This window comes from Gulosibacter sediminis, from assembly GCF_023370115.1.
GTDB classification, from domain to species: Bacteria; Actinomycetota; Actinomycetes; order Actinomycetales; family Microbacteriaceae; genus Gulosibacter; species Gulosibacter sediminis_A.
Genome location: NZ_CP097160.1, coordinates 2,410,132 through 2,634,518, shown reverse-complemented (window position 1 = coordinate 2,634,518; position 224,387 = coordinate 2,410,132). Strand labels below are relative to the sequence as shown.

Annotated in this window: 217 protein-coding genes, 7 tRNA genes and 3 pseudogenes (2 of these 227 only partly in view); 145 read left to right on the top strand and 82 right to left on the bottom strand. The window is 67.9% G+C overall.

The annotated features are described in order from the left end of the window. From M3M28_RS12205 to M3M28_RS12180, 6 genes are all read left to right on the top strand, one after another. Positions 1–587 carry the 3' portion of an AI-2E family transporter gene (locus M3M28_RS12205; RefSeq protein ID WP_249386722.1) on the top strand. 559 nt of this gene lie to the left of the window's left edge, so 587 of the gene's 1,146 nt are visible here — the last part of the coding sequence; its start codon lies off the left edge, out of view; the stop codon is at positions 585–587. Then, on the top strand, positions 584–1,225 hold the full coding sequence (locus M3M28_RS12200; protein WP_249386721.1) for a hypothetical protein: 642 nt from the start codon (positions 584–586) through the stop codon (positions 1,223–1,225). Before M3M28_RS12205 ends, M3M28_RS12200 begins: the two co-directional genes overlap by 4 nt. 164 nt (positions 1,226–1,389) lie before the next feature. Beyond that, the gene (locus tag M3M28_RS12195) at positions 1,390–2,550 is read left to right on the top strand and encodes a hypothetical protein (protein ID WP_249386720.1); all 1,161 of its coding nucleotides are present in this window, start codon (positions 1,390–1,392) and stop codon (positions 2,548–2,550) included. Between the two features lie 141 nt (positions 2,551–2,691). After that, positions 2,692–3,834: a hypothetical protein gene (locus M3M28_RS12190; protein WP_249386719.1), complete on the top strand. Its 1,143-nt coding sequence runs from the start codon at positions 2,692–2,694 to the stop codon at positions 3,832–3,834. 94 nt (positions 3,835–3,928) lie between these two features. Continuing rightward, positions 3,929–4,603 (top strand): hypothetical protein, encoded by a 675-nt coding sequence (locus M3M28_RS12185; RefSeq protein ID WP_249386718.1) that lies wholly within the window; start codon positions 3,929–3,931, stop codon positions 4,601–4,603. Further along, positions 4,600–4,974: a hypothetical protein gene (locus M3M28_RS12180; protein ID WP_249386717.1), complete on the top strand. Its 375-nt coding sequence runs from the start codon at positions 4,600–4,602 to the stop codon at positions 4,972–4,974. Before M3M28_RS12185 ends, M3M28_RS12180 begins: the two co-directional genes overlap by 4 nt. 24 nt (positions 4,975–4,998) lie before the next feature. On the opposite strand, the gene purB is transcribed toward M3M28_RS12180, so the two are convergent. Together purB and M3M28_RS12170 are read right to left on the bottom strand one after the other, a co-directional pair. Then, positions 4,999–6,381 carry an adenylosuccinate lyase gene (purB, locus tag M3M28_RS12175; protein WP_249386716.1) on the bottom strand — a complete coding sequence of 461 codons (1,383 nt, stop codon included), beginning with the start codon at positions 6,379–6,381 and terminating at the stop codon, positions 4,999–5,001. 12 nt (positions 6,382–6,393) lie between these two features. Next, complete coding sequence (locus tag M3M28_RS12170) at positions 6,394–6,924, bottom strand: low molecular weight protein-tyrosine-phosphatase (RefSeq protein WP_249386715.1); 531 nt, start codon at positions 6,922–6,924, stop codon at positions 6,394–6,396. 201 nt (positions 6,925–7,125) lie between these two features. Between M3M28_RS12170 and M3M28_RS12165 the strand changes: the two genes are divergently transcribed. Then, positions 7,126–7,455 (top strand): hypothetical protein, encoded by a 330-nt coding sequence (locus tag M3M28_RS12165; protein ID WP_249386714.1) that lies wholly within the window; start codon positions 7,126–7,128, stop codon positions 7,453–7,455. A 2-nt stretch (positions 7,456–7,457) separates the two neighbouring features. Beyond that, positions 7,458–8,921, top strand: coding sequence for a hypothetical protein (locus M3M28_RS12160; RefSeq protein ID WP_249386713.1), 1,464 nt, complete (start codon positions 7,458–7,460; stop codon positions 8,919–8,921). Here the strand turns inward: M3M28_RS12160 and M3M28_RS12155 are convergent. Next, positions 8,918–9,328, bottom strand: coding sequence for a phage holin family protein (locus tag M3M28_RS12155; RefSeq protein ID WP_249386712.1), 411 nt, complete (start codon positions 9,326–9,328; stop codon positions 8,918–8,920). The genes M3M28_RS12160 and M3M28_RS12155 overlap by 4 nt on opposite strands. 121 nt (positions 9,329–9,449) lie before the next feature. On the opposite strand from M3M28_RS12155, the gene M3M28_RS12150 reads away from it, so the two are divergent. The 4 genes from M3M28_RS12150 to M3M28_RS12135 all read left to right on the top strand — a co-directional run bounded on the left by M3M28_RS12150 (position 9,450) and on the right by M3M28_RS12135 (position 14,145). Next, positions 9,450–10,544, top strand: coding sequence for a histidinol-phosphate transaminase (locus tag M3M28_RS12150; RefSeq protein WP_249386711.1), 1,095 nt, complete (start codon positions 9,450–9,452; stop codon positions 10,542–10,544). 131 nt (positions 10,545–10,675) lie between these two features. Next, positions 10,676–11,800, top strand: coding sequence for a thiamine pyrophosphate-dependent dehydrogenase E1 component subunit alpha (locus M3M28_RS12145; RefSeq protein WP_249386710.1), 1,125 nt, complete (start codon positions 10,676–10,678; stop codon positions 11,798–11,800). After that, positions 11,797–12,783 carry an alpha-ketoacid dehydrogenase subunit beta gene (locus tag M3M28_RS12140; RefSeq protein WP_249386709.1) on the top strand — a complete coding sequence of 329 codons (987 nt, stop codon included), beginning with the start codon at positions 11,797–11,799 and terminating at the stop codon, positions 12,781–12,783. The genes M3M28_RS12145 and M3M28_RS12140 overlap by 4 nt, the downstream gene beginning before the upstream one ends. A 9-nt stretch (positions 12,784–12,792) precedes the next feature. Next, positions 12,793–14,145 carry a dihydrolipoamide acetyltransferase family protein gene (locus M3M28_RS12135; RefSeq protein ID WP_249386708.1) on the top strand — a complete coding sequence of 451 codons (1,353 nt, stop codon included), beginning with the start codon at positions 12,793–12,795 and terminating at the stop codon, positions 14,143–14,145. A 6-nt stretch (positions 14,146–14,151) separates the two neighbouring features. Here M3M28_RS12135 and M3M28_RS12130 read toward each other — a convergent pair whose 3' ends face one another. Then, the gene (locus M3M28_RS12130) at positions 14,152–14,973 is read right to left on the bottom strand and encodes a maleylpyruvate isomerase N-terminal domain-containing protein (protein ID WP_249386707.1); all 822 of its coding nucleotides are present in this window, start codon (positions 14,971–14,973) and stop codon (positions 14,152–14,154) included. A 77-nt stretch (positions 14,974–15,050) separates the two neighbouring features. On the opposite strand from M3M28_RS12130, the gene M3M28_RS12125 reads away from it, so the two are divergent. The 13 genes from M3M28_RS12125 to M3M28_RS12065 all read left to right on the top strand — a co-directional run bounded on the left by M3M28_RS12125 (position 15,051) and on the right by M3M28_RS12065 (position 24,890). Continuing rightward, a complete protein-coding gene (locus M3M28_RS12125) occupies positions 15,051–15,599 on the top strand; it encodes a GNAT family N-acetyltransferase (RefSeq protein ID WP_249386706.1) in 549 nt (182 codons plus the stop codon). A gap of 112 nt (positions 15,600–15,711) precedes the next feature. Next, positions 15,712–16,728 carry a metal ABC transporter substrate-binding protein gene (locus M3M28_RS12120; protein WP_249386705.1) on the top strand — a complete coding sequence of 339 codons (1,017 nt, stop codon included), beginning with the start codon at positions 15,712–15,714 and terminating at the stop codon, positions 16,726–16,728. Further along, the gene (locus M3M28_RS12115) at positions 16,725–17,516 is read left to right on the top strand and encodes a metal ABC transporter ATP-binding protein (protein ID WP_249386704.1); all 792 of its coding nucleotides are present in this window, start codon (positions 16,725–16,727) and stop codon (positions 17,514–17,516) included. Before M3M28_RS12120 ends, M3M28_RS12115 begins: the two co-directional genes overlap by 4 nt. Continuing rightward, a complete protein-coding gene (locus M3M28_RS12110) occupies positions 17,513–18,370 on the top strand; it encodes a metal ABC transporter permease (protein WP_249386703.1) in 858 nt (285 codons plus the stop codon). The genes M3M28_RS12115 and M3M28_RS12110 overlap by 4 nt, the downstream gene beginning before the upstream one ends. Beyond that, entirely contained in the window at positions 18,367–19,194 is an 828-nt protein-coding gene (locus tag M3M28_RS12105; RefSeq protein ID WP_249386702.1) for a metal ABC transporter permease, read from the top strand. The genes M3M28_RS12110 and M3M28_RS12105 overlap by 4 nt, the downstream gene beginning before the upstream one ends. Continuing rightward, entirely contained in the window at positions 19,187–19,597 is a 411-nt protein-coding gene (locus tag M3M28_RS12100; protein ID WP_249386701.1) for a Fur family transcriptional regulator, read from the top strand. Before M3M28_RS12105 ends, M3M28_RS12100 begins: the two co-directional genes overlap by 8 nt. Positions 19,598–19,670: 73 nt before the next feature. After that, positions 19,671–19,946 (top strand): Rho termination factor N-terminal domain-containing protein, encoded by a 276-nt coding sequence (locus M3M28_RS12095; RefSeq protein WP_249386700.1) that lies wholly within the window; start codon positions 19,671–19,673, stop codon positions 19,944–19,946. A 194-nt stretch (positions 19,947–20,140) separates the two neighbouring features. Beyond that, the gene (gene rpmB, locus M3M28_RS12090; protein WP_249386699.1) at positions 20,141–20,377 is read left to right on the top strand and encodes a 50S ribosomal protein L28; all 237 of its coding nucleotides are present in this window, start codon (positions 20,141–20,143) and stop codon (positions 20,375–20,377) included. Next, a complete protein-coding gene (gene rpmG, locus M3M28_RS12085; protein ID WP_125106589.1) occupies positions 20,377–20,547 on the top strand; it encodes a 50S ribosomal protein L33 in 171 nt (56 codons plus the stop codon). Before rpmB ends, rpmG begins: the two co-directional genes overlap by 1 nt. Before the next feature lie 3 nt (positions 20,548–20,550). Then, positions 20,551–20,856 carry a 30S ribosomal protein S14 gene (gene rpsN, locus M3M28_RS12080; RefSeq protein ID WP_125106590.1) on the top strand — a complete coding sequence of 102 codons (306 nt, stop codon included), beginning with the start codon at positions 20,551–20,553 and terminating at the stop codon, positions 20,854–20,856. Between the two features lie 285 nt (positions 20,857–21,141). Beyond that, entirely contained in the window at positions 21,142–21,429 is a 288-nt protein-coding gene (locus M3M28_RS12075) for an HU family DNA-binding protein (protein ID WP_125106591.1), read from the top strand. A 108-nt stretch (positions 21,430–21,537) separates the two neighbouring features. Then, positions 21,538–23,589 carry a cytochrome c oxidase assembly protein gene (locus M3M28_RS12070; protein ID WP_249386698.1) on the top strand — a complete coding sequence of 684 codons (2,052 nt, stop codon included), beginning with the start codon at positions 21,538–21,540 and terminating at the stop codon, positions 23,587–23,589. Next, positions 23,586–24,890 (top strand): ATP-dependent DNA helicase, encoded by a 1,305-nt coding sequence (locus tag M3M28_RS12065; RefSeq protein WP_249386697.1) that lies wholly within the window; start codon positions 23,586–23,588, stop codon positions 24,888–24,890. The genes M3M28_RS12070 and M3M28_RS12065 overlap by 4 nt, the downstream gene beginning before the upstream one ends. Before the next feature lie 38 nt (positions 24,891–24,928). On the opposite strand, the gene M3M28_RS12060 is transcribed toward M3M28_RS12065, so the two are convergent. After that, positions 24,929–26,713, bottom strand: coding sequence for an alpha/beta-hydrolase family protein (locus tag M3M28_RS12060; RefSeq protein WP_249386696.1), 1,785 nt, complete (start codon positions 26,711–26,713; stop codon positions 24,929–24,931). Between the two features lie 161 nt (positions 26,714–26,874). On the opposite strand from M3M28_RS12060, the gene M3M28_RS12055 reads away from it, so the two are divergent. Next, positions 26,875–27,411: a YceI family protein gene (locus M3M28_RS12055; RefSeq protein ID WP_249386695.1), complete on the top strand. Its 537-nt coding sequence runs from the start codon at positions 26,875–26,877 to the stop codon at positions 27,409–27,411. 171 nt (positions 27,412–27,582) lie between these two features. Beyond that, positions 27,583–28,086 carry an SRPBCC domain-containing protein gene (locus M3M28_RS12050; RefSeq protein ID WP_249386694.1) on the top strand — a complete coding sequence of 168 codons (504 nt, stop codon included), beginning with the start codon at positions 27,583–27,585 and terminating at the stop codon, positions 28,084–28,086. 51 nt (positions 28,087–28,137) lie between these two features. Here M3M28_RS12050 and M3M28_RS12045 read toward each other — a convergent pair whose 3' ends face one another. Then, complete coding sequence (locus M3M28_RS12045; protein ID WP_249386693.1) at positions 28,138–29,481, bottom strand: HNH endonuclease signature motif containing protein; 1,344 nt, start codon at positions 29,479–29,481, stop codon at positions 28,138–28,140. A gap of 218 nt (positions 29,482–29,699) precedes the next feature. Between M3M28_RS12045 and M3M28_RS12040 the strand changes: the two genes are divergently transcribed. The 3 genes from M3M28_RS12040 to M3M28_RS12030 all read left to right on the top strand — a co-directional run bounded on the left by M3M28_RS12040 (position 29,700) and on the right by M3M28_RS12030 (position 34,622). Continuing rightward, the gene (locus M3M28_RS12040) at positions 29,700–30,410 is read left to right on the top strand and encodes a YczE/YyaS/YitT family protein (protein WP_249386692.1); all 711 of its coding nucleotides are present in this window, start codon (positions 29,700–29,702) and stop codon (positions 30,408–30,410) included. Positions 30,411–30,525: 115 nt separating this feature from the next. Further along, a complete protein-coding gene (locus M3M28_RS12035) occupies positions 30,526–31,869 on the top strand; it encodes an MFS transporter (RefSeq protein WP_249386691.1) in 1,344 nt (447 codons plus the stop codon). Positions 31,870–31,940: 71 nt separating this feature from the next. After that, positions 31,941–34,622, top strand: a complete 2,682-nt coding sequence (locus M3M28_RS12030) for a hypothetical protein (protein WP_249386690.1) — start codon at positions 31,941–31,943, stop codon at positions 34,620–34,622. Positions 34,623–34,626: 4 nt separating this feature from the next. Here M3M28_RS12030 and M3M28_RS12025 read toward each other — a convergent pair whose 3' ends face one another. The 4 genes from M3M28_RS12025 to M3M28_RS12010 all read right to left on the bottom strand — a co-directional run bounded on the left by M3M28_RS12025 (position 34,627) and on the right by M3M28_RS12010 (position 36,690). Then, positions 34,627–35,085 (bottom strand): GNAT family N-acetyltransferase, encoded by a 459-nt coding sequence (locus M3M28_RS12025; RefSeq protein ID WP_249386689.1) that lies wholly within the window; start codon positions 35,083–35,085, stop codon positions 34,627–34,629. Then, positions 35,082–35,675, bottom strand: a complete 594-nt coding sequence (locus M3M28_RS12020) for an HhH-GPD-type base excision DNA repair protein (protein WP_249386688.1) — start codon at positions 35,673–35,675, stop codon at positions 35,082–35,084. The genes M3M28_RS12025 and M3M28_RS12020 overlap by 4 nt, the downstream gene beginning before the upstream one ends. Beyond that, positions 35,672–36,412 carry a nucleoside/nucleotide kinase family protein gene (locus M3M28_RS12015; RefSeq protein ID WP_249386687.1) on the bottom strand — a complete coding sequence of 247 codons (741 nt, stop codon included), beginning with the start codon at positions 36,410–36,412 and terminating at the stop codon, positions 35,672–35,674. Before M3M28_RS12015 ends, M3M28_RS12020 begins: the two co-directional genes overlap by 4 nt. Positions 36,413–36,480: 68 nt before the next feature. Then, positions 36,481–36,690, bottom strand: coding sequence for a type II toxin-antitoxin system RelE family toxin (locus M3M28_RS12010; protein WP_249386686.1), 210 nt, complete (start codon positions 36,688–36,690; stop codon positions 36,481–36,483). Between the two features lie 15 nt (positions 36,691–36,705). Between M3M28_RS12010 and M3M28_RS12005 the strand changes: the two genes are divergently transcribed. The 3 genes from M3M28_RS12005 to M3M28_RS12825 all read left to right on the top strand — a co-directional run bounded on the left by M3M28_RS12005 (position 36,706) and on the right by M3M28_RS12825 (position 38,835). Further along, the gene (locus tag M3M28_RS12005) at positions 36,706–37,152 is read left to right on the top strand and encodes an immunity 22 family protein (protein WP_249386685.1); all 447 of its coding nucleotides are present in this window, start codon (positions 36,706–36,708) and stop codon (positions 37,150–37,152) included. Between the two features lie 141 nt (positions 37,153–37,293). After that, on the top strand, positions 37,294–38,316 hold the full coding sequence (locus tag M3M28_RS12000) for an LLM class flavin-dependent oxidoreductase (protein ID WP_249386684.1): 1,023 nt from the start codon (positions 37,294–37,296) through the stop codon (positions 38,314–38,316). Between the two features lie 45 nt (positions 38,317–38,361). Then, entirely contained in the window at positions 38,362–38,835 is a 474-nt protein-coding gene (locus M3M28_RS12825) for an SRPBCC family protein (RefSeq protein WP_431193849.1), read from the top strand. 91 nt (positions 38,836–38,926) lie between these two features. On the opposite strand, the gene M3M28_RS11995 is transcribed toward M3M28_RS12825, so the two are convergent. Together M3M28_RS11995 and M3M28_RS11990 are read right to left on the bottom strand one after the other, a co-directional pair. Then, positions 38,927–39,103: a hypothetical protein gene (locus M3M28_RS11995; protein WP_249386683.1), complete on the bottom strand. Its 177-nt coding sequence runs from the start codon at positions 39,101–39,103 to the stop codon at positions 38,927–38,929. A 15-nt stretch (positions 39,104–39,118) separates the two neighbouring features. After that, a complete protein-coding gene (locus tag M3M28_RS11990) occupies positions 39,119–39,736 on the bottom strand; it encodes an FMN-binding negative transcriptional regulator (RefSeq protein ID WP_249386682.1) in 618 nt (205 codons plus the stop codon). A gap of 60 nt (positions 39,737–39,796) precedes the next feature. Between M3M28_RS11990 and M3M28_RS11985 the strand changes: the two genes are divergently transcribed. After that, positions 39,797–40,477 (top strand): SDR family NAD(P)-dependent oxidoreductase, encoded by a 681-nt coding sequence (locus M3M28_RS11985; protein ID WP_249386681.1) that lies wholly within the window; start codon positions 39,797–39,799, stop codon positions 40,475–40,477. Between the two features lie 80 nt (positions 40,478–40,557). On the opposite strand, the gene M3M28_RS11980 is transcribed toward M3M28_RS11985, so the two are convergent. After that, positions 40,558–41,547, bottom strand: a complete 990-nt coding sequence (locus M3M28_RS11980; protein WP_249386680.1) for a GNAT family N-acetyltransferase — start codon at positions 41,545–41,547, stop codon at positions 40,558–40,560. An 18-nt stretch (positions 41,548–41,565) separates the two neighbouring features. Further along, positions 41,566–42,123 carry a hypothetical protein gene (locus M3M28_RS11975; RefSeq protein ID WP_249386679.1) on the bottom strand — a complete coding sequence of 186 codons (558 nt, stop codon included), beginning with the start codon at positions 42,121–42,123 and terminating at the stop codon, positions 41,566–41,568. Positions 42,124–42,234: 111 nt separating this feature from the next. Between M3M28_RS11975 and M3M28_RS11970 the strand changes: the two genes are divergently transcribed. The 4 genes from M3M28_RS11970 to M3M28_RS11955 all read left to right on the top strand — a co-directional run bounded on the left by M3M28_RS11970 (position 42,235) and on the right by M3M28_RS11955 (position 46,420). Then, positions 42,235–42,477 (top strand): fatty acid desaturase family protein, encoded by a 243-nt coding sequence (locus tag M3M28_RS11970; protein ID WP_249386678.1) that lies wholly within the window; start codon positions 42,235–42,237, stop codon positions 42,475–42,477. Positions 42,478–42,656: 179 nt separating this feature from the next. Then, entirely contained in the window at positions 42,657–44,018 is a 1,362-nt protein-coding gene (locus M3M28_RS11965; RefSeq protein ID WP_249386677.1) for a gluconate:H+ symporter, read from the top strand. Positions 44,019–44,080: 62 nt separating this feature from the next. Beyond that, complete coding sequence (locus M3M28_RS11960) at positions 44,081–45,403, top strand: enolase C-terminal domain-like protein (protein WP_249386676.1); 1,323 nt, start codon at positions 44,081–44,083, stop codon at positions 45,401–45,403. A gap of 75 nt (positions 45,404–45,478) precedes the next feature. Beyond that, on the top strand, positions 45,479–46,420 hold the full coding sequence (locus M3M28_RS11955; RefSeq protein WP_249386675.1) for an AEC family transporter: 942 nt from the start codon (positions 45,479–45,481) through the stop codon (positions 46,418–46,420). A gap of 68 nt (positions 46,421–46,488) precedes the next feature. Here M3M28_RS11955 and M3M28_RS11950 read toward each other — a convergent pair whose 3' ends face one another. Continuing rightward, complete coding sequence (locus M3M28_RS11950; RefSeq protein ID WP_249386674.1) at positions 46,489–47,487, bottom strand: LacI family DNA-binding transcriptional regulator; 999 nt, start codon at positions 47,485–47,487, stop codon at positions 46,489–46,491. Positions 47,488–47,786: 299 nt separating this feature from the next. Between M3M28_RS11950 and M3M28_RS11945 the strand changes: the two genes are divergently transcribed. The 9 genes from M3M28_RS11945 (at position 47,787) to M3M28_RS11905 (ending at position 59,031) form a co-directional block, all read left to right on the top strand. Next, positions 47,787–49,295 carry a sugar ABC transporter ATP-binding protein gene (locus tag M3M28_RS11945; RefSeq protein ID WP_249386673.1) on the top strand — a complete coding sequence of 503 codons (1,509 nt, stop codon included), beginning with the start codon at positions 47,787–47,789 and terminating at the stop codon, positions 49,293–49,295. Continuing rightward, entirely contained in the window at positions 49,292–50,395 is a 1,104-nt protein-coding gene (locus tag M3M28_RS11940) for an ABC transporter permease (RefSeq protein ID WP_249386672.1), read from the top strand. Before M3M28_RS11945 ends, M3M28_RS11940 begins: the two co-directional genes overlap by 4 nt. After that, positions 50,392–51,507, top strand: a complete 1,116-nt coding sequence (locus M3M28_RS11935) for an ABC transporter permease (RefSeq protein WP_249386671.1) — start codon at positions 50,392–50,394, stop codon at positions 51,505–51,507. The genes M3M28_RS11940 and M3M28_RS11935 overlap by 4 nt, the downstream gene beginning before the upstream one ends. Positions 51,508–51,533: 26 nt before the next feature. Continuing rightward, positions 51,534–52,580 (top strand): rhamnose ABC transporter substrate-binding protein, encoded by a 1,047-nt coding sequence (gene rhaS / locus M3M28_RS11930; protein WP_249386670.1) that lies wholly within the window; start codon positions 51,534–51,536, stop codon positions 52,578–52,580. Between the two features lie 80 nt (positions 52,581–52,660). Beyond that, complete coding sequence (locus M3M28_RS11925) at positions 52,661–53,059, top strand: L-rhamnose mutarotase (protein ID WP_249386669.1); 399 nt, start codon at positions 52,661–52,663, stop codon at positions 53,057–53,059. Positions 53,060–53,061: 2 nt separating this feature from the next. Continuing rightward, positions 53,062–54,231, top strand: coding sequence for an L-rhamnose isomerase (rhaI, locus tag M3M28_RS11920; protein ID WP_249386668.1), 1,170 nt, complete (start codon positions 53,062–53,064; stop codon positions 54,229–54,231). 18 nt (positions 54,232–54,249) lie between these two features. Further along, positions 54,250–56,292: a bifunctional aldolase/short-chain dehydrogenase gene (locus tag M3M28_RS11915; protein WP_249386667.1), complete on the top strand. Its 2,043-nt coding sequence runs from the start codon at positions 54,250–54,252 to the stop codon at positions 56,290–56,292. 8 nt (positions 56,293–56,300) lie between these two features. Next, complete coding sequence (locus tag M3M28_RS11910) at positions 56,301–57,746, top strand: rhamnulokinase (protein ID WP_249386666.1); 1,446 nt, start codon at positions 56,301–56,303, stop codon at positions 57,744–57,746. 25 nt (positions 57,747–57,771) lie between these two features. Then, complete coding sequence (locus tag M3M28_RS11905; RefSeq protein WP_249386665.1) at positions 57,772–59,031, top strand: alpha-hydroxy acid oxidase; 1,260 nt, start codon at positions 57,772–57,774, stop codon at positions 59,029–59,031. 164 nt (positions 59,032–59,195) lie between these two features. Here the strand turns inward: M3M28_RS11905 and M3M28_RS11900 are convergent, their stop codons facing one another. The 4 genes from M3M28_RS11900 to M3M28_RS11885 form a co-directional block, all read right to left on the bottom strand. After that, on the bottom strand, positions 59,196–59,759 hold the full coding sequence (locus tag M3M28_RS11900; protein ID WP_249386664.1) for a DJ-1/PfpI family protein: 564 nt from the start codon (positions 59,757–59,759) through the stop codon (positions 59,196–59,198). A gap of 94 nt (positions 59,760–59,853) precedes the next feature. Further along, a complete protein-coding gene (locus M3M28_RS11895) occupies positions 59,854–60,357 on the bottom strand; it encodes a nuclear transport factor 2 family protein (protein ID WP_249386663.1) in 504 nt (167 codons plus the stop codon). Positions 60,358–60,372: 15 nt separating this feature from the next. Next, positions 60,373–61,170 carry an SDR family oxidoreductase gene (locus tag M3M28_RS11890; RefSeq protein ID WP_249386662.1) on the bottom strand — a complete coding sequence of 266 codons (798 nt, stop codon included), beginning with the start codon at positions 61,168–61,170 and terminating at the stop codon, positions 60,373–60,375. Positions 61,171–61,306: 136 nt separating this feature from the next. Continuing rightward, positions 61,307–61,651 carry a carboxymuconolactone decarboxylase family protein gene (locus M3M28_RS11885; protein ID WP_125106639.1) on the bottom strand — a complete coding sequence of 115 codons (345 nt, stop codon included), beginning with the start codon at positions 61,649–61,651 and terminating at the stop codon, positions 61,307–61,309. 174 nt (positions 61,652–61,825) lie between these two features. On the opposite strand from M3M28_RS11885, the gene otnK reads away from it, so the two are divergent. Genes otnK through otnC form a run of 6 tightly spaced genes read left to right on the top strand, consistent with a single transcriptional unit; the run spans position 61,826 to position 67,836 of the window. Continuing rightward, positions 61,826–63,124, top strand: coding sequence for a 3-oxo-tetronate kinase (gene otnK, locus M3M28_RS11880; RefSeq protein ID WP_249386661.1), 1,299 nt, complete (start codon positions 61,826–61,828; stop codon positions 63,122–63,124). Next, positions 63,124–63,903 carry a 2-oxo-tetronate isomerase gene (gene otnI, locus M3M28_RS11875; RefSeq protein ID WP_249386660.1) on the top strand — a complete coding sequence of 260 codons (780 nt, stop codon included), beginning with the start codon at positions 63,124–63,126 and terminating at the stop codon, positions 63,901–63,903. The genes otnK and otnI overlap by 1 nt, the downstream gene beginning before the upstream one ends. Before the next feature lie 8 nt (positions 63,904–63,911). Further along, positions 63,912–64,685: a DeoR/GlpR family DNA-binding transcription regulator gene (locus M3M28_RS11870; protein WP_249386659.1), complete on the top strand. Its 774-nt coding sequence runs from the start codon at positions 63,912–63,914 to the stop codon at positions 64,683–64,685. Between the two features lie 55 nt (positions 64,686–64,740). Beyond that, entirely contained in the window at positions 64,741–65,706 is a 966-nt protein-coding gene (gene denD / locus M3M28_RS11865; protein ID WP_249386658.1) for a D-erythronate dehydrogenase, read from the top strand. Positions 65,707–65,727: 21 nt separating this feature from the next. Then, positions 65,728–67,188, top strand: coding sequence for a GntP family permease (locus tag M3M28_RS11860; RefSeq protein ID WP_249386657.1), 1,461 nt, complete (start codon positions 65,728–65,730; stop codon positions 67,186–67,188). Positions 67,189–67,218: 30 nt separating this feature from the next. Continuing rightward, positions 67,219–67,836, top strand: a complete 618-nt coding sequence (gene otnC / locus M3M28_RS11855) for a 3-oxo-tetronate 4-phosphate decarboxylase (protein WP_249386656.1) — start codon at positions 67,219–67,221, stop codon at positions 67,834–67,836. 213 nt (positions 67,837–68,049) lie between these two features. On the opposite strand, the gene M3M28_RS11850 is transcribed toward otnC, so the two are convergent. Together M3M28_RS11850 and M3M28_RS11845 are read right to left on the bottom strand one after the other, a co-directional pair. After that, complete coding sequence (locus M3M28_RS11850) at positions 68,050–68,916, bottom strand: alpha/beta fold hydrolase (RefSeq protein ID WP_249386655.1); 867 nt, start codon at positions 68,914–68,916, stop codon at positions 68,050–68,052. Between the two features lie 16 nt (positions 68,917–68,932). After that, positions 68,933–69,343, bottom strand: a complete 411-nt coding sequence (locus tag M3M28_RS11845) for a hypothetical protein (RefSeq protein ID WP_249386654.1) — start codon at positions 69,341–69,343, stop codon at positions 68,933–68,935. 164 nt (positions 69,344–69,507) lie between these two features. Between M3M28_RS11845 and M3M28_RS11840 the strand changes: the two genes are divergently transcribed. Further along, a complete protein-coding gene (locus M3M28_RS11840; protein ID WP_249386653.1) occupies positions 69,508–70,503 on the top strand; it encodes a LysR family transcriptional regulator in 996 nt (331 codons plus the stop codon). 139 nt (positions 70,504–70,642) lie between these two features. On the opposite strand, the gene M3M28_RS11835 is transcribed toward M3M28_RS11840, so the two are convergent. Then, a tRNA-Gly gene (locus M3M28_RS11835) sits at positions 70,643–70,716 on the bottom strand. Positions 70,717–70,861: 145 nt separating this feature from the next. Between M3M28_RS11835 and M3M28_RS11830 the strand changes: the two genes are divergently transcribed. From M3M28_RS11830 to M3M28_RS11815, 4 genes are all read left to right on the top strand, one after another. After that, entirely contained in the window at positions 70,862–71,368 is a 507-nt protein-coding gene (locus M3M28_RS11830; protein WP_249386652.1) for a ferritin, read from the top strand. A 119-nt stretch (positions 71,369–71,487) separates the two neighbouring features. After that, a complete protein-coding gene (gene dcd / locus M3M28_RS11825) occupies positions 71,488–72,093 on the top strand; it encodes a dCTP deaminase (RefSeq protein WP_249386651.1) in 606 nt (201 codons plus the stop codon). Further along, on the top strand, positions 72,071–73,177 hold the full coding sequence (locus M3M28_RS11820; RefSeq protein ID WP_249386650.1) for a serine hydrolase domain-containing protein: 1,107 nt from the start codon (positions 72,071–72,073) through the stop codon (positions 73,175–73,177). The genes dcd and M3M28_RS11820 overlap by 23 nt, the downstream gene beginning before the upstream one ends. 14 nt (positions 73,178–73,191) lie before the next feature. Next, positions 73,192–74,322 carry a VIT1/CCC1 transporter family protein gene (locus tag M3M28_RS11815; RefSeq protein ID WP_249386649.1) on the top strand — a complete coding sequence of 377 codons (1,131 nt, stop codon included), beginning with the start codon at positions 73,192–73,194 and terminating at the stop codon, positions 74,320–74,322. Positions 74,323–74,463: 141 nt separating this feature from the next. Here M3M28_RS11815 and M3M28_RS11810 read toward each other — a convergent pair whose 3' ends face one another. Genes M3M28_RS11810 through M3M28_RS11795 form a run of 4 tightly spaced genes read right to left on the bottom strand, consistent with a single transcriptional unit; the run spans position 74,464 to position 80,466 of the window. Continuing rightward, positions 74,464–75,723, bottom strand: coding sequence for a M20 family metallo-hydrolase (locus M3M28_RS11810; protein WP_249386648.1), 1,260 nt, complete (start codon positions 75,721–75,723; stop codon positions 74,464–74,466). Positions 75,724–75,748: 25 nt separating this feature from the next. Continuing rightward, positions 75,749–77,410, bottom strand: coding sequence for an amidohydrolase (locus M3M28_RS11805; RefSeq protein ID WP_249386647.1), 1,662 nt, complete (start codon positions 77,408–77,410; stop codon positions 75,749–75,751). A 9-nt stretch (positions 77,411–77,419) separates the two neighbouring features. Then, positions 77,420–79,090: a thiamine pyrophosphate-dependent enzyme gene (locus M3M28_RS11800; protein ID WP_249386646.1), complete on the bottom strand. Its 1,671-nt coding sequence runs from the start codon at positions 79,088–79,090 to the stop codon at positions 77,420–77,422. 41 nt (positions 79,091–79,131) lie between these two features. Next, positions 79,132–80,466, bottom strand: coding sequence for an MFS transporter (locus M3M28_RS11795; RefSeq protein ID WP_249386645.1), 1,335 nt, complete (start codon positions 80,464–80,466; stop codon positions 79,132–79,134). A 126-nt stretch (positions 80,467–80,592) separates the two neighbouring features. Here M3M28_RS11795 and M3M28_RS11790 point away from each other — a divergent pair, with 126 nt between their 5' ends. Next, positions 80,593–81,843 (top strand): helix-turn-helix domain-containing protein, encoded by a 1,251-nt coding sequence (locus M3M28_RS11790; protein WP_249386644.1) that lies wholly within the window; start codon positions 80,593–80,595, stop codon positions 81,841–81,843. Between the two features lie 7 nt (positions 81,844–81,850). Here the strand turns inward: M3M28_RS11790 and M3M28_RS11785 are convergent, their stop codons facing one another. The 3 genes from M3M28_RS11785 to M3M28_RS11775 are packed head-to-tail and all read right to left on the bottom strand — an operon-like array spanning position 81,851 to position 84,688. Further along, on the bottom strand, positions 81,851–82,651 hold the full coding sequence (locus M3M28_RS11785; RefSeq protein ID WP_249386643.1) for a DUF4333 domain-containing protein: 801 nt from the start codon (positions 82,649–82,651) through the stop codon (positions 81,851–81,853). A gap of 14 nt (positions 82,652–82,665) precedes the next feature. Next, positions 82,666–83,604, bottom strand: coding sequence for a hypothetical protein (locus tag M3M28_RS11780; protein WP_249386642.1), 939 nt, complete (start codon positions 83,602–83,604; stop codon positions 82,666–82,668). 4 nt (positions 83,605–83,608) lie between these two features. Then, positions 83,609–84,688: a trypsin-like serine peptidase gene (locus M3M28_RS11775; protein ID WP_249386641.1), complete on the bottom strand. Its 1,080-nt coding sequence runs from the start codon at positions 84,686–84,688 to the stop codon at positions 83,609–83,611. Positions 84,689–84,822: 134 nt separating this feature from the next. On the opposite strand from M3M28_RS11775, the gene M3M28_RS11770 reads away from it, so the two are divergent. From M3M28_RS11770 to M3M28_RS11755, 4 genes are all read left to right on the top strand, one after another. Beyond that, on the top strand, positions 84,823–85,848 hold the full coding sequence (locus tag M3M28_RS11770) for an LLM class flavin-dependent oxidoreductase (RefSeq protein ID WP_249386640.1): 1,026 nt from the start codon (positions 84,823–84,825) through the stop codon (positions 85,846–85,848). A gap of 46 nt (positions 85,849–85,894) precedes the next feature. After that, entirely contained in the window at positions 85,895–87,493 is a 1,599-nt protein-coding gene (locus M3M28_RS11765; protein ID WP_249386639.1) for a DUF7059 domain-containing protein, read from the top strand. A gap of 94 nt (positions 87,494–87,587) precedes the next feature. After that, positions 87,588–88,160 carry a GNAT family N-acetyltransferase gene (locus M3M28_RS11760; protein ID WP_249386638.1) on the top strand — a complete coding sequence of 191 codons (573 nt, stop codon included), beginning with the start codon at positions 87,588–87,590 and terminating at the stop codon, positions 88,158–88,160. Continuing rightward, positions 88,157–88,639 carry a PPC domain-containing DNA-binding protein gene (locus M3M28_RS11755; RefSeq protein ID WP_249386637.1) on the top strand — a complete coding sequence of 161 codons (483 nt, stop codon included), beginning with the start codon at positions 88,157–88,159 and terminating at the stop codon, positions 88,637–88,639. The genes M3M28_RS11760 and M3M28_RS11755 overlap by 4 nt, the downstream gene beginning before the upstream one ends. 266 nt (positions 88,640–88,905) lie before the next feature. Here the strand turns inward: M3M28_RS11755 and M3M28_RS11750 are convergent, their stop codons facing one another. From M3M28_RS11750 to M3M28_RS11740, 3 genes are read right to left on the bottom strand one after another with little or no spacing between them, the layout of a single operon-like run. Then, positions 88,906–90,348 (bottom strand): MFS transporter, encoded by a 1,443-nt coding sequence (locus M3M28_RS11750; protein WP_249386636.1) that lies wholly within the window; start codon positions 90,346–90,348, stop codon positions 88,906–88,908. A gap of 10 nt (positions 90,349–90,358) precedes the next feature. Beyond that, complete coding sequence (locus M3M28_RS11745; protein ID WP_249386635.1) at positions 90,359–91,207, bottom strand: M56 family metallopeptidase; 849 nt, start codon at positions 91,205–91,207, stop codon at positions 90,359–90,361. A 15-nt stretch (positions 91,208–91,222) separates the two neighbouring features. Beyond that, positions 91,223–91,612 (bottom strand): BlaI/MecI/CopY family transcriptional regulator, encoded by a 390-nt coding sequence (locus M3M28_RS11740; protein ID WP_249386634.1) that lies wholly within the window; start codon positions 91,610–91,612, stop codon positions 91,223–91,225. A 252-nt stretch (positions 91,613–91,864) separates the two neighbouring features. On the opposite strand from M3M28_RS11740, the gene dnaK reads away from it, so the two are divergent. The 6 genes from dnaK (at position 91,865) to M3M28_RS11710 (ending at position 97,941) form a co-directional block, all read left to right on the top strand. After that, on the top strand, positions 91,865–93,733 hold the full coding sequence (gene dnaK, locus M3M28_RS11735) for a molecular chaperone DnaK (RefSeq protein ID WP_249386633.1): 1,869 nt from the start codon (positions 91,865–91,867) through the stop codon (positions 93,731–93,733). Between the two features lie 2 nt (positions 93,734–93,735). Beyond that, positions 93,736–94,446 carry a nucleotide exchange factor GrpE gene (locus M3M28_RS11730; RefSeq protein WP_249386632.1) on the top strand — a complete coding sequence of 237 codons (711 nt, stop codon included), beginning with the start codon at positions 93,736–93,738 and terminating at the stop codon, positions 94,444–94,446. Between the two features lie 113 nt (positions 94,447–94,559). Further along, the gene (locus M3M28_RS11725; RefSeq protein WP_249386631.1) at positions 94,560–95,558 is read left to right on the top strand and encodes a DnaJ C-terminal domain-containing protein; all 999 of its coding nucleotides are present in this window, start codon (positions 94,560–94,562) and stop codon (positions 95,556–95,558) included. A 28-nt stretch (positions 95,559–95,586) separates the two neighbouring features. Continuing rightward, positions 95,587–96,039 carry a heat shock protein transcriptional repressor HspR gene (locus M3M28_RS11720; protein WP_249386630.1) on the top strand — a complete coding sequence of 151 codons (453 nt, stop codon included), beginning with the start codon at positions 95,587–95,589 and terminating at the stop codon, positions 96,037–96,039. A gap of 96 nt (positions 96,040–96,135) precedes the next feature. After that, positions 96,136–97,080 carry a M15 family metallopeptidase gene (locus M3M28_RS11715; RefSeq protein WP_249386629.1) on the top strand — a complete coding sequence of 315 codons (945 nt, stop codon included), beginning with the start codon at positions 96,136–96,138 and terminating at the stop codon, positions 97,078–97,080. A 33-nt stretch (positions 97,081–97,113) separates the two neighbouring features. Then, on the top strand, positions 97,114–97,941 hold the full coding sequence (locus M3M28_RS11710) for a formate/nitrite transporter family protein (protein WP_249386628.1): 828 nt from the start codon (positions 97,114–97,116) through the stop codon (positions 97,939–97,941). Here the strand turns inward: M3M28_RS11710 and M3M28_RS11705 are convergent. From M3M28_RS11705 to M3M28_RS11675, 7 genes are read right to left on the bottom strand one after another with little or no spacing between them, the layout of a single operon-like run. After that, the gene (locus M3M28_RS11705; RefSeq protein ID WP_249386627.1) at positions 97,938–98,612 is read right to left on the bottom strand and encodes a DedA family protein; all 675 of its coding nucleotides are present in this window, start codon (positions 98,610–98,612) and stop codon (positions 97,938–97,940) included. The two genes, M3M28_RS11710 and M3M28_RS11705, sit on opposite strands and share 4 nt — an antisense overlap. A gap of 9 nt (positions 98,613–98,621) precedes the next feature. Next, the gene (locus M3M28_RS11700) at positions 98,622–99,317 is read right to left on the bottom strand and encodes a phosphatase PAP2 family protein (RefSeq protein WP_249386626.1); all 696 of its coding nucleotides are present in this window, start codon (positions 99,315–99,317) and stop codon (positions 98,622–98,624) included. 10 nt (positions 99,318–99,327) lie between these two features. After that, the gene (locus M3M28_RS11695) at positions 99,328–101,238 is read right to left on the bottom strand and encodes a DUF2207 family protein (RefSeq protein WP_249386625.1); all 1,911 of its coding nucleotides are present in this window, start codon (positions 101,236–101,238) and stop codon (positions 99,328–99,330) included. A 21-nt stretch (positions 101,239–101,259) separates the two neighbouring features. Then, positions 101,260–102,009: an HAD hydrolase-like protein gene (locus tag M3M28_RS11690; protein ID WP_249386624.1), complete on the bottom strand. Its 750-nt coding sequence runs from the start codon at positions 102,007–102,009 to the stop codon at positions 101,260–101,262. Between the two features lie 28 nt (positions 102,010–102,037). Continuing rightward, positions 102,038–103,138 (bottom strand): glycosyltransferase family 4 protein, encoded by a 1,101-nt coding sequence (locus M3M28_RS11685; RefSeq protein WP_249386623.1) that lies wholly within the window; start codon positions 103,136–103,138, stop codon positions 102,038–102,040. Between the two features lie 10 nt (positions 103,139–103,148). Continuing rightward, complete coding sequence (gene nucS, locus M3M28_RS11680; protein ID WP_249386622.1) at positions 103,149–103,844, bottom strand: endonuclease NucS; 696 nt, start codon at positions 103,842–103,844, stop codon at positions 103,149–103,151. Positions 103,845–103,900: 56 nt separating this feature from the next. Further along, positions 103,901–105,223 (bottom strand): MATE family efflux transporter, encoded by a 1,323-nt coding sequence (locus M3M28_RS11675; protein ID WP_249386621.1) that lies wholly within the window; start codon positions 105,221–105,223, stop codon positions 103,901–103,903. Between the two features lie 66 nt (positions 105,224–105,289). Here M3M28_RS11675 and M3M28_RS11670 point away from each other — a divergent pair, with 66 nt between their 5' ends. The 14 genes from M3M28_RS11670 to M3M28_RS11605 all read left to right on the top strand — a co-directional run bounded on the left by M3M28_RS11670 (position 105,290) and on the right by M3M28_RS11605 (position 123,312). After that, positions 105,290–107,275, top strand: coding sequence for a M13 family metallopeptidase (locus tag M3M28_RS11670; RefSeq protein ID WP_249386620.1), 1,986 nt, complete (start codon positions 105,290–105,292; stop codon positions 107,273–107,275). An 82-nt stretch (positions 107,276–107,357) separates the two neighbouring features. Next, positions 107,358–107,645, top strand: a complete 288-nt coding sequence (locus M3M28_RS11665; protein ID WP_249386619.1) for a hypothetical protein — start codon at positions 107,358–107,360, stop codon at positions 107,643–107,645. A gap of 45 nt (positions 107,646–107,690) precedes the next feature. After that, complete coding sequence (locus M3M28_RS11660; protein WP_249386618.1) at positions 107,691–108,170, top strand: phage holin family protein; 480 nt, start codon at positions 107,691–107,693, stop codon at positions 108,168–108,170. Continuing rightward, entirely contained in the window at positions 108,163–108,411 is a 249-nt protein-coding gene (locus M3M28_RS11655) for a DUF3618 domain-containing protein (RefSeq protein ID WP_249386617.1), read from the top strand. The genes M3M28_RS11660 and M3M28_RS11655 overlap by 8 nt, the downstream gene beginning before the upstream one ends. 14 nt (positions 108,412–108,425) lie before the next feature. Continuing rightward, the gene (locus tag M3M28_RS11650; RefSeq protein WP_249386616.1) at positions 108,426–109,142 is read left to right on the top strand and encodes a hypothetical protein; all 717 of its coding nucleotides are present in this window, start codon (positions 108,426–108,428) and stop codon (positions 109,140–109,142) included. 9 nt (positions 109,143–109,151) lie between these two features. Next, the gene (locus M3M28_RS11645) at positions 109,152–110,084 is read left to right on the top strand and encodes a uroporphyrinogen-III synthase (protein ID WP_249386615.1); all 933 of its coding nucleotides are present in this window, start codon (positions 109,152–109,154) and stop codon (positions 110,082–110,084) included. 574 nt (positions 110,085–110,658) lie between these two features. Further along, on the top strand, positions 110,659–111,219 hold the full coding sequence (locus M3M28_RS11640) for an acyl-CoA thioesterase (RefSeq protein ID WP_249386614.1): 561 nt from the start codon (positions 110,659–110,661) through the stop codon (positions 111,217–111,219). A gap of 160 nt (positions 111,220–111,379) precedes the next feature. Further along, on the top strand, positions 111,380–113,281 hold the full coding sequence (locus M3M28_RS11635) for an FAD-binding monooxygenase (RefSeq protein ID WP_249386613.1): 1,902 nt from the start codon (positions 111,380–111,382) through the stop codon (positions 113,279–113,281). A gap of 139 nt (positions 113,282–113,420) precedes the next feature. Further along, positions 113,421–117,446: an aldehyde dehydrogenase family protein gene (locus M3M28_RS11630; protein ID WP_249386612.1), complete on the top strand. Its 4,026-nt coding sequence runs from the start codon at positions 113,421–113,423 to the stop codon at positions 117,444–117,446. Further along, a complete protein-coding gene (locus tag M3M28_RS11625) occupies positions 117,446–118,813 on the top strand; it encodes an FAD-binding oxidoreductase (RefSeq protein ID WP_249386611.1) in 1,368 nt (455 codons plus the stop codon). The genes M3M28_RS11630 and M3M28_RS11625 overlap by 1 nt, the downstream gene beginning before the upstream one ends. Positions 118,814–118,902: 89 nt before the next feature. Continuing rightward, entirely contained in the window at positions 118,903–119,973 is a 1,071-nt protein-coding gene (locus tag M3M28_RS11620; RefSeq protein WP_249386610.1) for a 2,3-butanediol dehydrogenase, read from the top strand. Positions 119,974–120,044: 71 nt separating this feature from the next. Continuing rightward, a complete protein-coding gene (gene rocD, locus M3M28_RS11615) occupies positions 120,045–121,304 on the top strand; it encodes an ornithine--oxo-acid transaminase (RefSeq protein WP_249386609.1) in 1,260 nt (419 codons plus the stop codon). Further along, the gene (locus M3M28_RS11610; RefSeq protein ID WP_249386608.1) at positions 121,304–122,230 is read left to right on the top strand and encodes an alpha/beta fold hydrolase; all 927 of its coding nucleotides are present in this window, start codon (positions 121,304–121,306) and stop codon (positions 122,228–122,230) included. The genes rocD and M3M28_RS11610 overlap by 1 nt, the downstream gene beginning before the upstream one ends. Before the next feature lie 32 nt (positions 122,231–122,262). After that, positions 122,263–123,312, top strand: a complete 1,050-nt coding sequence (locus M3M28_RS11605; RefSeq protein ID WP_249386607.1) for a lipoate--protein ligase family protein — start codon at positions 122,263–122,265, stop codon at positions 123,310–123,312. 11 nt (positions 123,313–123,323) lie between these two features. Here the strand turns inward: M3M28_RS11605 and M3M28_RS11600 are convergent, their stop codons facing one another. The 3 genes from M3M28_RS11600 to M3M28_RS11590 are packed head-to-tail and all read right to left on the bottom strand — an operon-like array spanning position 123,324 to position 125,995. Continuing rightward, positions 123,324–123,941: a PepSY domain-containing protein gene (locus M3M28_RS11600; RefSeq protein WP_249386606.1), complete on the bottom strand. Its 618-nt coding sequence runs from the start codon at positions 123,939–123,941 to the stop codon at positions 123,324–123,326. A 35-nt stretch (positions 123,942–123,976) separates the two neighbouring features. Then, positions 123,977–124,267: a GNAT family N-acetyltransferase gene (locus tag M3M28_RS11595; protein WP_249386605.1), complete on the bottom strand. Its 291-nt coding sequence runs from the start codon at positions 124,265–124,267 to the stop codon at positions 123,977–123,979. A gap of 45 nt (positions 124,268–124,312) precedes the next feature. Further along, on the bottom strand, positions 124,313–125,995 hold the full coding sequence (locus tag M3M28_RS11590; protein WP_249386604.1) for an MDR family MFS transporter: 1,683 nt from the start codon (positions 125,993–125,995) through the stop codon (positions 124,313–124,315). Positions 125,996–126,124: 129 nt separating this feature from the next. Between M3M28_RS11590 and M3M28_RS11585 the strand changes: the two genes are divergently transcribed. Beyond that, positions 126,125–128,332, top strand: coding sequence for a zinc ribbon domain-containing protein (locus M3M28_RS11585; RefSeq protein ID WP_249386603.1), 2,208 nt, complete (start codon positions 126,125–126,127; stop codon positions 128,330–128,332). 24 nt (positions 128,333–128,356) lie between these two features. On the opposite strand, the gene pgm is transcribed toward M3M28_RS11585, so the two are convergent. Next, positions 128,357–129,982 carry a phosphoglucomutase (alpha-D-glucose-1,6-bisphosphate-dependent) gene (gene pgm, locus M3M28_RS11580; protein ID WP_249386602.1) on the bottom strand — a complete coding sequence of 542 codons (1,626 nt, stop codon included), beginning with the start codon at positions 129,980–129,982 and terminating at the stop codon, positions 128,357–128,359. A gap of 41 nt (positions 129,983–130,023) precedes the next feature. Between pgm and pheA the strand changes: the two genes are divergently transcribed. The 4 genes and pseudogenes from pheA (at position 130,024) to M3M28_RS11570 (ending at position 135,254) form a co-directional block, all read left to right on the top strand. Next, complete coding sequence (pheA, locus tag M3M28_RS11575; RefSeq protein WP_249386601.1) at positions 130,024–130,956, top strand: prephenate dehydratase; 933 nt, start codon at positions 130,024–130,026, stop codon at positions 130,954–130,956. A 297-nt stretch (positions 130,957–131,253) separates the two neighbouring features. Next, a pseudogene (locus M3M28_RS12745) lies at positions 131,254–131,847 on the top strand (NAD-glutamate dehydrogenase); the annotation flags it as partial. A 20-nt stretch (positions 131,848–131,867) separates the two neighbouring features. Next, positions 131,868–132,014: pseudogene (locus tag M3M28_RS12770) on the top strand (hypothetical protein); the annotation flags it as partial. A 33-nt stretch (positions 132,015–132,047) separates the two neighbouring features. Next, a complete protein-coding gene (locus tag M3M28_RS11570; RefSeq protein WP_349305332.1) occupies positions 132,048–135,254 on the top strand; it encodes an NAD-glutamate dehydrogenase in 3,207 nt (1,068 codons plus the stop codon). Positions 135,255–135,294: 40 nt separating this feature from the next. Here M3M28_RS11570 and M3M28_RS11565 read toward each other — a convergent pair whose 3' ends face one another. Continuing rightward, on the bottom strand, positions 135,295–136,929 hold the full coding sequence (locus M3M28_RS11565) for a thiamine pyrophosphate-dependent enzyme (protein WP_249386600.1): 1,635 nt from the start codon (positions 136,927–136,929) through the stop codon (positions 135,295–135,297). A gap of 40 nt (positions 136,930–136,969) precedes the next feature. Further along, positions 136,970–137,626: a bifunctional 4-hydroxy-2-oxoglutarate aldolase/2-dehydro-3-deoxy-phosphogluconate aldolase gene (gene eda / locus M3M28_RS11560; protein ID WP_249386599.1), complete on the bottom strand. Its 657-nt coding sequence runs from the start codon at positions 137,624–137,626 to the stop codon at positions 136,970–136,972. Positions 137,627–137,756: 130 nt separating this feature from the next. Here eda and M3M28_RS11555 point away from each other — a divergent pair, with 130 nt between their 5' ends. Next, positions 137,757–138,725 carry a sugar kinase gene (locus M3M28_RS11555; protein WP_249386598.1) on the top strand — a complete coding sequence of 323 codons (969 nt, stop codon included), beginning with the start codon at positions 137,757–137,759 and terminating at the stop codon, positions 138,723–138,725. Between the two features lie 43 nt (positions 138,726–138,768). Here M3M28_RS11555 and M3M28_RS11550 read toward each other — a convergent pair whose 3' ends face one another. Genes M3M28_RS11550 through hydA form a run of 4 tightly spaced genes read right to left on the bottom strand, consistent with a single transcriptional unit; the run spans position 138,769 to position 143,092 of the window. Continuing rightward, on the bottom strand, positions 138,769–139,707 hold the full coding sequence (locus M3M28_RS11550; RefSeq protein ID WP_249386597.1) for a nitrilase-related carbon-nitrogen hydrolase: 939 nt from the start codon (positions 139,705–139,707) through the stop codon (positions 138,769–138,771). Continuing rightward, positions 139,704–140,450, bottom strand: a complete 747-nt coding sequence (locus M3M28_RS11545; protein WP_249386596.1) for an aspartate/glutamate racemase family protein — start codon at positions 140,448–140,450, stop codon at positions 139,704–139,706. The genes M3M28_RS11550 and M3M28_RS11545 overlap by 4 nt, the downstream gene beginning before the upstream one ends. Then, entirely contained in the window at positions 140,447–141,673 is a 1,227-nt protein-coding gene (locus M3M28_RS11540; protein WP_249386595.1) for an NAD(P)/FAD-dependent oxidoreductase, read from the bottom strand. The genes M3M28_RS11545 and M3M28_RS11540 overlap by 4 nt, the downstream gene beginning before the upstream one ends. Before the next feature lie 30 nt (positions 141,674–141,703). Continuing rightward, complete coding sequence (gene hydA / locus M3M28_RS11535) at positions 141,704–143,092, bottom strand: dihydropyrimidinase (protein ID WP_249386594.1); 1,389 nt, start codon at positions 143,090–143,092, stop codon at positions 141,704–141,706. Between the two features lie 163 nt (positions 143,093–143,255). On the opposite strand from hydA, the pseudogene M3M28_RS12820 reads away from it, so the two are divergent. Together M3M28_RS12820 and M3M28_RS11530 are read left to right on the top strand one after the other, a co-directional pair. Continuing rightward, positions 143,256–143,441: pseudogene (locus M3M28_RS12820) on the top strand (hypothetical protein); the annotation flags it as partial. A 63-nt stretch (positions 143,442–143,504) separates the two neighbouring features. Next, positions 143,505–144,047, top strand: coding sequence for a FadR/GntR family transcriptional regulator (locus M3M28_RS11530; protein ID WP_249386593.1), 543 nt, complete (start codon positions 143,505–143,507; stop codon positions 144,045–144,047). A 72-nt stretch (positions 144,048–144,119) separates the two neighbouring features. Here the strand turns inward: M3M28_RS11530 and M3M28_RS11525 are convergent, their stop codons facing one another. From M3M28_RS11525 to M3M28_RS11510, 4 genes are all read right to left on the bottom strand, one after another. Further along, entirely contained in the window at positions 144,120–145,547 is a 1,428-nt protein-coding gene (locus M3M28_RS11525; protein WP_249386592.1) for an amidohydrolase family protein, read from the bottom strand. A gap of 84 nt (positions 145,548–145,631) precedes the next feature. Then, a complete protein-coding gene (locus M3M28_RS11520; protein WP_249386591.1) occupies positions 145,632–146,528 on the bottom strand; it encodes an ABC transporter substrate-binding protein in 897 nt (298 codons plus the stop codon). A 47-nt stretch (positions 146,529–146,575) separates the two neighbouring features. After that, the gene (locus M3M28_RS11515; protein WP_283255706.1) at positions 146,576–147,352 is read right to left on the bottom strand and encodes an amino acid ABC transporter ATP-binding protein; all 777 of its coding nucleotides are present in this window, start codon (positions 147,350–147,352) and stop codon (positions 146,576–146,578) included. Then, positions 147,352–148,299, bottom strand: coding sequence for an amino acid ABC transporter permease (locus M3M28_RS11510; protein ID WP_249386590.1), 948 nt, complete (start codon positions 148,297–148,299; stop codon positions 147,352–147,354). The genes M3M28_RS11515 and M3M28_RS11510 overlap by 1 nt, the downstream gene beginning before the upstream one ends. Positions 148,300–148,778: 479 nt before the next feature. Between M3M28_RS11510 and M3M28_RS11505 the strand changes: the two genes are divergently transcribed. Next, positions 148,779–149,162 (top strand): RidA family protein, encoded by a 384-nt coding sequence (locus tag M3M28_RS11505; RefSeq protein WP_249386589.1) that lies wholly within the window; start codon positions 148,779–148,781, stop codon positions 149,160–149,162. A 72-nt stretch (positions 149,163–149,234) separates the two neighbouring features. Further along, positions 149,235–150,179, top strand: coding sequence for an alpha/beta hydrolase (locus M3M28_RS11500; RefSeq protein WP_249386588.1), 945 nt, complete (start codon positions 149,235–149,237; stop codon positions 150,177–150,179). Positions 150,180–150,592: 413 nt separating this feature from the next. Here M3M28_RS11500 and M3M28_RS11495 read toward each other — a convergent pair whose 3' ends face one another. Beyond that, a complete protein-coding gene (locus M3M28_RS11495; protein WP_249386587.1) occupies positions 150,593–151,549 on the bottom strand; it encodes a diacylglycerol/lipid kinase family protein in 957 nt (318 codons plus the stop codon). A 67-nt stretch (positions 151,550–151,616) separates the two neighbouring features. Between M3M28_RS11495 and serS the strand changes: the two genes are divergently transcribed. The 9 genes from serS (at position 151,617) to M3M28_RS11450 (ending at position 159,142) form a co-directional block, all read left to right on the top strand. Then, entirely contained in the window at positions 151,617–152,879 is a 1,263-nt protein-coding gene (gene serS / locus M3M28_RS11490; RefSeq protein WP_249386586.1) for a serine--tRNA ligase, read from the top strand. Further along, positions 152,876–153,715 (top strand): Cof-type HAD-IIB family hydrolase, encoded by an 840-nt coding sequence (locus M3M28_RS11485; protein ID WP_249386585.1) that lies wholly within the window; start codon positions 152,876–152,878, stop codon positions 153,713–153,715. The genes serS and M3M28_RS11485 overlap by 4 nt, the downstream gene beginning before the upstream one ends. A 25-nt stretch (positions 153,716–153,740) precedes the next feature. Then, positions 153,741–153,825, top strand: a tRNA-Ser gene (locus M3M28_RS11480). A gap of 102 nt (positions 153,826–153,927) precedes the next feature. Beyond that, on the top strand, positions 153,928–155,151 hold the full coding sequence (locus M3M28_RS11475; RefSeq protein ID WP_249386584.1) for an LCP family protein: 1,224 nt from the start codon (positions 153,928–153,930) through the stop codon (positions 155,149–155,151). Between the two features lie 55 nt (positions 155,152–155,206). Then, positions 155,207–155,297, top strand: a tRNA-Ser gene (locus tag M3M28_RS11470). Positions 155,298–155,461: 164 nt separating this feature from the next. Further along, the gene (locus tag M3M28_RS11465; RefSeq protein ID WP_249386583.1) at positions 155,462–156,208 is read left to right on the top strand and encodes a GntR family transcriptional regulator; all 747 of its coding nucleotides are present in this window, start codon (positions 155,462–155,464) and stop codon (positions 156,206–156,208) included. Positions 156,209–156,311: 103 nt separating this feature from the next. Beyond that, on the top strand, positions 156,312–157,088 hold the full coding sequence (locus tag M3M28_RS11460) for an electron transfer flavoprotein subunit beta/FixA family protein (RefSeq protein ID WP_249386582.1): 777 nt from the start codon (positions 156,312–156,314) through the stop codon (positions 157,086–157,088). An 11-nt stretch (positions 157,089–157,099) separates the two neighbouring features. Then, complete coding sequence (locus tag M3M28_RS11455; protein ID WP_249386581.1) at positions 157,100–158,083, top strand: electron transfer flavoprotein subunit alpha/FixB family protein; 984 nt, start codon at positions 157,100–157,102, stop codon at positions 158,081–158,083. Between the two features lie 6 nt (positions 158,084–158,089). Further along, positions 158,090–159,142, top strand: coding sequence for a cytochrome b/b6 domain-containing protein (locus tag M3M28_RS11450; protein ID WP_349305331.1), 1,053 nt, complete (start codon positions 158,090–158,092; stop codon positions 159,140–159,142). An 11-nt stretch (positions 159,143–159,153) separates the two neighbouring features. On the opposite strand, the gene M3M28_RS11445 is transcribed toward M3M28_RS11450, so the two are convergent. After that, positions 159,154–159,768 (bottom strand): LysE/ArgO family amino acid transporter, encoded by a 615-nt coding sequence (locus tag M3M28_RS11445; protein WP_431193871.1) that lies wholly within the window; start codon positions 159,766–159,768, stop codon positions 159,154–159,156. A 71-nt stretch (positions 159,769–159,839) separates the two neighbouring features. Here M3M28_RS11445 and M3M28_RS11440 point away from each other — a divergent pair, with 71 nt between their 5' ends. After that, positions 159,840–160,697, top strand: coding sequence for a LysR family transcriptional regulator ArgP (locus M3M28_RS11440; RefSeq protein WP_249386579.1), 858 nt, complete (start codon positions 159,840–159,842; stop codon positions 160,695–160,697). Positions 160,698–160,700: 3 nt separating this feature from the next. Here the strand turns inward: M3M28_RS11440 and M3M28_RS11435 are convergent, their stop codons facing one another. Beyond that, positions 160,701–161,957 carry an MFS transporter gene (locus M3M28_RS11435; RefSeq protein WP_249386578.1) on the bottom strand — a complete coding sequence of 419 codons (1,257 nt, stop codon included), beginning with the start codon at positions 161,955–161,957 and terminating at the stop codon, positions 160,701–160,703. 78 nt (positions 161,958–162,035) lie between these two features. Between M3M28_RS11435 and M3M28_RS11430 the strand changes: the two genes are divergently transcribed. Next, positions 162,036–162,108, top strand: a tRNA-Arg gene (locus M3M28_RS11430). A gap of 81 nt (positions 162,109–162,189) precedes the next feature. On the opposite strand, the gene M3M28_RS11425 is transcribed toward M3M28_RS11430, so the two are convergent. Then, complete coding sequence (locus M3M28_RS11425; protein ID WP_249386577.1) at positions 162,190–162,633, bottom strand: PaaI family thioesterase; 444 nt, start codon at positions 162,631–162,633, stop codon at positions 162,190–162,192. A 124-nt stretch (positions 162,634–162,757) separates the two neighbouring features. Between M3M28_RS11425 and M3M28_RS11420 the strand changes: the two genes are divergently transcribed. The 3 genes from M3M28_RS11420 (at position 162,758) to M3M28_RS12810 (ending at position 163,699) form a co-directional block, all read left to right on the top strand. Beyond that, on the top strand, positions 162,758–163,114 hold the full coding sequence (locus M3M28_RS11420; protein WP_249386576.1) for a DUF488 domain-containing protein: 357 nt from the start codon (positions 162,758–162,760) through the stop codon (positions 163,112–163,114). Beyond that, a complete protein-coding gene (locus tag M3M28_RS12815) occupies positions 163,111–163,278 on the top strand; it encodes a hypothetical protein (protein ID WP_431193848.1) in 168 nt (55 codons plus the stop codon). The genes M3M28_RS11420 and M3M28_RS12815 overlap by 4 nt, the downstream gene beginning before the upstream one ends. Positions 163,279–163,426: 148 nt before the next feature. Further along, the gene (locus tag M3M28_RS12810) at positions 163,427–163,699 is read left to right on the top strand and encodes a hypothetical protein (protein WP_431193847.1); all 273 of its coding nucleotides are present in this window, start codon (positions 163,427–163,429) and stop codon (positions 163,697–163,699) included. A gap of 87 nt (positions 163,700–163,786) precedes the next feature. Here the strand turns inward: M3M28_RS12810 and M3M28_RS11410 are convergent, their stop codons facing one another. The 4 genes from M3M28_RS11410 to M3M28_RS11395 are packed head-to-tail and all read right to left on the bottom strand — an operon-like array spanning position 163,787 to position 167,560. After that, positions 163,787–164,311: a Dps family protein gene (locus tag M3M28_RS11410; protein ID WP_249386575.1), complete on the bottom strand. Its 525-nt coding sequence runs from the start codon at positions 164,309–164,311 to the stop codon at positions 163,787–163,789. Positions 164,312–164,364: 53 nt separating this feature from the next. Next, positions 164,365–165,093, bottom strand: a complete 729-nt coding sequence (locus M3M28_RS11405) for a glycosyltransferase family 2 protein (protein ID WP_249386574.1) — start codon at positions 165,091–165,093, stop codon at positions 164,365–164,367. Then, positions 165,090–166,457: a bifunctional PIG-L family deacetylase/class I SAM-dependent methyltransferase gene (locus tag M3M28_RS11400; RefSeq protein WP_249386573.1), complete on the bottom strand. Its 1,368-nt coding sequence runs from the start codon at positions 166,455–166,457 to the stop codon at positions 165,090–165,092. The genes M3M28_RS11405 and M3M28_RS11400 overlap by 4 nt, the downstream gene beginning before the upstream one ends. Beyond that, entirely contained in the window at positions 166,454–167,560 is a 1,107-nt protein-coding gene (locus tag M3M28_RS11395) for an acyl-CoA dehydrogenase family protein (protein ID WP_249386572.1), read from the bottom strand. Before M3M28_RS11395 ends, M3M28_RS11400 begins: the two co-directional genes overlap by 4 nt. A 428-nt stretch (positions 167,561–167,988) precedes the next feature. Here M3M28_RS11395 and M3M28_RS11390 point away from each other — a divergent pair, with 428 nt between their 5' ends. Then, positions 167,989–168,606, top strand: a complete 618-nt coding sequence (locus tag M3M28_RS11390; protein ID WP_249386571.1) for a TetR/AcrR family transcriptional regulator — start codon at positions 167,989–167,991, stop codon at positions 168,604–168,606. Then, a complete protein-coding gene (locus M3M28_RS11385; protein WP_249386570.1) occupies positions 168,603–171,005 on the top strand; it encodes a YhgE/Pip domain-containing protein in 2,403 nt (800 codons plus the stop codon). Before M3M28_RS11390 ends, M3M28_RS11385 begins: the two co-directional genes overlap by 4 nt. On the opposite strand, the gene M3M28_RS11380 is transcribed toward M3M28_RS11385, so the two are convergent. The 4 genes from M3M28_RS11380 to M3M28_RS11365 form a co-directional block, all read right to left on the bottom strand. Beyond that, a complete protein-coding gene (locus M3M28_RS11380; protein WP_249386569.1) occupies positions 170,904–171,599 on the bottom strand; it encodes an SDR family oxidoreductase in 696 nt (231 codons plus the stop codon). The two genes, M3M28_RS11385 and M3M28_RS11380, sit on opposite strands and share 102 nt — an antisense overlap. 9 nt (positions 171,600–171,608) lie before the next feature. Further along, positions 171,609–171,938 carry an ArsR/SmtB family transcription factor gene (locus M3M28_RS11375; protein WP_249386568.1) on the bottom strand — a complete coding sequence of 110 codons (330 nt, stop codon included), beginning with the start codon at positions 171,936–171,938 and terminating at the stop codon, positions 171,609–171,611. After that, positions 171,935–172,396 (bottom strand): MarR family winged helix-turn-helix transcriptional regulator, encoded by a 462-nt coding sequence (locus M3M28_RS11370; RefSeq protein ID WP_349305330.1) that lies wholly within the window; start codon positions 172,394–172,396, stop codon positions 171,935–171,937. The genes M3M28_RS11375 and M3M28_RS11370 overlap by 4 nt, the downstream gene beginning before the upstream one ends. A gap of 62 nt (positions 172,397–172,458) precedes the next feature. Next, complete coding sequence (locus M3M28_RS11365) at positions 172,459–173,211, bottom strand: winged helix-turn-helix domain-containing protein (RefSeq protein WP_249386567.1); 753 nt, start codon at positions 173,209–173,211, stop codon at positions 172,459–172,461. Between the two features lie 449 nt (positions 173,212–173,660). Here M3M28_RS11365 and M3M28_RS11360 point away from each other — a divergent pair, with 449 nt between their 5' ends. Then, on the top strand, positions 173,661–174,089 hold the full coding sequence (locus tag M3M28_RS11360; protein WP_249386566.1) for a hypothetical protein: 429 nt from the start codon (positions 173,661–173,663) through the stop codon (positions 174,087–174,089). On the opposite strand, the gene upp is transcribed toward M3M28_RS11360, so the two are convergent. Beyond that, positions 174,086–174,721 carry a uracil phosphoribosyltransferase gene (gene upp / locus M3M28_RS11355; RefSeq protein ID WP_249386565.1) on the bottom strand — a complete coding sequence of 212 codons (636 nt, stop codon included), beginning with the start codon at positions 174,719–174,721 and terminating at the stop codon, positions 174,086–174,088. The two genes, M3M28_RS11360 and upp, sit on opposite strands and share 4 nt — an antisense overlap. Positions 174,722–174,774: 53 nt before the next feature. Here upp and M3M28_RS11350 point away from each other — a divergent pair, with 53 nt between their 5' ends. Continuing rightward, complete coding sequence (locus M3M28_RS11350; RefSeq protein ID WP_249386564.1) at positions 174,775–175,233, top strand: nucleoside deaminase; 459 nt, start codon at positions 174,775–174,777, stop codon at positions 175,231–175,233. On the opposite strand, the gene M3M28_RS11345 is transcribed toward M3M28_RS11350, so the two are convergent. Continuing rightward, on the bottom strand, positions 175,234–175,521 hold the full coding sequence (locus tag M3M28_RS11345; protein ID WP_249386563.1) for a hypothetical protein: 288 nt from the start codon (positions 175,519–175,521) through the stop codon (positions 175,234–175,236). An 88-nt stretch (positions 175,522–175,609) separates the two neighbouring features. On the opposite strand from M3M28_RS11345, the gene proC reads away from it, so the two are divergent. Both proC and M3M28_RS11335 read left to right on the top strand, forming a co-directional pair. Continuing rightward, complete coding sequence (gene proC / locus M3M28_RS11340) at positions 175,610–176,455, top strand: pyrroline-5-carboxylate reductase (protein ID WP_249386562.1); 846 nt, start codon at positions 175,610–175,612, stop codon at positions 176,453–176,455. After that, complete coding sequence (locus tag M3M28_RS11335; protein WP_249386561.1) at positions 176,452–177,906, top strand: J domain-containing protein; 1,455 nt, start codon at positions 176,452–176,454, stop codon at positions 177,904–177,906. The genes proC and M3M28_RS11335 overlap by 4 nt, the downstream gene beginning before the upstream one ends. On the opposite strand, the gene mtnN is transcribed toward M3M28_RS11335, so the two are convergent. The 4 genes from mtnN to M3M28_RS11315 are packed head-to-tail and all read right to left on the bottom strand — an operon-like array spanning position 177,907 to position 181,116. Next, complete coding sequence (gene mtnN / locus M3M28_RS11330) at positions 177,907–178,611, bottom strand: 5'-methylthioadenosine/S-adenosylhomocysteine nucleosidase (protein ID WP_249386560.1); 705 nt, start codon at positions 178,609–178,611, stop codon at positions 177,907–177,909. It lies immediately after the preceding gene. Continuing rightward, entirely contained in the window at positions 178,611–179,069 is a 459-nt protein-coding gene (locus M3M28_RS11325) for an S-ribosylhomocysteine lyase (RefSeq protein ID WP_249388046.1), read from the bottom strand. The genes mtnN and M3M28_RS11325 overlap by 1 nt, the downstream gene beginning before the upstream one ends. 15 nt (positions 179,070–179,084) lie before the next feature. Then, positions 179,085–179,756, bottom strand: coding sequence for a potassium channel family protein (locus tag M3M28_RS11320; RefSeq protein ID WP_249386559.1), 672 nt, complete (start codon positions 179,754–179,756; stop codon positions 179,085–179,087). After that, the gene (locus tag M3M28_RS11315; protein WP_249386558.1) at positions 179,749–181,116 is read right to left on the bottom strand and encodes a TrkH family potassium uptake protein; all 1,368 of its coding nucleotides are present in this window, start codon (positions 181,114–181,116) and stop codon (positions 179,749–179,751) included. The genes M3M28_RS11320 and M3M28_RS11315 overlap by 8 nt, the downstream gene beginning before the upstream one ends. Positions 181,117–181,370: 254 nt before the next feature. Between M3M28_RS11315 and M3M28_RS11310 the strand changes: the two genes are divergently transcribed. The 5 genes from M3M28_RS11310 (at position 181,371) to M3M28_RS11290 (ending at position 183,865) form a co-directional block, all read left to right on the top strand. Then, positions 181,371–181,568, top strand: a complete 198-nt coding sequence (locus M3M28_RS11310; RefSeq protein WP_249388045.1) for a helix-turn-helix domain-containing protein — start codon at positions 181,371–181,373, stop codon at positions 181,566–181,568. Positions 181,569–181,653: 85 nt separating this feature from the next. Further along, positions 181,654–181,752 carry a 30S ribosomal protein bS22 gene (locus M3M28_RS11305; RefSeq protein WP_005504750.1) on the top strand — a complete coding sequence of 33 codons (99 nt, stop codon included), beginning with the start codon at positions 181,654–181,656 and terminating at the stop codon, positions 181,750–181,752. Positions 181,753–181,898: 146 nt separating this feature from the next. Continuing rightward, positions 181,899–183,134 carry a Na+/H+ antiporter NhaA gene (gene nhaA, locus M3M28_RS11300; RefSeq protein ID WP_249386557.1) on the top strand — a complete coding sequence of 412 codons (1,236 nt, stop codon included), beginning with the start codon at positions 181,899–181,901 and terminating at the stop codon, positions 183,132–183,134. Next, positions 183,131–183,367 carry a glutaredoxin family protein gene (locus M3M28_RS11295; RefSeq protein ID WP_249386556.1) on the top strand — a complete coding sequence of 79 codons (237 nt, stop codon included), beginning with the start codon at positions 183,131–183,133 and terminating at the stop codon, positions 183,365–183,367. Before nhaA ends, M3M28_RS11295 begins: the two co-directional genes overlap by 4 nt. Positions 183,368–183,391: 24 nt before the next feature. Continuing rightward, complete coding sequence (locus tag M3M28_RS11290) at positions 183,392–183,865, top strand: Lrp/AsnC family transcriptional regulator (RefSeq protein ID WP_249386555.1); 474 nt, start codon at positions 183,392–183,394, stop codon at positions 183,863–183,865. Between the two features lie 221 nt (positions 183,866–184,086). Here the strand turns inward: M3M28_RS11290 and M3M28_RS11285 are convergent, their stop codons facing one another. After that, positions 184,087–185,589: an HNH endonuclease signature motif containing protein gene (locus M3M28_RS11285; RefSeq protein ID WP_249386554.1), complete on the bottom strand. Its 1,503-nt coding sequence runs from the start codon at positions 185,587–185,589 to the stop codon at positions 184,087–184,089. Positions 185,590–185,912: 323 nt separating this feature from the next. On the opposite strand from M3M28_RS11285, the gene M3M28_RS11280 reads away from it, so the two are divergent. From M3M28_RS11280 to M3M28_RS11265, 4 genes are all read left to right on the top strand, one after another. Continuing rightward, positions 185,913–186,455 (top strand): DinB family protein, encoded by a 543-nt coding sequence (locus tag M3M28_RS11280; protein ID WP_249386553.1) that lies wholly within the window; start codon positions 185,913–185,915, stop codon positions 186,453–186,455. Positions 186,456–186,599: 144 nt separating this feature from the next. Beyond that, positions 186,600–187,670, top strand: a complete 1,071-nt coding sequence (locus M3M28_RS11275; protein ID WP_249386552.1) for a thiamine pyrophosphate-dependent enzyme — start codon at positions 186,600–186,602, stop codon at positions 187,668–187,670. Beyond that, positions 187,667–188,716 (top strand): alpha-ketoacid dehydrogenase subunit beta, encoded by a 1,050-nt coding sequence (locus M3M28_RS11270; protein WP_249386551.1) that lies wholly within the window; start codon positions 187,667–187,669, stop codon positions 188,714–188,716. Before M3M28_RS11275 ends, M3M28_RS11270 begins: the two co-directional genes overlap by 4 nt. 2 nt (positions 188,717–188,718) lie before the next feature. Then, a complete protein-coding gene (locus M3M28_RS11265) occupies positions 188,719–190,155 on the top strand; it encodes a dihydrolipoamide acetyltransferase family protein (RefSeq protein WP_249386550.1) in 1,437 nt (478 codons plus the stop codon). Here the strand turns inward: M3M28_RS11265 and M3M28_RS11260 are convergent. Further along, positions 190,100–191,230: an acyltransferase family protein gene (locus tag M3M28_RS11260; protein WP_249386549.1), complete on the bottom strand. Its 1,131-nt coding sequence runs from the start codon at positions 191,228–191,230 to the stop codon at positions 190,100–190,102. The two genes, M3M28_RS11265 and M3M28_RS11260, sit on opposite strands and share 56 nt — an antisense overlap. Before the next feature lie 498 nt (positions 191,231–191,728). Here M3M28_RS11260 and M3M28_RS11255 point away from each other — a divergent pair, with 498 nt between their 5' ends. Beyond that, positions 191,729–192,454, top strand: a complete 726-nt coding sequence (locus tag M3M28_RS11255) for a DUF1345 domain-containing protein (RefSeq protein ID WP_249386548.1) — start codon at positions 191,729–191,731, stop codon at positions 192,452–192,454. A 90-nt stretch (positions 192,455–192,544) separates the two neighbouring features. On the opposite strand, the gene aspS is transcribed toward M3M28_RS11255, so the two are convergent. Together aspS and M3M28_RS11245 are read right to left on the bottom strand one after the other, a co-directional pair. Continuing rightward, positions 192,545–193,855: an aspartate--tRNA(Asn) ligase gene (gene aspS / locus M3M28_RS11250; protein ID WP_249386547.1), complete on the bottom strand. Its 1,311-nt coding sequence runs from the start codon at positions 193,853–193,855 to the stop codon at positions 192,545–192,547. 62 nt (positions 193,856–193,917) lie between these two features. Further along, positions 193,918–194,274, bottom strand: coding sequence for a hypothetical protein (locus M3M28_RS11245; protein WP_249386546.1), 357 nt, complete (start codon positions 194,272–194,274; stop codon positions 193,918–193,920). Positions 194,275–194,315: 41 nt separating this feature from the next. On the opposite strand from M3M28_RS11245, the gene M3M28_RS11240 reads away from it, so the two are divergent. The 5 genes from M3M28_RS11240 to ccsB all read left to right on the top strand — a co-directional run bounded on the left by M3M28_RS11240 (position 194,316) and on the right by ccsB (position 199,197). Continuing rightward, entirely contained in the window at positions 194,316–194,963 is a 648-nt protein-coding gene (locus M3M28_RS11240; protein WP_249386545.1) for a histidine phosphatase family protein, read from the top strand. A 17-nt stretch (positions 194,964–194,980) separates the two neighbouring features. Then, the gene (locus M3M28_RS11235) at positions 194,981–195,553 is read left to right on the top strand and encodes a TlpA family protein disulfide reductase (protein WP_249386544.1); all 573 of its coding nucleotides are present in this window, start codon (positions 194,981–194,983) and stop codon (positions 195,551–195,553) included. 3 nt (positions 195,554–195,556) lie between these two features. Beyond that, positions 195,557–196,381, top strand: a complete 825-nt coding sequence (locus M3M28_RS11230; RefSeq protein ID WP_249386543.1) for a cytochrome c biogenesis CcdA family protein — start codon at positions 195,557–195,559, stop codon at positions 196,379–196,381. After that, positions 196,365–198,059 carry a cytochrome c biogenesis protein ResB gene (resB, locus tag M3M28_RS11225; protein ID WP_249386542.1) on the top strand — a complete coding sequence of 565 codons (1,695 nt, stop codon included), beginning with the start codon at positions 196,365–196,367 and terminating at the stop codon, positions 198,057–198,059. Before M3M28_RS11230 ends, resB begins: the two co-directional genes overlap by 17 nt. Positions 198,060–198,123: 64 nt before the next feature. Beyond that, a complete protein-coding gene (gene ccsB, locus M3M28_RS11220) occupies positions 198,124–199,197 on the top strand; it encodes a c-type cytochrome biogenesis protein CcsB (RefSeq protein ID WP_249386541.1) in 1,074 nt (357 codons plus the stop codon). Positions 199,198–199,209: 12 nt separating this feature from the next. Here the strand turns inward: ccsB and M3M28_RS11215 are convergent, their stop codons facing one another. After that, a complete protein-coding gene (locus M3M28_RS11215; protein WP_249386540.1) occupies positions 199,210–200,232 on the bottom strand; it encodes an o-succinylbenzoate synthase in 1,023 nt (340 codons plus the stop codon). A gap of 105 nt (positions 200,233–200,337) precedes the next feature. Between M3M28_RS11215 and M3M28_RS11210 the strand changes: the two genes are divergently transcribed. The 4 genes from M3M28_RS11210 to M3M28_RS11195 are packed head-to-tail and all read left to right on the top strand — an operon-like array spanning position 200,338 to position 203,972. Next, entirely contained in the window at positions 200,338–200,781 is a 444-nt protein-coding gene (locus tag M3M28_RS11210) for a hypothetical protein (RefSeq protein ID WP_249386539.1), read from the top strand. Between the two features lie 27 nt (positions 200,782–200,808). Further along, entirely contained in the window at positions 200,809–201,720 is a 912-nt protein-coding gene (locus tag M3M28_RS11205) for a 1,4-dihydroxy-2-naphthoyl-CoA synthase (protein WP_249386538.1), read from the top strand. 8 nt (positions 201,721–201,728) lie between these two features. Beyond that, on the top strand, positions 201,729–202,988 hold the full coding sequence (locus M3M28_RS11200; protein WP_249386537.1) for an AMP-binding protein: 1,260 nt from the start codon (positions 201,729–201,731) through the stop codon (positions 202,986–202,988). A 9-nt stretch (positions 202,989–202,997) separates the two neighbouring features. Beyond that, positions 202,998–203,972: a 1,4-dihydroxy-2-naphthoate polyprenyltransferase gene (locus tag M3M28_RS11195; RefSeq protein ID WP_249386536.1), complete on the top strand. Its 975-nt coding sequence runs from the start codon at positions 202,998–203,000 to the stop codon at positions 203,970–203,972. Between the two features lie 3 nt (positions 203,973–203,975). Here the strand turns inward: M3M28_RS11195 and M3M28_RS11190 are convergent, their stop codons facing one another. Beyond that, positions 203,976–204,392 carry a DUF4229 domain-containing protein gene (locus tag M3M28_RS11190; RefSeq protein ID WP_249386535.1) on the bottom strand — a complete coding sequence of 139 codons (417 nt, stop codon included), beginning with the start codon at positions 204,390–204,392 and terminating at the stop codon, positions 203,976–203,978. A 66-nt stretch (positions 204,393–204,458) separates the two neighbouring features. Between M3M28_RS11190 and M3M28_RS11185 the strand changes: the two genes are divergently transcribed. The 4 genes from M3M28_RS11185 to M3M28_RS11170 all read left to right on the top strand — a co-directional run bounded on the left by M3M28_RS11185 (position 204,459) and on the right by M3M28_RS11170 (position 208,213). Further along, positions 204,459–204,929 (top strand): PLDc N-terminal domain-containing protein, encoded by a 471-nt coding sequence (locus M3M28_RS11185; RefSeq protein ID WP_249386534.1) that lies wholly within the window; start codon positions 204,459–204,461, stop codon positions 204,927–204,929. Continuing rightward, positions 204,926–206,842, top strand: coding sequence for a 2-succinyl-5-enolpyruvyl-6-hydroxy-3-cyclohexene-1-carboxylic-acid synthase (gene menD / locus M3M28_RS11180; protein ID WP_249386533.1), 1,917 nt, complete (start codon positions 204,926–204,928; stop codon positions 206,840–206,842). Before M3M28_RS11185 ends, menD begins: the two co-directional genes overlap by 4 nt. A 32-nt stretch (positions 206,843–206,874) precedes the next feature. Further along, positions 206,875–207,756: a PPK2 family polyphosphate kinase gene (locus M3M28_RS11175; RefSeq protein ID WP_249386532.1), complete on the top strand. Its 882-nt coding sequence runs from the start codon at positions 206,875–206,877 to the stop codon at positions 207,754–207,756. 259 nt (positions 207,757–208,015) lie between these two features. After that, entirely contained in the window at positions 208,016–208,213 is a 198-nt protein-coding gene (locus tag M3M28_RS11170) for a hypothetical protein (RefSeq protein ID WP_249386531.1), read from the top strand. A 168-nt stretch (positions 208,214–208,381) separates the two neighbouring features. On the opposite strand, the gene M3M28_RS11165 is transcribed toward M3M28_RS11170, so the two are convergent. Both M3M28_RS11165 and M3M28_RS11160 read right to left on the bottom strand, forming a co-directional pair. Continuing rightward, positions 208,382–209,809: a sugar porter family MFS transporter gene (locus M3M28_RS11165; protein WP_249386530.1), complete on the bottom strand. Its 1,428-nt coding sequence runs from the start codon at positions 209,807–209,809 to the stop codon at positions 208,382–208,384. A gap of 149 nt (positions 209,810–209,958) precedes the next feature. After that, positions 209,959–211,296 carry an isochorismate synthase gene (locus M3M28_RS11160; RefSeq protein ID WP_249388044.1) on the bottom strand — a complete coding sequence of 446 codons (1,338 nt, stop codon included), beginning with the start codon at positions 211,294–211,296 and terminating at the stop codon, positions 209,959–209,961. A gap of 62 nt (positions 211,297–211,358) precedes the next feature. On the opposite strand from M3M28_RS11160, the gene M3M28_RS11155 reads away from it, so the two are divergent. The 3 genes from M3M28_RS11155 (at position 211,359) to M3M28_RS11145 (ending at position 214,671) form a co-directional block, all read left to right on the top strand. After that, the gene (locus M3M28_RS11155; protein WP_249386529.1) at positions 211,359–212,066 is read left to right on the top strand and encodes a class I SAM-dependent methyltransferase; all 708 of its coding nucleotides are present in this window, start codon (positions 211,359–211,361) and stop codon (positions 212,064–212,066) included. 39 nt (positions 212,067–212,105) lie between these two features. Further along, the gene (locus M3M28_RS11150; protein ID WP_249386528.1) at positions 212,106–213,224 is read left to right on the top strand and encodes a polyprenyl synthetase family protein; all 1,119 of its coding nucleotides are present in this window, start codon (positions 212,106–212,108) and stop codon (positions 213,222–213,224) included. A 73-nt stretch (positions 213,225–213,297) separates the two neighbouring features. Beyond that, on the top strand, positions 213,298–214,671 hold the full coding sequence (locus M3M28_RS11145) for an FAD-dependent oxidoreductase (RefSeq protein WP_249386527.1): 1,374 nt from the start codon (positions 213,298–213,300) through the stop codon (positions 214,669–214,671). Positions 214,672–214,677: 6 nt separating this feature from the next. On the opposite strand, the gene cls is transcribed toward M3M28_RS11145, so the two are convergent. Beyond that, on the bottom strand, positions 214,678–216,225 hold the full coding sequence (gene cls / locus M3M28_RS11140) for a cardiolipin synthase (protein WP_249386526.1): 1,548 nt from the start codon (positions 216,223–216,225) through the stop codon (positions 214,678–214,680). A gap of 20 nt (positions 216,226–216,245) precedes the next feature. Continuing rightward, complete coding sequence (locus M3M28_RS11135) at positions 216,246–216,734, bottom strand: YajQ family cyclic di-GMP-binding protein (protein WP_249386525.1); 489 nt, start codon at positions 216,732–216,734, stop codon at positions 216,246–216,248. A gap of 160 nt (positions 216,735–216,894) precedes the next feature. Here M3M28_RS11135 and M3M28_RS11130 point away from each other — a divergent pair, with 160 nt between their 5' ends. Both M3M28_RS11130 and M3M28_RS11125 read left to right on the top strand, forming a co-directional pair. After that, the gene (locus tag M3M28_RS11130; RefSeq protein WP_249386524.1) at positions 216,895–219,036 is read left to right on the top strand and encodes a DUF4261 domain-containing protein; all 2,142 of its coding nucleotides are present in this window, start codon (positions 216,895–216,897) and stop codon (positions 219,034–219,036) included. A gap of 572 nt (positions 219,037–219,608) precedes the next feature. Beyond that, positions 219,609–221,207: an HNH endonuclease gene (locus M3M28_RS11125; RefSeq protein ID WP_249386523.1), complete on the top strand. Its 1,599-nt coding sequence runs from the start codon at positions 219,609–219,611 to the stop codon at positions 221,205–221,207. Positions 221,208–221,515: 308 nt separating this feature from the next. Here M3M28_RS11125 and M3M28_RS11120 read toward each other — a convergent pair. Then, positions 221,516–221,597 (bottom strand) — tRNA-Tyr (locus tag M3M28_RS11120). 86 nt (positions 221,598–221,683) lie between these two features. Here M3M28_RS11120 and M3M28_RS11115 point away from each other — a divergent pair. The 4 genes from M3M28_RS11115 to M3M28_RS11100 all read left to right on the top strand — a co-directional run. Then, positions 221,684–222,529 (top strand): inositol monophosphatase family protein, encoded by an 846-nt coding sequence (locus M3M28_RS11115; protein WP_249386522.1) that lies wholly within the window; start codon positions 221,684–221,686, stop codon positions 222,527–222,529. 281 nt (positions 222,530–222,810) lie between these two features. Then, entirely contained in the window at positions 222,811–224,085 is a 1,275-nt protein-coding gene (locus M3M28_RS11110; protein WP_249386521.1) for a M23 family metallopeptidase, read from the top strand. 131 nt (positions 224,086–224,216) lie between these two features. Then, positions 224,217–224,291, top strand: a tRNA-Thr gene (locus M3M28_RS11105). Between the two features lie 29 nt (positions 224,292–224,320). After that, positions 224,321–224,387 (top strand) — tRNA-Met (locus tag M3M28_RS11100); it runs 7 nt beyond the window's last position.

The window sequence follows — 224,387 nt, the reverse complement described above, 5'->3', positions numbered from 1 at the left end:
GCGACGACCGCCCGAGCCTCGGCGTCGCCCTCGACTCGTTCTCGCAGGGCGTCGCCCGCTACTGGATCGTCACGACGATCTTCGGCCTCATCGTCGCGGTGCTCGACGTCGTCGCGCTCGAGCTGCTCGGCGTGCCCCTCGCGCTCGTGTGGGGCGTGTTCTCGTTCCTCACCAACTACATCCCGAACATCGGCTTCGTCATCGGCATGATCCCGCCGGTGCTCATGGCCCTGCTCGCGAACGGCTGGGTCAACGCGCTCATCGTGCTCGCGGTGTGGAGCGTCATCAACTTCGTGATTCAGTCGCTCATTCAGCCGAAGTTCGCGGGCGAGGCGGTCGGCGTCACGCCGACGGTCTCGTTCCTCTCGCTGCTCGTGTGGGCGTTCGCGCTCGGCCCGGTGGGCGCGCTGCTCGCGCTGCCCGCAACCCTGCTCGTCAAGGCACTGCTCGTCGACGCCGACCCGCGCAACCGCTGGATCAACTACCTCGTGGATGCGCGCCCCGACCTCACGAGCTCGCGGCCGATCTTCCGCCCCGATCCCGAGGCAGCGCCCGACCGTGAAGCAGCCAAGGACGAGGGCGCGTGACGGCTCCGGCCCCGTACCCCCAGCCACCGCAGAAGTCGATCCGCCGCCGCATCGGCACGGGCTTCATCGTCGCCGCGGGCGTCATTATCTTCGCGCTCGTGGTGTGGCTCTCGTTCTCGCTCGGGTTCCAGCGGCTGCGGGCCGACCTCGACATCGGCATGAAGACGGCGGTGCAGGCCGAGCCCGAGGTGCGCTTCGACGGCGTCAACCAGGGGTGGGAGCGCATGAACCCCGATGCCGAGGACGATGCCCCGCAGTACTTCAACGTGACGGAAGACGAGGAGACGCCATGCATCTTCTCGTGGGAGGCGGGCAAGTACGACAGCGAGCTCGTCGACGTGCCGAACGACCTCAACGACCGCGGCGCGAGCGACTATCTCGTCGACCGGCTCGGCTACACCGAGGTCGGCGACACCTCGGTTCAGGTCGAGACGACGGGCGAGCTCACCGTCGAGCTCATCTACGCACAGCAGACGATGGACGACGGCGTCACGGTGGCGAGCGCGGTGCGCGCCTTCACCGGTTCGCAGCACTACATCGTGTTCTTCCTCACCTGCCAGGATGCGTCGGCCCTCGACCCCGGGCTGATGATGAGCGTGCTCGACGACGTCAAGCTCGACATCGAACCCGTGCACTAAGCCGAAGCCAAACAGGGAGCCGAGCCCGGCTCATCCGCTGGTTCCAGATTCTGGGTGCGGAATGTCGCCCGCATGGCGGATAGTTTCTGCGTTGACGCGGTTGATATAAACGAAGGTGCCAGAACTCGTACTTTCCGAGCATCGCAACTCTTGTGAGGAATCGCATGTCGAACCAGTTCCCTCCCTCCGGCAATGGCCAGGGTGACGGCCAGGGTCAGCAGAACCAGGGTCAGCAGAACCAGAATCAGCAGGGCTACGGCGCCCCGGGCCAGCAGAACAGTGGCTACGACGCGTCGACCGGTGGCTACCAGGGCTACCAGTCGCAGTCCAACTACCAGGGCTACGGCCAGCAGGGACAGGGCCAGGACCAGTCGGGCCAGCAGGGGTACGGCGGGTACAACTCGAGCTCGTACGGCCAGCAGTCGAGCTCGTCGAGCGACTCGAGCTACAACTCGTACGGTCAGGGTCAGCAGTCGTCCTACGGCAGCTACGGCTCGGACGCCTCGCAGCAGCAGGGGTACGGTCAGAGCCAGCAGCAGTCCTATGGCGGCTATGGCCAGGATGCGTCGCAGCAGTCGTACGGTCAGGGCCAGCAACAGTCGTACGGCGGCTACGGTCAGGATGCGTCGCAGCAGCAGGGCTACGGCCAGAGCCAGCAGGGTCAGCAGGTCTATGGCGCGTACGGTCAGCCCGGTCAGGACCAGAACCAGAACTATGGCGCCTATCGACAGCAGCCCCCGCAGGGCGGCAAGAAGAAGGGCTTCCCGGTCTGGGCCTGGATCGTGATTGCGGTCGTTGTCATCGGTCTCGTCGTTGGCGGCATCTTCGGCGGCATGGCGCTCTTTGGCGGCAGCAACGGCTACGACATCGAGTCGGACAAGACCGTGTCGGATGTCGAGGTCACCTACAACGGCGACTGGGAAGACTACGGCGGGGGCATGTACGTCAACGACGACTACACCTGCTACTTCCTCGCGAGCTTCGAGGGCGGCGCCACGGGCATCGACCCCGACAACGTTGAGGGCAGCATGGAGGACTCGGTGGCCGAGGCCGCTGGCCAGAGCGGCTCGAGCGACGTGACCTACACGAAGCTCGACAACGTCACGATGGCTGACAGCGAAGGTGTCGACGTCGAGTTCGTGATTTACGAAGTCAAGCCGTCCTCGGGCGAGGGCATTGGCTACATTGCCGCGCACCCGTTCTCGGACTCGGGCGACATCCTCGTGATGGCGACCGTCTGCGATGGCAGCAACGGCGTCGACGAGTCGAGCTTCAAGGACCAGATGGCGGACACCTCGTTCACCATTACTCCGGAAGACAACTAGCGAGCGCGGCTTCGGCCACGCTGCTTGGGTGGGTTCGGCGAGTTTGCCGGGCCCACCCGCTCGCTTTCCGCCCGCATCCGCACCCAGTACCTGCAACAATGGTGGCCAATACTGCTCGCCACCGCGCCGAAGGAGACGCCCATGTCGAATCAGTTCCCGCCTTCTGGCTTTGGTGACCGCGAGTCAGACCAGCCCGACCGCGACGCGCAGCAGGTCTTCGGCGGCGGTAACGACTACAACTCGAGCGGTAACGACTACAACAGCTACGGCTCGTACGGCGACGCGAACTCGGGCGGCAACGACTACAACTCCTACTCGTCGGGCGGCGACCAGTACGCGAGCCAGGGCGACTCGTACCCCTCGCAGGGCGAGCAGTACGCGAGCCAAGGCGACGGCTACGGCCAGCAGAACCAGCAGCAGGTGTTCGGCGGCGGACAGTACGGTGGCGACAGCCAGCAGCAATACGGGCAGCAGCAGTACGGCCAGCAGCAACAGCAGCAATACGGTGACGGCCAGCAGCAGTACCAGCCCCAGGCCGCCGCGGCGTACGGCGGCTACGGCGGCAACCAGGGCGGGCAGCCCGGCGGCGACGCGCCAAAGAGGAAGGGCGTGCCGGTCTGGGCGTGGATCGTGATCGCGGTGGTGGCGGTCGCCCTCGTTGGCGGCGGCATCTGGGGCGGCATCGCCCTGTTCGGCGGCGGCAACTCGAATCAGAACACCGCGAACGGCGGCAACGGCACGAGCACGAGTGGCAGCTCGGGCGACTCGGGCGACAGCGACTCGTCGGGCGACAGCGACTCGTCGGGTGGCGGAGAGCCCGCGGGGGGAACCGCGTACCCGATCGACAACACCGACGAGGTCAGCGACATCGCGCTCGACTACACGGGCGACTGGGACCCGCAGGACCTCAACGGCCAGGAACTGTTCTACAGCCCCGACCAGACCTGCACCTACCTCACCTCGTTCGTGCCGTCGGCGGCGTCGGGCGGCACGTGGTACCCCGACGACCCGGCCAGCAGCCTCGACACCTATCTCAACACCGACACGACCGGCTACGTGCTCTCGAACGCGGGCACCACGACGGTGACCGACACGAACGGCCTTGAGGTTGAGCTCGGCACCGTGTTATTCACCGAGGACACCTACGGCACCGCGGGCCTGCTCACGGCGCACGTGTTCGGCAGCGACCTGCTCATGTACCAGATCACCTGCTTTGACCGCGAGCCCTCCGCGAGCGAACTCGACGAGCTCATCGCGCAGACCGAGACGACGATCACGGAGTAGTAACCTTCCGGGCCCGACCACAGCGTCGGCAATCGCGAGTGCTCCTGCTGGGTAGACTAGACCCACAGGGGCAGTCACGTTTCGGGAGGATCGCATGTCAAACAACGCGGCCACTTCTACCGGCACCGACACACTTCGGCACCTCCCGGAGAACATCTGGATATCGTTGCTGTTCCGCGCGCTGCCGGCCCTCGCCGGCGCGCTCGTCATCACATTCACTCAAGACCACAACGCCCGATTCGGCTTCGCGGTGTTCGGCGCAGTCGTGCTCTGGAGCGGCATTATCGTCGGCTTCGAGGGCATCGGCGTCAAGGGACACCCGGCGCGCGTCTACGTGCTGATCCGCAGCCTGCTCAACGTGCTCGCCGGCGGGTTCTCGCTGTTCATGGCGACCGGTGGGCATGACTGGGCCACCGCCCAGAGCTTCATCATCACCGTGGCCAGCTGGGGCATCGCCACCGGCATCATCGAGCTGCTCGCGGCCTTCATGAGTCGCAAGCACGCCATGTACTCGAGCGAGATCCTCATCGCGGGCGCACTGACCACGCTGCTCGGCGTGATCGTCGCGTTTGTGCCGCCGGAACTCAACGATCAGTACGGCGGCATCGAGCAGATCGAGGGGTCCCTGACGGCCGACGTTCAGTCGATCGGCTTCGTCGGCGCCTACTTTGCGATCCTCGGCGTGTTGTTGGTCATCGAAGCAATCAGCCTCCGTGCCGCACTGCGCCGCCGTGCCCAAGAGGGGGCCAAGGAAGGAGCCGCCGCGTGAGCGGAGCGGACTCAAACGACCACGAAAGCAAGCAGCAGCGCAAAGCGCTGATGAAGCCCTTCGAGGTCGTGATTATCGCCGCAGCGGCAGGCATCTTCGTGCTGCTCATCGTGCTGCTGACGGTGCAGGACATCGTGCTCGGCCTGATCTTCGCGGGCGTCGCGATGGTCATCGTGCTCGTGGTGATGGCACTGCTGCTCCTGAACTACAAGCCAAACGCCGACGCGCCGGTCTACCTTGACCGCCAGCTCGCCGAGTCGGACGATCCCGGCGCAAAGGCTGCGGCCCTGCGCCCGTTCGACGGCGACGCCGAGGCCGAGGCCGCCGCCGAAGCGGACGACCCCGAGCCTGGCGAGCGAGACGAGAAGTAGGGCTGACCGGCCCCGCCGGCGGGCCTAGCCCAGCCGGTCGACGAGCTGCGCCGAGCGACCCGTGTAGCTCTGCGGGGTGAGCTCGCGCAGGCGTGCCTTCGCCGCATCCCCGATCTCGAGGCCGTCGACGAACGCGACGAGCTCATCGCGGCTGACCGAGTGGCCGCGGGTGAGCTCCTTGAGCACCGCGTACGGGTCTTCGATGTGCGAGCGACCCGCGACGATCTCGGCGCGAATCACGGTCTGAATCGCCTCGGCGAGCACCTCCCAGTTGCCGTCGAGCTCGCGCCTGAGCGTGTCGGGGTTCACGGCGAGCTCGCCGAGGCCGCGGCGCACGTTGTCGAGCGCGAGCAGCGAGTGGCCGAAGCCGACGCCGATGTTGCGCTGCGACGACGAGTCGCTGAGGTCGCGCTGCATGCGCGAGGTCACGAGGGTCGCGGCGAGGGAGTCGAGAATCGCGCACGAGAGCTCGAGGTTCGACTCGGCGTTCTCGAAGCGAATCGGGTTGATCTTGTGCGGCATCGTCGACGAGCCGGTCGCGCCGGGCTGCGGGATCTGCTTGAAGATGCCGCGCTGGATGTACAGCCACACGTCGGTGCAGAAGTTGTGCAGTACGCGGTTGAAGTGCGCGATGTCGGAGTAGAGCTCGGCCTGCCAGTCGTGCGACTCTATCTGCGTCGTGAGCGGGTTCCACACGAGGCCGAGGGATGCGGTGAACTCGTCGGCCGCCTGCTCCCAGTCGAGTTCGGGGTTGGCGACGAGGTGCGCGGCGAAGTTGCCGGTCGCGCCGGCCCACTTGCCGAGGTACTCCTGCTGCTCGATGCGGCGCAGGATGCGGCCGAGGCGGTGCGCGACGACGGCGAGCTCTTTGCCGAGCGTGGTCGGCGTGGCGGGCTGGCCGTGCGTAAGCGAGAGCATCGGCTGCTCGCGCTGCTCGCGGGCGAGCGTCGAGATCTGCTCGACGAGCGCGGCCGCGGCGGGCAGCCACACCTCGGTGACGGCGTCGCGAATGGTGAGCGCGTACGAGGTGTTGTTGATGTCCTCCGAGGTGCAGCCGAAGTGCGTGAGCTCCTCGACCGCGCCGAGGTCAAGCGCGCGCAGTCGGTCGCGCACGTAGTACTCGACCGCCTTGACGTCGTGCCGGGTCGTCGCCTCGATGGTCGCGAGCGCGTCGATCGCCTCCTGGTCGAAGGCGTCCACGACGGCGCGCAGCTTGGTCTGCTGCTCGGCCGTGAGGGGGCTCGCGCCGAACAGCTCGCGGTCGGTGAGGAAGATGAGCCACTCGATCTCGACCTTCACGCGGGCGCGGTTGAGGGCCGCCTCGCTGAGGTGCTCACCGATCGGCGCCACCGCCTTGTAGTACCGGTTGTCGAGAGGGCTGATCAGCTGCGGCGGCAGAGGACTCATCGGGGCTCCGTTCTAGGGGGTTGCGGTCTCGCGCGCGGCCCGCGTTACGGGCTCGACCTGCGCGAGCAGCTTTTCGCACGCGTGCTCGATGAGGTCTCGCACTTCGTTGAATAGCTCGTCACTCCCATAGTAGGGATCCGGCACATCCCCGGCGTCCTCGTGCAGGTCGCAGAATGAGAGCAGCGGGCGAATGAGTGCGCGCTGCTCGGGGGTCTCGGCCCAGGTTTTGAGGATGCGATCCTGGCTCGGGTCGAAGGTGACGACGAGGTCGTAGTTGCCGAACCAGTCGGGGTCGAACTGTTTCGCGCGGTGCCCGTCGGCCGAATACCCGGCGCGCTGCAGCGAGCTTAGGGTGCGCGGATCAGCCTTTTCGCCGACGTGCCAGTCGCCCGTGCCCGCGGAGTCGAACTCGATGGAGTCGCCGAAACCGTCCCGCACGGCCATGTCGCGGCTGATGGCTTCGGCCATGGGGGAGCGGCAGATATTGCCCGTGCAGACGAAACAGATGCGAAATACCGGCCCCGCGCCGTCGACTGCTGACATGCGCTTATTGTGGCGCACCGAGGTGACGCCGACAACCGTCGATGGCGACGGGATTGACAGCCTCGCGTTGTGCGCCTCCCGCGGGGATGGTGGATGCGCGTTCATCCACAGCTCCGGACGCGCGCCGAGCGGTGATCCCGGGCCGCGCGCGAGACTCGCAGCATCGCATCCGGCCCGGGTGCGGAAGCGCGAGGAGTACCCATGACCGCGACCCCCACGACCGATTCGGGATTCAACCCCGCCGATGCGCTCGACGCCGCGACGATTCGCCAAGTGCGCACCGACGTCGACAACCTTGCGCAACTGCTCCACGACGCCTCGAGCGAGGTGCGCTCGGTGCACCTGCCCGCCGTCGACGACGCAGCGATTGCCGACTGGGTGTCGATCGCGCAGCTCAGCTACAACCTCAACCGCCTTGCGCTGAGCGGGATGCTCGAGACAGCCGCCGCCGCGTGCACCGCCGTGGCGTGGCAGTACGAGACGCAGCTCACGCTGCTCGACGGGCAGATCGTCGCCGCGGAGGTGCTCTAGCGATGGTGCAGGTGAGCGTTGAGACCGCCCAGTTCGGCACCGCCGCGGCGAAGCTCGAGGGCATCGAGGAGGGCATGGCCGGCCTGAACCTCCGGCTCAGCACCCCCGCGTGGTTTCCCGCGAACGGCTGGCTCACCATCTCGGGGCCGCAGCTCGGCGTGATCTCGCTCGAGGCGCAGCTGCTCGCCGGTGGCATGCAGTCGGCCGCCGCCTTCGCCGGGGCCGCGGCCGAGCACCTGCTGCAGGCGCAGGGCTGGTACGAGGCCGCCGACCGTGCTGCCGTCGAGGCGTTCACCGCGGTGAGCGACGCCGTCGTCGCATCGGTCGTGCTCTCGGTCGTGAGCATTGCAGCGTCGGGCGCGCTCGCGGCCGTGCCGCTGCTGCTCAGCCCCGCGGGCATCCCGATCGTGCTCGGCACGGTCGCGACCGCCGGCGCGCTCGAACAGGCCGGCGTGCTGCCGGGCGGCGACGATCTCGCCGAGTGGTGGAACGACAACCAGCACCTGCTCGCGAACCCGCTCAGCGTTCTGCTCGTGCGCAGCGGCGTCTCGGCGGGCGACGAGATCGTCAACGGCCTCACCGGCGTGCCGCTCTTCAACAGCCCGAACGAGGTCGCGGGCGCGCTCGCGGCGGCGTTCGCACTCGGCACCGGGCCGATGCTCGTGTCGGGGTCGAAGCGCGAGGAGGCCTCGTCGGCTCCGTCGTCGATCGCCGATCTCGTCGAGGCGATTCCGCCGACCGACCCCGAAGGCACGAACGCGACAATCACCGAGTACGTGCGCCCCGACGGCAGCACCGTCTACGTCGTCAGCGTCGCCGGCACGAGTTCGCCCGGGCTCGGCGACGAGAACGGCATGGACAACCTCTCGAACCTCGCGGCGTACGGCGGCAGCGACGCGCAATCGGTCGGCGCCGTGTCGGACGCGATGGGGCAGGCAGGCATCACGGCGGGCGACGAGGTGGTCTTCGTCGGGTACTCGCAGGGCGCCCTCGTGGTGTCAGAACTCGCGCAGACGGGCACGTGGGACGTCGCGTCGGTCGTGCTCGCCGGCTCGCCCGTGCACGGCACGAGCATCGGCGGCGACATTCCCGTCACCCAGCTCGAGCACGACGGCGACCTCATCACGGGGCTCCAGGGCATCACGCCGGGCGCACAGGGTGACGTGTCGATCGTGCGGCGCGACCCGTTCCCGGGCGGCGTGCCGGCGGGGGAGGGCATCCTCGCGCCGCACGCGCTCACCGAATACCAGCAGACCGCGGCCGGCTACGACGAGGTCGACGAGCCGCAGGCAGCTGCACAGCGCGACGCCGTGCTCGCGCCCGTGCAGGGGGCGACCGCCGTGACCACGACCGACTTCCGCTTCGAGCGCGAGCCGGTCTACGCGAGCGGCGGCGGCATCCGGCCGATGACACCCGAGGAGGCGTTCGAGCGCGTGTACGAGCTCGGCCGGTTTGGTGAGGATTAGTCCTCGACCTCGCGGCGGCGGTCGCGCTTGCGGGTGCGGAAGATGCCATTGAGGATCGCCGAGAGGATACCCATGATGATCGCGCCGCCGATGGCCCACCAGAAGTTGTCGATGGTCAGGCCGAAGTCGAGCAGCCCGCTCACCCAGCCGACGAGCCAGAACAGGAAGCCGTTGACGACGAGCGCGAATAGGCCGAGCGTGAGGCAGTACAGCGGCATCGAGACGATACGCACTACCGAGCCGATGACGGCATTGACGAGACCCCACACGACCGCGAGCAGCAGGTAGGTGAGCACAAGCGAGGCCTGCGAGTCGTCGTAGGCCGTGACGGTCAGGCCGCCCTGCAGGACCCACACGGTGGCCCACAGTGCGACGGCGTTGAGAACGATCGAGGCGAGAAAGCGCATGCCGTTATTGTGGCGGGTCTGGCTGCAGATCGGTAGGTTCCGCACACCCCGGCGCGCCAGAGCGCTCGCACATTGCAACAGGCGGGTCAGGCGGGCCGCCGGGCGTAGCTAGACTTCGGATATGACTGATGCACCGGTGCAGCTACGACCCGAAATCCTCGCCCAGCGGGCCTACCAGCAGGGCAAGCCCGCGGCCCCCACGGCGTTCAAGCTCTCGTCGAACGAGCTGCCGTTCCAGCCGCTCGAGGCCGTGCTCGAGGCGGTCAACGGCGTGAGCGGGTTTAACCGGTATCCGGATGCTCGGGCGACCGCCGTGCGCGAGGCCCTCGGCGCGCACTACGGCCTCCCCGCCGAGCAGGTGCTCATCGGCGCGGGCTCGGTCTCGCTGCTCTACCAGGCCGCCCAGGCGGCGGCCGGCGCCGGCGACGAGATCCTCTACCCGTGGCGCAGCTTCGAGGCGTACCCGGGCATCGTCACCGTCGCGGGCGCCACGAGCGTGCAGGTGCCGCTCAAGGCCGACGCGTCGATCGACCTCGACGGCCTCGCCGACGCGATCACCGAGCGCACGCGCATGGTCGTCGTCTGCACCCCGAACAACCCCACCGGCCCGGCCGTGCGCCAGGACGACTTCGAGCGATTCATGGAGCGCGTGCCGAGCAACCTGCTCGTCATCGCCGACGAGGCGTACATCGAGTTCGTCACCGACCCCGCGGTGCTCAACGCGACCCGCCTGCTGCGCGACTACCCGAACCTCGTCGTCGCCCGCACCTTCTCGAAGGCCTACGGCCTCGCCGGCCTGCGCGTCGGCTACATGCTCGGCAACGCGCAGGTGTTGCAGGCGTTCGCGACCACGGCCATCCCCTTCACCATCTCGGAGCAGGCGCAGGCCGCCACGCTCGCGGTGATGCAGGAGGCCGACGCGATCCGCGAGCGAGTCAACGAGATCACCGCCCGCCGCGACGAGGTGCGCCGCGCGCTCATCGACCAGGGCTGGCGCGTGCCCGAAACGCAGGCGAACTTCGTGTGGCTGCCGGCCGGCGAGCAGACCGAGGGCGTCAACGAGATTCTGCTCGAGGGCGGCATCGTCGCACGGGCTTTCCCGGGCCACGGGCTGCGCGTGTCGATCGGTGAAGAAGCCTCGGTTTCGCCGCTGCTTGCCGCCTGTTGGCAGGCCATCGAGCGGTACCCGTACCTGCGTCAGACCGACGCGGAGTAGCCGGCGGGCGCCGGAGTCTTGTGGAAAAACACAGTGAATTCCGGCAACTCGCTGTCTTCACCCTCCAGGGTTCGCGGCTAACTCGGCCATAGACTGGCAAGGTTGATCCGCTTCGAGGAGGCACGTCGAACGTGAGTCCAACTGACCCGAGCACCGCCACGGTGCAGCTACTCACCCCCGAGGGCACGCTCGCGCGCAGCGAAGCGGCCGCGCCGTATCTCGCGCGCCTCGAGCAGGCCGACCCCGGCCTGTGGCGCGAGGCGTACCGCTCGATGCGGCTCGTGCGGGCCTTTGACCGCGAGGCAACGAACCTGCAGCGCCAGGGCGAGCTCGCGCTCTACGTGCCGGCGGAGGGCCAGGAGGGCGCGCAGATCGGCTCGGCGCTTGCGCTCAAGCCGCAGGACACGGTGTTCCCGTCGTATCGCGAGCACGGCGTCGGCTTCGTGCGTGGCCTCGACCTCGTGAACATCCTCGCGCTCCTGCGCGGCGTGACGAACGCGGGTTGGGACCCGGAAACGAGCGGAAATTTCCGCAACTACGCCCTCGTCATCGCGACGCAGACGCTGCACGCGACCGGCTACGCCATGGGCCAGCGCCTCGACGGCCTCGTCGGCACCGGCGACCCCGAGCGCGACGAGGCGACGATCGTCTACTTCGGCGACGGCTCGACAAGCCAGGGCGACCTCAACGAGGCGCTCGTGTTTGCGCGCAGCTACGACACCCCGCAGCTCTTCTTCCTGCAGAACAACCAGTGGGCGATCTCGGTGCCGGTTGCGGTGCAGTCGCCCACCCCGCTCTACCGTCGCGCCGACGGCTTCGGCATGCCGGGCGTGCAGATCGACGGTAACGACGTCATGGCGAGCTACGCCGTGTCGCTCGAGTTCCTCGACCGCGCCCGCGCCGGCGACGGCCCCGCCTTCATCGAGGCGCTCACCTACCGCATGGGCGCGCACACGACGAGCGACGACCCGACGAAGTACCGCACGCGCGAAGAGGAGCAGTTCTGGCGCGACCGCGACCCCATCACCCGCCTCGCCGCCTACCTGCGGGCCGAGGGCGAGGGTGACGACTTTTTCGATGGCATCGAGGCCGAGGCAAAGGACTACGCCGCCGACGTGCGTCGCCGCACGCTCGCGCTGCCCGACCCCGAGCCCATGGCGATGTTCACCGGCGTCTACGCCGAGCGGCATCCGCTCATCGAGGCCGAGATCGGCGAGTTCCTGGGCTTCGAGGCGTCGCTGGAGGAGAACGAATGACCGACGAGCGAAAGAATCTGCCCCTCGCCCGCGCCATGAACGCCGGCCTGCGCGCCGCGCTCGAGGCCGACGAGAAGGTGCTGCTCATGGGCGAAGACATCGGCCCGCTCGGCGGCGTCTTCCGCATCACCGAGCACCTCCAGCGTGACTTCGGCAAGCACCGCGTGTTCGACACGCCGCTCGCCGAGTCGGGCATCATCGGCACCGCGATCGGCCTCGCGATGCGCGGCTACCGGCCCGTCTGCGAGATCCAGTTCGACGGCTTCGTCTACCCGGGCTTCGACCAGATCACGACGCAGCTCGCGAAGATCCCGGCCCGCACCGACGGCAACGTGAAGCTCCCGCTCGTCATCCGCATCCCCTACGGCGGGCACGTCGGCGCGGTCGAGCACCACCAGGAGAGCCCCGAGACCTACTTTGCCCACACGCCGGGCCTGCGCGTGGTGTCGCCGTCGACGCCGAACGACGCCTACTGGATGATCCAGCAGGCGATCCGCAGCGATGACCCGGTCGTGTTCCTCGAACCGAAGTCGCGCTACTGGCCGAAGGGTGAGGTCGACACAGCCCTCGAGACCGTGTCGTTGCACGAGAGTCGCGTCGCCCGTGAGGGCACTGATGTGACGCTCATCGGCTTCGGCGCGCAGACCGCGATGAACTTGCAGGCCGCCGACCTCGCGTCAAAGGACGGTGTCTCGATCGAGGTCGTCGACCTGCGCACGCTCGCACCGGTCGACTATGCCCCGCTCATCGAGTCGGCGCGCAAGACCGGCCGCGTCGTCATCGCGCAGGAGGCGCCGGGTAACGTCTCGCTCGGCAGCGAGCTCGCGGCGACCCTGACCGAACGCTGCTTCTACTCGCTCGAGGCGCCCGTGCTGCGGGTCTCGGCGTACGACGTGCCGTTCCCACCCACCCGCTTGCAGGACGTCTATCTGCCCGACGTTGACCGCGTGTTGGACGCCGTCGACCGCGTGCTCGAGTACTAGGAGTCGACCATGAGCATCGAGTTCGAACTGCCGGAAATCGGTGAAGGCCTGACCGAGGCGACCATCGTGAACTGGCACGTCAAGGCCGGCGACACGGTCGCGGTCAACGATGTGCTTGTTGAGGTCGAGACGGCGAAGTCGCTCGTCGAAATGCCGAGCCCCTTCGCTGGCGTCATCGATGAGCTGATCCCCGCCGAGGGTGACGAGGTCGAGGTCGGCAGCGTGATCCTCATCTGGACCGACCCGGCCGACCCCGATGCCGATGGTCACCCCGGCACGACGACCCCCGAAGTTGCCGAGGCCGAGCAGGATGCGGCGCAGAGCGTGAGCGAGGAGGGCGACAGCGAGGGCGGCGCCAGCCTCGTCGGCTATGGCTCCGCGCCTGCCGCGAGCTCGCGCCGCAGCGCGCGACACGCCTCGAACGCCCGCCGCGCCGCGAAGGCCGCTGCCGAGCGCCGCAAGAAGCCTCAGCTGCCCGCATCCGTGCCCGCTGCGGCCGCGTTCCCGATCATCGCGAAGCCGCCGATTCGGAAGTTGGCGAAGGACCTTGAGGTCGACCTTTCGTCGGTCACGGCGACGGGGCAGGCCGGCGAGATCACCCGCGACGACGTGATTCGTCACGCCGAGCAGGCGAAGTTGTTCACCAACCTCGAGACGCCGAACTGGAATGAGCAGCGCGAGGAGCGCCACCCGGTCAAGGGCGTGCGCAAGATGATCGCGCAGAACATGGTGCAGTCGATGTTTACGGCGCCCCACGTGACGCTGTTCGTCGATGTCGACGCGACCCGCACGATGGAATACGTGAAGCGACTCAAGGAGTCGCCGCACTTCGCTGGCATCAAGGTCTCGCCGCTGCTGCTCATCGCGAAGGCCGTCATGTGGGCCATTCAGCGCAACCCCACGACGAACGCGACGTGGACCGATGAGGAATACATCATCAAGCACTACGTGAACCTCGGCATCGCCGCGGCCACGCCCCGCGGTCTGCTCGTGCCAAACATCAAGAACGCGCACGAGATGTCGATGCGCGAACTCGCCGAGTCGCTGCAGCAACTCACCATTACGGCCCGCGACGGCAAGACCCCGCCCGCCGACCAGCAGGGCGGCACCTTCACCATCACGAACATCGGCGTCTTCGGCATGGACTCGGGCACGCCGGTGCTCAACCCCGGCGAAGTCGGTATCCTCGCCTTCGGCACCGTGCGCCCGAAGCCGTGGGTCGTCGACGACGAGGTGCGCGTACGCCAGGTCACGACGCTCGCCGCGAGCTTCGACCACCGCCTCGTCGACGGTGACGTCGCCTCGCGCTTCCTCGCCGACGTCGCCCGCATCGTCGAGGAGCCCGCGCTACTGCTTGATTAGCGCGAGCTAGTGGATGCCCTGCGCGACGAGCGCCTCGACGTGCTCGACCGCTACGGCGTCGCCCGTCACCTCGACGGGCTCGCCGCGGCCCCAGAGCCAGAGGTAGAGGGCGACGGCGTCGGCGGATGCGGTGGCGTGCGGCAGGCTCGAGGCGTCGGCGTCCGCCCGTCGCAGCCGGGCGACGAGCGCGCTGAAGGGTTCACCGTCGCGTGGCCGCGTGCCACTCCAACGCGAGATTTCGACCTCGACCGGCTGCCCCGCATCCGTCGGCGTCAGCGTGAGCGTCGCGAGCGGCTCGACGGTGGCCCACTCGGGAATCCAATCGAACGCGCCGGCATGCATCACCTCGATGACGTGGCCGACGCCGTCAGCGGCAACGTCGGCTTCGATCGGCGAGAGCGGCTTGCCCGCCGTGAGCTCGGCGTCGACGCGGTGCATCGTCGCCTCGTGCAGCTGCATGCGGCGCACGAAGCCGACCGACTGATCGGCCGAGAACCAGGTCCACACCGGTTCGGCATCGTCGCGGGCAGTGAGCTGCTCGAGAAGCCCCGCGGTGGCCGCGCGCCGGCGATGGAGCAGCGCCTCGACGGCGCCCGCCTCCTTGGGTAGCGGCACCTTCGCTGCCTCGACGGCTTCGGCGTCCTCATCACTGCGCGCCCCGGTGGCGAGCAGTTGCCCCCAGAATTCGTGCACCTCGGTGACGTGGGCGAGGAGGCCGAGCGCGGTCCAGCCTGGGCAGGTCGGCACCGGGTTGGCCGGGTCGGTTGCGGCGAGGGTCGAACTCGAGCGTTCAGCTTCTTCGGCGATGCGGTCGACTGTCGTAGTCATGCGCCGAGCCAAGCACTCGAGGCTTGACGGTGCCCGGGAACGCGCGTCGGAGGGGCCGCGCGCCGTAGGCTTTCGCAATGACGTTCTTCACGCATCCGCTCGACCACCGCACCGCGCTCCACCTCGTGGCCGTCGAAGATGCCGAAGAGCTCGCCGAGGTGCTCAACGCGAACAGGGAGCGCATCGGCACGTGGGAAGACTGGGCGCGCGAGCCGCAGCCGCTCGAGCGGCAGCGCGAGTTCCTGCGTGGCCAGCTGCAGAAGTTCGTCGGCGGCACGAGCCTGCCCTGCTTTATCAAGGTCGACGGCCGCCTGGCCGGCTCGATCGAGCTGCGCCAGGTCAGCGCCGGCGACCGCGTGAGCGAGATCGGCTACTGGGTGAGCGCCGAGTTTGAGGGCCAGGGCCTCGTGCGCCGGGCGTGCGAGGCCTTCATCGCGCACGCGTTCGGCCCGCTCGAACGACTGCGCGTCGAACTGCAGATCGCCGCCGACAACGAGCGCAGCTGCGGCCTCGCGGAGCGGCTCGGCTTCACCGAGGAGGGCACCCGCCGCAGCGCCATGGTCGTCGGCGACCGCCGCCACGACCTCGTTTGGTACGGCCTGCTCGCGAGCGAGTGGCGAGGCTGACCTTTCTTGCAGCAGACAATGAGAACGGTTATCGTTTAGCTCGGTCGCAGCTGCGCAAGCGTCGAGCGGCCACACTCTTTTGCCCCCGACGCTCGCTAGATAGGAACCTGCTTTGCGGAAGTTCACGCGCGCACTACTCGGAACTGCCGGCGCGACCGTTGTTGCGATTGGCCTGACCGGATGCGGTGCGGCGGTAAGCGGCTCGGCCGACGGCCTCAGCGTGGTCACCACCACGACGCAGCTGCACGACTTCGCCCTCAACCTCACCGAGGGCACCGACGCGAATGTGACGAGCCTGTTCCAGCCCGGCTCGTCGGTGCACAGCTTCGAGCCGACGGCCGCCGATCTCGAGACGATTCGCACCGCCGACGTCGTCGTGATCAACGGCATGGACCTCGAGCCGTGGATCGACGACACCCTCGCCTCGGCCGGCTTCGACGGCACGGTCATCGACGCCTCGGAGGGCATCACCCCGATGGGCACCGATGACGACGAGGATGTGCACGAGGGCGAGGAAGACGGCGACCACGAGGACCACGACCACGCCGCGGGCAACCCGCACATCTGGACCTCGCCCGCCAACGCCGAGATCATGGTGCGGAACGTGGCCGACGGCCTCGAGACGGCAAGCGCCGACAACGCCGACACGATCACCTCGAACGCCGAGGCCTACGAGGCGAAGCTCGCTGAGCTCGACACCTGGATCGCGTCGAGCATCGACGAGGTGCCCGTCGCCGACCGCCTGCTCGCGACGAACCACGACGCGCTCACCTACTACAACGACGCCTACGACATCACCTTCGTCGGCTCGGTCATGCCGAGCTGGGAAGACAACGCCGAGCCGTCGGTCGCCGAGGTGAACGACCTCGTCGAGAAGATCAAGGAGACCGGCGTGCCTGCCGTGTTCACCGAGTCGCAGCTCAAGCCGACCACGGCCGAGGCGATCGCCGAGCAGGCCGGGGTTAAGGTCTACTCGGGCGAAGATGCCCTCTACACCGACTCGCTCGGCGCCGCCGACAGCGACGGCGCCACCTACATTTCCGCGACCATCCACAACACTGAGCAGATCCTCGACTCCTGGGGTGCCACGGCGGCCGAGGTGCCCGCCTCGCTCACGGAGACCAATTGACCGACGAACTTCTTCGCTACCGCGATGTCACGCTGAGCTATGACGGTCGCACCCCAGCGGCTGAGCGCCTGAACCTGCGCCTCGAGCAGGGCCAGGCGCTCGCGCTCGTGGGGCCGAACGGCTCCGGCAAGTCGACGCTGCTCAAGAGCATGATCGGCCTCGTCGCCCCGATCGCCGGCGAACTCGGCGTGCTCGGCGGCCGCCCGCGCGCGGCCGCCGAGCACGTCGGCTACCTCGCCCAGCACGACCACATTGACCTCGAGTTCCCCATCACGCTGCGCCAGGTCGTCATGCTCGGCCGCTACCGCGCGCTCGGCCCGCTGCGCTGGCCCGGCCGCGCCGACAAGGATGCGGTGCAGGAGGCCCTCGAGCGGGTGAACCTCGCCGACGTGGCCGAGCGCCGCTTCGGCGACCTCTCGGGCGGCCAGCGGCAGCGCGGCTTTCTCGCGCGCGCCCTCGTGACCCGCCCGCGCATCCTGCTGCTCGACGAGCCCTTCAACGGCCTCGACACCCCGAACCGCAAGGCACTCATGCAGACCCTGCGCGAGCTGCGCGAGGCGGGCATGGGCATCGTCGTGTCGACCCACGATTTCGAACTCGCGCACCAAGTGTGCACGCACGTGCTGCTCATCAACGAACATCAGATCGCCTACGGCGACATTCACGAGGTGCTCCAGCCGGAGGCGATCGCCGAGACCTTCGGCGAATCGCACGACCACTTCGACACGCACAGCGACCTCGTCGCCCACCCGCACCCCGTCGCGACCCCCGACAAGCCGCTGCTGTGACCGGGCTCGACGTCATGTTTGGCGCGCCGTTCATGCAAACCGCGGCCATTGCGCTCGCCGCGCTCGCGGTGGTCGCCGCGGTGGTCGGAGTCGCCCTTAACCTGCGTGAACTCGAGTTCGTGAGCGACGGCCTCGTGCACGCTGTGTTCCCCGGCGTCGTGATCGGCTTCGTGGCGGGGCAGGGGAGCGGCACGGCCGTCTACCTGGGGGCGGTCATTGCCGCGCTCATCGCGACCGTGCTGCTCACGCTCGCCGCACGCCGAGGCGCGGGCACCGACGCCTCCACCGCGGTGCTGCTTGCCGGTGCCTTCGCGATCGGCATCGTCATCGTGTCGCGCTCCACGAACTACGCGACCGGCCTCGAAACATTGCTGTTCGGCCAACTGCTCACGATCTCGCACGACGACCTGCTGGTCATCGGTGTGCTCGGCCTCATCGCCTTGCTCATCGTCGTGTTCACGTGGAAGGAGCAAGTCTCGGTCGCCTTCGACCGCGACGCCGCCGAGGCGAGTGGGATGCCCGTGCTGCGCTATGAATTGCTACTCAACGTTGCGATCGCGCTCACGGTCGTCGCGGCCGCCCGCGCGGTCGGCAACCTGCTCGTGCTTGCGCTGCTCATTGTGCCCGCCGCGGTCGGCCGGCTCATCTCGTTCCGCCTCGCCGTGATCGTGCCGATCGCTGCCGGCGCCGCCCTCGTCGCCTCGTTCCTCGGGCTCGTCTCGGGCTACTGGTTGTCGGTGGATGCGCGGCTCAACGTCTCGCCGTCGGCCGTGCTCGTGCTCGTGCTCGTCGCGCTCTATCTCGTTGTCGCGGGCATCACCGCGCTCACGCGGCGAAAGCGGGTGCGCGCATGACGATCTTCGCCTCGGCCCTCGTCACGGGCATCCTCGTTGGCCTGCTCTGCGGCATCGTCGGCTCACTCGTCGTGCTGCGCCAGCGCGCCTTCTTCACGGTCGCGCTCACGCACGCGACGTTCCCCGGCGGGGTGCTCGCCGCGATCCTTGGCGTGCACATTGTGCTCGGCGCCTTCGTCATGGGGCTCGTGCTCGTCGGCTTCATGCTGCTGCTCGGGCGCATCCGTCGTCAGGGGCGCCAGGTCGCGGCGGGCATCGTGCTCTCGTTCGGCTACGCGCTCGGCGTGTTCATGCACTCGCTCGTGCCGGGCCTGCAGTCGCGCGTCGACTCGTTCCTCACCGGCTCGATCATCGGCATTCCCGCCTCGAGCATCCTCATCATCGCCGGAATGCTCCTCGTCGCGATCGTCGCCGTCACCGCACGCTGGAAGGACCTCCTCTTCTCAACCTTCGACCGCGAGGGCTTCGTCGCGAGTGGCGGCAGCGAGGCGCGCGTCGAGGCGCTCACGCTCGTGCTCATCGTTGGCACAGTCGTTTCAACCATGCCCGCGATCGGCTCGATTCTCGCGATCTCGATGATCGCGGCGCCCGCCGCGGCGGCCAAGCTGCTCGTTCGTCGCATCGAGTGGATGATCCCGGTTGCGAGCGCGCTCGGCGCCGGCAGCGCGGTGCTCGGCCTCTACGCCTCGCAGTGGTTCTCGATCGCCGCCGGTGGCTCGATGGCGCTGGCCGCCACGTTGGTGTTCCTCATCGCGCTCGCACTCAATCGCGGGGCGCGACGCCTGGTGCCTGGCTACACTGGCGGCGAGGTGAAGTATGTCTGAGCAAGAGCGTGTCGTGCCTCGCCGCACGACGAAGCAACGGGAAGCGATCCGCGAGGCGCTCGCGGCCGAGCCCGCGTTTGTGAGCGCACAGGACCTTCATCACAAGCTGCGCGACGGCGGCGAGCGCATTGGTCTCGCGACGGTCTACCGTGCCCTCGCCCAGCTCGCCGAAGACGGCGATGCCGACACGATGCTTGGCCCCGATGGCGAGCGCTATCGTGCCTGCGACACCGCACAGCACCACCATCACCTCGTCTGCCGCGGGTGCGGGCATACGGTCGAGGTTGAGGCGCCCGAGGTCGAGGCCTGGGCCGCGAAGGTCGCGAAGCAACACGGCTTCAGCGCGATCACGCATGACGTCGAGGTGTTCGGCCTGTGCGCGGAGTGTGCGGCGGCTGCGTAGCGGAGCGGCTACATCCAGACTCCCGACCTACCCTGACCCGACATTCGGAGATCGATGACAGGGAGATCGAGCCATGGCGCGGAAGCGGAAGGGTCCCGGCCCGTCGGTGAAGGACGCGGAGCTCTACGAGGAGCTCCGCGACGACGGGGCAAGCAAGCAGAAAGCGGCGCGCATTGCGAACGCCGCGGCCGCGTCGTCACGCTCGAAGGTCGGTCGCAAGGGTGGCAAGGCTGGCAACTACGACGACTGGACGAAGGCCGAACTGTATGAGCGTGCGAAGGAGATCGGCGTTGCAGGCCGCTCGAAGATGACGAAGCCTGAGCTCATCAGCGCACTGCGGAACAGCTAGCGACGCTCGCGAACCATCAATTGCCCTCTTCCCAAGCACGCGTATCCAGGGTAGAGTTGCTCGCTGGTGCGCTTGGGGTTCCCCTCCGGCGTAACCGTGCTCGGTCGAGGTTCATCACTGACAGCTCGTTCGGGTGCCGACAAGAGATCTTGGGCAACACGTTCTTGCGTGTTGCGGTATTGAAGGAGAGAGCAATGGCAGCAGTGTGCCAGGTGACCGGTGTTACACCGCAGTTCGGTCACAACATTTCGCACTCGCACCGACGCACCAAGCGTCGGTTCGACCCGAACATTCAGAAGAAGAAGTACTTCGTGCCCTCGCTCGGCCGCAGCGTGACCCTCACGCTTTCGGCCAAGGGCATCAAGGTCATCGACGCCCGCGGCATTGACGCGGTTGTCGCCGACCTCCTCAAGAAGGGAGTGAAGCTCTAATGGCCAAGAAGGGTCAGGACATCCGTCCGATTATCAAGCTCCGCTCCACTGCCGGCACTGGCTTCACCTACGTGACCAAGAAGAACCGCCGGAACACCCCGGACCGCCTCGTGCTCAAGAAGTACGACCCGGTGATCCGCAAGCACGTTGACTTCCGCGAGGAGCGCTAAGACATGGCGAAGAAGAGCAAGATCGCAAAGAACGAAGAGCGCAAGGAGATCGTCGCCCGCTACGCCGAGCGTCGCCTGCAGCTCAAGAAGCAGCTCGTTGACCCCAACGGCACCGACGAGTCGCGCGAGGAGGCCCGCGTGGGTCTCCAGAAGCTGCCCCGCAACGCTTCGCCGGTGCGCGTGCGCAACCGCGACTCGATCGACGGCCGCCCCCGTGGTGTCCTCTCGGAGTACGGCATCTCGCGTGTCCGTTTCCGCGAGATGGCGCACCGTGGCGAGCTGCCCGGTATCCGCAAGTCGAGCTGGTAGTCGCTAGCTGACACCGCAGTACTTCATGACGCGGGCGTGCACTTCGGTGTACGCCCGCGTTGTTGTTGTCGGCAAACGTTCATTACCTCATCGGGGGCCCGAAGGCTCCTAATCGCATGGGAATCCTGGGCAAAACGCGCCAAAACCCCCGTAAATTCAACGAACGCGCCGCGTGGGTGTTAGTTTGGCGACGTTGCCGCACGCCGGGCCTCCCCGCACGGCGGCGACCGATAAGCAATGACTGCGCTCGCGCCCGCGAGCACCTGCGTCCGTAGGAGGGCACACATGGCAGACAACACTGTGAACAAGACCGAACTCGTCGCGACCATCGCCGCTGAGACCGGTCAGAGCCAGGCGACCGTGAACGCTGTTCTGGACGGCCTGTTCCAGCAGCTCGCGGCAAACGCGGCGAAGGGCACCAAGGTCACCATCCCCGGCTGGCTCTCGGTCGAGCAGACCTCGCGCGCCGCGCGCAAGGGCCGCAACCCGCAGACCGGTGAAGAGATCGAGATTGCCGCGTCGAAGGGCGTCAAGATCTCGGCTGGCTCGAAGCTCAAGGCTGCGGTCAAGTAGTAGCCCGGGTTCCCCAACCCTGCGAACGCCGCCCCTCGGGGCGGCGTTCAGCGTTTCCACCCGCCCGACGCGGCCCCACCCGAGCCAGCCGAGTACCCTTGAAGGACCATGCCAGCATCCGATCGTCGCACCGGCTGGTCGCCCGCCACGTTGCAGCTGCTGCGCTGGGGTCCGGCCGGTCTCATCCTGGTCGCACTTCTCGTCACGTGGGCCGCACTCGCATTCGGTGGCGGCGCCACCCCGCTCACGATCGGTGACCCCGGCCCAATTGTGCGCTGGGGTTTGCCGATTCTGCGCCTCAGCTTCGACCTCACCGCCGCGCTCACCGTCGGTGGCCTCTGCCTCGCTATCTTCGCGTGCAGTCGCGATAAGCCCGAGTTCGAGCGGGCCATGACGCTGGTGCAGGGCGGCAGCGTCGCTTGGGCGCTTACGTGCATCCTCACCTCGGTGTTCACCTACCTCGACGTCTCGGCCGTGCCGTTCTCGTTCGACGCTGACTTCGGCACCGGCCTCTGGTACTTCCTCGCGAACCTCGAGCTCGGCCAGATGTGGCTCATGGCCACGTTCATGGTGCTCGTGCTCTCGACCGTCGTGTTCGGCGTGCGCTCGCGCTGGGGCACGCTGCTCGCGACCGGCTACGCACTGCTCTGCCTGTGGCCGATCGCGACCATGGGGCACGCCGCGGGCGCCGCATCCCACGATCTCGCGGTTGGCGGGCTCACGGTGCACCTCACCGGCGCAGCCGTGTGGGTCGGCGGCCTCGTCGTCGTCACGGTGCTCGCGGTCGCCGCGCGCGCCGACGCCGACCGCGACGAGCGCCGCCTCGCCCTCGTCGAGCGCTTCTCGCAGCTCGCCCTCATCTCGTTCGCGGTCGTCACCTTCTCGGGCATCGTGACGGCATTCGTGAACATGTCGGACGTCTCGCAGTTGTTCACGACCGGCTACGGCCTGATCATGCTCGCGAAGATTCTGCTGCTCGTCGTGCTCGGCGGCTTCGGCGTGCTGCAGCGCCGCTTCCTCATCAACCGGATGCGCACCCGGCTCGCGCAGGGCAGCTCGACCGCCGCTCCGCTCGCGTGGCTGCTCGGCATCGAGCTGCTCGTCATGGGCGCCGTCTCGGGCGCCGCCGCGGCGCTCGGCCGCACCCCGAGCCCGCAGTCGCCCGTGACTGCCGACCAGCTCTCGCAGCCCTCGCCTGCCCAGCTGCTCTCGGGCGACGAACTGCCGCCGCCGTTCGACGCCTCGCGCCTGTTCACCGAGTGGAGCCTCAACCCGATCTGGACCGCCCTCGCGGTGATCGGCCTCATCTACTACTACGTCGGCATGGCTCGTCTGCGCCGCCGCGGCGATGAGTGGCCGATCTGGCGCGCGGCCTCGGTCACCGTCGGCGTCGCGATCTTCCTCTATAACGTCAACGGCCCGCTCTACGTCTACGGCCGGTTCCTGTTCAGCTTCCACATGACCGAGCACATGATCCTCTCGATGATCGTGCCGATCTTCCTCGTCATGGGCGCGCCGATGACGCTGCTGCTTCGCGGCGTCAAGGCGCGCAAAGACGGCTCGATGGGCGGCCGCGAGTGGGCGCTGCACATCGTGCACTCGAAGTGGGCGCAGTTCTTCTCGCACCCGATCGTCGCGGGCGTGAACTTCGCGATCGCGCTGCTCATGTTCTACTTCACCCCGCTGTTCCGCTGGGCGACGTACGACCACGTCGGGCACATGTGGATGATCGCCCACTTCCTCATCGTCGGCTACCTGTTCGTCGAGTCGCTCGTCGGCGACGACCCGGCGCGCACCCGCGCCTCGTACCCGATGCGACTCATCTCGCTCGTGCTCGTCATGACCTTCCACGCCTTCTTCGGCCTCGCCGTGATGACCGGCACCGGCTTGCTTGTCGCCGATTGGTACGGCGCGACCGGCCGCGATTGGGGCCCCGAGTCGGCGATCGTCGACCAGCAGATCGGCGGTGCGATCGCCTGGGGTATCGGCGAGTTCCCGACCGTGATTCTCGCCCTGCTCGTCGGCCTGCAGTGGTTCAAGTCGGACAAGCGCCGCGCCGCGCGCGAGGATCGCCGGGCCCTGCGCGACGAGGATGCCGAGCTGCGTGCCTACAATGAGCGCTTCAAGCGATTGGCCGAAAAGGATGGGGTGGGACAGTGACGCTGCAACTCACCGCCGAGCAGCAGGCCGTCTACGACGCGATCGAGCAGACCACCGAGCACCTCTTCGTTACGGGCCGCGCCGGCACGGGCAAGTCGACGCTGCTGAATCACCTCTCGTTCCACAGCGATAAGAAGCTCGTCATCTGCGCCCCGACGGGTGTGGCCGCGCTCAACGTGGGCGGCCAGACCATCCACTCGCTGTTCAAGCTGCCGATCGGCATCATCGGCAACCAGCCGATCGAGCAGAACCGCGACGTGAAGCGGCTGCTCAAGCAGATCGACACGCTCGTTGTCGACGAGGTGTCGATGGTGTCGGCCGATTTGCTCGACGCGATGGACCGCTCGCTGCGCCAGGCGCGTGAGCGCGCCTCCGAGCCCTTCGGCGGCGTGCAGGTCGTCATGTTCGGCGACCCGTTCCAGCTCGCCCCCGTGCCGCCGAGCGACCCCACCGAGCGCTCGTGGCTGCGCGACAACTACACCTCGATGTGGTTCTTCGACGCGCACGTGTGGCGCGAGGCCGAGCTGCGCATCCACACCCTGCGCGAGATTCACCGGCAGCACGATGACGAGTTTCGCTCGCTGCTCACCGCGGTGCGCTACGGCCGCGTGACCGCGCCGATGGCGACCCGCCTCAACGAGGTCGGCGCGCGCCCCGCGCCAACCGACGGCATCATCACCCTCGCCTCGAAGAACGCGACCGTGAACCGCATCAATGCCCGCGAGCTCGAGCGGCTTCCCGGCCGCGCGATGACCGCCGCCGCCGAGATCCACGGCGACTTCGAGGGTGCCCGCACGTTCCCCGCCGAGACCGAGCTCGTGCTCAAGGAGGGCGCGCAGGTGATGTTCCTGCGCAACGACTCCGACGGCCGCTGGGTGAACGGCTCGGTCGGCGAGGTGTCGCGTATCAGCCGCACCGTCTACGTCGAGATCGACGGCGAAGAGCACGAGGTCGAGCCGATCGTGTGGGAGAAGCTCCGGTATCAGATCGACCCGGAGTCGAAGCAGCTTTCGCGCGAGGTCGTGGGGGAGTTTCACCAGTTCCCGCTGCGCCTCGCCTGGGCCGTGACGATCCACAAGTCGCAGGGCAAGACCTACGACCGCGCCGTCGTCGACCTCGGCACGCGGGCGTTCTCGCCAGGGCAGACCTACGTCGCCCTGTCGCGCATCCGTTCGCTCGAGGGCCTCTACCTCAATCGTCCGCTCACGCCCGGCGACATCTTCGTCGACAAGGACGTCATGCGGTTCATGGACGAGGTCGCGCAGGCGCAGCGCGCCGCAAAGGCCGCGGTCGAGGCGTAGCGAGCCGGCCGCCCGCGCGCGAGCCAGCCGCCCGCGCGCTAGTGCGGGTGGATGTTCCGGGCCACCTCCACGGTGAGTGGAGCGAGTTCCTCGTCGCGGCCGAGCACCTGGGCCCAGGCCGGCACGTACTCTTCGAAGTAGCGGTGCGCGTGGCCGCCCTTCGAGCCGATCGAGTTCGGCATGTCGGCCGCGACCTGCCAGAACGTCACCCACGGCCACCAGCCCATGCGCCGCGTGACGTCGTGGCCGCGCGGTTCGCGCATCCACTCTGGCTCCTGCCAGATGAGGCTCGGGTGCCACCAGACCACCGGGTCGCTCGGGTGCTGCAGGAAGATGATGCGGTGCGCGTTCCACGACTGGTACGGCTCGCCGTCGACGGGGCCGAGTAGGTCGTCGCTGCGGTTCGAGAAGCGGATGTTCACGCCGTCGCGTACCCGGGGCAGGATCTGCCGCGAGCCCGGGGCTCGTTCGGCGGTGAGCTCCTGCCAGATCGGCGAGAACTGGGGCGTGCCCGCCCAGATCGCGCCGTCAAGGCGCTCGGCCATGTCTTCGGCGTCGGCGAACACCGACAGGGCACCGAACGCGCCGAGCGATTCGCCCTGCATGTAGAGCTTCGGCCGCCGCTCGGGCGGCAGCTTGAGCAGCTCAAGCATGACTTCGCGGTAGAGGCGCTGGGCCGTGAGCTGCGGCGATTTTCGGTCGGCGATGAGGGCGAGCGCGCTCGTGAGCACGGTGTACTGCAGGCTCACCGTCGCGCAGTTGCCGCGCGTGAGGTATTCGAATGAGCCCATCGACCAGTCACTGAGCCAGCCGGTGCCCGTACCGACGGCGATGCAGAGGTGTTCGCGCTCGAAACCACCCGCCCGCTTGAGTTCGCGCACGGCGCGCTTTGCCGCATCCGGAATCGACACCTGCGCGCGCAGGCCGACGTAGGCGCGGATGGGCTCGAGGATCTCCTCGTCGCTCGGCCCGGAGCCGTTGTCGCGAGCCCGCCAGTAACGCTCGATGTCGGCGCGGCGCGGGCCGTCGCTGACGATCGCCTTGCCGTGGCGGCCCAGCGTGCTGAACGGCTCGTAGGAGGCGTTCGAGCCGCTGCGCTCGAGCTGCTCAGGCGCCGTGCGGCCCGGCAGCGGCTGCAGATTGCGCTCGGCGGCCCGGCCGCGGAGCATCGCCATGAGGCGGTCCCAGAGCACCGAGCGGTTGAGGTAGTAGGTCGCCGCAAACGTGACGAAGGCGCCCGAGAACGGCGCGGCGAGGGCGGGCAGGAAGCGCTGCAACAGGCGGCGCGTGCTGCGGGATTGCAGTCGGAACAGTGCGATGACGCCGAGGGCGACAGCCGTGAGGCCAGTGCCAGCGGTGATGCCCGCGAGCTGGGTGCGCGCATCCGGCGGCAGACGGTCGACGAGCCGTGCGATCTCACGCTGCCGGGGCACGGATGCGCCGAACGCCCAGACCGTGCCGCCGACGAGGGTGGTGATCACCGAGATGCGCCACGCCTGCGCGAGCGCGTCGGGTACCCGCGCGAAGTCGGTGTCGGGGAAGCTGCGGCGCAGGAAGGGCATGATCGAGCGACGCACCCAGCGCAGCGAGCTGCCCAGGCCGTAGCCGTAGAGCTGCGAGAATGCGAGGCTGCCGGCGGTCATCCACCAGGTGCGGGGGAGGAAGCTCGGGCCGAGGGCGATCCAGGAGGTGACCTGCGCGCCGGCGATGCCCCACCAGTTCGGGCGCACTTTGCGTCGGCGCAGGTCGGCCTCGGTGTAGCGCTCGACTTCGGGTTTCCGGGCCCGTCGTGCCACCGCGCGGCGGAGGCGTCGAGCAAACATGCCGCTCATTATGCCGGGGCGAGGTTGCCGAGGGCTCAGACACACAATGCTGCTATCAAGGCAGCGGCCAGCCGGATTGCTGAGAATCTTTCGGTTGCCCCTTGCGCATTCAAATGAAGGCGCATAGGTTGTACCTGCAAGTAAATCCAAAGGAGCAGCGCATGACCACCATCACCCCCGGTACCTGGACCATCGACCCCGCACACACCGAGATCGGTTTCTCGGTTCGCCACCTCGCCATCTCGAAGGTGAAGGGCGTCTTCGAAGAGTTCGCCGGCACCGTCGTGGTCGCCGAGAACCCCACCGAGTCGAGCGTCGAGGGCACCGTCGAGGTCAAGTCGGTCAACACCAAGCAGGCGCAGCGCGACGAGCACCTGCGCACCAGCGACTTCTTCCTCGCTGACGAGTTCCCCCAGATCACCTTCAAGTCGACCGCCGCTCGCCTCGAGGGCGACGATGTCATCGTGACCGGTGACTTCACCCTCCGTGGCGTCACCAAGCCCGTCGACTTCAAGGTCGAGATCGGTGGCGAGACCGTCGATGGTTACGGCAACAAGAAGGCCGGCTTCGAGGCCACCACGACCGTGAACCGCAAGGACTTCGGTGTGAACTGGAACGCCCCCACGGAGGCTGGCGGCCTCACCCTTGGCGACGACGTCAAGATCACCGTCGACGGCCAGCTCGGTCTCGGCGCCTAGGGCCCTCCTCGGCCAACGGCCACTGTAAGTTAACTCTCGGTAATCCTTTGAGGTTGATCGTGCAGAGTTGACCTGCGAGATTCCTCGCCCCAAAATCCACCAGCGTCCTGCCAACCTCCCCCAACCCGGCAGGGCGCTGGTGTCTTTTCCCCTCGATGAAAGGACACGGCAATGTCGCCGAACCCAACTGGCAAGCTCGCCGCGCGCGAGAAGGGCCACGACCTCATGCTCACGCGACTGCTCAGCGCATCCCTGGCCGAGGCCTGGGCCGAGATCACCGACCCCGAGCGCACCGCAAAGTGGTTCGGCGCGTGGGAGGGCGAGGCCGAGGTCGGCGCGACAATTCGCGTGCAGCTCGGCTTCGAAGAGGGCTCCGAGTGGGCCGAGATGCGGATTCTCGAGTGCGAGCGACCGCGACGCGTTCGCCTGCTCTCGGTCGGCGAAGACGGCGGCTGGGATGTCGCCCTCGAACTCGAGTCCGAAGACGTCGCGACCGAGCTGCGATTCATCATGTACGGCGTCGAACTCGAGCAGCTCGGCGAGATCGGCCCGGGCTGGGAGTACTACCTTGACCAGCTCGTCGCGTCGATGACCGGCGCCGCCCTCCCCGATTTCAACGACTACTACCCCTCCCAACGCGAGTACTACGCAGACCTCGCGACTAGCGCAGGCTAGCGCGACCCGCAGGCCCGAGCGGCAAGCCGCAAGGCAGCTAAGTGCGACCGCCTAGAACGGCGGCGGATCGAACTTGGGCCCCGGCGGTTCGGGTTTGGTGGTCACGACTTTGCCGCCCGGGGTAATCCAGACGTAGTCACCGTTGGGAAGTTGCCTGAGTTGCCACGGTCGTTCGTGCTTTTGCACGTGATGTCGCCGGCAGAGATGCCCGAGATTTGGCTGGCTCGTAGGCCCACCGTGCTCGACCGCGATGGTGTGGTCGATATCGCAGCGCTCGGCTGGTCGGCGACACCCGGGGAAGCGGCAGTGAACGTCGCGGGCGCGCAGGAAGCGCTTGAGCGAGGCGTCGGGCATGCGGCTGTCGACCGTCACGACGTGCCCGGTGATGGGGTCGGTGAGGATGCGCATCAGGTGCGGAGCGTTGCGCGCCCAGTCGAGCGCGACGGGGCCGCTGATGGGCGACATGCCGTTCACGGTCGCCACGTCGCAGTCGAGGTCGGGATTGTCGAGCAGCGACATGATGGGGATCACGATGCTCACGCTTGCCGTCACCCGCGGCTTGCCCTTGGCCTCGCCCTCGAGGATCTGCTGCGGCGTGGCGGTGATGAGGGTGTCGCAGAGCAGGTCGGCCCGCTTCTGATCCATCGTGCGAGTGTCTTCGTAGTCGTCGACTTCCGCGGCGTCGCCGTCAACAGCCTCGCCCTCGCCAGCGCTAGTGTCCTCGCCCTTGCTGCTGCTGAGCGCGCGGGCCTGCTGGGTGAGCAGGTCATCGATGATCGACGCCTCGACCGTAGGCAGGTAGGCCCAGAGCGTCGACATGCCCTGCTCACCGTGCTCGATGACGACGCGACGCTGCTCGCGCTCAAGCGCGTGGGCCTCTTCAAACTTCGCCGCGGTGAGCCTCGCGGCGCACTTGCTCGCGAAGCGATCGGTCTGCGGCGCCGTGTGTTCGCGGGCGTAGTCGAGCACCAGCTTCGAATACTCGGCGAGCTGGTCTTCCTCGAGCGAGGTTGCGTGACGTACGACCGCGCGGGTGTGGCCGTGGTCGATCTCGCCGGTGTTGAGTGCCTCCCAAAACTCGCCGAAGTCGCACATGAGGCGATAGGCGTGATGGGCCTTGTTCATGAGCAGTTGGTCGGACGCGCGAACCTCGGCGCCGAACTCGCCCATGGCCGAGCGGAGGTTCCACGTGAACTCTTGCGACGACGTCGGCGCCGACCGAAAGGGAGCGCTCAGCGCGGTGCGCTGTTCAGCGACCGCGTACGCCATGGCGAGGATGCGAATGTCTTGGGCATCGAGGCGCGCTCGCTGGACATGGGACGCGGAGAAGGCGTCGACGAGCAGCTGCATCGAGGCGTCGAGTTGCTCGGAGTTGGCGGGTGCGGACATGTCCATGCGGGTCACCTCCCAAATGTTGATTGCTACATTCATTCTAGAGCGGAACAACACAAATAGGAACAAAATTACGAAAACTGTGGATAACTCCGCGGCGGCCAACGCCCACCTCGGCCGCCTCAAAACATCCTGCCTTGAGCCACCGACATAGTTCGACGCACCCCAACCGACCACCGAAATCGTCCGATCGAGCCGCCTAAGCTTGCGGGGGAGGTGCGATGAACGAGCGAGCACGGGCGTCACTGCTGACGAGGTATCTGGTCTTCGCGGTCGGCGTCGTGATCATGTCGTTTGGCGTGGCGCTCTCGGTGCGCGCGAGCCTCGGCACCGCGCCGATCTCGACGCTGCCAACCGTGCTCTCGTTCACCGGCATCGGCACCGTGGGCAGCCTCACGATCATCATGAACGCGGTGTTCGTCGTGCTGCAGATCGCGCTGCTGCGCCGCCGCTATCGCTGGATTCAGCTGCTCCAGCTGCCCGCCGCCACGCTCTTCGGCGTCGCAATCGACGGCAGCCTCTGGTTGCTGCGCGACGTCGCGCCGAGCGAGTACTGGCAGCAGGCGCTGCTCACGATCGTTGGCACGATCGTGCTGTCGATCGGCGTCTGGATCGAGGTCACCCCGCGCGTGCTTATGGTGCCGGGCGAGGGGCTCGTGCAGGCGATCGCCGACGTGACGCACCGCCGCTTCGGCAACATCAAGGTCGCCTTCGACGTCACCCTCGTCACGCTCGCGACGATCGTCTCGCTCATCCTTTTCCACGGCCTCGTCGGCGTGCGCGAGGGCACGGTCTTCGGCGCGCTCACCGTCGGCAACTTCGTCAAGCTCTGGCAGCGACTCTTCCCCGGCCTCGGCCGCTGGGTCACGCCGCACCCGCCAGAGCATCCCGAGCATCCGGCCGACCTCGCCCCCACGCATCCCGCGTCGTAATAAACACGACCCCACCCTGTTCACCGCGCCGAGCCGGTGCTAGCTTCAACGTCAGCACCGCCACGGCCCTGGTTCTTCGCGGTCGCGCCCGAAGCCCCGACTCAAGGACCTCCCCGTGACCAACCTCGCCAGTGCGCCCGCGCGCGAAACCCACGCCCCGCATCCGAATCGCCGTGCCCGCAAGGCCGCGCTCGCCGGCTTCCTCGGCAGCGCGCTCGAGTACTACGACTTCTTCATCTACACGACCGCCGCGTCGCTCGTGTTCAGCCACGTGTTCTTCACCTCCGACACCCCGACGGTCGCGCTGATCCAGTCGTTCGCCGTGCTCGGCGTCGGCTACGTGTTTCGGCCGTTCGGCGCGTTCCTCTTCGGCCATCTCGGCGACCGCATTGGCCGACGCAACACGCTCGTCGCGACGCTCACGCTCATGGGCATCGCGACCTTCAGCATCGGCCTGCTGCCGACCTACGAGCAGGCGGGCATCTGGGCGCCGATCATGCTCACGCTGCTGCGGATCCTGCAGGGCATCTCGGCCGGCGGCGAGACCGCGGGCGCCTCGTCGCTCTCGATCGAGGAGGCCCCCGTCGGTCGCCGCGCGTTCTTCGGCAGCTTCACGGCGACCGGCCTAAGCGCCGGCATGGTGCTGTCGACCGCGGTGTTCATCCCGATTCAGGCGATGGATGCTGTTGCCCGCGACGCGTGGGGCTGGCGCATCCCATTCCTTGCCTCGCTCATCGTGCTCATCTTCGCCTACGTGGTTCGGCGCACCCTTGACGAGTCATCGGAGTTCACTCGCCACCGTCAAGACACCTCGTTCACATCGACCGGCCGCGTGCCGTTCTGGTTGATGCTGCGCACGCACCCGATTCCCTTCATCTCGGTCGCGCTCATGAGCGTGCAGATTCTCATTTACACCTACCTGCAGGGCTTCGGCATCGCGTTTGCGACGCAGATCGGCACCGTCGCCCCCACCACGATCCTCACTGCGCTCGCGGTCGGCAACCTCATCGCCATCGGCACGCAGCCGTGGCTCGCGCTGCTTGCCGACCGCATCGGCCGCAAGCCGGTCGCGATCACGGGGCAGGCGGTCTCGGGAATCCTCGTGTTCCCCTTCTTCCACTCGCTCTCGACCGGCAACGTGCCGCTGATTTACCTCACCACCGCACTCATTGTTGGGTTCAGCTACGCCGCCGCCAACAGCCTGTTCACGAGCTGGTTCGCCGAGCAGTTCCACGCCCGTGTGCGCTATTCGGGCCTCGCGGTGGCGCTCCAGGCGGGCGCGCTCATCGCCGGCTTCTCGCCGACAATCGGCGCGGCCCTCGTCAACGGCGAACCGAGCCGCTGGATGGTCGGGGCGTCGGTTGCGGCGATTGGCGCGGGTCTCGCTGTGGTCGGTTCGCTGATCGCGCGGGAGACGTACCGAACGCCGCTCGGCGAGCTCGGCAACCCGGTGGCGTAATAGACCCGACTGCCCCGCAATCGCACCCCGGTACGACGCGTCGCGCGCCGGCGCATTCGTAGTATCAAGGGATGCCCGACCACCGTGCCCCGCAGGCTCCGCAGCGGACTCCCTCGTATCGACGTGCGAGGGCGTGGCTCATCTTCGCGATCGCACTCGCAGTTGCCGCGGGCGTGCTCGGAATGTTCGGCTACTCGCAGGTCGCGGCGCAGCCAGAGGCACGAATTCACTACATCGTCGAAGACGGGCTGCCCTATGGCATCACGCAAGAGACGGTCGAGGCTGCCGCCGAAGTACACGGGGCGGTGGCCTACGAGCCGATCACGATGATGGTGGTCGAGCGGGAGCTCGAGTGGGACGAGTACATCAACGGCGAGCTACCCGACGGCGTCGACATTCTGCTTTCGATCGGATACGACGCCGACGATCTCGACCTCTCGCTGCCGCGAGCCAGTCGCGTCGGTGTGGTGGGCGGTGACGAAGACCGCTACTCCGAGCTGACCGCCGTGCGTGAGACGCTCATGAACAACCTCACGATGGGCCACGGCGCGGGCGCGGTCGTCGGCGCGAGCATCACAGCGGCCGACACGCTGTTCGACGGCGCCACGCGCTCGCCGCTGCTGTGGGGTGCCCTCACCGCGCTGCCGCTGCTCGCATCCGTCTGGTTTCTGCTCGCCTACATTCGCGAGGTTCGCTCTGCACGCGCCCAACGCGGCCGCTTCGATCGGGCCCGGCTGCAGCTCGCGAGGATCGTGCTCGAGCTCGACACGCTCGAAATGCAGTTCTCGACGGCCGAGGCGCTGCTTTCTGATGCGCAGGGGTTCTTCAAGGGGCGGGATGCGGCGAAGGCGCGCAAGCGACTTCGCAAGGATTGGGAGGCGGTGCGCGAATCGAGCCTCGAGCTTGCCCGCGTTGAACAAGCGCTCGAGCGCGACCTGATCGACTCGAACGCCGCCGTGCATTCGAGCGTGTCAGCCGCACCCGCAGACCTCGACGCCTTCGAAACTGACGTTGCGACGCTCGCGCGCAAGGCAGACTCGCTGGCGGCGGCCGCATCGCTGCGAGTCGGCCACGCGAACTCCGACACCGTGCTCGCGCGACTTGCGCTGCCGATCACGCAGGCGATCGGCGAGATTCTGCGCAACACGAGGCACCTGGGGCGCAACGAGATCACAGCACTCGAGTCGCAGCGCACCGCGATGCTCGCGCTTGTGCGCGAGAGCAAGGTGCTGACCGACGGGCATGACGACCCGGAAGGTGCGGATGCGGTGCGCGCGCAGAGTGAGCTGCTGCAGCGCTGGAGCACGGTCGAGACGCACATGGTTACGACGCTCGACAAGATTCTCGGCGCGACGAAGATCACCGGCAGCGCGCGCACCCGAGCGGTGGAGCGCATCCGGGCGACCTCTGCGGGGGCAACGGAATCGCAGACGGAGCTGCGCGGCTCGCTTGGCCTGCCCGAGCCGAGCGAATTCGGTGCGCTCGTGCCGGCCGAGCGCGTGCTGCTCGCGTTCGAGCAGGTCGAAGCGACGAACGACGACGCGGCGAGTCGGGGCGCGCTAAGGAACACCGACAACAAGACCCTCGCCGCCATGGCGGGGTTCGGCGTTGTGGCACCGATTGTGGTTGCGCTGCTCGCGGGCATGTTCGCCTCATTCGCGGAGGCGGGCGAGCCCACCGGCTACGGCCGTGAAGTCATCGGTGATGTGCCGCTGGCGAGCATGCAGATCTACGGCGACATGGAACTGCTGCCGAACTTCGAGTCAGATGCGCTGATCTCTGACGCGACGACCAACTACGAATCCATCTCACTCGAGCACGTGCGCGACTGGATGGAGCGGGCAGCCGAGGGCGACCCGAAGATTGGGCTGTTCCCCACAGAAATTGACCTGACGGTGACGATTCTGCCGGCCGAGGGGTATCTCCCGAACCTCGCGCCGATTCCTGACAGCGATCATTATGAAATCGCCTACCCCGACCTGCTTGAGATGTATGACCGGCTCGAAGCCGACGTCTCGAGCGAATATCCCGAGGTGTTCGACGCGGCGACGGGCGACATTCGGCTCGGCCAGGCCATTCTGCCAATTTGGGTGATGGAGGACGGCAGTTACTCGATCGGCCTACCACTGACCGGTGAAATCTCAGCCGGCGTCGACAGTCGGCTTGGCGCCTACTACTTCCTCGCGACCGAATTGCGCCCGCGCGAGGTCGAGAGGGAGCATCCGATCGAAACCGGCACCTACATCGCGTTCGAACTCGGCGAGCTCGGGCGCACCCTCGAGTACAACCACATGGAGATTGCCGAGGAAGACACGAGCGGCGTGTTCTGGACGGTCACCTTTGCCGTGTGGGGCGCGCTGCAGACGGTGCTCGTGCTGGGTGGAATCGCGCTCGAGGCAGTGCGCAGCCGACGTGCCGGTGCGGCAGCGCGTGCGCAACTTTCGGGCATCCGCTCGCGCCTCGAGCAGCTCGCACTCGGGCTCGACCTCTCGCGGCTCGACATGGTCGCGGTGCTCGGCGCGGGCACGGGCGAGAAGGGGGATGCGGCGCAGGCCGACCAGCGCCTGTACGAGACCGCGCTTGTCACCGCCTGGCGACAGGCGCAGGCGCTCGAGAGTCTGCCGCCGAAGCAGCAGCGCGGCCCCGAGTGGGAGGCGCAGGTCGCCGACCTCGACCGGCTCGTGTCGACGCTCGCCGATCAGAGCGAGGAAGTTTCGGAACGCGCGCTCGAGGTGATTCGCGCGAGCGAGTAGCCGCCTAAGTCAGCGGGGCCGCGTCGTAGGTTACCCAGTTCGTGCGGCTCGCGAGCTGGTCGTAGAGCGCCTGCGCCCGGTGGTTGTCCTCGGCCGTGATGCCGCGCACGACCGAGCATCCTTCCGCGCCTGCGATTTCGCGAACCCGCGTGATGAGCGCTCGGGCGGCACCGCCGCCGCGAATGTCGGGCTCGGTGAAGAGATCATCGAGCCAGATTCCCACGGATGCGGTGGAGGGGCGGGCGAAGCGTCGGTAGTGGGCCATCGCGACGACGCGGCCCTCGGCGACGGCGGCGAGGCCGGTCACTTCGTGGTTCGGATCAGTGACCCACGACCAGACGCGGGAGACCGCATCCTCACTGTCGGGTTGCTGGTAGAACGCCCGATAGCCGCGGAACAGCTCGCGCCAGCGCGGCTCGTCGCTCGCCTCGATCGGCCGCACGGTGATGTCTGCTTTGCTCATGATTGCCCCTTCTTGGCCGCGGCCTTCAGCGCCTTCTTTGTCTCGCGCACGCGCTGCAGCGAGGTCTCGTCGACCACGTCGGCGATCGAGCGGAAGGCGTCTTCGGGGCCGTAGTCGCCCGCTGCCTCGCGCCAGCCCTCGGCTTCGAGTCCGAACTGCTTGCCAAGCAGTGCGAGGAAGATCTTCGCCTTCTGCTCGCCGAAGCCTGGCAGCGCCTTGAGCCGAAGCAGCACCTCGGCGCCTGTCGGTGCGCCGCCGGTCTTGCCGGGCGCCGTCCAGATCGCGGCCGTGTCGCCGTCGTAGTCGTCGACGATCGCGCGGGCGAGCGACTGCACGCGGGTAGCCATCGAGCCGGGGAAGCGGTGCACGGCCGGCGTCAGCTTGAATGCCGCGAGCAGCGCATCCTCATCGAGTGCCGCCAGCGCTCCGGGCGAGAACTCGCCGAGCCGCTCGACGAGCTTCTGGGGGCCGGCGAACGCGGTCTCCATCGGCACCTGCTGGTCGAGGAGCATGCCCACGAGCAGTGCGAAGCGGTCGGTGGCCAACAGTTCGTCGGCCTTCGGATCGGTCGAGAGGTACACGCTCGTCATGCCCCCCAGTGTCGCACTGGTGCCCGTCGCGCGAGAAGCGAGGGCCGCGCAACTGAGGACGGTGCGCTGAACCCGTTGCGAGCTCGCAGCTGTGGCCGTGTGAGATCGGTGTTGTCGAAGACCCAGTCAGCGTGGGCGCTGGGCTGCGCTTCTTGCAGATAGAGTCGCTGCCCTTGCACATACCGGTGGTTCGACGGTGCTTCTGGGTCTGCATCATGCTCATCGGCGAAGCGCGCATTCCCACGCGGGACGCTGACGGCGAAGGGCACCTCGAGCCAGACCGTCGCGTCCCAGACGTCGATGAGTTCGGGCCGGTGCAGGAATATGCCATCAACGAGCACGATCGCGTGTGGAGGCACGGTAACCGGGGCGGCGACCACCGGCTCGTCTCGCGCGACGTCCCAGATCGCCGACGTGATCGGCGCACCGCTGCGCAGTGGCTCGACTACACATCGACGGAAATCCGGGTACCGGTATGAGGCGCGATAGAAACCTTCGGGACCGTTCCCGCCCGCGCGGCGCACGGATCGCGGATGGTGGAAGCCATCGATACTGACGCGAACAAGCGGTCGACCGCCGGTGGACCGAGCGCACTCGGCAATTTCGGACGACAGATGCGACTTGCCAGCCCCGTCGAACCCGTCGAGCGCAATTAACGCCCGTGAATCGGGTCGCACGCGTTGGAGCTCGTGCCAGAGCTGCGACACGACCTCCAACCGTTGTGTCGATGCACCCATGCCCAGAGCCTAGTTCGCGGGGTCGTTTCGGCGCGGGTGGCAGGCCTCTGTCTGCTTCGAGCGTGGGGTCAGCGATATATCTCGCGACGGTGACCGACGCGGAGCACGAGAATCACGACCTCGGCATCGTTCACGTCGTAGAGAACGCGAAAGTCGCCCACACGAACGCGCAGCTCGTCCGCACCGCCTTTGAGCTGCTTGCACCCGGAAGGGCGAGGATCGTGGGCCAGCGTGTCGATGGCCTTGAGGATGCGTCTCCGCTCACCACACTCGAGCACGCCGGAAGGGGCCTCATGCTTGACTTCATCGACCGGTTTGCTGACCCGCGCTTTGTCGCCGACAAGCAGCTTCGGTGCTCCGCGATCTGGGTGGGCGTTGTCGAGAACGACCCGGCGTTCGTCGAGTATCTGTCGCCCGATGACGTCGACGAGAGCCAGTTCGTCGCTGACGCCGGCGACGACTATTACGACGTCGACTTTCTCGAGGCCGGCTTCAGCGAGACCCGCCCCGCCGACGCCGTCATCGCCGAGCTCGCGGGCGACCGTGACCTCAGCGCCGAGCAGGTCGCGAAGCTCCGCCAGGCGGCAGCCGAGCGCGGTGTGACCGAGGCGAACGCCTGGATCATCCTCGAGCAGCACGTCTACGAGGGCGACGCCACCGTCGACTTCGGCGGCCTCGCCTTGTTCGGCGACGTCGAATATTGCGAGCCCGAGCCGGTCGAGAGCGCCAGCCCAGCGTAGTTGTTCGCCGGTGTCACGAAACAGCCGACGCTCGCCGAGCTGCGCAACTACGCCGTCAACGAATTCGTCGGCGACTGACAACCGGAGGGGTTGCGGGCGAGAACCTCGGAATACCCGCGCCACCAATGCGTTCTCATCAACATGGCAACCAAGATCGGCTTTCTCTCGTTCGGGCACTGGATGGACGTGCCCGGCTCGCAGGTGCGCACCGCGAGCGACGTCCTGCACCAGGCAATTGACCTCGCGGTCGGCGCAGAGGAGGTCGGCATCGACGGTGCCTACTTCCGCGTGCATCACTTCGCGCAGCAGCACTCGGCTCCGTTCCCGCTGCTCAGCGCGATCGGCGCGCGCACGTCGAAGATCGAGCTCGGCACGGGCGTCATCGACATGCGCTACGAGAACCCGCTCTACATGGCCGAGGATGCGGCGGTCGCCGACCTCATCGCCGACGGTCGCCTGCAGCTCGGCGTGAGCCGCGGCTCACCCGAGCCGGTCATCGCGGGCTACCGCGCGTTCGGGCACATCCCCGACGAAGGCGACACCGACGGTGCCGACATGGCCCGCCACGCCACCGACGTCTTCCTGCGCGCGATCGACGGCGCCGGCGTCGCAAACCCCGACCCGCGCCGCTCGCACTCGGTCGACGCGCAGCCGATCATGCCGCGGTCGCCAGGACTGCGCGACCGCATCTGGTGGGGCGCCGGCTCGCGCAAGACGGCCGTCTGGGCCGCCGAGCAGGGCCTCAACCTCATGTCCTCCACTCTGCTCACCGAAGACACCGGGGCTGAGATGGGGGATGCGCAGGCCGAGCAGATCCGCCAGTTCCGCGAGGCCTGGCGCGAGGCCGGGCATGCCCGCACCCCGCGCGTGAGCGTCTCGCGCAGCATCATCCCGATCATCGACGACGAGTCGCGCCGCTACTTCGGCGTGCGCGCGCAGGCCGAGTCGGTCGACCAGGTCGGCTACATCGACGTCGGTGAGATCGCCCGCTTCGGCCGCAGCTACATCGGGGAGCCGGATGCGCTGGTCGAGCAGCTGCGCCAGGACGCAGCCGTGCAGGAGGCCGACACGGTGCTCGTGACAGTGCCGAACGCGCTTGGCGTCGACTTCAACCTGCGCCAGCTCGACGTCATCTCGCGCGAGATACGCCCGGCACTCGGCTGATTCCCACGGAAACGGTGAAGCAGACCGATGCGATAGCGTAGTGAGATGCCGTTAGTTTCGACAGAGACCGACGAGTCAAAGTTGCATGTCGACTGGGTCATCGACGCTCCAGTCATCCGCGCATGGGAGACCCTGACCGCGCCGTCTCACATAGGAGAGTGGCTCGGGACGGTCGTCTCGGGCTCGATTTCTTCGGGGTCGTCGTTCGCGATCGACCATGGCGACGGCTACCTATGTGAGTCGACGGTTGTGAAGTGTGACGTCTTGAGTTCGTTGACCTATTCGTGGAAGTTCCCCGATGAGCCTCGCACCGATGTCGCGTGGAGCATGACTCCTCATGGCGACGGGACGAGGCTCACGTTGACCCACTCCGGTCTCACCGACCTCGTCAGTTCGTATCGCGACGGTTGGCTTGCGCACCTAACATTCCTCGAAGGGTCAGCGCTCGGGACACCCTTGCCTTGGTCGATGTTCTGGCCGATCCATGCAACGATCGTTCGTCTAAATTCGCTGGGCTGAGCCTCGACCCTGGTCGACCGCCGAACTCCGTCAACTCGCGTCGAGCCCTTGCCCTGCGAACTCGACGACGTCCCCCCCGCATGACCTCGTGTCAGCGATCGTCGAGGTCATCGTCTTCTCCGGCGACATCCGACCCGCGCGTGGCGACCAGCAGCTTGCCGCCGACGAGCACCGAGACGCCACCGAATATCGGCACTTCGCGCACCCCGCGCTCAGCGGTGAGGCGGGCGCGGATGCGCTCGAGGAGCGCGGTCTGCTCGGAAGTCACGATCCGCTCCCCGGCTCAGCCACGCGCATCGGGCTCCTCGCGCGCCTGCCGCATCTCGCGCGCGAGCCGCGGGTTGCGGGCATCCAGTTCGTTCGTGACGCGCTCGACGACGTGCTCGGCCTTGTTCTGGCTCAACTTGGCCCGCGCGTCGAAGCGGGTCACGCGCATCCGAAGGCCCGTCGTGCCCTTCGCCATGCGCCGCGTACCCTCGGGGTCGTCGGCGAGGCGGCGGCCCTGGGGGAAGTGCTGCTCGAAGTGGTCGGTGAGGTTCGAGAGCACCTCGTAGTTCTCCTCGTCGCTGAGGATCTCGGGCACGCCGTAGAGGTGGGCGGTGACGTGATTCCAGGTAGGCACCACCTGGCCCTCGTCGTACCAGCTGGGCGAGACGTAGTCGTGCGGGCCCTGAATGATCACGAGTAGTTCGTGCTCGCCGAGCTCGAGCGCCGCGTCGTCGGGGCGGCCGAAGTGCGAGAGGAGCACGATGTCGTCGGCCGATTCGTCGAGGATCACCGGGTAGTGCGAGGCGAGGAGACCGTTCGCGGTGTTCGACACAAACGTTGCCCACGGGTTCTCGCGGATGAGTCGCTTCACTTCGGCGGGGTCGGTGAGCAGGAAGTGCGGAGTGTGACGCATGCTGCGACCTTAGTTACGGCATCCGTGGTTTGGCTCACCGCGCTTCGTTACTGTGTGCCCATGGATCTGCAACTCACTGACCGCGTTGTGCTCGTCGTTGGCGGTAACGGCACCCTCGGCAGCGTTATCGTGCGCCGCCTCGAAGCCGAGGGGGCGACGGTCGTGTCGGCCTCGCGCAGCGGCGCCGGCGGGCTGACACTCGATGCGAGCGACGACGAGTCGGTGCGCGCGGGCTTCGCGTCGGTGCTCGCGGAGCACGGCCGGCTCGACGGCGTCGTGATTACCGCGGCGCCGCCCGCGAAGACGCTCGACGCGGCGCGGCACGCCGACCCGGATCAGGTGCGCGAGGCGATCGAGGGTAAGTCGCTCACGTTCCTGCGCGTGGCGAACGCGGCGCTCGAGGTGATGGGCGAGGCGGGCTACGGCCGCATCGTCGGCATTTCGGGGCAGAACGCGCGCCTCACCGGCAACGTCAGCGCGGCCGTGCGCAACGCCGCGCTCAACGTCGCGGCGAAGACGCTCGCCGACTCGGTCGCGGGCAGCGGCATCACGGTGAACACGGTGAACCCCGGCAACGTTGTCGCCGAGCCGGACCCCGAGATCGGTGCCGGCAAGCCGGGACAGAGCACGCCCGGCGACACCGCGAACCTGGTGGCGTTCTTGGTTTCGCCGCTCACGGGTGGCATCTCGGGCGAGGCGATCGCCCTCGGCCACCGCGTGCGCGGCGTCGCCGACCTGTAGTTCGCGACCCGGCGCATCCGTGCCCGTGCGGTTTTCTAGAGGGGATGCGGTTGTAAGTGCATCGATCGTAGAACACTGCGTCAGTGGGTGGCAGCGGCGGCGGCAGACTCAACGAGGGTGCGGAGGCGGGCGAGGTCGGCCGCGACGGCCGCGCAGTCGCGGTCGAACTCGGCGAGGGTCATGTCGCGCTGGCGCACCGTGAACACGAGCTCGGCGCCGACCGGATGCTCGAGCACGCGCACCGGGTTGAGCACGGCCTCGCCGCTTGGCAGGGTCACGACGTGGTCGAGCACGCCGAGATCGTTCGTGCCGACGAACTCGACGGTCACCTCGCCCATGGGGGAATCGACGACGAGCTGCTCGCCGCGGCGGCGCACCGGCGCCTGCGCGAGCCCGGCCGCCCAGCGCGGCAGATTGTCGGGGTCGGATGCGAAGCTCCAGACCGCGCGCGGGCTCGCGTGTACGATCTCGCTGAGGTGCCGGCTCTCGCGGCGGCCGGCGACCGGGCCGCCGAGCGAACGCCAGGAGCCGAGCGGCGCATCCGCCACCACCTGCTCCTCGGTCTCGATGCCGCAATCGACAAAGCCTCGCGCCCGATAATTTGCGAGCGCCGCCGGCCCGTCGAGCGAGCAGGTGTGCACCCAGACCCGTGTCACGGCCGGCAGATCGAAGCGTTCACCCAGCGTCCACGCCGCCGCAACGGCGTGCTCGAGCAGCAGCCCACCGAGCCCGCGACCGATCGCACCCTCGGCGAGGCCAAAGTACCGCACCTCGACCTGCGCATCCGCCCCGCGGGGCTGCGGCTGCAGGTGCACATACCCGAGCGGCTGGCCGTCGCCGACGAGCACCAAGAACTCGGTGCCCGGCACCGCGAGCTCCTCTGCCCACTGTTCGCGCGTCCAACCAAGCCGGTCGGTCCAGTGCCACGGCCCGCCCACCAGGCCATACAAGTACCGCGCGAACTCGGGCGACACCTCAACAGCCCGGTCGATGCGCACGTCGGCTGGCACGACGCGTGGCACCGCAGCCGGTGGCGCGAGCATTTCGAGGGACGTGATCGTGACCTGCATGAGAAGACCGCTATCGAATCACGGGCGCAGGAAGCTCACGCCGGGCTCGTCGTCGCCGTCGTAGTCAAGCAACTCGTCGAACGCCTCGGGGTTGTCCTCGAGGTAGTCCTCGGCCGACGCGAGCGACGGCGAGACCACGACGACCGAGTAGTCGGTGAGCCAGATGCGGGTACCGTCCTCGTGCATCCAGAACAGGCCCAGCTCGCCGTCGAAGGTCGTGCCCTCGACTGCGACCGTGTCGAACTCGTCGTCAAACACCGCGGCGAGCTCGTCGAAGCGAATCGAGATGGGGTGGTCGTCGTCAATCTCCTCCGGCAGATCTTCCTGCCAGTCGGTGTGGTCGAGCGACACCGAGTCGGTCTGCGCGTCGTCGCCGAGGATCTGCGCGACGGCACCCGACGGGGTCACCATCTCGTCCTCCTCGGCGCCACCGCGCCAGCCGAGCTGCTCGCGCAGCACTCGACGAGTCTGAATCTCTGAGTTGCGCCAGTCGAAGTCGGCGCACAGGCGCACGAACTCGAGCAGCTCCTGATCGGCGGCGGCCGACAGCGCGCCGGCGACGGTGGGTTCAGTCATTGGGGGGTCCTTCCTGAGCCTTGCGCCAATCCTATTGGGCGCAGGTGTCCGCGGGCCGCGCGTCGGCACCGCCGCCTGCCCAGCTACCAGCCCCGATATGGTGGCACCACCATGTCGCGGCACCCGCGCCTCTTTAACTACCCGGTGCCGGTCACCAATGAGAATGTCGCGCGGCTCTACCGCGAGGGCGAACGGATGCTCGTCTGGCTGCTCGTGCCGCTGCAGTTCATCTTCTTCGCGGTGCTTCAGGCCGTGCTGCTCAACGGCGCCGTCACCTGGCTGCTCTGGGTTGGGCTCGCGGGCCTACTCGCCGTCGTCCTCGCGGGCGTCGTGCAAATGTCGCGCGACGCGTAGCCGCGCAAAGTGCACCGTTTCGGCCATCGATACTCTCCCGGCATGAATACATGCATTTCGAGTCTTGGACGGAAATGATTCCGCGGTCTTACTGTGAGCGAAGTCGTTTTTCGACACCGTGGCAACGATTGCCACAGCCCCGCAAAATAAGCCCCGTACCGCACCGATGGAGATGCGACTTGCCCCTAGTAATCGTTGGAATCGCAGTCTTGCTGCTGCTCGTGTTGATGATGAAGTTCAAGCTGAACGGCTTCATCGCACTCATGATCGTCGCCGTGCTCGTCGCCCTCTGGGGCGTCGCGACCGGCAACTTGATGGCCGATGGCGAGCCGCTTGGGCTCGGCGATATCCCCGGCCTGCTGGAAGACGGTCTCGGCAGTCAGCTCGGTGGCACCGCCATCGTGATCGGCCTCGGCGCGATGATCGGTCGCGTCATGGGCGACGCGGGTGCGGCACAGCGCATCGCCATGGCGATTCTCAACGCGTTCGGCCCGAAGGGCGTGCAGTGGGCGATGGTCATCTCGTCGATGCTCATCGGTGTGACCATGTTCTACGAGGTCGCGTTCGTCATCGTCGTGCCCGTCGCCTTCACGCTCGCCCGCGCGACCAAGGTGAACCTGCTCTGGGTCGGTCTGCCGATGTCGATCTCGCTGTCGACGATGCACTCGTTCCTGCCCCCGCACCCCGGCCCGACCGCGGTCGCCGGCATGTACGACGCCTCCGTCGGCCTCACCCTCGCCTACGGCCTGCTCATCGCAATTCCCGCTGGTGTGCTCGTCGCCATGGTGTGGCCGCGCCTGCCGTTCGTGCGCAAGATCAACCCGTCGATCCCCGAGGGCCTCGTCTCCGACAAGGAGTTCACCGACGAAGAGCTGCCCTCGCGCTGGGCCTCGTTCGCCGTCGCGATCTTCCCGATCATCCTCATCGCCGGCTCCGAGGTCATCGTCATGACCGAACCGAGCTCCGAGGCACTCGTCAGCACGCTCAAGTTCATCGGTTCGACGCCGATCGCCCTGCTCATCACGCTGCTCCTCGCGATCATCGTCTTCGGCCCGTTGAACGGCCGCTCGCTCAAGGACGTCGCGACCTCGATGGCCTCGGCGGCCAAGGCGATGGCGATGATCCTTCTCGTCATCGGTGCCGGTGGCGCGTTCAAGGAGGTGCTCACTTCGGCGGGCATCTCGGACTACATCGCCGACACGGCCGGTGGTTGGGACCTCAACCCGCTCATCCTCGCCTGGCTCATCGCGGCCATCCTCCGCATCGCGCTCGGCTCGGCCACGGTGGCCGTGTCGACCGCGGCCGGCATCGCCGCGCCCCTCGTGGCGGTCAGCGGTGTCTCGCCAGAACTCATGGTGCTCGCCACCGCCTGCGGTTCGATTGCGTTCAGCCACGTGAACGACCCTGGGTTCTGGATGTTCAAGGAATACTTCAACCTCAGCGTGAGCGACGCCATCAAGGTGCGCACCACGTACACGACGACGCTTGCCGTGCTCGGCATCATCGGCGTGCTTATCCTCAGCACCTTCATCACGGCGTAACCAACCCCGCGGCTGCGCCCGGCCGAACCTCGTGCGCGCCAGATTTCAAAGGAGAATCCCCCATGAGCAATGTGACGATCGACAAGGTCGAGGTTGTGCCGGTTGCCGGCCACGACTCGATGCTGCTGAACCTTTCCGGCGCGCACGGCCCGTTCTTCACCCGCAACGTCGTGATCGTGACCGACTCCGACGGTCGCGAGGGCCTCGGCGAGGTGCCGGGCGGCGAGCCGATTCGCAAGACGATCGAGGAGGCGGGGGCTGAGCTCATCGGCAAGCCGGTCGCGCAGTTCCGCACCCTGCTGCGCGAGGTCGGCGAGCGCTTCTCCGACCGCGACGCGGGCGGCCGCGGCCTGCAGACCTTCGATCTGCGCACCACGGTGCACGCCGTCACTGGCCTCGAGTCGGCCCTGCTCGACGTGCACGCGCAGTTCCTCGGCATCACCGTCGCCGAGCTGCTCGGCGGCCAGCACCGCTCGAGCGTGCCGATGCTCGGCTACCTCTTCTACGTCGCCGACCCCGACCGCACCGACCTCGGCTACCTGCGCGAGCAAGATGCGAGCGACGAGTGGTTCCGCCTGCGCCGCGAAGAGGCGATGGACCCGGACGGCATCGTCGCCCTCGCGAAGGCGGCGGCGAACCGCTACGGCTTCAAGGACTTCAAGCTCAAGGGCGGCGTGCTCGACGGCAACTCGGAGGCCGACGCGGTCACCGCGCTCAAGGAGGCGTTCCCCGACGCCCGCATCACGCTCGACCCGAACGGCGGCTGGCTGCTCGACGACGCCGTCAAGCTCGCCGACCGCCTGCGCCCCGTGCTCGCATACGCCGAAGACCCGGTCGGGGCCGAGGGCCGCTTCTCGGGCCGCGAGGTGATGTCGGAGTTCAAGCGCCGCACCGGCCTGCGCACCGCGACGAACATGATCGCGACCGACTGGCGCGAGATGTCGCACGCCGTGCGCACCAACGCCGTCGACATCCCGCTCGCCGACCCGCACTTCTGGACGATGGCGGGCTCGACCCGTGTCGCGCAGCTCTGCCACGACTTCGACCTCACGTGGGGTTCGCACTCGAACAACCACTTCGACATCTCGCTCGCGATGTTCACCCAGGTCGGCGCCGCGGCGCCCGGCGAGATCACCGCGCTCGACACGCACTGGATCTGGCAGGACGGCCAGGGCCTGACGAAGCAGCCGCTCGAGATTCGCGGCGGCGAGATCGCCGTGCCGAACAAGGCCGGCCTCGGCATCGAGCTCGACCGTGACCGCCTGCAGGAGGCGCACGAGCTCTACGTGCAGCACGGCCTCGGCTCGCGCGACGACGCGATCGGCATGCAGTACCTTATCGAGGGCTGGTCGTTCGACCCGAAGAGCCCCTGCCTCGTGCGCTAGCACCGGCAAGCAGTGCGACCGCGAAGGCGGCCCGAACCTCGGGCCGCCTTCGCCTGATTTACGGGAGGAGACACCGTGGAAGGCGTCCTGATGGGCTTCGGCGTGGTGCTCGTGCTCATCGTCATCGGCATCATCGTGCGGCTCTCGCTGCCAAAACAGGTCAGTACGAAGATCCAAGAGGGGCTCTCGCCGACGATCTATTACGTCTCGAACCCGATCCTCATGGTCGTGCTGCTCGCCGAGACCGACCTACGTCAGGTCGTCGGGGTGTTCGTGCCGGTCGCGCTCATCAGCGCCTTCGCCGGCGCGGGGCTGTTCTTCCTTATCTCCCGCTTCGTGCTGCGCCGCAAGGTGGTCGAGGCGGTGCCCGCGTCGATGGCCTCGGCCTACGCGAATGCCGGCAATATTGGTCTGCCGATCGCGCTGTTCTCGGTGTCGAGCGCCGTGCCGGCGATCTCGGTGCTCGCGTCGCAGCTGCTCATCATCGCGCCGGTCTACCTCACGATCTTCTCGTTCATTTCGCGCAGCGCGCAGCCGGGCGACACCTCGACGGGCAAGCTCATCCTGAAGTCCGTCGCGAACCCGGTGACGATCGGCGCGCTCATCGGCGCCGTACCTTCGCTCTCGCAATGGCAGGTGCCCGCGGTGATCTGGGAGCCGCTCGACATGCTGGGTCACGCATCCGTGCCTCTGTTGCTCATGATGTTCGGCATGAGCCTGATCGGGCAGACGCCGTTCCGCACGCGCGAGATTCTCGCGGATGTGGTGCTCGGCACGCTCGTGAAGCTCGCGGTGCTGCCGGTGGTCGCCTGGGCCGTCGGTCACTTCGTCTTCGGTCTCGAGGGCATTGATCTCTTTGGCGTCGTCGTGATGGCGGCGCTGCCGACGGCCCAGAACGTGTTCCTGTTCTCGACGCAGTTCAAGCTGCCCACGCTCGCGGTACGCGACATCACCTTCGCGACCTCGCTGCTCGCGTTCCCAGCGATTCTCGTGATCGGGCTGTTGCTCGCGCCTTAGCAGGGATGCGCGGGGCAGGAATGGGCGGGGCCGGGATGCGCTGAACCACCCCGGGATGCGCGGGCGGGCTACGCGGTGTCGCGGATGACGAGCTCGGGCTGGAACACGACGCGGTCGTGCGTGCCCGTGGGGTTGTCGGCGATCTCGACGAGCAGGTCGACCGCCGTCGCGCCGATGACCTCGGCGGGCTGGCGCACCGAGGTGAGCGGAATCACCGTCGAGGCCGCGAAGTCGATGTCGTCGTAGCCGACGAGCGCGATGTCGTCGGGAATCGCGAGCTTGCCGATCATCACGAACGCCTGCAGCAGGCCCACGGCGAGCAGGTCGTTCGCCGAGAACACGCCGTCGGGGCGCGTTGCCTCGGTGCGCTCGCAGATCATCCGGCCGATGTCGCGCCCCGCGTCGACCGTGAGGCCGGGGGTGCCGAGGAACTCGACGGTCGCACCGGTGACCTCGGCGGCGGCCTTCTGTGCGCCTTCGAGGCGGTCGGCGACCTGGCGAATCGAGAGCGGCCCGCCGACGAACGCGATGTGGCGCCGGCCCGAGTCGAGCAGGTGCTTCGTCGCGAGGTAGCCGCCCGCGACGTCGTCGACCGAGACCGACGGGAACGAGAGGTCGCGCGACTCGCGGTCGACGAGCACGACGGGCGTGCCGTTGTCGCGCACGCGGTGGAGGCGCTCCATGCCGCCGGGGGTCGGGGTGATGAGCAGGCCGCGCACCCGCTGCTCCTCGAAGCGGTCGATGTGCGTGAGCTCGCGGTAGGTGCGGTCGTCGCTGTTCGTCACCATGAGGTTGAGCCCGTGCTCCTCGCCGCGCAGCTCGGCACCGCGCGCAACCTCGGTAAAGAAGGGGTTGCGCAGGTCGAGCACGACGAGGCCGACGGTGTCGCTGCGGCCGGCGCGAAGCTGCCGGGCGGCGTCGTTGCGCACGTAGCCGAGGCGCAGGATGTGCGATTGCACGCGCTCGACGAGCTTCGGCGAGACCCGCTCGGGGTGGTTGAGCACGTTCGAGACGGTGCCCATGCTCACGCCAGCGGCGGTTGCGATGTCGCGCATGTTCACGCCCATGAGTGCCTCCGCTTCTCAGTCCGCGCCGGATTCGGTGTGTGCTCCGAGCTGGGATTCGCCGATGAACCGCCAGTCTTGAACGCCTTGAACTCTTTGAACCGAATCATATCCAAGTTGGCCCGAATCCAAAATGAATGAGTTGCTTGACATGCGGGCGGCGGTGTCATAAATTCAAAGCAATTGGTTGGAACGTTTCAAGAACGAGCAAAGCGGCTCCTGAAACTTCCGCCCGCGTTCGGTGCCCGCCGACCGCATCCCACCCCTATGGCGTGAGCCTCGCAACGATGAGAGGACGGAGCATGTCCGCCCCTGCAGTCCTAGAACTCCGCGACGTGCGAAAGACCTTCGGGTCGGTCGTCGCGCTGCGTTCGGGCACCATCAAGGTCGACCGCGGGTCAATCCACGCGCTCGTCGGCGAGAACGGTGCCGGTAAGTCCACCCTCGTGAAGATCGTCGCCGGCCTCTACCAGCGCGACTCGGGCACGCTGCGCCTCGACGGCGAAGACGTCGACTTCAGCTCGACGGCGCAGTCGAAGGACGCCGGCATCGCGGTCATCTACCAGGAGCCGACGCTGTTCCCCGACCTCTCGGTCACCGAGAACATCTTCATGGGCCGCCAGCCCGTTGGCCGCTTCGGCCGCATCGACTCGCGCGAGATGCGCCACGAGGTCGAGCGCCTCTTCACCCGCCTCGGCGTGAAGATCGACCCGGACCGCCCCGCCGAGGGCCTCTCCATCGCCGACCAGCAGGTCATCGAGATCGCGAAGGCCGTGTCGCTCGACGCGAAGCTGCTGATCATGGACGAGCCCACCGCGGCGCTCTCGGGCGTCGAGGTCGACCGCCTGTTCACGATCGCCCGCGCCCTGCGCGACGAGGGTCGCGGCCTCATCTTCATCTCGCACCGCTTCGAAGAGGTCTTCGCGCTCTGCGACCAGATCACCGTGATGCGCGACGGCGCCTACATCGAGACGGTGGCGACCGCCGACGCGACGGTCGACCAGATCGTGAAGCGCATGGTCGGCCGCGACGTCACCGAGCTGTTCCCGAAGCAGCCCGCCGAGGTCGGCGAGGTGCTGCTCGAGGTCGACGGCCTCACGCAGCCCGGTGTGTTCAGCGACATTTCGTTCCAGGTACGCCGCGGCGAGATCGTCGCGCTCGCGGGCCTCGTCGGCGCCGGCCGCAGCGAGGTTGCCCGCGCCGTGTTCGGCGTCGACCCCTACCGCACCGGCTCGGTGCGCTTCGAGGGGAAGACCCTACCGAAGAGCTCGCCCGCGGCTGCCATGCGCGCCGGCATCGCCCTCGTGCCCGAGGACCGCCGCTACCAGGGCCTCGTGATCGACGACACGGTCGGCCGCAACGTCACGCTCGCGCTGCGCAACCGCCTCGCGAAGTGGGGCCTCATCACCACCGGCATCGAGAACCGCGCCGCCGCCATCTGGGCGAGCCGCCTCGAGGTCAAGACGAACGCGCTCGACACGGTCGCCTCGACCCTCTCGGGCGGTAACCAGCAGAAGGTCGTGCTCGCGAAGTGGCTCTCGCGCAACCCCGACCTGCTCATCATCGACGAGCCCACCCGCGGCATCGACGTCGGCACGAAGTCCGAAGTGCACCGCTTGCTCTCTGAGCTCGCGGGGCAGGGGATGGCCGTGCTCATGATCTCGTCCGAGCTGCCGGAGGTGCTCGGCATGGCCGACCGCGTGCTCGTCATGCGCGAGGGCCGGCTCACCGGCGAACTCGAGCGCGAGGACGCGACGCAGGAATCGGTGATGCACCTTGCCACCCACGATGCCAAGGAGCCCGCGGCATGAGTAATCTTCCCGGGCTGAAGCCCGTCGCCACCACCGCGATCCCGACCTCTCGGGTGAGCCGACGCATCTCGTTCATGGGCCGCGTGCGCGAGCTGAGCATCCTGCTCGCCCTGCTCATCGTCATCGTCGCCGCGACCGCGAAGAACCCAAACTTCACCTTCTCTGCCGACGGCTGGCGCGACCTGTTCCTCACCCCGTCGATCCTCGTGCTCGTCGCGGTCGGCCAGGGCATCGTGCTCATCACCCGCAACGTCGACCTCTCGGTCGGCTCAGTCATGGGCCTGTCGGCCTACCTCACCGGCCGCCTGTTCATCGACCTGCCAGGCATCCCGATGCTGCTCGTCATCGTGCTCGTCGTCATCTTCGGCGGCGTGCTCGGCCTCATTAGCGGCGCGCTCGTCGCGTTCGCCCGGGTGCCGGCCATGGTAATCACGCTCGGCATGCTCTACGCCTACCGCGGCATCAACGTGCTCTGGGCAGGCAGCGACCGCATCAACGCGAGCGACCTGCCGCGCGACTTCCTCGCGCTCGGCACGGGCCAGGTGCTCTCGATACCGATCCTCGCGATCATCGCCTTCATCGTGCTGTTCGGCGCGGCCTGGATCATCAAGAACACCCGCGGCGGCCGCGAGTACTACGCCATCGGCTCCGACCCCGCCGCCGCCGAGCTCTACGGCCTCAAGACCACGCGCCGCGTGCTCACCGCCTTCGTGCTCTCGGGCGCGCTCGCGGGCCTGGCCGGCGTGTTCTACGCGGCCCGCTACGGCACCGTGAACTCGCAGGCCGGTTCGGGCTGGGAGCTCGACGCGGTCGGCGCGGCCGTCATCGGCGGCGTCGCGATTACCGGTGGCGTCGGCACCCTCTGGGGCGCCGCGATCGGCGGGATGCTGCTCGCCACCATCAACCGCGCCCTCCCGGTGCTCGGCATTCCCGACTTCTGGCAGCGCTTCGTCGTCGGCCTGCTCATCCTCGGCGCCATCGTGCTCGACCGCGCGGTCGCGCTGCGCCAGAAACGACGACTCATCGAATCTCGCGGCCGGGAGGATGCGCCACCCCCGCCCGGAGTGCCCGACTCAGAGACGGCCAGGAGCAACGCATGACCACCACCGACACCACCCGCGAACCGACGCCCGCCGAGGCAGCCGTCGGCGCCCCCGCCCGCGTGATCGCGCCCTTCGGCCGCCCCGCGTGGAAGCGTCTCCTGATCAGCCGTGAGATGGCGATCGTGCTGCTGCTCGCCGTCGTTGCGCTCGTCGCGATGACCGCCGTGCGCGGCTTCGCTCAGCCGATCACGCTCACCTACCTGCTCATGGACATCGCGCCGATTCTGCTCATTGCGTTGCCGATGACGCTCGTGATGATCACGGGCGAGATCGACCTGTCGGTCGGTTCGATGGTCGGCCTCTCGTCGGTCGTCACGGGCGTGCTCGTGCAGGCCGGCGTCGGCTTCGGCGTGGCGGCAACCATCGCCCTGCTCGTTGGTGTGCTCGGCGGCGCGGTGAACGGCTTCCTCGTCACCGTGGTCGGCCTGCCCTCGCTCGCCGTCACGATCGGCACCATGGCGCTCTTCCGCGGCCTCGCGGTCGGCCTGCTCGGCACCGCCGCCGTCACAAGCTTCCCCGCGGAGTGGACGGCGCTCGCCCAGGCGAAGATCTCGGGCACGCCGCTGCCCTACATCATGCTGCCCTTCGTGATTCTGCTCGCCGTCTTCGTCGTGCTGTTGCACTTCTCGACCTTCGGCCGCGGCGTCTACGCCATCGGCCTCGCCTCCGACGCGGCGCGCTTCTCGGGCGTGCGGGTCGAGCGCACGAAGTTCCTGCTGTTCGTGCTCGCGGGAGTCGTCTCGGCCTTCGCCGGCATCTTCTTCACGCTGCGCTACGGCTCGGCCCGCGGCGACAACGCGACCGGGCTCGAGCTGCAGGTGATCGCGGCGGTCGTGCTCGGCGGCGTCTCGGTCTTCGGCGGCCGCGGCAAGATCTACGGCGTCGTCGCCGCCGCCCTGCTCATCGGCACCCTGTCGAGCGCCCTGCGCCTCGCGAACGTGACGAGCGATGTCATCAACATCATCACCGGTGTGCTGCTCGTGCTCTCGGTGGTGCTCGCGAGCGTCATCGACTGGGTGCAGCTGCGCCGCGCCCGCCTCGCCGCAGCGAAGGCCGCCCGAGTCGGCACCAAGACCACCCCCAGCCCCACGACCTCATCGCCGAACTAGGCACCCACCCAACGAAAGGCAACACAATGAAGTTTGCTGGAAAGCGTCGTATTGGCGCACTGATTGCGGCCGCCGCGGCCGTCTCAATTGCCCTCGCAGGCTGCGCCGACACCGGCAGCGGCTCGACCGGCTCGACGGATGCTGCAGCCGAAGGCTCTGGCGACCTGTCGGTCACCTTCGTGCCGAAGAACCTCGGTAACCCCTACTTCGACGCCTCGTCGACCGGTGGTAAGGCTGCCGTCGAGGAGTTCGGCGGCACCTTCAACGAGGTCGGCCCGGCTGAGGCCACCCCCGACGGTCAGGTGAGCTACATCAACACGCTCACCCAGCAGCAGGTGGGCTCGATCGTGATCTCGGCGAACGACCCGAGCGCGATCTGCTCGGCCCTCGAAGAGGCGAAGAGCTCGGGTGTCAAGGTCGTCACCTTCGACTCCGACACCGACCCCGAGTGCCGCGACGTGTTCGTGAACCAGGCTGACGCCGAGGGCATCGCGAAGACGCAGATCGACCTCATCGCCGACCAGATCGGTGGCGAGGGCCAGATTGCGATCCTCTCGGCCTCGGCGAACGCGACGAACCAGAACGCCTGGATCGAGCTCATGGAGGCATACCTCGAGTCGGACTACCCCGACATCGAGCTCGTTGAGGTCGTCTACGGTGACGACGACGACCAGACCTCGTTCGACAAGACCTCGTCGCTGCTCCAGACCTACCCCGACCTCAAGGGCATCGTCTCGCCGACCACCGTGGGTATCGCCGCGGCGGCCCGCTACGTCGACACCTCGGAGTACAAGGGCCAGGTTGCGATCACCGGTCTCGGCACGCCGAACCAGATGCGCGAGTACGTCGAGAGCGGCACCGTTGAGGCGTTCGCCCTCTGGAACCCCGAAGACCTCGGCTACCTCGCGGCCTACACCGCGCAGGCGCTGATCGACGGCACCATCACCGGCGCCGAGGGTGACACCTTCGAGGCCGGCAAGCTCGGCGAGTACACGGTCGGCGCCGACGGCACCGTCCTGCTCGGCGACCCGTTCGTCTTCAACAAGGACAACATCAGCGACTTCGACTTCTAGTCGCCACCGGACGCCCGCTCTGCCGCAGCCGACACGCTCGGCCGAGCGGGCGCATCCGCCCCACCACTTGAATCGAATCAATGCCGCGTAGCGGCGAGAGCGAGACCAGCCGGATGCCCGAGCTTCAGCCCCAGCGCGTGTGCTTCACCCTGCGCATCCGCCCCGACAAACTCGACGAGTACCTGCGGCGCCACACCCCCGTACGTGCCGAGATGCTCGAGGAGATCGCGCGCTCCGGACGCCGCAACTACTCGCTCTTCCTCGCGGGCGACGGCCTGCTCGTCGGCTACTACGAGACCGACGACGACGAAGCCGCCCGCAACTACCTCGCTGCGAGCGAGGTCGCCACCGCCTGGGAGGCCGACATGGCCGAGTTCTTCGACCACGTCGACGGCCGCGCCGACCAGACCCCACCACTCACCGAAATCTTCAACCTCGGGGACCAACTGCAGGCCACCCGCACGCAGACAGGAATCTGACCATGACCCGCACCCTTTCGCAGCAGCAGCTCGACACCCTCGGGCAGCTCGTCATCGAACTGCCCTCGTGGGCGTTCGGCAACTCGGGCACGCGCTTCAAGGTGTTTGGCACGCCCGGCACCCCGCGCGACCCGTTCGAGAAGATCGCCGATGCCGCGCAGGTGAGCAAGTACACCGGCCTCGGCCAGGTCGTGGCGCTCCACTACCCGTGGGACAAGGTTGACGACTACGGCACCCTCCTCGAGCACGCGCAGGAGCACGGCGTCGGGCTCGGCACCGTCAACTCGAACACCTTCCAGGACGACGACTTCAAGTTCGGCAGCCTCACCCACGAAGACTCGAAGCTGCGCCAGAAAGCGATCGATCACCACTTCGAGTGCATCGACATCATGAACGTCACGGGCTCGCGCGACCTCAAGATCTGGCTCGCCGATGGCTCGAACTACCCGGGCCAGGCCGATATGCGCGGCCGGCAGGACCGCCTGCAGGACTCGCTGCAGCAGATCTACGCGCGCCTCAGCGACGCACAGCGCCTCGTGCTCGAGTACAAGTTCTTCGAGCCGGCGTTCTATCACACCGACGTGCCCGACTGGGGCACGAGCTACGCCCAGGTCTCGGCGCTCGGCGACAAGGCCGTGGTCTGCCTCGACACTGGCCACCACGCGCCCGGCACGAACATCGAGTTCATCGTGATGCAGCTGCTGCGCCTCGGCAAGCTCGGCTCGTTTGACTTCAACTCGCGCTTCTACGCCGACGACGACCTCATCGTCGGCGCGGCCGACCCGTACCAGCTGTTCCGCATCCTTACCGAGGTGATCCGCGGCGGCGGCTGGAACAACCCGAACCTCGCCTTCATGCTCGACCAATGCCACAACGTCGAAGACAAGATCCCCGGCCAGATTCGCTCGGTGCTCAACGTGCAGGAGATGGCGGCCCGCGCGCTCCTGCTCGACCGAGATGCGCTCGGCGAGGCCCAGCGCTCGGGCGACGTGCTCGAGGCGAACGAAATCTTCATGGACGCCTACCAAATCGATGTCCGTGAGCAGCTCGCCGCCTGGCGCGAGTCGCGCGGCTTCGCCGCCAATCCGATGCGCGCCTACGCCGCGTCGGGCTACCAGCAGCAGATCGCTCAGGAACGCGTCGGGGGCCAGCAGGCCTCCTGGGGCGCGTAGAAAGCAGACGACACTCGCATGACCACCACGAATCCGGCCGTCGCCGATCTTCTCTCCCGCAGCAACCGACTCGGCGCCGACCCGCGCAACACGAACTACGCCGGCGGCAACACCTCGGCCAAGGGCAGCGACACCGACCCGGTGACCGGGGATGCGGTTGAGCTGCTCTGGGTGAAGGGCTCGGGCGGCGACCTGGGCACCCTCACCGAGCCCGGCCTCGCCGTGCTCCGGCTCGACCGGGTGCGCGCCCTGCGCGACGTCTACCCCGGCGTCGAGCGCGAGGACGAGATGGTCGCCGCGTTCGACTTCTGCCTGCACGGCAAGGGCGGTGCCGCGCCGTCGATCGACACCGCGATGCACGCGCTCGTTGACGCCGCGCACGTCGACCACCTCCACCCCGACTCGGGCATCGCCATCGCGACCGCCGCCGACGGCGAGGCCCTCACCGCGAAGATCTTCGGCGAGCGCGTCGTCTGGGTGCCCTGGCGCCGCCCCGGCTTCCAGCTCGGCCTCGACATCGCCGCGATCAAGGAAGCCAACCCCGAGGCGATCGGCTGCATCCTCGGCGGCCACGGCATCACCGCGTGGGGCGACACCTCGGCCGAGGCCGAGGAACACTCGCTCTGGATCATCCGCACCGCCGAGGAGTACATCGCCGCGAACGGCGCGGCCGAGCCCTTCGGCGCCGTCGTGCCCGGCTACGAGCCGCTGCCCGAGGCCGAGCGTCGTGCGCGGGCCGCCGCGCTCGCGGGCGTGATTCGCGGCATCGCCTCGGCCGACAAGCCGATGGTGGGCCACTACACCGACTCCGAGGAGGTGCTCGACTTCCTCCAGCGCGAGCAGCTCGCGCCCCTCGCCGAGCTCGGCACGAGCTGCCCCGACCACTTCCTGCGCACCAAGGTGAAGCCGCTCGTGCTCGACCTGCCGGCCACCGCATCCGTCGAAGAGCAGACCGCGCGCCTGCGCGAGCTGCACGAGGCCTACCGCGCCGACTACGCCGCCTACTACGAGCGCTACGCCGACGAGACGTCGCCCGCCATGCGCGGGGCCGACCCGCTCATCGTGCTCGTGCCGGGCGTCGGCATGTTCTCGTACGGCGCCGACAAGCAGACGGCGCGCGTCGCCGGCGAGTTCTACGTCAACGCGATCAACGTGATGCGCGGCGCCGAGGCGCTGTCGAGTTACCAGCCGATCGACGAGTCCGAGAAGTTCCGCATCGAGTACTGGGCCCTCGAGGAGGCGAAGCTGCAGCGTCGGCCGAAGCCGCGCTCGCACCAGGGCCGCATCGCCCTCGTCACCGGCGCCGCCTCGGGCATCGGCAAGGCCGTCGCGACCCGCCTCGCCCGTGAGGGCGCCTGCGTCGTCATCGCCGACCTCGACCTCGAGAAGGCGCAGGCCACCGCGGCCGAGCTCGGATCGAGCGACGTCGCGATCGGCGTGGCCGCCGACGTCTCGAGCGAGGCGGCCGTGCAGGCCGCGGTCGACGAGGCGGTGCTCGCGTTCGGCGGCCTCGACCTCATCGTGAACAACGCCGGCCTCTCGCTGTCGAAGCCGCTGCTCGAGACCACCGAGCGCGACTGGGACCTCCAGCACAACGTCATGGCGAAGGGCTCGTTCCTCGTCTCGAAGGCGGCGGCGCGGGTGCTCATCGACCAGCAGCTCGGCGGCGACATCGTCTACATCGCCTCGAAGAACTCGGTGTTCGCGGGTCCGAACAACATCGCCTACTCGGCGACGAAGGCCGACCAGGCGCACCAGGTGCGACTGCTCGCGGTTGAGCTCGGCGAGCACGGCGTGCGCGTCAACGGCATCAACCCCGACGGCGTCGTGCGCGGCTCGGGCATCTTCGCCGGCGGCTGGGGCGCGCAACGCGCCGCGACCTACGGCGTGAAGGAGGAAGACCTCGGCCAGTTCTACGCGAACCGCACGATCCTCAAGCGCGAGGTCGTGCCCGAGAACATCGCCGACGCCGTCTACGTGCTCACGGGCCCCGAGCTCTCGCGCACCACCGGCGTGCACCTGCCCGTCGACTCCGGCGTCGCCGCCGCGTTCCTGCGATAGGCGCGGCGATGAGCGCACACGTCGCCGCGGTTGACCTCGGCGCCACCAGCGGCCGGGTCATCCTCGGCGAAGTGGGGCCCGGCGAGCTGCGGATGCACACGGTCGCCCGATTCCCGAACACCCCCGTCGAGCTGCCCGATGGGCTGCACTGGAACATCGTCGAGCTCTACCGCAGCATCCTCGACGGCCTGCGCGACGCGGGCCGCGAGGCGCAGCGCCGCTCGGGCGCCCAGCTGCAGTCGATCGGCATTGACTCGTGGGCCGTCGACTATGCGCTGCTGCGCCGCGGCAGCATGCTCGGCGTGCCGTTCCACTACCGGGATGCGCGGGGCGCGCGGGCGGCCGAGCTCGCCCACAAGCGCATTCCCTTCGCCGAGCTGTACGCCCGCAACGGCCTGCAGTACCTGCCCTTCAACACGGTGTACCAGTACGTCGCGGAGGTGCTTGACGAGACGCGGATCGCGCAGGCCGACCGGGCACTGCTCATCCCCGACCTGCTCGGATACTGGCTCACGGGCGCCGAGGTGGCCGAGCGCACGAACGCCTCGACGACCGGGCTGCTCTCGCTCGCGGGGGAGTGGGACTTCGACCTCGCGCAGCAGCTCGGGATTCCCACCGAGATTCTGCCGCAGCTCGTCGACCCCGGCACCGAAATCGGCACGCTGCGCGAGCGCGTCGGCGAGGCCACCGGTCTCGACACGCGCGTGCCGGTGCTCGCGGTCGGTTCACACGACACCGCCTCGGCGGTCGTCGGTATTCCGATGACCGACCCCGACGTCGCATTCATCAGTTGCGGCACCTGGGGCCTCGTTGGCGTCGAGCTCGAAGCGCCCGTCGTCACCGAAGCGTCGCGCGCCGCGAACTTCACGAACGAGCGCGGCGTTGATGGCCGCACCCGGTTCCTCCACAACGTGATGGGGCTCTGGGTGCTTTCCGAGACGATTCGCGGTTGGGAGCGCGTCGACGGCGAGTCGATCGATCTCGGTGAGCTGCTCGCCGCGGCCGCCGACGTGGGCACGCCGCAGCCCGTGTTCGACGTGAACGACCCCGTGTTTGCCCCGCCGGGTGACATGCACGCGCGCATCGCCGACTGGCTCGCGGGCCACGGCCTCGCGGTGCCGAGCGGGCGCGCGGAGCTCGTGCGGAGTATCCTTGAGTCGCTCGCCGCGGCGTTCGCGGATGCGGTGCACCGCGCCGCCGAACTGTCGGGCAAGCGGGTGGGCGCGATCCACCTCGTCGGGGGTGGCTCGCTCAACACCCTGCTCTGCCAACTCACGGCCGACCGTGCTCTACTTAGGGTTGTCGCCGGGCCGGTCGAGGCGACCGCGCTCGGCAACCTCGTTGTGCAGGCGCGGGCCCTTGGCGCCGTGCGTGGCGACCTGGAAGCCCTGCGAGCGCTGATTGCGCAGACCGTTGACCTGCGCCGCTTCACTCCGCGGGTGTCGAGCAACTAGAACTACTGAACAAGAGGACGAAGATATGGTGCAGCGTCAGGTTCCAAAGCCGTCGGAGATTTTCGAGTATCTGCATTTGCAGAAGCCTGATTTCAACCTCAAGCGCCGTCGACTGTCGCAAGCGTTGACGATCGCCGACCTGCGCAAGATCGCGAAGCGCCGCACGCCCGCCGCCGCGTTCGACTACACCGACGGTGCGGCCGACGACGAGATCTCGATGCGTCGCGCACGCCAGGCGTTCCGTGACGTCGAATTCCACCCCGACATCCTCCGCCCGGCACCCGAAGTTGACCCTTCGGTGGAGATTCTCGGCGGGCGCAGCGCTCTGCCGTTCGGCATTGCGCCCACCGGGTTCACGCGCCTCATGCAGACCGAGGGCGAGACCGCCGGCGCCGGCGCTGCCGCGGCCGCGGGCATCCCTTTCTCGCTCTCGACGCTCGGCACGACGTCGATCGAGGACGTCAAGGCGGCGAACCCGACCGGTCGCAACTGGTTCCAGCTCTACGTCATGCGCCAACGCGAGATCTCGTACGGCCTCGTCGAGCGCGCTGCGAAGGCCGGCTTCGACACACTCATGTTCACGGTTGACACCCCGATCGCGGGCAACCGCATGCGCGACTCGCGCAACGGCTTCTCGATTCCGCCGCAGCTGTCGGTGAAGACGATCGTCGACGCGATTCCGCGCCCGTGGTGGTGGTGGGACTTCCTCACCACCCCGAAGCTCGAGTTCGCCTCACTCTCGACGACCGGCGGCACCGTCGGCGAGCTGCTCAACTATGCGATGGACCCGACGATCTCGGACGACGACCTCACGATCATCCGCGAGATGTGGCCGGGCAAGCTCGTCGTGAAGGGCGTGCAGAACGTGCCCGACGCGGTGCGGCTCATCGATAAGGGTGTCGACGGCATCATCCTGTCGAACCACGGCGGCCGTCAGCTCGACCGCGCGCCGATCCCGTTCCGTCTGCTGCCCGAGGTCGTGCGCGAGGTCGGCGCCGACGCCACCGTCATGCTCGACACCGGCATCATGCACGGCGCCGACATCGTCGCCTCGATGGCGCTCGGCGCGAAGTTCACGCTCGTTGGCCGCGCCTACCTCTACGGCCTCATGGCCGGCGGGCGCGAGGGCGTCGACCGCATGATTGAGATCCTCGGCTCGCAGGTGAAGCGCACCATGGCGCTGCTTGGCGTCGCGACCGTCGAGGAACTCGAGCCGCGCCACGTGACGCAGCTCGAGCGCCTCACCCCGGTGCGTTCGGCCGGGGCCGAGTCGATCGTTCGCTAAGCAGCGGCGCGCGCTCGCAGTGGCGCTGTCAGCGACACGGCGCGAGTGGAAGTGGCGCTGTCAGCGACGCTGTGCGAACCGCAGGGGCGCGCTCAGCGACAACTGGCGCGATGGTGACTGCGCCAGTTGTCGCTGAACGCGCCACTGCTTGCGGCGGCGCGTCGCTAGGCGAGGGGTGCGCGCTCGCGCAGCAGCTTGATGAAGGCGCCGAACCAGGGGCCGTTGTCGTTCCACGCGCGCGAGGTGACGAGGTTGCCGTCGACGACCGCCTGACCGCCCTCGTAGGTGGCGCCACCCGACTCGATGTCGGGTGCGACCTCGGGGAAGCCCGACGAGGTGCGGCCCGAGAGCACACCCGACTTCGCGAGGATCAGCGGGCCGTGGCAGGTCGACGCGACCGGCGCATCCGCCCCGAAGAAGTGCTGCACGATGCGCTGCACGTCGGTGTTGTTGCGCAGGTACTCGGGCGCGCGGCCGCCCGGAATCACGAGCGCGACGTAGTCGTCGGGGTTGACGTCAGCGACCGCGATGTCGGCGTCCCAACCGTGCCCCGGCTTCTCGGTGAAGGTGAAATACCCGGGCTCGAAGTCGTGCACCACGAACTGCAGGCGCTTCTTTTCGAGCGAGGCGATGACCGGCTCGTAGCCCTCCTCGCGCAGGCGCTCGTAGGGGTAGAACACTTCGAGGGTCTCGGAAAAATCGCCGGCGAGGATCAGGACTTTCGACATGGTTGCTCCTTTGCGCGGGCCGGTGATTCCGGCCACGACAGCAGTGTGCTGCGGCAAGCTTCAGGATGCGTGAAAGCACCGCCGCACGCCGGGGCTAGGCGGTCTTGTACCAGCTCGAGGCGAGGGTGTAGCGGATGTTCTCGACGTCGGCCGCGTCGTAGGGCAGGTACTCGATGACGCGGTTCTTCAGCGCGAGCTCGCGACGCGCGATGCGCCAGCCGGCGTTGGTGCGCACGAGGTCGTCGACGTAGATGCCGCCGGCGCGGATGTGCTTGAACGTCTCGGGGTCGTCGGTGGTCTGCAGCGTGACCCAGAGCACTTCGGTGACGGTGTGTGCGGTGTCGCCGTCGATCTCGAAGCGGGTGTTGCCGTTGACGTGCTGCCCCGAGAGGCGGGTCGAGTCGTTCTGCCCGCTCAGCGCATCCTGCAGCGACTGCGGCGTGTAGTGGGTGTCGCGATCGATGAGCACAATGTCGGCGTCGGGCGTGAAGGCGTCGGCGAGGATGCCCCACTCGCGCTGGTCGAGCGCGTGCGAGTAGGCGTTGATCGCGTCGAGAATCTCGGCGCGGTCGAGGAGGTCCTGAGCGGTGAGCGGCATGAGGGTCCTATCTGCCTAGCCCCACTTGGTGGTGGAGCCGGCGTCGATCGTAAGATTCGCGCCCGTGATGTAGCGGGCTTCATCGGAGGCGAGGAAGAGCACGGCGTTCGCGACGTCGACGGGGTCGATCCACGGCACGTCGAGCAGCTTGCCGCGCTTGAACGGCTCGATGACGTCCTCGGGCGTCGGGTCGGCGAGGTCGGGGCGGTAGCGGCGGAGGTTGCCCTCGTTGAGCACGAGGTCGGTGCCAACAGCGGTCGGATGCGTCGTGTTCACGCGGCCGCCGAACCCGCCAAGCTCGTGCGCCCTGACCTTCGCGAGGCCGACGAGTGCGGTCTTTGCGGCCGTGTAGGCGCTCGTGTTCGCGCCGCCGCGAATGCCCGCGGTCGACGAGGCAAGAATCACGCTCGAGCCGGTCGGGTTCTGCTTCAGGGCGGGGAAGACCGCCTTCGCGGTGCGCCAGACACCCGAGAGGTCGATGTCGATGACGGTGTTCCAGGTGGCCTCGTCGAGCTCCTCGGCCGGGGCCTCGGGCAACAGCACGCCCGCGTTCGCGAACAGCACGTCGATGCGGCCGAAGCGCTCGAGCGTGGCCGCAACCGCCGCATCCAGGCTCGCCTGGTCGCGCACGTCGACCTGCAGCGGCAGCAGCGAGTCGCTCGCGGCCGGCGGCGTGAGGTCGGCCGCGGCGACGACCGCGCCCTCCTCGATGAAGCGCTGCGCGGTGGCGAGGCCGATGCCCGTGCCCGCGCCGGTGATGAAGGCGACCTTGCCCGCCAGGCGGCCGGGTCGTGCGGTGTCGGTGGTGCTCATGCCTCAAGTTCACGCCGACACGGCGACCCGCTCAACTTGCGAGTCGCCGTGTGACGCGGGCTAGGCGGATGGGCGGGCCGCGACGAGCACTCCGGCGCCCGAGCGCGACCCGGTGTTGGAAGGCGCTGTCGCGCGACTAGTGCGTGTGGCCCGCGTCGCCCGCGAGCTTGAACGCGAGACGACCGTGGGCGTAACCGCCACCGGCGCGGATCGCGGTTGCGACCCAGGCAGCCTCGGCGAGCTCGGCCTCGCTCGCACCAGCCTTCACCGCGTTCTGCGAGTGCGCGTCGATGCAGTAGACACACTGCGTCGTGATGCCGACGGCGAGGGCGATGAGCTCGCGGTACTTGAGCGGGATCTCGCGGCCTTCCTTGGCGAAGACGGCGGCGTCGAACTCACCAAACTTCTTCAAGATGTCGGGCGTGTGCTCCTTGTACACCTTGGTGTAGTCACGGTCGTTGCGGTCAAAATACTCGGTCATGTTGTACCTCCTATCGGCAACGTAACGAGCGCGACTGGGCGAAACTTCCCCGCGCGTAGCCCGGCGTCACAAATCGGTCGGCGTGCTCGCCGTGCCACAGAGTGCTATCTTGTGAAGATATGTGAAATTGTGGTGCATTTTGGTGCGCCCAGTGTCAATCAATGAGGAGGGCACGTGGCTCTACAGCTCGGAGTCATCGCCGACGACTTCACCGGGGCGACCGACATCGCCGGATTCCTGGTTGAGGGCGGTTTGCGGACCGCGCAGCTCACCGGGGTGCCCACCGGCCCGTTGCCCGACGTCGACGCCATCGTGATCAGCCTGAAGAGCCGATCGATCCCCGCAGGCGACGCGGTTGCGCAGTCGCTCGCCGCGCACGAGGCGCTGCGCGACGCCGGCGCCGAGCGCATCATCTTCAAGTACTGCTCAACCTTCGACAGCACGCCCGAGGGCAACATCGGCCCGGTGACCGACGCCCTCATGCAGGCGGCGGGCGCCGACATCACGGTGGTCAGCCCGGCGCTGCCGGTGAACGGCCGCACCGTCTACAACGGCTACCTCTTCGTCAACGGCGTGCCGCTCGATGAGTCGGGCATGCGCAACCACCCGGTGACGCCGATGACCGACGCGAGCCTGGTACGCCTCATGGAGGCGCAGTCGGAGGGCAAGGCGGCAGTGATCCCCGTGACGGTGATCGATCGCGGCGCCAAGGCGATTCGCGAGGCCATGGCGCAGCTGCGCGAGCAGGGCATCCGCTATGCCGTGACCGACACGCTCACCGCCGAGCACCTCACCGCGATCGGCGAGGCGACCGCCGACCTGCCGCTCGTGACCGGCGGCTCGGGCATCGGCGGCGGCCTCGCCCGCGCGCTGAGCGGCCGGGATGCGGCGGGCACGGCCACGAGCGCGGCGAGCGATTGGGAGGCCATCGAGGGCCGCACGGTCGTGTTCTCGGGCTCGGCGAGCGAGATGACGAACAAGCAGGTCGCCGCCTACCGCGAGGTCGCGCCGTCGCTCGCCGTTGACGTCGACCGCCTGCTCACCGAGGCCGCTGCCGAGCAGACGGCCTACCGCGAGGAGGTGCTCGCCTGGGTGCTCGAGCAGCCGGCGAACCCTGCGCCGCTCGTCTACGCCACCGCCGACCCCGCCACCGTGCGCGGGCTGCAGGAACGCTACGGCGCCGAAACGACCTCCGCCACCATCGAGGGCCTGTTCGCCTGGCTCGCCGCTGAGTTGCGCGGCGCCGGTGTGACGCGCTTCATCGTCGCGGGCGGCGAAACCTCGGGCATCGTCACGACTTCGCTCGGCGTCGAGGGCTTCCATATCGGCCCCCAGATCGCGCCGGGCGTGCCGTGGGTGCGCTCGCTCGACGGCACCCTCGAGCTCGCGCTGAAGAGCGGCAACTTCGGTGACGTCGACTTCTTCTCGCGAGCACAGGGCCTCAACGACCAGACGACAAGGGAGTCACGCTAATGCCGAAGTTCGCCGCCAACCTCTCGATGATGTTCACCGAGCTCGACTTCCTCGACCGCTTTGCCGCCGCGGCCGACGCGGGCTTCAAGGCCGTCGAGTTCCTCTTCCCGTACGAGTGGCCGGCCGAGGAGCTCCGTGCTCGCCTCGACGAGCACGGGCTCACCATGGCGCTGTTCAACGTCTACCCCGGCGACTGGGCCGCGGGGGAGAAGGGCCTCGCGGCCCTGCCCGGGCGCGAGGACGAGTTCCGCGCATCCATTTTCCAGGCGCTCGAGTACGCCGAGGTGCTCGGTTGCCCGAAGCTGCACCTCATGTCGGGCTTTGCGGCCGACATTCACGACTCCGAGCTCCGCGCCCACTACGTCGAAAACGTACGCTGGGCCGCCGAGCAGGCGGCGGATGCGGGGCGCCTGCTCGTGCTCGAATCGCTCAACGCGTACGACAACCCCGGGTACTACCTGCCGACGGTCGCGCACACCGTCGAACTCATCAACGAGATCGACCGCGACAACGTGCGGCTGCAGTTCGACTTCTATCACGCGCAGCTCACCGACGGTGACATCACCCACCTCGTCGAGCGGTTGGCCGGCCTGATTGGGCACGTGCAGCTCGCCTCGGTGCCGGCGCGCAACGAGCCGGATCGCGGCGAGCTGTTCTACCCGTTCGTGCTCGAGGCGCTCGACCGCACGGGCTACAACGGCTGGGTCGGCTGCGAATACCGGCCGGCGGCGGGCACGGTCGAGGGCCTCGGCTGGCTCGACGCCTACGAGAACTGGTAGGGCGAGCGATGATTCCCGTCGAACGGCAGCGCACGATCATGCGGCTGCTCACCGAGCGCGGCAGCCTCACGATCGCCGAGCTCGTCGAGGCGCTCGACGTCTCGCACATGACGGTGCGCCGCGACATCGCCGCGCTCGAGTCGGCCGGGCGCGTGAGCTCGGTGGCGCGGGGCGTCACCCTGCCGTCGCGCCTGTCGCTCGACCTCGCGCACGCCGACAAGGCCGCGCTGCGGCCGGATGAGAAGGCCGCGATCGGCGCGCTCGCCGCGACCCTCGTGGGGGCGGGCGACGTCATCTTCCTCGACGCGGGCACGACGACCCTCGAGATCGCCAAGGCCCTCGTCGCGCAGGAGGGCCTTGTCGTGGTCACGAACGACCTCGTCATCGCCCAGTGGCTCGCCGAGCGTTCGACGAACGAGCTCCACCTCGCCGCCGGCGCGATCGACCGGGCCAACCTCTCGGCCGAGGGTCGCGCGACCGCCGATGCGATCCGCGAGTTCAACTTTGATGTCGCGTTCATCTCGACCCCGGCGTTCGACCTGCGCGGCAGCTCGGTGCACACCGAGGCGAAGAACGTCGTGAAGAACACGGCGGCTGACAACGCCCGTCGAGTTTTCCTCGTCACCGACAGCACGAAGTACGGCCGCGTCATGCCGCTCAAGTCGATCGCGCTCGAGCGCTTCGACGGGCTGGTGACCGACGCCGACCTGCCGGAGTCAGCCCACGACGCCCTCGTCGAGGCCGGCCTCGAAGTCCTCCAAACCCCGTCCACCGTTCGCTAGCGCATCCCGCGCGCCGGCGTATCCCTCATCAATCCCGCTGAAAGGCCAGCACTCCATGAAAATCATCGTTACCGGTGGCGCCGGATTCCTCGGCAGCCGCGTGATCCGCGAACTGCTTCGCCGAGCCGACGAGGGCTCGCTGCAGGTCGAATTCGATCGCATCGTGTCGCTTGACCTCGCGGCGTCGAAGATCCAAGACCCCCGGGTCGAATCGGTAGTCGGTGACATCGGCGACGTCGAGCTGCTGCGCGAGACGGTCGGCACCGACACCGCCGGCGTGTTCCACCTCGCCGCGATCCTGTCGGGCGGCTCGGAGGTCGACTTCGACCTCGCCATGCGCGTCAACGTCGAGGCGACGCGCGCCCTGCTCGAGGCCGCGCGCGCCGGCGGCACCAGACCCCGCTTCGTCTTCACCTCGTCGCTCGCCGTCTTCGGCGGCGAGATGCCCGCCGTCGTGCCCGAGACGCTCGCGAGCATGCCCGAGTCGACCTACGGTTCGTTCAAGGCCATCGGCGAGCTGCTCGTCAACGAGTACTCGCGCAAGGGCTACGTCGACGGCCGCGTCTTCCGCCTGCCCACGATTTCGGTGCGCCCCGGCAAGCCGAACTCGGCCGCATCCTCGTTCGCGAGCGGTATCCTGCGCGAACCGCTCAACGGCGAGGCCTCGGTGCTGCCGGTGCCGCAGGACACCCGCATGTGGCTCTCGTCGCCCGACTCGGCCGTGACGAACCTCGTGCACGGCTTCGACCTGGCCGGCGAGCAGCTCGGCTCGTGGCGCACCGTGAACGTGCCCGGCATCAGCGTCACGGTTGCCGAGATGCTGGATGCGCTGCGCACCGTCGGGGGCGAGGACGCTCGCGCGCTGGTCACCGAAGCGCACGACGCCGCGGTCATGGACATCGTGTGCTCGTGGCCCGGTAACTTCGACGTCGCCCGCCCGCTCGCCCTCGGCTTTATCAAGGACGAGCAGTTCACCGACGTCGTGCGGCAGTACCGCGACGAGTTCGTCACCGGCAACTAGGCAGCAACGGAGCTACCCCAAATGAACATTGCACTCATTGACGCCGTTGGCGTCTCGCGGTCGGCCGTGCTCGCCGCCACGGAGGCCGAGGGCGCCGTGACGGTCGGCCCGTGGGCCTTCGTCGGCCTCGCCGTCGCCATCGCCGTCCTCATCTTCCTGGTGCTGCGCACGAAGATTCACGCGCTGCTCGCCCTCGTCATTGCCGCGTCGATCGCGGGCCTGTCGGCGGGCATGTCGCCCGAAGACACCGTCGGATCGATTTCTTCCGGCTTCGGCTCGACGCTCGCCACGATCGGTTTCGTGGTCGGTTTCGGCGTCATGATGGGCGCCATTCTCGAGGCGTCCGGCGCGGCCGAGAAGCTTGCGATTACGCTGCTGCGCTGGCTCGGCAAGCGCAAGGAGGAGTGGGCGCTCGCGGTCGCCGGCTACATCGTGTCGATCCCGATCTTTGTCGACAGCGCGTTCGTCATCTTGAACCCGCTCGTGAAGGCGCTCTCGCGCAGCGCGGGACGCTCGGTGCTCACGCTCGGCATCGCCCTCGCTGGCGGTCTCGTGCTCACCCACCACGCCGTGCCGCCGACGCCGGGCCCGCTCGGCGCGGCCGGTATCTTCGACGTGAACATCGGCGAGATGATCCTCTACGGCGTGATCCTCACGATCCCCGCGATCTTCACGGTGACGCTCTACGCGAAGTACATGGGCCCGAAGATCGAGAAGATGATCGAGGTCGACACCGGCACGAAGCTCAGCGCCGCCGAGGCGGTCAGCGAGTTCAACAGCCTCGCCGAGGAGCGCGAGAAGGAGCTGCCGTCGCTGTTCATGTCGATGCTGCCCATCCTGCTGCCCATCGTGCTCATCTTCGCCAACACTGGCATCAACGCGGTGGCGACCAGCGCGCCCGGCGTGCTGCCCGAGTGGCTCGTTGGCACCGCATCCTTCGTCGGGAACCCGGTTATCGCGGTTGGCCTCGGCGTCATCGCTGCGATCTACGGCCTGACCGTCGGCCAGAAGCGCCAGACTACCCTCGCGACCATGGAGAAGGGCATCGACCAGGCCGGCATCATCCTGCTCGTCACCGGTGCCGGTGGCGCGCTCGGCCAGGTGCTTCGCGACAGCGGTGTGGGCGACGCGCTCGGTGAGTTCGTCTCGCAGCTGCCGCTGCCTGCCATTTTGATTCCGTTCGTGATCGCCTCGGCCGTGCGCCTCGTGCAGGGCAGTGGCACCGTTTCGATCATCACCTCGGCCTCGCTCTCGGCGCCGATTCTCGCGACGATGCCCGATGTGAACCTCGCGCTCGCCGCGCAGGCCGCGTGTCTCGGCGCGATGGTGTTCAGCTACTTCAACGATTCGCTGTTTTGGGTCGTCAACCGCATGCTCGGTGTCAAGGAGGTCAAGCACCAGCTGCTGACCTGGTCGGTGCCGACGACGATCGCGTGGGCGACCTGCCTCGTCTCGCTGCTCGTTGCTGACATCTTTGTGTAACCGCGCTCGCCGCAGATAAGGAAACCTCGATTGCGTAATCACGAAACTCGCCAGCAGCTCGTGGAGTTTGGCGCGAGCCTCTTCAATCGCGGGTACTCCGTTGGCACCGCCGGCAACCTCAGCGTGCGAGTCGACGGGGGACTGCTCATGACCCCGACGAACTCCTCGCTCGGGCGCCTCGACGCGAACGCGCTCTCGGAGCTTGATGGTGAGTTTCAGCACATCGGTGGTGGCAAGCCGAGCAAGGAGGTGCCGATGCACCGGGCGATGTACGAGGCGCGCCCCGACGCCCGTGCGATCGTGCACCTCCACTCGACCTACGTGACGGCGCTGAGCTGCCTCTGGCGCGAGGGCGAGCCGCTCATCCCGCCGCTGACGCCGTACTTCGTGATGCGCGTCGGCCGCGACGTGCCCGTCGTGCCGTACTTCAAACCCGGCACGACGGATGCGGTGGCCGAGATCCGCGAGGCAGCCACGCGCGCGCCGGCGGTGATTCTCGCGCACCACGGCTCGCTGGTCGCGGGGGCGACGCTCGCCGCCGCCGTCGCGGCTGCCGAGGAGCTCGAGGAGACGGCGCGGCTTGCGCTGCTGCTGCGCGATCGCGACCCGAACGTGCTTGGGTCGGGCGATATTGAGGCGCTGCTGTAGCGCGGGCCGGCAGGTTCAGCGTTTATCGGTGGGAGCCCTCCACGTCCGCGCAACGAAGACCTCGGTGGGAATTGAATCGATCAGTTGTGCGTCGGTGATGATGGGACGGGCTCTCGCCTCGGCGGGTGCGTGTGTGGTCCGGGCTGGATTCACCGAGTGATGGTGCTCCGCAGTCTGCGGAGATGAGGAGCACCATCACGTCGGGGAGGGTGCCTACGAGCTGTGCGTGAGGGCCGCTTGTTCAATAAGCCCTAACGCCTGCAAGAGGTAGGGCTGGAACACGGGGTAGTTCTCGCTCATCGGGAAGTGTCCAATGTCCTTCATCTCGATGAATGATGCACCTGGGATCTGTGCCGCGGTGCGTGCGCTGTCCTCGGGCGTGGTGAGGTAGTCGTAATCACCGGTCAACATGACGACTGGACAAGCCGACCCGTCGATCTCTTCGAGATGCCCACGGAGATCGTGGTCGACAGAGTAGTAGTGCAGATCGCCCTTGAACGACTCGGCGCCCTGTGAGTAGTAGAACCAAGTCTTCCACCGGTCGGCATCCGGCGACTGGGGCGCCATCAGATCCCACACGCCAGACGCACACACTTGCGCGGCGTTGGCATGTGGATGCTGCCACCAGTCGAGGTAGAAGCCGGGGGAGTAGTCGGCACCTTCGACTGGAATGACCCCGCCGAAACGGTCCGGACGGCGATGAGCGAGTTGGAGGGCGATGTTGCCGCCGAACGACGAACCCATAAAGATAGGGTTTTCGAGTTCCAGCGCGTCCGCGAGGGCGATGATGAGGTTCGCATAGTGGTCAGCGGTGAGCTTGTACTCGCTCTTCCACCACTCGGTGTTCTCTGGTGGGTCGGATTTTCCGTGTCGAGGAAGGTCGTAGGCGATGACACGGTATTTGCTCGTGACCTCCTCGTCTTCGAGAAGGTCGCGCCACTGATGATTGTGGCAACCAGCGGTGTGCTGACAGAGCAATGGTTGGCCGGTCCCGTTTTCGAGGTAGAAGACCTTGTATCGAAGTCCATCGACGTCGACAGTGACGTAGCGTCCGGTGACTGGTGAAATGTTGGACATCATTATCCTTAGTGTTTGGTTAGACGGGGACGCCGGTCTGGCGCAGAAGCTCGATCTGTCGCGTGATGCACCGGAGGTTCTGCATGAGCACCAGCACGTCCCCTTCGAGACGCATGTCACGCTGGAATGAGGCTGCCCAGATGCCGTGGTACATCGGCGCTGGGACGGGCTGACCGAAGCCGCGCCAGGTCTCTTCACTGGCCCTGATCGCGAACTGGTAAGGCTTCTCGATAGGTCCTGGATCGACGGTGACCTCGGTAATCTGCCCGTCGTACACCTCAATAACGAACGTGTGCGCGCTCATGTCAAGGAGGTACGAGCAGGTGAAGTATTTGCCGTGCGCCTGGATCTCGGCGTCGGAGTTGTTGAGTTCCGTCAACATCCTTGCCCATTGCTCGGCATGCAGTGTGGTGACTGTTGAGCTGGTCATGTGAAATCCTCTCTGATCTCAGTCCCCCGCGTGCTGCAGGGGTGGAACTATTCGACCCATCTCGGGGGTCGAGAGCAATGACCGATAAGAAATGGACGGCACGCCCGTGAACCAATAGAAAATTGCGAATGGACGTGGCGACTCCTACGTGACAGCCTGAGACGGTGGAGCCAACGTTGGACCTCAGGCAGTTAGCGCACTTCGTCGTCGTCGCCGAAGAGCTACATTTTGGCCGGGCTGCGCAGCGACTTCACCTCTCGCAACCTGCTCTTAGCGTGCAGATTCGCAAGCTCGAGATGTCACTCGGAACTCCGCTCTTGATCCGCGACAGTCGCAATGTGGCGCTCACCCCAGCAGGCGATGTGCTGCTACTCGAAGGAAGAGCGCTCCTAGCGCGAGCGGACCGTGTCGCGAACGAAACGCGCAATCGCCACACAGCAAAGCCGGGAATCTTGCGCGTCGGATTTCAAGCAAACGCCGCCGCAGAACTCACCCCACAAATCCTCTCTGCGTTCAAAGCCCTCCACCCGAACGTGAGAGTCGATATGGAATCGTTCGATCTCACAGACCCCTACGTTGGACTCGCGGACGGAAGAACCGACGTTTCGTTCGTTCGGCCTCCCCTGATTGTGGAGGACTGGCTAGGAGTCGAAACGTTGTTCTTCGAACCACGCGTCCTCGTTGTCCCAAGCTCGTCGAAATACGCCGAGGCCGGATCCGTCAGCGTCGAAGAGGTCCTGACAGAACCATTCGTAGCTCGACGGTCTCCCGAGTACTGGCGCAACTTCTGGCTCGCCACGGAGGAACGGCAGGGCACCATGGTACGGATCGGCGCGGAGGTCGGAACTGTAGACGAGTGCTTCGAAGCGATCGTCAACGGTAGGGGCGTCGCATTTACGCAGGCTTCTACGAAGCGCTATTACAGTCGCCCCGGCCTTTCCTTCGTTCCAGTCATCGACATCACTCCGGCCGTGGTCTCCATCGCGTGGCGAAAGGGCGCCCGCGACGAAATTGTTCGCGACTTTGTGAGTGCTGCGCAGATACTGGCGTCCTTTGAGGCAGTCCCGCACGCACGTACAACAGCGGCCGCCCTTCAACACGACAGCTCGGGTCGAATACTGCCCCATTCGTTCCCGGAGGGTGTCCGGGGTATCCGCTAGCGATAGGCGTGCGGCAGAAGGCCTGGATAGGTGGAGGGGCTGACGGGAATCGAACCCCGCTCGCCGCAGGTGGGCGACGCATCGCGTCGCGCGGCGGGCGTCGGCGGAGCCGGGCCAGGGTTCAGAAGGGCCGGATATGTGGAGGGGCTGACGGGAATCGAACCCGCGCTGTCTGCTTGGGAAGCAGAAGTTCTACCATTGAACTACAGCCCCAGAGCGCAATGCGCCTGTGCAACTCTAGCAACATTCGGCCCACTGACGACGTTTCAGTGCGAACCTCACAAAATTGATTCATTCAATTTAGAGGCTAGGCTAAGCATGCTAGCGAATCCCAGACTGGGCCCATATCGTTGCTGCCATGAAGATCGACCAGAAGTACGCAGACGCCATCAACGACCAGGTTCGACTCGAGTACACCGCATCGCTCGTTTACCGTCAGCTCGCTGCGGACATGGAGGCGATCGACCTCACCGGTTTCGCGCAGTGGTTCTGGGCCCAGGCCGAAGAAGAGATCGAGCACGCGCAGAAGTTCACGCAATACCTGCTCGACCGCGACGCGCACCCGGTCATCCAGAGCATCCAGCTCGAGGGCAAGACCGTCGACAACCCGCTCGACGCCTTCAAGGCCTCGCTCGCGCACGAGGAGCTCGTGTCGGAGTCGATCCGCAACCTCTACCGCATCGCCGACGAGGTGGGCGACATCGACTCGCGCCCGCTGCTGCACTGGTTCCTCGACGAGCAGATCGAAGAGGAGTCGACCGTGAGCGAGATCATCGGTCGCCTCGAGCTCCTCGACGGCAACGGCTCTGGCATCCTTGACCTCGACAAGCAGCTCGGCGGCCGCGACGTCGTCGCCGCTGAATAACCCCCGAAGACTGGCCCGCAAGCCCGCCCTTCAACTCGGCACCCCCGCGCTCGCACCAGCGCGGGGGTGTCGACCTTTTCCGGTCAGGAATCGCTGCGAGCGTCGCCTACGCTTGAGGGATGCTGCTCAGCGACCGCGACATCCGCGCCGGCATCGACGCCGGCAAGATCGGCCTTGACCCCTGGGACCCTCAGGCGGTGCAACCCTCGAGCGTCGACGTGCGTCTCGACCGATACTTTCGGCTCTTCAACAACCACAACTACCCCTACATCGACCCGGCCGAGGAGCAGCCCGACCTCACGCACCTCGTCGAGATCGACTCGGACGCGGCGTTCATCCTGCACCCGGGCGAGTTCGTGCTCGCGTCGACGTTCGAGCAGGTGACGCTCGGCGACGACGTTGCGGCGCGCCTCGAGGGCAAGAGCTCGCTCGGTCGACTTGGCCTGCTCACCCACTCGACGGCCGGCTTCATCGACCCGGGCTTTCAGGGACACGTCACCCTCGAGCTCTCGAATGTCGCGACGCTCCCGATCAAGCTCTGGCCGGGCATGAAGATCGGCCAGCTCTGCTTTTTCCAACTCTCCTCTCCCGCCGAGCTACCGTACGGCTCGAAGGAGTACCAGTCGCGGTACTTCGGGCAGCGCGGGCCGACGGCGTCGCGCTCGTTCCAGAACTTCTCGCAGGTCGACGTTTCGGTCACGGATGCGGGCTCGCGCGGCGAGTAGCCCGCCTGGTTGGCTCGACGCGCCGCTCGCGCTCGCGCGCCGACGCGGCGGTCCCGCGCAGTTGCTCGTGCGCCGTGGCGGTGAGACCCTTGCGGATGCACGCTTCGGCGTCGGCGCGGACGCCCTGTTCTGGCCGTTCTCGGTATCGAAGCTCTGGCTCGCGACGCTGATCTGGGCGCTCCACGACGACGGCCTGCTCGACGTCGACGAGCCCGTCGCCGCGTACTGGCCGGCGTTCGCGGCCGAGGCGCCCGGCGCATCCGAGAAGGCGCGCATCACGGTGCGCGAGGTGCTGCAGCACCGCTCGGGCCTGCCGCGCGTCGGCGGCACTCTCGCCGAGGTCGCGTCAATGACCGATTGGGGGCGCGCGACCGGCAACATCGCCCGGGCGACGCCGACCCGGATGCCCGCGGGCGCGCAGGTGCGTCGGCCCAGTTACGAGTGGCTCGCCTGGGGGTTCATGCTTGCCGAGGTCGCGTTCGGGGCCACGGGCGAACGCGAGCTGCAGTCGCTGCTGCGCGATCGCATCCTTCGCCCGCTCGGGCTCGACTCGACGTTCGCGACGCTGCCGCGCACCGAGCGCTGGCGGGCGGTGCCGTTTCGCGCGACCGAGCCGACGGCGAGCGTCACCGCGGCCGTGCTCAACCGCGAGCGGGTGCGCCGCGCGACGATTCCCGCGGGCGGGGTGTGGACGCAGGCCGGCGACCTCGCGGCCCTGCTCGAGGCGGTCGCGCCGGGGCACGATGGCCTGGCGCTCGGCCTGCGGGCGGAGACGGTGCGGCAACTGCTCACCCCGAGCAACGAGGGCGAGTTCGACCGCTATGCCGGCTCGCACACGTGGTGGAGCAACGGCTACCAGCTCGGCCACCCGGGGCCCGACCTGATGCGCGCATCCGCCTTCGGCCGGCGCTCGAGCGAGCGGGCCTACGGCCACAACGGCTCGAACGCGTCGATGGCGTGGCACGACCCCGAGCGCGACCTCACGTTCGTGTACCTCAGCGGCATCCTCTCGCCGTTCCCCGCGAACCGGCGCTGGCTCATGCGGCTTGAGGATGCGGTGCTCGCGGGCGCCGACGGGACCTGACGTAAACTTGCGTCGTGCCTGATCGCATCGCAAATCGTCCCGATCCGTCGCCGGCCGACATTCGACGCTGGCGGCGCTACCTCGCCAATGAGCGGGCCGAGTCGGCGACGTACCGCGCCCTCGCGAGCCGCCGACAGGGTGAGGAGCGCCGCATTCTGCTCGCGCTCTCGGAGGCCGAGGGGCGCCACGAGCAGCACTGGCGCGACAAGCTCGGCGTGCACGCCGAGAAGAAGGTGCGGCCGGGCCTTGGCACGCGGCTGCTGACCGGCTTCGCGCGCAGCTTCGGCTCGGTATTCACGCTCGCGCTGATGCAGAATGCCGAGACGCGCTCGCCCTACGCCGACGACCCCGACGCGACCGACCAGATGGACGCCGACGAGGCGATTCACGCCGAGGTCGTGCGCTCGCTCGCGACGCGGTCGCGGGCGCGGATGAGCGGCACGTTTCGCGCCGCCGTGTTCGGCGCGAACGACGGCCTCGTCTCGAACCTCGCGCTCGTGCTCGGCGTCGGCGCCACCGGTGTGCCCGCGGGCTACGTGCTCGCGACGGGTATTTCGGGCCTGCTCGCGGGCGCGCTCTCGATGGCGGCCGGCGAGTATGTGTCGGTATCGAGCCAGCGCGAGCTGCTGCGCGCATCCACCCCGAACCCCGACACCGACCGCAAGATTCCCGCGCTCGACGTGAACGAGAACGAGCTTGCGCTCGTCTACCGCGCCCGCGGTCTCGGCCCCGACGAGGCGAAGCGCAAGGCGACCGAGACGCTCATCGTGCACCGCGTCGCCGCGGGGCTCGGCCCCGACGAGACGCCCGAGCGTACCGCGGCCGAGGTTGAGCCGGAGCCCGAGACCGACGAGCACGAAGAGATCGGCACCCCGATGGGGGCCGCGATGTCGAGCTTCATGTTCTTTGCGGGCGGCGCCGTGATCCCGGTGCTGCCGTGGATTTTCGGCATGCACGGACTGCCCGCGATCGTGCTCGCGGCCGGCATCGTCGGGATTGCGCTGCTGCTCACGGGTGGCATCGTCGGCGTGCTGTCGGGCGCCGCGCCGTGGAAGCGCGCGCTGCGGCAGCTGCTCATTGGCTACGGCGCGGCCGCCGTCACCTACCTGCTCGGCCTCGCCTTCGGCGGCGTCGTCGGGGGCTAGGCGCGAGGCCTGTTTCGCCGCTTGATGCAGTTTTCTAGCAGCGATGCAGTTAGAACCGCATCGATCGTGGAAAACTGCAGCGGCGGATGCGGTGGTACAGACACGCGCCCGACCACGGCATCCGCCGCTCAAGATTCGTCGCTACGCCTCGACGAACTCGCCGGCGGTTACGCGGCGGAGCACCTCGGTGAGCAGGCGCACGCCGTCGACCATGTCGTCGTCGGTCGTGTACTCGGCCTCGTTGTGGGTGATGCCGTCGACACTCGGCACGAACAGCATGATCGTCGGCACGACGTCCTTCATGTTCGTCGAGTCGTGGCCGGCGAGGGTGCGCACGACCTGCTTCGACAGACCGAGCGAGTCGGCGGCGGATGCGGCGAGCTCGAGTCCGCGGCGGTCGTACTCCTTTGAACCCCAGAGGTGCTCGGCGCCGCGCACGATCTCGCACTTCGAGCGCTCCTCGACCTCGGCGAAGCGGCGGAACAGCTCGGCGTCGGCATCGGCGAGGCGCTGCTCGTCGGTCGCGCGCACGTCGATGAGCAGCTTGACCTCGCTCGCGACGACGACGGGCGAGTTCGGGAACACCGAGATCTCGCCGCACGACGTGATCACCATCCCGTCGTCGTCGGTGAACTTGTCGGCGACGTCGCGCGCCGCGACGATCATCGACGAGGCGGCGAAGAGCGCATCGCGACGGTCGGCGATGACGGTCGCGCCGGTGTGCGCCTGCTCGCCCTTCACCGTGAACTCGTACTTGTTCGCGCCCCACGTCGACTCGACGAGGCCGATTTTGATGCCCGCGTCGTCGAGGCTGCGGCCCTGCTCGATGTGCAGCTCGACGTAGCCGGCGACGTCGAGCGAGAAGTCACCAATGGTGCCGATCGCCTCGAGCGCCTCGCGCACCGTGACGCCGTGCGGGTCGGTGGTCTCGAGCACCTGCTCGGCCGAGATCTTGCCGGTGAACACCGACGAGCCCATCATCGAGGGCTTGAAGCGGCAGCCCTCCTCGTTGAACCAGTTGATCACCGCGAGGTTGAACTTCGGCGCGTACTCGCCAGCGCCAGCGGCGAGCTCGGCGACGGCCTTCGCGGCGTGCGCGCCGGCGAGGACGCCGTACGCGCCGTCGAACTTGCCGCCGAGCGGCTGCGAGTCGAGGTGCGAGCCGACGGCGATGTACGGCGCACCTGGCACGAGCTCGAGCAGCGCGAACTGGTTGCCGACGGCGTCGTAGCGCACGTCGAAGCCGTAGCCCTCGACGAGGCCGCGGAACCAGTTGCGGTTCTGGCCGTCGGCGACGGTCGCGGCCTGGCGGTCAACGCCGCCGCCCGGGGTCGCGCCGTTGCGGCTCATCGAACGGAAGTCTTCGAGGAACGCGGCTGCCGCGGTGTCCTTCGTTGCCATGGTGGGTCTCCTTTGCGGGTTGTGGTTAGGCGCGCGAGTCGAAGCTGGCGGTGCCACCGACGAAGGTGGCGATCACATCGAGCTCGTCGATGCGCGAAGCGGTAAGCGGGGAGTCGCTCAGGGCGACGAAGTCGGCGAGCTTGCCGCGGGTCAGCGTGCCCTTGTTCGCGAGCTGGCCGGTGCCGATGGCCGAGCCGACCGTGTAGGTGCGCAGCGCGGTCTCGGCGTCGACGGCCTCATCCGGGCCCATCACCTGACCAGCCTCGGTCGTGCGGTCGACCAGCGACTGCAGCGCGACGCGCACGTTGTTGATCGCGACGGGGAGGTCGCTCGAACCGGCGACGACGACGCCCGCGTCGAGCAGGCTCTTCGTTCGGTAGAGCCAGCCCTCGCGATCGGGGCCGACCATCTTCATCTCCTGGTCGCCGAGCGGCATCGTGAAGCTCGCCTGCGGCGTCGCGACGATGCGGAGGCGGCCGGCGCGCTCGATCTGGTCGGGGCGCGAGACACCGAAGTGCTCGACGCGGTTCTTCGCGCCGTTGTCGCCGTACTCGGTCTGGCACTCCTCGATGAGGTCGAGCGCGAGGTCGATCGCGGCGTCGCCAATCGCGTGGAGCGCGACCGGCCAGCCGGCGCGGTACGCGGCCCGCACATCCGCCCGGAACTTCTCGGGCGAGTTGAGCAGGTAGCCCTTGTTGTCGCCGCCGTGGTTGTGCAGGCAGAACGACTCGGTCACCGCGGCGGTGCCGCCGAGCAGCGAGCCGTCCATGAAGGCCTTGATGTGGCCGAAGTGCACCCAGTCGTCGCCGAAGCCGGTGGGCACGCCGAGGCTCACGCCGAGTCCCTCGCCCTCGCCACGGAAGTCGGCCGAGTTCGCCGACAGCTCGCTGAGCGAGTCGATCGCGGGCATGAGCGTGGCGCGGGCATGCAAACGCCCGGTGCGGCGCGCGAGCGCGTACCCCGAAGCCTCGATCGGGCTGTGGCCGATCCAGCCGCCGCCGATGCCTGCCTCGCAGAAGCTCGTGATGCCCTCGGCCGCGTAGCGCTCGGTCGCGGCGTCGAGCGCGGCCGCGATCTCCTCGTTCGAGTACGGCAGCAGCAGCGACTGAATCAGGCTCTGCGCCGCCTCCTCGACGAGGCCGGTCGGCGCGCCCGCGTCGTCGCGCACGATCGTGCCGCCGGTCGGGTTCTCGAAGCCGTCCTCGAGGGCGCCGACGAGGCGCAGCGTCGCGGTGTTCGTGATCGCGGCATGGCCCGAGGTGTGGCGAAGGTAGAGCGGGCGGTCGCCGGTGAGCTCGTCGAGCACCTTGATGTCGGGGAACTCGCCGCCGTGGTGCTTTTGGTTGAAGCCGGTGCCGTGCACCCAGGCGTCGGGCGCGGCGCCCGCGGCGTCGAGCCGGGCCACCTCGGCACGGATGCGCTCGTACAGGTCGTCGAGGCCGCGCGCCTGATCGAGTTGAATCGCCGTGAGCCCGAGGCCCCACCAGGTCGTGTGGCAGTGGGCGTCGATGAAACCGGGCACGAGCACGGCGTCGCCGAAGTCCTCTTCGCAGGCGGCGGTGCAGCCGTCGAGCTCCTCGTCGAAGCCGACGATGCGCTCGCCGATCACACCCATGCGGGTGGCCTCGGGGCGGGTGTCGTCGAGGGTGATGATCTTCTTGGCGGACACAATCAGATCGAGTTGCATGACGACTCCTTAGGCGTTCTTCGGCATGGTGTTGCGGTCAATCACGAGGTGGAGCAGCGCGGGGCCGTGCTCGAGCGCGGCGAGCGCCTCACCGAGCGCCGCGCTGAACTCCTCGTTCGAGGTGACCCGAGCGCCGAACGCGGGCGCGGCGTCGGTCTCGTACGCGCGCATCCAGGCCCCGAAGTCGGGGTTCTGCAGGTCGGTGCCCGAGACGCGGCCCGGGTACTCGCGCTCCTGGTGCTGCACGATCGTGCCGTAGCGCGAGTTGTCGACGACGAGGAAGAGCACGGGCAGGTGGTTCGCCACCGCGGTCGCGACCTCCTGGCCGTTCATGAGAAAGTCGCCGTCACCGCACACCGCGACTGCGGGGCGATCGGGGCGCAGGAAGCCGGCGGCGATCGCCGCGGGCACCGCCAGGCCCATCGCGCCGTTGCGGGCGCCTACGAGGCTCGCTGAGCTCGCGTGCGAGAGGTAGCGGTGGCCCCAGATCGTCGCGTTGCCGGCGCCGTAGGTGACGGCGCGGTCGGCGGGCAGGGCGCGCTCGAGCTCGCCGAACGCGACGTCGAGGTCGAGACCGGCCTCGGGGTCGGCCTCGGTCGGCGCAGTGCTGAAGCGGGCCTGCGCGTCGGCGCGGCCGAGCATCCAGGTGTCGTCGCGCGAGCCGCGCACGTCGACGCCGTCGAGGCACTCGAGCGCCTGCGCGAAGGTGTGTGGGGTGGCGAGGATGAACTGGTCGAGTCGGCCCGCGTGCTGCAGCAGCGAGGGGTCGGGCAGCGCGACGACCGTCTCGGCGTCCATCGCCGCGGTGTAGCCCTCGCTCATGACGTCGGAGCGCGTGCAGCCGACGCAGAGGAGCAGGTCGGCCTCGTCGAGCGCGACCGCCATCGAGGCGCCGCGGCCGTAGCCAAGCATGCCGCCCCAGGCGCGCTGCGCATCCTCACCGTGGTGCGGCACGGCGTCGTAGCTGCGGAAATCCGCGAGTACCGGCACGCCAGCGCGAGCGGCGAAAGCGAGCACGCGGGCGCCGTCGTCGCCGTGCCAGGCATCGCCGCCGACGACGAGCATCGGCTTCGAGGCGGCGCGCAGGCGTTCGGCGAGCGCGTCGAGCTCGGCCTCGGCCGGGATGGGTGCGGCGAGCGGCCGCACCTCGGGCACCTCGGCGGCGGTCGTGTGGCGCAGCACGTCCTCGGGCACGCCGATGACGACGGGGCCGGGGCGGCCGGATGCGGCGACCTGCATCGCCTCGGCGACGAGGCTCCCAGCCTGGTCGGCATCCTCGAGCGTCAGCACGCGCTTCGCGGTCGAGCCGAACCAGCTGTGGATCGAAAATTCTTGGAAGGATTCGCGGCTGCGGTCGCGGATCGGCACAAGGCCGACGAAGAGCACGAGCGCGGTCGCATCCTGGTACGCCGTGTGCACGGCGATCATCGCGTTGGCGGCACCCGGCCCGCGGGTAACCATCGCGACGCCGGGCAGGACGGCGCCGTCAGTGTTGCCGAGGCGACCCTCGGCAAGCGCCATGAATCCGGCACCGCCCTCCTGGCGGCACACCACCGTCGAGATGCTCGAGTCATGCAGCCCGTCGAGGATGTCGAGGAAGCTTTCGCCCGGAACGGTGTAAACCCGTTCGACGCCATGGGCTTCCAGTGTCTGCACCATGAGGTGCCCGGCGGACTGCATGAGGTTGAACTCCTATGTTCGAGTGGTTGGGGTGGGTGGAACTAGTGCTTGAAGCCGGGCAGGTTCACGCTGAGGCGCGGCGCGATGAGGCCGGCGACGGCGGTGAACAGCGACAGGAAGACGAGCAGCGCGAGGGCCGGCCACCAGTGGTCGCCGGCGGCCGCGACGGTGCCGGTGGCGACCATCGGCACGAAGCCCGAGAGCATGCCCGCGGTGTTCTGCGCGAGGCCGACGCCGGTGTAGCGAGTCTTCGCGGGGAACAGGCCGGTGAGCACGGTGCCCGAGGCGGCGTAGGGGAACGACAGCGCGGCGACCGCGAGGGTCATGCCGATGATCACGAGGATCTCGACGCCCGAGACGATCATGAAGAACGCGGGCACCGCGGCGATGGCCGAGGCGAGGCCACCCCAGAAGATCACCTTGCTCGCGCCGAAGCGGGCGCCGAGGCGGCCACCGGTGATGAGCACGGGGATCTCGACGACGGCGGCGATCATGCTGCCGAGCAGCATGAGGTCGCTCGAGTAGCCGAGGATGTTCGTGCCGTACCAGACGATGAACGACGTGACGAGGTAGAAGCCACCGACGCCGAGGAGGGCGGCGGCCATGCCGACGATGATCTGCTTCCACGAGCGCTTCAGCGTCTCGGCGAGCGGGCTCTTCACGGTCTCGCCCGACTCGACGAGCTCCTTGAACACCGGCGACTCTTCGAGCTTTGAACGGATGTAGATCGCGATGAACAGCAGCGGAATCGCGGCGAGGAACGGGATGCGCCAGCCCCACGAGTTGAAGGTGTCCTCGGAGAGGAACTTCACGACGAGGAAGAAGCCGCCCGACGAGAAGATGGTGCCGATCGGCGAGCCGATCTGGGGGATCGCAGCGTAGATGGCGCGGCGCTCAAGCGGCGCGTTCTCGACGACGATCGTCATGGCGCCCGACCACTCGCCACCCACGAACAGACCCTGCGCGATGCGCAGCAGCACGAGCAGGATCGGGGCGGCGATGCCGATCGCGGCGAAGTCGGGCAGCGCACCGATGAGGCCGGTGACGATGCCGATGCCGACGATGGTGATCATGAGCACCTTGCGGCGGCCGATGCGGTCACCGAGGTGGCCGAAGATGATGCCACCGATGGGGCGGGCGACGAGGCCGACACCGAAGGTGGCGAACGAGGCCATCGCGGCCGCGGTCGCGTCTTCCGACGCGAAGAAGTGCACGTTGAACACGAGCGCCGCGGCGGCCGAGAACAGGAAGAAGTCGTACCACTCGAGGGCGGTGCCGATCAGCGCACCGAGCGCAACCTTGTTCGCTTCTTTGGTGCTGAGCTGTCGGGTTGCGCCGACCTCAATGTTTGAGGTGGGGGAGTTTTGGGTTGTCATGTGTGCTCCTCTGATGGGGGCGTCGTTGCCAATTGGGGTAAGCCAACCAGGAATTCGGCACGCTTTCGACTGGCATCCGTCGCTAACATCGGCCTCAGATTGTGCAAATGCCCGTATCCTGGGCGAATGATGCAGGACACCCCCGCACAGCCTGACCAGTCACCGACGCCCGTCGCGAAAGCCGAGTTCCCCGAGCTCGCCGAAGCGGCCGGCATCGCGACGATCGATTTCGCGAACTGGCCGCAGCCGGGCGACCGCCGCCGGTGGCGCGAACTGCTCGGCCGAGTCGAGGCCGAGCACCTCGCCGAGCGCTACCTCGTCGCGGTGCGCGAGGTGCCCGAGTATCGCGACCCGCGCATCCCGCTCAGCGAGATTCGCCGCATCGCCTACCTTTCATTCGACGCGCTGCTCGCAACGCTGACGGCGGGTGACGCGAGCCAGCTCATCGCGATCGCGGATGAGGTGGGCGCGACCCGCGCGCGGGCCCAGATTCCGATGGCCTCGCTCATGACGGCGATTCGCCTCGACTTCGCGCTCATCTGGAACGAGATCGTCACGGTTTCGGCGCCGGAGGACGCCGACCTGCTGCTGCGGCACTCGATGCTCGTCTGGCGCGTCGTCGACACCTACGCCCGCGCGACGCAGGAGTCGTACCTCGACGAGGTGCGCCGGCAGTCCGACCTCGCCGCGCTCGCCCGCCGCGCGCTCATCACCGAGCTGTTCCAGTCGCCGCCGCCCCCGCCCGAGCGCTGCGCCTCGATCGCGACCGAGCTCGGCATCCTGCCCGAGGCGACCCTCACGGTCGCCGTCGCGACGGGCGGCTCGGTGTCGGCCCTGAGCACCGCGGTGACGCACCTCGAGCGCATCGGCCTCGAGGTGTTCACGAACTTCAGCGGCCAGAGCCTGCTCGCGTTCTTCAGCCAGCGCGGTGTGCCGGCGAGGGTCGTGCAGGATGCGCTGGCCGAGCTGCGCGAGGTCGAGCTCGGCCTGATCGCCGAGGTCGACGGCTTCGCCGGCCTGCACGACGCCGCCGAGCTCGCGTCAGCCCTCGGCGGCCTCGCCGAGCCGGGCACGGGCCGCGCGCTCACGCCCGCGCGCGACTGGGCGAAGCTGCTGCGGCGACACCTCGAGGAGCGCCGGCTCAGCATCGCCGACGACATCGCGGCCGCGCTCGCGGACTGCGGTGTTGCCGAGCGCGGCAACCTCGAGTCGGCGGTGCGCGCGTACCTGCGCTGCGGCAACGTGGCCGAGGCCGCGAGCGAGACGTTCTGCCACCGCAACACGTTGACCAACCGGCTCAACCGCTTTCACGAGCTCACCGGCGTCGACGTGACCGTGCCCGAGCAGGCCGCGCGGGTCGTGCTCAGCTGGGCGTAGCGGCCGGTTATTCGGGGGCGCCGACGACGAGCTGGCCCGACTGCGAGCCCTGCGTCACCGTGACGGTCTGCGTGCCGCCCGCGTACTCGAACTCGCACTGGAACGACTGGCCCTGCTCGACCTTGATCCAGTTCGGGCAGTCGACCGAGCGCAAGTCGCTCAGGCCGTAGTCGTTGCGCAGCACCTGCGCCACCGAGTCCTCGACCGCGCGGTTGTCGAACGAGTTGTAGTTCGTCGCGAGCAGGTAGCCGGCGATGACGCCGACGACGAGCATGATCGGCAGGCCGAGCACGAGCCACGGCACCGCGCGGTTGCGCTTGCGCTTCGGCTCGGCCGGGGCGGCGGATGCGGGGGCCTGGCCCGGCTGCCCGGCGGTCGGATGCGCGGGGCGGGGGTACGCCGCGGCGCCCGGATGCTGCGGTTGCGTCGCCGCCGTGCCGCCGAGCTGGCTCGAGAGCGAGGGGCCCTGCTGGGGCTGGCCGGGCTGGATGGGGCCGGGCTGCCCAGGCTGGCCGTAGGACTGGCCGCGCGCCGGCACGCCGTACTGGCGCTGCGCATCCTGCTGGCGCTGGGCTGGCTGGTGGGGCTGGGTCGAAGGCGACTGCTGGGGCTGCGCTTGCTGTGCGCCCTGCGGCTGCGGGCCCTGAGCCGCAGTCGACGGCTGCCGTTGGGATGGCTGCGGCTGCTGTGCCTGCGCGGCGCTCGCCTGCGTCTCGCTCGCCTGCCCCGGCTGCGCCATGGGCGGCAGCGGCGGCATGGCGCCGCGGTTCGGCTGCGGCTCGCCGGGTTCGGCTGCGTCGTGCGTCATGGTCGTCCTACTTCCTAAACCTGCGCCAGTTGCTGCAAGAACGTGTCGAGCTGGGATTGCGTGGTGATCTCGTAGAGGTCGTCGTCGGGAATGTCGCCCGCCTCGACCGGCGTCATCTCGGTCGACGCCCGCGTCGAGGTGAGCTCGAAGCCAATCTGCACGGCGAGCTCGCTCGCGTCGGCGCCGGTGATGACGCCGTTGATCTCGACCTTCGTGACGAGGCCGGTCTCGTCGACCCAGAGGTGCATGGGGATCAGCGTCGCGTCGGTCTCCTCGCTCGAGTAGTTCGAGAAGGAATCCGAGATGAGGCCCTGCTCGACGAGCGAGGCGTACGACACGGCGGTCGCGAAGTGCTGGCTGCCGTCCTCGGCCCGCGAGAGCTCGACCGGCACGGTGCCGAGCTGTTCGCGTGACGAGTTCCAGGCGTCGATGAGCGCGCAGGTGTACGACACTGCGAACAGCTGGCAGACATTCTCGGGGGTCTTGGCGCGGCCCAGGTCGCCCGTCGGCACCGAGACCCAGCTGTTGCCCTCGCTCGCGACCTCTTTTACCGCATCCCCGAGCAGGTAGTACGTCTCAGTCTCGCCGCCGCGGTGCGACTGGTCGAACGAGTAGCCCTCGACGTTCGTGTGCAGCTGCGAGACGTAGCTTTCACCGTCGACCGACGTCTCGTACTCCATGTGCAGTGAGCTGTCGGGCGACTCGACGTGGTGGTAGCCGACGGCCTGGAACGCCTCGAGCTCGGCGAGGCCGGTGGTCGTGTCGAGGTTGAGCAGGGCGTCGCCCGCGTCAGAGTGGTAGCTGAGCTTGTCGTCGTGGTTCGCGACCGCCCACGGCTGCACCTCGGAGTTGATGCCGAAGCTCTCGAGGTTCGCGCAGCCCGCGAGCGCGCTCACCGCGAGCAGGGCGCCGAGCGCGCTGGCCGTGACGCGCATCCGCCGGTTCGATGCCATGGCGCTACCCCTCATCCAGGTCGGTGTAGAGGTCGAGCGCCGTCTGCCCGAGCACCGGCGTGTTCGCGGTGCCGCGAATCTCGTCGACGGTCGAGGTGACGCCGACGAGGTAGCCGGTGCCCGTGGTCGCGTCGTAGTCGCTGAGCCAGCCGCCGCCCGACGAACCCTGCGTCATGGTGCACGAGTGCGCGTAGCCGCCCTGCCAGTTCGACTGAAACTGGGTCGAGGCGCACATGTACTCCTCGGTGCCGTCGTACGGCGCGGCCGAGGGGTAGCCGACCTGGGTGAGGTAGTCGACGGGCACGCCGAAGGCGATGCCCTGCGCGCCGGTGACCTCTTGGATCGTCTGGCCGTTCTGCTCCTCGAGCTTGATGAAGGCGAAGTCGTAGTTCCAGCCCTCTTCGCTCGTGAGCATGCCCGACTTGTCGGTGATCGCGCCGTCGATGAACTGCTGCGGCACGACCATCTCGGTTGCGGCCCAGGTGCCGTACGGGGTTTCGCGGCCGTTGTCGCGATCGCCCGGGATGAAGTACATCGACTGCGCGAGCTGGCCCGAGCCGTCGGTCTGCGCGGCGCAGTGCGCGGCGGTCGCGATGATGCTGCCCGAGGTCGAGTTCACGACCGTGGCGGAGCAGACATAGGTGTCGCCGCCGTCGAAGGTGAAGTAGAGGCGGCCGAAGGTGGATGCGCCGAGCCCGCCGCGGTCGAACACCTCGGCGTCGGAGACATCGCCGTAGCCCTGCGGGTCGGCTGGCATCGCGTCGGTCGCCGAGAGATAGGCGCCGGTGGCGGGGTCGCCGGGGCCCGGGGGCAGGCCGTTGTCGGGGGTCTGGTAGTCCATGCCCTCGGCGTTGTCGCGCCGTTCGGGGTCAGACCAGAACTCGTGCGACTCCTGCGGGGTCGCCTCAAACTCCTGGCGCAGGCCCGAGTCGTCGCTGTGCACCTCGGGCAGGAACGGCGAGTAACCGTTGTCAGAGGAGGAGGCGTCGATGTTGCTCACCGCGCAGCCGCTGAGCGCCGCGGTGGCGAGCGCCACGACGGTGGCGAGCACTGCTCGGCCGCGAGTTCGGCCCCAAGCGCGCATGTGTTCCCCTCTCGCGGCGACGGCCCGGTGACCGCCCTGAGTTCCATTGTGCCCGAGCCGATGATCTCCGAATACCCGCGGCGCGCGCATCCGGCGCCGGAATGACCGGCGGGGGTTCTGCGTTATCCCTTCGCATGACTGTGTTCTCGGTGCTCGACCTCATTCCGCTTAACGCCACGCAGACACCGAAGGAGGCGCTCGCCGACTCGCACGCGCTGGTGCAGCGGGCGGATGCGCTCGGGTACGAGCGCTACTGGGTCGCCGAACACCACAACTCGGGCGCGATCGCGTCGACCGCCCCGGCCGTGGCGCTCGCGTACCTCGGCACCGGCACCGAGCGCATCCGCCTCGGCTCGGGCGGCGTGATGCTGCCGAACCACTCGCCGCTCGTCATCGCCGAGCAGTTCGCGCTGCTCGAGGCGATGTACCCGGGCCGCGTCGACGTCGGGCTCGGCCGGGCGCCCGGCACCGACCCGATCACGGCGCGAGCGCTGCGCCGCGACATGTCGCGCGAGACGGTCGACCGCTATCCGTCGGATGTGCTCGAGCTCGCCGGCTACCTCGGCGACGTGCACGAGCAGGTCGACCCCGAGGTGTTCAAGAAGCTGCGCGCGGCCGCCGAGGTGCCGAACACCCCCGAGATCTGGTTGCTCGGCTCGAGCCTCTACTCGGCCGAGCTCGCCGGTGTGCTCGGCATGGCGTACTCGTACGCGAACCACTTCGCGATGAACGGCAACCCCGTGCAGGCGCTCGACCACTACCGCGAGAACTTCCGCCCGTCGGCCGCGCTCGCCGAGCCGAAGGCGATGGTCTCGGCGTCGGTGCTCGTCGCCGACAACATCGAGGAGGGCCGCCGCCTCGACCTGCCGACTCGCGTGTTCAAGTACCAGTTGTTTGCCGGCGAGATCGGCCCGACCATGACACCGGAGGACGCGAAGACGTTCTCGGAGCGCGTCGTGAACGGCGACCTCTGGAAGCGCGCCGCCGGTAGCCAGCACGTCGGCCCCGCCGACCTCGTCGCCGACGGGCTCAAGCGCCTCGTGCAGGTCACCGGCGCCGACGAACTCATTCTGCAGCCGAACGGCTACGACTTCGCGACCCGCGAGCACTCGCTCGTCGAGCTCGCGCGCGAGTTCGGGCTGGACGCCGCCACCGAATAGCGCCGACGCGGCGCCGTCGGGCGGGCGTGGCTGCAAGAATGATGCGGTGACTTCCATCGTGCAGTTTGACGACCCGACCGACGCGCCCGCGACCGACGATCAGGCGCGACTCGACCGCATCCGCGAGGCCCTCGGCGAGGCCGGCTACACCGTCGACGGCGTCGAGGCGCTGCTCGGGGCCGATGCCGCCGCAGCGCTGCACCGCGACCTGCTCGTGCCCGCGATCTTCGTGCTCGAGCGTGACGCCGACAAGAACCCGCCGCTCGCCGCGCTCATCCGGCTGTTCCTGCTCGCCGAGCCCGTGCCGTTCGCCGAGCTGCCGGCGGCCGACGAGCTGCTTGCCGCGCGCATCCTGACCGACCCCGCCGCCGACGGCACCGTGACGCCGCGCTTCGACATTCGGCCCTACGCCGTCGCCTCGGGCGACGACACGGTCGATCTGTTCGTCGCGAGCGACCTCGGTGGCCTGCAGGTGCCCGCCGACCAGCCGCTGCGCCGCGACCACGTCGTCGGCATCGGCCCCGCGACGACGAACCTCGCGCAGCTCACGCCGCGCCAGCCGGTGTCGGCGGCGCTCGACCTCGGGGTGGGGATGGGCGTGCAGACGATGCACCTGCTGCAGCACGCCGAGCGCGTGGTCGCCACCGACATCTCCGAGCGGGCGATCGAGTTTGCGCACTTCAACCTGCTGCTCAACGCGCCGGCGCTCGGGCTCGACCCGGCGAACCTTGCGGCGCGGGTGTCGCTGCGCACCGGCGACCTGCTCGAGCCCGTGACGGGCGAGGAGTTCGACCTCGTCGTGACGAACCCGCCGTTCGTCATCACGCCCCGCCGCGAGGGTGAAGACGCGAGCGAGCAGTACACGTACCGCGACGGCGGCCGCCCCGGCGATCGCCTCGTCGAAGACCTCATTCGCGGCCTCGGCGCGCACCTCACCCGCGGCGGCATCGCCGTGATGCTCGGCAACTGGGAGGTGCACGAGGACGACGAGAACTGGCACTCGCGCCTCGAGACCTGGCCGGGCGAGGAGGCCGACCTCTGGGTGATCGAGCGCGAGCACGCCGAGCCGATCGAATACGCCGACATGTGGCTCAAGGACGCGGCCGAGAACCGCGAGCTCGACAGCTGGCGCGAGCAGTTCACGCGCTACCTCGCCGACTTTGAGTCGCGCAGCGTTGAGTCGATCGGCATGGGCATGCTGCTGCTGCACCGCCCCGAGACGCCCGGTGTCGAGCCGGTGCGCCGCTTCGAGACGCTGCCACACCAGCTCGAGCAGCCGCTCGGCGAGCGAATTCGCGTCACCTTCGACGCCGACGACTGGCTGCGCGAGCGCAGCGACGACGACCTCGCCGACGAGACGCTCGTCGTCGCGGGCGACGTCACCGAGGAGCGCTGGACGCTGCCCGGCAACCCCGACCCCTCGGCGATCCTGCTGCGCCAGGGCGGCGGTTTCCGCCGCACCTTCCCTGAGTCGACCGAGCTCGCCTCGTTCGTGTCGGTCTGCGACGGCGAGCTCACGGCCCGCCAGATCCTCGTCGCGATCGCCGCGCTGCTTGAGGTCGACGAGGATGCGCTGCTCGCCTCGGTGCTCGCGGACGCCCGCACCCTCGTCTCCCTCGGCTTCCTCCGCCCCGCCTGGATGTAGCCCCCGCCGCCACCCTCAGTTACCGGGGGAGGGTGGCTTGGCATTGGCTTAGAAGCGCTGGGGTTCGGGCCCCGAGCGGGGGTATCGTTTTTGGATGCCAGTTACCAGCATTCGACACGCATCCGTGGCCGACATCGACACCCTGGTGAGCATCCATAACCAGGCATGGCAAGAGACCTACGCGGGCAAGATTCCCCAGCACCGCATCGACGAACTCAGCAGCACCGACGAGCGCCGTAACGACTGGGTCGCCGCCCTTGAGCGCGCCCAGCACGACCCCGAGCTGCACGCCTGCATCGGCTTCGTCGACGGCACGCCCGCCGGCTTCGCGCTCGCCTGGCCCTCGGCCGACGCCGATGCGCCCCGCGCCACCGAACTCAAGCTGCTCTACACGCTCCGCATCGCTCATGGCACCGGCCTCGGCCGGGACCTCGTCGACGCCGTGCTCGGCGACCGCGCCGCCTGGCTCTGGATGCTCGACGACAACCCGCGCGCCGAGCGCTTCTACGCGAAGCTCGGCTTCGCCCGCTTCGAGGAGCCGGTCTGGCGCTGGCCCCACGCCGTGAAGCCCGACGTGCGTCTCGCGCGCGACGCGCAGGGCCCGGCCGCGCCCCGGCTCGCGCTCGAGCATCCCGCCACCGCACGAACTCAGGAGGCCTTCGCGTGAGCGAGCCGACCGGCAACTACGGCACCCGCGCGATCCACGGTGACACCTGGACGGCCCGCGAGATCACCGGGGGCTACGTGCTCAGCGTGCACACCGGCAACGAGCTTGTCGCGGCGGTCACCGAGTTCGTCGCGTCGCAGGGCATCTCGGGCGGCAGCATCGAGGGCGTCGGCGCCGTCGCGCGGGCGACCCTGCGCTTCCGCGACCCGGTCGACCTGAGCTACATCGACCGCGAGTTCGATGAGCAGATGGAGATCGTGGCGCTGCAGGGCAACGTCTCACTCAAGGCCGACGTCGAGCCGCGCGAGCCGCTCGTGCACTTGCACATCACGCTCGGCCGCGCCGACTACACGGCGCTCGCGGGCCACCTCAAGGAGACCTGGGTCAACGGGGCGTGCGAGATTGTCATCCGCGCGAGCGAGGCCACGTACAAGACGATGGACGACTCGCTCGGCCTGAACATTTACGCCCTCGACTAGCTCGCCTTCCCGGTGACGTTGTGAACGGTGTGATGGCGAGTGAGTTAGCTCAATGGCGCAACCAGGCAACGAGTCAAGGTGACCCAGCTGTCCCATATTCGGCGCCAGGGGGCATAGCTCCCTCCTGTCCGAATAGTGGGACAGTTGGGTCAGGCTGACCTGCCGTTCGGCGCAATGGTGTCGCGCTGCGCCGCAGGCCGGCCGCGGAGAGCGGAAGGACCCTCGCCGCCGGCCCCAGACGTTCACAACGTGCCAGGCAACAACCGCTAGGTCGCCTGCAGGTCGGTGACCTTCGGCTTCGCCGGCACCGTGAGCATCACGACGAGGCCGATCGCGAGGGTGAGCAGGATGCCCCAGACGCCCGCTTTCGGCACCATCAGCCAACTGATGAACGTGAAGTAGAGCAGGTTCGAGATCCAGCCCGCCGCGCGGCCGGTGGTCGCGTAGAGGCCGAACAGCTCGCCCTCGTGACCGGCCGGCGTCGCGCGCGACAGGTACGTGCGCGACGCGGTCTGCACGGGCCCGACGAAGAGGCAGAGGATGCTCGCGATCACCCAGAACACGATCTTGTCGTTCGAGGTGAACATGAGCACGGTGCCGGCGATGAGCATCGACACGAGCGCCGCGATGATCACCGGCTTCGGGCCGATGCGGTCGTCGAGGCGCCCCGCGAACAGCGTGCCGAGCCCGGCGACAAGGTTCGCGACGACGGCGAAGTAGATAACCTCGCTTGACGAGAAGCCATACACCTGGGCCGCGAGCACGGCGCCCCACGCGAAGATCGCGCCGAGGCCGTCGCGGAAGATCGCGCTCGAGACGAAAAACTGCAGCAGCTTGCGGTCGGTGCGCCAAAGCCGCACGATCGTGCGCCAGAGCGAGACGTACGCCTGCGCGAGCGTCACCTTCGGCACATCCGGGTGGCGCGGCGCCTCGGGCACGCGGAAGATCACCGGCAGCAGGAACCCGGCGAACCAGATCGCCGAGACCACCACGGTGAGGCGGATGTTCAGGGCCGCGCCGTCGGCGCCGGAGGGCGTCGCGAACAGGCCCGAGCCCGGCGCATCGCCGTTGAAGTCCTGAATGAACAGCACGAGCACGACGAGCAGCAGCACGATCGACGCGATGTAGCCGAGGCCCCAGCCCGTGCCCGAGACACGGCCGACGTTCTCTTTCGTCGCCACCTGCGAGAGCATCGCGTTGTAGCTCACCATCGCCAGCTCCGAGAACACGGTGCCGATCGCGAGCAGCAGCGCGCCGAACGCGAGCAGCTTCGCCTCGGGGTAGACGAAGAACATCACGAGCATCGCCGCGATGGTCACGCCCGAGAAGATCACGAGGTAGAACTTGCGCCGGCCCGAGCCGTCGGTCGATCGGCCGAGCGCGGGCGCGAGCACCGCGACGATGATCGCGGCGGCGAGGCTGAGCCCGCTGATGACCTGCTGCGAGCCGGCCTGCGCGGCGAGGTAGATCGGGTCGTTCGGGTCGGCCTGGCCCGCCGCGACGGCGGCCGGGTCGAGAAACAGGTCGGACGCGAGGTAGGTCGCAAACACGAACGTGACGATGACCGCCTGGAACGCCGAGTTGCCCACGTCGTAGAGCTGCCAGGCGAACGATTGCCGCCGCTGCTCCTTCACCGTCAACCGGGTGCCGTCGAGGGTTACGAGATCGCCGCTCTGGGCCGCGTTGGTGGGGGAGTCGTGCCTGCTCACGCCCGGGAGTCTAGGCGGTCTCGGTGACGCTGAGGCGAATCGCCTCGGGCACTTGCGCCGACGCCTTGCGGGGTCGGGTGCTGCGGCGGTGCAGCCGTTCGGCGCGCACGCCCGCGATCGGGTCGTTCGTCACCTCGCCCATGCGCACGAGCGCGTCGGCGAGATTACTCGCGCCGGCCTGGGTGCACGCGGCGTCGTCGGCCGCCAGTTCGGTGAACAGGCGAGTCGCGCGCTGTAGCCCCGAGCTCGCGGCGAGCCACTGCGGCAGCGTGCGCGCGTTCGTCTCGGCGATGCGCACGAGCCAGCTGTGACCCTGCTTGAGGTGCGCGTACTCGTGCGCGAGCACGGCCTGCAGCTGCGGCTTCGTGAGGATCTCCACGAGCGAGGTCGAGTAGAAGATTTCTGGCGCGCGGCCGGATGCGGTGCCCGGTACCGCGCACGCGAACGGCCGCGGTGCGTCGATGCGAATGAGGGTGAGCCCCGGTCGCTCGTCGACCGACACCGCGCGCTCGCGGAAGACGTCGATGACCTCGCGCTCCGACTCCATCACCGGTTCGGCGCCGCGCGAGATCGTGATGATCGTGCCGGCCACGACGATGAGCGCGAGCCACGGCGTCACAAACGCGACGACCGCGTCGAACTCGGCCGTGATGACCGGATGCTCGGGCGGGTTGAGTGTGTCGGAGATCGCGAGCACGATGGCCACGCCGGCGAGCACGTTGCCGAGGGCAAAGCTCGCGAACCAGAGGGTGAGGGCCCGCAGCGGGTAGCGCACCTGCCAGGTGCCGCGCGCGAGCAGCTTTGGCGCCACGATGAGCAGCGCCGAGGCGAGCAGCAGCGAGACGAGGCCGGGGATCATGGTGCCGTGGCGACCCTAGGCGCGGGCCCCGTCGAGGGCGCGGCGGAGCAGGTCGAGGTCGTCCTGGTCGAGGTTGCCGGCGAACTGCATGAGGGCCACCTCGCGGTCGGTGACGCGGTCGAGCGCCTCGAGCATCGTGCTGCTCGCCTGCTCTTCCTGCGAGCGGGTCGCGGTGTAGCGCACCTTGCGCGGCGAGGCCGCCTCGCGCTGCACGGTGCCCTTCTTCTCGAGCCGGCCGAGCACGGTGACGAGCGTCGTGTAGGCGGGCACGCGGTCGCCGTCGCTCGCGGCCGCATCGAACTGCGCCTGAATGTCCTTCGCCGACATCGGGGTCTCGGAATTCCAGAGCACGCGCATGATCTGCGTCTCGAGCTCACCACGCTCGCGTGTGCGAGTTCCCGGCATCTGTCCTCCCAATTCGGCTTCTACGACTTGTCGTAATGGTACGCCGCCCGCGCTGAAAAGGGGATGCGCCAAAGTTGAGTCGAGTTCACTCAACTCTCAGCTTTCCCAACTTGACACGAGCCGGCTCAAGCCTAAACTTGAGGTAGATCGACTCAGGGTTACCCAGGTGGGATTCCCGGGCCTGGTCGAGCGGCGGAACCCCGCCGTAGACAACTTCCCGACCATCGTTCCAACACACAAGGAGCCACACATATGTCACGTGCAGTAGGTATCGACCTCGGTACGACCAACTCCGTCGTCGCGGTCCTCGAGGGTGGCGAGCCGAAGGTCATCGCCAACGCTGAGGGTCTGCGCACCACCCCGTCGGTGGTCGCGTTCGCGAAGGACGGCGACGTCCTCGTCGGCGAGACTGCGAAGCGCCAGGCGGTCACCAACGTTGACCACACCATTGCCTCCGTAAAGCGCCACATGGGCACCGACTGGACCAAGTCGGTCGAGGGTAAGAGCTACACGCCGCAGGAGATCTCGGCGCGCATCCTCTCGAAGCTCAAGCGCGACGCCGAGACCTACCTCGGCGACAGCGTCACCGACGCGGTCATCACCGTGCCGGCCTACTTCAACGACGCCGAGCGTCAGGCCACGAAGGAGGCCGGTGAGATCGCGGGCCTCAACGTGCTTCGCATCATCAACGAGCCCACCGCAGCGGCGCTCGCGTACGGCCTCGACAAGGGTAAGGAAGACGAGCTCATCCTCGTATTCGACCTTGGTGGCGGTACGTTCGACGTGTCACTGCTCGAGGTGGGCAAGGACGACGACTTCTCGACCATTCAGGTTCGTGCGACCGCCGGTGACAACCGTCTCGGTGGTGACGACTGGGACCAGCGCATCGTGGAGTACCTCATCGAGGAGTTCAAGAAGCAGACCGGTGTCGACGTTGCGAACGACAAGATCGCGCTCCAGCGCCTCAAGGAGGCCGCGGAGCAGGCGAAGAAGGAGCTCTCGAACTCGAGCAACACCTCGATTCAGCTCCCGTACCTCTCGCTCACCGAGGCGGGCCCCGCGAACCTCGACGTCTCGCTGAGCCGTGCGAAGTTCCAGGAGCTCACGAGCGACCTGCTGGAGCGCACGAAGAAGCCGTTCCACGACGTCATCGCCGAGGCAGGCGTGAAGGTTTCCGACATCGCCCACGTGGTGCTCGTCGGTGGTTCGACCCGCATGCCCGCCGTCACCGAGCTCGTGAAGGAGCTCACCGGCGGCAAGGAGCCCAACAAGGGCGTCAACCCCGATGAGGTCGTGGCCATGGGCGCCGCCCTGCAGGCCGGTGTGCTGAAGGGCGAGCGCAAGGACGTCCTCCTCATCGACGTCACCCCGCTCAGCCTCGGTATCGAGACCAAGGGTGGCATCATGACCAAGCTCATCGAGCGCAACACCGCGATCCCGACCAAGCGCAGCGAGACCTTCACCACGGCCGAAGACAACCAGCCGTCGGTGCAGATCCAGGTGTTCCAGGGCGAGCGCGAGTTCACCCGCGACAACAAGCCGCTCGGCACCTTCGAGCTCACCGGCATCGCACCGGCTCCTCGCGGGATCCCGCAGGTTGAGGTCACCTTCGACATCGACGCCAACGGCATCGTGCACGTCTCGGCGACTGACAAGGGCACCGGCAAGGAGCAGTCGATGACGATCACCGGCGGCTCGAGCCTGCCGAAGGAAGACATCGACCGCATGGTGCGCGAGGCGCAGGAGCACGAGGCCGAAGACAAGAAGCGTCGCGAGGCTGCCGAGCAGCGTAACGTCGCCGAGACCACGGCCTACCAGGTCGAGAAGGTCATCAAGGAGAACGAGGACAAGCTCCCCGCCGACGTCAAGAACGAGGTGCAGGGCGACGTCGACGCGCTGAAGACCGCGCTCGCCGGTGACGACGACGACGCAGTGAAGACCGCGTTCGACAAGCTCAACGAGTCGCAGACCAAGCTCGGCGAAGCGATCTACGCTTCGCAGCAGGAGGCCGGCGAGGCTCCGCATGCGCCCACCGAGGGTGACGCGGGTCAGGCGGCCGACGATGACGACATCGTGGACGCCGAGATCGTCGACGACGAAGACGAGAACAAGGACAAGTAGCAATGAGCGACCAGAACCCGAACGACAACCAGAACGAGCGCGAGGAGCCGATCGTCAACGACAAGCGACGCATCGACCCTGAGACCGGGAAGGTTCGCGGGGAGGGTTCGGCCGCCGCTGATGCCGAGGTCGAGTCGGATGCTTCGGGCACCGACTCGGCCCCGGCCGGCGACGAGGCTGCTGAGGACCTCCCCACCATCTCGGAGGACGACCTGAACTCGTTGCTCGAGGAGGCCATGCAGGCCTCGACCGCGAGCGACTCGCAGGGCGACGCCGAGCCTGAGCCCGCCAACGAAGAGGAGCACAGCTACCTCACCGATCTCAAGCGGGTGCAGGCCGAGTACGCGAACTTCCGCCGCCGCACCGAGCGTGAGAAGGAGGAGCTCGCAGCGCTCTCGACCGCGAAGGCGGCCAAGCAGCTGCTGCCCGTGCTCGACGACCTCGACCGCGCCGACGCTGCGGGTGACCTGCCCGAGGGCAGCTCGTTCCAGGTGATCGCGAGCAAGCTACGCGCGGCCATCGAGCGACTCGGCGTCGTGCGCTACGGCGAGAAGGGTGAGCCCTTCGACCCGCAGCAGCACGAGGCGATTGCGCAGCTGCCGAACCCCGAGGTGACCGAGGCGACCATCGCCGACGTCGTTGAGGTGGGCTACCGCATCGGCGACCGCGAGATTCGCGCGGCGAAGGTCGCGGTGTTCGTCCCCGCGAGCTAATCGCGCACCTGAGTGTGGCCCCGGATGGGGAATGCGGCAGGTGCACCACACCCCCCCCCGCATTCCCCATCCAGCTGCGAGGCGCATCCCGCCTCGCGTGAAAGGAGCAGCGTATGGCCAGCCAGGACTGGTTCGAAAAAGACTTTTATAAGACGCTCGGGGTCGACAAGGACATCAGCGAGGCCGACCTGAAGAAGGCCTATCGCAAACTCGCGCGCAAGTACCACCCCGACTCCAACCCGGGCGACACTGCGGCCGAGGACAAGTTCAAGGAGATCTCCGAGGCGTACGACGTGCTCAGCGACGACAAGACGCGCAAAGAGTACGACCAGATTCGCGCCATGGGCTCGGGCGCCCGCTTCTCGGCGGGTCCGGGTGGCCCCGGCGGGCAGCCCGGCTTCGACGACCTCTTCGGCGGCCTGTTCAACCAGGGCGGCGGCGGGTACTCGTACCGCGGCAGCCAGGGCGGCGCGGGGGGCTACGAAGACCTCTTCAACATGTTCGGCCAGGGTGCCGGCGCGCCCGGTGGCTTCGGCGGTGGCTTCCGCCAGGCCGGGCCGCAGCGCGGCGCCGACCAGCGCGCGCAGACGACCCTGAGCTTCATGACCGCCTTCCGGGGCGACACGATCGACCTGCAGGCTGGCGACGGCCGGGTCATCACCGTGCGCATCCCGGCGGGGGTCAAGGACGGCCAGAAGATTCGCCTGCGCGGCAAGGGCGCGCAGAGCCCGAACGGCGGCGAGCCCGGCGACCTCATCCTCGAGGTGTCGGTGCGCTCGCACCCCGTGTTCTCGCGCGACGGCGACAATATCATCGTCACGGTGCCCGTCACGTTTGCCGAGGCCGTCAATGGCGCGAATATCGAGGTACCGACGCCCGACGGCAAGACCGTCAAGGTGCGCGTGCCCGCGCACTCGCCGTCAGGCAAGCGCCTGCGAGTTAAGGAGCGCGGCGTGCCCCGCAAGCGCGGCCGCGGCGATTTGCTCGTGCGCATCGAGGTCGCCGTGCCCAAGAGTCTCAACAACGAACAGCGCAAGGCGCTCGAGGACTTCGTCGCCGCAAGCGGTGACGAAGACCCCCGTGCCGAGCTGATGCGCGCGGCACGCAGCTAGCGAGAAGGAGGTGCCAACGATGCGTGCAGTGCATTCCCACGAAGTGGATGAGGACGAACCCGTCTTCCCAATCGCCGTCGCGGCCGAGCTCGCAGGCATGCACCCGCAGACGTTGCGGCAGTACGACCGGCTTGGCCTCGTCGTACCCGCCCGCACCGCGGGTCGCGTACGCCGCTACTCGCTCGCCGGCGTCGCGAAGCTCCGCGAGATCGGCGCCCTGAGCGAGGCCGGCGTCGGCCTCGAGGGCATCTCGCACGTCGTGCGGCTGCGCGAGCAGGTGCAGGAGCTCAAGCGGCGCGTGCGCGACCTCGAGGGCGACCTCGAAGAGCAGCGCAAGCGCTCCCGCGAACGGGTTTTCGCGGCGGGCTACGGCGAGGTCATCGCCGTCGCCCGCGGCCAGCGCGTGCGCAACCGCAACGAGATCGTGCTCTGGCGCCCGCGCGGCGAAGAGCCTGAGCCGGGCGACGACGAGCGCGGCTAGCCCGGTGTCATCCGTGCGTAGGATCCCCGGCGGGTACTCCCCGTCGGGGATCCTTCTGCGTGCGAAACTGGCACGAGTCCAACCAGAAAGTGCCGCATGACGTCTTCACCGAGCGAGTCCGCCGACCCGTCGACCACCCCCGACGAGTCGACCACCACCCCGAACTACGCTCGGCGCCGCGCCGTCATCGGTATCACCGGTGTCGCGGCCCTCGCGGTGGTGGGCATCGGGTTCGCGGCGGCGACCGGGTGGGGCGCGCCCGCTGATGTCGTCACGGTGGTACAGCCCACCGACTCGACCGCGGCCGGCCAGGCAACCACCTCGAGCAGCGCGGCGGCGACGCCGAGCGCATCCGGCACCGCGAGCGAGTCGCCAACCCCGACACAGTCGCCCACCGCATCCGCGGCCCCCGGCGCCCCGACAACCAAGCTGCCGTACGACATCTCGACCGGCAGCAGCGTCACGGTCCTCGTGAACAAGCACTACTCGCTCGACCCCGTCGACTACGCGCCGAAGCCGACGGTGAAGCTCACCGACATCGACGTGCCGTCGATGAACGACCACTCGCTGCGCGAGGATGCGGCCGAGGCGTTCAAAGACATGTACGAGGCCGCGCTCGACGACGGCATCACGCTCGACATGACGAGCGGCTACCGCGACTACGAGCTGCAGACCGAGCTCTACAACGGCTACGTCGAAGACCTCGGGCAGAAGGGCGCCGACCTCACGAGCGCGCGCCCCGGCTCGAGCGAGCACCAGACCGGCCTCGCGGCCGACATCTCGGCGCCCGGCGAGAGCGACTGCATCCTCACCGAGTGCTTCAGCGAAACCGAGGCGAGCGACTGGCTCGTCGAGCACTCGTACGAGTACGGCTACATCCTGCGCTACCCCGACGGCGAAACCGATGTGACGGGGTACGAGTACGAACCGTGGCACTATCGCTTCATCGGCGTTGACGCCGCGGCGGCCTACCACGAGTCGGGCGCGGCGACGTACGAGGAGTTCCTCGGCGTCGAACCGGCCCCTGACTACGAAGACTAGGGGCCGCGACCACCACTTTGAGAAGGCGCCGACGTGCTCGCTATTCCTGACACCCTGCAGGCCCAGGCGCAGGCCGCTGTGACCAAGATGGCGCTGCTGCGCACGCCGGGCCGCTTTCTCGTCTCAGGCATGCTCGCGGGCGCCTACATCGGCGTCGGCATCGTGCTCATGGTCTGCACGGCGGGCCCGCTCATCGAGGCGGGTGACGGCTTCGCGAAGCTCGTCGCCGGCGTAGTGTTCGGCGTCGCGCTCACCATCGTCGTCTTCGCGGGCGGCGAGCTCGTCACCTCTACCATGATGATCGCGACCCAGGGCGTGCTCATGCGCAGCATCACGGGCCTGCGCGCGCTCGGCGGCATGGTCGCGACGTTCGCGGCGAACCTGCTCGGCGCGCTCGCGTTCTCGGCGCTCATCGTCGCCTCGGGCGTGCTGCGCGCCAACGCCGCGGGCGGCTCGATGCTCGCCGACCTGCTCGCCGCAAAGGCGCACGAGGGGCCGCTCGAGCTGTTCACCCGCGGCATCCTCTGCAATCTGCTCGTCTGCCTCGCGATCTGGATGGCCGCGCGCGTCGAGAACGAGGTCGCGAAGATCCTGCTCATCTTCGCGGCGATCACGGCCTTCATCAGCTCGGGCTTCGAGCACGTCGTCGCGAACATGACGACCTACGGCATCGGCCTGCTGCTCGGCGACCCGAACGCGAGCCTGGCGCTGTTCGGCGGCAACCTGCTCTGGGTCGGGCTCGGCAACCTGGTCGGCGGCGGCCTCGTGGTCGGCGCCGGCTATTGGCTCGTCGGCGGCCGCCCGCGCGTCGAGGCAGAGACGGATGCGCGGCTCGAGTCGCGCGAGGCCCCGCGCGACTAGTCGAGCAGGCTCGCGTCGTCGGCGACGATCGGCTCGAGGGCGGGGCCATTCGTGCGCTCTCGGCGCCAGCGCACGAGCGCGCCGATGACGACCGGCAGCACCGAGACGAGCACGATGACGATCGCGAGTACGTCGATGTTGTCGCGCACGAACGGAATGCCGCCGAGCAGCGTGCCGACGAGCGTGAGGCTGATCACCCAGAGCAGGGCGCCGAGCACGTTCCACATGACGAAGCGGCGGTACTTCAGCGCCGCCGTGCCCGCGGCGAGCGGCACGTACGTGCGCACGATGGGCACGAATCGGCCGAGCACGAGCGCGAAGGGGCCGTACTTTGCGAAGAATCGTTCGGCCGTCTCGAGGTATTCGGTGCGCAGGATGCGCGCATCTGGCTTGAAGAGTCGACGCCCGAAGCGGTTGCCGAGCAAGTAGCCGACTTGGTCGCCCGCGATGGCGGCGACGATCGCGACGATCGCGATCGACCACGGTGTGAGGCCGAGCTGGGTCGAGAGAATCGCCGCGGTGACGATCAGCGAGTCGCCGGGCAGAAACGGAAAGAGCACCCCGGACTCGATGAAGATAATGACCCCGATGCCGATGAGCACCCACGGCCCGAGCGCGGGCAAGAGGGTTTCGGGGTTGAGGATGTCGAGGATCGCGGAGTGAAACGGCACCCCGCGAGGTTACGCGCTTTCGCTGGAGGCGCGCTGCCAGATGGGCGGATGCGGTTGTTCGCGCTCGCGCTGCAGCCGGTTCGCGAGCGGGGCCCAGATGATGATCGCGACGCCGAGCGCGATGAGCAGGCCGCCGATGGTGTCGGAGATCCAGTGCGCGCCGAGGTAGGTGCGCGAAAGCATCATGCCGACGGTGTAGACCGCGCCCGCGACCCAGACCCAGACGCGCGGGAAGATGATCGCGAAGGTCGCGGCCATGACGGCGGCGTTCGCGCTGTGGCCAGACGGGAACGACCCGGGGTCGGCCGCGACGAGGATGTCGAGGGGCCGCGGTCGCCCGACGATGTTCTTCACGAGCTGCACGATGAGCGTCGCGAGGATCGTCGCGGACGCGTAGTAAAGCGCCGCCCAGGGCCGCCGGAACAGCAGCAGCCCGACGATCGTCACGACGGGAATCACCGCGATCGCGAGCACCCCGCCCCCGACGCTGTTGAACACGAGCGCGAGCCAGGTCCAGGGCTCGCCGCGATGCTCGACAAGTTCGCTCATCCACTCGACCTCGAAGCCAAAGGGCTTGTTCGCCTCTCGGTACACCACGATGAGCGCGAGCAACGTCACGAGGAGGAACGCCGTGATCGCGGAGACGAGCGGCCATCGTCGGGAGACCCTGGCGCTCACCTCCCGAGTCGACTTCGAGTCAGTCATGACAGCGAACCTAGTGCCCGCCCACCGAGCCACCGCCGAACCCGCCGCCGGCCGAGCCGCCGCCGGAGAACGAGCTAGATGAGCCCGAATAGCTGCTGCCGTCCGAGCTGCCCGGCGAGGAATAGCTCGGGGTGACGGTGTGGAGCTGCTGGTCAGCCCACATGATGCCGGCGGCGTGACCGCTCACGTAGGAGGGTGAAGTGTCGGCCTCGGTGTACTTGAGGTCGATGACCTGTGCCCATTCCTTGGACATCTTGAAGAGCACGGCGAAGGGCAGGAGGCGTTCGTAAACGTGCAGCACCGTTGCCGCATCCAGGCCCGGCCCCGAGATGCGCTCGGCCGTCTCGGGCCCCTGCAGCGCGCGCAAGCGGTCCTCTTCTGCCAGGCGCAGGTAGTCGCGCACGCCATAGAGTTCGGTGAGCGCCTCGCGCCCCGATTCGGTGAGTTGGCGCGGATTCAGCGTGAGCACCACGAGCTGAGCGCCGAGGGCGACGACGCCAAGGAGCGTCGAACAAAGCGGAATCCACATGAGGTCTTCGCTCACGTGGGCGTACTGCCAGATTACGAACGCGACTGCCGCGAGGTACAACCAGAGGGCCACCGACACGAGGGCCTTCGACCATTGCACCCGGCGCGACACCGCGGTGAGGCCGTCCTCTTCGACGCGCTTCACTGCGGCGTTAGCGAACGAACGCCATCGTGTCGCGAGCTTCTGGCTGTTCTGAACGAGCAACGTCGAGTCGCCCTCGTTCTTCACGTTGAGCACGTTGTGACGGAAGTGCTGGGTTTGCTTGGGCAGCTCTTCGGTGGGCTCGGCGTAACGCAAGCGCACGAGCGGCTTGGCCTTCTCCTGGTCGTCCTCTTCAAGCTGGACCCCACCGCGCACGGCAACGTCGAGCACGTGGGCGCGGAACGCGGGCCCATCCGGCGGTACTCGGCCGCCGTGGAGCAGCACCGCGGCGCGCAGCGGTGAAATCTCGCTTGAGTAGCGGGGGATGATCGGCATCAGCGGCTTCGGACGACGGATGCGATGCAACAACACGAGCAAGCCGATCCCGACGATGAGCAGTCCGAGCGCAAGCCAAAAGGCAAGCCGCTGCGTGGCCGTGAGCTTCTCGAGGAAGTTCGGCAACTGCACTTCCGACGGGTCGAGCCGCAAATCGAGCGTGACATCCTCGTCGCCGAGATTGACGGGGTCGATCGTGATCATCACGAAGTCGATCCCAGGCTCGACCGAGAAGTCGCAGTAGTTGTTTTGAAAGCTCGCGCCGATGTAGCAGTTCGCATCGAGGCCGTCGTAGCCAGGCGAATCGTCGTAGCTGGTTTGCTGCTGCAGGGCATCCCAGAGACGGGGATCCAGGCTCACCTCGGCCGAGAACTCGTCGATGGACTGCGAGCGTTGCGGCGGCGTGAGGTTTGGTGCGAAGAGGGCGTAGGGGGATGAATCACCGCGTTCAATGAGGGTGTTCACGAGGGTGTACTCGATGACGTAGGTCGTCGAGCCGTGCACGTACTCGTTGCCGATCACGAGCACGAGGTCGTTCGCCCCGAACTCCTGCTCGGTCTCGTACGGCACGGGGTTGCCGTCGCCGTCGGTCACCGAGACATCCTCGATGCGCATCGTCTGCCCGCCCATATCGACGGGAATCCCGCGCACGATGCCGCGGTTCTGGTCGAAATCGGGGAACTCGGCCGTGATCGTTTCGGTGAACTCGGCGCGCACGACATCGCCGCCGAAGTCACCGCGCTCGATCGTGGCGTAAATATCGGTGTGCCAACTCGAAAACGAGAAATCGTTGACACCGGTGGCTACGGGAGACTGGGCGCTCGCGGCGAGAGGCGTCGGCCCCAAGATGAGGGTGGCCAGCACCGTCGCGAGTAACCCGAGCGCAGTGGTCCTGGTGAGTCGTTGTGCGGTCATCCTGTTCCCCTTTGGGCCGGTCTACTGCGGCAGCCCCAATACGCTGCGCAGCTCCGCAGGGGTCGTCACCACTGCAACCGCGCCCGCTTCCTCTCCGAGCCGGCCGTAGCCCCACGTCACGTAGGTTGCGGGCACGCCGTGCACGCCTGAACCCTCAACGTCGTAGAAGCGGTCGCCAATCATCAGCACGTTGCTGAGGTCGACGCCCTGGCCGCGGAGCCGGGCGAGGGCTTCTGCCACCACATCCGCCTTCTCGGAGCGCGACTCGTCAGCGGTCGCGCCGGTGATGAAGTCGAACTGGGAGGCGAGGCCGTACGCCACGAGCACGCGCGTCGCCGCTTCCTCGGGCTTGCTCGTCGCGGTCGACTGCGGCATGCCGGCGGCGTGAAGCTCGCGGATGATGTCGCCGACGCCCGGGAACTGCGGCGACGCAAGCAGGCCCTCCTCGTTGTAAATCTCGCGGTAGGTCTCGAGCGCGTGGGTGAGCTCGATCGCGTCGTCGAGCCCCTGCTCGCGGAACGTGTCGATGATCGGCGGGCCGACGTAGCTGCGCAGCGTCGCGTCGTTGGGAATCGGCATGCGCAGCGTGTCATAGGTGCGGCGCATCGCGTCGATGATGCCGGCGGCCGAGTCGCTGATCGTGCCGTCGAGATCCCACAGCACTGCCGTAAACGGCGCGATGCCGGTGCCGTGCGGCAGGCTCACGGCGCGGGGCGGCAGGGATGCAGCGGGCTGCGCCGTGCGGGTCTCAATCGATTCGTCGGTGGTCACGCGCTCCAGGGTAGCCGCGACCACCTGGCTACCCGGCGAGTTCGCGCGCCAGCTCGAGCAGCCGCTGCGCCGAGGCGGCCCACGTGAACCGCGAAATGTGCTCGAGCCCGGCGGCCGATTTCGCCTGGCGCGCCTCGGGGGTGCTGAGCGATTCGACCTGTTGTGCGAACTCGTCGGGGCTCGTCGCCGCGAAGTAGGCGGCGCCGTCGCCCGCGACCTCGTGGAAGATCTCAAGGTCGCTCACGACGGCGGGCACGCCGAGCGCGAGGGCCTCGGCGATCGGCAGGCCGTAGCCCTCGTCGAGCGATGCGGTGACGAGCAGCGCATCGTCGGCGAGCAGGGCCGCGTACTCCTCGTCGCTCACGCCGCCGTGGAACACGATCTCGGCGCCGTCGGCGAGCGGCGTCTGCTCGACCACCCGCTCGAGCTCCTCGAGCCGCTCGGGCGAGATGCGGCTGAGCAGGTGCAGGGTGCGGCCGGGCAGCAGCTCCATACCGCGAATGAGCGTCTCGACGTTCTTGTAGGGCATGAACGAGCCCATGTAGACGAGGTTGCGGCCGGTGCCGGATGCGGGGCTCGTGTCGGCGGGCAGCAGCGCGCACAGGTCGTTCGGCGCGTTCGGAATCACGTGCACCGGGCGCTTCGTGAGCCGGTGCCCGAGGATCTCGCGCTTCGAGACCTCCGACACCGTTGCGACTGCGTCGGCACCGTTGAGCGCGGCCCGCTGCGGCCAATAGGTGAGGTGGTAGGCGCGCCAGCCGAGGCGTAGCGCGAGGTTGAGGTTGCTCGGCGGGCGGCGGTGCCGGTAGTAGATGAGGTCGTGCAGCGTCACGATCGCCTTGTACTTGCGTCCGGTCGTGCCGATGGTCTGCAGCGGCGAGAAGACGACGTCGGGGCGGTACTTGTTCAGCTTGAGCGCCGCGATCGGTTCGAGCGCCGACTCGTTCGAGTGGAACAGCAGCCAGTTCGCGCCCTCGGGCAGGTGTTCGAGCTGGCGTCGGTCGTGAATGAGAAACGTCACCTCGTCGGCGGCCAGCGCGTGCACGGCGTTGCCGAGCTGTGCGGTGTAACGGCTGATGCCGTCGTGGAAGTCGGTGCGGATGTACCGGGCGTCGAAGAAGAGTCGCATCGCGGGCAGCCTAGAACAGCCGCGGAGCGCCCGAGTCGGTGCCGCGCATGTCGTCATAGTCGAGCACGACGCAGCGAATGCCACGGTCCTCGGCGAGCGTGCGGGCCTGCGGCTTGATCTCCTGCGCCGCAAACACGCCGGTCACGGGCGCGAGCAGCGGGTCGCGGTTCATCAGCTCGAGGTAGCGGGTGAGCTGCTCGACGCCGTCGATTTCGCCGCGGCGCTTGATCTCGACGGCGACCGACTTGCCCGCCTCGTCGCGCGCGAGAATATCGACGGGGCCGATCGCGGTCATGTACTCGCGGCGCACGAGCTCGTGGCCGTCGCCGAGCCGCTCGATCTGCGCGGCGAGGAGCTCCTGGAGGTGGGCTTCGACGCCGTCCTTCATGAGGCCCGGGTCGATGCCGAGGTGGTGGTCGGAGTCGCTGAGAACCTCGAAGAGCTGCACGCGGAGCTTGTCGCCCGTCTTCTTGTGCGTAACCTCCCAGATCTGCGCGATGCCCGCATCCGCCTGCTCATCGTTCGGCTCAACCTCGGCGAACACGCACGGCGGGCTCATCCAGTTGAGCGGCTTGTAGCTGCCGCCGTCGCTGTGCACGAGCAGCGAGCCGTCGGCCTTGTGGATCAGCAGACGCGTCGCCTCGGGCAAATGGGCAGTGAGCCGACCGACATAGTCAACCGAGCAACGAGCAATCACCAAACGCACCCCGATAGATTAGCCGTTCGGCGCTCTGTTCTCGCAGACGCGAGCTCGAGAAGTCGCTAGCGGGATGCGCCGGTCACGACCCAGCGGCTCCCCGCGACGCGCGCGCCAAGCGTCACGCCGCGCGAGAGCATGAAACCGCCACCGTATGCGGCCCAGAGCCAGAACAGCCCGGCGTCACCAGGCACGAAGACGAGTACGAGCCACACACAGGCCACGAACACCGCGAGGTTGATCAGGCCGACCCAGGCGAGGTAGGCGATGTCACCCGCGCCGATGAGCACGCCGTCGAGGGCGAACACGAAGCCACACAGCGGCAACGTCGCCGCCATCGTCGCGATCGCGCCGGGCAGCAGGTCGAGCACCCGGCTGTCGGTTGTGAAGATGAAACCGAGCACCCCGGAGGCCGCGACGACGAGCACGCCGAGTACGGCGCCGAGACCGATGCCCCACCAAGTGAGCAGCCGCGTCACTCGCCGCACGGTGTCGCGGTCACCAACACCGAGGTCGTGTCCGACCATCGCCTGCGCGGCGATCGCCAGCGCGTCGAGCACGAAGACGAGCACGTTGAAGATCGTGTAGGTCACCTGCAGCGTTGCGAGTTCGGTCACCCCGAGTTGCCCGCCCGCCCACACGAGCAGGATGAGCGCGATGCGCATCGTCACCGTGCGCAAGATCATGAGCCCCGAAGCGGTGAGCGCCTGCCGTGGGTCGCCGATGCCGGGGCGCAGTGACACCCCGTGCGCGATCGCGGCCCGGCGGGCAATCACCACGTAGACCAGCGCCATGCCCCACTCGGCGACGACGGTGCCGAGGGCCGAACCCGCGATGCCGAGGTTGAGACCGTAGATGAATACCGCATTGAGCACCACGTTCGCGAGGGCACCGGCAACCGAGACGACCAGCGGCGTGCGGGTGTCCTGCAACCCACGCAGGAGGCCGGTTGCGGCGAGCGTGAGCAGCATCCCGGGCAGACCCCACAGCGAAATCGTGAGGTAGCTCATCGCCGCCTGCGCGACCATCGCATCCTGCGCAAAGCCAGCGACGACCGGGGCAGCGAGGGGCAGGCCGACGAGGAGCAACACGATGCCGCAGGCGAAGCCGAGCCACATGCCGTCGATGCCGGCACGCACGGCACCGGGCTTGTCACCGGCCCCGAGGCGCCGAGCCACCGTGGGCGTGGTCGTGTAGGCGAGAAACACCATCAGGCCGACGAGCGTCGACACCACCGTCGAACCGACGGCGAGGCCCGCGAGCACCGGCTCGCCGAGGTGCCCCACCATCGCGGTGTCGGTCGCGACGAAGAGCGGCTGCGCGATCAGCGCGCCAAGCGCGGGGATCGCGAGCGCCAGCATCCGGCGCGTGAGTTGCTGCGTAGCCATCGCGCCCATTGTAGGAAGCGATCGCACCCACCTCGGTCGCGGGCGGGCTGACATAGGGTTGGGCGTATGACTGCAGAGAATGCAACGGAGCCCACCGAGCAGCTGCCCTCGGGCATCGACAGCGGCTCGTTCGATCAGGATGTTCGGGTACAGGACGACCTGTTCCGTCACGTCAACGGCGCCTGGCTGCGCGAGACTGAGATCCCCGCCGATAAGAGCGGCTACGGCTCGTTCCACCAGCTCGCCGACGAGGCCGAGGTTGCGGTGCGCGAGATCCTCGAGGAGCATGCCGACGCTGAGCCCGGCTCACCGCTGCGCAAGGCCGCCGACGCCTACGCCGCGTTCATGGACGAGGAGCTGCTGACCCGCCTCGGCGCCGAGCCGATCACGCAGGACATCATGCAGGCGCTTGTCGTCTCGTCAATCGAGGAGTTCCTCTGGGTGCTCGGCCGCCAGGAACGCCAGGGCGTCTCGGGCTTCACCGCGATGTACGTCATCGGCGACGTCGGCGACCCCGACACGAACATCCTCTACGCCGAGCAGGGCGGCCTCGGCCTGCCCGACGAGTCGTACTACCGCGAAGAGCAGTACGCGCCGATCCGCGAGGCCTACCTCGCACACATCGACCGGATGCTGCGCCTCGTCGACGTGCCGAACCCCGACGGCCGCGCCCAGCGCATCTTCGACCTCGAAACCGAGATCGCGAAGCACCACTGGGACGTCGTGCGCACGCGCGAGGCCGACCAGACCTACAACCCGACGACGCTCGACGAGTTCCTCGCGAAGTTCGAGGGCCTCGACATGCGCGGCTGGCTGCAGGAGCTGCAGCTGCCCGAGGGCGCGCTCGACCGCTTCGTCGTGAGCGAGCCGAGCTTCTTCGAGGGCGTCGCGACGCTGCTCACCGAGGACCGCCTCGACGCATGGCGCGACTGGCTCATCTGGAGGATCACGCTCAACTACTCGGCCGTGCTCTCGCCCGAGATCTCGTCGGCAAACTTCGAGTTCTACGGCACCACGCTGCAGGGCGTGCCGCAGCAGCGCGACCGCTGGAAGCGCGGCGTCGCCCACGTCGAGGGCCTGCTCGGCGAGGTCGTTGGCGAAGAGTACGTGCGCCGCCACTTCAAGCCCGAGGCCAAGGGCAAGATGGATGCGCTCGTCGCCGACCTGCTCGCCGCCTACCGCGACTCAATCACCGAGCTTGATTGGATGGGCGAGGACACGAAGCGCAAGGCGCTCGACAAGCTCGCGAAGTTCACGCCGAAGATCGGCTACCCCGTCAAGTGGCTCGACTACTCGCAGCTCGAGGTGTCGCCGCGCGACCTCGTCGGCAACGTGCGTCGCTCGACCGTCGTCGAGACCGAGCGTGTCTACGCGCGCATCGGCAAGCCGGTCGACCGCGACCTCTGGCTCATGACGCCGCAGACGGTGAACGCCTACTACCTGCCGAACCAGAACGAGATCGTGTTCCCCGCGGCGATTCTGCAGCTGCCGTTCTTCGACGAACACCGCGACGCGGCCGCGAACTACGGCGCCATCGGCGCGGTGATCGGTCACGAGATCGGCCACGGCTTCGACGACCAGGGCTCGAAGTACGACGGCGACGGTCGACTCGTCGACTGGTGGACGGAGGCCGACCGCGAGGCCTTCGAGCGGCACACCGCCTCGCTCATCGGCCAGTACTCGGCCCTGTCGCCCGCGGGCGTCGACGGCGAGACCGTCAACGGCGAGCTCACGATCGGCGAGAACATCGGCGACCTCGGCGGCCTCGGCATCGCCTGGAAGGCGTACCTGCGCCACCTCGACGGCGCCGAGTCGCCGGTCATCGACGGGCTCACGGGCGCGCAGCGCTTCTATTTGTCGTGGGCCCAGGCCTGGCGAGAGAAGCGTCGCCCCGAGTACATGAAGATGCTGCTCGCGGTCGACCCACACTCGCCCGCCGAGTTCCGCTGCAACCAGATTGTGCGCAACCTCACCCCGTTCTACGAGGCCTTCGAGGTTGGGCCCGACGACGCGCTGTGGCTCGACGAGGCCGACCGTGTTGAGATTTGGTAGCGCGGGTTCGCTCTCACGAAACCGATACATCCGGTGACTAACGTGGTTTGCTGGATCACCCACCGACTGTGAAGGACGCACCATGAAGGCTGCAACCAAGATCGCACTCATCGCCGGCATCGCCACCGGGTACGTACTGGGGACCCGCGCAGGGCGCGAGCGCTACGAGCAGATTTCGGAGCGCGCTGGCGCGCTCTGGAACTCGAAGGCGGTCGTGAAGCAGCGTGACAATGTGGCGGGGCTCGTCGACACGTACGTGCCGAGCTTTGTCACGAGCACGCTGAAGGGCGTCGGCCAGATCGGCGCCGGGCTTGGCAACCTCGTCTTCGGCGACGGTGCCCGCGCCAAGGGCAAGCGCAACGCGCGCTAGGCGCGTCGCGAACTTATCCGTGGATTCGAAATCAAGGGGGCACCTGTGAGTACCTACGACAAGCCGAACGCGTCTGACGCGCGCGGACCCTTCCCGAACACGGAAGCTCCGATGCGCTTCGGCAAGTTCAACCCAAAGTCCAAGCGACCGCTCGGCAAGCTGCTCGGCGATGTGCCGCGGCTCGGCATCGAGCTCGCCAAGGCCGAGGCGGCCGAGGCGAAGCAGGAGCTGCAGGGCAAGGCCATCAAGGGCGGCATCGGCGCGGGGCTGTTCGCGGTCGTCGCGTTCTTCGCGCTGACGCTCTGGGCGGTGCTCATCACCGCCGCGATCCTCGGCCTCAACACGGTGTTCGCCCCGTGGCTGTCGGCGCTCATCGTCGCGGGCGCGCTGCTCGTGATCATGATCATCGCCGCGCTCGTCGCCATCACGCTGTTCAAGCGCATGCAGGGCGTCGTACCGCAGGACACGGTCAAGTCGGTCAAGCAGGACCTCAACGCTCTGAAGGGAATGGGCAAGTATGAGTAACGACACCCCGAGCCGCAGCCGCGAAGAGCTGCGCCGCGAACTCGCCGAAACGCTCAACGCGCTCGAGTACCGCCTCGATGTGCCCGCCCGCGTCGGCGAGTGGGCCGACGAGCGCAAGGCGCAGTTCCTGCGCGCGAAAGACGAGAACCCGACTCGCGTCTACGGCCTGCTCGGCGGCGCCGTGCTCGGCCTCGTCGGCATTGTCGCGGGCGCCATCGTGCTCGCGAACCGCAAGCGCTAAGCAAAGGAGTCGGCATGACCGAAGCAGCACCGTTTGAGGGCGAAGACCTCGAGTCGACCGACGAGTCGGTGAACTACTCGGTTTTCGCCACGTTTGGCGTCAACACCGACAGCGACTACGCCGAGGTGGCCGCGGCCGATGAGGCCGTGAAGTCGCTCGAGCAGTTCGAGGGCGTGCTCGCCGAGATTCGTGACGAGGGCGTCGAGGTGCGCGGCATCTACGACCTCACCCTCGGCAGCTTCGCCGACCCGGCGGTGTGCCTGTGGCTGCGCGGCCCGGTGGCCGACGACCTCCAGTGGGCCTACCGCCAGCTGCTGCGCGTGTTCAGCCGCTACTTCGCGACCGCGCCCGTGTCGGCCGACCTCACGGTTGAGCTCACCGAGCTCGAGCCCGAGGCCGGCGCCTGGATCAGCTTCGTCGACGCCTTCGGCACGACCGAGGGCGGCTCGGGTCGGCACGCCGAGCCGAACTTCCAGCCGGTCGAGGCGGCCGACGAGGTCGAGGACGAAGACGACGAAGAGCTTGGCGACGAGGATGCGGCCGCGGTCGTGAGCCTGCACTCGCGCGTCGGCGTCGGCATCGACGCGTTTACGATTGTGGCTGAGGCCGACGAGCCGCAGTGGCTGCTCGGCGACCCCTCCGAACCCTTCGGCGACTCGATCGCCGTGGCCGGCACCCCGCTGACCGGCCGTTGGATCAACTCCTCTGAGGTATTTGAAGTTCTGCGATGACCCGCTGCCATGACTAGCCAACGAACGCTTGGACCGCTTCGCGGTTGGAAGATTCTGGTTCCTCGCGGCGGCACCTTCGGCCACGACGTGGCCGAGGCCGTGCGCGCCCGCGGGGCGTTTCCCATTACTGCGCCGCTGATCAACTTCGCGAGCCCCGCCCCCGGCGACTCGCCGAAGCTCATGGATGCGCTCGTGCGGCTCGAGCGCGGCGAGTACGACTGGCTCGTGGTCACGAGCGCGACGACCGTCGACGTCATGCACTCGCTGCAGGCGCGCGTGCCCGAGAGCACGCGCATCGCGGCGGCCGGTGAGACCACCGCCACCGCGCTCTCCGCGGCTGGCTACAAGGTCGACTTCGTACCGACGCACGACAACTCGGCCAAGGGTCTGCTCGTGGAGTGGCGCGAGAGCGGCCGGCGCATGCCGAAGATCCGAGTGCTCTGGCTCCACTCCGAGCACTCGAAGCCCGCGTTCTCGAACGGCCTCGCGCGCCGCGGCCACAGCGTCGACTCGGTGATCGCCTACCGCAGTGTCGGCGTGCCCGCGGCCGAGTCGATCCAGCACGACATTCGCAATAGCCGCATCCGCGCCGTGCTCATCACCTCGGGCTCGGTCGCCGAGCAGGTGCAGAAGCAGTTCTCGCCCGTGCCGAGCGATCTGCTGCTCGCGGCGATCGGTCCCCGAACGGCGAAGGATGCGCGCGCCCTCGGCCTGCGCATCGACGTCGTCGCGCGCCAACGCTCGGTTGCGTCGCTGCTCGACGGCATGGAGTGGATCGTCATGGGCGAGCCCCTCGCCGAGACGAGCGCGCTCGACCTGCGCGAGCTCATGCGCCTCGAGCGCGAGGAGTTCGGCGACTCGGTGCCGCCGGAGGACGTGCCCGCGGTCGACGAAGAGCGCCCCGAGACCGGCAAGATCAACCTGCCGCGCGACGGTAGCTAGCTGTTCTTCCCTGTGACGTTGTGAACGGTGGGCGGCGAGTTCGCCGGCGCAACGAGGCAAGGTGACCCGGCTGTCCCATATACGGCGCAGAAGGGATATATACCTCCTGCGCCGTATATGGGACACCTGGGTCATGTCGACCCAGCACACGCCGAGGTGGGGACTCGAACTTCGGCGCCATTGGGGCGTCAAACTCTATCGCGGCAAGTGCCCAACTCCGCCCTGATGCCTGTCGCGTGAGCAGTGGCGCGGTCAGCGACGCCGCGCAAATGCCATTGGCGCGCTCAGTGACGCGGTGCGAACGGAAGTGGCGCTCTCAACGTCGCGGTGCGAATGGAAGTGGCGCTGTCAGTGACAACTGGCGCGATGCTGACGGCGCCAGTTGTCGCTGACGGCGCCACTCCGTGCGACGAGGGTCCGATCATGCGGCGCAGGAAGGCTTCGGGGATCGGAGACGCACTCACCGAGCCCAGACGTTCACAACAAGCCGGGGAAGTACAGCTAGCGACCGCCGCGACTGTAGGGACTCAACAAGCGTCATGGCTTCACGCGCCCGGCCACCTAGGCTCGGCGCGTGAAGTTTTTCTGGCGCATGCTCCGCGTGTGGCTGCAGGCAAAGACCGCCCGCCCCCGCGACGTTCGTGACATCTCGCGCATCCGAATGACGGTGCGCCCCCTCGACCTTGACGTGCAAATGCACATGAACAACGGCACCTACCTGACGATTCAGGACTTAGGGCGCCTCGACTTCATGCTGCGCACGGGGCTGTGGAAGCGCATCCAGGCCCTCGGCTGGAACGCGGTCGTCGCGCGCCAGACCATGACCTACCGCAAATCGCTCACCCTCGGCGACAAGTACGAGCTCAACACGCGTTACCTCGGCATGGACGACCGCAACTTCTACATCGAGCACCGCTTCGTGAAGGATGGCGAGATCTACGCGCAGTCGTTCGTGCTCGGCCGCTTCACCGGCCCGAACGGTGCGATCAGCCACGATCAGGTGCTCGAGCAGCTGCACGAGGCCGCCGATGTGCCCGCCGTCATGCCCGACTGGGTGCTCGAGTGGGGCGAGGCCGCGCGCGTGCCGTCGACCCGCTCGCCGTACCCGAACGAGTGGCACGCGGCCGCCGAATAGGCCGACTCTCCAACCGCTTAGATGCGCGGGCGCGACCATGGTCGCGCCCGCGCATCTTGTTTTGCGCCAATCTCGTATGCAACAATCGAACTACGCGTTCAAATAGTGAACAATGCCCGATCCACGCGGCGGTGGCTCGGGCGACCGAGGAGAGCGACCAATGCAGTTCCACCACCACGGCTACGTCTCCGGCGAGCCCCGCATCAAGCCGGCGGTTGGCTATGGCGCGAACCGCCCCACCGAGCTGCCCGACGAGGTTGACGTGCTCATCGTTGGTTCCGGCCCTGCTGGCATGCTCGCCGCCGCGCAACTCGCGCAGTTCCCGAACGTGAAGACCCACCTCATCGAGCGCCGCCCCGGTCGCCTCGAGCTCGGCCAGGCCGACGGCATCCAGGCCCGCTCGGTCGAGACCTTTCAGGCCTTCGGCTTCGCCGAGGCGATCATCGCCGAGGGCTACCGCATCACCGAGATGGCGTCGTGGACCCCCGACCCGGCGAACCCGGGCAACATCATCCGCACCGGTCGCACGCTCGACGACCCCGACCACGCGCTCTCGGAGTTCCCGCACCTCTGCGTGAACCAGGCCCGAGTGCTCGACTACTACGCGCAGGCCGCGAAGCGCGCGCCCGGGCGCATCACGCCCGACTACGGCTGGGAGTTCCTCTCGCTCGAGGTCGGCGACGACGCCGCCAAGGAGTACCCCGTGACGGTGCAGCTGCGGCGCACCGACGGGGCGGATGCCGGCAGCGAGCGCACGATCCGCGCGAAGTACGTGATCGGCTGCGACGGCGCGCACAGCTGCGTGCGCAAGTCGATCGGGCGCATCCCGCAGGGCGACACGGCGAACCACGCGTGGGGTGTCATGGACGTGATCGTGAAGACCGACTTCCCCGACTGGCGCCTCAAGTGCACGATCCACTCCGAGCGCGGCTCGATCCTGCACATCCCGCGCGAGGGCGGGCACCTCTGCCGCATCTACGTCGACCTCGGCGAGGTGCCGGTCGACGACAACCACGCGGTGCGCAACACCCCGGTCGAGGAGGTCATTCGCCGCGCCAACGAGATCTACGCGCCCTACTCGATCGACGTGCGCGACGTCGCCTGGAGCTCGGTGTACGAGGTCGGCCACCGCGTCACCGATAAGTTCGACGAGATCGACGACGGCGACGAGGCCACGAAGAACCCGCACGTCTTCATTTGCGGCGACGCCTGCCACACCCACTCGGCGAAAGCCGGCCAGGGCATGAACGTGTCGATGCAGGACGGCTGGAACATCTCGTGGAAGCTCGGGCACGTGCTCGAGGGCCGCGCCGACGCCTCGCTGCTGCACTCGTACTCGGATGAGCGGCAGGAGATCGCGCAGAACCTCATCGACTTCGACCGCGAGTGGTCGTCGATGATGGCGCGCAAGCCCGAGGAGTTCGACTACCCGGGCCAGCTCGAGGAGTTCTACGAGAAGACCTTCGAGTTTCCGGCCGGGTTCATGACCCAGTACAAGCCGCTCTCGCGACTCTGCGGCAGCGACGAGCACCAGCAGCTCGCCGCCGGCTTCCCCCTCGGCAAGCGCTTCAAGTCGGCCATGGTCGTGCGCCGCGGCGACAACAACCCGCTCCACCTCGGCCACAGCCACGCCGCCGACGGCCGCTGGCGCATCTACGTGTTCGCCGACGCGGCGAAGCCGAGCGAGGACTCGGCGACGAAGCGCCTGGGGGAGTGGCTCGGCTCCGACCCCGCCTCGCCCATCGTGAAGTTCACGCCGGCGGGCCTTGACCAGGATGCGTACTTCGACGCGAAGGTGATCTACCAGCAGGACTACACCGAAGTCGAATACGCCGACGTGCCCGCCGTCTTCTTCCCCGAGATCGGCGAGTGGCGGGTGAACGACTGGGAGAAGGTGTTCGCCACCGGGCGCGGTCACGACATCTTCGACGAGCGTGAAATCTCGCGCGACGGCGCGATCGTCGTCGTGCGCCCCGACCAGTACGTTGCCCAGGTGCTGCCGCTCGACGCGACTGCCGAATTGGCCGCGTTCTTCGACGGAATTCTGCAGCAGCCGAAGTAAGCTCGCCTCTATGGCAGATCTCCTTCCCCCCGATGACGCGGGTAATCCCGGCGCCCCGGGCACTACGCCACCGGCATCGGAGGGGAGGGATCCGCGACAGTCGCAGGCGCGGGCCCGACGGGTTGAACGAGCGGACCTCGTGCGCGATGTGATGCATCGCAAGCGCCAAGAGGATGCGCCGGAGGACTACGCCGAGCACGCCGAGCCGATCGAGCAGGCCGAGGTCATCACGCCGACACCGTTGCCGCCCCGCGCCCAGCCCCAGGCCGAACGCCAGGAGGTGCAGACGCCCGGCAACGTGCCGATCGACGCGGCCGTGCCGCCCGCGCTCGAGCTACTCGGCCGATGGTGGCAAGAGGATGCGCGGCAGCGCGAGGAGCTCCACCGGCAACTCGAGGCTGAGACGAGCTCGCGACGACGCGAGAAGCTCGACGGCCGTGGCGACCTCGACCGCGCGCTCGACGAGGAGGGCGGCGCCGCCTTCCTCCGGGGCCTCATCGACGACGTGCTCCGCCCCGACGACCTGCTGGCCTCGGGCTTCGGCCTGAGCGACCTCGGCGACCGCATCCCAGCGTCGCTCACCCCGGCCACGCGCCGCAAGTTCCGCCTCGGCGCCTTCGCCGGCCCGGGCATTCCCTTCATTGCCGTGCCCGCAGTGCGCCGGGCGACGCGCGGCCTCTTCGGCCAGGCCGTCACCGAGGCCGGCGCCGAGCCGCTGAACAAGGCCCTCGACCGTGCCCGCGAACGCAACGCCGACGTGCGCGTGCGTCCGCTCACCGACCCGGTGCTCGGCGAGCGCGGCGCCGCGGCCGTGCGGGGGCGCGTGCGCACCCTGCTCACACATCCGAGCGTCGCGCAGGTCGAGCTCGACTGGAACGCGCTCGAGCCGCGCCCCGTCGACTGGGACTTCTCGGGCACGGCCGACCGTGCCGCCGCCCAGCTCGCGACCCTGCTCGCCGTCGCGCGCGAGCAGCAGCACCAGCCGCGCCTGGTGTTGCGGGCGACGACCTCGCGCAACGTCGAGCTCGCGGTCGAGACCCTGCTGCGTGCGCTGCGCGCCGAGCACGCGATCGGCGCCCGCGCCGGCATCGCGCTGCCGGTCGACCTGCCCGACTCGGCGACGCTGCTGCGCCGGCTCGCGGGGTCGGCGCACCTGCTGCGCGAGGAGGGCGGCGCCCCGCTTCGGGTGTCGCTGCACCGCATGCCCGACCGCCTGCGCGAGCGCGCCGATGCCCTGCGCAACGGCTGGCGCGTCGCAACCTACCTCACCGACGAAGACGTCGACGCGAACATGGCGCGCCTCATCGACGGCGTGCTCACGGCCGAGCACCGCGGGGTGCTCGAGCTCGAGGTCGACAGCACGGTGGCGATGGATGCGACACTCGCGGCCTCGATCGCCCGGGCGCGCGAGAGCTTCACCCGCGTTGGCGTCGTGATTCGGCCCGACACCACCGAGGCTGAGCTGACGCGGCTGCGCGAGCTCGGGGTCGACCTGACGATGCGCGTCGCGCAGCTGCCCGAGAACGCCGGCTGGCGACCGGCCGCCGCGTATCTGCGCGCGATCGTGACCGATCGGGCCCGGCAGCACGTCGAGGCGCACGAAGAGACAAGCGTCGACGGCCTTGGGCCGCAGCAGGAGCGGCTGCTCTCGGCGGTCGCGCGGATGCACCAGATTCCCGCGGGCCAGCTGCGGCACCAGGAGCGCATCGCGCCCGAGGATGCCCCGGGCGTCACCGCCGCGATCAAGCTCGAGCTGTTCCCCGAGGGCATGTTCGAAGACGAGCCCGAGCCCGCCACGCGCGACACCCTGCTCACCGACTCGGTCGATCTGAGCAACCTTGCGCAGGAGGCGCAAGCGACGACGGTGCTTGGCGACCGTGACCTCGGCGCGGGCCTGCCCGTCGACCGGCCCGAGCCGCAAGAGACCGGCGTCATGCCGGCCGGCGACGCCTCCGGCTCGATCAACCCGGCCGAGACCGGCGCGACCCCGAACCTCACCGAGGTCGTGCTCGGGCTGCGCCGCGGACGCATCCTGCGCAACACGTTCCGCAACGACCCGCTCAGCGACCCGACGCTCGAGAACGTGCGCGACTGGGCCAGCAACATCCAGCGCCGCGCGGCGCGCAGCGAACTCGGCGTCGACGAGGCCGCCGAACACCAGCTCGGCTCGGTCGAGCAGGTGCAGGAGATCATCGATCGCGCGCACGTCGCCGGCGACTCGTGGCGGCAGACGAGCGGCTGGGAGCGTGCGGCGACACTCGAACAGATCGCGAAGGCGCTCGACGCGAATCGCGCCCGCCTCATCGAGGTCGCCATGTCTGAGACCGGCCTCGCCTTCGACGAGATCGATCGCGACGTGAGCCACGCCATCGACCTCGCGAACTACGACGCGCACCTCGCGCGCCAGCTCGACCGGATGCAGGGGGCCGAGTTCGAGCCCGTGGCCGTCAGCGTCGCGGTGCCCGGCTGGATCTTCCCCGTCTCGTCGGTCGTGTCGATTCTCGTCGCGGCCCTCGGCGCGGGCTCGGCCGTGATTCTCAAGCCCTCGCCGCGCACCGAGCGCACTGCGGCGATCGTCGCCCGCGTGTTCTGGTCGACCGAGCTCGCCGACGGCCTGCTGCAGGTGGCCGGCAACGACTACTCGCGCATCACCGACGACCAGCTCGGGCGCGAGCTCATCGTCGACGAGCGCGTCGAGCGCGTGCTCATGCAGGGCGCCTACAACACCGCCTCGCACTTTCTCGAGTGGCGGCCCGACCTGCCGCTCATCGGCGGCTCGGGCGGCAAGAGCTCGGTCATCGTCACGCCGGCGGCCGACTACGACCAGGCCGCGCGCGACATCGCTCACAGCGTCGTCAGCGCGGCGGGGCAAGACCCGCTGCGGCCGTCGACCGCGATTCTCGTCGGCTCGGCGGCGTTCAAGAGCCGCTTCGCCGAGCAGCTCGCCGACGCCGTCGCCTCGACGCGCATCGGCTACCCGGCCGACCCCTCTGTGCACGCGGGCCCGCTCGTCGCGAAGGCCGCGGGCAAGGGCTACGAGATGCTCACGGAGCTTGCCGAGGGTGAGCGCTGGCTCGTCGAGCCGCGCAGCCTCGACGACACCGGCCGGCTCTGGACGCCGGGCGTGCGCACGGGCGTGAAGCCGACATCGCCGCTGCTGCGCAACGACGCCGCGGTGCCCGTCATCAACATCGTGCACGCCGACCACCTCAACGCCGCGATCGAGCTGCAGAACCACCTCGACTATGGCCTCGGCGCGGGCCTGTTCTCGCTCGACCGCTCCGAGATCGCGCAGTGGGTGCAGGGCGTCGAGGCGGGCAACCTCTTCGTCAACCGCGACGTCGTCGAGCACCGCGTGCAGCGCCAGCCCTACGGCGGTTGGAAGCGCTCGATGATCGGCACCAAGCTGAAGTCGGGCGGCCCGAACACGCTGCTCCACCTCGGCGCCTGGCGCCCCGCCGAGCACTCGCAGTCGCACACGCTGCACCTGCGCGGCCTCGAAGAATCGACCGCCCGCCTCATCGAAGCGCTCCAGCCCGGGCTCGCCTTCGACGACTTCGAGCGCGTGCGCCGCACCGCGCTGAGCTGCCAGATCGCCTGGAACGAAGAGTATGGCGAGGTCGTCGACGTCACGAACCTCCCGGTCGAGCGCAACCTGCTGCGCTACCGGCCGGCGCTCTGCCTCATCCGCATCTCGGCCGACGCGACCGCCGCCGAACTCGGGCAGGTGCTCGTCGCCGCCTCGGCCGCCCGCGCGAAGTTCCTCATCTCGACCGCGAACGAGCTACCGCCGACCCTGCTGCGCGAGCTCGCGCAGCGCGAGGCGCAGGTGCGCATCGAGCGCGACGACGAGTTCCTCGAGCGCATGCGCGATGAGGGGCTGGTCGAGGCCCCGCGCATCCGACTGCTCGGCGGCTCGCGCAGCCAGCTTTGCGCGCACCTCAAGAACTCGGTCGACATCGCCCTGTTCTCTGACGATGTCACGCTCGCGGGCCGGCTCGAGATGCTGCCGTTCCTGCGCGAGCAGTCGATCTCGATCACGGCGCACCGCTTCGGCTACCGCGACGAGCGGGTGCAGCAGCTGTTCCCGCACGAACTCGTCATTGACCACAACGTCAGCGTGCTCTCCGAGGGCGGGCAGCTGCGACGACCTGAAGGGGCGTAATGCCGGCAGTCCTCGAGCTCCTGCGGGAGCAGCTCGGCGAGCGCGTCGTCACCGACCCCGCGGTGCTCGCGACGCTGCGCACCGACCGCTCGGGTGCGCTCGCGGTGGGCAGGCCGCTCGCGCTCGTGGAGGCGGCGACGATTGAGGACGTGCAGGCGACCTGCCGCATCGCGAGCGAGACGCGCACGCCGATCGTGCCCCGCGGCGCCGGCTCGGGCCTCGCGGGCGCCGCCTCGGCCGGCGAGGGCGAGATCGTGCTCTCGACCGCGGGCATGCGTCGCATTCTCGAGGTGCAGCCCGACGACCAACTCTGCGTCGTCGAGCCCGGAATTCTCAACGGCGAGCTCAACGCCGAACTCGCGAAGCAGGGCCTGTGGTGGCCGCCCGACCCCGCGTCGAAGGACTTCTCGAGCGTCGGTGGCAACATCGCGATGAACGCGGGCGGCCTGCTCTGCGCAAAGTACGGCGTCACCCGCGAGGCGGTGCTCGCGCTCAAGGTCGTGCTTGCGTCGGGTGAGCTCATCGAGGTAGGCCACCGCACCGTCAAGGGCGTCACCGGCTACGACCTCTGCGCGCTCATGATCGGCAGCGAGGGCACGCTCGGCGTCATCGTCGAGGCGACCCTGAAGCTGCGGCCCGCGATCACCGGCGAGGTGCCGACCATCGGCGCGTACTTCGCGGGCGTGCGCGACGCGGCCGACGCATCCGCCGCCGTCACCGCCGCCGGCATCCGCCCCGCGATCATGGAGCTGCTCGACCGCAACATGCTCGTCGCCGCCTCGAACGCGACGGGCGTCGACCTCGCGTCGCAGGGCAACACCTACTTGCTCATCCAGACCGACGGGGCGGATGCGCGGGGCGAGGCCGAGCGCATCCTCGAGCTCGTCTCGCCGCTCGCGACCTCGGCCGAACTCACGCTCGACCCCGAGTCGGCGGCGACCCTCGTTGACGTACGCCGCCGTGGCTTCCCCGCCCTCGAGGCGATGGGCGCGATGCTCGTCGAAGACTGCGCCGTGCCGCGCTCGCGGATGGCCGACATGTTCGAGCGGGTCGAGGCGATCGCCGCGAAGTACGACGTCTTCATCGCCTGCCCGGCGCACGCCGGCGACGGCAACCTGCACCCCACGTTCGTGTTCGAGGGCTCGGCGGATGCGGTGCCCGACGAGATCTGGCAGGCCGCGGGCGAGTTGTTCGAGGCCGCGCTCGAGCTCGGCGGCACGCTCTCGGGCGAGCACGGCATCGGCATGCTCAAGCGCCGCTGGCTCGGCGACGAGCTCGGTGACACACAGCTCGGGCTGCAACGGCAGATCAAGGCCGTCTTCGACCCGCAGGGCATTCTCAACCCGGGCAAAATGTTCCCGCAGTAGCCACCGGTTTTCCCCTCCGGCTTCAGCGAAACTTACGGTTCGCGGGCCGATAATTGAGGTGTCCCAGAAGGACCTACATGGAGGGTGAAATGAAGGCAGCTCGTTACTACGGCAACCACGACATTCGCATCGAAGACATCGAGGCACCCACGGTCGAACCGGGCACGGTCGGCATCGACGTCGCCTACTGCGGCATCTGCGGCACCGACCTGCACGAGTTCCTCGACGGGCCCATCTTCTGCCCGCCGCAGGGCCACCCGCATCCGATCTCCGGCGAGGAATCGCCGGTCACGCTCGGGCACGAGATGTCGGGCGTCGTCTACGAGGTCGGCGAGGGCGTCACGGGCGTTGAGGTCGGCGACCACGTGGTGGTTGAGCCGTACATCATCGCCGACGACGTCGACACCGGCCCGAGCAGCCGCGACTACCACCTCTCGCCGAACATGAACTTCATCGGCCTCGCCGGCCGCGGTGGCGGCCTTGCCGAGAAGATCGTCGTGCGCGAGCGCTGGGTGCACAAGATCTCGAAGGACATCCCCCTCGACGAGGCCGCGCTCATCGAGCCGCTTTCGGTCGCGAAGCACGCGGTCGACCGCTCGGGTGCCGTCGCCGGCCAGACCGCCCTCGTCGGCGGCGCGGGCCCCATCGGCCTGCTCACCGCGACCGTGCTCAAGGCGATCGGCGTCACCGTCTATGTCTCAGAGCTCAGCGAGCTGCGCCGCCAGAAGGCGCTCGAAGCGGGCGTTGTGGACGAGGCGTTCGACCCGCGCGAGGTCGACGTGCCCGAGGAGATTCGCAAGCGCACCGGTGGTAAGGGTGCGGATGTCGCGTTCGAGGCCACGAGCGTGCAGGTCGTGCTCGACACGCTCATGGATGCGCTGCGCCCGACCGGTGTGCTGCTCATCGTCTCGATTTGGGGCCACAAGGCCGACTTCGACATGCACAAGCTCGTCATGAAGGAGATCGACATGCGCGGCTCGATCGCCTACGTGAACAACCACCCCGACACGATCAAGCTCGTCGAGGAGGGCAAGGTCAACCTCAAGCCCTTCATCACCGGCAAGATCGCGCTTGACGACCTCGTTGAGAAGGGCTTCGACACCCTCATCAACCACAACGAGACGGCCGTGAAGATCCTCGTCTCGAAGGACGGCAACTAGCCAGTGCCTGCCTCGCGCCGGGTGCCCCGAGTTCATGGGGCGCCCGGCGCGTGCGCGCTAGGCTTGCACCCATGACAGATGAGCGGGCCAGACTCAGCGAACGCGAGCTGCAGGAAGTAACCAAGGTCGAGCAGTTTACGGCGAACAACTACGCACCGTTGCCGATCGTGCTCGCCTCCGGCGAAGGATCCTGGGTCACCGACGTCGACGGCAAGCGTTACCTTGACTGCCTCTCGGCGTTCTCGGCGACGACCTTCGGCCACGCCTATCCGAAGTTCCTCGCGGCGGCCCGCGACCAGATGGCCACGATCTCGCTCGCGTCGCGTGCGGTGTTCGTTGAGGGCCTCGGCGACTTCGCCGAGGGCCTCGCGAAGCTCGCGGGCAAAGACCAGGTGCTCATCATGAACACCGGCGCCGAGGCGAACGAGACCGCGATCAAGGTCGCCCGCAAGTGGGGCGTCAAGGTCAAGGGCGTCGAGAACGGCCGCCAGAAGGTGATCGGCATGCAAGGCAACTTCCACGGCCGCACCATGACGATGGTCTCGCTCAGCGACGACCCGGTGGCCCGCGCCGACTACGGCCCCTACACGCCCGGCTTCGAGCTCGTGCCGTTCAACGACGCGGCCGCGGTCGAACGGGCGATCGACGACGACACCGTCGCCGTCATCCTCGAGCCCATCCTGGGCGAGGCCGGCATCCTCCTGCCCGACGAGGGCTACCTCGCCGAGGTGCGCCGCATCACGCGCGAACGCAACGTGCTGCTCATCTTCGACGAGGTGCAGACGGGCCTCGGCCGCACCGGCACGACCTTCCGGTTCCAGGCCGAGGGCGTCGAGCCCGACCTCATCACGGTCGCGAAGGCGCTCGGCGGCGGCATCCTGCCGGTCTCGGCCGTCATCGGCAACGAGGACGTGCTCGGTGTGCTCACACCCGGCGCGCACGGCTCGACCTTCGGCGGTAACCCGATGGCCGCGGCCGTCGGCCAGGCCGTCGTCGACGAACTCGCGAGCGGCACCTGGCAGCGCAGCAACCAGGAGCTCCACCCGGTGCTCTTCGACGCGCTTGAGTCGCTCATCGGCCGCGGCGTCACCGAGGTGCGCGGCGCGGGCCTCTGGGCCGGCGTCGACATCGACCCGGCGATCGGCAGCGCGCACGATGTTTGTCTCGACCTGCTCGACCACGGCATCCTTGCGAAAGACACGCACGGCATTACCGTGCGCCTCGCGCCGCCGATCATCGCAAACCACGACGAGATCGCGCTGCTCGTGCGCGAGTTCACCGCCGTAATTGACGCTCGCTGGGAGGCCGCGCAGGCAGGAGTCGAGGGCTGATGGGCGTCGCCGACCGCTTCTACACGCCCGGCATCGACACGACGAACGACGGGTTCGAGGTCGACTACCGCGAGCATCTGCTCGACGTGAACGGCGTCTCGGTGCACATCTACGAGTGGCGGCCCGAGGGTGAACCGGTCGCGCTCATCCACATCTCGCACGGCGCGGGCGAACACGCGCGCCGCTACCAGCGCCTCGCGAACGACCTCACCGCCGCGGGCTACGCCGTCATCGCGAACGACCACATCGGCCACGGCCGCACGGGCGTGAACGACAAGGGCATCGGCGTCATGGGCGAGCACGGGATGCGCGACTCAATTCGCGTCGTGCGCCGCGTTATCGAGTGGGGCAAGGAGCTCTACCCGGGCATCCCGTTCGTCGAATTCGGACACTCGTGGGGTTCGCTCATGGGGCAGCAGATTCTCGCCACCAACCCGACCCTCTTCGATGCCGTCGTCTGGTCGGGCACGACCCTGCTCATCCCTGGCATCGCGAACACCGGCAACTTCAACGAGCAGTGGGACGGTGACGGGCATGGCATGAGCTGGCTCACGCGCGACAAGGCCGAGATCAAGTGGATGATCGACGACCGCTACGGCTTCGACATCGGCCAGTCAGACATGCTCGATATTCCGGCCGTGCTCGGCGCTTTCTCGGTGCCGCGGCCGCTGCTCACGGGCCGCGCCGCGCGCGTGCCCATGTACATCCTTGGTGGCAGCGAAGACCCGGTCTCGAACCGCGGCCGCGGCGCCCGGGCGCTCGCCTGGTACTACCGCCACCTGTCGCGGATGCAAGACGTGACGTTGCGCATCTACGACGATGCCCGCCACGAAGTCTTCAACGAACTCAACCGAGCCGACGCCACGACCGACCTCGTCGAGTGGCTCGACTGGCACCTTCGCGCGCCGAGCGAACTCGGGCGCTAACGCACACGACCGAAGATCGGAGGCCGGCACTCGTGCACGGCGAATACAAGGTTCCCGGCGGCAAGCTTGTCGTCATTGACTTCGACGCCGAGGACGGCGCGCTCGCGAACGTGCGCCTCGCCGGCGACTTCTTCCTCGAGCCCGACGAGGCCCTCGAACTCGTGAACGCGGCGCTCAACGGGCTGTCGCTCGAGAGCACGAGTGAAGACATCGCCCGCGCGGTGCGCGACGCGCTGCCCGCGGACGCGGTGCTGCTTGGCTTCTCGCCCGAGGCCGTCGCCGTCGCCGTGCGCCGGGCGATTCTCGGCGCACGCGACTGGCGCGAGTACGACTGGCAGGTCATTCAACACGGCCCGCTCTCGCCGATGACGCAAGTCGCGCTCGACCAGGTGCTCACCGAGGAGGTCGGCGCGGGCCACCGCCCGCCGACGCTGCGTTTCTGGGAGTGGGACGAGTCGGCCGTCGTGCTCGGCTCGTTCCAGTCGGTGAAGAACGAGGTCGACCTCGAGAACGCCGAGAAGTACGGCGTGCAGGTCGTGCGCCGCATCTCGGGCGGCGGGGCGATGTTCATGGAGGCGGGGTCGATCGTGACGTACTCGCTCTACGTGCCGGCCGAGCTCGTCGCGGGCATGAGCTTCGCCGAGTCCTACAGCTTCCTCGACGAGTGGGTGCTCGAGGCACTCACGAGCATCGGCATCGAAGCGAGCTACGAGCCGCTCAACGACATTGCATCGCCGCAGGGCAAGATCGGCGGCGCCGCGCAGAAGCGACTCAGCTCGGGTGCCGTGCTGCACCACGCGACGCTGTCGTACGACATCGACGCCGAGAAGATGGTGCAGGTGCTGCGCATCGGCCGCGAGAAGATGAGTGACAAGGGCACGAAGTCGGCGAAGAAGCGGGTCTCCCCGCTGAAATCACAGACCGGCATGCCGCGGGCCGACATCATCGCGCACCTGCGCGACACGTTCCTCGACCTCCACGGCGGTGCCCCGGGCGAGATCACGCCCGAGGAACTCGAGCGCGCCGAGGAACTGGTGCGTACGAAGTTCGCGACGGACGCCTGGCTTAACCGAGTCCCGTAGCCGCGCGGCTGCTAGTCGTCTTCTCGGATGTCGCCGGTCGTTGCGTCGATGATGAGGTCGGCGCTCTGGTCGTCATCGTCGTAGTCGATCTCCCACTCGAGGGCGCCGTCGTCGGTGTCGAGCTCGACGCTGTCGATCGCGCCGTCCTGGTGCGTCTGGGCGAGGGCGATCGCCTGCTCCATGCGCACCGCGAGTTCCGAGAGGCGCGCGTGGTCGTCGTCATCCTCCTCGTCCTGCTCGTCGACGCGTGCCGTGCCTTCGGCCGCGACCTCGACTTCGTATTCGGCACCCTCGTAGGCGACCTCGATCTCGAAGCGCTCGGAGTCGTTGTCATCGAGGTCGAGCGCGACGGCGATCGCGCCCGGACCAACCGCATCCTGCGCAGTCGTGATCGCGGTCGTGTAGTCGATGTCGACCGTGCCGCTGCCGCCGTCCGCCGCATCCGGCTGGGGCGCTGCGGTTTCGGCGGGCGCGGTGGTCTCGACCGCCGTGCCCGTCTCGGCTGGAGCGGCGCTGTCGGCCGCCGGGTCGGTCGATGTCGAGTCGGCGCTCGAGCACGCGGCCAGCGTGCCGAGCAGAATCGGTGCGGCGAACAGGGCGAATACGGTGCGGGTCGTGTGCTTGCTCATGGCTTCCACGCTACGGAGGCACCATGGCACGAACGTTAGCGCTGTGTGAGAGCGCTGTAATCTTCGTGCCGCGCGATCCACGCCTGCACGTAGCTGCACGCGGGCACGACGCGCTTCGTGCTGTTGTCGCGCACGTCGTCGAGTGCCGACTTCACGAGTTCCGACGCGACACCCGCGCCGCGATGGTCGGGGTCGACCACGGTGTGGTCGAAGACGAGCTCGTGTTCGGTCTCGGTGTAGTGCGCGAAACCGGCGACCTCATCGTCGAGGTAGAGGGCGTAGCGCTCGTTGTCGGGCTCGTGCGTCACGGTGTAAGCATCAGACATGGCCTCACGCTAGCGAGCGAAGCCGAGGGCGCGCTGTGCCGCTGATTAGGTCGTCGCGTTGCTGCGCAGGTCGCCGCGCTGCTGCATCTCTTGCAGCGCCGAGGCCGTGCGGAACGGCTGGTTCGGCAGCACGAACGAGAGCAGCAGCGCGATGACGAGCATGCCGAGCGCGAGCCAGTAGCCGTAGGCGAGCGAGTTGTTGAACGCATCCATGAACGGCGCGGAGAGTCGCGCGTCGGCGCCGGTGAGGAAGCTCGTGTCGCCGTTCATCGCGGCGGCCGCCTGATTGCTCGGGCCGCGCAGTAGCTCGACGATGCGCTCGTTCGCGGCGTCGGGCGACTTCGCCTGTTCGGCGAGGGCGTCGGCGACCGGGCCCGAGTGGGCGGGGGAGTTGAGCGCCGCCGGAATCGTCTGCGTCAGGGTGCCGAACAGCAGCGAGAAGGTGATGCCGGTGCCGAGCGTGCCGCCGATCGAGCGGAAGAACGAGGATGCGCTGGTCGCGACGCCCATCTCGGTCGGGTCGACCGAGTTCTGCAGCACGAGGGTGAGGCCCTGCAGCAGCCCGCCGAGGGCGGCGCCGAAGAGCACCATCGGCAGGTAGAGCTTCCAGAGCGGGTCGTCGTAGCGCAGCGTGACGAGAATCGCGAAGGCGACGGTGAGCAGCGTGAGGCAGAGCACGACGATCCACTTCGCGCGCCCCAGCCTGGCATAGACGAAGCCGATGACCGAGGACGTGATGAGCTGCGCGCCGATGAGCGGCAGCTGCGCGAGGCCCGCGGCGGTCGGCTCGAGCTCCATCACCACCTGGATGTAGAGGGGCAGCGTCGTCATGACGCTGAACATCGCGAAGCCGACGAGCACGCTGAGCAGCACGGCGATCGTGAAGGCGCGCGACGAGAAGAGCCGCAGCGGAATGAGCGCGTCGCGGCCCATGTAGCGCTCGGTGAAGATGAAGCCGACGAACGCCGCGATGATGACGACGTAGCAAACGACCGCGGGCGCCGAGGTCCAGCCCCAGTACGCGCCTTGCTCGGCGACGAGAATGAGCGGCACGACGATGAGCGTGACGAGCGCGGCGCCGCCGAAGTCGATGCGCGGTTGCGCCCGCTTGCGGGGCAGGTGCAGGAAACGCGAGACGAGCACGAACGCGATCGCGATGAGCGGCACGTTGATGAGGAACACCCAGCGCCAGCCCGAGATCCAGAGCAGTTCATCCATGCCCGCGAACAGGCCGCCGATGAGCGGGCCCGCGACCGAGGCCACGCCGAACGCCGCCATGAACAGGCCCTGATACCGGGCGCGATCCTTCGGCGCGAACATGTCGGCGAGAATCGCGAGCGGCAGCGACATGAGGCCGCCGGCGCCGAGGCCCTGCACCGCGCGGAAGGCGGCGAGCTGAATCATGTCCTGCGAGAACGTCGACAGCACCGAGCCGAGCGCGAAGATCACGATGGCCGTGAGCATGAGCGGCCGGCGACCCAGCACATCCGAGAGCTTGCCGTAGATCGGCGTGCTCACCGTCGAGGCGATGAGGAACGCGGTGGTCACCCACGCCTGCAGCGACAGGCCGCCGAGCTCGTCGGCGATCGTGCGCATCGCGGTGCCGACGACGGTCTGGTTCAGCGCCGACAGGAACATCGACACGATGATGCTGAGGAGGACGAGGTGGATGCTGCGCTTGGTGAGGATCTGCGAGGTGGCTGGCTGGTGGGCCCGGTTCTTCGCCATGCAGAAACTCCCCCTCGCGTCGCACCGCGCCGTGCATCATATGGTCGGTGGCTGATGAATTGTACGCCGCCCGCACGACATTGCCGAGGTTCTGCCCCTCGCCGCGGTAAATTGGCGACAGGAGGCATGATGAGCAACAAGACCTGTCCCGTGTGTGGGGCCACCATCGTCGCGGGCCAGCGTTTTTGCGGCGAGTGTGGCAGTCGCTTAGCGACCACGCAGGAGTCGGCGCAGCCCGGCGACGCGGCCGAGCGCAACTCGGTGATGCACCGCCCGGGCGGCGGATCGCCAGACCCGTTCGCGGTCGGAGCGGCCGACGCCGGGTTCGGCGAAGACGACGACTTCTTCAGCCAGTTCGTGCCGAAGTCGAGCGCGCCGCAGCAGGATGCGCCGGCGCAGCCCGCGGCCCCCGAAGAGTTTCCGTCGCGGCGCTCGCGGCGTCGCTTCAACCCGAACGTCTTCGAGACCGGCCCGGTCGAGGACGTTGCGGCCGGCGACACCGGGCAGGTGCCGCCGATGTTCCCGCAGCACGTCGACGAGGCGACCGCGCAGCCGTCGATCCCGCCCGAGACCGCCGCGCCGCAGCAGTCGGCGCCCGCGGCCTCGCCGTTCGAGGAGTCGGGCGAGCCCGTTGAACCGAAGACGCGCCAGATGTCGCTCGAGGACATCCAGAACGCGCTCGGTGCCGAGGATGCTGGGCAGAACCCCGCCGGTCAGCGCGAGGATGCGCGTGAGCAGGAAGAGCGCGCCCGCGCCGCCGAGACCTGGCAGGTCGACCCCGACCGCCGTCGCGTCGCTGACGAGGCCACCTTCACGCAGCTCATCGAGGGCCTGCCCGACGACCCGGCCGACCACCCGATCTCCTCGCCGAAGTACGTGCAGGACGACGTGCAGCAGGGCCGCGGGCAGCAGAGTGATGGCCAGCAGGAGCAGCCGCAGTTCCAGGCGCCGCAGCAGGCGCCGAGCGGTGCCGAGTCGTCCTTCGCGCCCCTGCCCCAGGCGGAGATCGACCCCCAGCAGCGCGAGCAGCAGGAGCGCGCGAACGCGTTCTTCGCGGATGCGCCGACCGAGCGCGCGCAGGCCGAGCAGGAGCAGGCCGAGCAGGAGCAGCAGGCGCAGGCCGCGGCCGCTGCGGAGCAGGCCCGTGCCGAACAGGAACAAGCAGAACGGGCCCGTGCGGAGCAAGCGCGCGCCGAACAGGAACAGGCCGAGCAAGCAGCCCAACAGCAGGCCGCGGCCGGCTCGTCGATGCCGACGCTGCCGCCGCTCCCACAGCAGAACCAGCAGCAGTCGCAGCAGCAGGGTTGGGCACAGCCGCAGCCTCCCCAGCAGCAGCAGCAGCAGCAGCAGCAGCAGCAGCAGCAAGGCTGGGCCCAGCCTCAGCCTCCGCAGCCACCTCAGCAGCAGGCATCCCACCAGCAGCCCTCACAGGACTCCCAGGACCGCGAGCTCAACTTCGACAGCCTCATGTCAGAGTTCGACGACTCCGAGCAGCAGTCCGCGCGCAACCAGCAGACCTCGCCGGCATCGACGCGCGACTGGCGCGCATCCGACCGCCGCGCGGCCGAGAGTGCCACCGCCGTCGGCGCGGGCACCGGCGTCGCGGCAGGCGGCGGTCCCGGCGGCCCGACCGGCCCGGGTGGCGCCGGCGGATCTGGCCCCCAGGGCCCCGAAAACGGCGAGCCGAAGTACACGCCGCAGGAGGTGCAGCGTCGCCGCAAGGGCGTCATGACGATCCTCATCGCCGCGGCCGCAGCCGTCGTGCTCATCATCGGCGCGTTCGGCATCAATGCGCTCTTCGGCAGCGGAGACAGCGACCCGGCCGCCGAGGGTGAGCAGACGCAGACCTCGGCCGGCACCGAGTCGACCTCACCCACCGTGGGCGGTAACCTCGGCGACGGCGGGCCGACCGAGTCCGAAACTGAGACGGCCGAGCCGACTCAGGAGTCGTTCGACCCGGTCACGTTCCAGTCGGGCTCGGGCAACATCCGCTGCCAGATCACGCAGGAGACCGGCGTCGCTTGCCAGCTCACCGCGACGAACTTCGCCGCCCCCGCCGAGATGTGCCAGAACGGCCTCTACTCCGGCGCATCCGTTGGCGTCACGACCGACGGCGCGACCTACCCGTGCCTCACCGGCGGCTTTGGCGGTGGCCAGGCGCTCGGCTACGACACCCCGATCACCGCGGGCCCGTACACCTGCTCGATCAACTACTCGACCGGCGTGAGCTGCGACAACGGTGACGGCGACGGCTTCTCGATGGAGTACTCCGCCGGCATCACGATCAACGGCGACATGGCCGCCGAGCCGCAGCCCGAGGTGGCGCCGGTGGGCTAGCTCAGCCCACCGGCGCCCTCGGCGCTACGCCATTGCGGCGTCGACGATCTGCTTCGCCTCGGCCTGCACCTGCGCGAGGTGCTCCGGGCCCTTGAACGACTCGGCGTAGATCTTGTAGACGTCCTCGGTGCCGCTCGGGCGCGCCGCGAACCAGGCGTTCTCGGTGACGACCTTGAGGCCGCCGATGGCCGCGCCGTTGCCGGGCGCCTCGGTGAGGCGGGCGAGAATCGGCTCGCCCGCGAGCTCGGTCGCGGTCACCGCGTCGCCCGAGAGCGCCTTGAGTTTCGACTTCTGCGCGGGCGTGGCCGGCGCATCCACTCGCTGGTAGGCCGGGTCGCCGAACTTCGCGACCAAGTCTTGGTAGTAGTGCGAGGGCGAGCGGCCCGTCACGGCGATGATCTCGGCCGCGAGCAGGGCGAGCAGGATGCCGTCCTTGTCGGTCGTCCACGTCGTGCCCTCGAGGGTGAGGAACGACGCACCCGCCGACTCCTCGCCGCCGAAGACGACGCTGCCGTCGCTGAGGCCGGGCACGAACCACTTGAAGCCCACCGGCACCTCGTCGAGCTTGCGGCCGAGGCTCGCGACGACGCGGTCGATCATCGAGCTCGAGACGAGCGTCTTGCCGATGCCCGCATCCGCCGACCAGCCGGGTCGGTGCGTCGCGAGGTAGTCGATCGCGACCGCGAGGTAGTGATTCGGGTTCATGAGGCCGTGCGCCGGGGTGACGATGCCGTGGCGGTCGGCGTCGGCGTCGTTGCCCGTGAGGATGTCGTAGTCCTCGCGGTGTGCGAGCACCGAGGCCATCGCCGAGGGGCTCGAGGGATCCATGCGGATCTTGCCGTCCCAGTCGAGCGTCATGAACGGCCAGCGCGGGTCGACGTTCGGGTTGACGACGGTGAGGTCGATGCCATAGGTGTCGGCGATCGCCTGCCAATACTCGACGCTCGAGCCGCCGAGCGGGTCGGCGCCGATGCGCACGCCGGCGCGCTGGATCGCCTCGAAGTCGATCACCTTCGCGAGGTCGTTCACATACTCGGTGCGGAAGTCGTAGCGACCGATCTTGCCGTCGGAGTTCGTGCGCTCAACACCCTCGTTGCCGTTCGCGATGAGGTTGTTCGCGCGGTTCTCGATCCACTTCGTCGCGTCGGTGTCCGCGGGGCCACCGTGCGGCGGGTTGTACTTGAAGCCGCCGTCCTGCGGCGGGTTGTGGCTCGGGGTGATGATGATGCCGTCGGCCTGGGCGGATGCGTGGGCCGGGTCGGCGTTGTACGCCACGATCGCGCGCGAGAGCGACGGCGTCGGCACCCACGAGTTGTTCGAATCGGCGAGCACGTTCACGCCGTGCGCCGCGAGCACGTCGAGCGCGGTCTCTTCGGCGGGAGCGCTCAGCGCGTGCGTGTCGCGGCCGATGAACAGGGGGCCGGTGACGCCCTGCTCGGTGCGGTACTCGACGATGGCTTGCGTGATGGCGAGAATGTGCGTCTCGTTGAACGACGACGTCAGGCTCGAACCGCGGTGTCCCGAGGTGCCGAAGGCGACGCGCTGCGTCGGCTCGTCGACGTTCGGAACATTGCGGTAATAGGCGCCGATGAGGTCATCAACGTCGATGAGGTCTTCGGGGAGTGCGACTGTGCCGGCTCGTTCATGCATGGGTTCATCCTGACAGTATTTGGTTGCAATAGGCTCGACATATGAGCGCATCCGAGACCATTTCGTACCTGGGCCCGGCGGGCACCTTCACCGAGATGGCGCTCCGCCTCGCGCCCGAGGCCGAGGGCAAAGAGTGGAAGCCCGTGGCTAACGTCCTCGAGGCCCTCATGGATGTGCAGACGGGCACCTCGTTCGCCGCGATGATCGCCGTCGAGAACTCGATCGAGGGCGGCGTGACGGCGTCGCAGGATGCGCTCGCGACGATGGACGGCCTGCGCATCGTGGGGGAGTACGTCGTGCCGGTGCGCTTCTCGCTCGCCGTGCGCCCGGGCATGACGCTCGACGACATCCACACCGTCGCCGCGCATCCCGTCGCCTACGGCCAGTGCCGACGCTGGCTGCACCGCACCCTGCCCGGGCACGGCCACGTCGCCGCCTCGAGCAACATCGCGAGCGCCGAGGTGATGCTCGACCGCCCCGACATCATCGACGCGGCGGTGACGCCCGTGAACATTCGAGAGCGCTTCGACCTCGAGGTGCTCGCCGACGACATTCAAGACAACGCGCAGGCCCGCACCCGTTTCGCACTTGTGACGACGCGCACCGACGTGCCCGCGCGCACCGGTCGCGACAAGACCTCGCTCATCGTCGAGCTGCCTGAGGAGCGCCCCGGCGGGCTCATGACGATGCTCGAGCAGTTCGCGACCCGCGGCATCAACCTCTCGATGATCACGTCGCGGCCGATTCCCGAGCAGCCGGGCCGCTACCGCTTCGTCGTCGACCTCGACGGGCACATCCACGACGCGCGGGTGGCGGATGCGTTGCTCGGCCTGCGTCGCTACAGCCCCTCGGTGAAGTTCCTCGGCTCGTACCCGCGCGCCGCCGCGTCGAGCGTCGACGAAGACCCGGCCGCGAGCGACGAGAACTACGCCGAGGCGCAGCGGTGGTTCGACACGCTCGACAGCGCGAGCTGACGCGCCGCCCGCTACCGCCGTCGCTGACCCGCCGTCGCTGACGTGCAGACCCGTCAGCGGCGCGTTGACCTACAAGTGGCGCGAACCTGACAGCGCCCCTTGTCGCTCATCGCGCCACTTCTTTGCTAGTCATCGTTCGGGGTGGCGTTGGGTGGCGCGTTGGCGTACAGGTGGCGCGATCCTGACAGCGCCTTTCGTCGCTGGTCGCGCCGTGTCCTCAGAACGCGGCTACGGCCGGTGCGTTGAGCCCGAGCAACGGGCGTGCTGCGCGACCCAGCGGCGGTCACCGGCGACGTGATGCCGCAGGTTGCTCCGACCGCACAGCGGCTCGTCACAATCACGAACTCTGACCTGCGGGCGACGGTGCACCGCGACCTGCACTTCGACCACATCGCCGTGTGCACGTTCAACGACGCGGGCGAGGTGACGGGGGAGCGGCGCTTCATCGGGCTCTTCGGAAGCTCGGCGTACGCGATGCCGGTCGCGACCCTGCCGATCGTGGGTGAGAAGGTGCGGTACGTGCTTGAGGCCTCGGGCTTCGCACGCGACGCGCACTCGGGCCGGGACCTGCGCCAGGTGCTCGAGCACTACCCGTTGCAGGAACTCTTCCAAGACTCGAAGGAGCACCTGCTCGAGGTCGCCGTTGAGGCGAGCAGCCTGCGCAATCAGCACCGCGCACGGCTGTTCCTGCGTACCGACGCGTTTGGCGGCTTCGTCTCAGCGCTCGTGTTCCTCCCCTCCGACCGATTCAGCACCGACGTGCAGGTGCGCATCGACCAGCTGCTGCGCCGCGAGTTTGGCACGGGGCAGGTGGAACAGTCGATCTACGTTGACCCCTCGGCGCTCGCAGTGCTGCACTACGCGGTGCGGATGCCCGCGGGCGAGGCACTGCCCGACGTCGATGAGTCGCGATTGCAGACGCAGCTCGAGCGCACGATTCGCAGCTGGACCGAGGGGCTCGTCGAAGCGCTCCACGCGACGTTCGACGAGGATCGCACGACGGGGCGCTGCTTGGCCGCTACGTCGAGGCGTTCTCGGCTGGCTATCGCGAGCAGGTTGAGCCCGTTGAGGCCGTGCGCGACATTGGGCTCATGGACCAGCTCGACGACGACACCTCGTTTGCCGTGCACCTCTACGGCACCGAACGCGACGACGAGCACAAGCGGTTCTTCACGCTGGCTTCGCGAGAGCAGTTCCCGCTCACGCGGGTGTTGCCGGTGCTCACCGACCTCGGCGTCGACGTTGTCGAGCAGCGCCCGTACAACGTCACGCTCACCGACGGCGTGACCCTGCATCTTTCGGACTTCGGGCTGACCTCGTCGTCGAGTTCCTGGGGCGACGAGGCCACGGCGAACGAGTTCGAGGCCGTGTTTCAGGCGGTCTGGTCGGGCGCGGTCGAGAGCGACAAGCTCAACTCGCTCGTGCTGCGAGGTGGGCTCGACTGGCGCCGAATCGTCGTTCTCCGCTCGATCGCGATGTACCTGCGGCAGACCTCGTCGGCCTTCTCGGTCGAATACCTCGAGCACGCGCTCATCGCGAACCCGAGCATCGCGGTGCAGCTCGTGCGGCTGTTTGAGGCGCGATTCGATCCGGCATTCACGGGCGACCGCGAGGATGCTGCTGCCGAGATTCGCGCTCAGGTGACCGCAGCGCTCGACGACGTTGCGAGCCTCGACGAGGACCGCATCCTGCGCTCATTCATGGGCGTGATCGAGGCGACGCTGCGCACGAACTTCTACCAGCGTGACGCGGCGGGGCAGCCCAAGCCGTGGGTCTCGATGAAGCTCGACTGCGCGAGCGTGCCCGAGCTGCCGAAGCCGCATCCCATGGCCGAGATCTGGGTGTACTCGCCCCAGGTCGAAGGTCTGCACCTGCGCTTCGGCAAGGTGGCCCGCGGCGGGCTGCGGTGGAGCGACCGCCGAGAGGACTTCCGCACCGAGGTACTCGGCCTCGTGAAGGCGCAGATGGTGAAGAACGCCGTCATCGTGCCTGCGGGCTCGAAGGGCGGGTTCTACGCGAAGCAGCTGCCCGCGCCGAGCGACCGCGCAGCGTGGCTCGAGGCGGGCAAGGAGGCGTACCGCACGTTCATCCGCGGCCTGCTCGACCTCACCGACAACCGCGACGGCGCCGACATCGTTCCGCCGACGGATGTTGTGCGTCGTGATGGCGACGACCCGTACCTCGTGGTTGCCGCCGACAAGGGCACCGCGTCGTTCTCGAACATCGCGAACGCGATCTCGCGCGAGTACGGGTTCTGGCTCGACGACGCCTTCGCCTCTGGCGGCTCGGCCGGTTACGACCACAAGGGCATGGCGATCACCGCGCGCGGAGCGTGGGAGTCGGTGAAGCGCCACTTCCGCGAGCTCGACCTCGACACGCAGTCGGAGGAGTTCACTGCGGTGGGTATCGGCGACATGTCGGGTGACGTGTTCGGGAACGGCATGCTGCGAAGCGAGCACACCCGGCTCGTGGCGGCGTTCGACCACCGCCACGTTTTCGTCGACCCCAACCCGGATGCGGCGGCCTCGTTCGCCGAGCGGAAGCGGCTGTTCGAGCTGCCGGGCTCGTCGTGGGACGACTTTGATCGCTCGGTGATGTCGGCCGGTGGCGGAGTGTTCCCGCTTTCGGCGAAGTCGGTCGACGTGACCGACGAAATGCGCGCCGCGCTCGGCATCGACGCATCCGTGACGACGCTCAGCCCGCTCGAACTGAAGCGGGCCGTGCTGCTCGCTCCTGTCGACCTGCTGTGGAACGGCGCGATCGGCACCTACATCAAGTCGAGCGCCGAGAGCAACGACGAGATCGGCGATCGCGGCAACGACGCGATTCGCGTGAACGGCAACGAGCTGCGCGTGCGGGTCGTGGGCGAGGGCGGCAACCTCGGCGCGAGCCAGCGGGGGCGCATCGAGGCCGCGGCGGCCGGCGTTCACATCAACACCGACGCCATCGACAACTCGGCGGGCGTGGGCACCTCCGACCGCGAGGTGAACATCAAGATTCTGCTCAGCGCCGTCGAACGCTCGGGCGTGCTCGACCGCGCCGCGCGCGACGAACTGCTGCAGTCGATGACCGACGAGGTCGCAGTGCAGGTGCTGCGCGACAACTACGAGCAGAACGCGCTGATCGGTAACTCGCGCGCGAACGGTGTCGAGATGCTCCCCTCGCACGAGCGGCTCATGGAGCAGCTCGAGTCGATCGGGCTGCTCGACCGGGAGCTTGAGTTCCTGCCGTCGACCACCGAGGTCGCGGAACGGGTCGCGAACGGCTCTGAGCTCACGCGCCCCGAGTTCGCGGTGCTGCTCGCCTACGCGAAGCTCGCACTGAAGGATGACCTGATCGAGAGTGATTTCGCGAGTGACCCGTGGCTCGCCTCGACGCTCGCCGAGTACTTCCCGGAGCCGATTCGCGAGCGATACGCCGGGGAGCTGGAGGCGCATCCGCTGCGCGCTGAGATCATCGTGAACTCGGTGGTGAATTGGCTCGTGAACCGCGGCGGCGTGACGTTTGCCTACCGAGCCGCCGACGAGACCGGCGCGTCAAACGAGCAGATCGCTCGCGCCTACATCGTGGCGCGTGAGGTGTACGACCTCGCCGGGTTCGTGTCGCATGTCGAGGAGACCGACAACCTGCTCGCCACCGACGTGCAGGCCGAGCTCTACTTGGGCCTGCGGCGGATGCTCGACCGGGCCTCGCGCTGGTTCGTGCAGCACCGCCCTGCGGGAGTGAACATCGGCGCCGAAATCGAGCGGTTCAAGCAGCCGCTCGCGCAGCTAACCGGTCGCGTCGGCGAGCTGTTGCGCGGCGAGTCGCTCGCGGCCTACGAGGCGTGTGTGGCGTCGCTGGTCGACGACGGTGCGCCCGAAGCGCTCGCGAGCTGGGGTGCCGCGCTGATTGACCTCGTCGAGTTCCCCTTCCTCGACATCATCGAGGACTCGCAGGCTAACGGCCGGGAGGCGGCGGAAGTCGCGGGCGTGTACTTCGCGCTCGGCGACCGCCTGCGCATCGACGAGTTCCAGCGCGGGGTCGCCCGCCTGCCGCAGCGCGACCGCTGGGGTTCGATGGCGCGGGCGTCGCTCAGCGACGACCTCTACGCCGTGATGATCGAGCTCACCGAATCGGTGCTGCACACGACCGAAGCGGGCGCCGCGAACGACCGCGTCGACGCCTGGTTCGCGGGCGGTGCGACCGCGGGGCAGGACGTGCTCGCCGAGGTGCTCACGACGCTGCAGGAGGAGGACGACGTGGCGCTCGCGCCGCTGTCGGTTGCCCTGCGCCGACTGCGCTCGCTCGTGCGGTAGCTCACTCCTGCTTCGGGCGGCAGCGCGGTGCGTCGGCAGCTCATTGACCGGGTTCGTCGAACAACGCCCAGGGTGACGGAAACTCGTCGACCTCCACCTCGATAAGCGCTGGCGCATCGCGCTTCGCCACCTCGAATAGGGCGTCGCGAAGCCCGCCCGCGTCGTGGACCCGGAACGATTCCACGCCGTAAGCATCTGCGAGCCGCATGAAGTCAGGGTTTGTGAGGTCGCTGGCGAGAACTCGACCCTCGTATGCATACTTCTGCGAACGGTACACGTTGCCGTACCTGCCGTCGTTGAACACGATCGCGATGAGCGGGATGCGGTAGCGAGCGAGGGTGGCGAGCTCCGGCAGGGTCCAGGAGAACCCGCCATCACCCGAGATCGAGACGACGCGCCGGTCAGGCGCACCGACCTGCGCGCCGATTGCGGTCGCGAAACCGTACCCGAGCGTGCCCTGGTAGCCGGGGGAAATGAACGATCGCGGCGAACTCGCCGGGTAGGTGATGGTGGAGACATAACCAACCTGCGTGTACTCAGACACGAGTACGGTGTCTGCGGGCAGTGTCGTTCGAATTGCCCGAAGGTATTCGAGCTGCGGCGACACTTGCTCCAGCTGCTGGGCCGCCGAGGTTCGGATGCGCTCGATCTCGGATTGGGTCCAGGTGCTCGCGGGTGCGCTGCCGAGGCGTCGAAGCGCATCCACAATCTGCTCGGTTACGACTCGAGCATCGCCGAGGAGCGCGTGCTCAGTCGTTGGTCGTGGGTAGCCGAGGTCGCTGACCTCGGCGTTGATGTTGATGACGTTCCCGGTGCCGAGATCGATGTGGCCACCGGCGCCTGTGCCCATGCGAGAGCCAATCACGATCACGAGATCGGCGTCGGAGATCACCTCTGCTCTCGCGTAGGGGTCGAGTACGAGTGGATGCGTCGCGTCGACAACGCCGCGACCGTTGCGGCTTTGGATTACTGGGCAACCCAGGAGCGTCGCGCAGTCGAGGATTGCGTCGCCTGCGGCCTGTGCCCCGCCGCCCGCGAGGATGTAGGGTCGCTCACTGCGAGCGATCAGCGCTGCGATCGACTCGAGTTTGTCACGCGGGAAGGTGGCTTCGGCCGGAACGATTCGAGACGCTGTGCGAGTCTCGACGCGGGCAGCAAGCACATCCGGTGGTACCTCGAGTGCCACGGGGCCTGGAACGCCCGTGTTCAGGTGATGGAAGGCGAGCGCGACGAGGTCGGGGATCTCGCGGGCGTCTCGAGCCGTTCCGACCCACTTCGTCAACGACCGCAGGATTCCTGTTTGGTCGGGGATCTCGTGCAACGCGCCGTACTTCCTGTCATCGATCAGCTGCGAGTCGAGCTGCCCACAGAGGAGAAGCACGGGAGACGAGCACGCGAGTGCAGTCGCAAGGCCCGCGGTGGCGTTGAGTACGCCGGGGCCGGGCACGACCATCGCAACGCCCGGCTTGCCGGTAACTCGGGCGTATCCGTCGGCCATGTATGTCGTGCTCTGCTCGTGGCGCGGGGCGATGAGCGAGAGTCCCTCACGGGCGTCGAAGAGGGCGTCGACAAGTTCATAGAGCTGGATACCGGGGATGCCAAAGATCGTGTCTACGTCGTGCGCGATGAGGTTGTCGACCAGCAGCTGTCCGCCGGTCACCTGTCGAGGGGTCATTGGGTTTCGTCCTTCCGATGTCCAGCGAGGGGGGAAACAGCTACTTCGCGGTGCACGCCTCGGCGATGGTGGCCAGCGCCTCGCGCGTGAGCCGTTCGATCATCGTGAAGTCGCCGCGGGCGATTACGTCGATTGGCACCATCCAGCTGCCGCCTACGGCGCAAACGTTGCCTGTCGCGAAATAGTCGGCGAGGTTATCGGGGCCGATCCCACCGGTCGGCACGAACGTGACGTCGGGGAATGGCCCGCGCAGAGCCCGCAACGCCGAAGCGCCGCCGTTCGCTTCGGCGGGGAAGAACTTGAATCGTCGCATTCCCGCGGCGACCCCCCGTTGCACATCGCTTGCGGTCGCGACCCCTGGAATCGCGGGGATCCCGAGCTCGGCAGCGCGTGAAGTGACGTCGTCGGTGAAGCCTGGGGAGATGAGGAAGCGGGCACCAGCAGCCGCGGCGCGTTCCGCATCGGTCGCGGTGAGCACCGTGCCAGCACCGACGATGAGGTCGGGACAGAGTTCGGTGATGCGCGTGATCGACTCGAGTGCGGCGTCGCTTCGCAACGTGACCTCCACGACGGTAGCGCCCCCGCGCAGTAGAGACTCGGCGACTGGGAGCGAGTCGGCGACCTTCTCGAGTACCACGACGGGCACGATCGGGGCGCGGCCCAGTGCGGTATCGAGCTCGGCGATGGCGTCCTCCACGAGGCCTCCGTCTCTAGAGATGCACAGTTCTGATAGATGTCTTTCAGAAATGAGGAATATATGCCAATCTAGTTGCGAACGTGACGGCTTGTCAACGATGAACGGGCCGCGCTTGAGCGAGGGGATGCACGTGACCGCAGACGTGTTCTGTTACGGCGAGGCGTTGACGGTTGTCGCGCCATCTCCACCCGCGCCCATCGAGACCCGGCCCACGTGCTCACTTGGCCCGGCTGGCGCCGAGTTCAACGTCGCCGCGAATCTTGCGACACTCGGGGTCGCGGTGCAGTGGCTCGGGGCGCTCGGCGAAGATCCGTTTGGGCAGATTATTCTCGACGAGGCCGCCTTCCGAGGCGTTGGAGTCGATCACGTGCACGTCGATGATCGGCTCTCCACGGGCGTCTATTTCAAGAGCGTCGAGCCCTCCGGCTCGCGCGTCTACTACTATCGCGACGGCAGCGCCTTCTCAGCCGCGAATGTACGTGACCTCGTGGGGGATGCGCCGAGTCCGCGCATCCTGCACACCACCGGCATCACCCCAGCGCTTTCACCGAAGGCGCGCGACTCGACGAATGCGGTGCTCGACCGCGAGGTTGCAGGTGATGCGCTCATCAGCTTTGACGTAAATTACCGGGCGAGCCTCTGGCAAGACATCGAAACGGCAGCCGCGACGTTGCTTGAGTGCGCGCAGCGCGCCGACGTCGTATTCGTTGGCCGCGACGAGGCCGAGCTGGTTTGGGGGACCCGCACCGCCGAGTCGATTCGCGCGCTTCTCCCGGGTCCTCGGCATCTCGTTGTGAAAGACGGCGATGTGATCGCGACCGAGTTCATTGGGCAGCGGCGCGTTGACTGTCACCCGCCCCGCGTACGCGTCACCGAGCAGGTCGGGGCGGGTGATGCGTTCGCGGCGGGTTGGATTGCGGGCTACCTCGAGAACAGGGGACCGGTTGAGCGGCTGCGATTCGGTCATCTGCTTGCGGCGCAGGCGCTCCAGCATCCCGGAGATCTCGTGCCGTTGCCGCCCCTCGACGTGATTCACGACGCGGTGATGCGTGACCCCGCGAGCTGGTCGGTGACTCTCACGGGCACGGACCCGCGGTAGTAGCACCCCGCCGACGTGACCGCCCGGCAATCTGCGCCCAGACCTACCTGGCCATTGGATACGGCCAGGCCGGGTCCATCGCGGCACTGATTGGTCCGTAGAGCTCGGGACGTCGATGGTGCAGGAAGTTAAACACCTCGGCACGGTAACGCGTGCACATGTCGAGGTCAATCTCGGCCACCACAACCTCGTCTTCGACAGAGTGGGCCTGAGCCACGATCTCGCCCGAGGGCGCGATGATTGCCGACCCGCCGATCTGGTCGACGCCCTCTTCAACGCCGGCCTTAGCGGCGCCAATCACCCACATCGAGTTTTGGTACGCGCCTGCCTGCATCGAGAGGTGATTCTGGAAATGGGTTAGCCGATCAATCTCGGGAAGATGCGGCGTCGCCACAGGGGTGTTGTAGCCGATGCACGCGATCTCGGCCCCCTGCAGCGCGAGGAGCCGGTAGGTTTCGGGCCAGCGGCGGTCGTTACAGATCGCCATGCCGACGCGAGCGCGCTGCACTTCGGTGACCGGGAATCCGAGATTGCCGACGCCGAAATAGCCCTTCTCAAGCAACTGGTGCTGAGCTTCAGGCTGCTCGTCGGCAAAGCCCGGCAGATGCACCTTGCGATAGCGTGCAAGCTCGCCTGTGCCGTCGACGAGGCTCGCGGTGTTGAAAAGCTGTCCCTCGGGGGTGACTTCGGCGTAACCGATCTCGAACGTCACGGCGCGTTGAGCGGCCGCTCGCATGATCGGCGCAACCGAGCCATGTGGGAAATCGGTCTCGTAGAATTGCAGTAGTTCGTTTCGGTCATCGATGCGCCAGTGTGGGAAGAACGAGGTGAGCGCAAGTTCGGGGTACACGACGAACGTTGCACCGGCATCCGCGGCGGTATGGAGCAGCGCGACGAGCCGATCGAGCACCTCGTTTCGCGGGGCCGACAGCGGGATCGGCCCGAGCTGAATCGCCGCTGCGGTCAGGGTTCGCTGGTTCATGGGAGGGTTGCCTTTCTGTCAGCCTTGTCGGCCCAGACTGGCCGGTGACTTCGGATGCCCGAGAACGGCATCGGTGTGATGGGGTGGTTTTGGTGCCCCTCGCGGATGAGCGCGGTGGCGTGGCGGACTCCTTCGACGACACCATCGATGACCTCGAGCCCTGAGGATTCGGCGATTCGACGGGCATACTGACCGAACCCGGCGCATGCGAGCACCGCGGCGCGCGCACCCGCTTCGGCAGCTGCCCGGGCCGCGTCCTCAAACTGCTGTGCCGTCGCGTCGTCGCCGCGAGCAAGCGATGCGACGCTGCCGTCAAGCGAGTGATACTTCGCCTGCGAGCCACACGCATAGCGAGCGAGGGTGTCTCGCACCCGGTGAACGACGCCCTCACGCACAACGAGCACGCCCACGTCCTCGGGCGTGTATGCAGCCGCGGCGCGTGCTGCAGATTCGGCGATGCCAACGACGGGTTGTGTCGTGAGTTCGCGGGCAGCCTCGAGACCGGGATCGTCGAAGCAGGCGATGACGTAGCCATCGTAGGCAGGATGCTCCAAGATGCATTCGAGCACCGCGACGGCGGCGAGGGCGGCGTCGGCTTCGGACTCGATTGATTCGGGGCCGTAGCTGACACATAGGGTCATCACCTCGGTCTCGGGGGCTGCGGCCCGGGCGACCGAGTCGATCGCACGCGTCATGCTCACCGATCGGTTGGGGTTGATGACGAGGATTCGGGGACGGCTCATCGGGTCGCCTCCGTGCCTCGCGGGGGGCGGGTGCGGCCTGACGACAGAACTGACGCGGCGACGAGCTTGCCGGTGATCGGGCCCAGAGTGACGCCCCACATCCCGTGCCCACCGTTGACGAAGATGCCGGGGGTGTCGGTTGCGCCGAGCAGCGGCTTGCCGTCGGACGAGACGGGGCGCGCGCCAAACCAGCGGTCGTCGACCGTGCGCCAGTCGGCATCGGGCAGAACCGTCTGCGCTGTGCGCAGCAGGCGTGCGTGGCTCGCAGCACGCGAGCCTGAGTCGGGCCGGTCGATCTGCATGAGCGAGGACACTCGTAAGCGATCGCCGAGGCGGGTCGACGCGATGAGCTCGCTCGGGAAGTAGAGCATTCCGCGGGTGTTTTCTGGCACTTCGACTGACATGCTGTAGCCGAAACCCGCGACGACAGGGCGGCGCACGCCGTGAGGCTTTGCAAGGCGGCCCAGGGCTGCGCCCGTTGCAATGACCACCGCGTCGAAGTCGTGCCTGGCGCCCTGACCGATGATGATGACGCGGTCACCGTCGCGCTCCACTTGGTCGACCGCGATGTCGAGATCGACGGTTACTCCGAGGGATTCCACAGCTTCTCGAAGCCCTTGAAGCAGCTTCGGAGGATGTACGAGTGACTGTCCCGAGAGTTCGACACCGAAGCGCTTGAGCCGTGCGAGCGGCTCGACCGCTGTTAGTGAGGCACCGGCGAGCAACCGCAGGTCGATGTCGTAACCTGCCTCCGCGACAGCAGCATAGTGTGCGAACAGACCTTCCGCCTCGCGGTGCTCCGTGAGGGCAGAAGTGAACGGCGCAGATTCGCGTGTGGTCTCGACGCCAGCGGACTCGAGCTCCTCGAATGCCGCGATCGCGAGCAGGTTGAGCGGCATCGTTTCGCGTAGTGATGCCATCCATTTTCTGTGCCGCGCGTTCCCTGCGAATTCCGCGAGGAACCGCAGCGTTTCGGAGTCGTACGAGCGCGGCGCGGTGACCGCGGCACTGCGTTTGTAGAAGCTGGTCGCCGCCGCCGTGAGATTGCGCCGTTCGGGCAGTGGCATCGACATGGCTGGCACGATGTGCCCGGCATTGCCCCAGGATGCGCGCGCTCGGTCATCGTCAGTGCGGTCAAGCACCGTTACCTCCGCGCCACCGCGAACGAGGTGCCACGCCGTGCTCAGCCCTACGACGCCCGCGCCGATTACGCCAACTCTCATCTGTCGCCCCTTCCTTTCGTCGCCGTTGACCTAGTTCTTGAACCTGCGCACAAACTCGCCGTGACCCTCGGGCCCGACGAACTTGCCGTCCTCAGCGACGAGCACGCCACGCGAGTACACCTGGTTGATCGCGCCGTTCAGGGTCCAGCCCTCCCAGAGGGCGTAGTCAACGTGCTGATATTGGGTATCGGCGCTTACGGTTGTGGTGCCATTCGGGTCAATGATCACAAGGTCGGCATCAGAACCGACCGCGATGACGCCCTTGCGCGGGTAGAGGCCGGCTGAACGTGCAGGCTCGGCCGCGGCAACTTCGACGAACCTCGTGAGTCCAAGTTTGCCCTGAGCCACGGCGGCGTCGTAGAGCACCATTAGGCGGTGCTCTACGCCCGGACCGCCATTCGGAATCTTGCGGAAATCATCGCGCCCGAGCGATTTCTGGCCGTGCATGCAGAGCGGGCAGTGGTCGGAAGAGACGATGCCGACTGCGCCGGTCTTGAGTCCTCTCCACAGGCCTTCGACGTGCTCCTGCTCGCGAAGCGGGGGAGTGAGCACGTACTTCGCGGCGTCGAACCCCGGGGCGTCGTACACGCTGCGATTGAGTGTGAGGTAGTGCGTGCAAGTCTCGGCAGAGATTGGCAGGCCACGCTGTCGTGCGGCTGCGACCTCCTCGACCGCGCCTTCGGTGGATAGGTGCACGAAATAGGCGGGCGCCTCTGCCATCTCGGCGATCGCGATAGCCCGTCGCACTGCCTCGACCTCGGTCTGCGCCGGACGGGCGAGCTCGTGATACTTCGGTGCAGTCATGCCTTCGCGTACGAGGTCAGCGGCGATGCGGTCGATGACGTCGCCGTTCTCGGCGTGAATATTGATCTGAGCGCCCTTGCGGCCTGCGTTTCGGAGCACGTCAAAGAGCTCGCCGTCGTCGAGCATCACGTCGCCCTTGTAGGCCATGAAGACCTTGAAGCTCGGAATGCCCTCGGTCACCAGCGTTGCAAGGTCGGAAGCGAATCCCTCGTAGAGGTGCGATGCAGTGACGTGGAAGGAGTAGTCGATAACCGCCTCGCCTGCAGCCTTGTCGCTCCAGGTGCCGTAGGCGTCAAGCAGCGTGCCTTCTTTGGGCTGCGGCGCGTAGTCGACAATCGTGGTCGTACCGCCAACGGCCGCAGCGATCGTGCCCGTGCGGTGAGTGTCCGTTGTGTGCCCGATGCCGGATGGTGCATCCATATGTGTGTGCACATCAACGCCACCGGGCATCACGACCTTGCCCGCCACGTTGACTACCGGGAGTCCGAGGTGTTCAGCGGCGCCCGACGAGGTAATCGTGTCGATCCTCCCGTCGCGCACGACAATGTCGGCGACGGATTCACCACCGGGGAGGGCGACGGTGCCCCCGTGCAGGACGAATGATGTTTGCTTCATGTGCCACCTCAGCTGCGTTACGTCTTCGACTCGACACGTATTGACGCGTCGAAAGTGAATTAGTTTCCTCAGTAATGAGGAATATATCCCAGGTTGTGAGGTTACTCAATCAAACCTGGCCATATTGCTCGTATGCTGGTTACGACCCAACGAAAGGTGACCCATGCCCAAGCCCACAGGCGGCAAGTTGCCCGCGTACTCTGAACTGAGTCGCGACGAAGCCAAGCTGATGCGAGTCTTCGTTGATCACTCCGAACCGATCGGCGCACGTCTCGCGAGCCGCGAGCTTCGGGAAGCGGGACTCGCGCTGAGCGAAGCGACGGTTTCGCGACTCTTCGCGAAGTTGGACGCAAGTGGTTATACGCGCCCCATAGGTCGAAAAGGGCGAGTCGCGACCGATGCGGGCCGAGCCATGGCCGAAGCGGCCCTTCGCAACGAGCTCGCGAGCGCGAAGCTCACCCGAGCCCTTGACATTCAGCAGGTCGAGCAGCTGATTGATCTTCTGCACGTGCGCCGAGGGGTCGAGCGGGAAGCCGCGGTCCTCGCTGCTTCACGGGCGACGCCCGAGGACCTCGCAGACCTGCGTGCGAACGTGGAACAGTACGACAACGCAGTCGCCGAACACGGCGTCGATAGCAACCTCGGCAACGACTTCCATCGCCTGATCATCAAGGCTGCCCACAGTCCGCTGCTCGAGACTCTGTCAAACCTCACGCTCAACGAGCGCATCGACGCCCTTGAGCCGGTGCTGTTCGTCATCACTAAGGGTCACGGCACGATCGGCTCGGACCCGAAGGAACACCTCGCGATCCTCGACGCACTTGAGCGCGGCGACGTGCAGGAGGCCGACCGTGTGCAGACCGAGCACCTCACACGCCTCATTACCGAAGTGGAAGAGTTCGCGCGAACGAATGACGCCGAGCTGTTCCAGCGCATCCTGCAGCTGGCTCGATGACTTCTTCGGGTATGCAAATGCCGTGTGGGGCGCCCCGAGCGTAACGAATCGGGGCGCCCCAGACGGCATTTGCTACGCGAAGCGCGGGTAGCTCAGGGGAATGTGCTCGTCGATTGTGCGGCTGCCCCAGTCGTACTCCGGCCAGGTGCTCCAGACCCGCCGACCCGCGTCCTTCACCGCTGCCACAGAGCGTTCGATATCGACGCCGCGCACCTCGCGATCACGCACGACGTACTCGCCAGAAACCATGACGTCGCGCAGGTCTTCCGGCTGGGCGTAGTAGACGATGCTCTTGATTGGGTCTCGGCTCGGAGTCATCGACGGGGAGTCGTTGTTCCAGAAGAGGAGATCGGCCTTCGCTCCCTCTGAGATTCGGCCCAGGTCAGGACGCCCGAGGTAGTTTGCGGCGTCGATGGTCGCCGAGTTGAAGGCCTGGTCGGCACGTGCTCCGTCGCTGCGACGTTCGGCGATCTTGCCGAGCACCGCGGTCCAGCGCAGCGACTCGAGCATGGACTGCATGTCGCTATCGGTGCCAAGGCAAACGTTGACGCCTGCCTTGAGGTACTTGTCGTACGAGAACATGTTGATGCCGTTGCGACCGAATGTCCACGCGTTGTACGACACCGATGCGCCGGAGCGAGCGATCAGCCCGAGGTCGTCGCCGGCGAAGTTCACCCAGGGCGTGCCGGAGAGGAACAGCGCATGCCCGAGAATGACACGATCGTTGAGGAAACCGACGTCGTCAAGCCATTCGATCGGGGTCCGGCCATTGCGACGAGTCATCTCGACGAACTCTGTGAGGCTCTGCGCCGCGTGAATTGAGATCGGTACGTCGAGCTCCTGCGAGAGTTCCATGCTCTCGCGCAGCAGCGCCTCGCTGCACGTGTCGACCTGCGAGGGGTTGAGCCAGCCTCGCAGGCGCTCGTTGCCGCGCTCGTGAATGTTCCGTACGAGCCCGGCCGCAGCGTCCATCGCCTTCTTGCCGTCGTCGTCAAACCACTCGTACTCGACGCGACGCCCGTCGCGGGTGAGCCATCGCCCCGAACGATACGACTCGGCGATGTAGGCGCGGATGCCGGTGCGATCGGCGGCCTCGACGACGTACTCCGAGACTTCGCCCATCTGCATCACCGTGGTGGTGCCCGTGAGAAGGTGCGTCGCAAGTGAGAGATCGACGCAGTGTTCCTTGTCTTCGTCGGTCATTGCGCTCGCGCGCGGCGGCAGGATTTCGATCAGGCTCGACGACCAGAACTGGCGCTTGTTCGCGTCCTCGACGATCGTCTTGTCGATGGGGGACTCGTTCATGTGAGCGTGCGTGCTGATGAGACCGGGTGTGATGATCGAGCGGGTTTTGACCTCCTGGTCGACCTCGCCCTCGTAGTGACGGCCCACGAACGCGATGCGGTCGTCTTCGACCACGAGACAGCCGTTCTCAAGCAGGGTGTGCGAACCATCTTGGTAGGCGACGATCCAGGGGGCTCGGTACAGCGTCTTTGTCATGATTCTCCATTCTGTTACTCGTGGTGGTGTGACAACGGGGTCGTCGGGAAGCGACGCGCTTCCCGACGACCCCGTTGAGGCGGGTTATCCCTCGCCCTTGTTAACGGTCGGCTCCTCAAGGAGCCCAGCCTCCAAGCCCCAGTCATTTACGATCTGCTCGTAGGTGCCGTCGTCGAACATTGACTGCAGCGAAGCGAGGATTGCCTCGCGAAGCTCAACGTTGTCCTTCGAGAACCCGATGCCGTACAGCGTCGGCTGAATAACCTCGCCGACAGGCTTGAGGGTGTCGGGCTGGCGGTTCGCCATGTCGGCGTACGACTCGGGCGAGGCGACGGCTGCGTCGGCGCGCTGCTGGTCGAGCTGGAGCTTCGCGGTCGCGGTGGTGTCGAGACCGATGATCTCAATGCTGTCCTTGCTACCGCAGACTTCCTCCGCGAGCTGTTCGATGTGCTCGGGGTAGTTGGTTGACTGGGCGAGCGCGACCGACTTCCCGCAGAGGTCCTCAAACTCGGCGAGGTCGGAGTCGGCGGTCGTGTAGATCATCGTTCCCGACGAGATGTAGTCGATGAAGTCGAGCTTCTCGCGGCGCTCCGGGGTGTCTGACATGGCGGTGAGACTAAGGTCGACGCGCTCGGTATCGACGGCGTTGATGATCTGGTCGTACTTCGGCATGATGTCGAACTCGGGCTCGAGACCGAGACGACCGAGGATTTCGGTGATGATGTCGACGTCGAAGCCGGCGAGCTCGTTGGTCGCCTCGTCGATGTATTCCATGGGCGGGTAGGTCGAGGTGATTCCAACCTTCAGACTAGTTGCGTCGGCATACTTGTCGGGCAGCATCGCGACGAGGTCTTCGTGTACCTCAGGCGCTGCTGCAGCATCAGTTTTCGCGGCGTCGCTGCCCGAGGAACAGCCGACGAGGGCGAGGCAGGCTACGCCTCCCATCGCCAGGAGCGAGGTGAGCTTCTTACGGAGTTTCATGAGACTGACCCTTTCTGGTCACTGGATTCTGCATGGAGGATGAGGGTTTAACGTTCGTGGCGAACTCGTGAGAAGAAGCTCGCGATCTTGTCGTTCGCGGGGTTCGCGATGACGTCCTTGGGTGCGCCGATCTGTGCGATGCGGCCGCCGTCCATGAACGCGAGGATGTCGCCGACCTCCTCTGCGAACGCCATCTCATGGGTGACAACAACCATCGTCATGCCGTCGTTCGCGAGGTCGCGCATGACACCAAGCACCTCGCCGACGAGCTCAGGGTCGAGCGCACTCGTGGGTTCGTCGAACAGCATGAGCTTCGGCTCCATGGCGAGGGCTCGGGCGATCGCAACGCGCTGCTGCTGGCCACCCGAGAGCTGCTTCGGATAGGCGGTTGCCTTTTCCGCGAGTCCCACGCGGTCAAGCAGTTTGTGTGCACGCTCGGTTGCGACCTTCTTCGACTCGCCCTTGACCTGGGTCGGGCCTTCGATGATGTTTTGCAGCACCGTCATGTGGGGGAATAGGTTGAAGCTCTGGAACACCATGCCGATGTCCTCACGACGTTTGCAGACCTGGCGCTCGGCGAGTTCGTAGAGCTTGCCGTTCTTCTCCTCGTAGCCGACAAGGCTTCCCTCAACGTAGAGCTCGCCACCGTCAACTGCTTCGAGGTGGTTCATGCATCGGAGGAAAGTCGACTTTCCGGATCCCGATGCGCCGACGAGGCAGAGTACTTCGCCGCGTTCGACTTCGAGTGAGACGCCCTTGAGCACGTGGTTGTCGCCATAGTGCTTCTCGACGTTCACGGCCTCAATCATTGGTTGCTGGCTCATTACTTCTTCGCCACCTTTCGCTCAACCTTGCGCTGGCCCTTGAAAGAGCGGGGGAGCGTCACCAACGAGGTGGTGACGTGTTCGATCAGGCCCTTCTTTTGCTGTACTGCCTGACCTCGAGCGAAGTACCGCTCGACGTAGTACTGACCGATGCTGAAGATCGACACGACGATGAGGTACCAGAACGCGGCAACGAGCAACAGTTCCATGACCATCGTGTTGACGAAGTAGATCTGCTGCGATCGGAACAGCACCTCTTGGAACGCGATGGCCGAGGCGAGTGAACTTGTCTTGAGCAGGCCAATGAACTCATTGCCGAGCGGAGGAACGATGACGCGCATGGCCTGCGGGAGCACGATGCGGCGAAGGATCTTGATGCGACCCATTCCAAGCGCCTGGGCTGCCTGCGTCTGACCGTGGTCGACCGAGAGGATGCCGCCGCGGATGAGTTCGGTGAGGTACGAACCTTGGTTCACGCCGAGGCCGAGCAGCGCCGCGAGGAACGGGGTCATGACGTCGACGGTGCGCGCTTCGAAGATGCCGAAGAAACCTATCGTCGGGAACACGAGCGCGAGGTTGAACCAGAGCAGCAGCTGCAGGTACACCGGTGTGCCGCGGAAGAACCAGATGTAGAGCCACGCGAAGAACTGTGACACGGGGGAGGGAGAGAGCCGGAGGATCGCGAAGAAGATGCCAAGGACGATACCGATGAGCATCGAGAGCACCGAGATGTATACCGTGGCCCAGAGGCCCGAAAGGACTGCAGGGGCCGTAAGGTATTGACCGACGTAGGACCAGTCGATCTTGCCAACCGCGAAGGCATAGATGAGCGCGGCAAGAAGGCCGACCAGGATGATGCCGGAGACCCAGCGGCCCCAGTGTTTGATTCGGACGACTTCCTTAGGCGTCCCTCTCGTTCCCGAGCTGGTTACGGACTGACTCGTCATGCGCTCACTCTCCTCGTTCGGTTCGCGAGGACTCTTGTCCTGCTGCGGCGCGTAGATCCTCAAAGATGAGGAAGCTTATTCAAGAACGTACCGGGCAACGTTGCTCCCTGCAAGGGGTGTTCTCGGGATGTTGGGTTCGCGTGTCGCGATGTGCGTGTCGGTGGTTGACGCGCGCCTGTCAGCGTGCGGAGTTGCCCGTGAATACGCGGAAAGTGGGGGATCTGCAGTGCGTACTTGGGGCAAATGGGCCGTCACGAACATTGGGCCTCCCCGTCGGTGGCCGGTTGGATTGCCTGAGACTGTACATCATTTTTGAGGAATCTGCTTCATATTCAATGGCTCAAGGTCGGATGTGCGCTCGCCCCGAGGGGTCTATTTGCGGGAGTTTATTGCGTTAAGTACCTCAGCCCTGAGGAAGGGGCTATATTGGCGGCAACCGATACTGGCGCCGCAGTGAGCGGCACATCGAAAGGGGCTCCATGACTGACCTGAAGATTCTGCACCCTGATGGGATCCCCGCGCCCGGAGGGCACTACTCGCCAGCGGTCGTGGCGGGCGACATCGTGTTTCTCGCGGGCCAGACAGGCGGCGACCCGGCGACGGGCATCCTGCCGGATGAGTTCGAGGTCCAAGTACGCCAGGCGCTCACCAACTTCGTCGCCGCGGTTGAAGGTTCAGGCTCGAGCCGTGAGCGGGTAGTCAAGACGCTCTGCTTCCTTGCCGACTCGAGCACCTTCGGCACGTTCAATGAGATCTACAAGGAGTTCTTCCCCGAGAACCCGCCAGCACGTTCAACCGTGGGAGTCAGCTTCCCCGGCAACGTGCTCTTCGAAATCGAGGGAGTCGCGCTCCTGAGTAAGTAGGTTGCGACTCGGGAACTGTGGCCACGCCGGTCGCGACTCGAGTACGGCACGCAGCGATAGCCTTAGCGCATCATGGCTGTCGCAGATCGCTTTTACACCCCCGGTGTCGACACCTCGAACGACGGCATCGAGGTCGACTACGTCGAGCACGTGCTCCCGTTCGACGGCATCAAGGTACACGTCTACGAGTGGCTGCCCGAGGGCACACCGCGCGCCGTCGTGCACATCTCCCACGGTGCCGGCGAGCACGCGCGCCGCTACCAGCGGCTCGCGAACGCGCTGCGCGCATCCGGCTTCGCGGTGGTGGCCGACGACCACCTCGGGCACGGCCGCACGGGCGTCTATCACCGCGGGATCGGCGAGATGGGCAAGCACGGGATGCGCGACTCGCTTCGGCTCATCCGCCACGTCATCACCTGGACGCGAGGCCGCTATGCGGGCGCGCGCCTCGTCGAGCTCGCCCACTCGTGGGGCTCGCTGATGGCACAGAAGCAGTTCGCCGACGAACCCGACATCTTCGACGCGCTCGTGCTCTCGGGCACGACCGTGATGCTCCCCGGAATCGCGAACACGGGCGACTTCAATGCGCCCTACGGCGACGACGGCCACGGCATGAGCTGGCTCAGCCGCGACAAGGCCGAGGTGCAGAAGATGATCGACGACCTCTACGGCTTCGACATCGGGCAGTCCGACATGCTCGACCTGCCGGGTCTGCTCGGCACCTTCTCGCTGCCGCCGCTGCGCCGCCGAGGCCGCGCAGCGCGGGTGCCAGTGCTCATCCTCGCCGGGGAACACGACGCCGTGAGCCTCGGCCGTGCGCGGGGCGCCAGGTCACTCGCGTGGGCGTATCGCAACGTCACGAAGCTCGACGACGTCACGCTGCGCGTGAGCACCGCGGCGGCCTCGCCGCTCACGACGCTTGAGGGATTCGCGCGGCCAACGGCGATCGCCCGAGCCGCCGCGACTGTGAGAGGGGCAACAGCGCTCTCATGTGCTGGTTCATCGAGGAGCAGGTAGCCGCCGAGACCGACTTTGATGGCGTGGCCGCTGCGGTGCTGGCGTCGGATGTGCGCCGCCCGTGCGGCGTCGGCGTAACTGTCGCTGTTGGTGAATTCGAGTCTCATGGCCCGCAGTACACCGTGCGGCGCCTCGCCGCGCCCGGGAGGAGCAACCAAACTGTGGATAACTCGGGGCTGTGGATGCGCGCATCCGTACCGCGCCGTGCTTGCTCGAGTGCGTTGCCAGTGGCGTGGTGAACGATGACTGGTGCAGTCACCGACGAGACGTGGTCACGGTTGAGTGAGGAGTGGCGCGGTCAGCGACAAGTGGCGCGATTGTGAGGTGGCCACTTGTCGCTCAGCGCGCCACAAGCGACGCCAATTGTCAGGGCCGGTCCGACGCACCGCCCCGCGTAGGGCGCGCCCAGGCCGCTAGCGCGTCACCGGCACGCGGGCGACGAGCGCGCCCTCGAGCGTGTGGGCGCGCAGCGCGACGACCTCGCCCTCGGTGTCGCCGTCGAGCTCGAAGTGCTGCGGGCCGCCGTCGAGGCGCAGCAGAATCTCCTCGCCCTGGAAGTAGTTGACCGCACCGTGCGCCGGCAGCTTCACGTTCGGCAGGTTACGGGCGATGACCCCCGCCGCGACCATCGACCAGCCGAGTGGGCCGCGCGGGCGCATGATCACCATGTCGATGAGGCCGTCATCGATGGCGGCGTCGGGCAGCAGGTTGAGGCCGCCGGGCAGGCTGCCCGAGTTGCCGATCATGATGCTCGAAGCGCGCGTGCCCCAGGTGCGGCCGCCCGAGATCTTGTAGCGCGCGCTGAACGCGCCCGAGCCGACGAGCCAGCGGGCGATGCCGCCGCCGTAGGCGAGCCAGCCGATCTTTGCCTTGAGCTCCTCGTCGGTGTGCTCGATCATGCCCGCGTCGATGCCGACGCCCGCGATGATGCTGAAGCGGAAGCGCTCGTGCTCGCCGTCGGGCCGCTCGACGTCGACCTCGCCGAGGTCGATGCGGCGCTCGCGGTTGCCGAACGCGACCTCGAGCGCATCCTCGAGGTCGAAGATGCGGTTGAAGCGGTCGACGAGGCCGAGGTTGCGGGCGAGCAGGTTGCCGGTGCCGGCGGGGATGATGCCGATCGGCACATCCGAGTGCGCGAGCTTGTCGGCGACGAGGCGTACGGTGCCGTCGCCGCCCGCGGCAATAACGACGTCGACGCCCGCGTCGATCGCCTCGGCGGTCTGCTCGGTGCCGGGGGAGTCGGCTGTCGTCTCGAGGATGAGCGTGTCGGCGTAGCCGTGCGCGCGCTCCATCGCGGGCAGCAGGCGCCGCAATTGCGCCATGTCGATCTTCACGGGGTTCGCGACTATCGCGGCACGCTTCGCTGTCATGGCACCAATGCTAGGCGGCAACCGGCGCCGCTCGGCATCCGTTTCCCGAGGTCGATAGCATGGCAGGGTGATCGATGTTCAGCTCCTGAGAGAGTCCCCCGACGTAGTCAAGCGTTCGCAAGCGGCCCGCGGCAACGACCCGGCCACCGTTGACGAGGCGATTGCGGCGGACTCGTCGCGACGCGAGGCACTCCAGCGCTACGAGTCGCTGCGCGCCGAACAGAACGCGCGCTCGAAGGAGATCGGCAAGGCGTCGAAGGAGGAGCGCCCCGCGCTGCTCGCGGCCGTGCAGGAACTCGCGGCGCAGGTCAAAGATGCGCAGGCGAGCGCGAACGAGGCCGAGACGGCGTTCGCGGATGCGGTGGGCAAGATCGAGAACATCGTCCTCGACGACGTGCCTGCCGGCGGCGAGGACGACTACATCGTGCTGCGCACCGAGGGCGTCAAGCCCGAATTCGACTTCGCCCCGCGCGACCACCTCGAGATCGGGGAGCTGCTCGGCGCAATCGACATGCAGCGCGGCGCGAAAGTGTCGGGCGCCCGCTTCGACTACCTGCGAGGCATCGGTGCCCGGCTCGAGCTCGCCGTGATGCAACTCGGCCTGAACAAGGCGATCGAGAACGGCTTCATCATGCTCACGCCGCCCACCCTCGTGAAGCCCGAGATCATGCGCGGCACCGGGTTCCTCGGCGAGCACGCCGACGAGATCTACTACCTCCCCGCCGACGACCTCTACCTCACCGGCACGAGCGAGGTCGCGCTCGCGGGCTACCACGCCGACGAGATCATCGACGTCGCCGAGCCCCTGCGCTACGTCGGCTGGTCGACCTGCTACCGCCGCGAGGCCGGCTCGGCAGGTAAGGACACCCGAGGCATCATCCGCGTGCACCAGTTCAACAAGGTCGAGATGTTCGTCTACACGACCCCTGAGGATGCGCAGGCCGAGCACCAGCGCATGCTCGGCTGGCAGGAGGACATGATGCATGCCCTCGGCCTGCACTACCGGGTCATCGACACCGCCGCCGGCGACCTCGGCTCGTCGGCCGCGCGCAAGTACGACGTCGAGGCGTGGGTGCCGACGCAGGACGCGTACCGCGAGCTCACGTCGACGTCGAACTGCACCACCTACCAGACGCGACGTCTCGGCATCCGCACCCGCGGCGCGGAAGGCAAGACGCAGCCGGTTGCGACCCTGAACGGCACGATCGCCACCACGCGCTGGCTCGTCGCGATTCTCGAGACCCACCAGCGCGCCGACGGTTCGGTGCTCGTGCCCGAGGCGCTGCGCCCGTACCTCGGCGGCCTCGAGGTGCTGGAGCCGATCGCATGACCGAGCGGCTGCTGATTGCCCTCGACATCGACGGCACGATCCTCGATGTCGACGGCGAGATTCCCGACGCGACCCGACAGCAGGTCAAGCGCCTGCGCGCCGAGGGCCACGAGGTGATGCTCGCCACGGGGCGCTCAGCGGCCGACATGCTCCCGGTGCGCGAACGGCTCTCGCTCGACTCGCGCTACCTCGTGTCGGCGAACGGTGCGATGGTGCTCGAGCGCGCCGAGGGCGTTTCGGCGCCGGCGAACAGCGACTACGCGGCCGCCTGGGTCGAGACCTTCGACCCGACCGACGCGCTCATCCGCCTGCGACCCGTGCTGCGCAACGCGCGCTTCGCGGTCGAGGGGCCGGATGGGGTTTACCGCTATTCGGGGCAGTTTCCCGACGGCAGCTTCGAGGCGCAGGGCACCGAGGTGAAGTTTGAAGACCTGCTCGGGCACCCCGTGACGCGGCTCGTCGTAGTCTCGCCGGACCACTCGGTCGAAGAATTTGTCGCCGAGGTGAAGGGCTCGGGCCTGCACCAGGTGACCTACTCGGTGGGTTGGTCGGCTTGGCTCGACATCGCGCCCGAGGGAGTGAACAAGGCGACCGCGCTCGAGAAGGTGCGCACGAACCTGGGTATCTCTGGGCGCAACGTCGTCGTCGCCGGTGACGGCTTCAACGACATCCAGATGCTCGAGTGGGCGAAGGAAATTGGCGGGCGCAGTTTTGCCATGGGAAACGCGCCACAGCAGGTGATTGACGCCGCGAGCGACCTGACGACGGACTTTTATCACGACGGTCTTGCACTTGCCCTCGCGAAGGTCGGCTACGATATGTCGCAGTCCGGCTGATTCGTTATCGAATTGTTGTCGGTTTGGAGGGCTGTCCGAGCGGCCTAAGGAGCTGGTCTTGAAAACCAGTGGGCAGCAATGTCCCGTGGGTTCGAATCCCACGCCCTCCGCGCATCCGTTGTTTCCCTCTCTGGAGTCCGTGCTTGGCAAACCACACTTCCCCCCGCGCCGCCGCCCCGAGCGGCACGCAAGCGCGGCACGGGCGACTCGCCGTGACCAGCACGTGGGGCACCGTGGGCAAGGGCGTTGGCATGGTTGTCGCCGTGCTGCTCGTCTCGCTCATCACCTTCGGCACGATTGTCTACTGGAACCTGCTCGGCAACGTCAGCACGTTTGAGCTCGAGGACAATTCCGACCCGAGCATTGACACGTTCGAGGGTGGCGTGAACATCCTGCTCGTCGGCAGCGACACCCGCGTCGGTCAGGGCGAGGAATTCGGCGAGGGGTCGCCCGACGCCGACGGCACGCTCAACGACGTGAACATGCTCTTCCACCTCTCGGAGGACCACTCTCACGCCTCGGTCGTCTCGATTCCGCGTGACACCCTCGTCGACACGCCAGCGTGCACGAACGACGACGGCGAGCAGGTTTCCGAGCGTTACGGCGTCATGATGAACTCGATCCTCGACGAGGGCGGCATGGGCTGCATCGTCGCGACTGTCGAGGAGATGAGCGGGCTCGACATTCAGTACGCGGCGATGATCACGTTCCGCGGCGTCATCGAGATGTCGAACGCCGTTGGTGGCGTTGACGTCTGCGTCGAGCAGCCCATCGAAGACACCTACGTCGGGTTGAACCTCGAAGCCGGTACCCACTCGCTCAAGGGCGAGGAGGCGCTGAAGTTCCTCCGCACGCGCCACGGCGTGGGCGACGGCTCCGACCTCGCGCGCATCACGAACCAGCAGGTGTTCCTCTCGGCGCTGTTCCGCACCGTGAAGAGCAACGAGACGCTGACGAACCCGACGAAGCTCTACGGCATCGCCCGTGCGGCGACGCAGAACATGACGCTGTCGAGCAACATGAACAACATCGACACCCTCGTGAGTTTGGCCTCGGCATTGGCGCAGGTGCCGAACGAGTCGATGGCGTTCGTGCGATTACCGGTGGCCGACTCTGTTTACTCGCCGGGCCGCGTCGAGCCGACTGCCGATGCCGATGTCATGTGGCAGCTGCTGCGCGACGACCAACCGTTGATTCAGAGCGCGACGCCCGACGCGACCGACGGCACGGGTGATTCGGCTAGCGCTGACTCCGGCGATACCGGCAGCACCGACAGTGCTGACACCGGTGACCCTGGCGACGCCACGGGCACCGAGAGCCCCGACGCCACGACCGACAGCACGGTCGGCCCCACGACCGAGCCCACGCCGAGCGTCGACTTCGACGGCCAGACCGCCGACCAAGAGACCTGTTCGAACACCGACACACTGTTCTAGCGATGCCGGCGGCTGATTTTCCAGGCCGCCGACATCGTGTAGTCTTGGTCAGTCTGGACACGTCGCATAGTCAGGCCGAGTGCACCACCCTGCTAAGGTGGAGTCCCTCAATAGGGGGACCGAGGGTTCAAATCCCTCCGTGTCCGCGTAGGAGAATCTCTCCGAGATTCTCGTCCTTGCAACTGCTCACCGTCGGATGGTGACGCGCCGCTTGCGCGGCGCGGGGTTCAAATCCCTCCGTGTCCGCGTAGGAGAATTCCTCCGGAATTCGCGCCTCTTCACGGCTCACCGTCGCGGATATAGTTTATTTATGGCTTCGACGGAGCGGATTACATCAGCAACGCAGCGGACTGGTTCGTACACCCGGTCGAAGACCCGTCGGCAGCAGCTGCCCGAAGAGGTCGCCACCTACGTGCGCGAGCTCATCATCTCGGGCGAAGTCAAGGCCGGCGATTACCTGCGCATGGAGCCAATCGCCGAGGCCGTCGGCGTGAGCAACACGCCGGTGCGCGAGGGCCTGCTCATGCTCAAAAGCGAAGGCTTTGTTCGGCTCGTACCTCGGCGCGGCTTTGTCGTGGCACCGTTCTTGGCCGACGACATCCGAGACCTGTTCTGGGCACAGGCGGTGCTCGCGGGAGAACTTGCGGCTCGCGCGGCCGAGCGCATCAGTGACGAAGGCCTTGACGTGCTCGAGGGCATGATCGAGCAGTATGAGGCCGCGGTGAAGGCCGGTGACTCCCAAGCCGTCGCAGACCTTGGTCACCTGTTCCATCGTGAGATCAACCTTGCTGCGCAGTCCAACCGGCTGGCGTTGCTCCAGGGGTCGGTCGTGAAGCATCTGCCGACGCACTTCTATGCCGCCGTTGAGGGCCAAATCTCGGCTAGCCGAGACGGGCATCCCCAAATCCTCGCGGCGCTGAAGGCACGCGACCCCGAGCGCGCCCGCGAAGCGATGGCGCGGCACATCACCGGTGCCGCCGACCGCCTCATCGAAACCCTCGCGCAGCGCGGCATCTGGGACGACGACAACGAGGCGGCAGCGCGCGCGGCGCAATAACGCAATCTACATAACTCAGCGTCATCATCGAAGTACCTACTGCGTTCAACGGGGAACGCGGGGAGCGTGGCCAGCGTAGGCCAGCGCCTGTGAGGAGAGAATGATGAAGATCGTTGTACTCGTAAAAGAAGTGCCCGATACCTATGGCGACCGGGTGCTCAACCTGGAGACCGGTCTCGCCGATCGGGCTGCCAGCGAGGCCGTGCTCGATGAGATCTGCGAGCGCTCGGTCGAGGCCGCGCTGAGTTACGCCGACGCGAACCCCAGCGCCGAGGTGACCGTGCTGAGCATGGGCCCCGAGCGCGCCATCGCGACGATCCGCAAGGGGCTCGCGATGGGCGCGCAGAGCGCTGTCCACGTCGCCGACGCTTCGCTCGCGGGCGCCGACCTCGGCCTCACCGCCGAGGTCCTCGCGGCAGCGATCCAGCGCACCGGCTTCGACCTCGTCATCGCGGGCAACCTGTCGACCGATGGCACCGGTGGCGTGGTGCCCGCGATGGTCGCGGAACACCTCGGGGTGCCCTACACGGGCGCCCTGTCGAGCCTCGACCTCGCCGAGAGCACCGTCGGCGGTCACCGCGCGGTCGACGGCGGCACCACCGTCGTGTCGGCGCCGCTGCCCGCGGTGGCCTCGATCACCGAGGCACTGCCCGACCCGCGCTTCCCGAACTTCAAGGGCATCATGGCCGCGAAGAAGAAGCCGTACGTGACGCTCACCGCGGCCGACCTCGGCGTCAACGTGGCCGACCCGAACGCCCACCGCTCGATCCTCATCGGCATCGCCGAGAAGCCCGCCCGCGCGGCCGGCGTCAAGGTGGTCGATGACGGCACCGCCGCCGACCAACTCGCCGACTACCTCGTCCAGAACCGTCTCGCGTAGAGGAAGAAGCCATGACTGCATTCCCGAATGACGCTGTCCTCGTCGTCGCCGACACCGATCACGCCGGTGCACCAGTGCGCTCGACCGCCTCGCTCATCGCCGCTGCCGCAGGCGCGGGCACGCCCGTCGTGCTCCTCGTGACCCCGGTCGGCGCCGGCCAGGCTGGCGCCGAGGCGCTCGGCCAGTATGGTGCGGCCCACGTGTTCGTCGCCGAGACCGAGCGCTTCGGCGCCGAGGTCGCGACCCCGCAGGTCGATGCGCTCGCCGCGGCGGCCGAGGCCGTGCATCCCGTCGCCTACGTGCTCTCGAACTCGGCCGACGGCCGCGACATCGCCGGCCGCTTCGCTGCCCGCGCTCGCGAGGCCATTGCGGTCGACGCCGTCGGCATCTCGCGTGACGAGGAGGGCGTGGTCGTGCACCACTCCGTCTACGGCGGCAACTACAGCGTCGACTCGGCCGTGACGCTCGGCGCGCCCGTCATCACGGTGCGCCAGGGCGCCGTCGAGGCGACCGGCCAGCCCACTCAGCCCGTCGTGGAGACCCTCGCGGTGCCGGCGAGTGGCGCGCCCGCCGCAACGATCACCTCGTACGAGGCTTCGACCGAGAAGTCGGATCGCCCTGATCTGCGCAGCGCCGCCAAGGTCGTCTCGGGCGGCCGCGGCATCGGCTCGGAGGAGCAGTTCGTGCTCGTCGAGCAGCTCGCGGATGCGCTGGGCGCAGCCGTCGGCGCCTCGCGCGCCGCGGTGGACGCGGGCTACATTCCGCAGAGTCACCAGGTCGGCCAGACCGGCGTCTCGGTATCGCCGCAGCTCTACGTCGCCCTCGGCATCTCGGGCGCCATTCAGCACCGCGCCGGCATGCAGACCGCGAAGACCATCGTCGCAATCAATAAGGACGCCGAGGCGCCGATCTTCGACATCGCCGACTTCGGCATCGTCGGCGACGTCTTCAAGATCGTGCCGCAGCTGATCGAAACGCTGCACGCAAAGAAGTAGCGGGCCATGACGATCGACGGTGGATCACCGCAGACACCTCGCCGGGGCCTCCCGCGCCCGGGACAGCCGGCCGCGCCGGCCGAGCCGGTCGAGCCAACCGGACAGCAGGCGCCGCCGCGTCGGGGTTTGGGCGCCGCGGCTCCGGCCACCACCACCCCAGAACCCACCCCGCTCACCCAGCGGCGCTGGTTCCGGCCCGTGGCGGCGATCGTCGGCGTGCTCATCCTCGCGACCCTGCTCACCCTGCTCGCGCAGTGGCTGCGCACCCTGCCCGGAGTGCAGATCTGGCTGGCCCGCTACCCCGGCGAGTACGAGCTGCCCGAGAGCGCGCAGCCTGGGTTTCCCGCCTGGGTGAGCTGGCAGCACTTCTTCAACATGTTCCTGATGGTGCTCATCATTCGCTCGGGCACGCATATTCGGCACGAGCAGCGCCCGCAGGCGTACTGGACGCCGAAGTGGGGCAAGGAGTCGAAGCGCATCAGCCTCACAATCTGGTTCCACCAGGCCCTCGACCTGCTCTGGCTCGTCAACGGTGTCGTCTTCATCGTGCTGCTGTTCGCGTCGGGGCACTGGATGCGCATCGTGCCGACGAGCTGGGAGGTGTTCCCGAACGCGCTCTCGGCGATCCTGCAGTACGCCTCGCTCGACTGGCCGACCGAGCACGGCTGGGTCAACTACAACAGCATCCAGCAGCTGATGTACTTCCTCACGGTGTTCATCGCGGCGCCAATCAGCGCGCTCACCGGTGTGCGCATGTCGGGCTTGTGGCCGGCGAAGGCGCAGCGCCTCAACAAGATCTACCCGGTCGAGGTTGCCCGCGCTGTGCACTTCCCCGCCATGCTCTACTTCGTGCTGTTCATCGTCGTACATGTGACGCTCGTGCTCGCCACGGGGGCGCTGCGCAACCTCAACCACATGTATGCGGGGCAAGAGGCCGACAACTGGGCCGGCTTCTTCATCTTCCTCGTCTCGCTCGCGGTCATCGTCGGCGCGTGGTTTGCCGCGCGGCCGATCGTGCTCGCGCCGATCGCGTCGCTTTTCGGCAAGGTCGGGCGGTAGGGATGCGGCGGCTACGCTCCCAGCGCGAGTGAGGCGGCAATCGCGAACATCGTCAGCGCGATCACGATGTCGAGGATGCGCCAGGCGCGGGGGTTGCGGAAGATCGGGCGCAGCCAGCGCGCGCCATAACCGACTCCGAAGAACCACACGAAGCTTCCGACCACGGCGCCCACCCCGAAGCTCCAGCGGGCCTCGTGGTACGAGTTCGCGACCGAGCCCATGAGCATCACGGTGTCGAGGTAGACGTGCGGATTGAGCCAGGTGATCGCCGCGATCGCGAGCATCGTCGCCCCGAGCGGCGCGCGAGCCTCCCCATCCGCCTCGGGCTCGAGCGATTCGGCGCGGAACGCTCGGCGGAGCGCGAACGCGCCGTAGAGCACGAGGAACACGACCCCGGCCCAGCGCATCACCACGATGAGCCACGGCGCGAGCGCGATGAGCCCGCCGAGGCCGAAGATGCCGAGCGAGATGAGTGCCGCATCCGAGACCGCACAGAACAGCGCGATCGCGAAGACATGCTCGCGACGGATGCCCTGGCGCAGGATGAACGCGTTCTGCGCGCCGATTGCGATGATGAGCGAGAGGCCGAAGCCGAGGCCGGCGAGAGCGGCACCAGGGGAGAAGATCACGCATTCCAGGGTAAAAACGGCAATGACTAAGTCATAATCAACTTTCTTCAGTAGATTAAGCAGCGCTTATGGAACTCGATCTTGCCCGCCTCCGTGCCCTCGTCGCCGTCGTCGACCACGGGTCGTTTGACGCGGCCGCCGAGGCGCTCCACGTCACCGCGTCGGCGGTGAGCCAGCGCATCCGCGCGCTCGAGCACGACGTCGGGCGCGTGCTGCTCGTGCGCGCCCGCCCGGTGCGCGCGACCGAGCACGGCGCGGCCCTGCTGCGGCTCGCACGCCAGCTCGAGGTGCTCGCGGGCGAGGCCGAGCAGGTGCTGCGCGACGACGCCATTGCGACGCTGCCCATCGCGGTGAACTCTGACTCGCTCATCACGTGGGTGCTGCCCGCGCTCGCACCGCTCGCCGGCGAGATCCTGTTCGAGTTCCAGCGCGACGACCAGACCCGCACGACCGAGCTGCTGCGCAACGGCACGGTCGTGGCGGCGATCAGCTCCGACCGCGAGACCGTGCAGGGCTGCGCAGTACGGCCGCTCGGCGCGATGCGCTACCTGCCGGTCGCGACGCCCGAGTTTCGGGCGCGCTGGTTCGGCGAGGGCCGGCCGGGGTTCGCGGCCGCGCCCCTCATCGAGTACGACGAGTCGGATTCGCTGCAGCGCGAACTGCTCGGCATCGTGGGCCGGGATGCTGCTCCGCCGCGGCATCGCGTGCCCGGCTCGGGCGAGTTCGTGCGGGCCGTCGAGCACGGCTTTGGCTGGGGCATGGTGCCCGAGCTCCAACTCGTCGATGGCGTCGAGCCGATCGACGACCGCCACATCGACGTACCGCTGTTCTGGCACAGCTGGTCGCTCGGCACGGCCACGCTCGAGCGGGTGACCGACGCGCTCTTCGCCGCCGCGGCCGCGAGCCTGCGGCCCGTCGAAGGCTAATGGCTAGGGCTGAGCGGGCCGCGGCTTGCGCGGCAGCACGAGGATGCCCACGAGCATCCCCGAGCCGAACAGCCCCGCGACGAGGTAGACGAGCGCATCCCAGCCCCACTGCTGGTAGAAGACGCCGCCGACATAGCCGAACACGCTCGAGCCGACGTAGTAGAGCAAGTTGTAGAGCGCGGTCGACTGCGCGCGGCCCTCGGTCGGCCACGCGCCGGCCCAGCCGGATGCGGTCGAGTGCGAGCCGAAGAACGCGGCGGTCATGAGCACGAGGCCGACGATGATTGCCCAGAGGTTCGGGATGAGCATGAGCAACAGCGACGCGATGGCCACGAGGTCGCACACGATCATGACGAGCTTGCGGCCGTGCCGCCCCGCGATGCGCCCCGCGAACGGCGACGACACCGAGCCCGCGAGGTAGGCGAGAAACACCATCGACGACACCCACACCGGCAGCAGGAACGGCGGCGCGCTGAGGTGGAAGCCGAGGTAGTTGTAGATGGCGACGAAGCCGCCCATGAGCAGGAACGGCTGCACGTAGAGCGAGACGAGCACCGGGTCGTGCAGGTGGTGCCAGGCGTTGCGCAGTGTGGTCGCGACCGATTCGCCGATGCTGATCTGGCTCAGCGGTTGGAAGCCGCTCGGCCTGGGCGCGAGCAGAATGAACAGCACGGATGCGATGGCCGAGAGAATCGCGACCGCGAGCACGCCGAACTGCCACGAGCCGGTTGCCTCGGCGAGCGGGCCCGAGATGATGCGGCCCGAGAGGCCGCCGATGGTGTTGCCGGCGATGAAGGTGCCGACCGCGGCCGCCGCATCCTTCTTATGCACCTCCTCGTTGAGGTAGGCCATGGCGACGGCGGGGACGCCGCCGAGCGCGCAGCCCTCGAAGAAGCGCACGATGATCGCGAGCTCGAAGTTCGGCATCGCGAGGGTGACGAACGCGAGCAGCGTCGCCGCGACGATTGCGATCGACATGGCCCGCTTGCGCCCGATGCGGTCGGCGACGAGCGACCAGGGCACCACTGCGAGGGCGAGCCCGAGCGTGCCCGCTGAGATCATGAGCGCCGACTCGGCCGTGCTCACGCCAAATCCGCCGGCGATCTGCGGCAGCACGGCCTGCGGCGCGTACAGCTGCGCGAACGTCGCGACACCCGCGATGAACATGGCGAGCTGGATGAGCGTGTAGCCACCCGTCCCGCGGCGGTGTCCTATCCAGGTAGTGCCCGTTTCAGAGAAGCCCGCATGCCCAGTTGTCACCTCTCCAAGTTACTCTCTGGGGCCGATTTGAACTTCCGCCTGGGCGTTGCTAAGCTAGATCAGTCGCCAAGGCGACCTGCGCCTGTAGCTCAATGGATAGAGCATCTGACTACGGATCAGAAGGTTGGGGGTTCGAGTCCCTCCAGGCGCACTCTGTGTGGAGACAGAACTGGACGGCCCGCTTCGGCGGGCCGTTTTGCTTTCTCTCAGTCACGCGCCGCCATGCTCGGGGTCAGCAGGTCGCGAAGATCGCGCAGGTGCTCGACGCGGTTGCGAGCACGCGGCCCTCCGCATCCCGCACATCCGCCTCGGCGAAGCCCGCGCGCGAACCCGACTTCGTCACCCAGCCGTGCACGTGCACAACACCGGTGTCTTCGGTGATCGTGCGCAAATAGTTCACCTTAATCTCGAGCGAGGTGTACGCCTGCCCGGCGCGCAGCGTCGTGTGGATCGCCGTCGCGCACGCCGAGTCGAGCAGCGTCGCTGCAAAGCCGCCGTGCACCGTGCCGATCGGGTTGTAGTGCGAGGCCTCGGGCCGCGCCTCAAAGTGGACGTCGCCCTCGGAGTACGAAACGAGCCGCAGATTGAAGTGCGTCGCGATCGGCGCGATGGGTCTGCCGAGTTCCTCGAGATGCGCGAGCTGTTCGAGTCCGGTCAGCGTCGAGAAGTCAGTCATGCGGGCCTCCGAGGTAAGCGTCGATGCTTCTTGTCGACACGCTAACGCGGCCAAGTGGCGCTCGCGCGAGCACTCGCGGCGGTGCGCGCATTCGTGGTCAAATGACATGGAGGAGGAGATCGCGATGGGGCAACTTCGAATCAAGCGAATCTACGACGAGGCAAGTGACGACGACGGCGTGCGGGTGCTCGTTGACCGGCTCTGGCCGCGCGGCGTCGCGAAAGCCGACGCGCGGCTCGACGACTGGTGCAAGGGCGTCGCGCCGAGCCCCGAGCTGCGCAAGTGGTGGGACCACGACGCCGAGCGCATGGACGAGTTCGCCGAGAAGTACCGCGCCGAGCTCGACGAGGAGCCGGATGCGGTCGACGAGCTGCTTGGCCTGGCGCGAGAAAATGACACGGTCACGCTGCTCTACGGCGCGAAGTCGCCCGAGGTAAATCACGCAGTGATTCTGCGTGATTACCTCGAGGGCCACGCATGAGCAACGACAACGAACTGGACGAGGAATACGGCGGCGACGCGCACTTGACCAACGCGGCCATTGACGTGCATGCCGATGACCCCGCGTTCGGATTCCGGTTCATCGCAGATGAGTTCGCCGAGAACGGGTTCACCGCGTCAGTGCGGTGCGTCTGGTGGCGCTGACTGGCTCTGGCGCAGGCAAGTCTCGGAGCACCCGACCGGTCCGCGCTAGGTCTATCAGTGCGCCGTGAAGGATGCCTGGTCGAACCGGATCGTCGCATACTCAACCAACAATCGCATGACTTGAGAGCTCGCGGTCGCCGCCTTACGGATGGCGATCCAGCGCTGCGACCACGTCGGCACGACGGTTCACATCGAGAGAGGCGGCCAGTTTCGTTCGCGGCGCTTCCAAGCCGAACTCGACCGGGCGGGGCTCATCGGATCCATGGGCCGGGTCGGCGCTACCGGCGACTACGCGGCAATGGAATCGGTCGTCGCCCTGCTCCAGAAAAACGTGCTCAACAGCCGACGATGGGCCACTCGCGACGACCTTCGTTTCGCAATCGTGACACGGATCGAACGGACCTACCACCGGCGCCGTTGACAGCGAGTCGGGTCTGGTGTCAACGGCGTTCCCTTCACAATCGCGTGCGGCGCGTCAGCAGCTAGCGTGTTCAGTTCCGTCGTGTGGTTACTTTGACGGTGTGCGATTCTCCGCGCTCACCATCCAGGCGAGTTGCTCGAAGCGTTGGATGATCGCGTGCAGCAGGTCGGCGCTCGTCGGATCTTGTTCGTCGACGTTGTCGTGCACGTCCCGAAGCGTGCCAACCGTGGTTTCGAGTCGCTCGGTGATGAGGTCGATTGTGTCCGCAGTGTCGACTTCGCCCGCGGGGAACTCGGGCAGCGTCGTGTTCTTGGCCACCGTGCCGCTGCGTCCGTCCGGAATGGCATGGAGCGCGCGCATGCGTTCGGCGACCTCATCGCTGAACTCGCGCGCGCTCTGGACAATCTCGTCCAGTTGGCGGTGGAGATCACGGAAGTTCTTGCCGACAACATTCCAGTGCGCCTGCTTGCCCTGGAGATGAAGTTCGATGAGGTCGACGTGTACTCGTTGGAGGTCGTCGGTGAGTGATGCCGATGCCTTGAAACCGCCCTCCGCATTCTGCCTGGTGCTACGGCGGGCGCTGGTCTTCGTGGATGTGCTCTGAGTTGCCATGAGATCTCCGTTCGTCTGTACGCAAGGCGTATCAGACTCGCTTGTGTTCGACCTCAACGATTGCGCGGCGCGTCCGATTGCAACCCGGCGAGGTAGTCCGCGAAACCGTGCGGCGCGCGACCGAGTGTCCGAGCGGAGGTGCGCACCGGACATCGAGCGGACGCCACGACGCGATAACCCCCAGCCCGCAGCGCCCGCACGAGACGCACATCCTCGTCGTGTGTGACCGGAGGGAAACCGCCCGAAGCGAGGTACGCATCGGCTCGGACACCGAGGTTCGCGCCATGGATGTGCTCGTGCCCATCAACCGGCCGATAGTCGTCTGCCCACGTCTGGAGGGTTTCGTGCATGTCGCTATTGCCGATCGGGATCACCGTACCCACTATGGCGGCGGCGCCCTCCGCTGCCTCGCGCAGTTGCTCGACGCACCAGTGGACCGGTACTTGAGAGTCGCCGTCGCTGTTGGCGATCCAGACATCTGCGGGCGGCCGCCTCAGGATTCCTAAGGCCGTGGCGACGCCGACGGCGCGTGTTCGTCCGACCGCGCCCAATCGGGCCTGCACAAACTCCACTCGCGGATCGCCCGCCGATGCGGCGCGGGCGGCAGGCTCGGAGTCATCGACGCATGTGTCGAATACGACAACAAGGAGAGTGCGGACGCCAAAACTCGACTCGGCCGCGGTCATCGCAGCCAGCGCCGCGACGACCGCTCGTCCCACCAGCGCAGCTTCGTCGCGTACCGGAATCACCACCGCCAATGCCGAGCACGCAGGACCGCTCATATCGAGTCAGCCGACGCGTTCAATGTGAAGACTTCCAAGAGGAAGTCCGCTTCGTGGTGCGTGACTCGCGCAGTCCATCCACGTCGCCGAGCGGCTTCGTGCACGTCACGCCCGTCCAGCGCCCAACCGTCGATCGGGTGCAACCAATGGCAGAGCACCACCTGTGCGTCTGGCGTCACGGACGCTTCGATCCGTTCGAAGACCTCCTCCAGTTCGATACGGGTGAGGTAGTAGCCGAATTCAGACATGACCACCAGATCGAAGGGACCGGTGTCTGGCCAATCCGCTGGCACCTCGCGATGCTCGACACGAACATGCCGGTACTGCGACAAGCGGACGCGACTGCGCTCGACGGCCACGTCACTCGCATCGATCGCGACCACACATTCGCACCGCTGCGCCAGCCGTTCGGTGAGCGCGCCGGTCGCGCTCCCGAGCTCCAACGCTTGCCGGTAGACCGGGCGAGCGAGCGATGTAAGCAGGACCTCTCGTTTGCGCACCTCGTAATCGCTGTCGAAGCGCCAGGGATCCGGGTCGCTGTCGAAGAGCGAGTTAAATGTTTCGCGCGCTTGCGGCGCTCCGAGCGGGCCGGGTTCGGTGCGAAGGAACACCTCCGTGTCTCGGTGAAAATGCTGCAAGAACTGCTCTGTGAGCACAGGAGCATCCTCTTTCGCTGCGGAGAGCGGCGTCGTCTGGGACGGGTATGCGGCCATCGCAAGCCGTTTTGCGCCCGCCGCGCTCGGATCGAGCCGAAAGGTGCGCATGGAACGCCAGCGAGGATCGGCGGCGGGCTGAGCCCAGTGCCAGTACCAGATCGGAAATTCAAGCAGTGTCAGCCCGAGCTCGGCGGCTACTGCCGCGGCTATCTCGCCGACCGCGTCGTGGTCGGAATGGCCGTCGCTCCGCCATGGCGATGCAATGGTGGTGCTCGGAGTCACGAGTCGTCGAAGTTCCCGCTCAATTTCTGTACCGAACTCGCCCACATGTCCGTCGGGCAGCCCCAGCGCAGTGAACGAAACACGGTTGCAGGACTTCTTCGACGCGCTCCCGAGCGCGTCCATAGCTGCGGTGAACTCTCGCCGTCGAATCACGGCGAGTTCTCGGCGGGTGTGCGTGCGGGAGTCGGGATGCGACGCTTCACCGTCGCTGCAGAGCACCACGGTGACGTCATGCCCGTGTGCGGCCGCGGTCGCAATCAGACCACCCGCTCCGAGTGTTTCATCGTCAGGATGGGCGACGACGACGATGAGCGAGGCGCCTGGGGAGAGGAGTTGTGTCATCGTGACGCCGGGAAGCTCGTGCGCACAATCCCAGTCGGAAGCGCCCGTGCCGGGCTCGTCGTGCGTGAACCGCGGGGCGCTCATGATTTGGCGACCGGAGTTGAGGGCCCGGTGAGTGCATGCCACGGATCGTCACGCACGATGAACTCGCCAAGAGCGGCATCGTCTCGGCCGCCGTGATGCTGCTGGAGGTACATTGCGAGGTCAGCGACGCGACGGGCATGCACATCGTCGAACGCGAGGGCGGAAGGGCTGTGCGCCAGACCCGAGATCTCGAGCACGTCGGCGCAGATGTCGGCGATGGTGCTGCGCAGGGCGAGGGAGTCTGGCCAATCGAATGCTGCGTTGTTGACGCGCTCCGCTGCGTCGGTCAGGGCAGTCTTGCCGGTCCGAACCAACCGGGCGGCGCGACCCAGTAGGGCGAAACCAATCTGATCCGGTGGCCGCCGCGCGGCCGCTGAGACGAGATCGCGGTAAACACCAACGGCGCCGCCGAACCAGCATGCGGCCACCCCGGCTCCGCCCCACGCAAAGCCTGGTCTATCGAAATACCAGCCCACGGCGCCGACGGCTGTGGCGGGTACGTTGTCGAAACGAACCGGGCCGCTGGGGACGTGTGCGAGCCCACGGCTCACCCATCGCACCCGTTCCACCTGGACGCCGGGGTGGTGAAGATCGATGGCGAATAGCTGACGTCCCCCATCCGTGTGGGCGGTCACCAACGCGGCGTCGAGTGAGGCCGCGAGCGAGCACCACGGCTTGACGCCGTTCAGATACACGTCCGACGCCGAGCCAGGATGATGGTGGGCGGTCAACGGTGAGTTGCCACCTTCGGCCGCATACACGCCCCAAGTGCCCTCGGCAGGTATTGGGTCGGGGCTCTGCGCAGTAATGGCCAGTGCGTCGAGGTGGGGTTCGAGCGTGCGCGCTGCGACCAGATCCGTGGCCGCCACTTCTGCGAGCAGCTCCCAGAGGGCAAGCGTGTGCTTGCCAGGAAGTGGAAAGTCTTCTGGCGAAATCGCGTCTTCGCTGAGGGTCGCGAGCATTGCTTGCGGCTCGCCGCGGCACTGCTCGGCGCTGGCGACGAGGCGCTCGACTAGATTGGCGAATTCTGCTGTGGCGGGCGCCAGAATGCTCCTGTCGGGTACTGGTGGGGCCGATACGACACCGCCGGTTTCAGAGTTCATCGGGCCTCTCCTTGTTCGCTTGAGGGCATCACCGTCAATCCTCACTGACTGATGCTGACTCTACTGTCCTGCTCACAGGATCCCTGAGCCTTGGTATGTTCGACGCCGTCGCAGGTAGAACGAGCAAGGCTGATGAATTCAACGGCGTGCATTTCGCGCTGGCTGGCGGCCCCCATCACCGATGCTGACGTGGCGAACCGCCTCCGCGAACGGCTGGTTCAGCGCGTTTGGCAAGCCCGAGCGCGGCGTCGGATCCAGCTGGGACACCGTGGCCATGGGGTCCTTCTTCCCGCTGCTTCAGAGGAACGTCCTCGCCACAGACAGTTGAGTTCAACGTATCCGTCATGATGCATCGCACCGACCAAGCTGTGTGTTGGCGGTGTGGCACCCCTTGCGAAATCTAATTTACAAATGTAAATTAGTCGCTCGTGACAAGCACGAACGCCATCGACCCACGCGCCCTTCGCTCCCGCGCCGCCCTCATTGAGGCGGTCTGGGCCCATCTGGCTGCGGACGGGGGCACGCCCTCGATTACCGATGTCGTGAAGCGCGCCGGCGTGAGCCGGCCGACCTTCTACCAGCACTTCACCGACGTGCCGGACCTCGTGCGCGTCGCCACCCTGCAGCGCCTCGGCGAGCTGTTCGACCGCATGCCGAGCGGGCTGCCGGGCGACTCGTGGGACGACTTCGCCCGCGCCCGCCTCGCGCTGCTGTTCGGCGAACTGCAGCGGGATGCGGTGATCTACCTGCCGATCCTGAGTGGCCCGGCCGCCGTGCCGGTGCTCGCGGGCATCGTCCACTACCTCGCCGACCAATTCCTGCATCACTCGCCGCTCGCACCCCGCCTGCGCGAGGGCGTCGACGAGCGCGAGGCCCTGGCCCGCGCCGAATTCCTCGGCGCCGGCGCGGTCTGGCGCGCGATTGCCTGGCTCTCGAGTGACTTCATGGGCGAAAATGCACTGGAACCGACCGTGCAGCGCTTCGCCGCGAACATCCTTGCCGCCTCTGGTGCGGCCAACTACTCAATGACGGACTTCACGAAATGACCGAAACGCAAGCTAAGAATCGCAACGGAAAACTGTGGCGAGCCATCATCTTTGCAGGCCTCGCCACGGTGCCGCTGATTTACTCGGGCCTGCTCACGGGCTCGTTCAGCGACCCGCAGGGCAACTTCGACAACATCCAGGCCGCCGTCGTGAACAACGATGTCGCCACCACGACCGAGACGACCGACGGCGAGACCAAGACCGTCGACCTCGGCGACCAGCTCACCGAGAAGCTCGTCGACAGCGACGAGGCGAAGAACTTCGACTGGGAGGAGCTGTCGGCCGAAGAGGCCGCCGAGCAGCTTGCCGACGGTGAGGTGCTCGCGGTGCTGACGATCCCCGAGGACTTCTCGGCGAACGCGGTCTCGCCCGCGGGCGACGACCCGAAGCAGGCCAAGCTGCACATCGAGACGAACGACGCCGCGAACATGTTCGTCGGCACGATCGCGAACCAGATCGGCACCGTCGTCGCCGATGAGCTCGCGACCGAGGTGTCCGACGAGTATCTGACGAACATCTACGCCGGCTTCACCTCGATCCACGGCAGCCTGCAAGAGGCCGCCGACGGCTCGACCGAGCTCGGCAACGGCATCGGCGACGCCGACGACGGCGCGGGCGAGCTGCAGGTGGGCATCAACCAGCTCGTGAGCGGCACGGGCGAGCTCGCGAGCGGCGCCGACACCCTCGCGAGCGGCGCCGACCAGGCCGCGAGCGGCGCATCCGACCTCGCCTCGGGCGCCGCCACGCTCGACTCGGGCGCGCAGCAGCTCTCTTCGGGTGCGCAGCAGGCCGCGAGTGGCGCCAACGAACTCGCGTCCGGCACGGCCGAGCTCGAAGAACAGACCTCGGGCCTGCCCGACCAGGCCGCCCAGCTCGACGACGGGGCGCAGAGCCTCGCCGACGGCGCCGGCCAGGTGGCCGACGGCACGCAGCAGCTCGCGGATGCGGTGAATGGCGCCGCGTCGACGGCCGAAACGGTCGCGCAGGTCGCCGAACAGCTCACCGCTCAGGGCGGCGAGTTGCAGACCGGCGCCTCGGACGTCGTGACCGGCCTCGACGACCTCGTGACGAACTGGGACACCCTCACCGACGAAGAAAAGTTCGCGCTCGTGACGCAGATTCAGTCGGGCGCGCAGCAGGTGCAGACCGGCTTCGACGACGCCGCGACGAGCCTCGACGGCATCGATCTCTCGGGCCTCGACGCGCTGCAGGACCCGGGCGCGATCGTCGACCAGGTCAACGAGCTCAACGACGGCGCCCAGCAGGTCGCCACCGGCGCCGAGACCCTCGCGGGCGGCACCTCGCAGCTGCGCGACGCCTCCGGCGCGCTCGCCGACGGCATTGCACAGGTGAACTCGGGTGCGCAGCAGCTCGCGGATGCGAACGGCCAGCTCGCCGACGGCGCCTCGACGCTCGCGAGCGGCACGAGCACGCTCGCCTCGGGCGCGAACACCCTCGCCGACGGCACGGGCGAGCTGAGCGACGGCGCGAACGAGCTCTCCGACGGCGCGCACCAGGTCGCCGACGGCACGGGCGAGGCCGCCGATGGCACGAACTCGCTGCGCGACGGTCTCGACCAGCTGCTCGACGGCAGCGGCGAGCTCACCTCGGGCCTCGAGGACGGCGTCGACGAGGTGCCCTCCTACACCGACAGCGAGTCAGAGACGCTGGCGGACGTCACCTCGAACCCGGTGCAGCTCGACACGAGCCGCCAGAACGAGGTCGCGAAGAACGGCGACGGCATGGCGCCCTACTTCATGTCGCTCGCGCTCTGGGTCGGCGGCATGGCGTACTTCATGATGCACGAGCCGCTGCGCAAGGCGCGCGGCAGCGGGTCGATCCTCGTCGACACCTTGCGGGCGTTCCTGCCCGGCGCGATCATGGGCCTCGTGCAGAGCACGCTCATGCTGTTCGTCGTGCACTTCCTCGTCGGCGTCGACTACGCGCTGGTGTGGCCGGTCGTTGGTCTGGCGTTCCTCGCGAGCGTAACCTTTGTCGCGATGAACCAGGCGCTCGTCGCCTTGCTCGGCGCCCCGGGCCGATTCCTCGCGCTCGTGATGATCGTGCTCCAGCTCTCTTCAGCGGGCGCGACGTATCCCGTGCAAACGGCGCCGCCGTTCTATCAGGCGATCCACCCGTGGCTGCCGCTGTCGTACTCGGTCGAGGCGTTCCGCGCGCTCATTGCGGGCTCGACCATCAACGTCAGTGCGGCGGTCGGCCACCTGCTCATCTGGTTCGCGATCGCGCTGTTCGGCGTCGCCGTCGCCGTGTGGCTCGAGCGCCGGAAGATCGCGCGGCTAGCCCGCGACGCGGGGGCGGATGCTGAGGTCGGTAAGGTGAGCGTCCGCGGGGGCGTCAACAACGTACCGAACCGCGCGAGCGACGGTCTCGGGGCGTAGGTAGCGCTCCGGCCGGTAGGTATTACCGAGGCCCTCCTGCAGTTCGACCTGCATGGGGGTGTCGACCTGGCCGGGCATGAGCGTCGTGACGCGGACGCCATGCTCGGCCTCCTCGAGCCGCAGCGAGTCGGCGAGCCCCTTGAGGGCGTGCTTCGACGCGACGTACGCCGCCATCTGGTGCGCCGGGCGCACCGAGACACCCGAGCCGAGGAACACGACGGTGCCCGCCGCATCCCGCAGCTTCGGCAGCGCGAGCCTCGTGAGCAGCGCCGGCGCCACGACGTTCGTCGTGAGCTGGCGGTGCCACTCGGCGGCGTCGGTCTCGGCGAAGCTGCCCGGCGTGCCGACGGCAGCCGAATGCACGAGCACGTCGACGCGGTCGAGCGAGTCGATGAGCGCCGTGACCTTGCCGCCAGCGGCGAACTCGCCCGCGTCGCGCAGGTCGGCGGTCACCGTGATCTCGGCCCCGGTCGCGGCGAGCCGGGCCGCATCCCGCCCGAGCGCGACGATGCGGTGGGTCGACGCGAGCTCGCGCACGATCTCGTGCCCGATTCCGCTCGAGGCCCCGGTGACGATGGCGATGGCTTGGCTCACGATGGCTCCTTAGCGGTCGGGCGAGAGCCGCTGCACGACGTCGGCGTAGGCGTCGGCGTTGGCGCGGTAGAGATTCCAGTTTCCCGCACGCTCGGCGCTCACGAAGCCCGCCTGCAGCAAATGCTTGAGATGGTGCGAGACGGTTGCCTGCGAGAGCCCGACGGCGTCGACGAGCTCGGTCACGGTCGTCGGCCGCGGGTCGTTCGATGCCACGATCGACAGGATGCGCAGCCGGGCCGGCTCGGCGAGCGCCTGCAGCGACGCGGCAAGCGAGCGCGCGGCCGCCGCGGAGACAGGTGCACCCTCGCCGCCGGGCCAGGCGACCCCGGACTCACTCATGCCTCGTCGTGCTCGCGCAGCTTGGTGCAGAGATCGCGCAGCGTGACGAGCTCGTCGGGGGTCAGCACGCTGCCGACGCGGTCGTTGATGTTTTCGGTGTGCACGATCGCGGCACTGCGGAACGCGCGCACCCCCTCAGCCGTCAGCTCGACGACGGTGCCGCGCGCATCCAGTTCGTCCTCGAGTTTCACCATGAACTCGCGGGCGACGAGCCGATCGACGAGCCTCGAGACCGAGGACTGCGTGATCAGCACCGACGCGTTGAGCTCGCGCAGGCGGATGCGGTGGTTCGGCGCGCGATACGTGTTGAAGAGTACGTCGTACTCGTTCATCGACATGCCGACATTGGTGAAGTCCCGACGCAGGTCGCGCATGATCGACACCTGCGCTCGGAAGAGCGCCTCCCAGGCGTCGCTCGGCTTTGCGGCCGCGGCGGATCGATGTGCTGTGTCACTCACGTACGCGAGTCTAGGTTGCGGCGCGCGGAGAATTCCGCGGAACCTCCCAGACCGCGCCGAGATTAGTGACGGTCGGGCGAGGGCGCGAGCGAGTGCACGATGCGCACGTCGGCGTGGCGGTCGAAGCGGTAGCCGATGCCGCGCACGGTGCGCACGATGTCGGCGTAGTCGCCGAGACGCTGGCGCAGGCGACGCACGTGCACGTCGATGGTGCGCTCGTGCGGGCGCTCCTCGTGCGACTCGCGCCACAGCACGTCGATGATCTCTTCGCGGCTGACGGTGCGGCCCTCGCGGAGCACGAGCGCCTGCAGCAGCTCGAACTCCTTGTAGGTGAAGTCGGCATTCTCGCCCTGCACGAGCACGCGCTTGCGCGAGGTGTCGATCTCAACCTTTGCCTGCGAGCGCTTCGCCTCTTCGGCACGCTCTTCTTCCTGGCGGGCGGCGCGCTGCTCGCGCACCGCGCCCGGCTCCTGAAGGGCGAGGCGGACGAGGTCGATGCTGTCGCCGGGCGCGCCGGCGGGCGCGAAGGCGACGGATGCGTAGCTCGAGGCCGACGGGGCGCGCTCGGCGAGCACGCGGCGCAGGGCGGTGACGACCTCGGTGAGGGTCACGCCGTCGGCCGTCGCGGTGTCGGTGTCAAGGCCGACGTAGAGCGCGAAGCCGCGGGTTTCGGGGGCCGGAGCAACCGGCTGCACGGGAGCGGCGGCCTCGCGCTGCGCGGCGGCGGGGTAGCTCGGGGTGACGGGCTTGAGGTCGGCTGCCGCGGTGGGAACGTGGGCGTGCGTAGGGCGTGAGAACGGGGCGATGTTCGACATTGAAATCCTTGCTGCAGATGAGGTCGTTGTGCGTGCGAGTACGTGCCCGGAGTCGGGCGGGGTGCGCGAGATGTGCGCGGGAATACGTGCTAGCGACACATTCGACAGCACGCCACAACGCCGGCCATCATGCCGGCTCGACCTGCCACCTCAAGGGCGTACACAGGGCGGGCGTAATTTGCAGTCATGATGTTAAGTTTGTTTGCGCCCTCAACCAAAGTCAAGTCGTTATTCGAAATCAAGTGACTTCCGGACGTTCGGCTCGCGGCCGAATATCGGTCGGAAGTTGTATTGGGTGATCCCTCGGGGTGATTTCAGGCCCCGGTCGGGCGGGCCCTGACCTCGCGTTCGTATACTCGCACCAGGCCGAGACGGCTGTCAGTTTTGCTTAAAGGTGGGCCATGAACCAGGCTGATATGGATCGTGCGATCGCGGACAGTGTGCAAATTGTGAGCACGTCGCGCGCCGAACTCATGGGCCTGCTCGAACTGGTGCGCGCCGACTTCGACGGCATTCCGCGCAGCGGCTTCGATACGCCCACCGCGCTCGAGTTTCAGGGCCTCGTCAACAGCTGGACCGAACTCGCGGCCGAGCTCATCGGCGCGATCACCAGCTTCGAGGACGCGCTGCGCGAGTCCGCACCGCTCGATGCCAGGGGAGTGCCACGCCGCGCGCCGGTCGACCCCGGCAACATCGGCCTCGAGGAGTCCCTCGAGCGACTCGATGACGCGCTGCAGTCGCGGCTGCCGCACTGGCCGGAGGCGCTCGCGCAGCAGTTCCAGCGCGCGAAGGCCGACGCACTGAAGGCGTGCGAGGGGCTCGCCTTCGTCAAGCAGCAGGTCGAGTACCTCGTGCTCGGAGTCGGCTCGGACGCCTAGTCGACGACGCCGTAGAGGCGGTCGCCCGCGTCGCCGAGGCCGGGCACGATGAAGCCCTGCTCGTTGAGCCCCTCGTCGAGGGCGGCGACGACGACCCGCACGTTCGCGTCGGGGAACTCGGCCTGCATCTTCTCGACGCCCTCGGGTGCCGCGACGAGGCAGATGGCCGTGACGTCAGTCGCGCCGGCCTCGAGCAGGAAGTGCACGGTGGCGGCGAGCGAGCCGCCGGTCGCGAGCATCGGGTCGAGCACGTAGCACTGGCGATCGGCGAGGTCTTCGGGCAGGCGCTTCGCGTAGGTCTCGGGCTGCAGGGTCTCGTCGTTGCGGCGCATGCCGACGAAGCCGACCTCGCAGTACGGCATGAGCTTGAGGAAGCCGTCGAGCATGCCGAGACCGGCGCGGATGATCGGCACGGCAAGCGGCAGCGGCTCGGTCACCTTCGAGCCGGTCGTGGTGGCAACCGGCGTCGCGAACTCGACGGGCTCGACGCGCAAGCCGCGCGTCGCCTCGTAGCTGAGCAGGTTCACGAGCTCGGCGACGAGCTCGCGGAACGCTGGCGACGGCGTCGCTTTGTCACGCAGCAGCGTCATCTTGTGGTCGATCAGCGGGTGGTTCGCGACGTGCAGCTCCATAGGAGTTAGCGTAGCGAGCGAAATTGCGTCGCGTGCGGAGTCGGAGGTGTCGGATGCGCGTCCCCGAACTCTACGAACGCCTGATGCGGGTGGCCCTCGCCGAGGCGAGCCTCGCCGGGGCCTCCGGCGACATCCCCATCGGCGCGGTCGTCACCGACGCCGACGGGCACGTGCTCGGCACCGGGCGCAACGTGCGCGAGGTCGAACACGACCCGACCGGGCACGCCGAGATCGTGGCGCTGCGGGAGGCGGCGGCCGCGCGGGGCAGTTCGCGGCTCGACGACTGCATCCTCTTCACCACGCTCGAGCCGTGCGTCATGTGCGCTGGCGCGGCACTCACCGCCCGCGTCGCGCGGGTGGTCTTCGGGGCATGGGATGCGAAGGCCGGCGCGGCGGGGTCGGTCTACGACCTGCTGCGCGACGGGCGACTTCCGCAGCGCAGCGAGGTGGTGGGCGGCGTGCTCGAGGCCGAGTGTGCGGCTCCGCTGAGCGAATTCTTCGCGGGGCGCTAGTTAGTCCCAGCCGCGAATGACGACGTTCTCGGTGGGCACGGCTTCGGCGCGCCGCTCGGTGACGTCGGGTTCAAGGAACACGTGCTCAACCTCGGGCAGCGCGAGCTTGATGTCGGCGCGCAGCTGGGCGAACAGCGGCGGCAGGGCGCCGAGGTCGTCGATGTTGGCGAGGCAGAACTGCACCCCGGCGACCTTCTCGTTGTCGTCGATCGCTACCTTGAGCACTTCGTTCACGTAGGCGCTTTCGAGCATCAGCGTGCGCACGGTCTCCGCGGCATTCGACGTCATGATCGGCATCCCCTCTGTAGCGGCGTGATTTCACGGTGCCCCGCGCGGGGTCACCGTGATCGATGCGACCAGAATAGACTCATTAACTGTGACTGACGCTCTGCCAAACCTCGCCATTCTCGGCACCGGCAACATGACCGGCGCCATTCTTGACGGTCTGCTGGCTGGCGACGCGCTGGCGCAGCTGCCGGTGCGCGTGACGACCAAGTCGCAGGCATCGGCCGACCGCTTCGCCCAGGAGCCGCGGGTCGAGGCGGCCGCCATTGAGACGAACCCGAACGCGAGCCGTGAGGCCGTCGCGGGCGCGCAGATCGTGCTGCTCGGCGTGAAGCCGTACATGATCGCCGACCTCCTCGACGAGGTGGGCGACGCGATCGAGCCCGGCGCCGTCGTGATCTCGGTGGCCGCGGGCATCACGACTGAGGCGATGGAGGCGCGGCTGCGCCCCGACGTGCGCGTCGTGCGCGCGATGCCGAACACCCCATCCGCCATCGGCCTCGGCGCCGCAGGCATTGCGGGTGGCACCGCCGCCGATGAGCAGGCGATGGGCTATGCCCGAGCGATCTTCTCGGCTGTTGGCACCGTCGTCGAGCTCGAGGAGTCGCGCATCCCGGCCCTCGCCGCGATCTCGGGCTCGGGCCCCGCGCACGTCTATTTCCTCATCGAGCAGATGACCGAGGCCGCGCAGCGCATCGGCATGAGCGCCGAGGAGGCGCACGCGCTCGTCGTGCAGACCTTCCACGGCGCCGTCGGCCTCGTCGCCGCGAACCCCGACAAGACGCCCGCCGAGCTGCGTCGCGCCGTCACGAGCCCCAAGGGCACGACCGAGCAGTCGATCGCCCAGCTCGAGGCCGCCGACCTGGCGGGCACCTTCGAGGCGGCCATGCGCGCGAACATCCGCCGCAACGATGAACTCGCTGCGGGCTCGGCATGAGCCCCGACTTTCCAGAGAATCTCTACGAGGTCCTCGGCGTCGAGCCCGATGTCTCTGACGCCGAGCTTCGCCGCGCCGGCCGCGCCCGCCAGCGCGAGACGCACCCCGACCTTGGCGGTGACGCGCAGCAGTTCACGCGCGTGCGCCTCGCGGTCGAGGTGCTCACGAACCCCCGTCGCCGTGCCGAGCACGACGCGTGGCTCGCGCAGCTCACCGGTGTCGCGCCCGTGCGGCGCGATCACGGCGTGCGCCTGCGCCAGCAGCAGCGCGCGAGCCGCGCACGCCCGGCTCCGCCCCGCCCCGCGGCACACAGCACCGCTGCCGGCACCGACGAGGTGCCGACCTTTGAGCGGCTGCCGAAGCCGAAGGTCGACGTGCGGCGCATGGGCTGGTACCGCACGGCGTGGCACCCGCACCCCGAGGTATGGCCGCCCGCGCGGCCCATCGTGCACGGGCCGCGCCTGCGCGAGCTGCTCACCGTGCTGCCGTTCGTGCTCTGCACCATCGGCGTCTGCATCGCACAGTCGGTGTTCGGGCTCGTCGTGCCGTGGTGGATCGCGAGCTACGTGCTGCTCGTACTCTCGTTCGTGTGGATCTCGCTGCGCTGGGTCGGCGCGCGGCTGCAGCTTGCGCGCATCCTCTTCTGGGCGAACATCGCCGGCATCGCGCTCGACGCGGCCGGCGCGTTCCTCATCGCCATGTTCCGGATCTTCGAGGGTGCGCCCGAGGGAGTGCCGTTCTACGTCGCACGCGGCGTGCTCTCGCTTGTGGGCGTGCTGCTCGCGCTGCTCGCCTCGTGGGGCCTCGACCCGCGCACCAAGCGCATGGTGCGCGAGCGGATGCTCTGCGACATCGCGAACGAGACGGCCCCGGCCGTTGATTCCGAGCAGCGCCAGTGGGGCACGCCCGGCGAGGTTGCGCTGCAGCACTCGCTCGCGGGCGTGAACCCCATTCGCCGGCAGTACGCCGAGCAGCTCATTGGCCCGACGCTCGAGGCGCTCGAGCGCATCCCCGGCGTGCGCATCGTGCACGGCCTGCGCCTGCCCGACGGTGACGAGTACATCTCGACCATTTCGCACGCCGTGCTCTGCGGCCGACGCCTCGCGCTCATCGACGACCGCCTGTGGCACCCCGGCACCTATGGACTGGATACGCGGGGTCACGTCGTGCGCGGCGGCGAGCCCGGCAGCGTGCCGCTCGAGGAGTTCCCGCACCGGGTCACGCGGTTCCGCGAGACCTTCGCCGAGGTCGCGCAGGTGCGCGGCTGGCTCACGATCACGCCGGATGGGCCGGGAGCGTTCGCCGTCGACAACTCGCGCACGTGGCAGCACGTGCGCCTCGCCTCGCCCGAGTCGATGCTGCGCGAGATCGGCGAGTGGCTCTCGGCAGAGGGCGAGCACGTCGACCGACTGCTGCTGCGCGACGTGCTCGAGCTGCGCGTCGACGCTTAGCTAGAGCGCGCGCAGGATCGCGTCGACCGCGTCGCGGCTCGCCGCCGCGGCGACGTCGACGCCGACGTGGAAGTCGACGCCCGCCTCGGGCCCGCAGAGGTCGGAGATGCCGCGCACCGAGATGAACTCGGTGTCGAGCGACGCACACACCTGGGCGATGGCGCACGACTCCATGTCGGTGCCCACCGCATCGGCGAAGGCCTCGCGCATGTCGGCGACGTTGCGGGCGGTCACGAAGGTGTCGCCCGAAAGGATGCGCCCGACGTGCCAGCGGGCGCCCTCGGCGGCGCGCTCGGGTGCGGCCGCGAGCTCGCGGGCAGCGGCGAGCGCGCGCTCGCTCACGGGGAAGCGCAGCGGCTGCTGCGGCACCTGGCCGCGCTCGTAGCCGAACTCGGTCGCATCTGCCGTGCCATACGTCGTCGAGTCGGCGATGGCCACCTCGGCGACGCGGGTCTGCGGGGCGAGCCCACCGCACGTACCGCCAGAGACGACGAGCTCGGGCGACCACTGCGTGACGGCCCAGGCGGCGATCGAGGCGGCCGCCGCGAGGCCGATGCCGGCGGTCGCGATCGTGACCTCCTGCTCGGCGAAGGTGCCGCGCCAGGCGAAGGTGCCGGCGAACGGCGTGGTGACCTTACTCGAGTCGGTGAGCGCGTCAACGAAGGGCTCGGCCTCCTCGCGCATGGCCGTGAGGATCAGCCGCATCAGGCGTCTTCGCCGGTGACGTCGAGCCACTCGTCGCGGGAGCCGAGGAAGCCGCGCACCGCATCCTGCGCCGCCGTGAGCGAGTGGTTCGCGCCCCAGCCGCACTGCACCTCGTTCGCCGCGGGCACCTCGCTTGCTTCGAGGATGTCGCCGAAGGTCTGCTCGAGCAGCGGCAGGAAGTCGTCGGTTTCGACGCCGAGCATGAGGGCGTAGAAGCCCGTCTGGCAGCCCATGGGCGAGAAATCGATGAGCTGGTCGGTGTGGTTGCGCATGAGCTCGGCCGTGAGGTGCTCGATGGAGTGCACCGCGGGCATGTCGAGGTGGCCGACGTTCGGCTGCGTAAAGCGCACGTCGTACTTCACGAGCACGTCGCCGCCGGGCAGCTCCTTGCGATCGGCGATGCGCACGTAGGGGGCGCGCACGGCGCGGTGGTCAAGATTGAATGACTCGACGTTCATAGGCATGGTTCGAGCCTAGATGTGCAGACCGGAGAAGCGTTCAACGTCTTCGGGTTCGCCCGCGACGATGATGACGTCGTGATCGGAAATCATGGTGCCCGCCTCGGCGTAGGTGAACTCCTCGCCGGGTGACTTCACGCCAACGACTGTTACGTGATAAGTCGTGCGGATCTCGGACTCGGCGAGCGTCTTGCCGCGCAGCGGTTTCGGCGGGTACATCTTCGAGAGCACGAAGCCGTCGTCGAACTCGATGAAGTCGAGCATGCGCCCGTTGAGCAGGTGCGCGGCGCGCTCGCCGGCCTCGGCCTCGGGGAAGACGACGTGGTGCGCGCCGATGCGGCGCAGGATCCGCCCGTGCGTCGTCGACATCGCCTTCGCCCAGATCTGGGGGATCTTGAGGTCGACGAGGTTTGCGGTGACGAGCACGCTCGCCTCGATCGAGGTGCCGACCGCGACGACCGCGATCGAGAACTCCTGCGCGCCGATCTGCTTGAGCGCGTCGATGTTGCGGGCGTCGAGCTGCACGGCGTGCGTGACGCGCTCGGCCCACTTCTGCACGAGGTTCGCGTCGGTGTCGACGGCGAGCACCTCGCGGCCGAGCCGCTGCAGCTGGCCCGCGGTGGCGGCGCCGAACCGGCCGAGGCCGATCAGTAGCACCGGGGCGGTGGGGGAGATTGCGTCACCCAACGATGATCCTTTCTTCGGGCAGCGTGTAGAGCTGTTTTCGGTCGCTCGACGCGACTGCGGCCGCGAACGTTACGGTGCCGACTCGACCCAACCACATCGTGGCGGTGAGGATATAGACGCCCGTGTCGGGCAGGTTCTGTGTGAGGCCGGTCGAGAGGCCGCAGGTCGCGAACGCCGAGATGGTGTCGAACAGGGCGTATTTGAACTCGGTGCCGGTGATGTGCATGAGCGAAATCGAGGCGACCGCGACGATTGTCGCGCCCCAGAGCGCGACCGCGACGGCGAGGCGCAGCACGTCGTTCGGGATGCGGCGGCGGAAGACCTGCATGTCCTGCACACCCTTCGCCTCGGCGACGGCGGCGAGGAAGAGGATCGCAATGGTCGTCACCTTGATGCCGCCAGCCGTCGAAGCCGAGCCGCCGCCGACGAACATGAGCATGCTCATGACCGTGAGCGTCGAGTCGTTCATCGAGGCGATGTCGACCGTCGAGAAGCCGCCAGATCTCGTCATCGCCGACGTGAAGCCTGCGGTGAACGGCGCGAACCAGGGTTCCTGGCCCGCGAGCGTCTCGGGGTTGTCGAACTCGAGCAGGTAAATGATGATCCAGCCGGCGAGGAACAGGATCACGGTGGTCGTCAGCGTGAGCTTCACGTGCACGCTGAGGCGTTGGCGCGTCTTCACCCAGCGGGTGAGCGCGAAGATGACGGGGAAGCCGATCGAACCGATGAACACCGCGGTGCAGAGGCAGACGAGGAACCAGAGGTTGTGGTCGAACGGGGCGAGGCCCTCGGCGTTCGGCGTGAAGCCGGTGTTCGTGAACGCGCTCGCGGCGTAATAGAAGGCATCGCGCAGGGCGACCCACCAGGGCCCGTAGTCGGGCTGCAGCAGGAGCACCGGCAGGATCAGCACCGCGATGATCGTCTCGATAATGACGAGCGAGACCGCGACGGTGACGAGCACGCCCGGGATATCGCCGAGGCGCACCGCCTGCGACTCGGCGACCGGGCCCGAGTGCAGGCGCAGCGAGTTTTGGTCGGATGCGGCCATGAGTCGCTGTCGCAGGCCCAGCTTGCGGGTGACGGCGGTGCCGAGGATCGACGCGAGCGTGAGCACGCCGATCGCGCCGACCTGGAGGCCGAGGAAGATGACGCCGTCGCCGAACACCGACCAGTGTGTCGCCATGTCGACGACCGAGAGGCCCGTGACACAGATAGTTGAGACCGCAGTAAACAGGGCCTGCGGGAACGGCGTGAAGTGCCCATTCTCGGAGGAGATGGGGAGCATCAATACGAACGTGAAGAGAAAAATGATGCCGGTGAACGCCAGCACGGCAAAGCGACTCGGAGAGTGCGTGCTCATGCTGGTGACCCAATCGCGCACTCGACGTACCGGCGAGCGCCGCGCAGTCTCCGGGCTCGGCATGACTGCGATCGTACTCGGGTGCAAGGGATCTGCAACCACGCGCGGGCGACCGGCGTACGACCGGGAGATGAATGCGCGGCACTATATACCCGAGGCTTGAAGATTCTGGGAGCAACACTCTAATGTTGACTCAGCACTCCGTTCACAACCGTCACACGGGGCACGACCGCAACAACAATCTGGGGGAGAGTATGGAATCGGAACTGTCTGACGTCCGCTTTCTCACGGTTGCCGAGGTCGCCGAGCTGATGCGTGTGTCCAAGATGACCGTGTATCGCATGGTGCACGCGGGCGACCTGCCCGCCGTGAAGTTTGGTCGCTCATATCGCGTGCCGGAGTCAGCTGTTCAGGACACCATCGCCGGAATTCGCGGCGAAGAGCGCGCCTAACCCACCCTCGGGTGTAAAATCGCAGGATGTGCCTCCGCGTGCTCGGAGGCCTCTGCGCGCATCCCGCAAGATTTAAGGAATAACTATGGGTTCAGTGATTAAGAAGCGCCGCAAGCGCATGTCGAAGAAGAAGCACCGCAAGCTGCTTCGCAAGACTCGTCACCAGCGTCGCAACAAGAAGTAACGACTGCTGCTGTGTGAGGGGCTCCGGGCGACCGGCGCCCCTCACGCGTTTTCCGTGAGGCGTGCTGCCACGTACACTTGCCCGAGGTGTGCTGGGAAGTCTGGTCAGCGGGAGTTTTTTGCACGCCTAGATGACTGGAGATGCCGATGACGGCTCATCGTCCCGACGACCGCTTCTCGCTCAAGGAGCGCCTCAACTCGCGCAAGACCGGCGGCACGCTGCTGCTGATTGCCGCAGTGCTCGCGATCATCGTCGCGAATACGCCGCTTGCGCCGTTCTACGAGAACGTGCGCGACTTCGATCTACCGATTCCGTGGATCGGCATCGAGCACATGTCGATCGGCCACTGGGTAAGCGACGGTTTGCTCGCGATCTTCTTCTTCGTGGTCGGCCTCGAACTCAAGCGCGAGTTCGTGACAGGTGCCTTGCGCGACCCGCGCACCGCATCCCTGCCCATCGCCGCCGCGGTGGGTGGCATGGTGGTGCCCGCTGCGACCTACGCAATTGTGGTGGGCGCGAGCGGCATCGACGGGATGCAGGGCTGGGCGATTCCAGTCGCCACCGACATCGCGTTCTGCCTCGGCTTGCTCGCCGTTGTGGGCAAGGGGCTCCCGAGCGCGTTCCGCACCTTCTTGCTCACACTCGCGGTGATGGATGACCTGCTCGGCATTATCGTGATCGCGATCTTCTACACCGCGGCCCTCAACTTTATTGCGCTCATTGGCTCGCTCGTCGTGATCGGCCTCTACGCGTACCTGGTGAACCGCGGCATTAACAAGATCTGGCTGCTCGTGCCGATCGCGCTCATTGCGTGGTGGCTGATGCTGCTCGCCGGTGTGCACGCGACGATTGCGGCGGTGCTGCTGGGTCTCGTCGTGCCCGCGCTGCCGCGAGGGAACGATGAGATCTCGCTTGCGGAGGACATGGAGCACGACTGGAACGCGATTTCGCAGGGAATCGCGCTGCCGGTGTTTGCCTTCTTTGCCGCCGGTGTGCCGTTTGCGCCGGGGGAGGGGAGCTTCGCGGATGCGATCACAAACCCCGTGTTCCTCGGCGTGTTCCTTGGCCTGTTCGTGGGCAAGCCGCTTGGCATCTTCTTGACCGTGCTCGTGCTGCACAAGCTGCCGATGTTCCGGCTCGAGAAGCAGATCAATATGTGGGACATCGCCGCGCTTGGCGGGCTGGCCGGTATCGGCTTCACCGTGTCGCTGCTCATCGGTGAGCTCGCGTTCCGAAGTGATGAGACTTTCCTCGAATTTGCGCACCTCGGTGTGCTGTTCGGCTCTCTGGCTGCGGCAATTGTTGCGGTGGTCACGTTGCGTTTGCGTGTCAAGGCGCACAAGACCGACCCCGTCGACACGACCCACGTGCCGCTGCCATGATCGTCGACCTGTACGAGAAGCCGGGCTGCCACCTTTGTGATGATGCCGCGACGGTGGTCGTTGCGGAGGCGGCAGCCGCGGGTGCTGAGTTGCGGCGCCACAACATCCTTGAGGATGCGCAGTTGCAGGCGCAGTATGGCGAACTGATTCCCGTTGTGGCGATCGATGGTGTGCAGCATTCGACGTGGTTCGTTGACCAGCAGCGTCTACGCGCTGCACTCACGCGCGTGTAGTTTGCCTCCGCAATAATCGAGGTCATGCGAGACGAAATCGACCGGGCCATTGTTCGGGCGCTGCGGAAGGATGCGCGGCTCTCGATTCGCGCGCTCGCGGAGTCGGTGCACATCTCGCGTTCGGCCGCTCATGAGCGACTTCGGCAGCTGATTGCCGATGGGGTGATTACCGGATTCTCGGCGAGGGTTGATGTCGCGGCGGCGGGCCTGCCGGTGCGGGCACTGCTGGTGGTCGATACCGGCGCGACCGCGGCTGGCGCCGACCTTGCCGACCGCCTGCTCGAAGTGCCGTTCGTCACGCGGGTGCACACGATCGCCGGTGACATTGACTATCTCGTGGAGATCGCCGCGCCATCGCACGAGGAACTGAGCACGACCGTGTTGCAGCGTGTACTGCGGATGCCCGGGGTCGAGTCGGTGCGCACCCACCTGATCATCGGCGAGCGCTCGAAGGACCCCCTCGACGACACCTCGTTCTCGGACCCCGACGACGAGTAGGCGCCCGGCCTGCCGCGCGATCGCCGCGGGCTTGGGCGACTTCAAGACAGAGCCGGCCCTCTCACGTCAGAGGAAACCCCACATCGGAAAGGCGCTGGATCTGTCGTCGGGGCGTAGGCAGCGTTCTTGGCAGGATGCGGAGCGCTCGCCGCTTGGATGGGCGCCAGATCTCCGAGCGGGTCGTAGACAGAGTTCTCCCCCGTGGGCAGAGTTCTCCCGTGTCAGAAGGGTGCGGGACCTGTGGTTGGGTCGTAGGCAGAGCTCTCCCCGAGTCCGTCGGAGGGTCTGAAGACAGGCTTCCGTGGTCCGATTGGGTCGGCGCGGGTGATGAAGACCTCTCCGAGTGGGGATTCCCATTCGTAGATCCCGTTGCCCAGGTGCCGGTATCGCCACGGTCGTTGGTGTTTCAGGATGTGGTGTTGTCGACACAGGTGTGCCTGGTTATCGACGGATGTGTTGCCGCCCGCGGCCCACGGCGTGATGTGATCCAACTCGCTGCGATGCGCGGCGCGTCGGCACCCGGGGAACACGCATGTTTGGTCGCGGATTTGCAAGAATCGCCGCATCTCGGTGGTGGGTTTGCGGGTATCGACGGTGAGGACGTGCCCGGTGATCGGGTCGGTGAGGATGCGCTGGAAGCACGACGCGCCAGCCGCGAGTTCGCGGGCTTCGGTCATGCTGAACGGGTTCATCCCGTCGATGGTCGCGACTTCGCGGGGCGCATCGGGGTTGATGAGGTTCATCACCGGGATCACGACGCTCACGGTCGCGGTGACGCGGGCCGCGCCCGCGGTGGGCGAGTCGATGATGGCTTGCGGGGTCGCGGTGAGGAGCGTGTCGACAACGAGGTCGGTCTGCAACTGCCGGAGCGTGCGGGTGTCTTCGACGAACTCGGCGTCCTCGGTCGACAGAGCGGTTCCTGTCGCGGCGGCGGTGCGGACGCGTTGCCGGTGCTCGTCGGCCTCAGCCTCGTGCTCAGTGTGCAGGAAACGGGCTTGCTGATCGGCGAGGTCGACGATCGCGTGACCTTGTGCGGTGGGCACGTCGATGTGGATCGTGGACATGCCGAAGTCGCGGTCCTCGATCGTGACCCGGCGGCGCGCGTACTCGTGCTGAAATGCTTCTTCGAACTCCGGCGCCGCGAGATCCGCGGCGAGCTTGCGCGCGTACGTGTCGGTTTGGGTGACGGTCGCGGTGAGGGCGTAGTCGAGGACGTTGCGGGTGTAGTCGTCGCGGCGCTCGTCGGGCACGTTGTTCGCGTAGCGTAGGAGTACGCGGGCGTGGCGCATGGTGACGCCGCCGTCGCGCAGTGCCGGCAACCAACACACGTGCTGAGTCGTCAGGCGGTGCGCGTCGTGGGCCCGGTTGACGAGCGCGGCGTCGGATTCGTTGGTTTTGATGCCGAAGTCCGCGACGATCGACCGCAGGTTCAGGCGGAACAGGTCGTCGTAACTCGCGACGTAGCTGCGTTCTTCGACCTGGAGTTCGGTGCGCGCGACCGCGTCGCCGTAGGCGCCGGCGAGGGCGGTGAGTTTCAGGAACTCGCCGAGGCGTGCCTGGCGTTCGCCTTCCAAGTAGGTGTCGCGGTGGTCACGCACATACTCGTTGATGCCGTCGGTTTCGGGTTCTGGGGTGGTGCCGTCTGGCCGATGCTGGTGCGCGTGCCGGGTGGGCTCGAAGCCCTCACCGGTGTCCTCGGGCGTGGCGGGGTTGGGTGCGGTCATCGGGGGTCACCTCCTCGAGCAAGAGCGGCAGATAGTTCGGAGCCGGGCGGATGTGTTCGTTGTTGTCTTGGAGACGCGTGAGCGGGCCAAAACGTGACCCCTGGACGCGATCTTTTTGCTGGGAGTTCCTGGCCACGACAGTGTGGGCGAGGAGCGAGTCGGCAACGGAATCTGGGGGAGTGGAACTACTGCACCATGAGCCTCCGACACGGTTGCGGGGCAGTGGTGGTGGACGAGTCGACGGTGGTTTTAGGGGGCTGGAACTACTTGACCACGAGCCTCCGACACCACGCCCTCCCGCCCCGCCATGCCAAACTCGCCCCATGACGATCGACGACCATGGACGCACCGAACCTCCCTTCACCGGCGACGAATACGAGACCCTCATCGGCTTCCTGGGCTACCAGCGCGACACCCTCGAGTGGAAGACCCGATCGCTCACCGACGAGCAGCTCCGCCAGACGCTCGCGCCGAGCACGATGTCGCTCGGCGGCATGCTCGCGCACCTCGCCTACGTCGAAGACAACTGGCTCGCCCAGCACGTCGGCGGCAACTCCAACGAGCCCTGGGCGAGCACCGACTGGCAGGCCGACTACGACGCCGACTGGCACCTCGTGAGCACGGCGTCGGGCGACGAGCTTCGCGAACTTTGGCGCGCATCCGTCAACGCATCGTGCGCGGTCATTAGCCACGTCACGGGCGAACTCGGCCGCACAGCGGCGCTCGACTCGAGCTACGAGGTATGGAAAGGCGAGGAACTCGTCTCGCTCCGTTGGATCCTCGTGCACCTCATCGAGGAGTACGCGCGCCATAACGGCCACGCCGACCTAATCCGCGAGTCGATCGACGGCGAAACCGGCGAATAGCCCCGCCAATATCACCCAGACAAACGGCCTGCAAACACCCCAAAACGCCAGACAAACGGCGAAACTTCACGGACGATTGGGCAAGGCGACCACGCCTCCCTCGCAAGCCTCGCGCGGCCGGCCGGCCCGGCGCATCCTGGAGCCATGCGAGACAACGACGTCGCGTCGCTGCTTCCCAGCGACTCACCCATTCAGCTGCTCAACGCGGCTGGCGAACCCGTCGAGGGCGGCTACGAGCTGCCCGACCGCGACACGCTCGTCGAGGCCTACCGACGCATGGTCATCGCCCGCCGCTGGGAGGCGCAGGTCACCGCGCTCACCCGCCAGGGTCGCCTCGCGACCTACCCATCCGCCTACGGCCAGGAGGCCGGCGAGGTCGGCAGCGTGCTCGGCCTCGAAGACCGCGACTGGCTCTTCCCGACCTACCGCGAGTCATCGGCACTGCTCACCCGCGGGATGCACCCGCGCGAGATCCTCGCGTTCTTCCGCGGCGACTGGCACGTCGCGTACGACCCGTATGAGTGGCGTGCCTCGTCGCTCTCGACCCCGCTCGCGACCCAGTCGCTGCACGCCGTCGGCTTCGCACACGGCGAGCACCTGCAGGGCCGCGACACCGTCACCCTCGCCTATCTCGGTGACGGCTCGACAAGCGAGGGCGACGCCCACGAGGCGATGAACTTCGCGGCAACCTGGCAGACCGCAACCGTTTTCTTCGTGCAGAACAACCAGTACGCCATCTCGGTGCCGTTAAAGCACCAGACCCGCTCGCGCTCGATTGCCGACCGCGGCGCCGGCCTCGGCATGCCGGGCATCAGCGTCGACGGCAACGACGTCGCCGCCGTCATCGCGGTCGTACGCGAGGCCGCCGAGCGCGCCCGCGCCGGCCAGGGCCCGACACTCATCGAGGCCCGCACCTACCGCCTCGAGGCGCACACGAACTCCGACGACCCGAGTCGCTACCGCGAATCGGCCGAGGCGGATGCGTGGCGCGAGCAAGATGCGATCGAGCGGCTCGAGCGCTACCTCGCGGCCACAGGCGAGGTGCCCGAGGTGCCCGAGGCCGAAGAAATCGCACAGCTCACCCGCGACGTCATGAACGAAGACGTCACGGTCGACCCACTCGAACTGTTCGAGCACGTCTATGCGGAGCCGCGCGCGGCGTTGCGCGAACAGCGCGATGCGCTGGCGGCCGAGCTCGCAACGAGGGAGGCATGACCATGATCGACACCGGTTACGAAACCGCCGCCGCGGCCGAGCCCGAGGAGCGCGACGTGCCCACCGCATCCGCGCCCGAGACCCTGAGCATCGCCGCCGCTCTCACCGGGGCACTCGACGATGCGCTCGCCGCTGACGACCGTGTCGTCGTCTACGGCGAGGACGTCGGCCCGCTCGGCGGAGTCTTCCGCGTCACCGACGGCCTCGCAGCGAAGTGGGGCCCGCAGCGCGTGTGGGACTCGCCGCTCGCCGAGTCGGGCATCGTCGGCACCGCGATCGGCATGGCGATGGCGGGCATGCGCCCCGTCGTCGAGATGCAGTTCGACGCGTTCAGCTACCCGGCCCTCGAGCAGGTCTTCTCGCACGTCGCGAAGATGCGCAACCGCACGCGCGGGCGGGTCGAGCTGCCGCTCGTCATCCGCATCCCCTACGGCGGCGGCATCGGCGGCGTCGAGCACCACTCCGACTCGTCGGAGGCCTACTGGGCCCACACCCCGGGCCTCACGGTGCTGACGCCCTCGAACGCGCACGACGCCTACCACCAGCTGCGCCACGCGATCGACTCGCAAGACCCGGTGATCGTCTTCGAACCGAAGCGCCGCTACTGGACCCGCGGCGAGGTGCGCCGCGACGAGCCCGGCACCGACTGGAACCGTGCCCGCGTGCTGCGCGAGGGCGACGACGTCGTACTGCTCAGCTACGGACCAACCGTCGAGGTCGCCCTGCGCGCCGCCGAGCTTGGCGCCGAGGAGGGGCTCAGTGTCGAGGTCATCGACCTGCGCTCGCTCTCGCCCTTCGATGATGAGACGGTGTCGGCCTCGGTGCGCAAGTGCTCGCGCGCCGCGGTGATTCACGAGGCGGCTCAGTTCGGCGGCTACGGCGCCGAGGTCGCGGCCCGCGTCATGCAGCGCAATTTCCACTGGCTCGACGCCCCCGTGCTGCGCGTCACCGGCTTCGACATTCCCTACCCCTCGCCGAAGCTCGAGGAGTTCTACCTGCCCACTGCCGAGCGCGTGCTCGCCGCACTTGACACCTGGGAGTGGTGATCATGAACCGAGAATTCATCCTGCCCGACCTCGGCGAAGGTCTCGTCGAGGCGACCATCGTCGACTGGAAGGTCGCCGTCGGCGACGAGGTGCACATCGACCAGCTCGTCGTTGAGGTCGAGTCGGCGAAGTCGATCGTCGAGCTGCCCGTGCCCTACGCGGGCACCGTCGTATCGCTTGGCGGCGCGGTGGGCGACACGCTCAACGCCGGTCAGGTGCTGCTCACGGTCGGCGTCGGCGCGGATGCGCAGCTCGAGTCGGATGCGCCGGCTCCCGCCCCAGCGCAGGCCACCGAACCCGCCGAGCGGGCCGACGGCACCGCCGTCAACGCCGGCTCGGGCGCCGTGCTCATCGGTTACGGCACGAACGACAGCGAGGCGCGGCTGAAGCGCCCCGAGGGCGGCCGCTTCAAGCGCCGCAGCAAGTGCGCTGAACCCGCGGCCGCGAGCTGTGAGACCGGCGCGAGCTCGGCATCCGTCGCGAACGTCGCTCCCGCAGTTTCAAGCCCGGCCGCCGCATCCGCCAGCGCCGCCAACCCCGCAACATTCGGCCAACTCGACGAGTCGCGCAACTCGCCCGTCATGTCGCCGCTCGTGCGCCGCGAGGCGAAGGAGGCCGGCTTCGACGCGCGGCACCTGCAGGGCACCGGCCCGAACGGCCTCGTGCTGCGCGACGACGTGCGCGCGGCGATCGCGCAACTGCAATCCGATGTGCCGGCGACCGCCGAGCTCGCCGCGCAGAACGCGGCCGATTTCGGCGACCGCCGAGTGCCACTCAGCGGCATGCGCGCCGTCACCGCGAAGCACATGGCCTCCTCGCACGCCGAGGTGCCGAAGGCGACGATCTGGCTCGACGTCGACGTGACGCCGCTCATCGAGCTGCGCCGCAGCCTGCAGGAGGCGACGGGCGAGAAGTTCAGCATCACGACGCTCATCGCGCGCCTCGTTGTCGCTGGCCTGCGTAAGCATCCTCGCCTCAACTCGAGCTTCGACGGCGACGCCGTCATCGAACACGGGCGCATTAACCTCGGCCTCGCGGCGCAGACCCCGCGCGGGCTCGTCGTGCCGGTCGTGCACCACACCGAGTCGATGAACCTGCGCCAGCTGCGGGATGCGGTGGGCGAGGTCGTCGCCGCGGCGGGTGAGGGCAAGTTCCCGCCCGAGCGACTGCGCGGCGGCACCTTCACGCTGAACAACTACGGCGCCTTCGGCGTCGACGGCGCCTCGCCGATCATCAACCAGCCTGAGGCGGCGATGCTCGGCATCGGGCGCATCAACGATCGCCCGTGGGCCTACCGCGGCGAGATCGCGCTGCGCAAGGTCGCGACCTTTAGCTTTGTCTTCGACCACCGCGTCTGCGATGGCGAGGCCGCGAGCCAGTTCCTCACATTCGTGACTGACCGGATTGAGCAGCCAGAGCTGCTGTACGCCGACCTGTAGCGGCGACGGGTGACGTGAGCGGCGCGGGGCCCCGGCTTCGCGCCGCGTTGTCGTCTCGCGGGCGGGTCGGCACGAGTCGGCGCAGCCGCAGCGCCGGCGATTCGACGAAGGTCCACGACAGCCACGCGAGCGGCACGACGATCGTGAACGCGATCACCGCCGTCACCCACGGATTCAGCCAGCCGAGCCCGAAGAGCATGATCAGCTGCTGAATCGGGAACGCCCAGATGTACATGCCGTACGAGAGGTCGACGCGGTGCGGCAGGCGCAGCGGCAGCACCGCGCCCGCCCAGAGCACGGCGAGCGCGAGCGGCAGCGGCGTGAGGTAGGTGCCCCAGCCCATCGTCGCGAGCGGGATGACCGCGGCCGCGCAGGCGATCGGCAGCCAGGGATTCAGAGTGATGTGCTCGCGGAAGACGTAGAGGAGCATCCCGGCGAGGAAGTAGCGGGCGAGGCGCAGCGCGGCGAGCGCGACCTCGTTCGTGATGCCGAGCGGGCCCTCGGCGAGGGGCAGCGCGACGCTCGCGGCGACGAAGAGCACCGGAATCACGAGGTGCAGGTGCCCGCGCACCCACTTGCTGAGAAACAGCACGCCGACCGCGAGGTACGCGGCGCCCTCGTACATGAGGGTCCAGAGCGAGCCGTTCCAGGTCGCCCGGTAGGGCTCGAGCTCGAGGGTGCCGTCGATCGTCGACTGATTCACCTCGAGTAGGGCGTTCTTTGTGACGTAGCTCACGGCGTCGCCGAAGTCGTAGTGCTGCATCGAGAGGACTGACGCGAGCGGCGCAAAGACGAACGCGGTCACCAGCAGAACCGTCCAGAGTCCGGGGAAGATGCGGAGCGCGCGCCGCCAGAGGTACGGGCCGATCGGCATGCGGGCGGCGGATGCGGTGACCAAGTAGCCGCTCAGCACGAAGAACGCGAACACCGCCCACTCGCCGAGGCCGCGGGTGGGATGCGAGCTGAAGCCCGAAATGAGCCAGGTGTGGGAGACGATGACGACCGCGGCGAGCAGGAAGCGCAGGACGTCAAGGCCGTTTTCGCGGCTTGAAAGCCGATCACCCAGAGTTTGCATCGGCACGAGGGTACGTACCGATTCGCGACCGCGCGTTGAGGCGCCGCTCAGGATTTCCGCGGGATCCGCAGCAAGTTGCGCCACAAGAAAATGCTGGGAACGGTGTGCCTGCGGCGTCGATGAGTTCGGCTAGTCCCGATATGGCGGCGGGTTCTTGGCTCCCTCGTCGTGCTTGCGTGCGAGAGACCGCCAACGTATCGGCACGAGTACCGCGCGGCTGTGAACTCGGGCGAGGCATCAGCGAGAACTTGAATGAGCGCCTGCGCCACTGACTGCATGGCCTGCTGCCGCCCGGCAATGCCCTGACTTGCTTCAGAGTTGGGATCGAGCATGTTCGTTCCTCTCTGCCGTCATGTTGCGTCGTGTCGGATCTGCCCAGAGCCAATCAACACGAGCGGACGACCCGAGGGTACCGACCAAACCTGCCACACCGCATCCACTACCCTCGGGCACATGGGTCTGGGGCGGCGGAAGAATGACAACGGCAGCAGTCAGGCGATGCAACCGCGCTGGCTCGCCCGCGAGGACCACCGTCAGTGGATCGTCGGCGCCATCGGCATCTCGGTGCTCGTGCCGCTGCTGCTCCCCGGTTTCAGCGACTTCGACGAGGCGAGCACGTGGTCCGACCGACTTGAGCGCATCGCGGTTCCGGTGATCTTCGCGTACGCCGTCATGCAGGCGACGAGCGTGCTTTCCTACGTGCCGCTGACGCTCTGGGCGTTCCGCGGGGCCGCGGGGGAGGACCTCGCCACGCTCGCGCGCTTCTCGTCACCACGCAACGCAGACGAAGAGCGCCAACTGCGCTGGGCAGGCTTCGACGAGGTGTCGACCGCGATCGGCGCCGGCGGCATCTCGCTCATCTGCGTGCTCGCGTTCATCATCGTGCCAGGCGTGCGCGAGAGCCCGCTGGCGACCTACGGCGCGCTCGTCGCGATGGTCGGCTCGTGGATCCTCATCGTCGTCGCCTTCGCGGTGCGGTACATGCGCGACTGGGCGGCCGACGGCGGCGAGTTCATCGAGTCGCGCGAGGCCCCGTCGTTCGTTGACTTTCTGCTCGTGTCGCTGCAGGTGTCGACCGGCTACAACCTGGCGAAGGGCATGTTCGAGACTCGGCGCTCACGCCGCAACGCGCTCATCCACAACGTCATCGCCTACGTCTTCAACACCGTCATCATCGCCCTCGTGATCTCGGTGGCGCTGCCGGCCGCCATGGCCTCGTCCTAGGCGCACGACGCTCCGAAACGACTCGACCCCCGAGCAACAGCTGCACGGGGGTCGAGTCGTAGCGCCAAGCGGCGCCAAAGCGGATGCGCGTTACGGCGTGAGGCGGTTCGGGCCGCGGAAGAGGTAGGTCACCTCGCGCAGGTTCGCCTGGTGCAGCATGAGCATCATCATGCGGGCGAGGCCCATGCCGAAGCCGCCGTGCGGGGGCGCGCCGTAGCGGAAGAAGTCGAGGTAGAACGAGAGCTCCTCGGGCTCGAGGCCCTTCTCGCGGATCTGCTGCTCGAGCACGTCGATGCGGTGCTCGCGCTGCGCGCCCGTCGAGATCTCGACGCCGTTCCAGATGAGGTCGTACGACTTCGTCAGCGACGCGTCGTGCTCGTGCCGCATGTGGTAGAACGGGCGGATCGAAACGGGGTAGTCGGTGAGGAACACGAACTCGCTGCCGTGCTCTTCGAGCGCCCAGCGGCCGATCTCGCGCTCGCCCTCGGGGTCCATGTCGAGGTCGTCGCGCTCGAACTTGTGGCCACGCGACTGCACGATCTCGCGCGCCTCGAGCAGCGGGATGCGCGGGAACGCGACGTCGGGCACCTTCACGTCGACGTCGAAGTGCTCCTTGATCGCGTCGCCGTGGCGCTCCGAGACCGCCTGCAGGGCGGTGCGCATGAGCTCCTCCTGCATGTTCATGACATCGGCGTGCGAGTCGATCCACGAGATCTCGGCGTCAACACCGGTGAACTCGGTCGCGTGACGCGAGGTGAACGACGGGTCGGCGCGGAACACAGGGCCGATCTCAAAGATCTTGCCGAAGCCGGCCGACTGCGCCATCTGCTTGAAGAACTGGGGCGACTGCGCGAGGTACGCGGGGCGGTCGAAGTAGTCGACCTTGAACAGCTCGGCGTTCGACTCCGACGCGCTCGCCATGAGCTTCGGCGTGAACACCTCGATGTAGTCGCGCTCGAACCAGTAGTCGCGCATCGCGTGCGTGAAGGTGGTCTGGGCGCGGAAGAGCGTGTTGTTGCGCGGCGTGCGCAGGTCGAGGAAACGCCAGTCGAGGCGCTTGTCGATCGACGTGTCGTCGGCGATCGGCGTCTCGGGGTCGGCCTCCGACTCGACGATGATCTCGCCGACCTTCACCTCGAGGCCGCCGAGCTTCACGCGCTCGTCCTTCTTGAGGTCGCCGGTGACGGTGAGCATGGTGCCCTGCGCGAGCGACGAGATCGTGTCGCTAATCTGCTCGCGGCCCTCGCTGCGCGGGTTCACGAGCTGCAGGGCGCCAGTCTCGTCGCGAAGCACGACGAACTGCACCTTCTTCTGGTCGCGGACGGTGTCTACCCAGCCCTGAACCTTGACCGGTCCATCCTCGAGCCCGGCAAGTGCGGCAATCACGGTTCGTTGAGTCACCCCGCCATCCTAGTCGCCCGGCGCCGCGCGCACGTGCCCTCGCAGCGGCGGCTCAGCCGCGGCTACGCGTCGGCGGGGCGCAGGATGCTCGGGTCGGCCGGGAAAGCGATGTCGTGGAACACCTGCGGGGCGCCGATTGCCTGTGCTGAACCGTCGTCTTCGAGTAGGCGGATGCGCGTGGGCGAGGACTCGACGATCCGCACGGTCTGCCACCGCGCATCCGCCAGCCGCAGCTCATATTTGTCGGCGAGGTACCGCAGGCCGAGCTCCTCGAGGAACTCCTCGGCGGCGAACCAGTCGAGCGGCGCGGTGCGCTCGCGGCCGAGCAGATCGATGACGACGAAGTGGTCGCCGTCGGGGCGCATCCAGCCCAGCAGTTCGCGGTCGAGGCCGCGCCGATGCTCGATCCAATCCTCCATGCGATCAGCCTACGCAGACGCGTCTCGCTAGGCTTGCGACTATGCAGGAGCAGCGAATCCACCTGGTGCGGCACGGCGAGGTCGACAACCCCGAGGGCATTCTGTACGGGCGCCTGCCGAACTACCATCTCAGCGACCGGGGCCATCGCATGGCGAAGCTCGCGGCCGACGATCTCGCGGCGCGCAACGTGCCGGCCGGGCGTCTCGTCGTCTCGCCGCTGGTGCGCACGCAGGAGTCGGCGTCGCCGGTCGCCGAGGCCTTCGGGCTCGAGCCGGTCATCGACGACCGCATTGTCGAGCCCTGGAACGTCTTCGAGGGCCAGCGCCTGGGCGGCCCCGACGGCGCCTGGCGCAAGCCAAGCAACTGGCCACACTTCGCCCTGCCGTGGGTGCCAAGCTGGGGCGAACCGTTCACCGAAATCGTCGCCCGCATGAAGGCCTCGCTGCTCGAGCACGCGGCCGCCGCGAAGGGCGCCGATGTTATCGTGGTGACACACCAATTGCCGATCTGGATGGTGCACCGGGCCGTGACCCACCGGCCACTCCCGCACAATCCAGCCAAGCGCCGTTGCGCCCTTTCGAGCATCACTGTGCTCGAATACCACCCGGCAACCGGCTTCATCGAAGCCGATTATCACGAACCGGCCGCCAGCGAACTCGCTGGGGCCACCGACCAGGGAGCTGTGTGAGCAGACGCCACCGCCGAGTGACCGCAACCGCGCTCGGCCTCGCCACGGCCCTCGCCCTCACCGGCTGCGCCAACGACGAGTTCGCGCAGCAGTACGCCGCAGATTCTGAGCAGGGCTACGTTTCGGGCGACGGCTCGTGGGAGATCTTCCCCGCCGACCAACGCGCCGACCCCATCGCCTTTGAGGGGCCGACCGAGTCGGGCGACACCTTCTCGAGCGAGGACTATGCCGGCGAGGTCGTCGTCGTCAACTTCTGGTACGCGGCCTGCCCGCCGTGCCGCGCCGAAGCCGCCGATCTGCAGAGCGTCAACGAGAAGTACGAAGACGACGGCGTGCAGTTCGTCGGCGTCAACGTCTACGACCAGGCCTCAACCGCCCAGTCGTTCGCCGACGAGTTCGGCGTGACGTACCCGAGCATCCTCGACGTCGACGACGCGGGCGTGCGCCTCGCGTTCGCCGACAACGTGTCGCCGCAGGCTATCCCGTCGACCCTCGTGCTCGACCGCAACGGCTCGGTCGCCGCCGTGATTCGCGGCCTGGCTGACACCTCGGTGCTCAGCTCGATGATCGACGACGCGCTCGCCGAGTAGCTCGTGAACCCCGGCGAAGTCATCATCAGCGGGCAGCTCCTCGCGGCGCTGCCGATCGCGCTGCTCGCCGGGCTCATCTCATTCGCCTCGCCCTGCGTGCTGCCCGTGATTCCGGGGTACATCGGCATGCTCGGCGCGGTCTCCGACACCAAAAAATCAGACACCAAGAACTCCGACAAGAACAAGCAGGATGCGCGCGAGCCGGCCGCGTCGGGCGGCACGGCCACCGCGGTGCGCGAGGCCGCGGCCCCGGCCCGCGGTCGCGTCGCGCTCGGCGCCCTGCTGTTCGTGCTCGGCTTCTCGGTGATCTACGTTGTCACCGGCGCCTTCTTCGGTCAGCTCGGCGTCTGGTTCCTGCGCTACCAAGACCCCATCACGCGCATCCTCGGCGTCGTCGTGATTCTCATGGGCCTCGTGTTCATGGGCATGGCGGGCCCCTGGCAGCGCACGATCAAGCTCGGCCGCGCACCCGCCGGCCTCGTCGGCGCACCGCTGCTCGGCGCGATCTTCGCGCTCGGCTGGGCGCCGTGTATCGGCCCGACCCTCGTCGCGATCCAGTCGCTCTCGTTCGACTCGGCCTCGGCCGGGCGCGGCGCGCTGCTCGCCTTCGCTTACTGCCTCGGCCTCGGCCTCCCATTCGTGCTCGCCGCCGTGTTCTGGAGCTCGGCGACGGGCTGGATCGGTTGGCTCAAGCGGCACATCCGCACCATCAACCTCATCGGCGCCGCCCTGATCATCTTGATCGGCGTGCTCATGGTTGCTGGCGTGTGGCAGCTGTTCGTCTCCTACATCGGATCTATTCTTCCCGGATATGTCGCGCCCCTCTGATCACATCGACGCCGGCAGCGAGGGGTTCGAACCCAGCATTCGCGCGCCGAAGCAGCAGCCCGCTGGCACCCGCCGCGGGCCCGGAGCGCGCGCCGTCACGGTGTTGCGCAACCTCTGGACCTGGCTCACGAGCATGCGCACGGCGATCATCCTGCTGTTGCTGCTCGCCATCGCGGCCGTGCCCGGTTCGCTCGTGCCACAGCGCTCGAGCGACCCGAACGGCGTCACCCAGTACTTCACGAATCACCCCGACACGGCGCCGACGCTCGACCAGTGGGGCATGTTCGACGTCTACTCGTCGTGGTGGTTCTCGGCGATCTACCTGCTGCTGTTCGTGTCGCTCGTCGGCTGCATCCTGCCCCGCACCGCGCACCACTTCCGGGCGCTGCGCTCGAAGCCGCCCCGCACCCCCGCCCGGCTGCAGCGCCTCGACGCGTACGCGACGCTGAAGCTCGACGCGCGCTGGGTTGGTCGCGAGGGCGAGATCGTCGCCGCAGCGCAGCGGCTGCTCAAGTCGCGCCGCTACCGCACGATGCTCTACGAGACGCAGGCCCGCGGCAAGCGCGCCGGCACCCTCTCGGTGTCGGCAGAGCGCGGCTATCTGCGCGAGACGGGCAACCTCATCTTCCACGTCGGCATGCTCGGCGTGATCATCTCGGTCGGCGTGCTGTCGGGCTTTAACTGGCACGGCCAGCGCGTGCTCGTCGAGGGGCAGTCGTACGTCAACGGCCTCGTGAGCTATTCGTCATTCACACCCGGCCGCTTCTTCACGCCGGGGCAGATCCCCGGCTTCTCGATCAAACTCGACGACCTGCAGGTGACGTACGAGGACGAAAATCAGAACGCCATCGGTATTCCGACCGACTACACCGCGAACGTGACGGTGCAGCATCCGGGCCAGGAGGCGTACCAGGACGTCATTAAGGTGAACGACCCGCTGCGCATGGACGGTACCGACACCTACCTGCTCGCGAACGGGTACGCGCCGACGGTGACCGTGCGCGACGCCGACGGCAACGAGGTGTTCCACGACTCGGTCGTGTTCATTCCCCAGGACTCGTTCCTCACCTCGACCGGCGTCGTGAAGATTCCGGATGGGCTGGCCGAGCAGGTCGGCATGGTCGGCTTCTTCTACCCGACGGCGACGCAGCTCGAGTCGGGCGCCTATACGTCGACGAACCAGGACCTACTCGACCCGATGCTCTCGCTCAACGTCTACGTGGGCGACCTCGGGCTCGACGATGGCATTCCGACCTCGGTCTACCGCCTCGACACCGAAAACCTCACACAGATCGCTGGCGGCGACCACGGCGAGGCGATGCAGCTTCGCCCGGGCGAGACGATCGAACTGCCAAACGGCCTCGGCACCATCACACTCGACGCCGAGGTACCGCGCTACGCGTCGTTCGATGTGCACCGCGACTACACGCGCGTGCCGGTCGCGGTCTTCGTCTTCCTGTCGATCGCCGGCCTCATCTCGTCGCTGCTCGTGCCGCGCCGCCGCACCTGGGTGAAGGTGCAGGGCGCCGGCGACGGCGTGCTCGTCGAGTTCGCCGGCCTCGCGCGCGGCGAGGACCCGCAGTTGGCACGGGCCGTGAACGAACTCGTAGACGCCTGCACGCGCGAGCTCGTATCCTTGAAGCATCCTGCCGCCGCCTCGTCGAGCGGCGAATCCTGACTCGGTCGCGCCCCGGCGCAACCAGAATGTCGGCGGATCCTCGCCGCTCGGAGCAACACCCCACATGATCGAATCCCTCATCAACTGGTCGGACATCGCGTACTACGTCGCCATGGGCGTCTACGCCGTGGCGTTCATCCTCTTCGCGCTCGACCTCTCGGGCCGCGGCTCGGCCGAGGCGAAGCGCGCCGCGGCCGCCCGCAACTCGGGCTCGGCCCTCGGCGCGACCTCGCGCGAGCTCGTGGGCGCCACCGTGAGCCACGCCGATGCGGGCGACGCCGGCATCGTGACGTCGAAGGCGCCCGAGGCGGGCGGCTCGGGCGGCACCGCCGTGCGTGCCACCAAGGCCGGCGGCGGCGAGAGCTGGCGCGACCTGCGCGCGACGCGCTTCCTGCCCGCCGCGATGATCGCGACCCTCGTCGGCTTCGCGGCGCACTTCACCTCGGCGCTCACCCTCGGCCTCGCGGCCGGGCGCGTGCCGTGGTCGAACATGTACGAGTTCACGCTCACGGCGACGCTGCTCATCGTGCTCGTGTTCCTCGTCTCGCAGCTGTGGCAGGATCTCCGGTTCCTCGGCACCTTCATCACCGGCATGGTGACGCTGTTCCTCGGCATCGCGACCGTCGGTTTCCGCGTTGAGGTCATGCCGCTGCAGCCTGCGCTGCAGAGCTACTGGCTCGTCATTCACGTGTTCATCGCGTCGCTCGCGACCGGCTTCCTCGCCCTCGGCTTCGGCCTGTCGGTGCTGCAACTGCTGCAGCAGCGCCGCGAGGCGCGCGTGCGCGCGGGGGCGGCGGCGAAGGGCGGTCCGCTCTCGGCGCTGCCGAGCTCGGAGCGCCTCGAGGACTTGGCGTTCCGCGTCAACGTCGTCGGCTTCATCTTCTGGACCTTCACGCTCGTCGCCGGCGCAATCTGGGCCGAGGCCGCGTGGGGTCGTTACTGGGGCTGGGACACCAAGGAGGTGTGGACCTTCATCATCTGGGTGGTCTACGCCGGCTACCTGCACGCGCGCAGCACGAAGGGCTGGCGCGGCGGGCCCTCGGCCTGGCTCGCGATCGTCGGCTTCGCGACCGTGATGTTCAACTTCGGCATCGTCAACGTGTTCTTCACCGGCCTGCACTCGTACTCGGGCCTGTAGGCCGCCGAGAAGTTACTTGGCCTCGAGCCGCGCGTAGCACTCGCGCATCCGCTCGAACCACCACGAACGCCGCTCCTTCGGGGCGGCGTTCGTGCGTAGCGCGGCTTCGTCGGGCACGACCGGGGCGAGCGAGATGCGGCCGCCGACGGGGCGCCGCGGCTCGCTCACCTCGTCGGCGAAGAGCGAGACCGTGCCGAGGCCCGCGGCGAATACGGGCTCGGGCAACAGCGCCGCGAGCTGCGCGCCCATGACGATGCCCACCGAGGTGTCGAGGGCGCTCGACACGGTCGCGGTGAGACCGGATGCGCGCACGATCTCGGCCGCGCGGCTCACCCCGCCGAGTGGCTGGGCCTTGACGACGAGGTGGTCGGCGGCGCCCGAGCGGGCGACTTGGAGCGGGTCGCTCGCCTTGCGCACGAGCTCGTCGGCGGCGATGCGGATGCGTGCGGCCGGGCCGCCCGCGAGGGCCTCCCGCAGCCGCACGAGCTCCTCGATCGTCGCGACCGGCTGCTCGGCGTACTCGAACTCGAAGCCGGCGTCGGCAAGGGTGCGCAGGGCCGTCGTGGCCTCGGCCACCGACCAGCCCGCGTTCGCATCGATGCGGAGGCGAGCATCGGGCGCAGCGCCCCGCACCGCCTCGAGCCGCGCGAGGTCGTCGGCGAGCGACTGACCGCGCTCGGCGACCTTCACCTTGACGACCTCGCAGCCGTCGTAGCGCGCGAGCACCTCGGCGACGCGCTCGGCGGCGACCGCTGGCACCGTCGCGTTCACCGGCACCGAGCCCGAAGTGCGGCGGTCGAGGGTGGGCGAGAAGCCGTACTCGATTGCCGCGGCCAGCCAGGTCGACGCCTCGGCGGGGCCGTACTCGAGGAACGGCGAGAACTCGCTCCACACGGGCTGGCCCGCGACCTCGGCGGTGCCCTCGATGAGCGCCGCCTCGCGGTGGGTCACGCCGCGGAACTTCGTGTTGAGCGGCAGCGACACGATGTGGGCGCGGGCGAGGAGATCGTCGAGGGGCACGATGGGGGCAGGCATGTGCCCATCTTCGCGCGCCCGGCGGCGCGGCGCCGAATGAACTGCCCGGCCAGCGCGCACTACACTAATCAACAGTCACATCCCTACCAGCCCGAACGGAATCGAATGGCGATCGAGCAGAGCGTCGCTCGCGGCCCGCGCCGCAAGCGCGACCGCGACCCCTCGTACCGGCATGCCACCGTGGTGCCGCTGCCGTGGGTCGACCAGATGCTCAACCCGCTCAGCTGGCGCGTCGGCCACTGGGCGATGTTTGGCGCCGTGCTGACGCTCGCCGCCGACATCATCACGGGCCTCTACCTCTTCAACTTCTTCGGCATCGGCCGCCAGTTCGAGCTGCAGATGTGGCTGCTTATCGCGGGTTCGCTCGGCTTCGTGTCGATCACCGCGTCGCTCTACGCGATCTTCTTCAAGTCGGGCCGCGCGACCGGCATCTTCGCCTTCATCTGCAGCTTCATCGTCGGCGCGGCGCCCGCGTGGCTCGTGCTCAATACGATCCTGCAGTTCATCATTAACGGCGGCACGCTGCCCGACGCCCCCATCAACTGGTAGCCCGCAGCGGGCGACTACGGTGGTCATATGACTACCGAGCAGGTTTCTGACGTCTTCGACCCGTCGCGCTGGCAGCGGGTGTCGCAGTTCGATTTCACCGACATCACGTACCACATCGACACGACCGGCCGCATCGCGCGCGTCGCGATCGACCGCCCCGAGGTGCGCAACGCGTTCCGCCCGAAGACTGTCGACGAGCTCTACACTGCGCTCGACGACGCCCGCCAGAACCCGCGCGTCGGCGTCGTGCTGCTCACCGGCAACGGCCCGAGCCCGAAGGATGGCGGCTACGCCTTCTGCTCGGGTGGTGACCAGCGCATCCGCGGCCGCGACGGCTACCAGTACGCCGAGGGCGAGACGGCCGACTCGGTCGACAAGGCGCGCGCGGGCCGCCTGCACATTCTCGAGGTACAGCGACTTATTCGCTTCATGCCGAAGGTCGTCATCTCGGTCGTCAACGGCTGGGCGGCTGGCGGCGGGCACTCGCTCTACGTCGTCACCGACCTCACGATCGCCTCGCGCGAGCACGCGATGTTCAAGCAGACCGACGCGAACGTCGGCTCGTTCGATGCCGGCTACGGCTCGGCCTACTTTGCGAAGCAGGTCGGCCAGAAGTTCGCCCGCGAGGCGTTCTTTCTCGCCGAGGAATACGACGCGCAGCGCGGCTACGAGGTTGGCGCCGTGAACCGTGTTGTGCCCCACGCCGAGCTCGAGACCGAGGCCCTGAGCATGGCCGAGACGATCCTCACGAAGTCGCCCACGGCCATCCGCATGCTCAAGTACGCCATGAACCTGCAGGACGACGGGCTCGTCGGCCAGCAGCTCTTCGCCGGCGAGGCGACGCGGCTCGGGTACATGACCGACGAGGCCGTCGAGGGCCGCGACGCGTTTCTGCAGAAGCGCGACCCCGACTGGGCGCCGTACCCCTGGTACTACTAATGGGCCGGATGCTCGGCTCGCGCGAGCTGCGCGAGGTCGCGGTTGACGACACCGCCGAGTTCTTCGCCCAGTTGCGCGCGGCGCTCGCGGGCGAGGGGCCGGCGCTGCTGCCGCGCCCGGCCGGCTGGTCGGGGCCGAGCGACGAGCTGCGCGGCGCGACCGTGCCGGACGACGTTGCCCTCGTGATCGAGACGAGTGGTTCGACCGCCGCGCCGAAGCGCGTGCTGCTCACGGCCGAGGGGCTCCTCGCCGGGGCGCGCGCGACGCACCTTCGCCTCGGCGGGGCCGAGGCGGGCGGCGAGCAGTGGCTGCTCACGCTGCCCGCACACTACATCGCGGGCGCGCAGGTGCTCGTGCGCTCGATCGTCGCCGGCAGCGAGCCCGTCATCGCCTCGGGCGAGCACTTCACGCCCGAGGGCTTCGTCGCCGACGCCGCCCGGCTGACCGGGGCGCGGCGCTACGTGTCGCTCGTGCCCGTGCAACTGCGGCGGCTCGTCGACACGGCGCGGTCGGATGCGCGGGTCGCGGCCGCGCTCGCGCGCTTCGACGGCATCCTCGTCGGTGGGCAGGCGACGCCGCCCGAGCTGCTCGCCGAGGCGCGCAGGCTCGGCTGGCCGGTCACGACGACGTACGGCTCGAGCGAGACGAGCGGCGGCGCCGCGTACAACGCGCAGCCGCTGCCCGGAGTGCGGATGCGCGAGGTCGACGGCGAGCTCTGGGTCGCTTCGCCGTCGCTCGCGCTCGGGTACCTCGGCGACCCCGAGCGCACCACCCGGGCCTTCGTCACCGACGAGGCCGGCGACCGCTGGTATCGCACGGGCGACGCCGGCACCGTGAGCGGCGACGGGCCCTGGGCGCTCGGACTCGACGCCGAGGCGACCGGCACGATCGCCGTGACGGGTCGTTTCGACAGCGTGATCATCTCGGGCGGCGTCAAGGTGAATCTCGACGAGGTCACGCTCGCCGCGAGCTCCGCCGGCAGCTTCGACGAGGTCGTCGCCGTCGCCGTGCCGAGCCACGAGTGGGGCCAGCGCGTCGCGTTGCTCGCTGCCGACCCTGCGGTGGGCGAGCCGGCGCTCGACGCGGGCGGGGATGCTCGCTGGCAGCGCATCCGTTTGGCGCTCACGCCGTTTGGTGCGGCCGCACGCCCGGCGCTCACCGCGCGCATCCCCGAACTGCCGCGGCTCGCGAGCGGAAAACCCGACCGGCGCGCGCTGCGCGAGCTCGCGGAGTCGCTTGCGCGTCGGCACGAAGCCGAGGCGACTTAGAATCACTGGGTGGCCAAACAGAAACGCAGCAATCCCACCCAGCAACCGCGAAAGCAGGCGAACGCGCGCAGCGTGACCCTGCGCGATTGGATTTCCGGGGCGCGGCTGCGCACCCTGCCGCTCGCCGTGTCGCCCGTGCTGCTCGGCTTCGCCTCGGCCGTGAGCGCGCAGCCCGGTGAGTTTCACTGGGTGCGGGCGCTCGCCGCGCTCGCGGTGGCGCTGTTCCTGCAGATCGGCGTGAACTACGCGAACGACTACTCCGACGGTGTTCGCGGAACCGACGACGTACGCGTCGGCCCGGCCCGGCTCACGGGTGGCGGCGGCGTCGACCCGAAGCAGGTGCGCAACCTCGCGTTCTTCTTCTTCGGCCTCGCGGCGGTCGCTGGCCTGTTCCTCGTCGTGCGCACCGGGCAGTGGTGGCTGCTCGCCATCGGCGTGCTCGCGATTCTCGCCGCCTGGTTCTACACCGGCGGCAAGCGCCCGTACGGCTACGCGGGCCTCGGCGAGGTCTTCGTCTTCATCTTCTTCGGCCTAGTCGCGACCGCCGGCACCGCCTACGTGCAGGTGCTCTTCGTACCGTCGAACGCCTGGGTACTCGGCGTCGCCGCCGGCCTGTTCGCCTGCGCCGTGCTCATGGTGAACAACCTGCGCGACCTCGAGCAAGACCGCCTCGCGAGCAAGCGCACCCTCGCCGTGCTCGTCGGCCGGGGCACGGGCCGCATCTTCTTCGGCGTCTTCGCGCTCGCCCCGTTCGTCGCGACGATCATGTTCATGCTCGTCTACCCGCTGTCGGGCTTCGCGCTGTTCACGCTGTTGATTCTCGGCCCCGCCGTCGTGATCACGTCGACTTCGGAGAGCCCGCGCGACCTGATTCTCGCGCTCAAGCTGACGTCGCTCGGCTCGTTCGCATGGGCGATCATCATGGCGATCGGCATCATCGTGCCGAACATCACGCCGGCGGTGGTGCCGGACTACCTCGGCTAAGCCCTACTTGGCCGGCTCTCCGGGGTCGTCGGTCTCTTCGAGATCGGCGGCCTCGGTCGTTTCCGGGGTGGCGTCCGACTCGGAGGCGGTCGCTGCCTCGGCGTCGTCGGCGGGAGCCTCCGACTCGGCCACCTCATCCGACTGCTCGTGCTCCTGCTCGTCGAGCACCGCATCCTCGGCCTCGGCATCCGCCCCGACGACGCGACCTTCGCGCTGCTGCATGATCGCGCCGCCGATCGCGAGCCGCTCGGAGCGCAGGAACAGCAGCGACACGAGGAAGCCGATGACGGAGGCGACCACCACGGCGATCAGCCAATTCCATTGCACGGTCGGCAGCAGCAGCATGACGAGCATGAACGGCACCGCGAAAGCGAGCAGGCGAACGACCGTGTAGATGATCCAGGCGCGTGAAGTCTTCATCACAACCAGTCTACGAATCCCCGGCTCTGACGGTTCGTCAGGCTCGCGAAGGTAGGATCTACGGGTATGGGTCGCTGGATAATTCTCGGAGTGGTCGTCGCCGTCGCGTTGACGGTCTACGCAGTCGTCGACTGCGCGATGTCGGACGCGAACCGCACCCGGATTTTCCGCAAGCCAATCTGGCTCGTTGTCGTGTTGCTGCTGCCCGTGATCGGCCCGCTGCTCTGGATCTTCATGGGCAAGGGCCCGGTGGGCGACGACCAGCGCGCGCCCGACAACGACATCGATTACCTGCGCAGCATCGGCGACGACAAGGCGCACGACGACCGCATCGCCGAGCTCGAAGACGAGATGCGCAAGCTCGACGACGAGATCGAGCAGGCCCGCCGCACGAGCATGAACCAGCATCCGTCGAACCACACCGGCGCGCTGCCCACCATCGAGCCCGACGACGAGCAGCCCCGCAAGGGTGACGACAACCTCGGCGATGCCCCGGGCACCGGCCCCGACTCGGATTCCGAAGGCACGCGCTCGTGAGCGCCGCGCTCGCGGCAGCAGTTGAGCTGCTTGTCGCGGCGGTGAACGGCGGGGTGCGCGACATTGTCGTGTGCCCTGGCTCGCGCTCGCAGGCGCTCGCCCTCGTCGCGGCCGAGCTCGAGCGGGTGCGCGCCGTGCGCCTGCACGTGCGAGTGGATGAGCGTGGCGCCGCGTTCTTCGCGCTCGGCCTCGCGCGTGAATCGGGCCGACCGGTGCCGGTCATCACGACGTCGGGCACGGCGGTCGCGAACCTCCACCCGGCGATGCTCGAGGCGCACCACTCGGGCGTGCCGCTCATTGCGCTTACGGGCGACCGGCCGAAGGAACTCATCGGCACGGGCGCGAACCAGACCACGGTGCAGAGCGGCATCTTCGGCCCGCTCATCAACACGACCACCCTCGGCGCGCCCGACGGCGGTGAGCTGAGCCTCGCGCTCGCGGCGGGGGCGGGCAAGGAACTCGCGACGGCGCGCTCGGCCTGGCACCTCAACGTCGCCTACCGCGAACCGCTCTCGGGCATCGTGCCCGACCTCAGCGGCCGGGTCGAGGCGCTCGCCTCGCCGGTGTCGCCCGAGCTCGAGGCGGCCGAGGCCGCGTGGCCGGGCAAGAGTGGCGATGCGCGCATCCTTGGCCGGGGCATCGGCACCGAGCTTGCGGCGCAGATCACCGCGACCATCGAACAGCACAAGGCCGCGCCGGCAAAGCTGCGCGCGTCGGCCCACGACAGTGTGACGCCGCTCGAAATCGTCGAGCTCGACCCGGCCGACTGGCCCGTCGGCATCGTCATCGCGGGCGACGGTGCCGGCCCGAGCGCCGAGCGTATCGCGCGCCAGGGCGGCTGGCCGCTCGTGGCCGAGGTGTCGAGTGGCGCCCGGTTCGGCCGCAACCTCGTCGTCGCCTACCGGCAGTTGCTCGGCGAGGCGAGCACCGTGCCCGGACTGCGCGACGGGCTCGAGCTCGCGATCGTCGTCGGGCATCCGACCCTGAGCCGCGAGGTGACGGCGCTGCTGAAGCGGCCCGGCCTGCGGGTCATCGTGGTCAACCGGCCCGGCGCGCCCGCGTTCAGCCCGACGAAGTCGGCCGAGCACGTCGACGACGTCAAGGTGCTCGCGTTCGGTTCGACGCGGCTCGGTGCGAGCGACGAGATGTTTCAGCTGCGCCGCGAGGCCGATCGGATGCTCGCCGGCTGGCTCGACGCATCCCGCGCCCTCGTGCTCGAGCAGGGCTCGGACGCCCCGGCGCCCGACATCGAGGCCTCGCGCAGCCGCGACTTCCGCGACCGCGCGCGCTTCGGCCAGCAGGAGCTCGCCGTCTCGCGCGAGCCGGTGAACCGGCACATGCTCGTCGACGCCATCTGGCGACACACATGGCCGCACGACCGGCTGGTCGTCGCCGCATCCCGGCTCATTCGCGATCTCGACGGCCGCGCGCCCGGCAAGCGGCTGCGCGTGCACGCGAACCGCGGGCTCGCCGGCATCGACGGCACGATCGCGACGGCGCTCGGCGTCGCCGACGCGAGCCAGCACGGCGACGAACTGAGCTCGCGGGCCGGCGTGACGCGCCTGCTCGTCGGCGATCTCGCGTTCGTGCACGATGCCTCGTCACTGCTCGTCATGCAGGGTGGCGAGGATGCGCCGCGGCTGCAGATCATCGTTGGTAACGATGGCGGTGGCACGATTTTCGACGGCCTCGAGGTCGCCGAGACCGCCGACGCGGCCGCGTTCGAGCGGGTCATGCGCACGGGGCGCGAGGTGAATATCGAGGCGATCGCCGACGCGTTCGGCTGGGGCTACCGCCGCGCGACGACGCGCTCGCAGCTCGAGGAGGCGCTCACCGACCAGACGTCGCCGCGCATCGTCATCGAGGTGCCGCTCGACGCCGAGCAGGGCGAAACCGACGCCGACACCGAGTAGGGCTCCAGTGACGCGGGTCTAGGCTCTGTGCCATGGCCGACATCACTGACTACATCGACCTCGAGGATGCGCTGCGCGCGCGAATCACTGACGATCAGTTCTCGATTGGCGACCTGGCACCAGACGAGACGCCGGGCTTCACGGCGAAAAAGAACGAGAAGGAGATCGGTGAGGAACTCCTCACCGTGCGCGACAAGGAACTCGCTGACTTGCAGGAGCGCATGTACGCGAAGGCGCGGGCCGACGACCCGAACGCGCCGAGCGTGCTGTTCGTGCTGCAGGGCATGGACTCGGCCGGCAAGGGCGGCATCATCCGCCACGTGTTCGGCTCGGTCGACCCGCAGGGCCTCCAACTCGCGTCGTTCAAGCGCCCGACCGAGGAGGAGCTCGCGCATGACTTCCTCTGGCGCATCGAGAAGCAGGTGCCGAAGCCCGGGTTCATCGGCGTCTTCGACCGCTCGCACTACGAGGACGTGCTCGTGCAGCGCGTGCGCTCGCTCGCGCCCGAGGAGGAGATCGAGCGCCGGTATGGAGCGATCGTCGACTTCGAGCGCGGGCTAGTTGCTGCTGGGACCAAGGTCGTAAAAGTGTTCCTGCACATCTCGAAGGACGAGCAGGAGGAGCGGCTGCGCGAGCGCATCGAGCGTGACGACAAGCACTGGAAGTACAACCCGGGTGACATCGACGAGCGCGAGCTCTGGGACGAGTACCAGCAGGCCTACGAGATCGCGATTCAGCGCACCTCGACGCCGGAGGCGCCGTGGTGGATTGTGCCCGCCGACCGCAAGTGGTTCTCCCGGCTGTTCGTGAAGGGCCTGCTGCTGAACACCCTGCGCGGCCTGGAACTCGACTGGCCCGAGGCCGATTTCGACCCGAAGACCGAGCTCAAGCGCCTGAAGGATTCGAGCAAGTAGGGGTTCGTTGGGGCGTGGGGCGTGGGGCGTTTGCGCGTTCGTGGCGACGTCGTTTCCGCGCGTTTGCGCATTCATGACGGCGTCGCCTCATCGCGTTTTCGCCTACCCACGACCCACCGATGCGGTTTCCTACGGGTGATGCGGTTACAACCGCGTCACCCGTAGAAAACCGCACGGCGCGGGGTCGCGGCGGCGCACGAGATGACATTAAATAAAATACATTATTGAGAGCTACGCGATGGAGCGGAACGGAGACTCAGTGTCAGAGCAACGGGTTGGCCACGGCAGCGTCGATGACGAAACGTTTGGGCGCATCACGACCGCGCTGTTCGTGCCCGGGGATCGCCCCGAGCGATTCGCCAAGGCGGTCGGCGACGGCGTCGCGCAGCTTGACGGCGAAATGGTCGACGCGCCGGTCTTCGCCCGCGCCCAGCGCATCCTGCACGACGCGCGCTGACCCGCCCCGCGCATCCGCCGGGGTGGTCCCCGCGACGCGGCGCCCAGCCATCGATGCGGTTTTCTACGAACGTTGCAGTTGTAACCGCATCAAAGATAGAAAACCGCACCGCTGAGGTTGCAGTGGTTGCAGTTTTCTACGTGCGCTGCGGTTAGTAGCGCATCAAAACTAGAAAACTGCGCGGGGCGAGCGCGCGAGCTTCGTCTCGAGCGCTTCGAGCGAGGCGCCCGACGTATTCGGCAGCACCCGCAGCAACACAGCAAACGCGACCACTCCGAGCACGAAGAACGTGCCGAACACGCCCTGCAGTCCAAACACCTCGCGCAGAATCGGCACCAAGAACGCAATCGCCGCGTTCGCGAGCCAGCCGCACAGCACCGAAACTCCCATGCCGAAGCCGCGCAGGCGCAACGGGAACAGCTCCGACAGGCACACCCACACCGGCGCGTTCAGCGCGAGCTGCATGCAGAACACGAACGTCACGCACAGCACGAGCACGCACCACGCGCGCACCTCGCCGGCAGGCAACACGAACGCCGCGATCATGATCAGCAGGTGGCACACGGTCGTCAGCACGAATCCCGTCAGAATTAACCGCCGCCGCGACACCTGCTCGATCACGAAGAACAGACACACGACGGTGCCCGCGACGGCGAGCGCGCCGTTCGCAACATTCGCGACGATCGCCGCGCTCGCCGAGAAACCGGCCTCGGTGAGCATCTGCGTGCCGTAATACATGATCGAGTTGATGCCCGTGAGCTGCTGCGCGACGGCAAGAAAAATGCCGACGAAGAGGATGCGTCGCACCCACGGCACCGCGACGCTCGACCAGCCCATCGCTCGCACCGCATCCTGGCGCTGCCGCGTCGTGGCCATCTCGGCGAGCTCGGCGGCCGCCCGCTCGGGCGCGCGCACCTGCTCGAGCACCGCCAGCGCCTCGTCCTCCTGCCCCTTCGCGAGTAACCATCGGGGCGACTCGGGCATCCGCAGCATCCCGATAAACAGGCACACGGCCGGCACAGCGCAGATCGCGAGCATGTACCGCCACACGCCCTCGTGCTCGCCCCACAGATTCGCGATCACCGCGTTGATGAGAAACGCGAGAAACTGTCCCACCACGATCGCGAGCTCGTTGCGCCCCGAGAACGCACCGCGCCGCTCGGCCGGTGACATCTCAGCGAGGTAGACGGGCACGGTGACGGATGCAGCGCCCACCGCGAAGCCGAGCGCGACTCGCGCGACGAGCAGCACCGCGACGCCGGGCGTGAATACGCACCCGACCGTGCCGATGAAGAACAGCACTGCGACCTGCACGAGCGCCCGTCGGCGCCCGACCGTGTCGCTCCAATGCCCGCCGACGTAGGCGCCGATCGCCGCGCCGATGAGCAGGCTTGACGTGACAAACCCCTCCGTCAGCGGCGTCAACCCCAGCTCGGCCGACATCGGCTCGAGCGCGCCGTTGATCACGCCGGTGTCGTAGCCAAACAGTAACCCACCGAACGTCGCGGCGACCGCGACCCAGGTCAGGCGGCGCCGGTGTGGCCCGGGCCGGTCTGCTGGCAGCTCGACGGGCGCGGCTGACGGGGTCTCCGACATCGAATCCTGCCTCCGCATCCGCGCGGCACCGCGCCTGCGGCCTCGACGCCGCGGGCGCTCGGGCACCGCACGTGCTCACCCTAACGCGTCCGGGTCGCCCAGCTCAGGGCAGTGTCACGCGACGAAAAACGGTACGGATGCGCGGTGCTTTAGGATCCCGCCGGTCGAGGCCCCGCCGCATCCACCGTCGCCCCGAGCGCCTCGACGATTGGCCGGAACTTCGGCAGTGTCTCGGCGAACTCCTCGTCGGGGTCGGAGCTGCCGACGATGCCACCGCCGGCGAAAGCGGTCACCGCATCCGTCGCAAACTCGGCGCCGCGCAGCGCGACGACCCACTCGCCGTCGCCCGACGCCGAGAGCCAGCCCGCGGGGCCGGCGTAGCGCATCCGGTCGAAGGGCTCGAGCTCGTCGATCGCGGCGAGCGCCGCGTTGCGCGGGGTGCCGCCGACCGCGGCGGTCGGGTGCAGCGCGGCCACGAGGTCGAGCACGCTCGCGTCGCGAGGCAGCGTGCCGCGAATGTCGCTCGCGAGGTGCCACACGTTCGGCAGCTCGAGCAGGAACGGCTCGGGCGACGCGGTCAGGCCCGAGTCGGGCTCGTCGTGGCGGTCGAGCGAGCGCAGCGATCCGAGCGCCGACTCGACGGCGTAGCGGTGCTCCTCGCGATTCTTCGCGGATGCGCGCAGCGACGCGGCCGCGCTGGCGTCGGCCCCTGCGTCGGTCTCGCGCGGCGCGGTGCCGGCGAGCACGCGCGCGGTGACGGCGCCATCGATCACCCGCACGAGCATTTCGGGGCTCGCGCCGATGAGGCCGTCGACGGCGTACGTCCACGTCTCGGGGTAGGCCTCGGTGAGGCGCGCAAGCACGGCGCGGAAGTCTTGCCCGGCGGCAATCGGGGCCTTGAGGTCGCGGGCGATGACGACCTTCGACAGCTCGCCGCCACGGATCCGCGAGACGGCCTCGGCCACGGCGTCGTGGTGCAGCGCGGCGGTCATCGCACCCTCGGCAAACGTCAGCGGCGCAAACTCGCCGACCGGCGCGATCACCGGCAGCTGCGCGGTCGCGAGTACCGGCTCCGACTCGTCCTCGGGGTCGTCGTCGCCGGCGAGGGTAACGCGCGTCACGAACGCGACGCCGCCGCGGCGGCCGAAGATCAGCTCGGGCACGCGCAGCACGCTCGCGGCCTCGCTTGAGTCGGCGAAGGCGAATGCGCCGAACGCGACGAGCCCGGTCGAGGGCAGCTGCACCTCGTCGGAGATCTCGCTCGCCTCGACCAGCTGCCGCCAAGTCTCGCGGGCCTCGCGGATGCGTTCGGGGCCCGAGAACTCGGCCCGCCAGACCTCGCCGCGGCCGACGATGCCGTCGCCTCGGCGCAACCACACGGCAAGCTCCCGCAGTTGGCCGGCGCCGGGCACGGGCGCCAGCTGCAGCAGCCCGCCCGGGTCGGCAATTCGCGCGGTACGAACGCGGAGCCGGGGGAGCGCAACCATCACGCGTGCCAGCGTACCGCGCGCGCGAAGGCAGGGAGCGGAGGGTGTCCTAGACTATTCGGGTGACCAAACCCGATCTCGCGAAGCGACCCGACGATGTCTCGTCGATGTTCGACCGAGTTTCCCGCGGGTACGACCTCACGAACGACGTACTTTCGCTCGGTGTAACACCGTATTGGCGGATGCGCGCTCGGCGTGCGATCGACCCGCACCCCGGCCAGCGCGTGCTCGACGTCGCCTGCGGCACCGGCACCGTGACGCGCATCCTCGCCGACTACGGCGCGACCGTGACCGGCCTCGACTTCTCGCACGGCATGATCAGCGAAGCGATCAAGCGCCACGGGGAACATCCGAACATCACGTTCCAGCAGGGCGACGCGACGCAACTCCCGTTCGAGGACAACACCTTCGACGTCACGACCGTGAGCTTCGGCATCCGCAACGTGCAGGAGCCGAAGCGTGCGCTCGCCGAGATGCTGCGCGTGACGAAGCCCGGCGGCCGCATCCTCGTGTGCGAGTTTTCGCATCCGACGAACGGCCTCGTGAACTTCGGCTACGACACCTACATGAACGTGCTCATGCCCGGCATCGTGAAGCTCGTGTCGAGCGACCCCGAAGCCTACGACTACCTTTTCAACACGATTCAGGCGTGGCCCGAGCAGGCGACGTTCGCGAGCTGGCTGCGCGAGGTCGGGTACGAGCAGGTCGCGCACCGCAATCTGACGTACGGCATCGTGGCGCTGCACCGCGGCACGAAACCTGCGGCCTAGCCACCGCATCCACCTCACTCGCAAGCTTCAGGAGACTACGTGACCGCCTCGACTTCGGCACGCCGCCCCGCACACGGCGCGATCGGTGCCGGCTTCGCGAAGCAGTTGTTCGGCAAACCTGCCGAACGCAAGCTCAAGGCGACCCTTGACGAGGGCCTCGAGCGCGTCGAGCAGGTGCTGCACGACCAGGTGAAGTACTCCGACCAGGTCGCGGCTACGACGACGACCTACCTCATGAGTGCCGGCGGCAAGCGCCTGCGCCCGATGCTCGTGCTACTCGCGGCCCAGCTCGGCCCGACGCCGGTGAGCGACGCCCTCGACGAGGCCGCCGCCGCGGTCGAAATCACGCACCTCGCATCGCTCTACCACGACGACGTCATGGACGAGGCGACCCTTCGCCGCGGCGTCACCGCCGCGCACCTGCGCTGGAGCAACTCGACCGCGATCCTCGCCGGCGACCTGCTCTTCGCCCGCGCCTCGCAGATCTTCTCGTACCTTGGCGCCGAGGCGATCCGCATGCAGGCCACCGTCTTCGAGCGGCTCGTGCTCGGGCAGATGCACGAGACCATCGGCCCGCGCGAGGGCGAAGACCGTATCGACCACTACATCCGCGTGCTCGCCGACAAGACGGGCTCGCTCATCGGCGCGGCCAGCGAGTACGGCGTGCTGCTGTCGGATGCGCCGGCCGAGTTCCGCCCCGCGATGCGCGACTTCGGTGAGGCGGTCGGCGTCGCCTTCCAGATCGTCGACGACGTGATCGACCTCTCGCCCGCCGCCGACACCACCGGCAAGCGCGCCGGCACCGACCTGCGGGCCGGCGTCGAGACGCTGCCCGTGCTGCTGCTCGAGCGGCGCGCCGCGGCGGGGGATGCGCCTGCCGCCGACCTGCTCGACCGCATCCGTACCCGCGTGGCCGGCAGCGAACCCGGCAGCGCCGACGAGACCCTTGCGCGCCCGGAACCGCTCGTGCAGGCCGACCCCGCCGAGATCGATGCGATCATCGCCGAGCTGCGCGCCCACGAGGTCACCCGCGAGACCATCGACGCCGCCCACGAGTACGTGCACCGCGCGACCGCGTCGCTCGACGTCCTGCCGTCGGGCGTCGTCAAGGAGGCGCTGCGAGAATTTGCTCAGCGCCTCGTCGAACGCGACTTTTAGGCGCGCGCCCAGCGCGGCCGGTGTTTGACCCGGCACTCATCACTTGAACCACCCGCCACGAGTAGGAGCAACCATGTCTCGTCTTCGCGTCGCCGTAGTTGGTGCCGGCCCCGCCGGCATCTACGCCTCGGACATCCTCATGAAAGAGGCCGAGGGCACGCACGAGGTCTCGATTGACCTGTTCGAGCGGCTCCCCGCGCCCTACGGCCTCGTGCGCTACGGCGTGGCCCCCGACCACCCGCGCATCAAGGGCGTCGTGAACGCGCTGCGCGACGTGCTCGACACCGGCCGCATCCGCATCTTCGGCAACGTGAACTTCGGCACCGACATCACGCTCGAAGACCTGCAGCAGCGCTACAACATCGTCATCTTCTCGACCGGCGCGTTCTACGACGCCGACCTCGACATTCCCGGCATCGAGGCGGAGGGCTCCTACGGCGCCGCCGACTTCGTGAACTGGTACGACGGGTACCCCGAGGCGAGCCGAACCTGGGCGCTCGACCAGTCGTCGGTCGCCGTTATCGGTAACGGCAACGTCGCGCTCGACGTCGCCCGTGTGCTCGCGAAGCACGCCGACGACATGCTGCCCACCGAGATTCCCGCGAACGTCTACGAGGGCCTCAAGAACACCGCCGTCACCGACGTGCATGTGTTCGGCCGTCGCGGCCCGCTGCAGGTGAAGTTCACGCCGCTCGAGCTCCGCGAGCTCGGCGAGGTGCCCGGCGTCGACATCGTCGTGGCCGAGGAAGACTTCGACCGCGATCCCGAGGCCGACGAGGCCGCGAAGAAGAACAAGCAGATCCTCGTCATCAGCCGCATCCTCGGCAAGTGGCGCGGCGAGCAGGAAGCGCTCGAGGCGCCCCGCCGCATCCACCTGCACTTCTACGCCCGCCCCGCCGAGGTGGTCACGGAAGATGGCCGCGTCTCGGCGCTGCGCGTCGTGCGCACCGAGCCGACCGCCGACGGCGGCGTCGCCGACACCGACGAGACCCGCGACATCCCCGTCGGCCAGGTCTATCGTGCCGTGGGCTACTTCGGCTCGCCGCTCGAGGACGTGCCGTTCGACGAGCGCCGCGGCGTGATCCCGAACGACGCCGGCGCAGTGGTCGACGGCAACGGCGAGCGCGTGCAGGGCCTGTTCGCGACCGGCTGGATCAAGCGCGGCCCCGTCGGGCTCATCGGCGCGACGAAGTCGGATGCGCGCGAGACCGTCGAGCAGATCCTCGGCGACGAGTCGAACTGGTGGCAGCCGACGATCGATGACGAGCAGGAGCTGTTCGAGCTGCTGGCGGAGCGCCAGGTGCGCTTCACCGACCTCGAGGGCTGGCGCCGACTCGACGCGCACGAGCAGCAGCTCGGCGAAGCCGAGGGGCGCGAGCGCATCAAGGTCGTCGAGCGCGACGAGATGATCAACGTCTCGCGTGACGAGACCGGCGAGGCGAAGTAGCGGGCGCTACTGCACGACCGAGGTGAGGCGGGCGACGTTGTCGGCCGCCTCCCGGTACCAGGGACGCTCGAGCCATTCGTGCAGCGTGAGCTCCTTCGAAGCCGCGCGGTACGACTCCTCGACCCCGTGCATCCGGGTCGCGAACGCGCGGCCGTAGACGAGCAGCATGAGCTCGGCGTTGAGCGTGAATGAGCGCATGTCGAGGTTGCTCGAGCCGACGAACGACACCTCGTCGTCGACGGTCATGTGCTTCGCGTGGAGGATGTACGGCTCCTCGTAGCGCATGATGCGCACGCCGGCGCGCAGCAGCTGCTCGTAGAACGACTGCTGCGCGTGCTGAATGAAGAACTGGTCACCCTTCATCGACACGTACAGCTCGACCTTGACCCCGCGCTGCGCCGCGGTCGTGATGGCGTAGAGCATCGAGTCGTCGGGCGCGAAGTACGGGGTCGCGATGACCACGCGCTTGCGGGCGAGGTAGAGCAGCTGCACGAAGATGCGCAGGTTGTTTTCGTTCTCGTAACCGGGGCCGGAGGGTACGAGCTGGCAGTCATAGGTTTCCTCGACCGCGCCGAGCACACGGGCCCGCTCGAGCTCGTCGATGTAGTCCTGCGCCGTCGGCTGGTCGGCATCTTCGATCAGCACGCCGGTGATCATGTACCAGTCGTTGCGGAACACGGCGTCGAGCGCGATCACCATCGGGCCCTGCAGCCGCAGCATGATGTCTTGCCAGAGCTTGCGTTCGCCCGGCTTGCCGCCCTTGTGATAGTCGCGGGCGATGACGTTTTGCGAGCCGACCCAGCCGGCGCGGCCGTCGACGACGAGCAGCTTGCGGTGGTTGCGCAGGTCGAAGCGCTGCCAGCCGCCCTTCCACGGCAACACGGGGTAGACGTGGTGGTAGTCGACGCCCATTGCGCGCAGTCGGCTGCGCAGCTCCTTGTAGCCGCTGTAGCGCACCGTGCCGACCTGGTCGAAGAGCACGCGCACCGTCACGCCGCGGGCCTGCGCCCGCTCGATGGCATCGAAGAACGGCTTCGTGACGTCGTCGTAGCCGACCGTGTAGAAGAGCATGTGCACGTAGTCTTCAGCGCCGTCGATCTCGCGCGCCATCTCGAGAATCGTCGCGTCGTACTCGGTGTGAATCTGGATGCGGTTGCCCGGCAGGCGCGGAATGGCCGTGAGCTTGCGCGCGAGCCGCGAGACCTGGCGAAAGCGCTTCGGCATCGTCGTCGTCACGCGATCGTCGAGGCCCTGCGTGGCCTCGCGCAGCAGCTCGTCGAACTCCTCCTGCTTGCGCCGCTGCGAGCGGGGCAGGTGGTTGCTTCCGAACATCGCGAACAGCAGCAGCCCGACGTACGGGATGAGCGTGACGGCGAGCAGCCAGGCCACGGCGGTCGTCGGGCGGCGGTTCTTGCCGACGGTGAACAGCATCGTGATGACGATGACGAGGTTCGTCGCGCCGATGAGGCTGATCCACCACGTGCTGTCGCTCAGGCCCCAGTAGCCGAGCGGGCCGAGCCAGATTCCGCCGCCTCCGGACTCGCTGTGGAGCATGGGGTGTGGGTCTCCGCTGCTTAGCGGAGGTTGACGAACTGCAGGTCGAGCTCGACGTCGGCGCCGCGCAGCAGCTGCATCGTTGCCTGCAGGTCGTCACGGCTCTTCGAGCTCACGCGCAGCTCGTCGCCCTGAATCTGCGCCTTCACCGACTTCGGGGCCTCGTCGCGGATCAGCTTCGAGAGCTTCTTCGCGTTGGGCTGATCGATGCCCTCCTTGAGGGTCGCCTCGAGACGGTACTCCTTGCCCGACGGATACGCCTCGCCAGTGTCGAGTGATTTCAGCGAGATGCCACGCTTGATGAGCTTCGACTGCAGCACGTCGAGCACCGCGAGCACGCGGTCTTCGCTCGCGGCCTTCATCATGAACTTCGTATCGGTGAGCTCGACCGAGGCACCCGCGTCGCGGAAGTCGTACCGCTGCGCGATTTCTTTGCTTGCCTGGTTCACCGCGTTCGCGGCCTCCATGTGATCGACCTTGCTCACGACATCAAACGAGGAATCAGCCATGCTGCCATCGTACGTTGCCGCACGCATGCCGCAGCCGCGTTTGCGGCCGAGCCGAGCATCCGTCGCTGTGTGTACGGGCGGTCAGGCTGCCGACGCTCGCATGTTCAGGGTCGGTTTTCTACGGTGGAGGCACCTGTCCCCACGAAAGCGAGGCCCCGGCGTGTCGGTAGCCAGTTTCCTTACGCTCGCGCAGCGGCCCTCGGATCTCAGCGCCGAGCCCATCGTCGAGCGGCTCTGCGCCGACTGGGGCATTGAGCGCGAGGCGGTGCAGATCGTCCCGCCCGAGAACCGGCAGGGCTTCGAGACGATGTTTGTCATCGGCAGCTATGTCGTCGCGATCGCGGTGCGCGAGGCGCCCGCGGGTGGCGGGCTCTTTGACAACTCGGTGCCGACCGGGCGGTTCTGGCCCGCGGGGGCGTCGCGTCCCGAGCCGAGCCACTTCGTCACGGTGTCGCTGCACGACCTCGCGCCGAACGCCGAGCAGCCCGAGCACGAGCGCCTCGCGACCGAGATGTTCGTGCTTGGCGGCGTGACCTGCGAGCTCGTGCACCTCGTGCCGGGTGTGCTCAGCGTCGGATTCAACAAGGGCAACGACCTCATCGACCCGCGCTGCTTTGACGACTTTCACCACGACACCGAGCAGCGGTTGTTTGCGTATGCCGTGCGCGTGGTGGTGCGGGCTGTGGACGGCGGACTCACCGGCCATACCCGCGGCATGGTGCTCTACGGGCTGCCCGAGCTCGAGCTCACGTGGTCGCCGCTTTCTGAGGACGAGACCGCGGGCACGATCTTCGGTATCGCGAGCTACCTGCAGGCGAGGGGGCCGGTGCTGACGCCCGGCGAGACACTCGCGGCGTCAGACGGCAAGTCGCGTGCGTTGCTCGTGGTTGATTCGACGCCGATTCCCGATGGCGAGGGCGAGGTACTGCGCGTCGCGTTTGTTGGGGCGGCTGGTGCTGGGGCGGGTGCTGGTGCTGGTGCTGGCACTGGGGTGGATGCTCTGGGACGCGACGGTGCGGCCGGTGACAGCTCGTCTGCTGGTGCTGGGGTGGATGCCGCGGGTCGCGAGGCTGCGGCGGTTGGCGATTGGTCTGCTGCGGCTGGCGCGGAGGCAAGGTCGGGCGCGGGCAACGATCAGGCTGCGGCTTCGAATCCTGCGCTGAACGACGCACCTTCGCAGGCGCCAGTCGAGGGTGAAGTGGATGGTGCACCTCCGGAAAGTGGCAGCGGCCCTGAGCCTGACTTGGAAGACGTGGTGAACCAAGGCGACCAGGAGCAGGGCAGGGATTCGAGCGGGCCGTTCGCGAACATCCCGGTGGCTGACGTGACGGGCGCGAGCACGGTGGGCGGCGATGAAGCGGGCACTGGTGTCGCGGGTGCTGAGCAGGCGAGCGCGGGGGTTGCGGCTGCTGACAAGTCAGGCGCGAGCAGTGCGGGCGCTGACGAACCTGGCGCGAGCGAACCCGAGGCGGCGACCGGCGGCGAGCAGAGCGATGGCCGAGCTGACCCGCGCTCGGGCGTGCAGACGGCGATGCTGCTGCGGCGACCCGACGGCGGCGAGCTATCGAGCGATGCCCTGGTCGGGCAGCTCGAGCGCGACTGGCCCGAGCTTGAGGGCACGGTGAGCGATGTCGAGCAGCAGCCAGATGGCACGATCACACTGCGGGTCGGTGACCGAGTGGTGGTGATCCGGCTTGAGTCGGGCACGATGTCGGAGCCCCTCGATGAGCTCGTGGCCGCAAGCCGTCTTTGGAGCCCCGACGATGCGGTGCCCACCGACGCGACGCAGCTTTCGCTCGTCGCTGTGGCGCGCCCCGTGGGTGACGACGGTGTGGCCCCCGCCAATGCAATTGAGGATGCGTCGTTGCTTACTCGCGTGGTGGCGTCGGTGATCAGCATCGATCGCGCGACGCGTGCCATCTACTTGCGCGGAGCGGGTCACGTCGTCTCGCCCCGCCTGTATCGCGACTTCGCGAAGTCGATGCTGCCCGAGCCCGCGACCCTGCTGTGGGTGTCGGTCAATGTGGGTGGCGAGGGAGATGGTGCTCACGGCTTTACCCGCGGGCTCGGGGATCTTGGCCTGCGCGACCTCGAGATCGCCCCGGGGTCCGGCCTCGTCGCTGCGGGCGTGCGCGACGTGCTCGCGAACACGGCCGTGTATCTCACGGTCGAAGGACCAGTTATTCGGGACGGCGACACCATCGGCAGCAGCGAGCGTGCCCAGCTGGTGGCGAGCTTCCAGCCCTCGACCTTCGGGTTTGACGATGAGGTGATCACGCTGACGGCGGTGCCGCTGCCGTAGTTGCTCCGGCGTGACGAGCCAGCCCTCGACTTGCAGAGACTGCAGCTTGTCGGGGGTTGGTTCTTTGACTGGTTGACGTGCGAGGGGCGGACTCGCGGTTCGGAGCAGCGACGTTGGACGGCATGGCGGGCGGGAGCTGTCGGCGTCGGGTCGCGCGCGGGTTCGATCGGGTGTTCGTTGGAGTACGTGGCCGGGGAAGCTGTCGGCGTCGGGCGAGGCCTGGCGCCGCGCAGCTGCAGGAGGTTCGGGATGGGCAGGCACGGGCAATTTCGGCGGCTCAGGAATCATGCGCGGGGCGCCGTCCGTCGGGGAACGGCCGGAGTTTCGGGGTTGCGCTCGTAGCGGCATCGGACGCTGGGTGGTCGATGAGGTACCGCCAGGTTGTGTCGGTGGCTCGGGTGACGATGAAGCTGCGTTGGGGAACCGGCGCCGACTGCTCGCTGCGGTAGGTGCCAGAATCTGGAAATCTGGGTGCCAGCTTCGAACATAACTACTAAAAATATTGACTTTGGCTTGGAAAACCGTAGTATATAAATACGCACTGTTGCAGTCACCGATGGGAGGTGATTCCGATGTCCGTCACGACGTTCTCTGACTATTTGCGCGCGGATCGTTCCCACGCGGGGCGCTTGCGTGCGAGGTTTACCGAGTTGCTGGGGTCGTGGGAATCCCTCACCCACGGGCGGGGGTCGTCGGAGGATCTCGCGTTCTCGCTGAATGGGGCGGATGATGCGGACGTGCTCGACTTTCTCCAGCAGCTTGGGGCGATGCAACGCCAGTTGGGTGCGGCGGTCGCGGTCGTCGCGAACGAGGTCGCGGTGCGCTCTGACGTGACGCGGGGCGAGGATGCGTTAGCGCGACGCCATGGCTGCCGCGATGCCGGCGACCTTATTGCCGAGGTGCTCCGGTCTGAAAAGCGTGACGCTGACGCGTACGTGCGCATCGGCAAAGAAGTCGTAGGGGAAGACCACTGGACCGGTGACCGGTGCGTCCCGCGGGCACCGCATGTCGCGGTCGCGCTGCAGGAAGGCGAACTCGGTATCGCGCACGCGAACGAGATCGTGAAACTCCGCCACCGCATGGCACCCCGCGTGCTCGACGACGACCTCGCCGAGGGCGAACGCGAGATCGTCGAGGTCGCGAAGACCGGGATGCGCCTGCCCGACTTCCGCAAAGTCGAAGCCCGCCTCGAAGCGCAACTCGACCCCGACGGGCTCGCGCCCTCGTTCCGCAAGCAACGCCGCGAACGCAGCGTCAAGATCTACACCGATATCGACACGGGCATGCTCAACGTGAAGGCGAAGCTTGACCCGGAGTCCGGCATGTATGTCGCGAAGTTCTTCGAGGCGTATTGCACGAACGCGCTGCGCACGTCGCGTGGCCAGAACGTGAAGGGTGATCCGGAGGTCCCGACGGATGGTGAGGTCGCGGGGTCGACGGTCATGTTCCGCCCGACCGATGACGGGGTTGAGCCGGTCGCGGTTGACCAGGACACGCGGTCGATCGCGCAGATGCAGGCCGACGCCCTCGTTGAGGCGTGCAAGCATTTGCTCGGGTGTGCCCAGGATGAGGTCCCGGGCGTGACGACGACCGTGCTGATTCGGATGCACGCGGACGGCCTCCACGAGCACTTGTCCGGCAAGTGCGAGGCGGCGGAGTCCGAGAGCGGCGCAATGTTGGATGCGGCGACCCTGCGTCGTCGTGCCGCGGCCGCGAATATCATCCCCGTCGTGCTCGGGGGTGACAGTGAGGTGCTGGATTTGGGTCGGGAGCACCGCCACTTCTCTCGGGCGCAGCGCCTCGCGCTGGTCGAGCGTGATGGTGGCTGCGCGTACTGTGGCCTGCCACCTGGGATGACGGAGGCGCACCATATTGATTGGTGGAAAGCGCATGACGGCACGACGGATCTTGATAACGGGGTGTTGTTGTGTACCTCGTGTCACCATCGCGTGCATGAGGGGTGGGGTGTCCGGATTGCGCATGAGCCGGGGTCGCCGGCGCGAGTCGCGCGCGAGAAATCGCGGGGTGGTGGCACGGTGTGGTTCATCCCGCCGGAGCATCTGGATTGGACGCAGGAGCCACGCCTTGGCGGGCGTAAACGGTTCGATATCGGGTACCGGCTCGAGCATCCACCGACCCCACTGCCCGAGGTGCGCGGGCGCGAGTGGTAGTAGCGGGGGAGGGCCTCTGTCTTCGACTATGCGCGCCCGCAGATCGTGACATTGATCGATCGCGTGCCCGGCGATCGTGATGTTGACCGATCGCAGAAGGCGCCGCCGTCGTCGAGCGCCGATGTTGGTGCACTCTTCCTGCGACCAACTGTCGTCGCAAGTGTTGCGGGGAGAGAGCGAGCACTGATTGCTGGCCCGTCTGCCGGCGTGAATCGAGGGCGCAGTCGAAGCAAGGCGCAATGAAACAGCCCCCAGCCTGCTGAATCTTCAGCTTGCTGGGGGCTGCGTTCCGCGTCATAGTGCGGATGTGGCTAGTGAGGGATTCGAACCCCCGAAGGCTGAGCCGTCTGATTTACAGTCAGATCCCTTTGGCCGCTCGGGCAACTAGCCGGGTTGTGCGCGGTTAAGCGTACCGGACGAGTTTACACAAAATCGCGACACCCGTGCACGTTGATTCCGACTGCTACCGTCGCGGCGTGACGAATTCGAGCATCCACGACCAACTGCCCGAGCTGCTGCGCATCGCATCCGAGCTGGGAGCCGAAGCTGGCGAGCTGATCGCGACTCGTCGACGCGAAGGGATCTCCGTCGCCGCCACCAAGAGCAGCAGCGTGGATGTCGTGACCGAGGCAGACCGGGAGTGCGAGGCATTCCTCCGCGCTCGCCTTGCCGAGCTTCGCCCTGACGACGGCTTCTTCGGTGAGGAGAGCGACGCGACGGCGACGCGATCCGGCATCACGTGGGTTGTCGACCCCATCGACGGCACCGTCAACTATCTCTATGGCCTCCCTAGCTACGCGGTGTCGATCGCGGCAGTCACGGGTGACCCTTCTATTCAGCCCACCGAGTTCGAGATCCTCGTCGGCGCCGTCGTGAGCCCCGAGCTCGGCGCGACCTACACCGCGGTTGCCGGCGGAGGAGCCTGGCGCAACGGTGAACCGCTGCAGCTCGGCGCAGGCCCGGAGGATCTCGCCCGCACCCTCGTCGCGACCGGCTTCTCCTACACGGCCGCGCGCCGCGAGCTCCAGGCGCAGGCCCTGCTCAACGTCATTGGCAAGGTTCGCGACCTCCGCCGCATTGGCGCCGCATCGCTCGACCTCTGCGCCGTCGCCACCGGTCAGATCGACGCCTACTACGAGTTCGGCCTCAGTCAATGGGACTGGGCGGCCGGTGCGTTGATCGCAAAGGAAGCGGGTGCGAGCGTGTCGGGCCTCGACTTGGAGCAGCGTGAGGGACGCAGTAGTCTTGTGGCTGGCCATCCGCGCATCGCGGCGCAGCTGGTCGATCTGTTATCTGAGGTCACGCCCCAAGATCTGCTCTGATCAGGGACTTTTACCAAATCGTGATTTAGCCTTGTCCTATTCGTAACTTTATCGTTATGATTGGCGAGTCCAAATTCTTCGGTGAAGATCCCCCTATCTGGAGCAACTACGTAATGACGGATGGTCTCGACTCGACGCAGCCTGTGGTGGCGTTGACGCGACGGGAACTGCGCGAGCGCGAGCGAGCGGCAGAACGTGCGGCAATGTTGGCGCGGCAAGCGGCGAACTCGACGGCAACCGAGGTAACGGCTCCCGAGGTTGTGGCTGAGGCTGCACCTCAGGTGGAAGCGCCCGTTCTTACGCGCCGCGAGCTCCGCGAGGCAGAGCGCGCCGCTGAGCGTGAGCAGCAGCTCCGCAACGCATCGGCGAAGGCCGCGCAGGCCGCCGCTCGGGTCAACCCCGAACTCTTCGCCGCTCCCCAGGCTCCCGCCGAGCCCAAGGTTGCCGAACCTGAGAACTCCGAGACGGTCACGAACTTCAAGACCGAAATCGTTGAGACGCTCAACCCAGCAACCGGCCCCATCTCGATCGCTCCGATCATCTCGCTTGAAGAGGTCCGCGCGGCCCGCAACGAGGTCGACGAGAACTCGGTTCCCGAGGCTCCGGCAGGCGAGCCTGAGATCCCCGCGGCTTTCCTCCGCGCATCCGCTGACGAGTCGACCGGTACGGTCCTGCCGTTCCGCGGTCGCGGCAGCGGCGCTGGCAAGTTCGGCGGCTCAATGGTCGCCCTGAGCTTCCTCGCGGGCACCGTGATGCTCGGCGCTGGCTCGGCCGCCGCGATTGGCGCGCTCAGCTCGAGCGACGCCGAGGTTGCGCAGGCTGACGCGGCGCAGGAAGCCGCCGTCGAAGAGAACGCGCAGTCGCTCTCGGTCTCGGGTGAGGCAGTCGAGCACGAATCGACCCGGACTGAGGACGCCACCGCGGTGACGTCGATCGGCACCGCCGCCGCCGCGAACCTCGCTGCGGGCGTCAAGCTGCCCGACTCGACCACCTACGAGAACGACATCACCGCCAACGTGCAGTGGCCGTTCCCGATGGGTGTGCAGCTCACCGACGGCTACGGCCCGCGGAACGGCCCTGCGGGCACGTCGGCCTTCCACGGTGGTCAGGACTTCACTCCCGGTGAGGGCACCCCGATCGGTTCGATTGCCGATGGTGTCGTGAAGAAGGTTGACCTCGACGGTGCCTCGTCGCTCGGTAACTACATCGAGGTCGAGCACGTCATCGAGGGCCAGCACGTCACCTCGCTCTACGCTCACCTCGACCCGAGCACTATCAAGGTCGAAGAGGGCGACACCGTGCAGGTCGGCGACGAGCTCGCTGGCGTCGGCAACACCGGCATTTCGACCGGGCCGCACCTCCACCTCGAGATTCACGTGAACGGCGAGTACGTCGACCCGATCACGTTCCTCCAGAAGGTGAACGTCGCCGGCGTTGAGACCTCGATGCCCACCGAACTTACGGCGACGGTCGGCCTCGGCGCCGACACGAAGCTCGAATCGGCCGACAGCACCGCGCTGATCGAAGAATTCTTCGTGAGCAAGATCAGCAACTAGATTTTCGGATGCACGGCTCGCCTCGGTGGGTCACGCATCCGGTCATAACCGAATAGCCACCGGAGTTGCACATCGCAGGATGTGCTTGCTAAGCTCCTCTGGTGCCCAAGCGAGAAATCGTCTGAGGTTCCGCCCCGATAGCTCAGTGGTAGAGCACTTCCATGGTAAGGAAGGGGTCGCCAGTTCAATCCTGGCTCGGGGCTCCATCAGTTGCTCGACCGGCAGCTGAGCCCGTGGCAGGGTAGCTCAGTTGGTGAGAGCGCACGACTCATAATCGTGAGGTCGCGGGTTCAAGCCCCGCT

Coding starts and splice junctions, on each gene's coding strand:
- M3M28_RS12195 (WP_249386720.1), top strand. CDS start 1,390: ATGTCGAACCAGTTCCCTCCCTCCGGCAATGGCCAGGGTGACGGCCAG.
- M3M28_RS12190 (WP_249386719.1), top strand. CDS start 2,692: ATGTCGAATCAGTTCCCGCCTTCTGGCTTTGGTGACCGCGAGTCAGAC.
- M3M28_RS12185 (WP_249386718.1), top strand. CDS start 3,929: ATGTCAAACAACGCGGCCACTTCTACCGGCACCGACACACTTCGGCAC.
- purB (WP_249386716.1), bottom strand. CDS start 6,381: ATGAGTCCTCTGCCGCCGCAGCTGATCAGCCCTCTCGACAACCGGTAC.
- M3M28_RS12170 (WP_249386715.1), bottom strand. CDS start 6,924: ATGTCAGCAGTCGACGGCGCGGGGCCGGTATTTCGCATCTGTTTCGTC.
- M3M28_RS12165 (WP_249386714.1), top strand. CDS start 7,126: ATGACCGCGACCCCCACGACCGATTCGGGATTCAACCCCGCCGATGCG.
- M3M28_RS12160 (WP_249386713.1), top strand. CDS start 7,458: ATGGTGCAGGTGAGCGTTGAGACCGCCCAGTTCGGCACCGCCGCGGCG.
- M3M28_RS12155 (WP_249386712.1), bottom strand. CDS start 9,328: ATGCGCTTTCTCGCCTCGATCGTTCTCAACGCCGTCGCACTGTGGGCC.
- M3M28_RS12150 (WP_249386711.1), top strand. CDS start 9,450: ATGACTGATGCACCGGTGCAGCTACGACCCGAAATCCTCGCCCAGCGG.
- M3M28_RS12140 (WP_249386709.1), top strand. CDS start 11,797: ATGACCGACGAGCGAAAGAATCTGCCCCTCGCCCGCGCCATGAACGCC.
- M3M28_RS12135 (WP_249386708.1), top strand. CDS start 12,793: ATGAGCATCGAGTTCGAACTGCCGGAAATCGGTGAAGGCCTGACCGAG.
- M3M28_RS12130 (WP_249386707.1), bottom strand. CDS start 14,973: ATGACTACGACAGTCGACCGCATCGCCGAAGAAGCTGAACGCTCGAGT.
- M3M28_RS12125 (WP_249386706.1), top strand. CDS start 15,051: ATGACGTTCTTCACGCATCCGCTCGACCACCGCACCGCGCTCCACCTC.
- M3M28_RS12105 (WP_249386702.1), top strand. CDS start 18,367: ATGACGATCTTCGCCTCGGCCCTCGTCACGGGCATCCTCGTTGGCCTG.
- M3M28_RS12100 (WP_249386701.1), top strand. CDS start 19,187: ATGTCTGAGCAAGAGCGTGTCGTGCCTCGCCGCACGACGAAGCAACGG.
- M3M28_RS12095 (WP_249386700.1), top strand. CDS start 19,671: ATGGCGCGGAAGCGGAAGGGTCCCGGCCCGTCGGTGAAGGACGCGGAG.
- rpmB (WP_249386699.1), top strand. CDS start 20,141: ATGGCAGCAGTGTGCCAGGTGACCGGTGTTACACCGCAGTTCGGTCAC.
- rpmG (WP_125106589.1), top strand. CDS start 20,377: ATGGCCAAGAAGGGTCAGGACATCCGTCCGATTATCAAGCTCCGCTCC.
- rpsN (WP_125106590.1), top strand. CDS start 20,551: ATGGCGAAGAAGAGCAAGATCGCAAAGAACGAAGAGCGCAAGGAGATC.
- M3M28_RS12075 (WP_125106591.1), top strand. CDS start 21,142: ATGGCAGACAACACTGTGAACAAGACCGAACTCGTCGCGACCATCGCC.
- M3M28_RS12070 (WP_249386698.1), top strand. CDS start 21,538: ATGCCAGCATCCGATCGTCGCACCGGCTGGTCGCCCGCCACGTTGCAG.
- M3M28_RS12060 (WP_249386696.1), bottom strand. CDS start 26,713: ATGTTTGCTCGACGCCTCCGCCGCGCGGTGGCACGACGGGCCCGGAAA.
- M3M28_RS12055 (WP_249386695.1), top strand. CDS start 26,875: ATGACCACCATCACCCCCGGTACCTGGACCATCGACCCCGCACACACC.
- M3M28_RS12050 (WP_249386694.1), top strand. CDS start 27,583: ATGTCGCCGAACCCAACTGGCAAGCTCGCCGCGCGCGAGAAGGGCCAC.
- M3M28_RS12045 (WP_249386693.1), bottom strand. CDS start 29,481: ATGGACATGTCCGCACCCGCCAACTCCGAGCAACTCGACGCCTCGATG.
- M3M28_RS12040 (WP_249386692.1), top strand. CDS start 29,700: ATGAACGAGCGAGCACGGGCGTCACTGCTGACGAGGTATCTGGTCTTC.
- M3M28_RS12030 (WP_249386690.1), top strand. CDS start 31,941: ATGCCCGACCACCGTGCCCCGCAGGCTCCGCAGCGGACTCCCTCGTAT.
- M3M28_RS12025 (WP_249386689.1), bottom strand. CDS start 35,085: ATGAGCAAAGCAGACATCACCGTGCGGCCGATCGAGGCGAGCGACGAG.
- M3M28_RS12020 (WP_249386688.1), bottom strand. CDS start 35,675: ATGACGAGCGTGTACCTCTCGACCGATCCGAAGGCCGACGAACTGTTG.
- M3M28_RS12015 (WP_249386687.1), bottom strand. CDS start 36,412: ATGGGTGCATCGACACAACGGTTGGAGGTCGTGTCGCAGCTCTGGCAC.
- M3M28_RS12005 (WP_249386685.1), top strand. CDS start 36,706: ATGCTTGACTTCATCGACCGGTTTGCTGACCCGCGCTTTGTCGCCGAC.
- M3M28_RS12000 (WP_249386684.1), top strand. CDS start 37,294: ATGGCAACCAAGATCGGCTTTCTCTCGTTCGGGCACTGGATGGACGTG.
- M3M28_RS12825 (WP_431193849.1), top strand. CDS start 38,362: ATGCCGTTAGTTTCGACAGAGACCGACGAGTCAAAGTTGCATGTCGAC.
- M3M28_RS11990 (WP_249386682.1), bottom strand. CDS start 39,736: ATGCGTCACACTCCGCACTTCCTGCTCACCGACCCCGCCGAAGTGAAG.
- M3M28_RS11985 (WP_249386681.1), top strand. CDS start 39,797: ATGGATCTGCAACTCACTGACCGCGTTGTGCTCGTCGTTGGCGGTAAC.
- M3M28_RS11980 (WP_249386680.1), bottom strand. CDS start 41,547: ATGCAGGTCACGATCACGTCCCTCGAAATGCTCGCGCCACCGGCTGCG.
- M3M28_RS11975 (WP_249386679.1), bottom strand. CDS start 42,123: ATGACTGAACCCACCGTCGCCGGCGCGCTGTCGGCCGCCGCCGATCAG.
- M3M28_RS11970 (WP_249386678.1), top strand. CDS start 42,235: ATGTCGCGGCACCCGCGCCTCTTTAACTACCCGGTGCCGGTCACCAAT.
- M3M28_RS11960 (WP_249386676.1), top strand. CDS start 44,081: ATGAGCAATGTGACGATCGACAAGGTCGAGGTTGTGCCGGTTGCCGGC.
- M3M28_RS11950 (WP_249386674.1), bottom strand. CDS start 47,487: ATGGGCGTGAACATGCGCGACATCGCAACCGCCGCTGGCGTGAGCATG.
- M3M28_RS11945 (WP_249386673.1), top strand. CDS start 47,787: ATGTCCGCCCCTGCAGTCCTAGAACTCCGCGACGTGCGAAAGACCTTC.
- M3M28_RS11940 (WP_249386672.1), top strand. CDS start 49,292: ATGAGTAATCTTCCCGGGCTGAAGCCCGTCGCCACCACCGCGATCCCG.
- M3M28_RS11935 (WP_249386671.1), top strand. CDS start 50,392: ATGACCACCACCGACACCACCCGCGAACCGACGCCCGCCGAGGCAGCC.
- rhaS (WP_249386670.1), top strand. CDS start 51,534: ATGAAGTTTGCTGGAAAGCGTCGTATTGGCGCACTGATTGCGGCCGCC.
- M3M28_RS11925 (WP_249386669.1), top strand. CDS start 52,661: ATGCCGCGTAGCGGCGAGAGCGAGACCAGCCGGATGCCCGAGCTTCAG.
- rhaI (WP_249386668.1), top strand. CDS start 53,062: ATGACCCGCACCCTTTCGCAGCAGCAGCTCGACACCCTCGGGCAGCTC.
- M3M28_RS11915 (WP_249386667.1), top strand. CDS start 54,250: ATGACCACCACGAATCCGGCCGTCGCCGATCTTCTCTCCCGCAGCAAC.
- M3M28_RS11910 (WP_249386666.1), top strand. CDS start 56,301: ATGAGCGCACACGTCGCCGCGGTTGACCTCGGCGCCACCAGCGGCCGG.
- M3M28_RS11905 (WP_249386665.1), top strand. CDS start 57,772: ATGGTGCAGCGTCAGGTTCCAAAGCCGTCGGAGATTTTCGAGTATCTG.
- M3M28_RS11900 (WP_249386664.1), bottom strand. CDS start 59,759: ATGTCGAAAGTCCTGATCCTCGCCGGCGATTTTTCCGAGACCCTCGAA.
- M3M28_RS11895 (WP_249386663.1), bottom strand. CDS start 60,357: ATGCCGCTCACCGCTCAGGACCTCCTCGACCGCGCCGAGATTCTCGAC.
- M3M28_RS11890 (WP_249386662.1), bottom strand. CDS start 61,170: ATGAGCACCACCGACACCGCACGACCCGGCCGCCTGGCGGGCAAGGTC.
- M3M28_RS11885 (WP_125106639.1), bottom strand. CDS start 61,651: ATGACCGAGTATTTTGACCGCAACGACCGTGACTACACCAAGGTGTAC.
- otnI (WP_249386660.1), top strand. CDS start 63,124: ATGCCGAAGTTCGCCGCCAACCTCTCGATGATGTTCACCGAGCTCGAC.
- M3M28_RS11870 (WP_249386659.1), top strand. CDS start 63,912: ATGATTCCCGTCGAACGGCAGCGCACGATCATGCGGCTGCTCACCGAG.
- denD (WP_249386658.1), top strand. CDS start 64,741: ATGAAAATCATCGTTACCGGTGGCGCCGGATTCCTCGGCAGCCGCGTG.
- M3M28_RS11860 (WP_249386657.1), top strand. CDS start 65,728: ATGAACATTGCACTCATTGACGCCGTTGGCGTCTCGCGGTCGGCCGTG.
- M3M28_RS11850 (WP_249386655.1), bottom strand. CDS start 68,916: ATGATGTCCAACATTTCACCAGTCACCGGACGCTACGTCACTGTCGAC.
- M3M28_RS11845 (WP_249386654.1), bottom strand. CDS start 69,343: ATGACCAGCTCAACAGTCACCACACTGCATGCCGAGCAATGGGCAAGG.
- M3M28_RS11830 (WP_249386652.1), top strand. CDS start 70,862: ATGAAGATCGACCAGAAGTACGCAGACGCCATCAACGACCAGGTTCGA.
- dcd (WP_249386651.1), top strand. CDS start 71,488: ATGCTGCTCAGCGACCGCGACATCCGCGCCGGCATCGACGCCGGCAAG.
- M3M28_RS11820 (WP_249386650.1), top strand. CDS start 72,071: ATGCGGGCTCGCGCGGCGAGTAGCCCGCCTGGTTGGCTCGACGCGCCG.
- M3M28_RS11810 (WP_249386648.1), bottom strand. CDS start 75,723: ATGGCAACGAAGGACACCGCGGCAGCCGCGTTCCTCGAAGACTTCCGT.
- M3M28_RS11805 (WP_249386647.1), bottom strand. CDS start 77,410: ATGCAACTCGATCTGATTGTGTCCGCCAAGAAGATCATCACCCTCGAC.
- M3M28_RS11800 (WP_249386646.1), bottom strand. CDS start 79,090: ATGCAGTCCGCCGGGCACCTCATGGTGCAGACACTGGAAGCCCATGGC.
- M3M28_RS11795 (WP_249386645.1), bottom strand. CDS start 80,466: ATGACAACCCAAAACTCCCCCACCTCAAACATTGAGGTCGGCGCAACC.
- M3M28_RS11790 (WP_249386644.1), top strand. CDS start 80,593: ATGATGCAGGACACCCCCGCACAGCCTGACCAGTCACCGACGCCCGTC.
- M3M28_RS11785 (WP_249386643.1), bottom strand. CDS start 82,651: ATGACGCACGACGCAGCCGAACCCGGCGAGCCGCAGCCGAACCGCGGC.
- M3M28_RS11780 (WP_249386642.1), bottom strand. CDS start 83,604: ATGGCATCGAACCGGCGGATGCGCGTCACGGCCAGCGCGCTCGGCGCC.
- M3M28_RS11775 (WP_249386641.1), bottom strand. CDS start 84,688: ATGCGCGCTTGGGGCCGAACTCGCGGCCGAGCAGTGCTCGCCACCGTC.
- M3M28_RS11770 (WP_249386640.1), top strand. CDS start 84,823: ATGACTGTGTTCTCGGTGCTCGACCTCATTCCGCTTAACGCCACGCAG.
- M3M28_RS11760 (WP_249386638.1), top strand. CDS start 87,588: ATGCCAGTTACCAGCATTCGACACGCATCCGTGGCCGACATCGACACC.
- M3M28_RS11745 (WP_249386635.1), bottom strand. CDS start 91,207: ATGATCCCCGGCCTCGTCTCGCTGCTGCTCGCCTCGGCGCTGCTCATC.
- M3M28_RS11740 (WP_249386634.1), bottom strand. CDS start 91,612: ATGCCGGGAACTCGCACACGCGAGCGTGGTGAGCTCGAGACGCAGATC.
- dnaK (WP_249386633.1), top strand. CDS start 91,865: ATGTCACGTGCAGTAGGTATCGACCTCGGTACGACCAACTCCGTCGTC.
- M3M28_RS11730 (WP_249386632.1), top strand. CDS start 93,736: ATGAGCGACCAGAACCCGAACGACAACCAGAACGAGCGCGAGGAGCCG.
- M3M28_RS11725 (WP_249386631.1), top strand. CDS start 94,560: ATGGCCAGCCAGGACTGGTTCGAAAAAGACTTTTATAAGACGCTCGGG.
- M3M28_RS11715 (WP_249386629.1), top strand. CDS start 96,136: ATGACGTCTTCACCGAGCGAGTCCGCCGACCCGTCGACCACCCCCGAC.
- M3M28_RS11700 (WP_249386626.1), bottom strand. CDS start 99,317: ATGACTGACTCGAAGTCGACTCGGGAGGTGAGCGCCAGGGTCTCCCGA.
- M3M28_RS11695 (WP_249386625.1), bottom strand. CDS start 101,238: ATGACCGCACAACGACTCACCAGGACCACTGCGCTCGGGTTACTCGCG.
- M3M28_RS11685 (WP_249386623.1), bottom strand. CDS start 103,138: ATGCGACTCTTCTTCGACGCCCGGTACATCCGCACCGACTTCCACGAC.
- M3M28_RS11675 (WP_249386621.1), bottom strand. CDS start 105,223: ATGGCTACGCAGCAACTCACGCGCCGGATGCTGGCGCTCGCGATCCCC.
- M3M28_RS11670 (WP_249386620.1), top strand. CDS start 105,290: ATGACTGCAGAGAATGCAACGGAGCCCACCGAGCAGCTGCCCTCGGGC.
- M3M28_RS11665 (WP_249386619.1), top strand. CDS start 107,358: ATGAAGGCTGCAACCAAGATCGCACTCATCGCCGGCATCGCCACCGGG.
- M3M28_RS11655 (WP_249386617.1), top strand. CDS start 108,163: ATGAGTAACGACACCCCGAGCCGCAGCCGCGAAGAGCTGCGCCGCGAA.
- M3M28_RS11650 (WP_249386616.1), top strand. CDS start 108,426: ATGACCGAAGCAGCACCGTTTGAGGGCGAAGACCTCGAGTCGACCGAC.
- M3M28_RS11645 (WP_249386615.1), top strand. CDS start 109,152: ATGACTAGCCAACGAACGCTTGGACCGCTTCGCGGTTGGAAGATTCTG.
- M3M28_RS11635 (WP_249386613.1), top strand. CDS start 111,380: ATGCAGTTCCACCACCACGGCTACGTCTCCGGCGAGCCCCGCATCAAG.
- M3M28_RS11625 (WP_249386611.1), top strand. CDS start 117,446: ATGCCGGCAGTCCTCGAGCTCCTGCGGGAGCAGCTCGGCGAGCGCGTC.
- M3M28_RS11620 (WP_249386610.1), top strand. CDS start 118,903: ATGAAGGCAGCTCGTTACTACGGCAACCACGACATTCGCATCGAAGAC.
- rocD (WP_249386609.1), top strand. CDS start 120,045: ATGACAGATGAGCGGGCCAGACTCAGCGAACGCGAGCTGCAGGAAGTA.
- M3M28_RS11610 (WP_249386608.1), top strand. CDS start 121,304: ATGGGCGTCGCCGACCGCTTCTACACGCCCGGCATCGACACGACGAAC.
- M3M28_RS11600 (WP_249386606.1), bottom strand. CDS start 123,941: ATGAGCAAGCACACGACCCGCACCGTATTCGCCCTGTTCGCCGCACCG.
- M3M28_RS11595 (WP_249386605.1), bottom strand. CDS start 124,267: ATGTCTGATGCTTACACCGTGACGCACGAGCCCGACAACGAGCGCTAC.
- M3M28_RS11590 (WP_249386604.1), bottom strand. CDS start 125,995: ATGGCGAAGAACCGGGCCCACCAGCCAGCCACCTCGCAGATCCTCACC.
- M3M28_RS11585 (WP_249386603.1), top strand. CDS start 126,125: ATGAGCAACAAGACCTGTCCCGTGTGTGGGGCCACCATCGTCGCGGGC.
- pgm (WP_249386602.1), bottom strand. CDS start 129,982: ATGCATGAACGAGCCGGCACAGTCGCACTCCCCGAAGACCTCATCGAC.
- pheA (WP_249386601.1), top strand. CDS start 130,024: ATGAGCGCATCCGAGACCATTTCGTACCTGGGCCCGGCGGGCACCTTC.
- M3M28_RS11570 (WP_349305332.1), top strand. CDS start 132,048: ATGGACCAGCTCGACGACGACACCTCGTTTGCCGTGCACCTCTACGGC.
- M3M28_RS11565 (WP_249386600.1), bottom strand. CDS start 136,929: ATGACCCCTCGACAGGTGACCGGCGGACAGCTGCTGGTCGACAACCTC.
- M3M28_RS11550 (WP_249386597.1), bottom strand. CDS start 139,707: ATGAACCAGCGAACCCTGACCGCAGCGGCGATTCAGCTCGGGCCGATC.
- M3M28_RS11545 (WP_249386596.1), bottom strand. CDS start 140,450: ATGAGCCGTCCCCGAATCCTCGTCATCAACCCCAACCGATCGGTGAGC.
- M3M28_RS11540 (WP_249386595.1), bottom strand. CDS start 141,673: ATGAGAGTTGGCGTAATCGGCGCGGGCGTCGTAGGGCTGAGCACGGCG.
- hydA (WP_249386594.1), bottom strand. CDS start 143,092: ATGAAGCAAACATCATTCGTCCTGCACGGGGGCACCGTCGCCCTCCCC.
- M3M28_RS11530 (WP_249386593.1), top strand. CDS start 143,505: ATGGCCGAAGCGGCCCTTCGCAACGAGCTCGCGAGCGCGAAGCTCACC.
- M3M28_RS11525 (WP_249386592.1), bottom strand. CDS start 145,547: ATGACAAAGACGCTGTACCGAGCCCCCTGGATCGTCGCCTACCAAGAT.
- M3M28_RS11520 (WP_249386591.1), bottom strand. CDS start 146,528: ATGAAACTCCGTAAGAAGCTCACCTCGCTCCTGGCGATGGGAGGCGTA.
- M3M28_RS11515 (WP_283255706.1), bottom strand. CDS start 147,352: ATGAGCCAGCAACCAATGATTGAGGCCGTGAACGTCGAGAAGCACTAT.
- M3M28_RS11510 (WP_249386590.1), bottom strand. CDS start 148,299: ATGACGAGTCAGTCCGTAACCAGCTCGGGAACGAGAGGGACGCCTAAG.
- M3M28_RS11505 (WP_249386589.1), top strand. CDS start 148,779: ATGACTGACCTGAAGATTCTGCACCCTGATGGGATCCCCGCGCCCGGA.
- M3M28_RS11500 (WP_249386588.1), top strand. CDS start 149,235: ATGGCTGTCGCAGATCGCTTTTACACCCCCGGTGTCGACACCTCGAAC.
- M3M28_RS11495 (WP_249386587.1), bottom strand. CDS start 151,549: ATGACAGCGAAGCGTGCCGCGATAGTCGCGAACCCCGTGAAGATCGAC.
- M3M28_RS11485 (WP_249386585.1), top strand. CDS start 152,876: ATGACCGAGCGGCTGCTGATTGCCCTCGACATCGACGGCACGATCCTC.
- M3M28_RS11465 (WP_249386583.1), top strand. CDS start 155,462: ATGGCTTCGACGGAGCGGATTACATCAGCAACGCAGCGGACTGGTTCG.
- M3M28_RS11460 (WP_249386582.1), top strand. CDS start 156,312: ATGAAGATCGTTGTACTCGTAAAAGAAGTGCCCGATACCTATGGCGAC.
- M3M28_RS11455 (WP_249386581.1), top strand. CDS start 157,100: ATGACTGCATTCCCGAATGACGCTGTCCTCGTCGTCGCCGACACCGAT.
- M3M28_RS11450 (WP_349305331.1), top strand. CDS start 158,090: ATGACGATCGACGGTGGATCACCGCAGACACCTCGCCGGGGCCTCCCG.
- M3M28_RS11440 (WP_249386579.1), top strand. CDS start 159,840: ATGGAACTCGATCTTGCCCGCCTCCGTGCCCTCGTCGCCGTCGTCGAC.
- M3M28_RS11425 (WP_249386577.1), bottom strand. CDS start 162,633: ATGACTGACTTCTCGACGCTGACCGGACTCGAACAGCTCGCGCATCTC.
- M3M28_RS11420 (WP_249386576.1), top strand. CDS start 162,758: ATGGGGCAACTTCGAATCAAGCGAATCTACGACGAGGCAAGTGACGAC.
- M3M28_RS12815 (WP_431193848.1), top strand. CDS start 163,111: ATGAGCAACGACAACGAACTGGACGAGGAATACGGCGGCGACGCGCAC.
- M3M28_RS12810 (WP_431193847.1), top strand. CDS start 163,427: ATGGCGATCCAGCGCTGCGACCACGTCGGCACGACGGTTCACATCGAG.
- M3M28_RS11410 (WP_249386575.1), bottom strand. CDS start 164,311: ATGGCAACTCAGAGCACATCCACGAAGACCAGCGCCCGCCGTAGCACC.
- M3M28_RS11405 (WP_249386574.1), bottom strand. CDS start 165,093: ATGAGCGGTCCTGCGTGCTCGGCATTGGCGGTGGTGATTCCGGTACGC.
- M3M28_RS11400 (WP_249386573.1), bottom strand. CDS start 166,457: ATGAGCGCCCCGCGGTTCACGCACGACGAGCCCGGCACGGGCGCTTCC.
- M3M28_RS11395 (WP_249386572.1), bottom strand. CDS start 167,560: ATGAACTCTGAAACCGGCGGTGTCGTATCGGCCCCACCAGTACCCGAC.
- M3M28_RS11385 (WP_249386570.1), top strand. CDS start 168,603: ATGACCGAAACGCAAGCTAAGAATCGCAACGGAAAACTGTGGCGAGCC.
- M3M28_RS11375 (WP_249386568.1), bottom strand. CDS start 171,938: ATGAGTGAGTCCGGGGTCGCCTGGCCCGGCGGCGAGGGTGCACCTGTC.
- M3M28_RS11365 (WP_249386567.1), bottom strand. CDS start 173,211: ATGTCGAACATCGCCCCGTTCTCACGCCCTACGCACGCCCACGTTCCC.
- upp (WP_249386565.1), bottom strand. CDS start 174,721: ATGGAGCTGCACGTCGCGAACCACCCGCTGATCGACCACAAGATGACG.
- M3M28_RS11350 (WP_249386564.1), top strand. CDS start 174,775: ATGCGCGTCCCCGAACTCTACGAACGCCTGATGCGGGTGGCCCTCGCC.
- M3M28_RS11345 (WP_249386563.1), bottom strand. CDS start 175,521: ATGACGTCGAATGCCGCGGAGACCGTGCGCACGCTGATGCTCGAAAGC.
- M3M28_RS11335 (WP_249386561.1), top strand. CDS start 176,452: ATGAGCCCCGACTTTCCAGAGAATCTCTACGAGGTCCTCGGCGTCGAG.
- mtnN (WP_249386560.1), bottom strand. CDS start 178,611: ATGCGGCTGATCCTCACGGCCATGCGCGAGGAGGCCGAGCCCTTCGTT.
- M3M28_RS11325 (WP_249388046.1), bottom strand. CDS start 179,069: ATGAACGTCGAGTCATTCAATCTTGACCACCGCGCCGTGCGCGCCCCC.
- M3M28_RS11315 (WP_249386558.1), bottom strand. CDS start 181,116: ATGAGCACGCACTCTCCGAGTCGCTTTGCCGTGCTGGCGTTCACCGGC.
- M3M28_RS11310 (WP_249388045.1), top strand. CDS start 181,371: ATGGAATCGGAACTGTCTGACGTCCGCTTTCTCACGGTTGCCGAGGTC.
- M3M28_RS11305 (WP_005504750.1), top strand. CDS start 181,654: ATGGGTTCAGTGATTAAGAAGCGCCGCAAGCGCATGTCGAAGAAGAAG.
- nhaA (WP_249386557.1), top strand. CDS start 181,899: ATGACGGCTCATCGTCCCGACGACCGCTTCTCGCTCAAGGAGCGCCTC.
- M3M28_RS11295 (WP_249386556.1), top strand. CDS start 183,131: ATGATCGTCGACCTGTACGAGAAGCCGGGCTGCCACCTTTGTGATGAT.
- M3M28_RS11290 (WP_249386555.1), top strand. CDS start 183,392: ATGCGAGACGAAATCGACCGGGCCATTGTTCGGGCGCTGCGGAAGGAT.
- M3M28_RS11285 (WP_249386554.1), bottom strand. CDS start 185,589: ATGACCGCACCCAACCCCGCCACGCCCGAGGACACCGGTGAGGGCTTC.
- M3M28_RS11280 (WP_249386553.1), top strand. CDS start 185,913: ATGACGATCGACGACCATGGACGCACCGAACCTCCCTTCACCGGCGAC.
- M3M28_RS11275 (WP_249386552.1), top strand. CDS start 186,600: ATGCGAGACAACGACGTCGCGTCGCTGCTTCCCAGCGACTCACCCATT.
- M3M28_RS11270 (WP_249386551.1), top strand. CDS start 187,667: ATGACCATGATCGACACCGGTTACGAAACCGCCGCCGCGGCCGAGCCC.
- M3M28_RS11265 (WP_249386550.1), top strand. CDS start 188,719: ATGAACCGAGAATTCATCCTGCCCGACCTCGGCGAAGGTCTCGTCGAG.
- M3M28_RS11260 (WP_249386549.1), bottom strand. CDS start 191,230: ATGCAAACTCTGGGTGATCGGCTTTCAAGCCGCGAAAACGGCCTTGAC.
- M3M28_RS11255 (WP_249386548.1), top strand. CDS start 191,729: ATGCAACCGCGCTGGCTCGCCCGCGAGGACCACCGTCAGTGGATCGTC.
- M3M28_RS11245 (WP_249386546.1), bottom strand. CDS start 194,274: ATGGAGGATTGGATCGAGCATCGGCGCGGCCTCGACCGCGAACTGCTG.
- M3M28_RS11240 (WP_249386545.1), top strand. CDS start 194,316: ATGCAGGAGCAGCGAATCCACCTGGTGCGGCACGGCGAGGTCGACAAC.
- resB (WP_249386542.1), top strand. CDS start 196,365: ATGTCGCGCCCCTCTGATCACATCGACGCCGGCAGCGAGGGGTTCGAA.
- ccsB (WP_249386541.1), top strand. CDS start 198,124: ATGATCGAATCCCTCATCAACTGGTCGGACATCGCGTACTACGTCGCC.
- M3M28_RS11215 (WP_249386540.1), bottom strand. CDS start 200,232: ATGCCTGCCCCCATCGTGCCCCTCGACGATCTCCTCGCCCGCGCCCAC.
- M3M28_RS11210 (WP_249386539.1), top strand. CDS start 200,338: ATGGCGATCGAGCAGAGCGTCGCTCGCGGCCCGCGCCGCAAGCGCGAC.
- M3M28_RS11205 (WP_249386538.1), top strand. CDS start 200,809: ATGACTACCGAGCAGGTTTCTGACGTCTTCGACCCGTCGCGCTGGCAG.
- M3M28_RS11200 (WP_249386537.1), top strand. CDS start 201,729: ATGCTCGGCTCGCGCGAGCTGCGCGAGGTCGCGGTTGACGACACCGCC.
- M3M28_RS11190 (WP_249386535.1), bottom strand. CDS start 204,392: ATGAAGACTTCACGCGCCTGGATCATCTACACGGTCGTTCGCCTGCTC.
- M3M28_RS11185 (WP_249386534.1), top strand. CDS start 204,459: ATGGGTCGCTGGATAATTCTCGGAGTGGTCGTCGCCGTCGCGTTGACG.
- M3M28_RS11175 (WP_249386532.1), top strand. CDS start 206,875: ATGGCCGACATCACTGACTACATCGACCTCGAGGATGCGCTGCGCGCG.
- M3M28_RS11165 (WP_249386530.1), bottom strand. CDS start 209,809: ATGTCGGAGACCCCGTCAGCCGCGCCCGTCGAGCTGCCAGCAGACCGG.
- M3M28_RS11160 (WP_249388044.1), bottom strand. CDS start 211,296: ATGGTTGCGCTCCCCCGGCTCCGCGTTCGTACCGCGCGAATTGCCGAC.
- M3M28_RS11145 (WP_249386527.1), top strand. CDS start 213,298: ATGTCTCGTCTTCGCGTCGCCGTAGTTGGTGCCGGCCCCGCCGGCATC.
- cls (WP_249386526.1), bottom strand. CDS start 216,225: ATGCTCCACAGCGAGTCCGGAGGCGGCGGAATCTGGCTCGGCCCGCTC.
- M3M28_RS11135 (WP_249386525.1), bottom strand. CDS start 216,734: ATGGCTGATTCCTCGTTTGATGTCGTGAGCAAGGTCGATCACATGGAG.
- M3M28_RS11125 (WP_249386523.1), top strand. CDS start 219,609: ATGTCCGTCACGACGTTCTCTGACTATTTGCGCGCGGATCGTTCCCAC.